Source organism: Pseudomonas allokribbensis (assembly GCF_014863605.1).
Taxonomy (GTDB): domain Bacteria; phylum Pseudomonadota; class Gammaproteobacteria; order Pseudomonadales; family Pseudomonadaceae; genus Aquipseudomonas; species Aquipseudomonas allokribbensis.
On sequence record NZ_CP062252.1, the window covers coordinates 1,270,570 to 1,496,200 of the forward strand.

Annotated in this window: 225 protein-coding genes and 2 tRNA genes (2 of these 227 running past the window's edge); 136 read left to right on the forward strand and 91 right to left on the reverse strand. The window is 60.5% G+C overall.

Features of this window, described 5'->3' with window-relative positions:
- Positions 1-78 carry the final stretch of an isocitrate lyase/PEP mutase family protein gene (locus IF199_RS05660; protein ID WP_192559895.1) on the forward strand. Its footprint begins 759 nt before the window's first position, so only the last 78 of its 837 coding nucleotides appear in the window; its start codon lies off the left edge, out of view; the stop codon is at positions 76-78.
- A gap of 12 nt (positions 79-90) precedes the next feature.
- On the opposite strand, the gene IF199_RS05665 is transcribed toward IF199_RS05660, so the two are convergent.
- The gene (locus tag IF199_RS05665; RefSeq protein WP_102621439.1) at positions 91-705 is read right to left on the reverse strand and encodes an energy transducer TonB; all 615 of its coding nucleotides are present in this window, start codon (positions 703-705) and stop codon (positions 91-93) included.
- A gap of 93 nt (positions 706-798) precedes the next feature.
- Here IF199_RS05665 and IF199_RS05670 point away from each other — a divergent pair, with 93 nt between their 5' ends.
- Positions 799-1,581: a class I SAM-dependent methyltransferase gene (locus tag IF199_RS05670; RefSeq protein ID WP_425220359.1), complete on the forward strand. Its 783-nt coding sequence runs from the start codon at positions 799-801 to the stop codon at positions 1,579-1,581.
- A gap of 45 nt (positions 1,582-1,626) precedes the next feature.
- Here the strand turns inward: IF199_RS05670 and IF199_RS05675 are convergent, their stop codons facing one another.
- Positions 1,627-2,262, reverse strand: coding sequence for a TetR/AcrR family transcriptional regulator (locus IF199_RS05675; RefSeq protein ID WP_102621438.1), 636 nt, complete (start codon positions 2,260-2,262; stop codon positions 1,627-1,629).
- Positions 2,263-2,356: 94 nt separating this feature from the next.
- Here IF199_RS05675 and IF199_RS05680 point away from each other — a divergent pair, with 94 nt between their 5' ends.
- The 3 genes from IF199_RS05680 to IF199_RS05690 all read left to right on the forward strand — a co-directional run bounded on the left by IF199_RS05680 (position 2,357) and on the right by IF199_RS05690 (position 8,402).
- Positions 2,357-3,457, forward strand: coding sequence for an efflux RND transporter periplasmic adaptor subunit (locus IF199_RS05680; protein WP_096819646.1), 1,101 nt, complete (start codon positions 2,357-2,359; stop codon positions 3,455-3,457).
- A 6-nt stretch (positions 3,458-3,463) separates the two neighbouring features.
- A complete protein-coding gene (locus IF199_RS05685; RefSeq protein ID WP_102621436.1) occupies positions 3,464-6,532 on the forward strand; it encodes an efflux RND transporter permease subunit in 3,069 nt (1,022 codons plus the stop codon).
- A gap of 478 nt (positions 6,533-7,010) precedes the next feature.
- Entirely contained in the window at positions 7,011-8,402 is a 1,392-nt protein-coding gene (locus IF199_RS05690; RefSeq protein ID WP_192559896.1) for a Fic family protein, read from the forward strand.
- Here the strand turns inward: IF199_RS05690 and IF199_RS05695 are convergent.
- The 3 genes from IF199_RS05695 to plsB are packed head-to-tail and all read right to left on the reverse strand — an operon-like array spanning position 8,399 to position 12,066.
- Positions 8,399-9,088, reverse strand: a complete 690-nt coding sequence (locus IF199_RS05695) for a DUF4197 domain-containing protein (RefSeq protein WP_096819643.1) — start codon at positions 9,086-9,088, stop codon at positions 8,399-8,401. The two genes, IF199_RS05690 and IF199_RS05695, sit on opposite strands and share 4 nt — an antisense overlap.
- A gap of 23 nt (positions 9,089-9,111) precedes the next feature.
- Positions 9,112-9,510, reverse strand: a complete 399-nt coding sequence (locus IF199_RS05700; protein WP_096819642.1) for a YbaY family lipoprotein — start codon at positions 9,508-9,510, stop codon at positions 9,112-9,114.
- 51 nt (positions 9,511-9,561) lie between these two features.
- Positions 9,562-12,066 carry a glycerol-3-phosphate 1-O-acyltransferase PlsB gene (gene plsB / locus IF199_RS05705; RefSeq protein WP_102621434.1) on the reverse strand — a complete coding sequence of 835 codons (2,505 nt, stop codon included), beginning with the start codon at positions 12,064-12,066 and terminating at the stop codon, positions 9,562-9,564.
- Between the two features lie 237 nt (positions 12,067-12,303).
- Here plsB and IF199_RS05710 point away from each other — a divergent pair, with 237 nt between their 5' ends.
- Positions 12,304-12,513, forward strand: coding sequence for a cold shock domain-containing protein (locus tag IF199_RS05710; RefSeq protein ID WP_007954750.1), 210 nt, complete (start codon positions 12,304-12,306; stop codon positions 12,511-12,513).
- A gap of 57 nt (positions 12,514-12,570) precedes the next feature.
- Here IF199_RS05710 and IF199_RS05715 read toward each other — a convergent pair whose 3' ends face one another.
- The 4 genes from IF199_RS05715 to IF199_RS05730 form a co-directional block, all read right to left on the reverse strand.
- On the reverse strand, positions 12,571-12,948 hold the full coding sequence (locus tag IF199_RS05715) for a hypothetical protein (protein ID WP_085605197.1): 378 nt from the start codon (positions 12,946-12,948) through the stop codon (positions 12,571-12,573).
- A 75-nt stretch (positions 12,949-13,023) separates the two neighbouring features.
- Complete coding sequence (locus tag IF199_RS05720) at positions 13,024-13,833, reverse strand: putative RNA methyltransferase (RefSeq protein WP_096819640.1); 810 nt, start codon at positions 13,831-13,833, stop codon at positions 13,024-13,026.
- A complete protein-coding gene (gene dapE / locus IF199_RS05725) occupies positions 13,833-14,984 on the reverse strand; it encodes a succinyl-diaminopimelate desuccinylase (protein ID WP_096819639.1) in 1,152 nt (383 codons plus the stop codon). Before dapE ends, IF199_RS05720 begins: the two co-directional genes overlap by 1 nt.
- Before the next feature lie 218 nt (positions 14,985-15,202).
- Positions 15,203-17,794: a glycosyltransferase gene (locus tag IF199_RS05730; RefSeq protein ID WP_192559897.1), complete on the reverse strand. Its 2,592-nt coding sequence runs from the start codon at positions 17,792-17,794 to the stop codon at positions 15,203-15,205.
- Between the two features lie 273 nt (positions 17,795-18,067).
- On the opposite strand from IF199_RS05730, the gene tcdA reads away from it, so the two are divergent.
- Positions 18,068-18,886, forward strand: coding sequence for a tRNA cyclic N6-threonylcarbamoyladenosine(37) synthase TcdA (gene tcdA / locus IF199_RS05735; RefSeq protein WP_096819637.1), 819 nt, complete (start codon positions 18,068-18,070; stop codon positions 18,884-18,886).
- A gap of 25 nt (positions 18,887-18,911) precedes the next feature.
- Here tcdA and IF199_RS05740 read toward each other — a convergent pair whose 3' ends face one another.
- From IF199_RS05740 to IF199_RS05755, 4 genes are all read right to left on the reverse strand, one after another.
- Positions 18,912-19,316, reverse strand: a complete 405-nt coding sequence (locus IF199_RS05740) for a SufE family protein (RefSeq protein ID WP_096819636.1) — start codon at positions 19,314-19,316, stop codon at positions 18,912-18,914.
- Complete coding sequence (locus tag IF199_RS05745; RefSeq protein ID WP_192559898.1) at positions 19,313-20,518, reverse strand: aminotransferase class V-fold PLP-dependent enzyme; 1,206 nt, start codon at positions 20,516-20,518, stop codon at positions 19,313-19,315. The genes IF199_RS05740 and IF199_RS05745 overlap by 4 nt, the downstream gene beginning before the upstream one ends.
- Before the next feature lie 88 nt (positions 20,519-20,606).
- Positions 20,607-21,641: a 2,3,4,5-tetrahydropyridine-2,6-dicarboxylate N-succinyltransferase gene (dapD, locus tag IF199_RS05750; protein WP_007954762.1), complete on the reverse strand. Its 1,035-nt coding sequence runs from the start codon at positions 21,639-21,641 to the stop codon at positions 20,607-20,609.
- Positions 21,642-21,672: 31 nt separating this feature from the next.
- On the reverse strand, positions 21,673-22,035 hold the full coding sequence (locus tag IF199_RS05755) for an ArsC family reductase (protein WP_003222107.1): 363 nt from the start codon (positions 22,033-22,035) through the stop codon (positions 21,673-21,675).
- A gap of 183 nt (positions 22,036-22,218) precedes the next feature.
- Between IF199_RS05755 and IF199_RS05760 the strand changes: the two genes are divergently transcribed.
- Complete coding sequence (locus IF199_RS05760) at positions 22,219-23,850, forward strand: Na+/H+ antiporter (protein WP_192559899.1); 1,632 nt, start codon at positions 22,219-22,221, stop codon at positions 23,848-23,850.
- 42 nt (positions 23,851-23,892) lie between these two features.
- On the opposite strand, the gene IF199_RS05765 is transcribed toward IF199_RS05760, so the two are convergent.
- From IF199_RS05765 to map, 6 genes are all read right to left on the reverse strand, one after another.
- Entirely contained in the window at positions 23,893-24,645 is a 753-nt protein-coding gene (locus IF199_RS05765; protein ID WP_192559900.1) for a M12 family metallopeptidase, read from the reverse strand.
- Positions 24,646-24,711: 66 nt separating this feature from the next.
- Entirely contained in the window at positions 24,712-25,470 is a 759-nt protein-coding gene (locus IF199_RS05770; RefSeq protein ID WP_192559901.1) for a zinc metalloprotease, read from the reverse strand.
- 183 nt (positions 25,471-25,653) lie between these two features.
- Positions 25,654-26,382, reverse strand: a complete 729-nt coding sequence (locus IF199_RS05775; protein ID WP_192559902.1) for a M12 family metallopeptidase — start codon at positions 26,380-26,382, stop codon at positions 25,654-25,656.
- Positions 26,383-26,550: 168 nt separating this feature from the next.
- Entirely contained in the window at positions 26,551-27,750 is a 1,200-nt protein-coding gene (gene dapC, locus IF199_RS05780) for a succinyldiaminopimelate transaminase (protein WP_102621427.1), read from the reverse strand.
- A gap of 43 nt (positions 27,751-27,793) precedes the next feature.
- Positions 27,794-30,496: a [protein-PII] uridylyltransferase gene (locus IF199_RS05785; RefSeq protein WP_096819630.1), complete on the reverse strand. Its 2,703-nt coding sequence runs from the start codon at positions 30,494-30,496 to the stop codon at positions 27,794-27,796.
- A gap of 40 nt (positions 30,497-30,536) precedes the next feature.
- Positions 30,537-31,319 carry a type I methionyl aminopeptidase gene (gene map, locus IF199_RS05790; RefSeq protein WP_096819629.1) on the reverse strand — a complete coding sequence of 261 codons (783 nt, stop codon included), beginning with the start codon at positions 31,317-31,319 and terminating at the stop codon, positions 30,537-30,539.
- A 373-nt stretch (positions 31,320-31,692) separates the two neighbouring features.
- On the opposite strand from map, the gene rpsB reads away from it, so the two are divergent.
- The 23 genes from rpsB to ispD all read left to right on the forward strand — a co-directional run bounded on the left by rpsB (position 31,693) and on the right by ispD (position 57,826).
- A complete protein-coding gene (gene rpsB / locus IF199_RS05795; protein ID WP_003222119.1) occupies positions 31,693-32,430 on the forward strand; it encodes a 30S ribosomal protein S2 in 738 nt (245 codons plus the stop codon).
- Between the two features lie 191 nt (positions 32,431-32,621).
- Entirely contained in the window at positions 32,622-33,485 is an 864-nt protein-coding gene (tsf, locus tag IF199_RS05800) for a translation elongation factor Ts (RefSeq protein WP_096819628.1), read from the forward strand.
- A 210-nt stretch (positions 33,486-33,695) separates the two neighbouring features.
- Complete coding sequence (gene pyrH, locus IF199_RS05805; RefSeq protein ID WP_003222124.1) at positions 33,696-34,439, forward strand: UMP kinase; 744 nt, start codon at positions 33,696-33,698, stop codon at positions 34,437-34,439.
- The gene (gene frr / locus IF199_RS05810) at positions 34,436-34,993 is read left to right on the forward strand and encodes a ribosome recycling factor (RefSeq protein ID WP_096819627.1); all 558 of its coding nucleotides are present in this window, start codon (positions 34,436-34,438) and stop codon (positions 34,991-34,993) included. Before pyrH ends, frr begins: the two co-directional genes overlap by 4 nt.
- A 14-nt stretch (positions 34,994-35,007) precedes the next feature.
- A complete protein-coding gene (uppS, locus tag IF199_RS05815) occupies positions 35,008-35,763 on the forward strand; it encodes a polyprenyl diphosphate synthase (RefSeq protein ID WP_192559903.1) in 756 nt (251 codons plus the stop codon).
- Positions 35,763-36,569, forward strand: coding sequence for a phosphatidate cytidylyltransferase (locus tag IF199_RS05820; RefSeq protein ID WP_096819625.1), 807 nt, complete (start codon positions 35,763-35,765; stop codon positions 36,567-36,569). The genes uppS and IF199_RS05820 overlap by 1 nt, the downstream gene beginning before the upstream one ends.
- A complete protein-coding gene (ispC, locus tag IF199_RS05825; protein WP_192559904.1) occupies positions 36,566-37,756 on the forward strand; it encodes a 1-deoxy-D-xylulose-5-phosphate reductoisomerase in 1,191 nt (396 codons plus the stop codon). The genes IF199_RS05820 and ispC overlap by 4 nt, the downstream gene beginning before the upstream one ends.
- 52 nt (positions 37,757-37,808) lie before the next feature.
- Positions 37,809-39,161: a sigma E protease regulator RseP gene (rseP, locus tag IF199_RS05830; protein WP_192559905.1), complete on the forward strand. Its 1,353-nt coding sequence runs from the start codon at positions 37,809-37,811 to the stop codon at positions 39,159-39,161.
- A gap of 74 nt (positions 39,162-39,235) precedes the next feature.
- On the forward strand, positions 39,236-41,623 hold the full coding sequence (gene bamA / locus IF199_RS05835; RefSeq protein WP_192559906.1) for an outer membrane protein assembly factor BamA: 2,388 nt from the start codon (positions 39,236-39,238) through the stop codon (positions 41,621-41,623).
- Between the two features lie 45 nt (positions 41,624-41,668).
- On the forward strand, positions 41,669-42,172 hold the full coding sequence (locus tag IF199_RS05840) for an OmpH/Skp family outer membrane protein (protein ID WP_003222140.1): 504 nt from the start codon (positions 41,669-41,671) through the stop codon (positions 42,170-42,172).
- A 3-nt stretch (positions 42,173-42,175) separates the two neighbouring features.
- On the forward strand, positions 42,176-43,231 hold the full coding sequence (gene lpxD, locus IF199_RS05845; RefSeq protein WP_096819621.1) for a UDP-3-O-(3-hydroxymyristoyl)glucosamine N-acyltransferase: 1,056 nt from the start codon (positions 42,176-42,178) through the stop codon (positions 43,229-43,231).
- Between the two features lie 106 nt (positions 43,232-43,337).
- Entirely contained in the window at positions 43,338-43,778 is a 441-nt protein-coding gene (gene fabZ, locus IF199_RS05850) for a 3-hydroxyacyl-ACP dehydratase FabZ (RefSeq protein WP_016771469.1), read from the forward strand.
- Complete coding sequence (gene lpxA, locus IF199_RS05855; RefSeq protein WP_085712845.1) at positions 43,775-44,551, forward strand: acyl-ACP--UDP-N-acetylglucosamine O-acyltransferase; 777 nt, start codon at positions 43,775-43,777, stop codon at positions 44,549-44,551. The genes fabZ and lpxA overlap by 4 nt, the downstream gene beginning before the upstream one ends.
- A 2-nt stretch (positions 44,552-44,553) precedes the next feature.
- Complete coding sequence (gene lpxB, locus IF199_RS05860) at positions 44,554-45,684, forward strand: lipid-A-disaccharide synthase (protein WP_096819620.1); 1,131 nt, start codon at positions 44,554-44,556, stop codon at positions 45,682-45,684.
- An 11-nt stretch (positions 45,685-45,695) separates the two neighbouring features.
- On the forward strand, positions 45,696-46,322 hold the full coding sequence (gene rnhB / locus IF199_RS05865; RefSeq protein WP_085712847.1) for a ribonuclease HII: 627 nt from the start codon (positions 45,696-45,698) through the stop codon (positions 46,320-46,322).
- A 76-nt stretch (positions 46,323-46,398) separates the two neighbouring features.
- On the forward strand, positions 46,399-49,920 hold the full coding sequence (dnaE, locus tag IF199_RS05870; RefSeq protein WP_096819619.1) for a DNA polymerase III subunit alpha: 3,522 nt from the start codon (positions 46,399-46,401) through the stop codon (positions 49,918-49,920).
- Positions 49,921-50,059: 139 nt separating this feature from the next.
- Positions 50,060-51,007 (forward strand): acetyl-CoA carboxylase carboxyltransferase subunit alpha, encoded by a 948-nt coding sequence (locus IF199_RS05875; RefSeq protein ID WP_085748116.1) that lies wholly within the window; start codon positions 50,060-50,062, stop codon positions 51,005-51,007.
- Positions 51,008-51,140: 133 nt separating this feature from the next.
- Positions 51,141-52,469 (forward strand): tRNA lysidine(34) synthetase TilS, encoded by a 1,329-nt coding sequence (gene tilS / locus IF199_RS05880; RefSeq protein WP_192559907.1) that lies wholly within the window; start codon positions 51,141-51,143, stop codon positions 52,467-52,469.
- A 274-nt stretch (positions 52,470-52,743) separates the two neighbouring features.
- The gene (locus IF199_RS05885; RefSeq protein ID WP_096819617.1) at positions 52,744-54,375 is read left to right on the forward strand and encodes a CTP synthase; all 1,632 of its coding nucleotides are present in this window, start codon (positions 52,744-52,746) and stop codon (positions 54,373-54,375) included.
- Positions 54,376-54,380: 5 nt separating this feature from the next.
- A complete protein-coding gene (kdsA, locus tag IF199_RS05890) occupies positions 54,381-55,226 on the forward strand; it encodes a 3-deoxy-8-phosphooctulonate synthase (protein ID WP_007954807.1) in 846 nt (281 codons plus the stop codon).
- Between the two features lie 156 nt (positions 55,227-55,382).
- A complete protein-coding gene (gene eno / locus IF199_RS05895) occupies positions 55,383-56,672 on the forward strand; it encodes a phosphopyruvate hydratase (protein WP_007954808.1) in 1,290 nt (429 codons plus the stop codon).
- A 171-nt stretch (positions 56,673-56,843) separates the two neighbouring features.
- Entirely contained in the window at positions 56,844-57,122 is a 279-nt protein-coding gene (gene ftsB / locus IF199_RS05900; protein WP_003222158.1) for a cell division protein FtsB, read from the forward strand.
- Positions 57,119-57,826 (forward strand): 2-C-methyl-D-erythritol 4-phosphate cytidylyltransferase, encoded by a 708-nt coding sequence (gene ispD, locus IF199_RS05905; protein WP_096819616.1) that lies wholly within the window; start codon positions 57,119-57,121, stop codon positions 57,824-57,826. The genes ftsB and ispD overlap by 4 nt, the downstream gene beginning before the upstream one ends.
- Here the strand turns inward: ispD and IF199_RS05910 are convergent.
- The gene (locus tag IF199_RS05910; protein ID WP_102621420.1) at positions 57,823-58,719 is read right to left on the reverse strand and encodes a LysR substrate-binding domain-containing protein; all 897 of its coding nucleotides are present in this window, start codon (positions 58,717-58,719) and stop codon (positions 57,823-57,825) included. The two genes, ispD and IF199_RS05910, sit on opposite strands and share 4 nt — an antisense overlap.
- Positions 58,720-58,834: 115 nt before the next feature.
- On the opposite strand from IF199_RS05910, the gene IF199_RS05915 reads away from it, so the two are divergent.
- The 8 genes from IF199_RS05915 to rpoS all read left to right on the forward strand — a co-directional run bounded on the left by IF199_RS05915 (position 58,835) and on the right by rpoS (position 66,041).
- The gene (locus tag IF199_RS05915) at positions 58,835-59,947 is read left to right on the forward strand and encodes an S-(hydroxymethyl)glutathione dehydrogenase/class III alcohol dehydrogenase (protein ID WP_065259207.1); all 1,113 of its coding nucleotides are present in this window, start codon (positions 58,835-58,837) and stop codon (positions 59,945-59,947) included.
- 55 nt (positions 59,948-60,002) lie between these two features.
- The gene (gene fghA, locus IF199_RS05920; protein WP_114881646.1) at positions 60,003-60,848 is read left to right on the forward strand and encodes an S-formylglutathione hydrolase; all 846 of its coding nucleotides are present in this window, start codon (positions 60,003-60,005) and stop codon (positions 60,846-60,848) included.
- A 43-nt stretch (positions 60,849-60,891) separates the two neighbouring features.
- Entirely contained in the window at positions 60,892-61,365 is a 474-nt protein-coding gene (gene ispF / locus IF199_RS05925) for a 2-C-methyl-D-erythritol 2,4-cyclodiphosphate synthase (protein WP_042606995.1), read from the forward strand.
- Positions 61,362-62,420 carry a tRNA pseudouridine(13) synthase TruD gene (truD, locus tag IF199_RS05930; protein WP_192559908.1) on the forward strand — a complete coding sequence of 353 codons (1,059 nt, stop codon included), beginning with the start codon at positions 61,362-61,364 and terminating at the stop codon, positions 62,418-62,420. Before ispF ends, truD begins: the two co-directional genes overlap by 4 nt.
- Complete coding sequence (surE, locus tag IF199_RS05935; protein ID WP_096819612.1) at positions 62,408-63,157, forward strand: 5'/3'-nucleotidase SurE; 750 nt, start codon at positions 62,408-62,410, stop codon at positions 63,155-63,157. The genes truD and surE overlap by 13 nt, the downstream gene beginning before the upstream one ends.
- Positions 63,158-63,198: 41 nt before the next feature.
- Positions 63,199-63,834 carry a protein-L-isoaspartate(D-aspartate) O-methyltransferase gene (locus tag IF199_RS05940; protein WP_173861377.1) on the forward strand — a complete coding sequence of 212 codons (636 nt, stop codon included), beginning with the start codon at positions 63,199-63,201 and terminating at the stop codon, positions 63,832-63,834.
- Between the two features lie 211 nt (positions 63,835-64,045).
- On the forward strand, positions 64,046-64,927 hold the full coding sequence (locus tag IF199_RS05945; protein WP_096819610.1) for a peptidoglycan DD-metalloendopeptidase family protein: 882 nt from the start codon (positions 64,046-64,048) through the stop codon (positions 64,925-64,927).
- Between the two features lie 106 nt (positions 64,928-65,033).
- A complete protein-coding gene (gene rpoS / locus IF199_RS05950) occupies positions 65,034-66,041 on the forward strand; it encodes an RNA polymerase sigma factor RpoS (RefSeq protein ID WP_007954831.1) in 1,008 nt (335 codons plus the stop codon).
- A 488-nt stretch (positions 66,042-66,529) separates the two neighbouring features.
- Here rpoS and fdxA read toward each other — a convergent pair whose 3' ends face one another.
- The 4 genes from fdxA to IF199_RS05970 form a co-directional block, all read right to left on the reverse strand.
- Entirely contained in the window at positions 66,530-66,853 is a 324-nt protein-coding gene (gene fdxA, locus IF199_RS05955; RefSeq protein ID WP_007908827.1) for a ferredoxin FdxA, read from the reverse strand.
- Between the two features lie 163 nt (positions 66,854-67,016).
- A complete protein-coding gene (gene mutS / locus IF199_RS05960) occupies positions 67,017-69,599 on the reverse strand; it encodes a DNA mismatch repair protein MutS (protein WP_096819609.1) in 2,583 nt (860 codons plus the stop codon).
- 201 nt (positions 69,600-69,800) lie between these two features.
- Positions 69,801-69,968, reverse strand: a complete 168-nt coding sequence (locus IF199_RS05965) for a hypothetical protein (protein ID WP_192559909.1) — start codon at positions 69,966-69,968, stop codon at positions 69,801-69,803.
- Positions 69,969-69,979: 11 nt separating this feature from the next.
- Positions 69,980-70,690 carry a zeta toxin family protein gene (locus IF199_RS05970; RefSeq protein ID WP_192560912.1) on the reverse strand — a complete coding sequence of 237 codons (711 nt, stop codon included), beginning with the start codon at positions 70,688-70,690 and terminating at the stop codon, positions 69,980-69,982.
- A gap of 205 nt (positions 70,691-70,895) precedes the next feature.
- On the opposite strand from IF199_RS05970, the gene IF199_RS05975 reads away from it, so the two are divergent.
- From IF199_RS05975 to recX, 49 genes are all read left to right on the forward strand, one after another.
- Positions 70,896-71,630, forward strand: a complete 735-nt coding sequence (locus IF199_RS05975; RefSeq protein WP_085729827.1) for a LexA family transcriptional regulator — start codon at positions 70,896-70,898, stop codon at positions 71,628-71,630.
- A gap of 148 nt (positions 71,631-71,778) precedes the next feature.
- Positions 71,779-71,967 (forward strand): hypothetical protein, encoded by a 189-nt coding sequence (locus tag IF199_RS05980; RefSeq protein ID WP_134825654.1) that lies wholly within the window; start codon positions 71,779-71,781, stop codon positions 71,965-71,967.
- Between the two features lie 194 nt (positions 71,968-72,161).
- Positions 72,162-72,593 carry a tail fiber assembly protein gene (locus tag IF199_RS05985; protein WP_096819608.1) on the forward strand — a complete coding sequence of 144 codons (432 nt, stop codon included), beginning with the start codon at positions 72,162-72,164 and terminating at the stop codon, positions 72,591-72,593.
- A gap of 153 nt (positions 72,594-72,746) precedes the next feature.
- Positions 72,747-73,148: a tail fiber assembly protein gene (locus IF199_RS05990; protein ID WP_192559910.1), complete on the forward strand. Its 402-nt coding sequence runs from the start codon at positions 72,747-72,749 to the stop codon at positions 73,146-73,148.
- Between the two features lie 141 nt (positions 73,149-73,289).
- Positions 73,290-73,709: a tail fiber assembly protein gene (locus IF199_RS05995; protein ID WP_192559911.1), complete on the forward strand. Its 420-nt coding sequence runs from the start codon at positions 73,290-73,292 to the stop codon at positions 73,707-73,709.
- A gap of 151 nt (positions 73,710-73,860) precedes the next feature.
- Entirely contained in the window at positions 73,861-74,295 is a 435-nt protein-coding gene (locus tag IF199_RS06000; protein ID WP_192559912.1) for a tail fiber assembly protein, read from the forward strand.
- Between the two features lie 124 nt (positions 74,296-74,419).
- Positions 74,420-74,758, forward strand: a complete 339-nt coding sequence (locus IF199_RS06005; protein WP_096819604.1) for a phage holin family protein — start codon at positions 74,420-74,422, stop codon at positions 74,756-74,758.
- Positions 74,759-74,831: 73 nt separating this feature from the next.
- Positions 74,832-75,353 carry a hypothetical protein gene (locus tag IF199_RS06010; protein WP_192559913.1) on the forward strand — a complete coding sequence of 174 codons (522 nt, stop codon included), beginning with the start codon at positions 74,832-74,834 and terminating at the stop codon, positions 75,351-75,353.
- Positions 75,354-75,356: 3 nt separating this feature from the next.
- Complete coding sequence (locus IF199_RS06015) at positions 75,357-75,965, forward strand: phage baseplate assembly protein V (RefSeq protein ID WP_096819602.1); 609 nt, start codon at positions 75,357-75,359, stop codon at positions 75,963-75,965.
- 14 nt (positions 75,966-75,979) lie between these two features.
- Complete coding sequence (locus tag IF199_RS06020) at positions 75,980-76,312, forward strand: phage baseplate protein (protein WP_102621413.1); 333 nt, start codon at positions 75,980-75,982, stop codon at positions 76,310-76,312.
- Positions 76,309-77,304, forward strand: a complete 996-nt coding sequence (locus IF199_RS06025) for a baseplate J/gp47 family protein (protein ID WP_102621412.1) — start codon at positions 76,309-76,311, stop codon at positions 77,302-77,304. Before IF199_RS06020 ends, IF199_RS06025 begins: the two co-directional genes overlap by 4 nt.
- Entirely contained in the window at positions 77,301-77,936 is a 636-nt protein-coding gene (locus IF199_RS06030; RefSeq protein ID WP_192559914.1) for a phage tail protein I, read from the forward strand. Before IF199_RS06025 ends, IF199_RS06030 begins: the two co-directional genes overlap by 4 nt.
- Positions 77,937-81,257: a phage tail protein gene (locus IF199_RS06035; RefSeq protein ID WP_244142444.1), complete on the forward strand. Its 3,321-nt coding sequence runs from the start codon at positions 77,937-77,939 to the stop codon at positions 81,255-81,257.
- A 9-nt stretch (positions 81,258-81,266) separates the two neighbouring features.
- Positions 81,267-81,782 (forward strand): DUF4376 domain-containing protein, encoded by a 516-nt coding sequence (locus IF199_RS06040; RefSeq protein ID WP_192559915.1) that lies wholly within the window; start codon positions 81,267-81,269, stop codon positions 81,780-81,782.
- Positions 81,783-81,883: 101 nt separating this feature from the next.
- Positions 81,884-82,069 carry a hypothetical protein gene (locus IF199_RS06045; RefSeq protein ID WP_039771239.1) on the forward strand — a complete coding sequence of 62 codons (186 nt, stop codon included), beginning with the start codon at positions 81,884-81,886 and terminating at the stop codon, positions 82,067-82,069.
- A 2-nt stretch (positions 82,070-82,071) separates the two neighbouring features.
- The gene (locus IF199_RS06050; RefSeq protein WP_192559916.1) at positions 82,072-83,238 is read left to right on the forward strand and encodes a phage tail sheath protein; all 1,167 of its coding nucleotides are present in this window, start codon (positions 82,072-82,074) and stop codon (positions 83,236-83,238) included.
- Positions 83,238-83,744 (forward strand): phage major tail tube protein, encoded by a 507-nt coding sequence (locus tag IF199_RS06055; protein ID WP_096819596.1) that lies wholly within the window; start codon positions 83,238-83,240, stop codon positions 83,742-83,744. The genes IF199_RS06050 and IF199_RS06055 overlap by 1 nt, the downstream gene beginning before the upstream one ends.
- Positions 83,745-83,825: 81 nt before the next feature.
- Complete coding sequence (locus IF199_RS06060; RefSeq protein WP_192559917.1) at positions 83,826-84,407, forward strand: phage tail assembly protein; 582 nt, start codon at positions 83,826-83,828, stop codon at positions 84,405-84,407.
- Between the two features lie 128 nt (positions 84,408-84,535).
- Positions 84,536-86,860, forward strand: coding sequence for a phage tail tape measure protein (locus IF199_RS06065; protein WP_192559918.1), 2,325 nt, complete (start codon positions 84,536-84,538; stop codon positions 86,858-86,860).
- A complete protein-coding gene (locus tag IF199_RS06070) occupies positions 86,860-87,243 on the forward strand; it encodes a phage tail protein (protein ID WP_192559919.1) in 384 nt (127 codons plus the stop codon). Before IF199_RS06065 ends, IF199_RS06070 begins: the two co-directional genes overlap by 1 nt.
- Positions 87,236-87,448 (forward strand): tail protein X, encoded by a 213-nt coding sequence (locus tag IF199_RS06075; RefSeq protein ID WP_192559920.1) that lies wholly within the window; start codon positions 87,236-87,238, stop codon positions 87,446-87,448. The genes IF199_RS06070 and IF199_RS06075 overlap by 8 nt, the downstream gene beginning before the upstream one ends.
- Before the next feature lie 9 nt (positions 87,449-87,457).
- Entirely contained in the window at positions 87,458-88,486 is a 1,029-nt protein-coding gene (locus IF199_RS06080) for a phage late control D family protein (protein ID WP_192559921.1), read from the forward strand.
- 61 nt (positions 88,487-88,547) lie between these two features.
- Positions 88,548-89,132, forward strand: a complete 585-nt coding sequence (locus IF199_RS06085; RefSeq protein ID WP_192559922.1) for a phage tail terminator protein — start codon at positions 88,548-88,550, stop codon at positions 89,130-89,132.
- Positions 89,129-89,308: a DUF2635 domain-containing protein gene (locus IF199_RS06090; protein ID WP_007954893.1), complete on the forward strand. Its 180-nt coding sequence runs from the start codon at positions 89,129-89,131 to the stop codon at positions 89,306-89,308. The genes IF199_RS06085 and IF199_RS06090 overlap by 4 nt, the downstream gene beginning before the upstream one ends.
- Positions 89,308-90,804: a phage tail sheath subtilisin-like domain-containing protein gene (locus IF199_RS06095; protein WP_096819589.1), complete on the forward strand. Its 1,497-nt coding sequence runs from the start codon at positions 89,308-89,310 to the stop codon at positions 90,802-90,804. The genes IF199_RS06090 and IF199_RS06095 overlap by 1 nt, the downstream gene beginning before the upstream one ends.
- A 67-nt stretch (positions 90,805-90,871) precedes the next feature.
- On the forward strand, positions 90,872-91,219 hold the full coding sequence (locus IF199_RS06100) for a phage tail tube protein (RefSeq protein ID WP_007908779.1): 348 nt from the start codon (positions 90,872-90,874) through the stop codon (positions 91,217-91,219).
- Positions 91,216-91,512, forward strand: coding sequence for a phage tail assembly protein (locus IF199_RS06105; RefSeq protein WP_003222226.1), 297 nt, complete (start codon positions 91,216-91,218; stop codon positions 91,510-91,512). The genes IF199_RS06100 and IF199_RS06105 overlap by 4 nt, the downstream gene beginning before the upstream one ends.
- Positions 91,513-91,642: 130 nt before the next feature.
- A complete protein-coding gene (locus IF199_RS06110; protein ID WP_192559923.1) occupies positions 91,643-93,541 on the forward strand; it encodes a phage tail protein in 1,899 nt (632 codons plus the stop codon).
- Entirely contained in the window at positions 93,528-94,763 is a 1,236-nt protein-coding gene (locus IF199_RS06115) for a DNA circularization protein (protein WP_192559924.1), read from the forward strand. Before IF199_RS06110 ends, IF199_RS06115 begins: the two co-directional genes overlap by 14 nt.
- A gap of 3 nt (positions 94,764-94,766) precedes the next feature.
- Positions 94,767-95,810, forward strand: a complete 1,044-nt coding sequence (locus IF199_RS06120; protein WP_096819586.1) for a phage baseplate assembly protein — start codon at positions 94,767-94,769, stop codon at positions 95,808-95,810.
- Positions 95,811-95,838: 28 nt separating this feature from the next.
- Positions 95,839-96,348, forward strand: coding sequence for a phage baseplate assembly protein V (locus IF199_RS06125; protein ID WP_192559925.1), 510 nt, complete (start codon positions 95,839-95,841; stop codon positions 96,346-96,348).
- The gene (locus tag IF199_RS06130) at positions 96,348-96,746 is read left to right on the forward strand and encodes a phage GP46 family protein (RefSeq protein ID WP_096819584.1); all 399 of its coding nucleotides are present in this window, start codon (positions 96,348-96,350) and stop codon (positions 96,744-96,746) included. The genes IF199_RS06125 and IF199_RS06130 overlap by 1 nt, the downstream gene beginning before the upstream one ends.
- Complete coding sequence (locus IF199_RS06135) at positions 96,736-97,779, forward strand: baseplate J/gp47 family protein (RefSeq protein WP_192559926.1); 1,044 nt, start codon at positions 96,736-96,738, stop codon at positions 97,777-97,779. The genes IF199_RS06130 and IF199_RS06135 overlap by 11 nt, the downstream gene beginning before the upstream one ends.
- Positions 97,767-98,366: a YmfQ family protein gene (locus IF199_RS06140; RefSeq protein ID WP_096819582.1), complete on the forward strand. Its 600-nt coding sequence runs from the start codon at positions 97,767-97,769 to the stop codon at positions 98,364-98,366. Before IF199_RS06135 ends, IF199_RS06140 begins: the two co-directional genes overlap by 13 nt.
- An 11-nt stretch (positions 98,367-98,377) precedes the next feature.
- Positions 98,378-99,529, forward strand: a complete 1,152-nt coding sequence (locus IF199_RS06145; RefSeq protein WP_096819581.1) for a phage tail protein — start codon at positions 98,378-98,380, stop codon at positions 99,527-99,529.
- Complete coding sequence (locus tag IF199_RS06150) at positions 99,526-100,041, forward strand: phage tail protein (RefSeq protein WP_192559927.1); 516 nt, start codon at positions 99,526-99,528, stop codon at positions 100,039-100,041. Before IF199_RS06145 ends, IF199_RS06150 begins: the two co-directional genes overlap by 4 nt.
- 139 nt (positions 100,042-100,180) lie before the next feature.
- Entirely contained in the window at positions 100,181-101,260 is a 1,080-nt protein-coding gene (locus IF199_RS06155; RefSeq protein WP_192559928.1) for a phage tail protein, read from the forward strand.
- A gap of 7 nt (positions 101,261-101,267) precedes the next feature.
- A complete protein-coding gene (locus tag IF199_RS06160; RefSeq protein ID WP_192559929.1) occupies positions 101,268-101,834 on the forward strand; it encodes a tail fiber assembly protein in 567 nt (188 codons plus the stop codon).
- 22 nt (positions 101,835-101,856) lie between these two features.
- On the forward strand, positions 101,857-102,780 hold the full coding sequence (locus IF199_RS06165; RefSeq protein WP_192559930.1) for a hypothetical protein: 924 nt from the start codon (positions 101,857-101,859) through the stop codon (positions 102,778-102,780).
- Positions 102,780-103,247: a phage tail assembly chaperone gene (locus tag IF199_RS06170; protein WP_192559931.1), complete on the forward strand. Its 468-nt coding sequence runs from the start codon at positions 102,780-102,782 to the stop codon at positions 103,245-103,247. Before IF199_RS06165 ends, IF199_RS06170 begins: the two co-directional genes overlap by 1 nt.
- Before the next feature lie 41 nt (positions 103,248-103,288).
- Complete coding sequence (locus IF199_RS06175; RefSeq protein ID WP_102621393.1) at positions 103,289-104,209, forward strand: gp53-like domain-containing protein; 921 nt, start codon at positions 103,289-103,291, stop codon at positions 104,207-104,209.
- Between the two features lie 2 nt (positions 104,210-104,211).
- On the forward strand, positions 104,212-104,652 hold the full coding sequence (locus tag IF199_RS06180) for a phage tail assembly chaperone (RefSeq protein ID WP_192559932.1): 441 nt from the start codon (positions 104,212-104,214) through the stop codon (positions 104,650-104,652).
- Between the two features lie 12 nt (positions 104,653-104,664).
- The gene (locus IF199_RS06185; RefSeq protein ID WP_192559933.1) at positions 104,665-105,834 is read left to right on the forward strand and encodes a glycine-rich domain-containing protein; all 1,170 of its coding nucleotides are present in this window, start codon (positions 104,665-104,667) and stop codon (positions 105,832-105,834) included.
- Positions 105,834-106,088 (forward strand): hypothetical protein, encoded by a 255-nt coding sequence (locus IF199_RS06190; protein ID WP_102621390.1) that lies wholly within the window; start codon positions 105,834-105,836, stop codon positions 106,086-106,088. The genes IF199_RS06185 and IF199_RS06190 overlap by 1 nt, the downstream gene beginning before the upstream one ends.
- A 33-nt stretch (positions 106,089-106,121) precedes the next feature.
- Complete coding sequence (locus tag IF199_RS06195) at positions 106,122-106,685, forward strand: glycoside hydrolase family 19 protein (protein WP_102621389.1); 564 nt, start codon at positions 106,122-106,124, stop codon at positions 106,683-106,685.
- On the forward strand, positions 106,667-107,197 hold the full coding sequence (locus IF199_RS06200; protein ID WP_192559934.1) for a lysis system i-spanin subunit Rz: 531 nt from the start codon (positions 106,667-106,669) through the stop codon (positions 107,195-107,197). The genes IF199_RS06195 and IF199_RS06200 overlap by 19 nt, the downstream gene beginning before the upstream one ends.
- Before the next feature lie 68 nt (positions 107,198-107,265).
- Positions 107,266-107,766 carry a CinA family protein gene (locus tag IF199_RS06205; RefSeq protein ID WP_192559935.1) on the forward strand — a complete coding sequence of 167 codons (501 nt, stop codon included), beginning with the start codon at positions 107,266-107,268 and terminating at the stop codon, positions 107,764-107,766.
- A gap of 83 nt (positions 107,767-107,849) precedes the next feature.
- Complete coding sequence (recA, locus tag IF199_RS06210; protein ID WP_003222269.1) at positions 107,850-108,908, forward strand: recombinase RecA; 1,059 nt, start codon at positions 107,850-107,852, stop codon at positions 108,906-108,908.
- 8 nt (positions 108,909-108,916) lie between these two features.
- Positions 108,917-109,387: a recombination regulator RecX gene (gene recX, locus IF199_RS06215; protein ID WP_096819568.1), complete on the forward strand. Its 471-nt coding sequence runs from the start codon at positions 108,917-108,919 to the stop codon at positions 109,385-109,387.
- Positions 109,388-109,460: 73 nt separating this feature from the next.
- Here recX and IF199_RS06220 read toward each other — a convergent pair whose 3' ends face one another.
- Complete coding sequence (locus IF199_RS06220) at positions 109,461-110,579, reverse strand: LOG family protein (protein WP_096819567.1); 1,119 nt, start codon at positions 110,577-110,579, stop codon at positions 109,461-109,463.
- 353 nt (positions 110,580-110,932) lie between these two features.
- On the opposite strand from IF199_RS06220, the gene IF199_RS06225 reads away from it, so the two are divergent.
- A complete protein-coding gene (locus IF199_RS06225) occupies positions 110,933-111,127 on the forward strand; it encodes a hypothetical protein (protein WP_096819566.1) in 195 nt (64 codons plus the stop codon).
- Between the two features lie 16 nt (positions 111,128-111,143).
- Here IF199_RS06225 and IF199_RS06230 read toward each other — a convergent pair whose 3' ends face one another.
- Positions 111,144-111,569 carry a PA3611 family quorum-sensing-regulated virulence factor gene (locus IF199_RS06230; protein ID WP_096819565.1) on the reverse strand — a complete coding sequence of 142 codons (426 nt, stop codon included), beginning with the start codon at positions 111,567-111,569 and terminating at the stop codon, positions 111,144-111,146.
- A gap of 189 nt (positions 111,570-111,758) precedes the next feature.
- Between IF199_RS06230 and IF199_RS06235 the strand changes: the two genes are divergently transcribed.
- From IF199_RS06235 to IF199_RS06245, 3 genes are all read left to right on the forward strand, one after another.
- On the forward strand, positions 111,759-112,502 hold the full coding sequence (locus tag IF199_RS06235) for a tRNA-uridine aminocarboxypropyltransferase (RefSeq protein WP_192559936.1): 744 nt from the start codon (positions 111,759-111,761) through the stop codon (positions 112,500-112,502).
- Between the two features lie 229 nt (positions 112,503-112,731).
- Positions 112,732-113,382, forward strand: a complete 651-nt coding sequence (gene erdR, locus IF199_RS06240) for a response regulator transcription factor ErdR (protein ID WP_095119237.1) — start codon at positions 112,732-112,734, stop codon at positions 113,380-113,382.
- A 75-nt stretch (positions 113,383-113,457) separates the two neighbouring features.
- A complete protein-coding gene (locus IF199_RS06245; protein WP_003222276.1) occupies positions 113,458-113,820 on the forward strand; it encodes a diacylglycerol kinase in 363 nt (120 codons plus the stop codon).
- Here the strand turns inward: IF199_RS06245 and IF199_RS06250 are convergent.
- Positions 113,817-114,743, reverse strand: a complete 927-nt coding sequence (locus IF199_RS06250) for a LysR family transcriptional regulator (RefSeq protein WP_085729869.1) — start codon at positions 114,741-114,743, stop codon at positions 113,817-113,819. The two genes, IF199_RS06245 and IF199_RS06250, sit on opposite strands and share 4 nt — an antisense overlap.
- Positions 114,744-114,887: 144 nt before the next feature.
- Between IF199_RS06250 and fpr the strand changes: the two genes are divergently transcribed.
- Positions 114,888-115,667 carry a ferredoxin-NADP reductase gene (gene fpr / locus IF199_RS06255; protein WP_007908723.1) on the forward strand — a complete coding sequence of 260 codons (780 nt, stop codon included), beginning with the start codon at positions 114,888-114,890 and terminating at the stop codon, positions 115,665-115,667.
- Positions 115,668-115,792: 125 nt separating this feature from the next.
- Here the strand turns inward: fpr and tsaA are convergent, their stop codons facing one another.
- From tsaA to rimO, 6 genes are all read right to left on the reverse strand, one after another.
- Complete coding sequence (gene tsaA / locus IF199_RS06260) at positions 115,793-116,491, reverse strand: tRNA (N6-threonylcarbamoyladenosine(37)-N6)-methyltransferase TrmO (RefSeq protein ID WP_192559937.1); 699 nt, start codon at positions 116,489-116,491, stop codon at positions 115,793-115,795.
- 59 nt (positions 116,492-116,550) lie between these two features.
- Entirely contained in the window at positions 116,551-117,321 is a 771-nt protein-coding gene (locus tag IF199_RS06265) for an SDR family oxidoreductase (RefSeq protein ID WP_102621518.1), read from the reverse strand.
- 127 nt (positions 117,322-117,448) lie between these two features.
- The gene (locus IF199_RS06270) at positions 117,449-117,916 is read right to left on the reverse strand and encodes a YehS family protein (RefSeq protein WP_096819561.1); all 468 of its coding nucleotides are present in this window, start codon (positions 117,914-117,916) and stop codon (positions 117,449-117,451) included.
- 73 nt (positions 117,917-117,989) lie between these two features.
- On the reverse strand, positions 117,990-118,700 hold the full coding sequence (locus IF199_RS06275; protein WP_192559938.1) for an rRNA pseudouridine synthase: 711 nt from the start codon (positions 118,698-118,700) through the stop codon (positions 117,990-117,992).
- 82 nt (positions 118,701-118,782) lie between these two features.
- Complete coding sequence (locus tag IF199_RS06280) at positions 118,783-119,256, reverse strand: GNAT family N-acetyltransferase (RefSeq protein ID WP_096819559.1); 474 nt, start codon at positions 119,254-119,256, stop codon at positions 118,783-118,785.
- A 112-nt stretch (positions 119,257-119,368) separates the two neighbouring features.
- The gene (gene rimO / locus IF199_RS06285) at positions 119,369-120,706 is read right to left on the reverse strand and encodes a 30S ribosomal protein S12 methylthiotransferase RimO (protein WP_096819558.1); all 1,338 of its coding nucleotides are present in this window, start codon (positions 120,704-120,706) and stop codon (positions 119,369-119,371) included.
- Between the two features lie 350 nt (positions 120,707-121,056).
- On the opposite strand from rimO, the gene IF199_RS06290 reads away from it, so the two are divergent.
- The gene (locus IF199_RS06290; protein WP_371858323.1) at positions 121,057-122,898 is read left to right on the forward strand and encodes a potassium transporter Kup; all 1,842 of its coding nucleotides are present in this window, start codon (positions 121,057-121,059) and stop codon (positions 122,896-122,898) included.
- Between the two features lie 151 nt (positions 122,899-123,049).
- On the forward strand, positions 123,050-123,208 hold the full coding sequence (locus IF199_RS06295; protein ID WP_192559939.1) for a hypothetical protein: 159 nt from the start codon (positions 123,050-123,052) through the stop codon (positions 123,206-123,208).
- Between the two features lie 88 nt (positions 123,209-123,296).
- Here IF199_RS06295 and IF199_RS06300 read toward each other — a convergent pair whose 3' ends face one another.
- From IF199_RS06300 to IF199_RS06315, 4 genes are all read right to left on the reverse strand, one after another.
- The gene (locus tag IF199_RS06300; RefSeq protein ID WP_102621516.1) at positions 123,297-124,589 is read right to left on the reverse strand and encodes a virulence factor family protein; all 1,293 of its coding nucleotides are present in this window, start codon (positions 124,587-124,589) and stop codon (positions 123,297-123,299) included.
- Positions 124,589-127,228: a bifunctional lysylphosphatidylglycerol flippase/synthetase MprF gene (mprF, locus tag IF199_RS06305; RefSeq protein WP_096819555.1), complete on the reverse strand. Its 2,640-nt coding sequence runs from the start codon at positions 127,226-127,228 to the stop codon at positions 124,589-124,591. Before mprF ends, IF199_RS06300 begins: the two co-directional genes overlap by 1 nt.
- Before the next feature lie 279 nt (positions 127,229-127,507).
- Positions 127,508-127,584, reverse strand: a tRNA-Met gene (locus IF199_RS06310).
- 210 nt (positions 127,585-127,794) lie between these two features.
- Positions 127,795-127,871: transfer RNA gene (locus IF199_RS06315), tRNA-Met, on the reverse strand.
- Between the two features lie 280 nt (positions 127,872-128,151).
- Between IF199_RS06315 and dinB the strand changes: the two genes are divergently transcribed.
- Complete coding sequence (gene dinB, locus IF199_RS06320; RefSeq protein ID WP_096819554.1) at positions 128,152-129,213, forward strand: DNA polymerase IV; 1,062 nt, start codon at positions 128,152-128,154, stop codon at positions 129,211-129,213.
- Positions 129,214-129,261: 48 nt separating this feature from the next.
- Here the strand turns inward: dinB and IF199_RS06325 are convergent, their stop codons facing one another.
- The 4 genes from IF199_RS06325 to IF199_RS06340 form a co-directional block, all read right to left on the reverse strand.
- Positions 129,262-130,215, reverse strand: coding sequence for a hypothetical protein (locus tag IF199_RS06325; protein WP_192559940.1), 954 nt, complete (start codon positions 130,213-130,215; stop codon positions 129,262-129,264).
- 17 nt (positions 130,216-130,232) lie between these two features.
- Entirely contained in the window at positions 130,233-131,948 is a 1,716-nt protein-coding gene (locus IF199_RS06330; protein ID WP_096819552.1) for a proline--tRNA ligase, read from the reverse strand.
- Positions 131,949-132,063: 115 nt separating this feature from the next.
- Positions 132,064-133,623: an AmpG family muropeptide MFS transporter gene (locus IF199_RS06335; protein WP_096819551.1), complete on the reverse strand. Its 1,560-nt coding sequence runs from the start codon at positions 133,621-133,623 to the stop codon at positions 132,064-132,066.
- A gap of 43 nt (positions 133,624-133,666) precedes the next feature.
- Positions 133,667-134,050, reverse strand: a complete 384-nt coding sequence (locus IF199_RS06340; RefSeq protein WP_170929612.1) for an MGMT family protein — start codon at positions 134,048-134,050, stop codon at positions 133,667-133,669.
- 135 nt (positions 134,051-134,185) lie between these two features.
- Here IF199_RS06340 and IF199_RS06345 point away from each other — a divergent pair, with 135 nt between their 5' ends.
- Positions 134,186-135,193, forward strand: coding sequence for a DUF481 domain-containing protein (locus IF199_RS06345; RefSeq protein WP_192559941.1), 1,008 nt, complete (start codon positions 134,186-134,188; stop codon positions 135,191-135,193).
- A 123-nt stretch (positions 135,194-135,316) separates the two neighbouring features.
- On the opposite strand, the gene IF199_RS06350 is transcribed toward IF199_RS06345, so the two are convergent.
- Complete coding sequence (locus IF199_RS06350) at positions 135,317-135,526, reverse strand: cold-shock protein (protein WP_002554837.1); 210 nt, start codon at positions 135,524-135,526, stop codon at positions 135,317-135,319.
- A 354-nt stretch (positions 135,527-135,880) separates the two neighbouring features.
- Here IF199_RS06350 and dcd point away from each other — a divergent pair, with 354 nt between their 5' ends.
- Entirely contained in the window at positions 135,881-136,447 is a 567-nt protein-coding gene (gene dcd, locus IF199_RS06355) for a dCTP deaminase (RefSeq protein WP_007954988.1), read from the forward strand.
- 106 nt (positions 136,448-136,553) lie between these two features.
- Positions 136,554-136,763: a hypothetical protein gene (locus IF199_RS06360; protein WP_096819548.1), complete on the forward strand. Its 210-nt coding sequence runs from the start codon at positions 136,554-136,556 to the stop codon at positions 136,761-136,763.
- 98 nt (positions 136,764-136,861) lie between these two features.
- Here the strand turns inward: IF199_RS06360 and IF199_RS06365 are convergent, their stop codons facing one another.
- From IF199_RS06365 to IF199_RS06405, 9 genes are all read right to left on the reverse strand, one after another.
- Complete coding sequence (locus tag IF199_RS06365; protein WP_096819547.1) at positions 136,862-137,626, reverse strand: ABC transporter ATP-binding protein; 765 nt, start codon at positions 137,624-137,626, stop codon at positions 136,862-136,864.
- A gap of 13 nt (positions 137,627-137,639) precedes the next feature.
- Positions 137,640-138,758, reverse strand: a complete 1,119-nt coding sequence (locus IF199_RS06370) for a succinylglutamate desuccinylase/aspartoacylase family protein (RefSeq protein ID WP_192559942.1) — start codon at positions 138,756-138,758, stop codon at positions 137,640-137,642.
- Positions 138,759-138,770: 12 nt separating this feature from the next.
- The gene (locus IF199_RS06375; RefSeq protein WP_096819545.1) at positions 138,771-139,481 is read right to left on the reverse strand and encodes an ABC transporter permease; all 711 of its coding nucleotides are present in this window, start codon (positions 139,479-139,481) and stop codon (positions 138,771-138,773) included.
- Positions 139,478-140,206 carry an ABC transporter permease gene (locus IF199_RS06380; RefSeq protein ID WP_096819544.1) on the reverse strand — a complete coding sequence of 243 codons (729 nt, stop codon included), beginning with the start codon at positions 140,204-140,206 and terminating at the stop codon, positions 139,478-139,480. The genes IF199_RS06375 and IF199_RS06380 overlap by 4 nt, the downstream gene beginning before the upstream one ends.
- A gap of 56 nt (positions 140,207-140,262) precedes the next feature.
- Positions 140,263-141,045, reverse strand: coding sequence for a transporter substrate-binding domain-containing protein (locus IF199_RS06385; protein WP_096819543.1), 783 nt, complete (start codon positions 141,043-141,045; stop codon positions 140,263-140,265).
- Between the two features lie 219 nt (positions 141,046-141,264).
- Positions 141,265-142,953 (reverse strand): ATP-dependent DNA ligase, encoded by a 1,689-nt coding sequence (locus IF199_RS06390; RefSeq protein WP_192559943.1) that lies wholly within the window; start codon positions 142,951-142,953, stop codon positions 141,265-141,267.
- On the reverse strand, positions 142,950-143,984 hold the full coding sequence (locus IF199_RS06395) for a ligase-associated DNA damage response exonuclease (protein ID WP_192559944.1): 1,035 nt from the start codon (positions 143,982-143,984) through the stop codon (positions 142,950-142,952). Before IF199_RS06395 ends, IF199_RS06390 begins: the two co-directional genes overlap by 4 nt.
- Before the next feature lie 128 nt (positions 143,985-144,112).
- The gene (locus IF199_RS06400; protein WP_192559945.1) at positions 144,113-146,563 is read right to left on the reverse strand and encodes a penicillin acylase family protein; all 2,451 of its coding nucleotides are present in this window, start codon (positions 146,561-146,563) and stop codon (positions 144,113-144,115) included.
- A 144-nt stretch (positions 146,564-146,707) separates the two neighbouring features.
- Positions 146,708-147,352 carry a glutathione binding-like protein gene (locus IF199_RS06405; RefSeq protein WP_192559946.1) on the reverse strand — a complete coding sequence of 215 codons (645 nt, stop codon included), beginning with the start codon at positions 147,350-147,352 and terminating at the stop codon, positions 146,708-146,710.
- Between the two features lie 147 nt (positions 147,353-147,499).
- On the opposite strand from IF199_RS06405, the gene IF199_RS06410 reads away from it, so the two are divergent.
- The gene (locus IF199_RS06410; RefSeq protein WP_192559947.1) at positions 147,500-148,057 is read left to right on the forward strand and encodes a cysteine hydrolase family protein; all 558 of its coding nucleotides are present in this window, start codon (positions 147,500-147,502) and stop codon (positions 148,055-148,057) included.
- 78 nt (positions 148,058-148,135) lie between these two features.
- On the opposite strand, the gene IF199_RS06415 is transcribed toward IF199_RS06410, so the two are convergent.
- From IF199_RS06415 to IF199_RS06430, 4 genes are read right to left on the reverse strand one after another with little or no spacing between them, the layout of a single operon-like run.
- Positions 148,136-148,339, reverse strand: a complete 204-nt coding sequence (locus IF199_RS06415; RefSeq protein ID WP_003198420.1) for an SEC-C metal-binding domain-containing protein — start codon at positions 148,337-148,339, stop codon at positions 148,136-148,138.
- Between the two features lie 5 nt (positions 148,340-148,344).
- Complete coding sequence (locus IF199_RS06420) at positions 148,345-148,845, reverse strand: LEA/WHy family protein (RefSeq protein WP_192559948.1); 501 nt, start codon at positions 148,843-148,845, stop codon at positions 148,345-148,347.
- Between the two features lie 31 nt (positions 148,846-148,876).
- On the reverse strand, positions 148,877-149,353 hold the full coding sequence (locus IF199_RS06425) for a YchJ family protein (protein ID WP_096819536.1): 477 nt from the start codon (positions 149,351-149,353) through the stop codon (positions 148,877-148,879).
- Positions 149,354-149,357: 4 nt separating this feature from the next.
- On the reverse strand, positions 149,358-149,855 hold the full coding sequence (locus tag IF199_RS06430) for a DUF6231 family protein (protein WP_096819535.1): 498 nt from the start codon (positions 149,853-149,855) through the stop codon (positions 149,358-149,360).
- 199 nt (positions 149,856-150,054) lie between these two features.
- Between IF199_RS06430 and IF199_RS06435 the strand changes: the two genes are divergently transcribed.
- The 4 genes from IF199_RS06435 (at position 150,055) to IF199_RS06450 (ending at position 152,756) form a co-directional block, all read left to right on the forward strand.
- Positions 150,055-150,750, forward strand: coding sequence for a PA1041 family peptidoglycan-binding anchor lipoprotein (locus tag IF199_RS06435; RefSeq protein ID WP_096819534.1), 696 nt, complete (start codon positions 150,055-150,057; stop codon positions 150,748-150,750).
- Between the two features lie 90 nt (positions 150,751-150,840).
- Positions 150,841-151,563 carry a PA1041 family peptidoglycan-binding anchor lipoprotein gene (locus IF199_RS06440; RefSeq protein ID WP_102621505.1) on the forward strand — a complete coding sequence of 241 codons (723 nt, stop codon included), beginning with the start codon at positions 150,841-150,843 and terminating at the stop codon, positions 151,561-151,563.
- 163 nt (positions 151,564-151,726) lie between these two features.
- The gene (locus IF199_RS06445; RefSeq protein WP_096819532.1) at positions 151,727-152,005 is read left to right on the forward strand and encodes a DUF1145 domain-containing protein; all 279 of its coding nucleotides are present in this window, start codon (positions 151,727-151,729) and stop codon (positions 152,003-152,005) included.
- Entirely contained in the window at positions 151,998-152,756 is a 759-nt protein-coding gene (locus IF199_RS06450) for a hypothetical protein (RefSeq protein ID WP_096819531.1), read from the forward strand. Before IF199_RS06445 ends, IF199_RS06450 begins: the two co-directional genes overlap by 8 nt.
- Positions 152,757-152,806: 50 nt before the next feature.
- On the opposite strand, the gene IF199_RS06455 is transcribed toward IF199_RS06450, so the two are convergent.
- A complete protein-coding gene (locus IF199_RS06455; protein ID WP_102621504.1) occupies positions 152,807-153,271 on the reverse strand; it encodes a CopD family protein in 465 nt (154 codons plus the stop codon).
- A gap of 98 nt (positions 153,272-153,369) precedes the next feature.
- Here IF199_RS06455 and dinG point away from each other — a divergent pair, with 98 nt between their 5' ends.
- The 5 genes from dinG to pdxH all read left to right on the forward strand — a co-directional run bounded on the left by dinG (position 153,370) and on the right by pdxH (position 161,098).
- Positions 153,370-155,514, forward strand: coding sequence for an ATP-dependent DNA helicase DinG (gene dinG / locus IF199_RS06460; protein ID WP_096819529.1), 2,145 nt, complete (start codon positions 153,370-153,372; stop codon positions 155,512-155,514).
- Positions 155,515-155,609: 95 nt separating this feature from the next.
- Positions 155,610-157,964 (forward strand): beta-galactosidase, encoded by a 2,355-nt coding sequence (locus IF199_RS06465; RefSeq protein WP_192559949.1) that lies wholly within the window; start codon positions 155,610-155,612, stop codon positions 157,962-157,964.
- 94 nt (positions 157,965-158,058) lie between these two features.
- On the forward strand, positions 158,059-159,204 hold the full coding sequence (locus IF199_RS06470; protein WP_192559950.1) for a serine hydrolase domain-containing protein: 1,146 nt from the start codon (positions 158,059-158,061) through the stop codon (positions 159,202-159,204).
- A gap of 112 nt (positions 159,205-159,316) precedes the next feature.
- Positions 159,317-160,426, forward strand: coding sequence for an OmpA family protein (locus IF199_RS06475; RefSeq protein WP_192559951.1), 1,110 nt, complete (start codon positions 159,317-159,319; stop codon positions 160,424-160,426).
- Between the two features lie 24 nt (positions 160,427-160,450).
- Positions 160,451-161,098 (forward strand): pyridoxamine 5'-phosphate oxidase, encoded by a 648-nt coding sequence (gene pdxH, locus IF199_RS06480; protein WP_096819525.1) that lies wholly within the window; start codon positions 160,451-160,453, stop codon positions 161,096-161,098.
- Positions 161,099-161,103: 5 nt separating this feature from the next.
- Here pdxH and IF199_RS06485 read toward each other — a convergent pair whose 3' ends face one another.
- Positions 161,104-161,340 (reverse strand): hypothetical protein, encoded by a 237-nt coding sequence (locus tag IF199_RS06485; protein ID WP_096819524.1) that lies wholly within the window; start codon positions 161,338-161,340, stop codon positions 161,104-161,106.
- A gap of 168 nt (positions 161,341-161,508) precedes the next feature.
- On the opposite strand from IF199_RS06485, the gene IF199_RS06490 reads away from it, so the two are divergent.
- Entirely contained in the window at positions 161,509-161,973 is a 465-nt protein-coding gene (locus IF199_RS06490; protein WP_007918566.1) for an outer membrane lipoprotein, read from the forward strand.
- A gap of 75 nt (positions 161,974-162,048) precedes the next feature.
- Here the strand turns inward: IF199_RS06490 and IF199_RS06495 are convergent, their stop codons facing one another.
- From IF199_RS06495 to nhaA, 4 genes are all read right to left on the reverse strand, one after another.
- Positions 162,049-162,300 carry a pyocin S6 family toxin immunity protein gene (locus IF199_RS06495; RefSeq protein WP_192559952.1) on the reverse strand — a complete coding sequence of 84 codons (252 nt, stop codon included), beginning with the start codon at positions 162,298-162,300 and terminating at the stop codon, positions 162,049-162,051.
- Between the two features lie 27 nt (positions 162,301-162,327).
- A complete protein-coding gene (locus tag IF199_RS06500; RefSeq protein ID WP_192559953.1) occupies positions 162,328-162,573 on the reverse strand; it encodes a colicin E3-like toxin immunity protein in 246 nt (81 codons plus the stop codon).
- Between the two features lie 7 nt (positions 162,574-162,580).
- The gene (locus tag IF199_RS06505) at positions 162,581-163,804 is read right to left on the reverse strand and encodes an S-type pyocin domain-containing protein (protein WP_192559954.1); all 1,224 of its coding nucleotides are present in this window, start codon (positions 163,802-163,804) and stop codon (positions 162,581-162,583) included.
- A 133-nt stretch (positions 163,805-163,937) separates the two neighbouring features.
- The gene (gene nhaA, locus IF199_RS06510) at positions 163,938-165,125 is read right to left on the reverse strand and encodes a Na+/H+ antiporter NhaA (RefSeq protein WP_096819519.1); all 1,188 of its coding nucleotides are present in this window, start codon (positions 165,123-165,125) and stop codon (positions 163,938-163,940) included.
- A 246-nt stretch (positions 165,126-165,371) separates the two neighbouring features.
- Here nhaA and IF199_RS06515 point away from each other — a divergent pair, with 246 nt between their 5' ends.
- Positions 165,372-166,466 carry a PLP-dependent cysteine synthase family protein gene (locus tag IF199_RS06515; protein ID WP_096819518.1) on the forward strand — a complete coding sequence of 365 codons (1,095 nt, stop codon included), beginning with the start codon at positions 165,372-165,374 and terminating at the stop codon, positions 166,464-166,466.
- Between the two features lie 66 nt (positions 166,467-166,532).
- On the opposite strand, the gene IF199_RS06520 is transcribed toward IF199_RS06515, so the two are convergent.
- Complete coding sequence (locus IF199_RS06520) at positions 166,533-168,146, reverse strand: NAD(P)/FAD-dependent oxidoreductase (protein WP_192559955.1); 1,614 nt, start codon at positions 168,144-168,146, stop codon at positions 166,533-166,535.
- 95 nt (positions 168,147-168,241) lie between these two features.
- Entirely contained in the window at positions 168,242-168,895 is a 654-nt protein-coding gene (locus IF199_RS06525; RefSeq protein WP_192559956.1) for a COG3650 family protein, read from the reverse strand.
- Positions 168,896-169,057: 162 nt separating this feature from the next.
- Between IF199_RS06525 and IF199_RS06530 the strand changes: the two genes are divergently transcribed.
- Positions 169,058-169,426 (forward strand): hypothetical protein, encoded by a 369-nt coding sequence (locus IF199_RS06530; protein WP_192559957.1) that lies wholly within the window; start codon positions 169,058-169,060, stop codon positions 169,424-169,426.
- A 35-nt stretch (positions 169,427-169,461) separates the two neighbouring features.
- Here IF199_RS06530 and IF199_RS06535 read toward each other — a convergent pair whose 3' ends face one another.
- Entirely contained in the window at positions 169,462-170,061 is a 600-nt protein-coding gene (locus IF199_RS06535; RefSeq protein ID WP_192559958.1) for a short chain dehydrogenase, read from the reverse strand.
- A gap of 103 nt (positions 170,062-170,164) precedes the next feature.
- Between IF199_RS06535 and IF199_RS06540 the strand changes: the two genes are divergently transcribed.
- Complete coding sequence (locus IF199_RS06540) at positions 170,165-171,079, forward strand: LysR family transcriptional regulator (RefSeq protein WP_102621490.1); 915 nt, start codon at positions 170,165-170,167, stop codon at positions 171,077-171,079.
- Here IF199_RS06540 and IF199_RS06545 read toward each other — a convergent pair.
- The 10 genes from IF199_RS06545 to IF199_RS06590 form a co-directional block, all read right to left on the reverse strand.
- The gene (locus IF199_RS06545) at positions 171,070-171,543 is read right to left on the reverse strand and encodes a DoxX family protein (protein ID WP_192559959.1); all 474 of its coding nucleotides are present in this window, start codon (positions 171,541-171,543) and stop codon (positions 171,070-171,072) included. The two genes, IF199_RS06540 and IF199_RS06545, sit on opposite strands and share 10 nt — an antisense overlap.
- Positions 171,540-172,298 (reverse strand): HvfC/BufC N-terminal domain-containing protein, encoded by a 759-nt coding sequence (locus IF199_RS06550; RefSeq protein WP_192559960.1) that lies wholly within the window; start codon positions 172,296-172,298, stop codon positions 171,540-171,542. Before IF199_RS06550 ends, IF199_RS06545 begins: the two co-directional genes overlap by 4 nt.
- Positions 172,295-173,182 (reverse strand): MNIO family bufferin maturase, encoded by an 888-nt coding sequence (gene bufB / locus IF199_RS06555; RefSeq protein WP_192559961.1) that lies wholly within the window; start codon positions 173,180-173,182, stop codon positions 172,295-172,297. Before bufB ends, IF199_RS06550 begins: the two co-directional genes overlap by 4 nt.
- Before the next feature lie 25 nt (positions 173,183-173,207).
- Positions 173,208-173,516 (reverse strand): BufA1 family periplasmic bufferin-type metallophore, encoded by a 309-nt coding sequence (locus IF199_RS06560; protein WP_096819509.1) that lies wholly within the window; start codon positions 173,514-173,516, stop codon positions 173,208-173,210.
- A gap of 244 nt (positions 173,517-173,760) precedes the next feature.
- Complete coding sequence (locus tag IF199_RS06565; RefSeq protein ID WP_192559962.1) at positions 173,761-174,159, reverse strand: hypothetical protein; 399 nt, start codon at positions 174,157-174,159, stop codon at positions 173,761-173,763.
- Positions 174,160-174,345: 186 nt separating this feature from the next.
- Positions 174,346-175,047, reverse strand: a complete 702-nt coding sequence (locus IF199_RS06570) for an ABC transporter ATP-binding protein (protein WP_096819507.1) — start codon at positions 175,045-175,047, stop codon at positions 174,346-174,348.
- Positions 175,048-175,815: a high-affinity branched-chain amino acid ABC transporter ATP-binding protein LivG gene (livG, locus tag IF199_RS06575; protein ID WP_096819506.1), complete on the reverse strand. Its 768-nt coding sequence runs from the start codon at positions 175,813-175,815 to the stop codon at positions 175,048-175,050.
- Positions 175,812-177,068 (reverse strand): high-affinity branched-chain amino acid ABC transporter permease LivM, encoded by a 1,257-nt coding sequence (locus IF199_RS06580; RefSeq protein ID WP_096819505.1) that lies wholly within the window; start codon positions 177,066-177,068, stop codon positions 175,812-175,814. The genes livG and IF199_RS06580 overlap by 4 nt, the downstream gene beginning before the upstream one ends.
- Positions 177,065-177,988 carry a high-affinity branched-chain amino acid ABC transporter permease LivH gene (livH, locus tag IF199_RS06585; protein ID WP_085729918.1) on the reverse strand — a complete coding sequence of 308 codons (924 nt, stop codon included), beginning with the start codon at positions 177,986-177,988 and terminating at the stop codon, positions 177,065-177,067. Before livH ends, IF199_RS06580 begins: the two co-directional genes overlap by 4 nt.
- 231 nt (positions 177,989-178,219) lie before the next feature.
- Complete coding sequence (locus IF199_RS06590) at positions 178,220-179,347, reverse strand: branched-chain amino acid ABC transporter substrate-binding protein (protein WP_096819504.1); 1,128 nt, start codon at positions 179,345-179,347, stop codon at positions 178,220-178,222.
- Between the two features lie 352 nt (positions 179,348-179,699).
- Between IF199_RS06590 and IF199_RS06595 the strand changes: the two genes are divergently transcribed.
- Positions 179,700-180,005 carry a DUF2288 domain-containing protein gene (locus IF199_RS06595; RefSeq protein WP_096819503.1) on the forward strand — a complete coding sequence of 102 codons (306 nt, stop codon included), beginning with the start codon at positions 179,700-179,702 and terminating at the stop codon, positions 180,003-180,005.
- Between the two features lie 250 nt (positions 180,006-180,255).
- Here IF199_RS06595 and IF199_RS06600 read toward each other — a convergent pair whose 3' ends face one another.
- Positions 180,256-182,457 (reverse strand): hypothetical protein, encoded by a 2,202-nt coding sequence (locus IF199_RS06600; RefSeq protein WP_096819502.1) that lies wholly within the window; start codon positions 182,455-182,457, stop codon positions 180,256-180,258.
- A gap of 197 nt (positions 182,458-182,654) precedes the next feature.
- Between IF199_RS06600 and IF199_RS06605 the strand changes: the two genes are divergently transcribed.
- Positions 182,655-183,551, forward strand: a complete 897-nt coding sequence (locus IF199_RS06605) for an NAD(P)-dependent oxidoreductase (protein WP_192559963.1) — start codon at positions 182,655-182,657, stop codon at positions 183,549-183,551.
- Here IF199_RS06605 and IF199_RS06610 read toward each other — a convergent pair.
- Together IF199_RS06610 and IF199_RS06615 are read right to left on the reverse strand one after the other, a co-directional pair.
- Complete coding sequence (locus IF199_RS06610; protein ID WP_192559964.1) at positions 183,442-185,724, reverse strand: putative bifunctional diguanylate cyclase/phosphodiesterase; 2,283 nt, start codon at positions 185,722-185,724, stop codon at positions 183,442-183,444. The two genes, IF199_RS06605 and IF199_RS06610, sit on opposite strands and share 110 nt — an antisense overlap.
- Before the next feature lie 164 nt (positions 185,725-185,888).
- Complete coding sequence (locus tag IF199_RS06615; protein ID WP_102621484.1) at positions 185,889-186,242, reverse strand: YkgJ family cysteine cluster protein; 354 nt, start codon at positions 186,240-186,242, stop codon at positions 185,889-185,891.
- A 302-nt stretch (positions 186,243-186,544) separates the two neighbouring features.
- Between IF199_RS06615 and IF199_RS06620 the strand changes: the two genes are divergently transcribed.
- Complete coding sequence (locus tag IF199_RS06620) at positions 186,545-187,894, forward strand: spinster family MFS transporter (RefSeq protein ID WP_192559965.1); 1,350 nt, start codon at positions 186,545-186,547, stop codon at positions 187,892-187,894.
- A 101-nt stretch (positions 187,895-187,995) separates the two neighbouring features.
- On the opposite strand, the gene rapA is transcribed toward IF199_RS06620, so the two are convergent.
- Complete coding sequence (gene rapA, locus IF199_RS06625) at positions 187,996-190,842, reverse strand: RNA polymerase-associated protein RapA (protein ID WP_096819498.1); 2,847 nt, start codon at positions 190,840-190,842, stop codon at positions 187,996-187,998.
- Between the two features lie 241 nt (positions 190,843-191,083).
- Here rapA and IF199_RS06630 point away from each other — a divergent pair, with 241 nt between their 5' ends.
- Complete coding sequence (locus tag IF199_RS06630) at positions 191,084-191,425, forward strand: aspartate-semialdehyde dehydrogenase (protein WP_096819497.1); 342 nt, start codon at positions 191,084-191,086, stop codon at positions 191,423-191,425.
- Here the strand turns inward: IF199_RS06630 and IF199_RS06635 are convergent.
- From IF199_RS06635 to IF199_RS06645, 3 genes are all read right to left on the reverse strand, one after another.
- Positions 191,395-192,606: an aminotransferase class V-fold PLP-dependent enzyme gene (locus IF199_RS06635; protein ID WP_192559966.1), complete on the reverse strand. Its 1,212-nt coding sequence runs from the start codon at positions 192,604-192,606 to the stop codon at positions 191,395-191,397. The genes IF199_RS06630 and IF199_RS06635 overlap by 31 nt on opposite strands.
- On the reverse strand, positions 192,603-193,073 hold the full coding sequence (locus IF199_RS06640; protein ID WP_192559967.1) for a RidA family protein: 471 nt from the start codon (positions 193,071-193,073) through the stop codon (positions 192,603-192,605). The genes IF199_RS06635 and IF199_RS06640 overlap by 4 nt, the downstream gene beginning before the upstream one ends.
- Positions 193,074-193,162: 89 nt before the next feature.
- Positions 193,163-194,029 (reverse strand): LysR substrate-binding domain-containing protein, encoded by an 867-nt coding sequence (locus IF199_RS06645; protein ID WP_192559968.1) that lies wholly within the window; start codon positions 194,027-194,029, stop codon positions 193,163-193,165.
- Between the two features lie 183 nt (positions 194,030-194,212).
- Between IF199_RS06645 and IF199_RS06650 the strand changes: the two genes are divergently transcribed.
- Together IF199_RS06650 and ccoM are read left to right on the forward strand one after the other, a co-directional pair.
- On the forward strand, positions 194,213-194,374 hold the full coding sequence (locus tag IF199_RS06650; protein WP_096819493.1) for a hypothetical protein: 162 nt from the start codon (positions 194,213-194,215) through the stop codon (positions 194,372-194,374).
- A gap of 145 nt (positions 194,375-194,519) precedes the next feature.
- Positions 194,520-194,633: a cytochrome c oxidase subunit CcoM gene (ccoM, locus tag IF199_RS30445; protein WP_003222396.1), complete on the forward strand. Its 114-nt coding sequence runs from the start codon at positions 194,520-194,522 to the stop codon at positions 194,631-194,633.
- A gap of 565 nt (positions 194,634-195,198) precedes the next feature.
- On the opposite strand, the gene IF199_RS06655 is transcribed toward ccoM, so the two are convergent.
- Positions 195,199-196,674, reverse strand: a complete 1,476-nt coding sequence (locus tag IF199_RS06655; protein ID WP_096819492.1) for an inorganic phosphate transporter — start codon at positions 196,672-196,674, stop codon at positions 195,199-195,201.
- A 375-nt stretch (positions 196,675-197,049) separates the two neighbouring features.
- Positions 197,050-197,250: a hypothetical protein gene (locus IF199_RS06660; RefSeq protein ID WP_007957826.1), complete on the reverse strand. Its 201-nt coding sequence runs from the start codon at positions 197,248-197,250 to the stop codon at positions 197,050-197,052.
- Between the two features lie 642 nt (positions 197,251-197,892).
- Here IF199_RS06660 and pcaR point away from each other — a divergent pair.
- The 11 genes from pcaR (at position 197,893) to pcaC (ending at position 208,742) form a co-directional block, all read left to right on the forward strand.
- Positions 197,893-198,735 (forward strand): pca regulon transcriptional regulator PcaR, encoded by an 843-nt coding sequence (gene pcaR / locus IF199_RS06665; RefSeq protein ID WP_096819491.1) that lies wholly within the window; start codon positions 197,893-197,895, stop codon positions 198,733-198,735.
- A 294-nt stretch (positions 198,736-199,029) separates the two neighbouring features.
- Positions 199,030-200,376 carry a 4-hydroxybenzoate transporter PcaK gene (gene pcaK, locus IF199_RS06670; RefSeq protein ID WP_096819490.1) on the forward strand — a complete coding sequence of 449 codons (1,347 nt, stop codon included), beginning with the start codon at positions 199,030-199,032 and terminating at the stop codon, positions 200,374-200,376.
- 194 nt (positions 200,377-200,570) lie between these two features.
- On the forward strand, positions 200,571-201,428 hold the full coding sequence (locus IF199_RS06675; protein ID WP_003222404.1) for a CoA transferase subunit A: 858 nt from the start codon (positions 200,571-200,573) through the stop codon (positions 201,426-201,428).
- Positions 201,428-202,207 (forward strand): CoA-transferase subunit beta, encoded by a 780-nt coding sequence (locus IF199_RS06680; protein ID WP_096819489.1) that lies wholly within the window; start codon positions 201,428-201,430, stop codon positions 202,205-202,207. The genes IF199_RS06675 and IF199_RS06680 overlap by 1 nt, the downstream gene beginning before the upstream one ends.
- Positions 202,204-203,409, forward strand: coding sequence for a 3-oxoadipyl-CoA thiolase (gene pcaF, locus IF199_RS06685; RefSeq protein ID WP_192559969.1), 1,206 nt, complete (start codon positions 202,204-202,206; stop codon positions 203,407-203,409). The genes IF199_RS06680 and pcaF overlap by 4 nt, the downstream gene beginning before the upstream one ends.
- Before the next feature lie 36 nt (positions 203,410-203,445).
- Positions 203,446-204,150, forward strand: coding sequence for a protocatechuate 3,4-dioxygenase subunit beta (gene pcaH / locus IF199_RS06690; RefSeq protein ID WP_007957831.1), 705 nt, complete (start codon positions 203,446-203,448; stop codon positions 204,148-204,150).
- A 1-nt stretch (position 204,151) separates the two neighbouring features.
- On the forward strand, positions 204,152-204,718 hold the full coding sequence (pcaG, locus tag IF199_RS06695; protein WP_007957832.1) for a protocatechuate 3,4-dioxygenase subunit alpha: 567 nt from the start codon (positions 204,152-204,154) through the stop codon (positions 204,716-204,718).
- A 111-nt stretch (positions 204,719-204,829) separates the two neighbouring features.
- Positions 204,830-206,125, forward strand: a complete 1,296-nt coding sequence (locus IF199_RS06700; RefSeq protein WP_096819486.1) for an MFS family transporter — start codon at positions 204,830-204,832, stop codon at positions 206,123-206,125.
- Between the two features lie 46 nt (positions 206,126-206,171).
- The gene (locus IF199_RS06705; RefSeq protein ID WP_192559970.1) at positions 206,172-207,536 is read left to right on the forward strand and encodes a 3-carboxy-cis,cis-muconate cycloisomerase; all 1,365 of its coding nucleotides are present in this window, start codon (positions 206,172-206,174) and stop codon (positions 207,534-207,536) included.
- Positions 207,537-207,547: 11 nt separating this feature from the next.
- Positions 207,548-208,339 (forward strand): 3-oxoadipate enol-lactonase, encoded by a 792-nt coding sequence (pcaD, locus tag IF199_RS06710; protein ID WP_192559971.1) that lies wholly within the window; start codon positions 207,548-207,550, stop codon positions 208,337-208,339.
- A 10-nt stretch (positions 208,340-208,349) separates the two neighbouring features.
- Positions 208,350-208,742, forward strand: coding sequence for a 4-carboxymuconolactone decarboxylase (pcaC, locus tag IF199_RS06715; protein ID WP_007917093.1), 393 nt, complete (start codon positions 208,350-208,352; stop codon positions 208,740-208,742).
- Between the two features lie 167 nt (positions 208,743-208,909).
- On the opposite strand, the gene IF199_RS06720 is transcribed toward pcaC, so the two are convergent.
- Positions 208,910-210,166: an OprD family porin gene (locus IF199_RS06720; protein WP_192559972.1), complete on the reverse strand. Its 1,257-nt coding sequence runs from the start codon at positions 210,164-210,166 to the stop codon at positions 208,910-208,912.
- Between the two features lie 586 nt (positions 210,167-210,752).
- Here IF199_RS06720 and IF199_RS06725 point away from each other — a divergent pair.
- From IF199_RS06725 to IF199_RS06740, 4 genes are all read left to right on the forward strand, one after another.
- Positions 210,753-211,013, forward strand: a complete 261-nt coding sequence (locus tag IF199_RS06725; protein ID WP_096819482.1) for an Os1348 family RiPP precursor — start codon at positions 210,753-210,755, stop codon at positions 211,011-211,013.
- A gap of 99 nt (positions 211,014-211,112) precedes the next feature.
- Positions 211,113-211,589, forward strand: a complete 477-nt coding sequence (locus IF199_RS06730) for a GNAT family N-acetyltransferase (protein WP_192559973.1) — start codon at positions 211,113-211,115, stop codon at positions 211,587-211,589.
- A 15-nt stretch (positions 211,590-211,604) separates the two neighbouring features.
- A complete protein-coding gene (locus IF199_RS06735) occupies positions 211,605-212,765 on the forward strand; it encodes an aKG-HExxH-type peptide beta-hydroxylase (protein ID WP_192559974.1) in 1,161 nt (386 codons plus the stop codon).
- 15 nt (positions 212,766-212,780) lie between these two features.
- Entirely contained in the window at positions 212,781-214,730 is a 1,950-nt protein-coding gene (locus tag IF199_RS06740) for a multinuclear nonheme iron-dependent oxidase (RefSeq protein ID WP_192559975.1), read from the forward strand.
- 62 nt (positions 214,731-214,792) lie between these two features.
- Here IF199_RS06740 and emhC read toward each other — a convergent pair whose 3' ends face one another.
- The 3 genes from emhC to emhA are packed head-to-tail and all read right to left on the reverse strand — an operon-like array spanning position 214,793 to position 220,557.
- Complete coding sequence (emhC, locus tag IF199_RS06745; RefSeq protein WP_102621469.1) at positions 214,793-216,253, reverse strand: efflux RND transporter outer membrane subunit EmhC; 1,461 nt, start codon at positions 216,251-216,253, stop codon at positions 214,793-214,795.
- The gene (emhB, locus tag IF199_RS06750) at positions 216,250-219,399 is read right to left on the reverse strand and encodes an efflux RND transporter permease subunit EmhB (protein WP_102621468.1); all 3,150 of its coding nucleotides are present in this window, start codon (positions 219,397-219,399) and stop codon (positions 216,250-216,252) included. Before emhB ends, emhC begins: the two co-directional genes overlap by 4 nt.
- Before the next feature lie 3 nt (positions 219,400-219,402).
- On the reverse strand, positions 219,403-220,557 hold the full coding sequence (emhA, locus tag IF199_RS06755; RefSeq protein WP_085712979.1) for an efflux RND transporter periplasmic adaptor subunit EmhA: 1,155 nt from the start codon (positions 220,555-220,557) through the stop codon (positions 219,403-219,405).
- A 267-nt stretch (positions 220,558-220,824) separates the two neighbouring features.
- On the opposite strand from emhA, the gene emhR reads away from it, so the two are divergent.
- Entirely contained in the window at positions 220,825-221,457 is a 633-nt protein-coding gene (gene emhR, locus IF199_RS06760; RefSeq protein WP_102621467.1) for an efflux system transcriptional repressor EmhR, read from the forward strand.
- 251 nt (positions 221,458-221,708) lie between these two features.
- On the opposite strand, the gene IF199_RS06765 is transcribed toward emhR, so the two are convergent.
- Genes IF199_RS06765 through IF199_RS06775 form a run of 3 tightly spaced genes read right to left on the reverse strand, consistent with a single transcriptional unit; the run spans position 221,709 to position 224,290 of the window.
- On the reverse strand, positions 221,709-222,758 hold the full coding sequence (locus IF199_RS06765; RefSeq protein WP_192559976.1) for an alkene reductase: 1,050 nt from the start codon (positions 222,756-222,758) through the stop codon (positions 221,709-221,711).
- 32 nt (positions 222,759-222,790) lie between these two features.
- On the reverse strand, positions 222,791-223,954 hold the full coding sequence (locus IF199_RS06770; protein WP_096819473.1) for an MFS transporter: 1,164 nt from the start codon (positions 223,952-223,954) through the stop codon (positions 222,791-222,793).
- Positions 223,955-223,987: 33 nt separating this feature from the next.
- Positions 223,988-224,290: an ArsR/SmtB family transcription factor gene (locus IF199_RS06775; protein ID WP_007957866.1), complete on the reverse strand. Its 303-nt coding sequence runs from the start codon at positions 224,288-224,290 to the stop codon at positions 223,988-223,990.
- 171 nt (positions 224,291-224,461) lie between these two features.
- Here IF199_RS06775 and IF199_RS06780 point away from each other — a divergent pair, with 171 nt between their 5' ends.
- A complete protein-coding gene (locus IF199_RS06780) occupies positions 224,462-225,034 on the forward strand; it encodes an acyl carrier protein phosphodiesterase (RefSeq protein ID WP_192559977.1) in 573 nt (190 codons plus the stop codon).
- Between the two features lie 14 nt (positions 225,035-225,048).
- On the opposite strand, the gene IF199_RS06785 is transcribed toward IF199_RS06780, so the two are convergent.
- Positions 225,049-225,631, reverse strand: partial view of a lysophospholipid acyltransferase family protein gene (locus IF199_RS06785; protein ID WP_096819471.1) — the 3' portion only. It continues 212 nt past the right edge of the window; only the last 583 of its 795 coding nucleotides appear in the window; its start codon lies off the right edge, out of view — the gene reads right to left on this strand; it ends in the stop codon at positions 225,049-225,051.

The window sequence follows — 225,631 nt, forward strand, 5'->3', positions numbered from 1 at the left end:
ATCCAGCAATCGGGCACGTTCGGCTTCACTTCGCGTTCGATGCCGTACGCCAAGGCCAATCAGTTTTTCAAAGGCTAAGGAGAGGCGGGATCAGGCGGCGATGCGCAGGTTCTGCTGAACGATCGGGCGCACCCAGCCGTTATCGAAGTCCAGCGCTTTCTGTTGTTCGACGATTTCTTCCGGCGGGAACGGCGGGTAAGGCTGCAGCAGATCCAGGTCGAACTCGGCAATCGGCAGGTACAACGGCTTTTTCTGCGGGGCAGGGCCCGGTTCCGGAATCGGCTGGCCGTTGTTGATCACGACCGGACGAACCCAGCTGCTGTCGAAATCCTGCTGCTTTTGCTGAGTCTTGATGGCTTCCGGCGGGAACGGAGGGTATGGCTCGGCCAGTGTCATGTCGATTTCGGCAATCGGCAGGAACAGCGGCTCAGGCGGTCGAACCGGAGTTTCCACCACGTTGCATTCGCGCTGGTCGATGATGTGGGCGTGCAGTTCACTGCCGACGGTTGGTTCTTCAGGGCTATCGAGATCAACCGGTGGGAATGTGCCGCAGGCCGGCACCACATCACTCGACTGCTCGGCCATCGCCTGGGCAAAGAAATCCTGCCACAGGTGACTGACGCCGCTCAGTGCTTGAGTGTTTTGACGGCTGAAATCGCCATGGGGCGAGATGTAGCCAATCGATGTGGGAAGAATGCCTGACATTTTTTTCGGTTGACGCTCAGCTCTGGCAAAATGCGCGTTGATTGGGTTATCGGCGGTTTTTGCCGATCCTTAACTTTTTTGAGCGTGTTTTCCATGATTGAGCAACCCGCGGCCTGCCGCATCCATGTCGAAGCCCTCGGCCCGACGTTCGAGGCGCAGGCCGAGCAGTGGGCCGAGCGCCTGAATCTGCCGTTGCAGGTGGCCGACGGCGAGTTCGCCTTGCAGGTCGGCGAGCAGGGTTTGCAACTGCAACAGCTGGGGCCGGATGCGCCGGGGCCGGTGCGGGTCGACTTCGTCGAGGGTGGCGCGGCCCATCGTCGGTTGTACGGCGGCGGTAGCGGTCAGATGATCGCCAAGGCGGTCGGCATCGCCCAGGGTGTGCGTCCGCGGGTGCTGGATGCCACGGCGGGGCTCGGGAAAGATGCGTTCGTGCTGGCGAGCCTGGGCTGCGAGATGAGCCTGATCGAGCGCCAGCCGCTGATCGGCGCCTTGCTGGAGGATGGCCTGGCCCGCGCGGCGGAAGATTTCGACGTGGCGCCGATCGTGGCGCGGATGACGCTGCTCAAGGGCAACTCCATCGACGTGATGCGTAACTGGGAGGGCGAGCCGCCGCAGGTGATCTACCTTGACCCGATGTTCCCGCACCGTGAGAAAACCGCGCTGGTGAAGAAGGAAATGCGCCTGTTCCGTCCGCTGGTGGGCGATGATCCGGATGCACCGGCCCTGCTGGAAGCGGCGTTGGCGCTGGCCACGCATCGGGTGGTGGTCAAGCGCCCGCGCAAGGCGCCGTGCATCGAAGGGCCGAAGCCGAGTCACGCGCTGGACGGCAAGTCCAGTCGCTATGACATTTACCCGAAGAAAGCGCTCAAGGCCTGAGTCGCCGCATAAGAAAATCCCACGCATGGCGTGGGATTTTTGTTTTCAGGGGCGATAGGCCCGCATGAACAGCTCGACCACTTCCTGCACGTGGCTTTCCGCCGCCTCGCCCGTCAGTGGTTCACCGCAGCCGTACAGCAGCCGGAAATTCCCCGCGCCCTTGATCAGGCAGAAGAAGTGCTCGGCGGCGTTGTGCGGGTTGTCGATGCTCAGCACGCCGGTTTCATGAATCCGCCGCAGTAAGCGCTCCATGCCTTGCACCATGCGCTGGGGACCGGCCTCGAAGAAGATCAGCGACAGCTTCGGATCCTGACTGCCCAGCGCCATGATCAGGCGATGCAGGTTCACCGACTCGTTGCTGTTGATCAGGTGATGAAAGCCTCTGGCAATGTTCAGCAACACATTTTCCACCGCGATGCCGTCCGGCAATTCGAAGAACAGCGGCGGCAATTGCTCCTCGCATTTGGCGACGACGGCGGCAGAAAACAGCGTTTCCTTGTCATTGAAATGGCTGTAGACCGTCAGCTTCGACACGCCAGCCTCGGCGGCCACCGCGTCCATGCTGGTGTTGGCATAGCCGTGACTCAGGAACAGGATTTTCGCCGCTTCGAGAATCGCCTGGCGCTTGGCCGGATCCTTCGGGCGGCCGGGGCCGTTTGGAGCTGAAAGATTGTTCGACATTCTTCGCTTTTAATACTGGACTGGTGAGTTTGCTATTAATAACATACCGGTCAGTATAATTATTCCAAGCCTCCTTAGCGAAAGGTCCTTCACCATGTTCCGCCATGCGTTGTCCTTTGCGGTGCCAGTCACTCTGGCGTTCTTATTGTCGGCATGTGGCAAGGAAGAGGTGACGCAAGTCAGCGTGCGACCGGCCATGGTGGTGCAGCCAGAGCCTTCGGCGCAGGCGATGGAAAGTTATCCGGGCGAGGTTCGTGCCCGGTATGAACCGGATCTGGCGTTCCGTATCGGTGGCAAAGTCAGCCGACGACTGGTCGAGGAAGGCCAGCGCGTGAAGGCCGATCAGCCCCTGGCCGAGCTCGATCCGCAGGACGTACGCCTGCAACTGGAGGCGACCCGCGCCCAGGTCACCGCCGCCGAAGCCAATCTGAATCTGGTGCGCGCCGAGCGTGACCGCTACAAGACTTTGATGGAACGGCAGATGGTCAGCCGCTCAGCGTACGACAACGCCGAAAACCTCTACCGCTCCGGCGAAGCCCGCCTCAAACAGATCAAAGCCGAATTCAACGTCTCGACCAATCAGGCCAGTTACGCCGTGCTGCGTGCGCCACAGGATGGCGTGGTCGCCAAACGCTCGGTAGAGGTCGGACAAGTGGTCGCCGCCGGGCAGACCGTTTTCACCCTCGCCACCGATGGTGAGCGTGAAGTACTGATCAGCCTGCCGGAACAGAGCTTCGGTCGCTTCAAGGTCGGCCAGCCAGTGTCGGTGGAGCTGTGGACTCAACAGAACCAGCGCTTCGCCGGGCAGATCCGCGAACTGTCGCCGGCCGCCGATCCGAAATCCCGCACCTTCGCCGCGCGCATTTCATTCACCGCCGGCAAAGTCCCGGCAGAACTCGGCCAGAGCGCCCGGGTATTCGTGCAGACCGCCGACGTAATCCCGCTGTCGGTGCCGCTCTCGGCCCTGACCGCCGAAAACGGCGCGACCTATGTCTGGGTCGTCAGCGCCAACAACACCTTGAAAAAGACGCCCGTGCGCATCGGTCCGTTCGGTGAGAAAACCGTGCCGGTGCTCGAAGGCCTCAACGCCAGCGACTGGGTAGTGGCCGCCGGCGTGCATGTGCTGCTGGAAGGGCAGCAGGTGCGTCCCGTGGATCGCTCCAACCGTGTGGTCAATCTGGCGGACAAGGAGTAAGGCCCGATGCGCTTCAACCTTTCCGAATGGGCGCTGCGTAATCGCCAGATCGTACTGTTCCTGATGCTTCTGCTGGCCATCGTCGGCGCCTTGTCCTACACCAAGCTGGGGCAGAGTGAAGACCCGCCGTTCACCTTCAAGGCCATGGTCATCCAGACCCGCTGGCCGGGCGCCACGGCGCAGGAAGTCTCGCGTCAGGTCACCGAGCGCATCGAAAAGAAACTGATGGAAACCGGCGAGTACGAACGCATTGTCTCGTTCTCCCGTCCCGGCGAATCCCAGGTCACGTTCATTGCCCGCGACTCGATGCATTCGGTGGAAATTCCAGACCTCTGGTATCAGGTGCGCAAGAAGGTCAGCGACATCCGCCAGACCCTCCCGCCGGGGATTCAGGGCCCCTTTTTCAACGATGAATTCGGTACCACGTTCGGCAATATCTATGCGCTGACCGGCGACGGTTTCGACTACGCCGTGCTCAAGGATTATGCCGACCGCATCCAGATCCAGCTGCAGCGGGTCAAGGATGTGGGCAAGGTCGATCTGCTCGGGCTGCAGGACGAGAAGATCTGGGTCGAGCTGTCCAACGTCAAACTCGCCACGCTCGGCCTGCCATTGGCGGCAGTGCAGCAGGCGCTGGAAGAACAGAACGCGGTATCCACCGCCGGGTTCTTCGAAACCGGCAGCGAGCGATTGCAGCTACGGGTCTCGGGGAATTTTCAGACAGTCGACGAGATCAGAAACTTCCCGATCCGCGTCGGTGATCGTACGTTCCGTATCTCCGATGTCGCCGATGTGCGGCGCGGTTTCAACGATCCGCCGGCGCCGCGCATGCGCTTCATGGGCGAAGACGCGATCGGGCTTGCGGTGGCGATGAAGGACGGCGGCGACATTCTGGTGCTGGGCAAGGCCCTGGAAGTCGAATTCTCCCGCATCCAGAAAAACCTGCCGGCCGGCATGCAGTTGCGCAAGGTGTCCGATCAGCCGGCGGCGGTGAAAAGTGGCGTCGGTGAGTTCGTCCAGGTGTTGGTTGAAGCGCTGGCCATCGTGTTGCTGGTGAGCTTCTTCTCCCTCGGCGTGCGCACCGGCATGGTGGTGGCGCTGACCATTCCGCTGGTGCTGGCGATGACGTTCGCCTGCATGTATTACCTCGGTATCGGCCTGCACAAGATTTCCCTCGGCGCGCTGGTGCTGGCGTTGGGCTTGCTGGTGGACGACGCGATCATTGCCGTGGAAATGATGGCAATCAAAATGGAGCAGGGTTTCGACCGGATCAAGGCGGCCAGTTACGCCTGGACCAGCACTGCATTCCCGATGCTCACCGGTACGCTGATCACCGCCGCAGGCTTCCTGCCGATTGCCACCGCGCAGTCCGGCACCGGCGAATACACCCGCTCGATCTTCCAGGTCGTCACCATTGCGTTGCTCGCTTCCTGGGTGGCGGCGGTGATGTTTGTGCCATACCTCGGGGAAAAACTCCTGCCGGATCTGGCGAAAATTCACGCCGCCAAACACGGTTCGGGGGACGGACATCCGGACCCTTATGCCACACCGTTTTACCAGCGGGTTCGACGGCTGGTGGAATGGTGCGTGCGTCGGCGCAAAACGGTGATCGTGCTGACGGTGGGGCTGTTCGTCGCCTCGGTGATGCTGTTCAAGTTCGTCCCGCAGCAGTTCTTCCCGGCCTCCAACCGGCTGGAGCTGATGGTCGATCTGAAACTGGCCGAAGGCGCTTCGCTGGCCAACACCACCGCCGAGGTCAAGCGACTGGAAGCGATGCTCAAGGATCACGCCGGCATCGACAATTACGTGGCCTACGTCGGCACCGGATCGCCGCGTTTCTACCTGCCGCTGGATCAACAACTGCCGGCGGCGAGCTTCGCCCAGTTCGTCGTGCTGGCGAAAACCATCGAGGAGCGTGAAGCGCTGCGTACGTGGCTGATCGATACCTTGAACGAGCAATTCCCGGCCCTGCGCTCGCGGGTCACGCGGCTGGAAAACGGCCCACCGGTCGGTTATCCGGTGCAGTTCCGCGTCACCGGCGAGCACATCGAGGAAGTCCGCGCATTGGCACGCAAGGTCGCGGCCAAGGTTCGCGAGAATCCGCATGTGGTGAACGTGCATCTGGACTGGGAAGAGCCGAGCAAGGTCGTGTACCTGAACATCGATCAGGATCGCGCCCGGGCACTGGGTGTGAGCACGGCGAATCTGGCGAAATTCCTCCAGAGTTCGTTGACCGGTTCCAGCGTCAGCCAGTACCGCGAAGACAACGAATTGATTGAAATCCTCCTGCGCGGCACCGTGCATGAACGCACCGAACTTTCGCTGCTGCCGAGTCTGGCAGTACCGACCGACAACGGCCGCAGCGTTGCGCTGTCGCAGATTGCCACGCTGGAATATGGCTTCGAGGAAGGCATCATCTGGCACCGCAACCGGCTGCCGACCGTGACCGTGCGTGCGGACATTTACGGCAAGGAGCAGCCGGCGTCGCTGGTCAAACAGATCATGCCGACCCTCGATCCGATTCGCGCTGAATTGCCTGACGGTTATCTGCTGGATGTCGGCGGTACGGTGGAGGATTCCGAGCGTGGGCAGAAGTCGGTGAATGCCGGTGTGCCGATGTTCATTGTCGTGGTGCTGACGTTGCTGATGGTGCAACTGCGCAGTTTCTCGCGCACGGCGATGGTGTTTCTGACGGCGCCGCTGGGGTTGATCGGGGTGACGCTGTTTCTGTTGGTATTCCGTCAGCCGTTCGGGTTTGTGGCGATGCTCGGGACGATTGCGTTGTCGGGGATGATCATGCGCAACTCGGTGATTCTGGTGGATCAGATCGAGCAGGATATTGCGGCGGGGCTCAGGCCTTGGCAGGCAATTATCGAGGCGACGGTGCGCCGGTTCCGGCCGATTGTGTTGACGGCGCTGGCGGCGGTGCTGGCGATGATTCCGTTGTCGCGCAGTGTGTTTTTCGGGCCGATGGCGGTGGCGATCATGGGGGGGTTGATTGTGGCGACGGCTCTGACGCTTTTGTTTTTGCCGGCGTTGTATGCGGCTTGGTTCCGGGTGCGTAAGGAGGTTTGATTTTGTTTGAGCGTGGCGGCCTTTGGGCCGGCCATGCTCTGGGTGTTCTTTGTGAATATCCGTTGCTTCGGGTGCTGCCGCTGGCGGTTCCGCTCTTACAGCGGCTCACTTTTTCAAACGCCAAAAAGTAAGCAAAAGGCTGGGCCCCGGCGTTCGGCACCTCGCTTTGGCTCGGTGTTCCTTCGTTCCGGGATTCATCCGGGGGCATCGCCTCCGGTTTGCTTCGCTGCACCTCCTCTCGATGTATTCGACTTCGTCGAACGGCGCTTCGCGCCTACCCCCGGATGAATCCCTCCACTCAGCCTGCCGAAGGGGCCGGCACGTCAAGAGCGGTACTCGAGCTAACGCTCATTGTGTTTGCGTGGTTGTGGGTTGTGGGGGCTCCTACAGCTTTTTCAGAATTCTCTGATATTGAGGACGTCCGGTCTTGGGTGTTGTACTCGATCCTCTGTTTTTATGAGTGATCGAGAGGTTTTTTGTGAAGAAGCCGCCGGTATTGAAAGGACGGTCTGATCCGGTGTTCGATTTGTTGGCGCGGGCGCCTCACAAGCAGCATCTGGTGGATTATCTGGCGCTGCTCAAGCCTCTTGATGATCGGGGGCGTTATTTGCCTTTTGAGGATTTGCGCTATCGCTGGGCGCCGGGGCTGGATGCTCGTTTGTGTTGGGCGTTGGTGAAGAAGGCGAGGGCTGCGCAGTACATCAATCTCCTGCCATTGAGCGAGCCACCGCAGTGGGGCAAGTATTTGCTGACACCCTCGGCACGGAAAACCCTTTCGGCCGTCGATCTGCAGACGACTTCCGCTTCGCTGGAATGCATGACCGGGCAGATCGGCGAACGGTCGCATTTCAGTTATTTGCTCAATGATCTGATCGAAGACGAAGTGGTCGCCAGCAGCCAGTTGGAAGGTGCGGCCACGACCACGCGAGTTGCCAAGGACATGCTCAAGTATCAACGGCAGCCGCGCACACCGGATGAGCGCATGGTCATGGGCAATTACAGGATGATGAATTTCGCCTGGGAAAACCGTTACCAGCCTTTGAGCGTCGACTTGATCGCGGCAATGCATCGGGTGGGCGTCGAGGGGATCGATGACGCGCAATACAGTCCCGGTTTTTTCAGGACGAACGATGAAGTGGTGGTACAGGATGGCGAGGGCAACACGGTGCATACACCGCCGCCGGCTGTCGGGCTGGTGATGCGTTTGCAGAGGCTTGTACGCTGGATCAATCAGCCACTCGGTTCACCTCAAGAAAGGGACTACCTGCACCCGTTGATCAAGGCGATCACGCTGCATTTTTCTCTGGGCTACGAACATCCGTTTCGCGATGGCAACGGACGGGGCGCGAGGGCGTTGTTCTACTGGTTCATGTTCAAGCACGAGTTTTCGGCAGTTCGCTACATTGCGATCAGTCCTTTGCTGCGCAATGCGCCGGTGAAGTACGGGCGGTCGTATTTGCACAGCGAGGCCGACGAGCTGGATCTGACGTATTTCATCGAGTTTCAGTGTTCGGTGATTCAGCGTGCAGTCAGTCGCTTCACGGATGTCTACCGCAAAAGCCTGGCGTACACGGAGGACTTTGAGCGCTGGCTGATGGCGTCGGGTTTTTTCGAGCGGCTGATGCAAAGGCAGCGGGCGCTGTATCAGGTGGCCAAGAGTGGAGTGGCGAAGGAGTTTACGGCGAGCAATGTGAAGGAGCACTTGGGCTGTTCTTGCAGCACGGCGATGTCAGCCCTGAATGGGCTGGTCGAGTTGCAGGTCTTCGAGAGAAGGAAAATGGGCAGCGAGTGGGTGTTCTTTTTACGCAGTCCAGCCAGTGAGTTGAAGGACGGGAGCGAGTTGTCTCGCTCCCGTGCAGCGTCGGCCTAGAGGCTGCCAAACACCTTCTTCGCCAGACTCGTCGCCGCAGCGGCCGGGTTCTTGCGAATGGTTTCTTCCTGTTTGCCGATCATTTCGAACAGACCGTTCAGTGCCTGTTCGGTGACGTAGTTTTCGACATTGGCGCTTTTTGCATCGACTACGCCCAACGTTGCAGCCTGGCCGGCGAAGGCGTTGTATTTCTGCGCCACGCCGACTTTGTCGGTCGCCTGTTTGACGATCGGCAGGAACTTGGCGCGGATCTGTTCGCGGCTGGATTTGTCCAGGTATTGGGTGGCGGAGTCGTTGCCACCGCTGAGGATGCCTTTGGCGTCGGCCACGCTCATTTTCTTCACGGCGTCGACCAGGATCGGCTGGGCCTGGGTCACGGCGGTTTCCGCGGCCTTGTTCATGGCGGTTTCCAGCTCGTCGACCTGGGCGCCCATGCCGAACGCTTTCATCTTGCCGGCGACTTTGCCGAGTTTGCCCGGCAGCTCGATTTTCACGTCCGGGTTATTGCTGAAGCCGCCCGGCGTGCCAAGTTGTTTGACGGCCAGTTGCGCACCTTGGGTCAGGGCATCCTTGAGGCCGCCGGTGGCGTCGCCTTGCGACAGGTCGCTCAGTGACAGGGCCATAGCGTTGGCGGAGATCATCAGGCCCGCGCACAGGCCGGCGAAGCGAAGGGTTGGACGGAGCATGAAAGCTTCCTTGTTCAAAAGAATTAGCGGGCGGCGTCGACGCGGATTTTCAGCGGCTGCGGATCCTTGCCATCAAGCTGCACGGCATGGTTTTCGGTGGTGATGAACATCAGCTCGCCGTTGACTTCGATGCGTGCGCTGACCGAATAGCGGTGGCCGGGTTTGACCTGGGCCGGATCGTAGCTCAAGTGGAATGGCAGTGGCACCTGGCCTTTGACCGGGCCTTTCTGTTCGTCGAGCACTACCGCCGGAGCATCGGCCAGCGAGACGTCCTGCAGGCTTACGCTCAAGGTTGCGCTCGGTGGCAGGGCGATGCGTTGCAGGTAGAACACTTCACCGTCGAGGCTGGCTTTGCCGGCTGGCGAGGTCGATTGGCAGGCGCTGAGCAATGTGGCTGCGGCCAGCAGGGATAGTTTTTTCATCGGATATCTCCATATCGACGGCGCCAGAAGAAGCCTGGCGCCTGTAGGAATTTAGTCGCTCTGCGCAGGGGCGGCGGGCTGATCGGCTGCATCTTCACTGCGATGCAACGCCACCTGACGAATCGACAAACGAATCTCCGCCGGCAATACCCGTTTGGCTGCGCCTTCGGCCAGTTCGCCGAGCAGTTCGTGATAGCTCAATTTGCCTGCTTCGTCGCGACGCAACACGTCGAGGTCGAGCATGGTCTGGATGAAGTGGCGGAACAGGCTCTTGTCGAAGAACTCCGGTGCGTTCAGGCCATGCAGGATCGACAGGCGTTGGGCCATGACCGTGCACAGGTCTTCCAGCTCTTCGGCGCTGATGGTGTTCTGGCCTGCGTTGAGCAGCAACGACACGGTCATGTAGAAGCGTTGCAGGGTCTGGGCGATGCTCTTCGACAGCAGGGTCAGCAGCACGAAATGCCGCGAACTCGGTGCCGGGCGCAGGTACACGTCTTTTTCGAAGCGCAGCAGGCCTTGTTCGACGAACGCTTCCAGCCACTGATCGATCACCGCGTCCAGTTCGTCCAGGGTCCAACGGATGAACAGCTCCGATTGCAGGTACGGATACAGCGCGCGGGTGTAGCGCAGGATCTGTTCGCGGCTCATGCGCGATGCACTCTGGAAGAAGCTCGCCAGCAGCGCCGGCAGGGCGAAGATGTGTAGCACGTTGTTGCGGTAGTAAGTCATCAGGACGGCGTTCTGCTCGTCCAGATACAGAATCTTGCCCAGCGCATCATTCTGCTCGGACAGCAGGTCCATGTCCTTCACGTGTTCGATCAGCGCCCGGCCATCGCCCTCCGGCAACGTGGTATGCGGCGAGTACGGGACTTTGCGCAGCAGCGCCAGGTACAGATCCAGCACCCGCGCCATGGCCCGATCGTCGAGCGCCAGCCGGGTGGTCGACAGCAGCGCCAGCGCCACCAGATTCACCGGGTTGATCGCCGCCGCTTCGTTCAGATGCTGCGCGACTTTCTCGCCGAGGCGATTGGTGGTTTCGTTGAGCCACGCCGGTTTGTACTGCGGGCCGAGTTCCTGCTGACGCCAGCCCGGTTGTTCGCTGTCGAGGAATTCCGCGAGCTTGATCGGTTCGCCGAAGTTCACCGCCACCTGGCCGAAGCGCTGCTTGAGCGCGCCGATGACTTTGAAGATGTCGAAAATCGACTCTTTCTTCTTGCTCGCACCGCGCAGTTCGCCGAGGTAGGTACGACCTTCAAGTACGCGCTCATAGCCGATGTACACCGGCACGAACACGATCGGCATCCGCGACGAACGCAGGAAGCTGCGCATGGTGATCGCCAGCATCCCGGTTTTCGGTTGCAGCATGCGCCCGGTACGCGAGCGACCGCCCTCGACGAAATATTCGACCGGGAAACCTTTGGTGAACAGGGTGTGTAGGTATTCGTTGAACACCGAGGTGTACAGCGGGTTGCCCTTGAACGTGCGGCGCATGAAGAACGCACCGCCACGGCGCAGCAGACTGCCGATCACCGGCATGTTGAGGTTGATCCCGGCGGCAATGTGCGGCGGGGTCAGGCCGTTGCGAAACAGCAAGTACGACAGCAGCAGATAGTCGATGTGGCTGCGATGGCACGGCACGTAGATCACTTCGTGACCCTGGGCGACCTTCTGCACGCCTTCGATGTGGTTGACCTTGATCCCGTCGTAGATCTTGTTCCAGAACCAGCTCAGCACCACTTCCAGAAAACGGATCGCGGTGTAGGTGTAGTCCGAGGCGATCTCGTTGCCGTAGCGCAGGGCCTGGGCCTTGGCTTTTTCCGGGGAGATGTTTTCGCGTTCGGCTTCGTCGAGGATCGCTTGCTTGACCAGTGGCTGGTTGAGCAGGCCCTTGACCAGGTTACGGCGGTGGGAAATGTCCGGGCCGATCACCGCAGCCTTGAGGTTGCGGAAGTGCACCCGCAGGATCCGCTGGGCCATCCGCACGGTGCGCTCGTGGCCCTTGTTGTGTTCTATCAGCTCGCGCAGGTGGATCGGTGCTGAGAATTGCACGCGGGTCTTGCGGCCCAGAATCATGATGCTCAGCAGGCGACGCAGGCGCCCGGTGACGGCCCAGCTGTCGGCGAACAGCAATTTCCACGGGCTGTTCTCGCTGTCCGGCGACTGGCCCCAGAACACGCTGACCGGAATGATCTGCGCGTCTTCGGCGGCATTCTGGCTGAGGGCGCTGACCAGTCGGGTCAGGGTCGGCGGCGCACCGCGCTTGTCCTGGCGGCCGAGCCAGTCCGGGTCCGGCGTCAGGTAGAAGAACGCCGCCGGCTCCAGCAGATTTCCGACTGACACCGGCAGCACCGGGCGCGGCAAACCGGCCTTGGTGCATTCGGTGTCGACCACCGCCAGATCAGTCAGCGATGGGTTTTGCAGGACGTAGAACACCGGACGACTGCGGTCGAGGTTGAGGGTGAACGACGACTGGTTGATCGTCTCGGAGCGAACCCAGAGATACAACAGTCGGCGCAAGGTGCCAAACACAAGACGGCGGAACGGGGAACGGGTCATACGGCTTCTGCATGAGTGGATAAACCGAGCGTTTGCTCGGGCGGTCGACAGTTTGCCGGATTACTCGAAAATCGGCAAAAAAGCGGCGAAGTAATCTCCTGTTGAGAGTTTTGTCGCCTGTCATATACTCGGCGCTCTGTCGCCGGGGCCCTTTTATGGACGTCGGACGCAGGCTGACGTTCCGCAAAGGCTTTCCTGCGAAAAGCCTGTTCAATAATAAAAAAGGAGTATGAACAGATGGCAACACGTGAAACCGGCAACGTGAAGTGGTTCAACGACGCCAAGGGCTACGGCTTCATTCAGCGCGAAGACGGGGTGGACGTGTTCGTGCACTACCGCGCGATCCGCGGTGAAGGCCACCGTTCGCTGACCGAGGGTCAGCAGGTTGAATACGCGGTGGTGGAAGGGCAGAAGGGCTTGCAGGCCGAGGATGTTGTAGGCCTGTAATGATCGTTCCCGCGCTCTGCGTCCGCCGTGGGTCGCAGAGCGTGGGAGTGTTCAGCGTCAGGCAGTTTTCCAGGTGATCTCTTCTTCACCGTCTTCGCTGATGCGAATCCAGCGATCCGCCGTTTCCTCACCTTCTTCCTCGACCCACGTCCCCGGCGCGCAGCGCACTTCGACGTTCAGCGCGGCAAAGGCTGCGCGGGCGCAGGCGATGTCGTCGTCCCATGGGGTCGCATCGCTTTCCAGGTACAGGCTGTTCCACTTGCCCACGGCTTTTGGCAGCCAGGTCACCGGGATGTTGCCGGCCTTGCACTTGTAGGTCTGACCTTTCTGTACCCAGTCGCTGCACGGGCCAAGGGCGGCGCCCAGCCAGGCGGAAATGGCCTTGTGGTCGACGTCGGCGTCTTTCAGGTAAATCTCGATGTCCGGTTGGCGCATGGATATCCTCACTGCGGGTCTGAAAAATCCATTCGCGGATTTAGCCGGCCCCGGGTCGTTGCCCGGGACCAAAAGTTATTGAAGAACGAAATAATCGTAGCGCATCGACACGGTGGTCACGAACGGCTCGGGCTGCTCAATCACCGCCGCGCGGCGTTCGGCACTGGCGCGCCAGCCGTGGGGCGTCATCGCCAGTAGGTTGGCGCGATCCTCTGGCTTGTCCAGCGTCAGCTTGAATTCGAGGGTTTCACTGTGCGCCAGCGCCATGCCTTCCGGCACCAGGGCCAGGTGCTTGTCGTCGGTGTACTCGCGCACTTCGTCGTACAGGCGCTCGCGCAGTTCCATCAGATGGCCGCTGGTCGGGCCGACTTTCATCAGGCCGCCGCCGACGCTGAGCAGACGCTTGGCTTCTTCCCAATCCAGTGGACTGAAGACGCTGGCCAGAAACTGGCAGCTGCCGGAGGCCAAAGGCACCCGGGCCATGCTGGCGATCAACCAGGTCAGCGCCGGATTGCGTTTGCAGGCGCGTTTGACCGCTTCCTTCGAAATATCCAGCGCATAGCCGTCAGCGTCCGGCAAGGCCTCGGCGATCTGCGCGGTGTAGTAACCCTCGCCACAACCGATATCGACCCAACGGGCCGGCGCATAACTCGCCGCCAGTTCCGCCAGACGCTTGGCTACCGGCGCATAGTGGCCGGCGTTCAGGAAGTCGCGGCGAGCCTCGACCATCGCCTGATTGTCGCCGGGATCACGGCTGTTCTTGTGCTGCACCGGCAACAGGTTCAGGTAACCCTGGCGCGCACGGTCGAAGCGGTGGCCGGCGGGGCAGACCACGCCATTGTCCACCGCGTTCAGTGGTTCACTGCAGATCGGGCACGCGAGCATCAGGCGAGCAACTTGATCAGGGTCTGGTAGTAGATCTCGGTCAGCACGTCGAGATCGGCCGCCAGTACGCGCTCGTTGACCTGGTGGATGGTCGCGTTGACCGGGCCCAGTTCAACCACTTGCGTGCCCATGGTCGCGATGAAACGGCCATCGGAGGTGCCGCCGCTGGTGGACGCCTTGGTCTCGCGACCGGTGATCTGCTTGATGCTCGACGACACCGCGTCGAGCAGCGCGCCCGGTTCGGTGAGGAACGGCAGACCGGACAGCGCCCAGTCGATGTGCCAGTCCAGGCCGTGCTTGTCGAGGATGTCGGCGACGCGCTTTTGCAGGCCTTCGACCGTCGATTCGGTGGAGAAACGGAAGTTGAACAACGCCACCAGATCGCCCGGAATCACGTTGGTCGCGCCGGTGCCGGAGTTGACGTTGGAAATCTGGAAACTGGTCGGCGGGAAGAAGTCGTTGCCGTGATCCCAATGCTCGGCGGCCAGTTCGGCCAGAGCCGGAGCCGCGAGGTGGATCGGGTTCTTCGCCAGGTGCGGATAGGCCACGTGGCCCTGCACGCCGCGCACGGTCAGTTTGGCGCCGAGGGAGCCGCGACGACCGTTCTTCACCACGTCGCCCACCAGGGTAGTGCTCGATGGCTCGCCGACGATGCACCAGTCCAGACGCTCGTTACGGGCGGCCAGACGCTCGACCACAGCCTTGGTGCCGTGATGCGCCGGGCCTTCTTCGTCGCTGGTGATCAGGAACGCAACCTTGCCCTTGTGATCCGGGTAGTCGGCGACGAAGCGCTCTGCCGCCACGGTCATCGAGGCCAGGCTGCCTTTCATGTCCGCCGCGCCACGGCCGCAGAGCATGCCGTGTTCGTCGATCACTGCGTTGAACGGGTCGATCTGCCACGCGGTCACCGGGCCGGTCGGCACCACGTCGGTGTGACCGGCGAAGCACAGCACCGGGCCGTCGTGTTTGCCGTGGATCGCCCAGAAGTTATCCACATCTTCGATGCGCATCGGCTCCAGGGTGAAACCGGCATCGCCCAGGCGCTGCATCATCTGCTTCTGGCAATCGGCGTCGACCGGCGTCACGGACGGACGGCGGATCAGGTCGATGGCGAGTTGGAGGGTCGGCGAAAGGTCGGCGTGGGCCGTCATGGAAAACTCCGGATGCTTGAAATTGGGCAAGGGCCAATGGGGAAGCCAGCCTGCTGGCGATGGCGGTGTGTCAGTCAACATAAAGGCTGATTGTTACATTGCCATCGCGAGTCAGCTCGCTCCCACAGGGTTGGATATCACGCCAAGCCCCGCAAAATGGCGGTTATCTTAAAGCAAAACGGCGACCATTGGCCGCCGTTTAGTGCATCGCAGAGGATTTAGACAGCCGGTGCCGGTTCAGGCGTCGGCGTCGGTTTTGGCAGCGACGACAGGAACGCCATGACCAGCGCCGCCACGTACGGCAGCGACTGCACCAGCAGCATGGTCACCCAGAAGCGCATGTCGTTGCTCGGCAGGCCCTGCACCAGGAAGATCCCCAGCGCCGCGCCCCACAACAGCAGCATGATGAACAGCTCTTCCCGGGCCTCGGAAATCGCCACCCAGAAGCCGTGGTTGTCAGCGTTTTTCGGCGTACGGAAGAACGGAATGCTGCTGGTGAAGAAGCCGTACAGCACCGCTTTGGCGATGGTGTGCGACAACGCCAGACCGGCCAGTGCCGCGCAGAACGCATCCTTCAGGTTCACGCCCACGGCGCGACGGTAGAGGAAGATGATCTTGCCGACCTTGAACACAAACAGCGCCAACGGCGGAATTGCGAAAATCAGCAGCGGCGGATCGACCCGTTGCGGCACGATGATCATCGCCGCCGACCACAACAGCGCGCCGACGGTGAAGAAAATATTCATGCCGTCCGCCACCCACGGCAGCCAGCCCGCGAGGAAGTGGTAGCGCTGGCCGCGAGTCAGTTCGGTGTCTTTGCCGCGCAGCAGGCTGCCGGTGTGACGCTTGATGATCTGGATCGCACCGTAGGCCCAGCGGAAACGCTGCTTCTTGAAGTCGATGAAGGTGTCCGGCATCAGACCCTTGCCGTAACTGTCGTGGTAATACGCCGCCGACAGGCCTTTCTCGAATACGCGCAGACCGAGTTCGGCGTCTTCACAGATACACCAGTCGGCCCAGCCCAGTTCTTCGAGCACCGAGCGACGGGTCATGGTCATGGTGCCGTGCTGGATGATCGCGTCGCGGTCGTTGCGGGTCACCATGCCGATGTGGAAGAAGCCTTTGTATTCGGCGTAGCAGAGCTTCTTGAAGGTGGTTTCGTTCTGGTCGCGGTAGTCCTGCGGCGACTGCACCACGGCGATTTTCGGGTCAGCGAAGTGCGGCACCATGTGCTTGAGCCAGTTCGGGTGCACGCAGTAGTCGGAGTCGATCACCGCGATCACTTCGGCGTCCTTGGCTGTGTGCGGGATCAGGTAGTTCAGCGCACCGCCCTTGAAGCCGGCCAGGGGCGAGACGTGGAAGAACTTGAAGCGCGGGCCGAGGGTTTCGCAGTAGTCGCGCACCGGTTCCCAGACCGCCGGATCCTTGGTGTTGTTGTCGATGATCAGGACTTCGAAGTCCGGATAGTCGAGGTTGGCCAAGGCATCGAGGGTCTGTTTGACCATCTCCGGCGGCTCGTTGTAGCAAGGCACGTGGATCGAGACTTTCGGGCGGTAGTCGGAATCGCCGACCACCGGCAGGAATTCACGGCGACGTTTGTGAATCCACACGGCCTCGGCCAGTTCGTGGGCCTCGGTCAGCAGCACGATGAACACCCCGAGCGCACCAAGCGCCAGCAGGAAACCCACCGTCAGGCTGAACCACGTGCTGTATTGCTGACTGTAGTCGTAACCGATCCACACCAGCACCGAACCGCACAGGAACGCGATAAAGGTCAGGAAGGTACGGCCGCGCTGGCGCAGGGCCGAGCCGTCGATCATCAGCAGGGTCAGCGACAGCAGCGCCAGCACCACCGAGCCGATGGCCAGCACGCGCCATTGCGGGATTGCCACGACCGGGCCTTCGAAGTTGAATTTCTGCTGGCGCGCGGCGTTGAACACGCCCCAGTAAGCGCCGACCGAACCTTCGTCGCTGGCCTTCCACGGCTGGTCAAACGCTTCGATCACGAAGTAGTTGAAGCCCTGGCGGTTGAGTTTGTTGACCAGCGTGCGCAGGTAGATCGCCTGATCTGCAGGCGACGCATCGGCGCCACCGCGCATGCGGCCGTTGCTCGGCCAGCCCACTTCGGACAGCAGCAGTGGTTTTTTCGGGAACATCTTTTTCAGGTCGCGGGCGCGGTCGAAAACGAACTGCCCGGCCTTGTCCACCGGAATGAATTCCCAGTAGGGCAGAACGTGCGCGGCGATCAGGTCGACGTGCTTGGCCAGCTCCGGGTGCTCTTCCCAGACGTGCCACTGTTCGGAAGTGGTCACCGGCACTTTCACCGCTGCGCGTACGCGGTCGAGCAGCACGCTGAGTTGTTCGGCGGTGATTTCCTTGCGGAAGATCGCTTCGTTACCGACCACCACGCGCACCACGCTGCGCGAGGTATTGGCCAGTTCGATGGCGCGGGTGATTTCGCGCTCGTTGCGTTCCTGGTCCGGGCTGATCCAGATCCCCAGTGTCACGCGCAGGCCGAACTCTTCAGCCAGTTTCGGGATGTCCTGCAGGGAACCGTCGACCGAGTAGATGCGGATGTTGTCCGTCAGCTTGCTCATGATCTCCAGGTCGCGGCGCATTTCATCGTCGGACGGATACTGATCCTTCTGCGGGAACTGTCCTTGCTGGAACGGTGAATAGGAGAAACCGGAGATCTGCTCCGGCCAGTTCGGCGCGGAGACGGGGCGGTTGATCAGCGCCCAGAAACCGGTGAACAGGGCGGCGATTGCCAGAACCACCACCAGGTTGAGTCCAAATTTACGCGATGACATAGCTGTGTCGGGTTCCAAGGTCTGTGGAACGAAGGGTCGGCTGGTTGACGCCCGAGGGCGCGCATCCTACACCGGCAGTTCGCCGAGTCCTACAACAGACAGGGAAATGCCGGACGTTGGGCAATCCAACCCGACTTAAGTTCTTTCGTTTCAGCATGTAAGGCAAATCTTTGTTACGTGCAGCTTTAATTAAAGCAGGCAGGCTCACCGTTCATAGCGCAAAGATGCTCTTGGCCGCCGACGGCCCTATAATGCGCGCCGGTTTTTGGGGTAATGGTCATGAGTACAGAAGATCCGCGGTTTGCAGGCATCGCCCGTTTGTATGGCGTTGAGGGGATGGCGCGTTTGCGCGCCGCCCACGTGGCGATTGTCGGCGTTGGCGGCGTCGGTTCCTGGGCGGCGGAAGCCATGGCCCGTTGCGGGGTGGGCGAGATTTCGCTGTTCGACCTCGACGATGTCTGCGTCAGCAACGCCAACCGGCAGCTGCATGCGCTGGACAGCACGGTCGGCAAACCCAAGGTCGAGGTGATGGCCGAGCGTCTGCGTGGGATCAACCCGGACTGCAAGGTGCACGCCGTGGCGGACTTCGTCACCCGCGACACCATGGCCGAATACATCACGCCGAACATTGACTGCGTGATCGACTGCATCGATGCGGTCAACGCCAAGGCGGCGCTGATCGCCTGGTGCAAGCGCCGCAAGATCCAGATCATCACCACCGGCGGTGCCGGCGGGCAGATCGATCCGACGTTGATTCAGGTCTGCGACCTCAACCGCACCTTCAACGATCCACTGGCCTCGAAAGTGCGTTCTACGTTGCGCCGCGACTACGGCTTCTCGCGCACCGTGACCCGTCACTACAGCGTGCCGTGCGTGTTCTCCACCGAACAGCTGCGCTATCCGAAACCGGACGGTAGCATTTGCCTGCAGAAGAGTTTTGTCGGCGACGGCGTGAAACTGGACTGCGCCGGCGGCTTTGGCGCGGTGATGATGGTGACGGCGACGTTCGGCATGGTCGCGGCGACCAAGGCCGTGGACAAGATTGTGGCGGGCGTCCGGCGCCCGGCGGATCGAGTCAAGCCTCAGGCCTGAAGCAGAGGGCTGCGTAGCAGCCCTTTTAGCGGGCCAGCTCGTTCATTCGCTGCAACACGGCATTCAGGCCATTGCTGCGCGACGGCGACAACTGTCGCGACAGCCCCAGTTGATTGAACCAGTCCGGCAGATCGACCTGCTGCAACTCGCCGGCGGTCAGACCGTTGACCCGCAGCAGCAACAACGCCACCAACCCGCGAATCATCCGCGCATCGCTGCTCGCCGCGAACTGCCAGTGACCGTCGCGCAACTCGCCGACCAGCCACACCTGGCTTTCGCAGCCATGCACCCGGTTGGCATCACACTTGTCCGCATCGCTCAACGGCGGCAGACGATCCCCGAACTGCATCAACAGCCGCGCCCGTTGTTCCCAACCGGCGGCGTTCTGAAACGTTTGCAGTGCTTCGGTGGCCTCGACCGGCAGGCTCATCGCAACAACTCCAGTGCCTGATCCAGCGCTTCAAAGAACCGCTCCAGATCCTCGGAATCGTTGTACAGCGCCAGCGACACACGAATCGCGCCGGCCAGCTCAAAGCGTTTGAGCAGCGGCATCGCGCAGTGGTGCCCGGCACGTACGGCAATGCCCTGTTCAGTCAGCAAATGCGCCAGATCGGCGTTATGCACGCCTTCGACGACAAAACTGGCCAGCGCCAGTTGTGGCTTGCCCAGCAGACGGATGCCATTGCGGGCAGCGAGGCCACGCAACAGGTAATCGTGCAGCGCGGCTTCGTGGGCGGATACGGCGTCCAGATCCAGACCGGCGAGGTAGTCGAGGGTCGCGCCAAGGCCGATCACGCTGGCAATCGGCGGTGTTCCCGCCTCGAAGCCCAGCGGGGCAGGGCGGAAACGCGCGTCGTGGTAATTGGCTTCCAGCACCATCTCGCCACCGAACTGCCACGGGCGCAGTTGCTCGAGCGCTTCGTTGCGCCCGAACAGCACACCGAGGCCATCGGGGCCGTACAGCTTGTGGCTGGAAAACACATAAAAGTCGCAACCCAGGGCCTGCACGTCATGCCGGCCGTGGACCACGCCTTGAGCGCCATCGACTACGGTCAGCGCGTTTTGCGCCTTGGCCATCGCCAGCAAGGCCGGCAAGGGTTGCCAGGCACCGAGCACGTTGGACAACTGGCTGACCGCCAGCAACCGGGTACGCGGGCCGATCAGGTGCACGGCGGCGGTGAGGTCGATCACCCCGTCATCGTCCAGCGGCAGGATCACCAGTTTGAGGTCGCGACGTTGTGCCAGTTGCTGCCAAGGCAGCAGGTTGGCGTGATGCTCCAGGGCGCTGATGACAATTTCATCGCCCGGATGGAAAAGATGGTCCAGGCCGTAAGCCAGGAGATTCAGCGCGCTGGTGGCGCCGTGGGTGAAGATGATCTGCCCGCTGTCACCGGCATTCAGCCACTGGGCAACCTTCAGGCGACTGTCCTCGAACGCCTGCGTGGCATGGGCGCCGGGCAGATGCTGGGCACGATGCACGTTGGCTGCGCCATTGGCGTAGTAATGCGCCAGCGCGTCAAGCAGGGCCTGGGGTTTTTGCGTGGTGGCGGCGTTGTCCAGATAGGTCTGGTCTTGCCGTTGCAGGGCGGCGATGGCCGGGAAATCGGCGCGCCAGGGGGAGGGAATCATCATGCTTTCGAGCCCTGGTGAACTTGGGCGGGTGTACGCCAAACCCTGTGGAAGCGAGCAAGCCCGCTCCCACAGAAGGATTACGCGGCGCTTAGTTGTGAGCGTGCAGCGCTTCGTTCAGTTCGATCGCCGATTTGTGGGTCTTGCATTCCACGGCACCGGTTTCCGAATTGCGACGGAACAGCAGGTCGGTCTGACCGGCCAGTTCACGGGCCTTGACCACTTTGACCAGGTTGTTGTGCTCGTCCAGCAGCGCCACCTTGGTACCGGCGGTCACGTACAGGCCCGACTCGACGGTGTTGCGGTCGCCCAACGGGATACCGATACCGGCGTTGGCGCCGATCAGGCAGCCTTCGCCGACCTTGATCACGATGTTGCCGCCGCCCGACAGGGTGCCCATGGTCGAGCAGCCGCCGCCCAGGTCCGAACCCTTGCCGACGAACACGCCAGCGGAGACGCGGCCTTCGATCATGCCCGGGCCTTCGGTACCGGCGTTGAAGTTGATGAAACCTTCGTGCATCACGGTAGTGCCTTCGCCCACATAGGCGCCCAGACGCAGACGTGCGGCGTCAGCGATACGCACGCCGGCCGGAACCACGTAGTCGGTCATTTTCGGGAACTTGTCCACCGAGAACACTTCCAGCAGCTCGCCGCGCAGACGGGCTTCGAGTTGCAGCTCGGCCAGTTCGCTCAGGTCGATCGCGCCCTGGCTGGTCCAGGCAACGTTTGGCAGCAGCGGGAAGATCCCGGCCAGGCTCACGCCGTGCGGCTTGACCAGACGATGGGACAGCAGGTGCAGCTTGAGGTAAGCCTCAGGCGTGGAAGTCAGTTGCGCGTCTTCGGCCAGCAGGGTGGCGACCAGCGGCTTGTGGCTTTCGGCCAGGCGGGTCAGCAGCTTGCCTTGTACCGCGTCGATGCCTTTCACGGCTTCAGCCAGTTGGGCGGCTTGTGCTGTGGTGAAGGTGATGGCCTGGTTGCCTTCGGTGTAACCGAGGATCGGTGCAACAGCGGCGACCAGCTCGGCCGAAGGATTGAGCAGTGGCTGAGCGTAGAACACTTCCAGCCATGCGCCTTGACGGTTCTGGGTGCCGACGCCGAAGGCAATGCTGAACAGGGAATTGGACATGTGAATACCTCTGCAAAAAGTGACGGGCTGCTTACTTGAGGGCGGCCGCGTAGATATCTGGCTTGAAGCCAATCAGGGTTCGGTCACCGAGATCGAGCACCGGGCGCTTGATCATCGAGGGTTGAGCGAGCATCAGTTCGATGGCTTTCGACTGGTCGAGATCGGCTTTGCGTTCGTCGTCGAGTTTGCGAAAGGTCGTGCCTGCGCGGTTCAACACCGTTTGCCAGCCGTGTTCGTCACACCATTGGGTCAGGTGTTCACGGTCGATGCCGGCGGTTTTGTAATCGTGGAAGTCGTAGCTGACAGCGTGTTCATCGAGCCAGGTGCGCGCCTTTTTCATGGTGTCGCAGGCTTTGATGCCGAAAAGGTGCAACGTTTTGCTTGAAACGGTCAAGGAATCGCCCCCTTTACAGGTGCTGGAGAAAAATGGTGTCGGATTATGCCATGACCAAACCGTTTCGCGGCGGCCGAGGTTGATTTCCCGGACGGGGGCTGCGACATAGGTGCAACGGTCAGCCACAGCCTAAGCGGCTAATATGGCAGTTCAACGCTGTCGATTGTCTGAGATTTCCGCTTTATGCAAACCGCTTATACGGTCCTGATCCTGCTGATGCTGGTCAGTGTTTCGCGTCTGGTCGGACGGGTCATCCCGTTGCCGCTGCCGCTGGTACAGATCGCCGCCGGGGCTTTGCTGGCCTGGCCGACTCTCGGCCTGCACGTGGCTCTGGATCCCGAGCTGTTCCTGTTTCTGTTCCTGCCGCCGCTGCTGTTTTCCGATGGCTGGCGCATGCCCAAGCGCGAACTGTGGCGTCTGCGCGGGCCGGTGCTGACGCTGGCGGTCGGGTTGGTGCTGTTTACCGTGGTAGGTGCCGGCTACTTCATTCACTGGCTGCTGCCGACGATTCCATTGCCGGTGGCGTTCGCGCTGGCGGCGGTGTTGTCGCCGACCGACGCCGTGGCGGTGTCGGCGATTTCGCAGAACCGCTTGCCGACGCCGCTGATGCACATGCTGCAAGGCGAAGCGCTGATGAACGATGCCTCGGGCCTGGTGACGTTCAAGTTCGCCCTGGTTGCGGCGGTCACTGGCGCGTTTTCCTTGGCCAACGCCAGTCTGACGTTCGTGCTGGTGGCGGTCGGCGGGCTCGCAGTCGGTGTGGCATTGAGTTGGTTGGTGGGGCGGCTGCGGGCATGGATGATCGCTCGGGGCTGGGACGATCCGGCGACCCACGTGGTGTTCATGTTGCTGCTGCCGTTTGCCGCTTACGTGTTGGCCGAACGGCTCGGCGCCTCGGGCATTCTCTCGGCAGTGGCAGCGGGGATGATGCAGAGCTGGCTCGACCTGCTGCCGCGCCAGACCAGCACCCGTTTGCTCAACCGCAGCGTCTGGTCGTTGCTGGAGTTCGCCTTCAACGGTTTGATCTTCCTGCTGCTCGGCCTGCAATTGCCGGACATCATCAAGGCTGTGGTCAGCCACGAGACTTCTTTGTGGCCGACGCTGTTCTATCGCTGCCTCGATGTGGTGGCGATTTTCCTGGCGCTGGTGCTGTTGCGCTTTATCTGGGTGCAGAGCATCTGGCGTCTGTCGGTGTTGCTGCGTCGCTTGCGCGGCAAGGGTGAATTGACACAAGTGCCGACTGCCCGGTCCTGCTGGCTGCTGACCGTCGGCGGTGTGCGCGGTGCGGTGACCCTGGCGGGCGTGATGTCGGTGCCGATGCTGATGGGCAGCGAGGCGTTTCCCGAGCGTGATTTGCTGATCTTCATCGCCGCCGGGGTGATTTTGATGTCGCTGGTCGCAGCCTGCATCGCCTTGCCGTTGCTGCTGCGCGGAATCCAGAAAAGCCCCGACGACAAACGCCGCCAGGAAGTGCGCGACGCCTGGCGCAAGACGGCGGAAGCAGCGATTCATGCGCTCGAGATCGAAGAGGTCAACCCACAGGACGCTGCGCAAGCCGCGCTGTCAGCGGAACTCAAGGCGCGGATCATGTCCGAGTATCGCCATCAACTGGAGGTGTTCAACGATTCGGCTGAAGCCCAGGCGCTGGCATTCCAGATGGATCTGCTTGAGCGCCGTTTGCGCCTCAAGGCGCTGCGCGCGCAACGCCTTGAGCTGTACAGCCTGAGTCGTCAACACCAGATTGGCGATGACGTGTTGCGGGAGGTGTTGGGCGAATTGGATTTGAGTGAGGCCAATCTGGGGCAGGTCAAGTAAGTTGCGGGTGCGCCTGTTCGATCAATGAACCGGTGAGCGAAATCATGGGCGGTACGACGGATCGTCAGGGGATTCGGAAGGCGTCTCCGGGTAGACCGCTCTGACCAGACGAATGTCTTCTTCGCTGAGCATCATGTTTATGCCGACCTCCAAGAGGTCGTCCGTGAATGCTTTATCAATCGGGTAATGCATGATCGACAGTCTGTCGTAGTCCGTAAGCACCGGGCGTAACTCGTGGATAGGATCGAAAAAATTTCGGTCGATCTCTTCGCGACTCCAGCCGAGTGCGGCGTAGTGGTCCCGGACTTTGGATTTGTTCCAGGGGATATTCGCCTCAGGGTGCAAGTGCTCGTGCTGGAGGCCGAGTACGTGACCAAATTCGTGAAGTACTGTTGCTTCGAAAAACTCGGAGCCGGGTTTTTCTGCGATCCAGGTCGTCGGTTCACCGGGGGTTGCCAATAAAGCATCTGTGCCGATCGCAGAAAGGTTCTCCTGGGTATTTGTCTTGATTCTGATCGTTGCAGCAAGGGAACTGACGAAAACGATATTCAGGTTCGTCAACCTTGCCCATTTCCAGATGGTTCTTTTAAAGGCCTGTTTGTCATCTTCGCTTAAGTCATCCAGAAAACAGACGGAAAGCGTTCGGAAGTTTTTCCAGAGTTTTGAGTAGAGCCCGACCGAGTGCATAGAGTTGCTGTCTGCTCGTGAGTTTCCAGGGCGTTCCGTGATGGCGGTCTTGTAAGAAAGAAAGGGGTCAGCGGCTTGAAAGGTTTTGCATAGGTTGCGGCAGTTCATTACTCAATTTCCCTATTAGAGTCTGGATGGTTTGGGGCGCTTTAAATAGGGCCCTGGTTGAATGGTTCAGTCATGCTGGACCGCAGAGTGTGGATAGGCCTTTTCCATGAACGCCTTGTCCTTTTCGCTGAGCACCAGATTCAGATCAATCTTGAAGTTGCCGTGGGTCCAGTTCTGGCGCACGGCGTAATGCATGATCGATTTCGGATCGTAAGGCGAATAGTCGAAATCGCTGGCGTCGAGCAGGTTGAAGTACCGTTCATCGACAGATCGGCGGGCGTAGTCGTCTTCGTCGGCGTTTTCGTCCACCCAGTGTGCAGCGTAGACCGCAGGCTTGTTCCAAGGGATGTTCGACTCGGGATGCAGGTGCTCATGTTCGGCGCCCAGAGCATGTCCGAACTCATGCATGACATTGGCGGCGAACAATGCCGGGGCGAGATGGTGCTCCGGGGACAGCCTCATGGTGGGTTCTTCTGCTTCGACCAGCAGCGCGTTGGTTCCGATCATCGACCAGTAAATGCCGTCTTCACTGCTGATACGGATATCTCCCGTCTCACCTTCGACAAAGTCGAACGTCAGGTTGATATGAGGCAGCCAGTTGTTCGCCGCGGATTTGACGGCGTCCTTGAACGCTTGATCACCACTCAGGAACGCGATGCGCAAGGTCCGGCCTGGCGCCCAGAAGTAACCGTGTTTCCCGACGGCTCGTTTTTTACGAGCGGATGCCGAGGTTTTTTCATTGGCTGGGTTCTCGTCTACAGCGACTTCATAAGCGCGTTGAAGCGAAACCGTTTTTTCTGTAAGGCAAAGTGTTGCGGAGTTCATGCTAAGTGTCCGTACTGATGTTGATCCAATAGGCTGTTGTTTATTTCGGGCAAGTTGGGCCGGATAACAGGCGGGTGAAAGCTAAAGGAAAGTGCGGATTGAACAAAGTCGGGTTGTGTTGCGTGATATTGAAAGTTCGCGAGGTGTTGCGCCAGGCGAACTTTTTGTGTCGGTGTCGGTTATTTATTTTGGATAAAGCAATCGCATCAGTCGTTTGTCTTTTCTACTGATCCGGCGGTTGATCGGCACTTCCCAGTTGCCCATTGTCAATGTGTTTGCCACCGGGTGATGCATGATCGATTTTCGGTCGTAGGAGGTGTAGATCGCGTCGAGTGTGTCGAAGGACGCGAACAGGTTCCTGTCGACCTGCTCCTCGGTCAGCGGGTTCATTTCACGGTTCTTGTAGAACTCGTACACCTTTGGCTTATCCCATGGAATATTGGCCTTGGGGTGTTGATGTTCGTGCATTGCACCCAGTGCGTGGCCGAATTCGTGGATCACGATCACCTCAAAGTCTTCATGTTCCGGTTTGACCCCCAGGTTCATGGTGGGATGGTCGGGGTGGATCAACAGCGCATCGGTGCCCAGCATCGAGTTGTTGTCATTGTTCTTTGTTGCAATCCGGATGTCGCCTTTCAAATCGTCGACAAATTCAAACTTCAGGTTGATGTACGGCAGCCATTGCCTGGCTGCAGCGATAATCCTGTTCTTGTGATCGGTATCGGGTGAATCCATGAAGGCAACTTTCAAGGTTCGGCCGTTGGCCCATAGCTTTGAATAGTTAATGACGGAGCGTTTGCGTCGGGTGCCAGTATTTGCGCCTGCATTGGCGGGGTTTTCATTGATGGCCGCCGCGTACGCAGCTTGATCATCGGGCCATTGAATAAGTTGGCAATCCAGCAGGTTGTTCATGTTCACTTCTTCCTTGAAGTTAAAGTCTTGAGTTTGTTTTAGGCGCAGAGATATGCGCGGCTCAAGACTAACGTCTGGCCGGACGGCAAGTGGGGTAAATAGTTGGAGGATCTGTAACTTGTTGTATGAGGCGCCCGTGCCGGATTGCCCGGCGCGGGCGTTCAGGCATTACTTGTGGCGCAGAACGAAATCGCGAATGCGCTCGGCCGCTTCCACGCATTCCGCCAGCGGCGCGACCAGCGCCATGCGTACACGACCGGCCCCGGGGTTGACCCCGTCGACATCGCGGGACAGGTACGAACCCGGCACCACGGTCACGTGCTCTTCGGCAAACAGATCACGGCAGAACGCCGCGTCGTCACCTTGCACGTTCGGCCACAGGTAGAAGCTGCCATCCGGGCGCTGTACATCCATCACCGGGCTGAGAATGGCCAGCACGGCATCGAACTTCTCGCGATACAACGCACGGTTGGCGCGTACATGCACTTCATCGTTCCACGCGGCAACGCTGGCCAGTTGGGTCTGAACCGGCATCGCGCAGCCGTGGTAGGTGCGATACAGCAGGAAGCCCTTGAGGATATCGGCGTCGCCGGCAACGAAACCGGAGCGCAGGCCCGGCAGATTCGAGCGCTTGGACAGGCTGTGGAACACCACGCAACGCTTGAAATCCTTGCGACCCAGTTCGGCGCAAGCGCTGAGCAGGCCCGGCGGTGGCGTTTGCTCGTCGAAGTACAGCTCGCTGTAGCACTCGTCGGCGGCGATCACGAAGTCGTACTCGTCGGCCAGGGCGATCAGCTTTTTCAGGACGTCGACCGGAATCAGCGCGCCGGTCGGGTTGCCTGGCGAGCACAGGAACAGGATCTGGCAGCGTTTCCAGATCTCCGGCGACACCGCGTCGAAGTCCGGGTTGAAGCCGTTTTCATCCAGGCATGGCAGGTAGTGCGGCTTGGCGCCGGCGAGGAACGCCGCACCTTCGTAGATCTGATAGAACGGGTTCGGGCTGACCACCAGCGCGTCGTCGCCACGGTTGACCACGGTCTGGGTGAAGGCGAACAGCGCTTCACGGGTGCCGTTGACCGGCAGCACATTGCGCGCCGGATCGATCCAGCCGCCCGGTACGTTGAAGCGACGTTCGCACCAGGCTGCAATGGCCTCGCGCAGGGCCGGGATGCCCAGGGTGGTCGGGTACACCGCCATCTGATCCAGATTGTTGGCCAGCGCCTCGGCGACAAAGCTTGGCGAACGGTGTTTCGGCTCGCCGATGGACAGCGCGATCGGGCGCTTGTCCGGGTTCGGCGTGACGCTGCCGAGCAGGGCGCGGAGCTTTTCGAACGGGTAGGGCTGCAACTGGGTCAGAGCGTTGTTCATCGGTGCTGGGTCTCGTGCAAAGCGGTTGAATCCGGGCGCTCAGTCAAATGCTGATACGCGACAGTTTGATATCGGGTTCCTGATTGACGCTGAGCTGCTCAACGATTGCATCCTGCAAACGGCTGCACAGCAGCGGGTCGGACAGCGGCTGATTGTGGGCGTCGGTGATGAAGAACACGTCTTCCACCCGCTCGCCCAGGGTGGCGATCTTGGCGTTCTGCAGCGACAGATCGAACTCCAGGAAAATCCCGCCGATCCGTGCCAGCAGGCCTGGACGGTCGGGTGCGGTGAGTTCCAGCACCGTCACCGGACGCTGGGCGTCGTTGTGGATCGTTACTTGTGGTGCGAACGCAAAGTGCTTGAGCTGGCGCGGCACCCGACGCTGGATGATGGTCGGGTAATCGTCCGGGTTGCGCAGGGCTTCGGTCAGGCCGTCGCGGATCTGTTTGACCCGGGTCGGATTGTCGCCGATGGATTCGCCTTCGGTGTCGAGCACGATGTAGGTGTCGAGGGTGAACTGGCTGCTGGAGGTGATGACCCGGGCGTCGTGAATGTTCAGGTTGAGCTGGTCCATCGCGGCCACGGTCACGGCGAAGAAATCGTGCTGGTCCGGCGCATAGATGAAGATCTGCGTACCGCCCTCGAATTCGCGCTGGGTGGTTTCCTTGATCAGCACCAGCGGCCCGCCGTCGGCCGGCTGCTGGAGAATCGCATCGCTGTGCCAGGCCACGTCGCCGGCAGTGTGGCGCAGGAAATAGTCATCGCCCAGTTGCGCCCACAACTGCTCGACATCGTCCGGATCGGTGCCGCCGCGCACCAGAATATCCAGCGCTGCGCTCTGGGTCTGGCGGATCTGTTCTTCGCGATCCACCGGGTTTTCCAGGCCGCGGCGCAGGGCGCGCTTGGTCTCGGTGTAGAGCTGGCGCAACAGGCTGGCGCGCCAGGAGTTCCACAGGGTCGGGTTGGTCGCGTTGATGTCGGCCACGGTCAGCACGTACAGGTAATCCAGACGGGTTTCATCACCGACCGCCAGGGCGAAGTCATGGATCACCTGCGGGTCGGACAAATCCTTGCGCTGGGCGGTGGTCGACATCACCAGGTGGTTTTGCACCAGCCAGACGATCAGGCGACTGTCCCACACCGGCAGTTGGTGGCGCTGACAGAACGCCTCGGCATCGACCGCGCCGATCTCCGAGTGGTCGCCATGCCGGCCCTTGCCGATGTCGTGATACAGGCCTGCCATGTAGATGAGTTCGGGCTTGGGCAACTTGGCCATGAGCTTGGCGGCCAGCGGGAATTTTTCCGACACCTGGGTGTACTGCAATTTACGCAGGTGCTTGATCAGATTCAGCGTGTGCGCGTCGACCGTATAAATGTGGAACAGGTCGTGCTGCATCTGCCCGACGATGAAGCCGAACTCCGGCAGGTAGCGCCCGAGAATGCCGTAGCGGTTCATTCGCCGCAGGTTGCGGTGGATGCCGATCTTGCACTTGAACAGTTCGATGAACAGGCTGGTATTGCGGATGTCGTTGCGGAAGTTGTCGTCGATCAGGTGACGGTTTTCCCGCAGCAGACGAATGGTGTCGGCGCGCACGCCTTTGATTTCCGGCTGCTGGGCCATCAGCACGAAAATCTCGAGCATGGCGAACGGTGTACGGCGGAACACGTTGTCGTTGCGTGCTTCGATGTAACCGTCGTGCAACTGGAAGCGCGAGTTGATCGGCTGCGGTGGCGCTTCGTCTTCCGGGGCGAGGATGACTTCCTCGAAGTGCTGGATGATCAGGTCGCTGAGCTGGGCGATGCTCATCACCACGCGGAAATACTGCTGCATGAAGTTTTCGACAGCCTGCTTGGCGTCGTCACCTTCAAACCCCAGCAGCCCCGCAATAGTGCGTTGATGATCGAACAGCAGGCGGTCTTCGGAGCGCCCGGCCAGCATGTGCAGGGCATAGCGCACTTTCCACAGGAATTCCTGGGACGACGCCAGCAGTGCGTTTTCGCTCTCGACCAGAAAGCCTTCGCCTGCCAGGGCGCGCAGGTTCAGGGTGCCGTACTGGCGACGGGCGACCCACAGAATCGTCTGAATATCCCGTAGTCCGCCGGGTGAGCCTTTGACGTTGGGTTCCAGGTTGTATTCGGTGTCGTTGTACTTGTGGTGGCGGGCCTTCTGCTCGGCGCGCTTGGCCAGGAAGAACTCCTTGGCCGGCCACATGTGGGCGGTGCTGGTGACATCGAGCATGCGCTGGCGCAGACGCTCGGGACCGCAGATGGTGCGGCTTTCCATCAGGTTGGTGACCACCGTCAGGTCGGCGCGGGCCTCTTCGGCGCACTCGTCCACCGAACGAACGCTCTGACCGACTTCCAGGCCGATGTCCCACAACAGCGTGAGAAAACGCTCGATGGAATCGCGGAAGATTTCGTGATCGGCGCTGTCCAGCAGGATCAGCAGGTCGATATCGGAATAGGGGTGCAACTCACCGCGACCGTAGCCGCCGACCGCGACCAGCGCGATGTCGGCGTCTTCGCTCCAGTTGAACTGGTCCCAGGCCTTTTGCAGGATGTTGTCGACGAACCAGGCGCGATCCTCGATCAGTCGCCGGATGTCGCGGCCGCTGCGAAAACGTGCGTCGAGCACTTCGCGGGCCTGGCGGATCGCCTTCTTGAAGGCGGCGATAGGGCTCGCTTTCAGGGCCAGTTCAGCCTGGAACTGGCCGCGGTCGAAGAGTTCGGGATCCACCTGCGGCATCGATTGGCTTTCCTTCTATAGGCTGGGAGCGGTGTCGGGATCAGGCCGATACGCGCGGGATCGTGTCATCGCTGCGCAGGGTGAAGATCTCGTAGCCGGTGTCGGTGACAAGCAAAGTGTGTTCCCACTGTGCCGACAGCTTGCGATCCTTGGTGATCGCGGTCCAGCCGTCGCCCAGTACCTTGGTGTCGGCCTTGCCCTGGTTGATCATCGGTTCGATGGTGAAGGTCATTCCGGCCTTCAGTTCCATGCCGGTGCCGGCGCGGCCGTAGTGCAGGATCTGCGGCTCTTCGTGGAACACCTTGCCGATGCCGTGACCGCAAAACTCGCGCACCACGGAGAAGCCGTTCTTTTCAGCGTGCTTCTGGATGATCTCGCCGATGTCGCCGAGACGGCAGCCGGGTTTGACGATCTCGATCGCCTTGTACATGCATTCCTGGGTGACCTGGGACAGGCGCTCGGCCCAGACCGGCACGGTGCCGACGTGGAACATGCGGCTGGTGTCGCCGTGGTAACCGTCCTTGATCACGGTGACATCGATGTTCAGGGTGTCGCCGTTCTTCAGCGGCTTGTCGTTCGGGATGCCGTGGCAGACCACGTGGTTGATCGAGGTGCAGATCGACTTCGGGTAGCCCTTGTAGTTGAGCGGGGCAGGGATGGCCTTCTGCACGTCGACAATGTAGTCGTGGCAGATCTGGTTCAGCTCATCGGTGGTCACGCCCGGCTTGACGTGTTCGGCAATCATTTCCAGCACATCGGCGGCCAGTTTGCCGGCGACACGCATGGCGGCGATGTCCTCGGGGGTTTTGAGGGTGACGGTCATACAGGCTCTCTCTGCGCTCGGCGGCGCTTGTTGATACGGGCAGGGCGGCGGTTTTCGCCTGGTGGCCCTGAAAAACGCGATTCTAACAGACCAAAGGCGCAAATCCGCGCCTGCGTGCATCGCTTCGACCTATACAATAGTGCGCGGCAGGGCGATTCCAAGGGGCTGGCGCCCATGTCCCTGACGCGATTACAGATTCCGGGTTCCGTTTGCGCCCTTCCTGTGATATAAAATGCGCCGCTTTCCGGGGATAGCTCCGGGAGCATTAACCCACACACGTGTCGACACGATGACCTGGGTGCCTTTGATCCTTGGATCAGGGGTTGGTCATTGGGATACGTGGAGGCCCAACCCGACTTATCAAGGAACTATCATGTCCCAAGTCAATATGCGCGATATGCTGAAGGCCGGTGTGCACTTCGGTCACCAAACCCGTTACTGGAACCCGAAAATGGGTAAATACATTTTCGGCGCGCGTAACAAGATTCACATCATCAACCTTGAAAAAACCCTGCCAATGTTCAACGAAGCTCTGACTTTCGTAGAGCGTCTGGCCCAGGGCAAAAACAAGATTCTGTTCGTCGGCACCAAGCGTTCCGCTGGCAAGATCGTTGCTGAAGAAGCAGCACGTTGCGGTTCGCCGTACGTCGATCACCGCTGGTTGGGCGGCATGCTGACCAACTTCAAAACCATTCGTGCTTCCATCAAGCGTCTGCGTGACCTTGAAGTACAAGCCGAAGACGGTACTTTCGCCAAGCTGACCAAGAAAGAAGCGCTGATGCGCTCCCGTGATCTTGAGAAGCTGGATCGCTCCCTGGGCGGCATCAAGGACATGGGCGGTCTGCCAGACGCACTGTTCGTGATCGACGTTGACCACGAGCGCATCGCGATCACCGAAGCCAACAAGCTGGGCATCCCGGTCATCGGCGTTGTCGATACCAACAGCAGCCCGGAAGGCGTTGACTACATCATCCCAGGCAACGATGACGCAATCCGCGCTATCCAGCTGTACATGGGTTCGATGGCTGACGCAGTAATCCGCGGTCGCAACAACGTTGCTGGCGGTACTGTTGAGTTCGCAGCTGAAGAAACTCAGGCTGCAGCTGAGTAATTGACGCCCTGGCGTTGACTCAGTAAGCAAAAAGGGGGCTTGGCCCCCTTTTTGCCACCTCGAAAACCAACTTGTCGGCAGCGCAGCTACAGCATCTGTAACGTGCAGCGGCTACAAGGTGGCTCGGGAAGAATTGAACGCCCGTTCGATCGGGTGGAATGGTTGAAAACCTATCCAAGAGGAATTTGAAAATGGCAGCAATTACTGCAGCGTTGGTTAAAGAACTGCGCGAGCGTACCGGCGAAGGCATGATGGATTGCAAGAAAGCCCTGGAAAAGGCTGACGGCGACATCGAAAAAGCCATTGATGACATGCGTGCTTCGGGCGCGATCAAGGCTGCCAAGAAAGCTGGCAACGTTGCCGCTGAAGGCGCAATCGCCATCAAGTCGAACGACAAGGCAGCCGTACTGCTGGAAGTCAACTCGCAGACCGACTTCCTGGCCCTGCAAGACGACTTCAAAAACTTCGTTGCTGCCAGCGTAGAAAAAGCCTTCGACGAAAAACTGACCGACGCAGCTCCGCTGATCGCCGCTCAAGAATCGGCTCGTGAAGCTCTGGTTGCCAAAGTTGGCGAGAACGTCAACATCCGTCGTCTGGTACGCGTAGAGGGTGACGTTGTCGGCACCTACCTGCACGGTAACAAGATCGGTGTTGCTGTTGTCCTGAAAGGCGGTGACGTCGAGCTGGCCAAAGACATCGCGATGCACGTTGCTGCAAGCAACCCTGAGTTCCTGCTGCCTTCGCAAGTCTCCGACGAAGCGATCGAGCGTGAGAAGGCTGTGTTCCTGCAGCTGAACGAAGAGAAGATCAAAGGCAAGCCAGAAAACATTGTTGAGAACATGGTCAAAGGCCGTATCAGCAAGTTCCTGGCAGAAGCGAGCCTGGTTGAGCAGGCGTTCGTCAAGAACCCTGAAGTCAAGGTTGGCGATCTGGCCAAGAAAGCCGGTGCTGAAATCGTTTCCTTCACCTACTTCAAAGTAGGCGAAGGCATCGAGAAGCCGGTCGACAACTTCGCTGAAGAAGTTGCTGCCCAGCTGGCTGCCGCCAAGCAATAAGACGGTTTTTCAACTGTCGCCCGAAAGAGGCTGCCCGCTCACGCGCGCAGCCTCTTTTCAGATAGGGTTACCAATTTTTAATTGGTTTCCCCTTGGAACTGACTTACAAAGCCATGTTCCGATGGCGCTGAAGCAGCGCCAAGCTAGAGTGAACGCCAGCTGTAAACAGCTCGCAAAGAATTTTTAAATACGCCGCAGGAGAGATTCGCAATGGCTCAGCAGGGCAGTGGTTATCAGGCTCGCTATAAACGCATTCTACTCAAGCTTAGCGGCGAGGCCCTGATGGGCTCGGAAGAGTTCGGGATCGATCCGAAAGTGCTGGATCGCATGGCGCTGGAAGTCGGCCAGCTGGTCGGTATCGGTGTTCAGGTCGGTCTGGTGATCGGTGGCGGCAACCTGTTCCGCGGTGAAGCGCTGAGCAAGGCCGGCATGGATCGGGTCACGGGCGACCACATGGGCATGCTGGCCACTGTGATGAACGCCCTGGCCATGCGCGATGCGCTGGAACGTGCCAATATCTCGGCCATCGTGATGTCGGCCATCTCCATGGTCGGTGTGACCGATCACTATGATCGTCGCAAGGCCATGCGTCACCTGAACTCCAAGGACGTGGTGATTTTCGCGGCCGGTACCGGCAATCCGTTTTTCACCACGGATTCGGCAGCCTGCCTGCGCGCAATCGAAATCGATGCGGACGTCGTGCTCAAGGCGACCAAGGTCGACGGCGTCTACACTGCCGACCCGTTCAAAGACCCGCATGCCGAGAAGTTCGATCATCTGACTTATGATGAAGTACTGGATCGCAAGCTGGGCGTAATGGACCTGACGGCCATCTGCCTGTGCCGCGACCACAAGATGCCGCTGCGCGTATTCAACATGAACAAGCCTGGTGCCCTGCTGAACATCGTCCATGGCGGCGCTGAAGGCACCCTGATCGAGGAAGGTCAACAATGATCAACGAAATCAAGAAAGACGCTAAAGAGCGCATGACGAAGTCCGTCGAGTCTCTGGCTCACAACTTCGGCCGCATTCGTACCGGTCAAGCGCACCCAAGCATCCTGGAGGGCGTAATGGTTCCGTACTACGGTTCCGATACCCCGATCAAGCAAGTGGCCAACATCACCGTCAAGGACGCCCGTACCCTGCAAGTGGTTGCGTTCGAGCGCAACATGCTCGGTGCTGTCGACAAGGCGATTGGTAGCGCGGGTCTGAACCTGAACCCGACCAACCTCGGTGAACTGCTGCTGATCAGCATGCCGGCCCTGACTGAAGAAACCCGTCGTGGTTTCACCAAGCAGGCGCGTGACGTGGCTGAAGACGCTCGTGTTGCCGTGCGCAACATTCGTCGCGATGCCAACAGCTCGCTGAAGGATCTGGTTAAAGAGAAAGAAATCAGTGAAGACGAAGAACGTCGTGCCACTGGCGAAATCGACGACCTGACCAAGAAGTTCGTGGCTGAAATCGACGCGAAGCTGGCAGAGAAAGAAAAAGACCTGATGGCCGTATAAGGGTCGAGCTTTAAATGGATAAGACCAAGCAGACTGCGCCGTCCGCGGTGCCGCGCCATGTCGCGATCATCATGGATGGCAACAATCGCTGGGCGAAAAAACGCTTTATGCCGGGTGTCGCCGGGCATAAAGCGGGCGTGGACGCTGTTCGGGCAGTGATCGAGGTGTGTGCCGAGGCCGGGGTCGAGGTGCTGACCCTGTTCGCCTTTTCCAGTGAGAACTGGCAGCGCCCGGCCGATGAGGTCAGTGCCTTGATGGACCTGTTCTTCAAGGCATTGCGTCGTGAGGCCAAGCGCCTCAACGACAACAACATCAGTCTGCGCATCATTGGCGACCGCTCGCGTTTTCATCCCGAGCTTCAAGCTGCCATGCGCGAAGCCGAGGCCATGACCGCGGGCGCCAATCGTTTTGTCCTGCAGATCGCTGCCAACTACGGCGGTCAGTGGGATATCGCGCAAGCGGCGCAGCGTCTGGCTCGTGAGGTTCAGGCCGGGCATCTGCGTCCGGAAGACATCACGCCGGATCTTTTGCAAGCCTGTCTGGCGACCGGTGACCTGCCGCTGCCGGATCTGTGCATCCGCACTGGCGGCGAGCACCGCATCAGCAACTTCCTGCTGTGGCAACTGGCTTATGCCGAGTTGTACTTCTCCGACCTGTTCTGGCCGGACTTCAAACACGATGCCATGCGTATTGCGCTGGCCGATTTCGCTTCGCGTCAGCGTCGTTTCGGTAAAACGAGCGAGCAGATCGAAGCTGGAGCCCGGGTTTAATGCTTAAACAACGAATCATCACTGCGCTGATCCTGCTGCCGATCGCCCTGGGCGGGTTTTTCCTGCTCGAGGGTTCCGGTTTTGCGCTGTTCATCGGGCTGGTCGTGAGTCTGGGTGCCTGGGAATGGGCGCGCCTGGCCGGCTTTACTGCGCAATCGTTCCGCGTCGGTTATGCGGCAGTGGTCGCGCTGATGTTGTTCGTCATGTACATTCTGCCGGGGCTGGCACCCTGGGTGCTCGGCGCCTCGGTGATCTGGTGGGCGGTGGCGACCTGGCTGGTGCTGACCTATCCGCGCTCCAGCGAGCGCTGGGCCAGCGCCGCGAGCAAACTGGTGATCGGTTTGTTGATTCTGCTGCCGGCCTGGCAAGGGCTGGTCCAGATCAAGCAATACCCGCTGGGCAACTGGCTGATCATGGCAGTGATGGTGCTGGTCTGGGGCGCCGATATCGGTGCCTATTTCTCCGGCCGTGCTTTCGGCAAGCGCAAGCTGGCCCCGCAAGTCAGCCCGGGTAAAAGCTGGGAAGGCGTGTATGGCGGTCTGGCGCTGAGCCTGGTGATCACCACGCTGGTCGCTCTGTTTCGTGACTGGACGGTGGCGCAGTTGTTCAAGGGCCTGATCGGCGCTGCGCTGATTGTGTTCATCTCGGTGGTGGGCGATCTGACGGAAAGCATGTTCAAGCGCCAGTCCGGCATCAAGGACAGCAGTAATCTGCTGCCTGGTCATGGCGGCGTACTGGATCGCATTGACAGTCTGACAGCGGCGATCCCGGTATTCGCGGTGTTGCTGTGGATGGCTGCGCCGTGAGTCGCCCGCAGCAGATTACCGTATTGGGGGCAACCGGCTCGATCGGTCGGAGCACCCTTGATGTCATTGCTCGTCACCCTGAGCGATATCAGGTTTTTGCACTGAGCGGCTTTGCTCGTCTCAGTGAGCTGTTTGCCTTGTGCGTGCGCCATGTCCCTCAGTTTGCAGTCGTGCCGGAAGTCGGCGCCGCTCGTGGCTTGCAGGACGACTTGCGTGCCGCGGGGCTGTCGACGCGGGTGCTGGTGGGGGAGGAGGGCCTGTGTCAGGTCGCGGCCGCCCCTGAGGTGGATGCCGTAATGGCGGCCATCGTCGGCGCCGCCGGTCTGCGCCCGACCCTTGCGGCGGTCGAGGCAGGCAAGAAGATCCTTCTGGCCAACAAGGAGGCGCTGGTGATGTCCGGCGCCTTGTTCATGGACGCTGTGCGCAAGAGCGGTTCGGTCCTGCTGCCAATCGACAGCGAGCACAATGCGATTTTCCAGTGCATGCCGCAGGATTTTGCCCGTGGCTTGAGTACTGTCGGCGTACGTCGGATTTTGCTGACAGCTTCCGGCGGTCCTTTCCGGCAGACGCCGATGGCCGAACTGGCGCATGTTTCACCCGACCAGGCCTGTGCTCATCCGAACTGGTCCATGGGGCGCAAGATTTCCGTGGATTCGGCCAGCATGATGAACAAGGGCCTCGAGTTGATCGAGGCCTGCTGGTTGTTCGATGCCAGGCCGTCGCAAGTCGAAGTGGTGATCCATCCGCAGAGCGTGATTCATTCTCTGGTTGATTATGTGGACGGCTCGGTGCTGGCGCAGTTGGGCAATCCCGACATGCGCACCCCGATCGCCAATGCGCTGGCCTGGCCTGAGCGCATCGATTCCGGCGTGGCGCCATTGGACCTGTTTGCCATCGCGCGCCTGGACTTCGAAGCGCCCGATGAAGAGCGCTTCCCGTGCCTGCGACTTGCGCGTCAGGCGGCCGAGGCCGGCAACAGTGCCCCGGCCATGCTCAATGCCGCGAATGAGGTGGCAGTGGCAGCGTTTCTCGACGGGCGGGTTCGCTACCTGGAAATCGCGAGTATCATCGAGGAAGTGTTGAATCTCGAGCCAGTGGTTGCTCTGAATGATCTCGATGCGGTGTTCACGGCGGACGCGGCAGCACGCGCTCTGGCCGGGCAATGGTTGATCCGTCACGGTCGATAGACCCTGCGGTACAGGCTCCACGCGGCATAGGACAGGAATGCGGAGAAAGTAGATGAGCGCGCTCTATATGATTGCCGGCACCCTGATCGCCTTGGGTGTGCTGGTCACCTTTCACGAATTCGGCCACTTCTGGGTCGCGCGTCGCTGTGGCGTCAAGGTTCTGCGCTTTTCCGTAGGCTTCGGCATGCCATTGCTGCGCTGGCACGACAAGCAGGGTACTGAGTTTGTTGTCGCAGCCATTCCGTTGGGCGGCTACGTCAAGATGCTCGACGAGCGTGAAGGCGAAGTGCCCGCTGATCAGCTTCATCAATCCTTCAATCGCAAGTCCGTTCGTCAGCGTATTGCCATCGTTGCAGCCGGCCCGGTCGCCAACTTCCTGCTGGCCATGGTGTTCTTCTGGGTGCTGGCCATGCTGGGCAGCGAACAGGTGCGTCCAGTCATTGGTGCGGTCGAGTCCGGCAGTCTCGCGGCAAAGGCCGGGCTGAGTGCGGGCCAGGAAATCATTGCCATCGATGGCGAGCCGACTACTGGCTGGGCTGCGGTCAATCTGCAATTGGTGCGTCGTCTGGGGGAAAGCGGTTCCTTGCAGGTGCTGGTGCGTGAGCAGGGCTCCACGGCTGATTCGCCACGTGAACTTGCACTCGATCACTGGCTGAAGGGTGCCGACGAGCCCGATCCGATTCGCTCCCTGGGTATTCGCCCGTGGCGTCCGGCGTTGCCGCCGATTCTCGCTGAGCTCGATCCGAAAGGCCCGGCTCAGGCAGCCGGGCTGAAAACCGGTGACCGTCTGCTGGCGCTGGATGGCAAGGCGCTGGATGACTGGCAGCAGGTGGTCGATACCGTTCGTACGCGTCCTGATACCAAAATCATGCTGCACATTGAGCGCGACGGTGCTCAAATCGACGTCCCTGTGACCCTGGCTGCGCGCGGCGAGAGCAAATCGCCAAGTGGTTATCTGGGGGCGGGAGTGAAAGCTGTCGACTGGCCGCCGGAGATGATCCGCGAGGTCAGTTATGGTCCTTTGGCCGCGATTGGCGAGGGTGCCCGTCGTACCTGGACCATGAGTGTCCTGACGCTGGATTCACTGAAGAAAATGCTGTTCGGCGAGCTCTCGGTAAAAAACTTGAGTGGACCGATAACCATTGCTAAAGTGGCGGGCGCTTCTGCCCAGTCGGGTGTCGCTGATTTCCTGAATTTCCTTGCTTATCTGAGTATTAGCCTGGGGGTTCTGAATTTGCTGCCCATTCCTGTACTGGATGGGGGGCATTTGTTGTTTTATCTGATCGAGTGGGCGCGTGGTCGTCCCTTGTCGGATCGGGTGCAAGGTTGGGGGATACAGATCGGTATCAGTTTGGTGGTCGGGGTGATGTTGCTTGCTCTGGTCAACGATCTGGGTCGACTGTAACGCTTCGCTGAATTGCGAATCTGCCGCATTTTGCGGCAGTTTGTTTATTGCCAGTTGGAATAAGAAAGGACTTCATGAAACGTCTGCTGCTAACTGCGGTTCTCACCGTATTGATGATCGCCGAAGTTCACGCCGAGTCCTTCACTATCTCTGATATTCGCGTCAATGGCCTCCAGCGGGTCTCCGCGGGTAGCGTCTTTGGTGCCTTGCCGTTGAACGTCGGCGAGCAGGCGGATGATCGTCGCCTGGTGGAATCCACTCGTGCGTTGTTCAAAACCGGTTTCTTTCAAGATATCCAGCTGGGCCGCGAAGGCAACGTTCTGGTGATCACTGTCGTCGAACGTCCATCGGTCGCGAGCATCGAGATCGAAGGCAACAAGGCGATCTCCACCGAAGACCTGATGAAGGGCCTCAAGCAATCCGGTCTGGCCGAAGGCGAGATCTTCCAGCGTGCGACCCTCGAAGGCGTGCGCAACGAGTTGCAACGTCAATACGTTGCACAAGGTCGTTACTCGGCCACGGTTGATACCGAAGTGGTATCGCAGCCGCGTAACCGTGTCGGCCTGAAAGTGAAGATCAACGAAGGCACCGTCGCCGCCATTCAGCACATCAACGTGGTGGGCAACACGGTTTTTCCCGAAGAAGACCTGACCGACCTGTTCGAGCTGAAAACCACCAACTGGCTGTCGTTCTTCAAGAACGACGACAAGTACGCCCGTGAAAAGCTTTCCGGTGACCTGGAGCGTCTGCGTTCCTACTACCTGGACCGCGGCTATATCAACATGGATATCGCTTCGACCCAGGTGTCCATCACTCCGGACAAAAAGCACGTCTACATCACCGTCAACGTGACCGAAGGCGAGAAGTACACCGTCCGTGACGTCAAGCTCAGCGGTGACCTGAAAGTTCCTGAGGATCAGGTCAAGTCGCTGTTGCTGGTGCAGAAAGGCCAGGTGTTCTCGCGCAAGCTGATGACCACCACCTCGGAACTGATCACTCGTCGTCTGGGTAACGAGGGCTACACCTTCGCCAACGTCAACGGTGTTCCGCAGCCGCACGATGATGACCACACCGTGGACATCCTGTTCGCTGTCGATCCGGGCAAGCGTGCCTACGTCAACCGTATCAACTTCCGTGGCAACACCAAGTCCGAAGACGAAGTGCTGCGCCGTGAAATGCGTCAGATGGAAGGTGGCTGGGCTTCGACCTACCTGATCGACCAGTCCAAGACCCGTCTGGAGCGTCTGGGCTTCTTCAAAGAAGTCAACGTTGAAACTCCGGCCGTTCCGGGTGTCGACGACCAGGTTGACGTGAACTACAGCGTTGAAGAGCAGGCTTCCGGCTCGATCACCGCCAGCGTCGGTTTCGCCCAGAGCGCCGGTCTGATCCTCGGTGGCTCGATCACCCAGAACAACTTCCTGGGTACCGGTAACCGCGTCAGCGTCGGCCTGACCCGAAGCGAATACCAGAGCCGTTACAACTTCGGCTACGTTGACCCCTACTGGACCGCCGATGGCGTGAGCCTGGGCTACAACGCGTTCTATCGCACCACCGACTACAAAGACCTCGACGTCGACGTAGCAAGCTACGCGGTGGACAGCCTGGGTGCCGGTGTGAACGTTGGCTACCCGATCAGCGAGACTTCGCGTCTGACCTTCGGTCTGTCCGCTCAGCAGGACAAGATCAAGACCGGTACTTACACCGTTGACGAGATTTTCGACTTCGTCAAGAAGGAAGGCGACCAATACCTGAACTTCAAGGCGTCGGCCGGCTGGTCCGAATCCACCCTGAACAAAGGCGTGTTGCCAACCCGTGGCCGTTCCCAGAGCCTGACCCTGGAATCGACCATTCCTGGCAGCGACCTGTCGTTCTACAAGCTTGATTACCGTGGCCAGCTGTTCCAGCCGATCACCGAGAACTACACACTGCGTCTGCATACCGAACTGGGTTACGGCGACGGTTATGGTTCGACTGATGGCTTGCCATTCTACGAAAACTACTATGCTGGTGGTTTCAACTCGGTTCGTGGCTTCAAAGACAGCACCCTTGGTCCGCGCAGTACGCCGAGCCGTGGTCAGGCAGTAACCGGTAATACCGGTACGCTCGCCGACCCGGATCAGGATCCGCTGCCGTTCGGCGGTAACGTGTTGATCCAGGGTGGTGTCGAGGTGTTGTTCCCACTGCCGTTCGTGAAAGATCAGCGCTCCCTGCGTACATCGGTATTCTGGGACGTCGGTAACGTGTTCGATTCGACTTGCAAGTCGACCACTAACGCCGATGGTTCGAAGGCCAATACCCAATGCAACGACATCAGCCTGAGCAACATGGCCAGTTCCGTCGGTGTCGGCGTGACCTGGGTTACCGCACTGGGTCCTTTGAGCTTCGCGTTGGCCACACCGATCAAGAAACCGGATAACGCTGAAACTCAAGTGTTCCAATTCTCCCTCGGCCAGACGTTCTAAGCGTCTGACCCAAGATAACGACAATGGATTTTGTAGGAGTGCATCGTGCGTAAGTTGACTCAATTGGTTCTCCTGGCCTCCGTACTGGTGGCAGGCCCGGCATTTGCCGACATGAAAATCGCTGTTCTGAACTATCAGATGGCACTGCTGGAATCCGACGCAGCCAAGAAATACGCTGTGGATGCCGAGAAGAAGTTCGGCCCTCAACTGACCAAGCTCAAGACGCTGGAAAGCAGCGCCAAGGGCATTCAGGATCGTTTGATGGCTGGTGGCGACAAGATGCAGCAGGGCGAGCGTGAGCGTCTGGAGCTGGAATTCAAGCAAAAGGCCCGTGACTTCCAGTTCCAGTCCAAGGAACTGAACGAAGCCAAAGCCGTTGCTGACCGTGAAATGCTCAAGCAGCTCAAGCCGAAACTGGATAGCGCAGTGGAAGAAGTCATCAAGAAAGGTGGTTTTGACCTGGTGTTCGAGCGTGGCGCAGTGATCGATGTCAAACCTCAATATGACATCACGCGCCAGGTTATCGAGCGCATGAATCAGCTGAAGTAACCCATGACCGTGACTATCAAACTCGGCCAGTTGGCCGAGTTCCTCGGTGCCACCCTGAGTGGCGACCCCGAGAAGCAAATTACTGGGCTAGCCACCTTGCAGGAGGCTGGCCCAGCTCAGTTGAGCTTTCTGGCAAACCCCCAATACCGCAAATACCTCGCTGGCTCGCAGGCGGCGGCACTGCTGCTCAAAGCGGCTGATGCCGAAGGTTATGCCGGTAATGCATTGGTGGTGCCGGATCCTTATCTGGCTTACGCACGCATTTCTCACCTGTTCGATCCGAAGCCGAAATCCGCAGCCGGTATCCATCCGACTGCAGTGATTGCTTCGGACGCCGTGGTCGATTCGACTGCCAGCATCGGTCCCTTTGTGGTGATCGAGGCCGGTGCCCGGATCGGTGCGGGCGTGACGCTCGGCGCACATTGCGTTGTCGGCGCCCGCAGCGAAATCGGCGAGGGTGGCTGGCTGGCCCCGCGGGTGACGCTGTATCACGATGTGCGCATCGGCAAGCGGGTGGTGATCCAGTCCGGTGCAGTGCTCGGCGGTGAAGGCTTCGGCTTTGCCAACGAGAAAGGCATCTGGCAGAAAATCGCCCAGATCGGCGGCGTGACCATTGGCGACGATGTGGAGATTGGCGTGAATACCGCCATCGACCGCGGTGCGTTGGCCGATACCGTGATCGGCAACGGTGTGAAGCTCGACAACCAGATTCAGATCGCCCACAACGTTCAGGTCGGTGATCACACTGCCATGGCGGCGTGCGTGGGGATTTCCGGCAGCACAAAGATCGGCAAGCACTGCATGCTCGCCGGCGGTGTTGGCCTGGTAGGGCACATCGATATTTGCGACAACGTTTTCCTGACCGGGATGACCATGGTGACTCACTCGATTACCGAGCCGGGTGCCTATTCTTCCGGTACAGCCATGCAGCCGGCTGCCGAATGGCGCAAAAGCGCGGCACGCATCCGTCAGCTCGATGACCTCGCGCGACGGTTGAAACAGCTGGAAAAGCGGGCAGGGGAAGTGACCCCTGGCGGTAATGCTTCATCTGAAGGCTGATACCATTTCCATATCAAGAGTGCACAGCCTCTGGACTGCCTCCTTGATTTGCTAGAGGAGTGCGCGTCAGTCGCGCTCCCAATCTTTACATAGGCTTCCCCCCGAAATGATGGACATCAACGAGATTCGCGAATACCTGCCTCACCGTTACCCGTTCCTGCTGGTGGACCGGGTGGTGGAACTGGATACTGAAGGCAAGCGAATTCGCGCCTACAAGAATGTCAGCATCAACGAACCGTTCTTCAATGGTCACTTCCCTGCGCATCCGATCATGCCGGGCGTCCTGATCATCGAAGCGATGGCTCAGGCAGCCGGGATTCTCGGTTTCAAGATGCTCGACGTGAAGCCCGCTGATGGCACGCTTTACTACTTTGTCGGCTCCGACAAACTGCGTTTCCGCCAGCCGGTCAAGCCTGGCGATCAGTTGATTCTTGAGGCCACGTTCATTAGCTGCAAGCGCAAGATCTGGAAGTTTGAATGCCAGGCGTCGGTTGATGGCAAGCCGGTCTGCTCCGCCGAGATCATCTGCGCGGAACAAAAAGTATGAGTTTGATTGACCCTCGCGCAATCATCGATCCTTCGGCCGTACTGGCTGAAGGTGTCGAGGTCGGCCCGTGGTCGATCATCGGCGCAGGTGTGGAAATCGGCGAGGGGACAGTGATCGGGCCGCACGTGATCCTCAAAGGCCCGACCCGAATCGGCAAGCACAATCGCATCTACCAGTTTTCCTCGGTAGGCGAAGACACGCCTGATCTCAAGTACAAGGGTGAAGAAACCCGCCTGGTGATCGGTGACCATAACGTTATCCGTGAAGGCGTGACGATTCACCGTGGCACCGTTCAGGATCGTTCGGAAACCACCCTGGGCGATCACAACCTGATCATGGCCTACGCCCACATCGGCCACGACAGCGTCATCGGCAACCACTGCATTCTGGTCAACAACACCGCGTTGGCCGGGCATGTGCACGTCGAGGACTGGGCGATCCTGTCCGGTTTCACCCTGGTGCATCAGTATTGTCACATTGGCGCCCACAGCTTTTCCGGCATGGGCACCGCTATCGGCAAGGACGTTCCGGCGTTCGTCACGGTGTTCGGCAACCCGGCCGAAGCGCGCAGCATGAACTTCGAAGGCATGCGCCGTCGTGGTTTCAGCGAGGATGCCATCCATGCCTTGCGACGCGCCTATAAAACCGTCTACCGCCAGGGACTGACTGTCGAGCAAGCCCTGGCCGAACTGGCCGAGCCTGCCGCCCAGTTCCCGGAAGTCGCGGTGTTCCGTGACTCCATCCAGTCGTCGTCTCGCGGCATCACCCGCTGATCATGGCCAATCTGCGTATTGCGCTGGTGGCGGGTGAGGCTTCCGGTGACATTCTGGGCGCCGGTCTGATGCGTGCCCTCAAGGCACAGCATCCCGCTGTCGAGTTCATCGGCGTCGGCGGCCCGTTGATGCAGGCCGAAGGCCTGAGCTCCTACTTCCCCATGGAACGGCTGTCGGTCATGGGGCTGGTGGAAGTCCTCGGGCGACTGCGTGAACTGCTCAAGCGCCGCAAGGACCTGATCGCCACGCTGATCGCTGAAAAGCCGGATGTGTTCATCGGCATCGATGCCCCGGATTTCAACCTCAATATCGAACTCAAGCTGCGTCAGGCCGGGATCAAGACCGTGCACTACGTCAGCCCTTCGGTATGGGCGTGGCGGCAGAAGCGAGTGCTGAAGATCCGCGAAGGCTGCGACCTGATGCTCACGCTGCTGCCGTTCGAAGCCAGATTCTACGAAGAGAAAGGCGTACCGGTGCGGTTCGTCGGCCATACGCTGGCCGATACCATTCCACTGGAAGCCGATCGCACTGCTGCGCGCGCCGAACTGGGACTGCCGGACGGCCCGCTGGTGGCTTTGATGCCGGGCAGTCGCGGCGGCGAAGTCAGTCGTCTGGGTGCGCTGTTCCTCGATACCGCCGAACGCCTGCGCGCCATGCGCCCGGGTTTGCGCTTCGTCATACCGTGCGCCAATCCCGAGCGTCGGGCCCAGCTTGAAGAGCTGCTGGCCGGTCGCGACTTGCCGGTGACCTTGCTCGATGGCAAATCCCACTTGGCCCTGGCGGCGTGCAACGCGGTCCTGATCGCGTCGGGCACGGCGACCCTTGAGGCGCTGCTGTACAAACGCCCGATGGTCGTGGCCTATCGTCTGGCACCGCTGACGTTCTGGATTCTCAAACGCATGGTCAAGAGCCCTTACGTCTCCCTGCCGAACCTGCTGGCCCAGCGACTGCTGGTGCCGGAATTGTTGCAGGATGATGCGACGGTCGAAGCGCTCGCCCAGACCCTGTCGCCGTTGATCGACGGTGGCGAAGAGCAGACGCGCGGCTTCGACGAAATCCACCGCACCCTGCGTCTGGACGCCTCCAATCAGGCGGCTGACGCCGTTCTGAACCTGATCGGTCAAACACGATGAGCAAGACAAGCATGCAGATGGGCCTGGATTTCACCCTGGTCGCCGAAGTCGAAGAGTTGGTGGCCGGCGTTGATGAAGTCGGTCGTGGCCCGTTGTGCGGTGCGGTCGTCACGGCGGCGGTGATCCTCGATCCGAACCGTCCGATTCTCGGTCTCAACGACTCGAAGAAACTCACTGAAGCCAAGCGTGAAAAGCTCTACGACGAAATCTGCGAGAAGGCACTGAGCTGGTGCATCGCCCGTGCCGAAGTCGAAGAGATCGACGAGTTGAACATCCTCCACGCCACCATGTTGGCGATGCAGCGCGCGGTGGCGGGGCTGCACATCCAGCCGAAACTGGCGATGATCGACGGCAACCGCTGCCCGAAACTGCCGATGCGTTCCGAAGCAGTGGTCAAGGGCGACAGCAAGGTGCCGGCCATCGCCGCCGCGTCGATTCTGGCCAAGGTCAGCCGCGACCGCGAGATGGCGGCGTTCGAATTGATCTATCCGGGTTACGGCATCGGTGGCCATAAAGGCTACCCGACGCCCGTTCATCTGGAAGCGTTGGTGCGCCTCGGGCCGACGCCGATTCACCGGCGTTCGTTTGCCCCGGTGCGGCAGGCTTATGAAGCGCTGGAAGGTCTCACGCAGGTTTAGCGGCGAGGCTGATGTTTTGTTCAGGGCCCGGTACAATCCGGGCCTTGTTGTCTCTATGTAACTGGACAGGATCACTATGCCGGCTTCATTCGTTCATCTACGCCTGCACACTGAATACTCCCTGGTCGACGGGCTGGTGCGGATCAAGCCGCTGGTCAAGGCCCTGACCGGCATGGGCATGCCGGCCGTTGCGGTTACCGACCAGAACAACATGTGTTCGCTGGTCAAATTCTATAAAAACACCATGGGCGCCGGGATCAAGCCGATCTGCGGCGCCGACCTGTGGCTGTCGAACAAGGACCCGGAGGGTCCGCTGAGCCGGATCAGCCTGCTGGTCATGAACGCCCTGGGTTATCGCAACCTGACCGAGCTGATTTCCCGTGGCTTCATCGAAGGTCAGCGCAACGGCATGATCATCATCGAGCGCGAATGGGTCGCCGAGGCCAACGAAGGCCTGATCATGCTGTCCGCCGCGAAAGAAGGCGAAATCGGCATGGCCATGATCGGCGGCAACCCCGCTGAGGCCGAGGTCCTGACGCGCGAATGGATGGCGGTGTTCCCGGATCGTTTCTACCTGGAGATCCAGCGTACCAATCGTCCGAATGACGAAGAACAATTGCACGGCGCAGTGGCCCTGGCCGACAAGCTCGGTGCGCCGCTGGTCGCGACCAACGATGTGCGTTTCATCAAGCAGGAAGACTTCGCCGCCCACGAAACCCGCGTCTGCATCGGTGAGGGCCGGGCCCTTGACGATCCGCGTCGTTCGAAGAACTACAGCGATCAGCAATACCTGAAAAGCGCCGAGGAAATGGCCGAGCTGTTCAGCGACCTGCCGGATGCGGTGGAAAACTCCGTCGAGATCGCCAAGCGCTGCAACATTGAAGTGAAGCTGGGCACGCACTTCTTGCCCAACTTCCCGATCCCCGATGGCATGACCATCGATGAGTATTTCCGCAAGGTGTCCTTCGAAGGTCTGGAAGAGCGGTTAACCGTTCTGCTGCCAAGGGACACGACTGAAGACTACGAAGCCAAGCGGCAGGTCTATGTCGACCGACTGAATTTCGAGCTGGATATCATTATCCAGATGGGGTTCCCCGGTTACTTCCTGATCGTGATGGACTTCATCCAGTGGGCCAAGAACAACGGCGTGCCGGTGGGCCCGGGCCGGGGGTCGGGTGCCGGATCGCTGGTGGCCTATGTGCAGAAGATCACCGACCTCGACCCGCTGGAATACGACCTGCTGTTCGAACGTTTCCTTAACCCGGAACGGGTATCGATGCCCGACTTCGACGTCGACTTCTGCATGGACGGTCGCGACCGCGTGATCGACTACGTGGCCGAAAAATACGGCCGTAACGCCGTGAGCCAGATCATCACCTTCGGTTCCATGGCGGCGAAAGCTGTGGTGCGGGATGTGGCGCGGGCGCAGGGCAAGTCGTTCGGTCTGGCGGATCGCCTGTCGAAGATGATTCCGTTCGAAGTCGGCATGACCCTGGAAAAAGCCTACGAGCAGGAAGAAATCCTGCGCGATTTCATCAAGGTCGATGAAGAAGCGGCGGAAATCTGGGAGATGGCGCGCAAGCTCGAAGGCGTTGTGCGTAACGTCGGCAAGCACGCCGGTGGTGTGGTGATCGCACCGACCAAGCTGACCGACTTCTCGCCGATCTATTGCGACGAGGCTGGCGACGGCCTGGTAACCCAGTTTGACAAGGATGACGTCGAGGCGGCCGGTCTGGTGAAGTTCGACTTCCTCGGCCTGCGAACGCTGACGATCATCGACTGGGCGCTGAAAACCATCAACCGCGACCGCGCCAAGGTCAACGAACCGCCGCTGGATATCGCGTTCATCCCGCTGGATGACAAGCCGACTTATCAGCTGCTGCAAAAAGCTGAAACCACCGCGGTGTTCCAGCTTGAATCCCGCGGCATGAAAGAGCTGATCAAAAAGCTCAAGCCCGACTGCCTGGAAGACTTGATCGCACTGGTGGCCCTGTTCCGTCCGGGCCCGCTGCAATCGGGCATGGTGGATGACTTCATCAACCGTAAGCACGGTCGCGCCGAACTGGCCTATCCGCACTCGGATTACCAGTACGAGGGCCTCAAGCCCGTCCTGGCACCGACTTACGGCATCATCTTGTATCAGGAACAGGTGATGCAGATTGCCCAGGTCATGGCCGGTTACACCCTCGGTGGTGCGGACATGCTGCGGCGGGCCATGGGTAAGAAAAAGCCCGAGGAAATGGCCAAGCAGCGCGGCGGCTTCATTGAAGGTTGCGCCACCAACAATATCGACGCGGACCTTGCCGGTAACATTTTCGACCTGGTAGAGAAATTCGCCGGTTACGGATTCAACAAATCCCACTCCGCCGCCTACGGCCTGGTGTCGTACCAGACCGCCTGGCTGAAGGCTCACTACCCGGCGCCGTTCATGGCCGCGGTACTGTCGGCGGATATGCACAACACCGACAAGGTCGTGACCTTGATCGAAGAAGTGCGCACGATGAAGCTGCGCCTCGACGCGCCGGACGTGAATACCTCGGAGTTCAAGTTCACGGTGAACGACGAAGGGCGCATCGTGTATGGCCTGGGCGCGATCAAAGGCGTCGGCGAAGGCCCGGTGGAAGCGATCACCGAGGCCCGCCAGGCCGGCCCGTTCAAGGACCTGTTCGACTTCTGTGCCCGGGTCGACCTCAAACGCATCAACAAGCGTACGCTGGACGGCTTGATCCGTAGCGGCGCGCTGGATCGCCTCGGCCCGTACTTCCATGACGAGCAAAAGGCTTATCAGGCCAACATCGACCGCAACCGTGCCGTACTGCTGGCGGCGATGGAGGAGGCGATCAAGTCGGCCGAGCAGACTGCGCGCACCCGCGACAGTGGCCATGCCGACCTGTTCGGCGGGCTGTTCGTCGAGGAAGATGCGGACGTTTACGCACTGCATCGCAAGGCCAAGGAACTGACCCTCAAGGAACGTCTCAAGGGTGAAAAAGACACCCTTGGCCTGTACCTGACCGGCCACCCGATCGACGAATACGAAGGTGAAATTCGCCGTTTCGCCCGCCAGCGCATCATCGACCTGAAACCGGCCCGGGATACCCAGACCGTGGCGGGGATGATCATTGCCCTGCGTGTGATGAAGAACAAAAAAGGCGACAAGATGGGCTTCATCACCCTCGACGACCGCTCCGGGCGGATCGAGGCGTCACTGTTCGCCGAGGCGTTCCACTCCGCGCAATCGCTGCTGCAGACCGATGCGATGGTGGTGGTCGAAGGCGAAGTCAGCAACGATGACTTCTCCGGCGGCCTGCGCCTGCGGGTCAAGCGGGTGATGAGCATGGAAGATGCGCGCACCAACCTGGCCGAGAGCCTGCGCCTGAAGTTGCAGACCCAGGACCTGAAAGGCGATCAACTACGCTGGTTGGGTGATTTGCTCAAGCGTCACCGCGGGGCGTGCCCGATCACCATGGAATACACCAGCCCTGATGCGAAGACCTTGCTGCAGTTTGGCGAGACCTGGCGGATCGACCCGGCGGATGCCTTGATTCAAGCCCTGCGTGACCAGTTCGGGCGAGACAACGTCTTCCTCCAATACCGTTGACCGGCAGGTGATATCAAACCGCCTGCCCGCAACCTGAATTTTTAATCTCGACCTTAGCGCGCCTCTCCCTTAAGGTAGGGCGCGAATAGACAACCGGCCGGCCCAAGCTCACTTGGGACACGACCCTAGACGGACGCCTATGAACCCGAATTTTCTAGATTTCGAACAGCCGATCGCCGACCTGCAAGCCAAGATCGAAGAGTTGCGCTTGGTCGGTAATGACAATTCGCTGAATATCGGCGATGAGATCTCCCGCCTGCAGGACAAGAGCAAAACGCTCACCGAAGACATTTTCGGCAAGCTGACCAGCTGGCAGATCGCACGTCTGGCGCGTCACCCGAAACGTCCATACACCCTGGACTACATCGAGCACATCTTCACCGAGTTCGACGAACTGCACGGTGATCGTCACTTCTCCGACGACGCGGCCATTGTGGGCGGCGTGGCACGTCTGGAAGACCAGCCAGTGATGGTGATCGGTCATCAGAAGGGCCGTGAAGTGCGCGAAAAGGTACGCCGCAACTTCGGCATGCCGCGCCCGGAAGGCTACCGCAAGGCTTGCCGCCTGATGGAGATGGCCGAGCGCTTCAAGATGCCGATCCTGACCTTCATCGACACCCCGGGTGCCTACCCTGGCATCGACGCTGAAGAGCGCAACCAGAGCGAAGCGATCGCCTGGAACCTGCGCGTCATGGCTCGTCTGAAAACCCCAATCATCGCCACCGTGATCGGTGAAGGTGGTTCCGGCGGCGCGCTGGCGATCGGTGTCTGCGACCAGCTGAACATGCTGCAGTACTCGACCTACGCGGTGATCTCGCCGGAAGGTTGCGCTTCGATTCTGTGGAAAACCGCAGAAAAGGCGCCGGATGCCGCTGAAGCGATGGGCATCACCGCCGAGCGTCTGAAAGGTCTGGGCATCGTCGACAAAGTGATTGGCGAGCCTCTGGGCGGCGCCCACCGTGATCCGGCGGCTGCCGCGGCATCGATCCGCGCCGAGCTGAGCTCGCAACTGGCGATGCTGAAGAAGTTCGACAACGAAGCGCTGCTCAAGCGTCGTTACGATCGTCTGATGAGCTACGGCCTCTAAGTCGACCGCGCAATACCCGATGTGGGAGCGAGCCTGCTCGCGATGAGGGGTAACATTCAACCAATGCGTTGGCTGTTACACCGCTATCGCGAGCAGGCTCGCTCCCACATTTGATTTGTGCCAAGGGAAAGAAATGGATCAGTCGACGATTGATTTGCCTTCCAGGCTTTTGCGCCATCTCAAGCCCTGGCTCGGTGCTTCCCATTGGCGCATCGCCTACTCGGGTGGACTCGATTCCACCGTCCTGCTGCACCTTCTGGCCAGTCTCGCCAAAACCGAATCCCTTCCGGCGCTAGGCGCCATCCATGTCCATCACGGCCTTCAGGCTGCGGCCGACGCGTGGCCGGCGCATTGTCAGGCGGTCTGCGATGAGCTGGCGGTGTCGTTGCAGGTGGTGCGTGTGCAGGTGCAGCCGGGGGCGAGCCTGGAGCGGGCGGCGCGGGATGCGCGTTATGCGGCGTTCAGTGCGGCGATTCAGGCCAACGATGTGTTATTGACCGGACAACACCGCGATGATCAGGCTGAAACGCTGCTGTTTCGTCTGTTGCGCGGCGCCGGGGTCCGAGGCCTCTCCGGCATGCCGGCGCAACGAGCGTTGGGGCAGGGCAGTCTGGTTCGGCCCTTGCTCGACGTCACGCGGGCCGAGCTGGAAGTCTATGCGCGGGACCATGGCCTGCGCTGGGTAGAGGATCCGTCGAATCAGGATCGACAGTTCTCGCGCAATTACCTGCGCCATCAGGTCATGCCGCTGCTGACCGGTCGCTGGCCGCAGGCTCACGCCAGCATGGCCCGCAGTGCGGCACATTTGCGTGAGGCGCAAGGTTTGCTCGATGAGCTGGCGCAGATTGATCTGGCTCAAGCGACCTTGTCCGATGATTTCGAGTGGCTGGGTTTGCCATCGCTGGCGTTTGCGGCCATCGCCGGGTTGTCCGATGCCCGCCAGAGAAATGCACTCAGTCATTGGCTGGAACCGCTCACCCGACTGCCGGATACCGACCATTGGTCGGGTTGGCTCGATTTGCGTGATGCCGGCAACGATGCCTCGCCGGTCTGGCGTCTGGCGGATGGCGAGCTGCACCGCAGCGCCGGTCGTCTGTGGTGGCTCAGCGGGCAATGGTTGCGCGCGCCAGTGGTCAGCAGCGACTGGCATGACCCTTCGCTGGCGCTACGCTTGCCCGATAACGGGCGTGTCATGTTCAGCGGTCAGACTCCCGCAGGGCCGCTGCGCATCCACTATCGGCTGGGCGGCGAGGTGATGCATCTGGCGGATCGCGGTCATCGCGATCTCAAGCGCCTGCTCAATGAACGTGCGGTGCCGGGCTTCGTGCGTGGCAGATTGCCGCTGCTGTTTCGCGGTGAGGAATTGCTTGCCGTGGCGAACCTGCCGGGGCTTGATGGCAACGTGCAGGAAGGCTGGCAATTGCATTGGGTGCCTTTTGATGAAGATCAAGGTTTGAGCTGAAGGGGGCATTCCGGTAGACTACGCTCCCTTCTTGATACAACTTCTGTGGATTCGCCTGAATTGCAGGAGTTGCCGATTACCAAGCAGTCTTTGCTGGGCGATTCCAAAAAATGTGTAGCGAGCAACGTACCGGTGTTTTCACTTCCGGTCTGTCCCAACGCGGCGGTTTTTTTGAAAGGTGCACTGTGATTAATGCAGGTGATCGGGGGCTTCGGCCTTCCTTCGCTTTCCCCGGCGGCTCGGACCGCTTTAACGCAGACTTCTAGGGTTTTTCATGACGCGCTACATATTCGTCACGGGCGGTGTTGTTTCTTCTTTGGGGAAAGGCATTGCATCGGCTTCATTGGCGGCCATCCTGGAGGCGCGGGGGCTTAAGGTCACCATGCTGAAGCTGGATCCGTACATCAACGTCGACCCGGGCACCATGAGCCCGTTCCAGCACGGTGAAGTGTTCGTCACCCACGACGGCGCCGAGACCGACCTGGACCTGGGCCACTACGAGCGGTTCATCCGCACGACCATGACCCAGAACAACAACTTCACCACTGGCCGTGTCTACGAGCACGTGCTGCGCAAAGAGCGCCGTGGTGACTACCTGGGTGCAACCATCCAGGTGATTCCGCACATCACCGACGAAATCAAGCGTCGCATCATCAAGGGCGCCGGCGATGCCGACGTGGCCCTGGTGGAAATCGGCGGTACCGTTGGCGATATCGAATCGCAACCGTTCCTCGAAGCCATCCGCCAGCTGCGTGTGGAAGTCGGTTCCAAGCGCGCGATGCTGATGCACCTGACTCTGGTTCCGTACATCGCCACCGCTGGCGAGACCAAGACCAAGCCGACCCAGCACTCCGTAAAAGAGCTGCGTTCGATCGGCCTGCAGCCAGACGTGCTGATCTGCCGCTCCGACCATCCGGTGGATGTGTCGTCGCGTCGCAAGATCGCGCTGTTCACCAACGTTGAAGAGCGTGCGGTGATCTCCCTGGAAGACGTCGACACCATCTACAAGATCCCGGCCGTGCTGCACGCTCAGGGTCTGGACGATTTCGTCGTCGAGCGTTTCGGCCTGCAATGCAATGGCGCCGACCTTTCCGAGTGGGAAAAGGTCGTCGATGCCAAGCTCAATCCAGAGCACGAAGTCACCATCGCGATGGTCGGCAAGTACATGGAGCTGCTGGACGCCTACAAGTCGCTGATCGAAGCGATGAGTCACGCCGGCATCACCAACCGCACCAAGGTCAACCTGCGCTACATCGATTCCGAAGACATCGAGAACCAGGGCACCGCGCTGCTGGAAGGCGTCGACGCGATCCTCGTACCGGGCGGCTTCGGTCTGCGTGGCGTGGAAGGCAAGATCACTGCCGTTCAATACGCTCGCGAAAACAAGGTTCCATACCTGGGTATCTGCCTGGGCATGCAAGTGGCGGTCATCGAGTTCGCCCGTAACGTGATGGGCTGGAAAGACGCCAACTCCACCGAGTTCGATCGTGCCAGCGGCCATCCGGTTGTCGGTCTGATCACCGAGTGGGAAGACGCCACCGGTGCAGTCGAAACCCGTACCGAATCGTCCGATCTGGGCGGCACCATGCGCCTCGGCGCTCAGGAATGCCTGCTCGAAGCCGGCTCCAAGGTGCACGACTGCTACGGCAAGGATGTGATTGTCGAGCGTCACCGTCACCGTTACGAAGTGAACAACAACCTGCTGCCGCAAATCATCGAGGCCGGCCTGAAGATTTCCGGTCGCTCCGCTGATGCTGCGCTGGTTGAAGTGGTCGAAGCACCGGATCATCCATGGTTCGTCGCTTGCCAGTTCCACCCAGAGTTCACCTCGACGCCTCGCGATGGCCATCCGCTGTTCAGCGGCTTCGTCAAAGCGGCATTGGCTCAACACCAGAAGAAGGCGTAACCCCGATGGCACAGAAGATTATCCGCGTCGGCGACATCGAGATTGCCAACGACAAACCCATGGTGCTGTTCGGCGGCATGAACGTGCTGGAAAGCCGTGACATGGCCATGCAGGTTTGCGAAGAGTACGTGAAGGTCACCGAAAAACTCGGTATCCCTTACGTGTTCAAGGCCAGTTTCGACAAGGCCAACCGTTCTTCTGTGACCTCCTATCGCGGTCCTGGCCTGGAAGAGGGCATGCGCATCTTCCAGGACATCAAACAAGCCTTCGGCGTACCGATCATCACCGACGTCCACGAGCCTGACCAGGCCGCGGTCGTCGCTGAGGTCTGCGACATCATCCAGCTGCCGGCCTTCCTGTCGCGCCAGACCGACCTCGTGGTCGCCATGGCCAAGACCAATGCCGTCATCAACATCAAGAAAGCCCAGTTCCTCGCGCCTCAGGAAATGAAACACATCCTGAACAAGTGTGTGGAAGCGGGTAACGATCAACTGATCCTCTGCGAGCGCGGTTCGAGCTTCGGCTACAACAACCTCGTGGTCGACATGCTCGGCTTCGGCATCATGAAGCAGTTCGAGTACCCGGTGTTCTTCGACGTGACCCATTCGCTGCAAATGCCGGGCGGTCGTTCCGACTCCGCCGGTGGTCGCCGCGCCCAGGTCACCGACCTGGCCAAGGCTGGCATGAGCCAGTCGCTGGCGGGCCTGTTCCTCGAAGCGCATCCGGATCCGGACAACGCCAAATGCGACGGCCCTTGCGCCTTGCGTCTGGACAAACTGGAGCCATTCCTGGCCCAGCTCAAAGCCCTGGACGAACTGGTGAAGAGTTTTCCGACGGTAGAAACCGCGTAAACCTCAATTCTCCGGTAAAGTACCGCACGATTTGTCGCTCATGCCCTCGGGTATGAGCGTTGTCGTCTGCAAGCTGCCCGCTGCACACCACTTGCCGACGGTAAAAAGATTTCCTCTAGCTGCGTCGTTTTCGTCAACTTTGGAGTGTTTACAACAATGGCAAAAATCGTCGACATCAAAGGTCGTGAAGTTCTCGACTCCCGTGGCAATCCCACCGTGGAAGCGGACGTGCTTCTCGACAACGGCATCATCGGCAGCGCTTGCGCGCCGTCCGGTGCATCCACTGGCTCGCGTGAAGCGCTCGAGCTGCGTGATGGCGACAAGAGCCGTTACCTGGGCAAGGGCGTGCTCAAGGCGGTAGCCAACATCAACGGTCCGATCCGCGATCTGCTGCTGGGCACCGACCCAAGCGACCAGAAAGCCCTGGACCACGCGATGATCAAGCTTGACGGTACCGAAAACAAAGCGACCCTGGGCGCCAACGCCATCCTCGCCGTCTCCCTGGCTGCGGCCAAGGCTGCTGCGCAGGATCAGGACCTGCCGCTGTACGCACACATCGCCAACCTGAACGGCACTCCGGGTGTGTACTCGATGCCGGTTCCGATGATGAACATCATCAACGGTGGCGAACACGCCGACAACAACGTCGACATCCAGGAATTCATGGTTCAGCCGGTTGGCGCCAAGTCTTTCTCGGAAGGTCTGCGCATGGGCACCGAGATTTTCCATCACCTGAAAGCTGTTCTGAAGGCCCGTGGCCTGAGCACTGCTGTCGGTGACGAAGGCGGTTTCGCGCCGAACCTGGCGTCCAACGAAGACGCACTGAAAGTGATCTCCGAAGCTGTTGCCAACGCCGGTTACAAGCTGGGCACCGACGTGACCCTGGCTCTGGACTGCGCAGCCAGCGAATTCTTCGAAGACGGCAAGTACAACCTGTCCGGCGAAGGCCAGGTATTCACCGCTGAAGGTTTCGCCGACTACCTGAAAGGTCTGACCGAGCGTTACCCGATCATTTCGATCGAAGACGGTCTGGACGAGTCCGACTGGGCTGGCTGGAAGATCCTCACCGACAAGATCGGCGAGAAGACCCAACTGGTCGGCGACGACCTGTTCGTGACCAACACCAAGATCCTGAAAGAAGGCATCGATAAAAAGATCGCCAACTCGATCCTGATCAAGTTCAACCAGATCGGCACCCTGACCGAAACCCTGGAAGCCATCCAGATGGCCAAGGCTGCCGGTTACACCGCCGTGATCTCGCACCGTTCGGGCGAAACCGAAGATTCGACCATTGCCGACCTGGCGGTGGGTACTTCGGCTGGCCAGATCAAGACCGGTTCGCTGTGCCGTTCCGATCGCGTTTCCAAGTACAACCAACTGCTGCGTATCGAAGAGCAGTTGAATGGCAAAGCCAAGTACAACGGTCGCTCCGAGTTTCGCGGTTAAGTTGTAGATGGTAAAAAGACACCGGATTGTGTCGGAAAAGTCGTGACAGCGATGGATTTGCCACTAATCTGATGCCTTATATGCACAAGCCTGGATATTCCAGGCTTCGTGCTATCAGATGCTTCAAAGTTTTGGCGTGGCTGTCTTTTTTCACTGGATACCTGATATTCGATGCGCAGTCCTTACTGGTTGTTTCTCGTCTTGCTCTTGCTGCTGGCCGGTCTGCAGTACCGCCTGTGGGTGGGCAATGGCAGTCTGGCGCAAGTTGCCGAACTGAATCAGCAGATTGCTGATCAGCACGCCGAGAACGAAGCCTTGCTGGAGCGCAACCGGGTGATGGACGCTGAAGTCAGTGAGTTGAAGAAAGGCATGGAGACCGTTGAAGAGCGGGCTCGTCACGAACTGGGCATGGTCAAGGACGGCGAAACCCTTTACCAGTTGGCCCAATGATCGATTCCCTGCCGGCCTTCTGGGCCGTGATTCCTGCCGCGGGCGTCGGTGCCCGTATGGCCGCGGACCGTCCCAAGCAATACCTGCAACTGGGCGGGCGCACAATTCTCGAACACAGCCTCGGCTGTTTCCTCGATCACCCGAGCCTCAAGGGCCTGGTGGTCAGTCTTGCTGTCGATGATCCTTATTGGCCGAACCTGGCTTGCGTCAGCGATCCGCGGATTCAGCGGGTCGAGGGTGGCGCCGAGCGTTCAGGTTCGGTGCTCAACGCTTTGCTGCACCTGCACGCGCAAGGTGCTGACGACGAGGACTGGGTGCTGGTGCACGATGCGGCACGGCCCAATCTGAGCCGTGACGATCTCGATAAACTGCTGGCTGAGCTGGCGAACGATCCGGTCGGTGGCTTGCTGGCCGTGCCGGCGCGCGACACCCTGAAACGGGTCGACAAGCACGGTCGAGTGGTCGAAACCGTGGATCGCAGCGTGATCTGGCAGGCCTACACGCCGCAGATGTTCCGCCTCGGAGCACTGCACCGCGCACTGGCGGACAGTCTGGTGGCCGATGCGCTGATCACCGATGAAGCCTCGGCGATGGAGTGGGCCGGGTTGGCGCCGCGCCTGATCGAGGGTCGCGCGGATAACCTGAAAGTCACCCGCCCGGAAGACCTCGAATGGTTGCGCCAGCGCTGGGCCAACCGTCGTTAAATCCGATACTCCGGCCGTTCGGCCAAGCCTTCCTTGAGAAAATCCACCAGTTTGCGCACCTTCGGCGACAAGTGCCGTTGTTGCGGATACAACGCCCACACCGCCGTATTCGGCGGTTGATGCGCCTCCAGCAGCGAAATCAACGCACCGCTGTGCAGGTGCTCCAGCACGTAATAGTCCGGCAACTGACACAGACCGACGCCTTGTAGCGCCGCATCCAGCACCGCTTGCCCACTGTTGCAGCGCCAGTTTCCCTGTACCCGCTGGGAAAATTCCCGCCCGTTCTGTTCCAGTTGCCAGATATCCGAGCTGCCGATCAGGCAGTTGTGCCGGCTCAGTTCCGACAAACTGTGTGGCCGACCATATCGTTCGAGGTAGGACGGCGACGCGCAGAGGTACATGCGCCGCGGTGCCAGCCGGGTCGCCACCAACCGAGAATCCTGAAGACGCCCGAGGCGGATCGCCAGATCCAGGCCTTCGTGCACCAGATCGAGCTGCCGGTTGGTCAGCTCTATATCGATGCGCAGCTGCGGATAGTGCCCCATGAATCGCGTCACCAGCGGCACGATGAAGCGCTCGCCGTAGGCCACGGCGCAGGTCATGCGCAGCATGCCTTTGGGTTCGCTGGTCAGGTCGCCGACTGCACGCAGTGCTTCTTCGCGACCATCCTGCAGACGCTGGCAATGTTGCAGGAAGGTCTGGCCGGCTTCGGTCAAGGTGACACGCCGGGTGCTGCGATACAGCAGTCGTGTCTGCAGTCGCTCTTCGAGTCGTACGATTTGTCGACTGACATGCGAGGAAGAAACACCCAGGCGTTCGGCGGCGGCGGTGAACTGGCTGCACTCGGCAACGGCGACGAACTCGTCGATGCCTTCCCAGCGATTTTCGGACATGGGGATTATCCCTGTATGGCAATAATGTTTTGCTTTTGTCCGGATTATTCATCAGTCAGCGCTGGACTACACTCCCTGTCTGGTTTTTATTCAATGGATTCACTGGAGAGTCAGCATGATCAAGTCGCGCGCCGCCGTTGCCTTCGAGGCCAAGAAGCCGCTGGAAATCGTAGAAGTCGATGTCGCCATGCCCAAGGCCGGTGAAGTGTTGCTGCGTGTGGTGGCTTCCGGGGTTTGCCACACCGACGCCTACACCCTGTCCGGTGCTGACCCGGAAGGTATCTTCCCGTCGATCCTCGGCCACGAAGGTGGTGCCATCGTTGAAGCGATCGGCGAGGGCGTGACCTCGGTGGCCGTCGGCGACCACGTGATTCCGCTGTACACCCCGGAATGCGGCCAGTGCAAGTTCTGCAAATCGGGCAAGACCAACCTGTGTCAGGCGATTCGCGCCACTCAGGGCAAGGGCCTGATGCCGGATGGCACTTCGCGCTTTTCCTACAAGGGCCAAACGATTTTCCACTACATGGGTACCTCGACGTTCTCCGAGTACACCGTGCTGCCGGAAATCTCCGTGGCCAAGATCTCCAAGGATGCACCGCTGGAAAAGGTCTGCCTGCTCGGTTGCGGCGTGACCACCGGTATCGGTGCAGTGATCAACACCGCCAAGGTCAAACCGGGTGACACCGTGGCCATCTTCGGTCTCGGCGGCATCGGTCTGTCGGCCGTGATTGGTGCAGTGAAGGCCAAGGCCTCGCGCATCATTGCCATCGACATCAACCCGGCCAAGTTCGAAATCGCCAGGCAACTGGGCGCTACCGACTGCGTGAACCCGAAAGATTTCGATCGTCCGATCCAGGAAGTGATCGTCGACATGACCGATGGCGGCGTCGACTTCTCCTTCGAATGCATCGGCAACGTGCAATTGATGCGTGCGGCCCTCGAGTGCTGCCATAAAGGCTGGGGCGAGTCGGTGATCATCGGTGTTGCCGGTGCGGGCCAGGAAATCGCCACCCGTCCGTTCCAGTTGGTGACCGGTCGCGTCTGGCGCGGTTCGGCGTTCGGCGGCGTGCGTGGCCGTACCGAGTTGCCAAGCTACGTCGACATGGCCCAAAGCGGCGAAATCCCGCTGGATACGTTCATCACCCATACCATGGGCCTGGAAGACATCAACAAGGCGTTCGATCTGATGCACGAAGGCAAGAGCATCCGCACCGTCATTCATTTCTGATCAATCGCGATGCCACGGCAGCCAATGTGCAGCCGTGGCTGCGTAGGAGTCCTACATGAGTCTGGAAAACATCTCCTGTCAGAAGAGTTTCGGCGGTTGGCACAAGCGCTATCGCCATCGTTCCGATGTGTTGGGCTGCGACATGGTGTTCGCCGTGTACCTGCCGCCGCAGGCAGAGCAGGGCGGCAAGCTGCCGGTGCTGTACTGGTTATCGGGCCTGACGTGCACGGACGAGAACTTCATGCAGAAGGCCGGCGCCATGCGCATGGCGGCTGAACTGGGATTGATCATCGTGGCGCCGGACACCAGTCCCCGTGGCGCCGATGTACCGGGTGATCCGGATGGCGCGTGGGATTTCGGCCTCGGTGCCGGGTTCTATCTGAATGCCACGCAGGAACCGTGGTCGCGGCACTATCGGATGCATGACTATGTCGTGCAGGAATTGCCTTCACTGGTTGAAGCGCATTTCCCGGCTTCGGACAAGCGCAGCATCAGTGGCCATTCCATGGGCGGTCACGGTGCATTGGTCTGTGCATTGCGCAACCCTGGGCGTTACCAATCGGTGTCGGCGTTTTCGCCGATCAACAATCCGATGGATTGCCCGTGGGGCCAGAAGGCATTTTCCCGTTATCTGGGCGAAGACCGTTCGAAATGGCGCGAGTGGGATGCCTGTGCGCTGATCGCCGAGGCGGACGAAAAACTGCCATTGCTGGTCGATCAGGGTGACCGCGACGATTTCCTTGCCACCCAGCTCAAGCCGGAAGCGCTGCAACAAGCGGCAAAACAGGCGGGTCATCCACTGACGTTGCGCCTGCAACCGGGCTACGACCACAGCTATTTCTTCATTGCGAGCTTCATTGACGACCACTTGCAGCATCACGCACGCGCCCTCAAGGGCTAATGCAGGTAGAATCACGCCCTGACAAAATTCGGGGCGTTTTTTTATGCGTATTGGCCACGGCTATGATGTGCACCGTTTCGCTGAAGGCGATTTCATTACTCTGGGCGGCGTGCGAATCGCACACGGCTTCGGGCTGCTCGCTCACTCCGACGGTGACGTCCTGCTGCATGCCTTGAGCGACGCCTTGCTCGGCGCGGCTGCGCTGGGTGATATCGGCAAGCACTTCCCGGACACCGACCCGCAATTCAAGGGCGCCGACAGCCGAGTGCTGTTGCGTCATGTGGTCAGCCTGATCCACGCCAAAGGCTGGAAAATCGGCAACGTCGACAACACCATCGTTGCCCAGGCACCGAAAATGGCCCCCCATATCGAATCGATGCGCGCGCTGATTGCCGCGGATCTGCAAGTAGAACTGGATCAAGTGAACGTGAAAGCCACCACCACCGAGAAGCTCGGCTTCGTCGGTCGCGAAGAAGGCATCGCCGTGCATTCCGTTGCCTTGTTGCTGCGCGCATGAACGAACTGCAATTGCTCGGCCCACGGGCCTATGGCGACGCGCTCGGCACCGCGGTACTGAAAGCCATCGCCGAAGATTTCCAGGTCGATGAAGTCCTCGACATTCCGTTCAGCGGTGACGGCGAGCACCTGTGGATCTGGGTGGAAAAGCGCGGTCTGAACACCGAAGAAGCGGCACGCCGCATTGCCAAGGCGGCCGGTGTGCCGTTGCGCACGGTCAGCTATGCCGGCCTTAAAGACCGTCAGGCGCTGACACGTCAGTGGTTCAGCGTGCAACTGCCGGGCAAGGCCGATCCGGATCTGTCGGCGGCGGAAAACGACACGCTGAAGATCCTCAAGACCACTCGCCACAAGCGCAAGCTGCAACGCGGCGCGCATTCGGCCAATGGTTTCACCTTGCGCCTGACCCAGCTCAATGGCGACAAGGCTGCCATCGACGAGCGCCTGCAACTGATTGCCAAGCAAGGTATCCCGAACTACTTCGGCGCCCAGCGTTTTGGCCATGACGGTGGTAACGTCGTCGACGCTCGGTCATGGGCGGCGCGCAAGGCCCTGCCGGAGCAGCGCAATGTACGTTCGCGCCTGCTGTCGACTGCACGCAGCTTTCTGTTCAACCAGGTGCTGGCGGCACGAGTGGCTGATGGCACCTGGCAGCGCGCCCAGGTCGGCGATCTGCTGGCGTTCACCGACAGCCGCAGCTTTTTCCCGGCAGGTGAAGCCGAGTGCAGCGACCCGCGCCTGGCGATTCTCGATCTGCATCCGACCGGTCCGCAGTGGGGCGAAGGTGACTCACCGGCCGCCGGCGCTGTCCATGATCTGGAGCAGGCAATCGCCGCAGGCGAGGCGGATCTGCGCGATTGGTTGATTAATGCCGGTATGAGCCACGAACGTCGCATCCTTCGACTGCCCATTGGCGGGTTGACGTGGCATTATCCCGAGCCTGACATTCTGCAACTGGAATTCGTCCTCCCGGCCGGATGCTTCGCCACCGTATTGGTGCGCGAACTCGTTGATCTGGTGCCGGTGGGGCAGACGGACAGCCCATGCGTATTCTGATTTCTAACGACGATGGGGTAACCGCACCCGGTCTTGCCGCGCTTTATGCTGCGCTGGCGGATTACACCGAATGCGTGGTTATCGCCCCGGAACAGGACAAGAGCGGTGCCAGCAGTTCGCTGACGCTGGATCGTCCGCTGCACCCGCAATACCTGGCCAACGGTTTCATCAGTCTCAACGGCACGCCGACCGACTGTGTGCACTTGGGGCTCAATGGTTTGCTGGAGCGCGAGCCGGACATGGTGGTTTCGGGCATCAACCTCGGCGCCAACCTGGGCGACGACGTGTTGTATTCCGGGACAGTGGCGGCGGCCCTTGAAGGCCGCTTTCTCGAACGCCCATCGTTTGCCTTCTCGCTGGCCTCCCGGCAGGTGGACAATCTGCCCACCGCTGCCTACTTTGCGCGCAAACTGGTTGAGGCCCACGCCGGGCTCGATCTGCCACCGCGCACGGTACTGAACGTGAACATTCCCAATCTGCCCATCGATCATATTCGCGGCATTCAGCTGACTCGCCTGGGGCATCGCGCCCGTGCGGCAGCGCCGATGAAAGTGGTCGATCCCCGTGGCAAGGCCGGTTACTGGATTGCCGCCGCCGGCGATGCGGAAGACGGCGGGCCGGGCACTGATTTCCATGCGGTGATGCAGGGCTACGTTTCCATCACTCCGTTGCAGCTCGATCGCACCTTCAATGATGCCTTCAGAAATCTCGACGGCTGGCTGGAGGGGCTCAACTGATGGCTCGTGAACAAGACGACCGGTTGCGCAGCGGCATCGGGATGACCTCCCAGCGCACCCGTGAACGCCTGATTCAGCGGTTATATGAAGAAGGCTTGTCCAACGCCAATGTGCTGGAAGTGATCCGTCGTACGCCGCGTCATCTGTTTGTCGATGAAGCGCTGGCGCACCGGGCCTATGAAGACACGGCGCTGCCGATCGGCCACAACCAGACCATCTCCCAGCCTTATATGGTCGCGCGCATGAGCGAGTTGCTGCTCGAGGCGGGGCCGCTGGACAAGGTGCTGGAGATCGGCACCGGTTCCGGTTACCAGACGGCGGTGTTGTCGCAACTGGTCGAGCGGGTGTTCTCTGTCGAGCGGATCAAGGTGCTGCAGGATCGGGCCAAGGAGCGTCTGGTCGAACTCAACCTGCGCAACGTGGTGTTCCGCTGGGGCGATGGCTGGGAAGGGTGGCCGGCGCTGGCGCCTTATAACGGCATCATCGTCACGGCCGTGGCGACCGATGTGCCACAGGCCTTGCTCGATCAACTGGCGCCCGGCGGTCGGCTGGTGATTCCGGTCGGTTCCGGAGAAGTGCAGCAATTGATGCTGATCGTGCGCGAAGAAAACGGCTTCTCCCGACACGTTCTCGGGGCGGTTCGCTTCGTGCCATTGCTCAACGGGCCGCTGGCCTGAGCATTTGTTTGCCGGCGCTGAATTCCTTGCGAGAGCGCCTGTCTTACAGCGGCATCGATTGTTTAAACAGGATTTATCGTCCATGAGCAAACGTGTGCGTCGAGCGATATCGCTTCATTAAAGGTAAAGCCTGTTTCGCCCGTTATACTTGCGAAGTTACATGCCGGAATCGGCATTCCACATTTTTCAGCCACCACAAAGGGAGCGGCGGGTGAGTCTCACAGTCATTGCGCAGCGTATGGGTAACACGAGCTTTCAGCGCCTGGTGACTGGCCTTGTCTTGAGCACCTTGCTGGTCGGTTGCTCCAGCACCAAATCGAGCAACGTGCGGGTCGTCGATCGCAACAATGCGGTGGCCCAGCGTCCTACAGTGACGACCGGGCAGTACGTAGTCCGTCCGGGTGACACCATGTTTTCGATCGCGTTTCGCTACGGCTGGGACTACAAAGCCCTCGCTGCCCGGAACAATATTCCTACGCCGTACACGATCCATCCGGGTCAGACGATTCGCTTCGATGGCCGCCCTGGTTCAACGTCGACCGCGGTGGTGAGCAACAGCGGTTCTGCGCCGTCTTCGTCGAGCAAAACCACGATAATCCGGCGCCAGGCGAATGGCACGACGACCACCACAACCACCGGTTCCGGGGCGACTTCTGCGGCCGTTGTACCGTCCGTCGCCAACAAGCCGGCACCGGCTCCATTGCCTCCACCGGGCCCGGCCCCGACCGGCTGGGGATGGCCATCTAATGGCATTCTGATTGGTAAATTCTCTTCAAACGGTAGTTTGAATAAAGGAATTGATATCGCCGGGGATTTGGGACAGCCTGTTTTAGCTGCGTCTGATGGGACGGTGGTTTACGCCGGGAGTGGCTTAAGGGGCTACGGCGAATTAGTCATCATCAAACACAGCGAAACCTACGTCAGTGCTTACGGACACAACCGTCGGCTGTTGGTACGGGAGGGGCAGCAGGTCAAAGTCGGACAGACAATTGCCGAAATGGGGTCAACGGGTACAGACCGGGTGAAACTGCATTTTGAGATTCGCCGACAAGGTAAACCTGTAGATCCGCTGCAGTTCCTGCCAAGACGTTGATTTGCAGACCAGCCTGTTCCGTCGCGTAGAGGGGACAGGCTCCAGCGTTGCCAAGGATAAAGGCGTCGCTTGAGCTTGGGGTCGAACTCACCAAAGGACTATAACAATGGCTCTCAGTAAAGAAGTGCCGGAGTTTGACATCGACGATGAGGTTCTCCTGATGGAGACCGGCATCGATTCGGATTCGATGTCGAATGATGAAGGGGCTGCTCCACCTTCCGTTCGTGCCAAATCCAAACACTCCGCTTCACTTAAGCAACACAAGTACATCGACTACACCCGGGCACTCGATGCCACGCAGCTGTACCTCAACGAAATCGGCTTTTCCCCATTGCTCTCCCCGGAAGAGGAAGTTCATTTTGCGCGCTTGTCGCAAAGTGGCGATCCCGCCGGGCGCAAGCGCATGATTGAAAGTAACCTGCGGCTGGTGGTCAAAATCGCCCGGCGTTACGTCAATCGGGGGCTGTCGCTGCTGGATCTGATCGAAGAGGGCAACCTCGGGCTGATCCGCGCGGTGGAAAAGTTCGATCCCGAGCGCGGCTTCCGCTTCTCGACCTACGCGACCTGGTGGATCCGTCAGACCATCGAGCGCGCGATCATGAATCAGACCCGGACCATCCGGCTGCCGATCCATGTGGTCAAGGAGCTCAACGTGTACCTGCGGGCTGCACGGGAGCTGACGCAAAAACTCGATCACGAACCTTCACCTGAAGAAATCGCCAACCTGCTGGAAAAACCGGTGGGCGAGGTCAAGCGCATGCTGGGCCTGAACGAGCGGGTTTCTTCGGTCGACGTCTCGCTGGGTCCGGATTCGGATAAAACCCTGCTGGACACCCTCACGGATGACCGTCCGACCGATCCATGCGAACTGCTGCAGGACGACGATCTGTCGCAGAGCATCGATCAATGGCTCTCGGAGCTGACCGACAAGCAACGCGAAGTGGTGGTACGCCGCTTCGGCCTGCGCGGTCACGAGAGCAGCACGCTGGAAGATGTAGGCCTGGAGATCGGCCTGACCCGGGAACGGGTGAGACAGATCCAGGTGGAAGGCCTCAAGCGCCTACGTGAAATCCTCGAGAAAAACGGCCTGTCGAGCGAGTCGCTGTTTCAATAAGCGCCTTGCGTGATCGCCACAAAAAGCCCCGACTGGTTCGGGGCTTTTTGTTTTCTGCGGCAAAGCGGTTTGCTTCCCCGGGTTTGTAGTCTCGCGTTGTAAGCCCTGGCTTACTCTTTCGTAAGTGTTCGCTATTTTTACACTGCGGCAGACGCCCATTGTGCTTGCTGAATACGTTCAACTGATTGATTTGTATGGTTATTTTTAAATATTAAGTGCTTATGACAGCGTGTTTTAGCTGAGCAGGCCGGTTGCGGCTGTCAGGGAAATCTCTAGTATCTGGGTTGTGTCGACGGACAGACACGCCCTTCAAGGAAGAGGGGAATGGACATCGCAGGACGCGATTCATCAGGACGATGAAAAGGAACACAGGGAATAGGGAAAAAATGTGGGCGGGTCAAACCGCCCCTTTTTTTTGCCTGAAGAAAAGCAAAACCCGGAAAAGCAAAAAGGCCCGCAAGGGGCCTTTTCTTCAAACGCGGGACAGATCAGCGTTCGAGGTCTTTGATCTTGCCTTTGACGCCATCCCACTCTTCGGCATCCGGCAGTGATTCTTTCTTCTCGGTGATGTTCGGCCAGATCTCCGCCAGCTCGACGTTCAGTTGAATGAACTCTTGCATCTCTTCCGGGACTTCATCCTCGGAGAAAATGGCTACGGCCGGGCATTCTGGTTCGCACAGGGCGCAGTCGATGCACTCATCCGGGTGAATCACCAGGAAGTTCGGGCCTTCGTAAAAGCAGTCCACCGGACAGACTTCTACGCAGTCGGTGTACTTGCACTTGATGCAGTTGTCGGTGACGACGAAGGTCATTTCTAATTTTCTCCTCAGGCGGCGGCAGCGTTGCCCCTTCACGGTTGGGGTCGCCAGGTTCGGGAGCGATGTCTGCCAGCCAGGCTATTAGCCAGCAGCATCCCAAACCGCGCGAGATTCTAACAGCTTGAAGCCTTTTGCGTTATATCCGGTTCGTCGGTGCTTAGATCCGGTTCTTTAGTGCATAGAGCATTTCGAGCGCACGGCGCGGTGTCATGTCGTCTATGTCCAGTTTAGCCAACTCATCCAGCACCGGATGCGGCAGGCTGGCGAACATGTCGCTTTGTTGCGGCGTCGCCGGTTTGCCCTTGGCGGCCGGCTTAGGCGCTTCATGCGGCAAAGCAGTGTCTTCCAGGCGGCTCAGGTGCTCACGGGCGCGCACGATCACTTCGCTCGGCACACCCGCCAGTTGCGCCACGGCCAGACCATAACTCTGGCTGGCCGGCCCCGGCAGCACGTGGTGCAGGAACACGATGCGTTCGTTGTGCTCGGTTGCATTGAGGTGCACGTTGGCCACCAAGGGCTCGGCTTCCGGCAGCACGGTCAGTTCGAAATAGTGCGTGGCAAACAGCGTGTAGGCGCGCAGGTGCGCCAGTCGCTCGGCTGCCGCCCAGGCCAGGGACAGACCGTCGAACGTGCTGGTGCCGCGACCCACTTCGTCCATCAGCACCAGGCTGCGCTCGGTGGCGTTGTGCAGAATGTTGGCGGTTTCGCTCATTTCCACCATGAAGGTCGAGCGCCCGCCGGCCAGGTCGTCGCTGGAACCGATCCGGGTGAAGATCCGGTCCACCAGCGACAGTTCGCAGCTGGCCGCCGGCACGAAGCTGCCGATATGGGCCAGCAGCACGATCAGTGCAGTCTGGCGCATATAGGTGGATTTACCACCCATGTTCGGGCCGGTGATCACCAGCATGCGGGTGTTGTCATCCAGGCTCAGGTCGTTGGCCACGAACGGCGTGGTCAGTACCTGCTCGACCACCGGGTGACGACCCTGAGTAATGCGCATGCACGGTTCGCTGACGAAGGTCGGGCAATTCAGGTCGAGGTTCAGTGCTCGTTCGGCAAGGTTGCTCAGCACATCCAGTTCAGCCAGCGCGCCAGCGGTGTCCTGCAACGGCGGCAACTGACTGATCAGATCTTCCAGCAGCGCTTCGTAGAGCATTTTTTCGCGAGCCAGGGCGCGGCTCTTGGCCGACAACGCCTTGTCTTCGAACTCTTTCAGCTCAGGTGTGATGAAGCGCTCGGCACCCTTGAGGGTCTGCCGACGGATGTAGTCCGCCGGTGCCGATTCAGCCTGCTTGCTCGGCAATTCAATGAAGTAGCCGTGGATGCGGTTGTAGCCGACTTTCAGGTTGGCCAGGCCGGTACGAGCCTTTTCCCGGGCTTCCAGATCGATCAGGAACTGACCGGCGTTTTCGCTCAGCGATTGCAGCTCGTCGAGTTCGCTGTCGTAGCCGGTTTTCAGCACACCGCCGTCACGGATCACCGCCGGCGGGTTGTCGATGATGGCTTTTTCCAGCAGCGCCGCCAGTTCCGGGTAAGTGCTGGTGGTGGTTGCCAGACGTTGCAGATGCGGCGCTTCCAGGTCGGTCATCGCCACTTGCAGTTCAGGCAGGGCGCCGAGTGCATCACGCAGGCGAGCGAGGTCGCGAGGACGGGCATTGCGCAGGCCGATCCGCGCCAGAATCCGCTCGATGTCGCCGATTTCCTTGAGCTGCGGTTGCAGGCTTTCAAAGCGATAGCGGTCAAGCAGGCAAGTGATCGAGGTCTGGCGTGCGAGCAGCACGGTCAGGTCGCGTAGCGGACGGTTCAGCCAACGGGTCAGCAAGCGGCTGCCCATGGCGGTCTGGCAACGGTCGACAACCGATTGCAGGGTGTTGTCGCGGCCACCGGCCAGGTTGGTGTCGAGTTCCAGGTTGCGGCGGCTGGCGCCGTCCAGCACCACGGTGTCGTCCAGCCGTTCATGACGCAGGCTGCGCAGGTGGGGCAGGGCGGTACGCTGGGTTTCCTTGGCGTACGCCAACAGGCAACCGGCGGCGCCGATGGCCAGGGTCAACGTTTCGCAGCCGAAGCCTTTCAGATCCTGAGTGGAGAATTGCTGGCAAAGGCTTTTCAGCGCCGAATCACGCTCGAAATCCCACGGTGCGCGGCGACGCACGCCACGGCGTTTTTCCGCCGGCAGATCCTTTGGCCAGTCATCCGGGATCAACAGTTCGACCGGGTTGACCCGCTCAAGCTCCGCCAGCAGGTTTTCCCAGCCCTTGATCTCAAGCACCGTGAAGTTGCCGCTGGTGATGTCCAGTACCGCCAGACCGAACAGGCGCTCGTCCCCCAGCACCGCCGCGATCAGGTTGTCGCGACGCTCATCGAGCAGCGCCTCGTCGCTGACCGTGCCCGGGGTGATGATCCGCACCACCTGACGTTCCACCGGGCCCTTGCTGGTGGCTGGGTCGCCGACCTGCTCGCAGATCACGACCGACTCGCCGAGCTTGACCAGTTTCGCCAGATAGCCTTCCGCGGCGTGATACGGAATCCCGCACATCGGAATAGCCTGCCCCGCCGATTGCCCACGGGCAGTCAGGGTGATGTCCAGCAACTTGGCCGCCTTCTTCGCGTCTTCGTAGAAGATCTCGTAGAAGTCGCCCATGCGGTAGAACATCAGCTGGTCCGGGTGCTGATTCTTCAGGCGCCAGTACTGCTGCATCATCGGAGTGTGGGAGGACAGGTCGGAGACGGCTTTATTCATCGGATTGTCAGGTAACTCGTTGGAAGGTGTGGGGTAAAAGCGGGGCAGTCGCCGGGCTTTTCCGCGATGGGCGCAAGGTTACCATGGGCGGTCTTGCAGGCGCTGCCCTGAGCAGGGTTGGATAGTGCGGTGTATCCGATTGCGGTCAGGAAATGACAAAACCCGGCACTTGGCCGGGCTTTCAGGGAAAAATGTAAGCTATCAGGCTCGTTTCACTTCGGCCTGCATCATGACGAGATTCTGTTGCTTGGTCGCCTCAGTCAAAACCTCACCATAGACACGCTTCTTTTGTTCGGCCTTCGCGTTACGAATAAAGTCGGCAAAGGGGTTTTTGGCACCTTTTCTAGCGCCAAGCTTAATAGAAATCATGAATGCGCTCCTTAGGGTGTCCCGAGCCTGGCTTGAAGATCGGCTCGTGTGTATTTCTCAGGTATATGGTAGTCAATTTTGTCGACACCAGCTTTGTAAAGCCGCCCCGAGTTATCGATGTGCTTGAGCAACAGATCGACATGGATATCACCACTGAACTCTAACTTAAGCGAGTTCACTACGTCACGTGCTGCAAAATACTGATCGATGAAATGCTCTTTTCGGATCCTCCTGCCCTCAGCTTCCTCTCGGGCTTTTACAAAATCCCAAGCCAGAAATGGATTTTGATAGACATACAAAATTTGCACAAACCGGCCTTTCTTCAAGGATCGTTCAACATTTTTTCTGGCCACATCGATGTTTGAAAGGGTTCCATCCAACAGAAATGACTGTCTTTGATCGATGGCGAAGTCGAGGATTTTTTCAACCAAAATCGAAACGCCTCCTTGGAAAAGCCACGAGTTCCCTCCTGAGTATTCAGAGAATTCGCTTCTCAGCTCGTCGGGGTCGATTCTCAGGATTTTCGTATCCGCGAAAAGGTTGATCAGGGCGATTGACGCTTCTGTTTTTCCTGCACCCGGTGAACCTGCCATGAATACGGATACCGGCGCTTCCTCCGGGAGAAAGACGGTTTTGTCTGTGAGGCGCTTCGCGATGGCCTTTTTGTTTGAGCGAGCAAAAACAATCGCTTGGGAGGAAATAATCTGTTCCGCTGGTGACATGGATCGCCTTGCGGGGTCGGTATCATTCACTTTGAAGATCCTTTCCAGGTTGATTTCGTGCTGATCAGGCTAGTCCGATTGATTGCGCTTCTACAGAAATCGATTGATTTGAAATGAAACAAGGTTTGAATTCGAACACGTCAAATGCACGATTTATGCAAATCAGCATTTGTCTTCCCGAAAAACTTCAAGCACTATGCGCGTTATGCAAAAACGCAACGTATCCTCCGTCTTAAGAGCACTGCTCGATCAGCACGGGATCTCCCCCACGGAGCTCCACCGTCGCACCGGCGTGCCTCAATCCACTCTCTCGCGGATTCTCAGCGGGAAGATCGTCGATCCTTCGGATAAACACATCTCGAAGATTGCCGAGTACTTCGCCGTGAGCACCGATCAGTTGCGCGGGCGCGCGGATGTTGCGCCGGTCGCCGGCGGCGGGCGCGAGGAGTTGCATTCCGAACTCAAGGACATAAGCCTGTGGGACGATGACACGCCCGTCGATGACGACGAGGTGTCGGTGCCCTTTCTTCGCGAGGTTGAATTGGCTGCTGGATCAGGAAGATTCGTCATCGAAGAGAGCGAACGCTCTAGCCTGCGCTTTGGCAAGCGTAGCCTGCGCCATAATGGTGTGCAGTTCGACCAGGCCAAATGCGTGACCGTACGGGGCAACAGCATGTTGCCGGTGCTGCGTGACGGCGCCACTGTCGGTGTCAACGCGGGCAAGTGCGGGATCGGCGACATTGTCGATGGCGACCTTTATGCGATCAATCACAACGGTCAATTGCGGGTGAAGCAGCTCTATCGCCTGCCTACCGGTATCCGCCTGCGCAGCTTCAATCGCGATGAGCATCCGGATGAGGACTACAGCTTCCAGGAGATCCAAGAGGAGCAGATTGTCATCCTCGGTCACGTCTTCTGGTGGGGCATGTACGCCCGATAACGACCCCTCTCCCAGATAAAACCCGCCCACGGCGGGTTTTTTTTCGCCTGTAGAAAAGCGGCCAACCCTTGATCGGCGGGGCTTTGATGCATCCGCGCATTTCTTATGCATAAATAAATGCATTTACGCATTGACTGGATATGCACACATGCATATTCTTGCCACCAAGCCGCTCGACAAAGCGGCTGGCAACAACAGCTCTTTAGTTCCACAAGAACAGGCAGCGATGAACCGGCCTCAACGGTTCAGAGGGTTGGCAACTGACCCGGGTGTGCAGCGTAAAGCACCAGAAGCAGTTATCCGGCGGGCAGGGACCGCGGTCGGAAAAACAATTTGAACGGACTCGTACCGCGCCAGTAGCGCCGAAAAGTCAGCTTCCTTCACGTACACAGGATTGAAGGAAGGCAAAGGAGTGCATTACTGAAAAGCCCGGCGCATTGCCGGGCTTTTTGGAATGCTCCTCTGAGCAGATCACCTGCAATGAATATTGTGCAGAGCAGGGCCTGGTTAAATAGACAAAGGGAAATTGGAATGAATCGTTATGCACTGATGGAGTTGATCTCCGGGTACAGCTTTTATCTGGTCAACCAAATCGTGGAGGCTGAAAGTCAGCCGCCACTTCCTGAACAGACAGGACCGATGGACTACTGGATGGATATCACCACAAATCCGGAGGCTCAAGTTGGCTTGATATACAGGTACCTCGGCCCGGAACCTGGCTTCTTTCAAGCCGTTTATAGTGACTACGTTGCCATTGCTGCCGCCCGCAAGAAGCTGCGCCTTGACATTGCGGACAGATGGCTGCCGTTTAACCCGCTGCAATACCGGGTAGAGCTGGGTGCGGCAACCCCGGCAGAGGTGACGCAGTGGCAAGCCTACAAACAGTACATCGTCGACCTGACCGAGATTAACAATCAGCCCGGTTATCCAACGGCACTCAACTGGCCGGTTGCTCCTTTCTGAGTCACTCGCCTCACAAGACTTCCACAGCATGTGCACGACTGAAGAGCCCGGCGTAATGCCGGGCTTTTTGAAGTGCCTGGCGGATGCAATCGCTGTGGCAGTACCTCTGAAGATGAACGCATCTTCGTGAAATATCAAACCAAGGAGCAGGGAATGAAGTTGTTTGCGCTCGTAGAAGGATCGAAGGTTACCCGTCTGGTGGAAAGTGAAGAGATGCCGATTACAACTTCACCCTTTGGTAATTGGGTCGATGTAACCGGAAACACTGAAATCGCAGTGAATGACCGCGCGTCCTTCAATGGCGGCTGGACGTTCACAAAACCAAGCGACGCAGAGCTGATCAACGAGATCGAATATGACGCACTGTTGCGACTGAGGGACATTGAAGGCCGCCTGCTGAAGAAGTCTTTGCAGTTCAAGGTTGATCTTGGCGTAGCCGAACCTGCCGAAGCGGCGTTGTTGCTGGTTTGCAAGCAGTACGCCATTGCCATCAGCGATCTCAACAAGCAACCAGGTTATCCACGGACTGTTGTTTGGCCCGTTGTGCCTCAGTAAGCCGGTTTAACCCCTCAATGGATCACTCAGGATCGCACGGCTGATAAGCCCGGCCTCAGCGCCGGGCTTTTTGGAATGCCTTGACTGATTCAGACAGATTTTCAAACAAGTCCGGGGTGCCGGCAGATCAAGGTAATAGTGATGAAAAAGTACGCACGTATTGTCGGTGGTAAGGTCGACAACCTTTTTGAAACCAATAACCCGATTCAAGAAGAGTTCCCTGCCGATCAACTTTGGGTAGACGTCACAAGTCTTTCCATTTACCAGATCGACTATGACTCGACGGCAGTCAATAACGGCGGCGTCTGGACGTTCAGCGCTCCGGACCCAACGATGCCGAGCATGTTGTCTCTTCGATTGAACAACGAAAGAAATACCCGTCTTGCCAAGTTGAACGATCGCCTGACCGCGACCGCGCTGCCATTCAAGGTCGAGTTGGGTATCGCGACAGAAGCCGACAAGGCTTATCTGCTGGCTCACAAGCGGTTCTGCATCGACCTGAGTAATGTGAACAAACAGCCTGGTTACCCACTGACCGTTGTCTGGCCGCCATTGCCATAAATGCAATTGCGGTACTTGCTCCAGCAGTATCGTAAACCGGAGTGCATGACTGAAAGGCCTCTCTAGAGGTTTCTTTGTGATCTGCAAATAAACCCCGGTGGCTGGGGTGCAGATGAATAAATCAGTCTTCTGAAAATTTAGAGAAAAAACAATGAATCGATATGCATTTGTCCCGACTTTTAGCCAAACATCTTTTTTATTAGTGACTCACGTGCTGGATACAGAAGGAGGCGCTCCAACGACCAGTCCGGATGGGGTTCAGGGGAATTGGCACGATGTAACCGCTTACTCCGGTGTTCAAGTCGGCTGGAAAGTTGAGTATTTCTTCGATAAGGGGCTTGTTTTTACCGAGCTGACTTATGAAGACCATCTGACGCTTGCCTCGATTTACATGCAGCAGCGCTTCGATGAGACCACGCGTCGCCTGATGTTCAATCCATTGCAATGCAAAGTAGATCTTGGCATCGCTACTCCGGCAGATGAGGCAGCATTGATCACTTATAAGCGATACATCATCGCTGTCAGTGAAGTCGTAAACCAGCCTGGCTACCCGTCCACGATCAACTGGCCTGCGACACCTTACTAACAACAAATGAGCGCGCATTACTGAAAAGCCCGGCCTCGGCGCCGGGCTTTTTGGAATGCCTGCCTCGAGAGAAAACGTTTGAACCCAACACACACCACTCATCCATCACACCAGGAGGCGTGACATGACAAACGAGCAACAAGCGTTGGCGGACATGCCGATCTGGCTGGTCATCCTGCTTGCCGTGGCGGGCGGGGTCTCCGGCGAAATGTGGCGCGCCGACAAGGACGGCGCCCGCGGCTGGCCACTGCTGCGACGGCTGGCCCTGCGCTCCGGCGCCTGCATGATCTGCGGCGTCTCGGCGATCATGCTGCTGTACGCCGCCGGCATGTCGATCTGGGCCGCCGGCGCCTTCGGCTGCCTGACCGCAATGGCCGGTGCCGACGTCGCCATCGGTCTCTACGAACGCTGGGCCGCCAAGCGCATCGGCGTCTGCGAAGTACCTCCGCGCGACCCACAGTAACCCCTTCACTTTCTTGTCTCGCTGCACGCCGTGCGGCGGGACTGCGCGTGGACATTTGAAAAGGAGGTCATGCATGCCCGCACCGATCCGGCAGCCATCGCAGCTGTTCACGGCGATGGCGACAGCCTTGCGCAATAACGTTGACCTGAACGTGCAAGTCGGCAATCACGATGACTTTACGGCACCCGGCGACAAGGCCTGGGTGTTGATCGATATCGAACGAAATGCACCGGGAGAGCGGGCAGCCAACGGGCGGATTGCCCATGTGCTGACGCTGTCGCTGCAGGTCATTCCGGCAGTTTCCGCCACGGCGTTTGCTGCCTGCGATCTGATCGCCGCACTGAAAAACCTGATCACCGACAACCGCTGGGGCCTGCCCGGCGATCAATGTGATCTGCCGATGAACATCGATGGATTGCCGTCCTTGCTCACCCGTGCCGATCAACAGAGCAAAGCCTGGACGCTGTCGTTCAACCAGACCCTCTACCTCGGTCCGACCTTGCTCGACGACCCGCTCGGCACACCGAAATTCGCCCGCACCTGGGAAGTCAGCGACATCGACGACCCCGACCAATACACCTCGCTGGAGGCCTGACCGATGTTCGACGCATTACTGCGTATGCAACTGGGGCCGATCATCGAACGCCTGGCCGAGATGGAAGCGGAGATCGAAGACCTGCACCGACGCGCCGAAAGCTATTGCCGCATCGGTATCTGTCAGGAAGTCGATGCGGCGAGCAATACCTGCAAGGTCAGCCACGGAGGATTGCTCACCCCGGCCATCAAGTTCTTCAACCCGAGCGCCGGCGCACAGAGCGAGTCGCGGATTCCGAGCGTTGGCGAACAGTGTCTGCTGTTCAACTACGGCAGCGGCGAAAGCGGTGCGCAAAGCGTGGCGTTGTTCGGCTTGAACAGTGACCGTTTTCCTCCCGCTGCCACCGTCCCCACGCTGACGCGACGGGTGCATGTCGATGGCAGCGAAAGTGGCTACGACGATGCCTCTCACACCCTGCACTGGCAAAACGGTCCTGTGGCTTTCAGCGGTTCTCGCGAGTCGCTTGAACTGAGCATCGGCCCCGCACGGCTGGCGATGACGCCGCAAGCGATCAACCTGCAACTGGGCGCTGTCGGCCTGACGATCGACGCCTCGGGCGTGCACTTCAGCGGCCCGCTGGTGGATCACCAGGGTCGCGTCATCAGCCCCTGAATCAAGAGCCTCCCATGATCGGAATCGATAGAAACACCGGGGCCACGGTCGACGACTGGCTGCAATTCGTGCAGCGCGCGACCCGGGCCCTGACCACGCCTTTGGGCACACGGCAGAAGCGGCCCTTGTACGGGTCGCTGATCCCCACGTTGCTGGGGCAGAACCTCGGCGATGACGTTCTGCTTCTGGCGCAAAGCCACGCCGCGCAGGCGTTCTACAACGCACAGAACGGCATCGGCGATTTTCAGCCGCAAGTGATCGTCGCCAGCCGTCAGGGCGCCGGTTTGCTGCTGCGTTTTGCCGGCACCTGGAAAAACCGCCAACAGACTTTCGAGGTCGTGACATGAGCATGTTGATCCCTGGTCAGAACCAACTGGCCGAACCCTCACTGATCAAGGTCGAGGCCTTCGAGGATCTGCTCGCCGAGTTCAAGGCCTTCGTCCTCGAGTACGTCGGCACCCGCTCGCCGGACAGCGCGGCAAAACTCAAGACCAGCCTGGAAAACGAAAGCGAACTGCTGACCCTGGCCCTGGAGGCTTTCTGCGTTCGCCTGCAAACCCACGAACGCAAATACAACGCCCGGATCAAGCAGATGCTGGCGTGGTGGGCGACCGGCAGCAACCTCGATGCACGGCTGGCGGACATGGGCCTGGAGCGACAGTTGCTCGACCCGGGCGACCCGGCGGCGTTCCCGCCGGTGCCGGCGATTTACGAAAGCGACGATGACGCCCGGTTGCGCTATTACCTGGCGCCCCATGCGCCAGCGGCGGGTTCGCGGATGCAGTACCGCCGCGAAGTCTTCACCCTCGGCGAACGGCCGGCGGTGAAAGTCGAATCCACCGATGCCGGCGTCGTCGACGTCACCTACACCTTCGCCCCGGACGGCCTCGCCGCACAGGTCAAGGATGGCAACGGTCGTCGCACGGCTCCCGGTGAAGTGCAGGTGACCGTGCTTTCCCGCGACGCCGACGGTACACCGTCCGCCGCGCTGCTCGACGGCGTGCGCCAACACTTTGCCCGACCCGATGTCTGCCCGGAAACCGACAAGGTCACCGTCAAAGCTGCGGACATTCAGCGTTACAAGATCCGCGTCGTGGCGAAGATCAATTCCGGCCCGGATTCGGGCCTGACCAAAGTCGCCGCGCAACAGCATTTGCAGGCCTACGCCGACAGTTGCCATCGCCTGGAAGGCCGGGTCGATCCGAGCTGGATCGACTACACGCTGCACAGCGCCGGCGCCGTGCAATTGCAGATTCTTGAACCGCTGACACCCATCGTGTGCACCGCGTTTCAAGCGCCGTACTGCACGGCGGTCGAGGTTGAGGTGCAGACACTATGACGGATCAGACACCGCGTCCGACCCTGCTGCCGGCCAACAGCTCGGCGCTGGAGCGGGCACTCGACATCGGCTTCAGCACATTGCTTGACCGCATCGCGCCACCGTTTCCCGAGCTGATGAACCCGAGTTCGACGCCCGTCGCGTTCCTGCCGTATCTCGCGGCGGATCGCGGCGTGGCCGAATGGAGCACCGACGCACCGGAAGCGGAAAAGCGCCTGACCGTCGAACTGGCCTGGCCCACCGCGCGCCGGGCCGGCACCCGCAAGGCGCTGGAGAACGCCGCCAAGGGGTTGCAACTGAGACCCGAGATTCGCGCCTGGTACGAACAGACTCCGCCGGGTGCGCCTTACAGCTTCTCCGTGCGGGCCTTCAGCGAACAACCCTACAGCGAAGAAATCGACGCCCGTCTCGACCGACGCCTGGCTGATGCCAAGAGCGAACGGGACGTGCTGTCGGTGTCGGTCGGCCTCAGCGCCTTTGGCTCTCATGTGATCGGCGCCGCGACGTTCTGCGGCGAGCTGACCACGGTCTATCCGGTGTTCCTCGAAGGACTCGAAACCTCCGGCAAGGCCTTTATGGCGGCCGGTCTGTACACCGTCGAAACATCCACTATTTATCCTCAGGGGGCCTGAATGGCTGACTATTACACCCTGCTAACCAACGCAGGGATTGCCTACGAAACCGCCTGCAAGGCAGCGGGCGTGCCGATCAAGCTGACGCAGATTTCCGTCGGTGATGGCGGTGGCGCGGTCTACAACCCGGCCGCGACGGCCACCGCGCTGAAACGCGAAGTCTGGCGCGGACCGCTCAACGCGCTGTTCCAGGACGAGAAGAACCCGAGCTGGCTGCTCGCCGAAGTCACCATTCCGCCGGATGTCGGCGGCTGGTACGTGCGTGAAGCCGGGCTGTGGACCGACACCGGCATTCTCTACGCCATCGTCAAATACCCGGAGTCGTTCAAACCGGTACTGGCCACGTCGGGCTCGGGCAAAGAGTTCTACATCCGCTCGATCTTCGAGACCAGCAATGCCTCGCTGGTGACGCTGCTGATCGACGACACCGTGGTCAAGGCCACACGTGCCTGGGTCATGAGCTACCTCGCCGAAGAACTCGGCAAACTCGATGGCAAACAGTCGGTACGTGTCGCCGCCACCGCCAACGTAGTGTTGAACGGTGCGCAGCAGATCGACGGTGTGGCGGTGATTGCCGGCGACCGCGTGCTGCTGCCGAATCAGACCCTGGCGAAAGACAACGGTCTGTGGATCGTCGCCAACGGTGACTGGACTCGGGCCAACGATGCCAACGTCAGCGCCAAGGTCACACCGGGCCTGACGGTGATGGTGGAAGAGGGCACGCTCAACGGCGATTCGCTGTGGCACCTGACTACCAACGCGCCGATCACCCTCGGTACTACCGCGCTGACATTCAAGATGCTGGCCGGGCGCACCGGGATTGCCGCTGGTACTTACAAGAGTTTGAGCGTCGACGAATATGGCCGTGCGACGGCCGGCTCGAATCCTGACACGCTGGCCGGTTTCGGCATCAAGGACTCCTACACCAAGGCTGAAGTCGAAGCGCTGATTGCCAAGGCCTCGGCGCTGCCGGTAGGTTCGATCGTGGCGTTCCCGGTTGATACACCGCCACCGGGTTTTCTGGAGCTGGACAACAGCGTCAAGAGCAGCGCGACCTATCCGGACTTGAGCGCCTATCTGGGCGGCAAGTTCAACAAGGGCGATGAGGGTGTCGGGAATTTCCGTTTGCCTGAAGCGCGCGGGGAGTTCTTGCGCGGTTGGGATCATGGGCGTGGGGTGGATGTCGGCCGAGCGATCGGAAGTTCCCAGCTCGATTCCTTGCAGAACATAAGCGGCTATATCGACGGCAATCTGGATATCAGAACGGCCAGTGGCGTATTTGGACTATCGAACCCTAACCCGGTACCGGTCTCTACAAACGGATCAAACGGGTTTCATTCCGCGAGTTTCGATGCTTCCAAAGTGGCGCGTACTTCGACGGAAACTCGTGGCCGCAACGTCGCCGTCATGTGGTGCATCAAGGCCTGGAACGCCCCGGTCAATCAGGGAAACATCGACGTAGCGGCACTGGTCAAGGAAGTCTCACGCCTCGGTTCGGCCGTTCCGGTGGGCGCTGTCATGGCATTTCCAACGGGGATTGTGCCGCCCGGCTTTCTTGAGCTGGATGGCAGTGTGCAGACCATTGCGACTTATCCGGATCTGGCGACTTACCTCGGTACGACCTACAACAAAGGTGATGAAGGTACGGGCAATTTCCGTTTGCCGGATTCGCGCGGTGAATTCCTTCGGGGCTGGGATCATGGTCGTGGCGTGGATGCAGGCCGCAACGTCGGTACCGCACAGGCCGACATGCTCAAGGCGCACAACCACTCGATCTCGTCCACCGGCAACGAAATGGTTCAGGGCAATGCCTCCGGGCTGGCTGTTACCAATTGGCGCGCCTCTCAGGGGGTGACCGGAAGTGCCGGTGGAACTGAAACCCGTCCGCGCAACGTCGCCGTCATGTGGTGCATCAAGGCCTGGAACGCGCCGATCAATCAGGGCAGCATCGACGTAGCCGCACTGGCCAAGGAAGTCTCGCAGCTAAAGTCTTCTGTTCCTGTAGGTGCTGTTTTGTCGTTCCCAATGGGCGTCGTTCCTGCCGGTTATCTGGAACTGGATGGCAGTGTGCAAAGCATTGCGACTTATCCGGATCTGGCGGCTTATCTGGGTACTACTTACAACAAAGGCAATGAGGGCGCGGGCAACTTCCGATTGCCGGAATCCCGTGGTGAGTTCCTCCGTGGCTGGGATCATGGACGGGGTGTTGACTCTGGGCGGGCAATTGGCAGCTGGCAAGTCGGTACTGCCACTTATGGTGATGGTGATGGCGTCAACCTGCCGATTCCAAATTTGAACAATCCCGACCATGTAAGGGTGCTGGGGCTCGATTACGACACCGCCCCGGCCGTCGTTGAACCGGTAACGGCGTATGTCACGGCCACTGCGACGACAACCCAACTGCCTATGGATGGTGTTCAAACACCCGGAACCGCATACATTGGTGTTGACTTCATGCGTTCAAGGCCTCGAAACCTTGCCGTCATGTGGTGCATCAAGGCCTGGAACGCGCCGGTCAATCAGGGAGCGATCGATATCGCCGCACTCGCAGCGGCCGTTGAAACCGCCTCCAGCAATGGCCCGCTTGCAGGGAGCATGCGCGGTGACAAAATGCAGATCACGGTTGCGTCCTCATCGGGAACAATCAAGGTGGCCGGGGTTGTTGTCGGCAATGCCAACGGCAAGACGCGCACCCTGCGAAACTTCAGCCAGTTGATTGATCTGGCGTCGGCAAACAAGGGCCTTGGCGCCATGGATGTCGGGTCAGCACCAGTCAATGGTTATGTAGCGCTTTATGCCTTCTACAACCCGGAAACCGAGGCCCAGGGTGTGATGGCGTGGAACTGCACGTCGGCTGTGGCCCCTGTCGTGTACGGTGGATCGGCTCCACCAGCGGGTTACACCTACTCGGCGCTTATCGGAGTGTGGCCAACGAACGCCAGCGGCCAGTTCCCGAACGGCTATCAGGAAGATCGAACGTTCTCCTGGAATGGCAAGGAAGTGATGTCGACACAAGGGGGACGGTCAGATTACTCGCCGTTTACGGTGGCGACCGCTGTTCCGATGAACGCCAAGGCATGCCAAGGCTACATCGTGCTTCAGAACACTATGAGTGGGGTCAACACGTATGCAGCACTTGGCGGGGAAGGTGGTGTTAGCGGCATGGGGTTCGCGTGTAACCCGTCAGCCGGGGCCAATGGCGGTATTCAAGTTGCGTTTCCGTTCTTGCCACTGACCAAACCTCAGACGCTGTACCACATCCTGTCGGCGTCCGCTGGCATCGCAACCTTTAACGTCAGCATCACTGCATACAAATTTTAAGGGTGACCCATGAGCATCTATGTCCAATTTACGGACGAGCACCTGCTTGCCGTGAAGGCGGTTTTTGCAGAGCCGCAAGATGAGACGCATTGGCCGAATCAGGGCGTCGTTGCAGATGACGATGTCCGCTATCTGGCCTATATCGCTTCAAAAACCGGAAATGCCCCTGTCTCAACAGAGGAAGTCATTGCTGCCGAGCGATTCCGCCGGGAAGCTGCTGGTGTGTCGGTCGGCGAGCTGCTGATCGAGACAACTCGCGACAGCCAGGCGCTGATCGCAAGCACCGGGCTCTCAGCCATTCTCGATCCTGAATACCGCTGCAATTTCAAAACAGCGAGGGGATTCGTCGAGATTGGCGCTGCGCAGATTATCGAAATTGCGAAAGCAGTGCGGGCACATGTACAGGCCTGCTTTGACCGCGAGCTGACCTTGTTGCGCGCAATCGAGACAGGCGACTACCACGACGAAATGCTGACCGAGGGTTGGCCAGACTCATCGTCGACCGACTCCGCAGATCTCAAATAAACGCCCCGCACCCCGGGGCGTTTTCTTTCACCCCCCAAAACTTTCAACACCCGCCAAGCCCCTCCCTTCGAGGGGCTTTCCCGTTTATGGAGAAACGAAAAATGGCAACCCGCCAAACCTACACCGTGCTCGTTCCATTCCCCACCGGCGGTGGGCACTGGTCGAGCGTCGGCCAGGAACTCGATCTGCTCGACGTCGAGGCCAGTGCCCTGCACAGCGCCGGTCGACTGGAGCTGAAAACACCTACCACCAAGGCCGTGAAGGCCGCTGCCAAGAAGGCTGACTGACTATGGCTGAGGTTCTGAACTTCGAGCACAACGGCATTACCGTCAATGCCACCGAATCCCCCGAGGCCATGGGTGGCCTGGGCGACAACGTCATCGGTCTGGTCGGCACCGCGCCGAAAGCCGATCCGCTGATTCCGCGCAACGCACCGTTTCGCATCAATAGCTTCACCACCCATGCGCTGCTCGATCCGACCGGCTCGGAAGAGGGCACCCTGTACCACGCGGTCTACCAGATCCTCAAAGTGGTCAAGGTGCCGGTGTACGTGGTGATCGTCGAAGCGGGCGCAACTCCGGCCGATACCGTCAACGCGGTGATCGGCGGCGTTGAGCCAGCCACCGGCCGCAAACTCGGTCTGGCGGCTCTGGGCAGCGTCCCGGAAGACCTGACCATCATCGGCGCGCCGGGCTTCACCGGCACTAAAGCGGTGGCCAGCGAGTTCGCCTCGTTCGGCAAGCGCATCAAGGCCCGTGTGGTGCTGGACGGCAAGGATGCTTCGGTCGCCGACCAAGTGTTGTACAGCAAGGATCTGGGCGGCGCCGACCTCGGTTTCGACCGTTGCCTGGTGGTGCACAACATGCCCGCCGTGTACTCGAAAGCGGCGAAGAAAAACGTCTTCCTCGCGCCGTCGAGCCTGGCGATTGCCGCGCTGGCCAAGGTCAAGCAATGGGAAAGCCCGGGCAACCAGGTGACCTACGCCGAAGACGTGTCCCGCGTCGTTGAGTACAACATCCTCGACACCTCCACCGAAGGCGATCTGCTCAACCGCTACGGCGTCAGCTATTACGCCCGCACCGTGCTGGGCGGCTTCTCGCTGCTGGGCAACCGTTCGATCACCGGCAAGTTCATCAGCTACGTCGGTCTGGAAGACGCCATCAGCCGCAAGCTGGTGAAGGCCGGCCAGAAAGCCATGGCCAAGAACCTGACCAAGTCGTTCATGGATCAGGAAGTCAAACGCATCAACGACTGGCTGCAAACCCTGGTCGCCGACGAAACCATTCCTGGCGGCAGCGTCTACCTGCACCCGGAACTCAACAGCGTCGAGAAGTACAAGAACGGCACCTGGTACGTGGTCATCGACTACGGCCGCTACGCGCCGAACGAACACATGGTTTATCAACTCAACGCCCGCGATGAAATCATCGAGCAGTTCCTGGAGGACGTTCTCTAATGTTTACCAACCGCGTAAGACAGGCCATCGCGGCCACCCTGCAAGGCCTGCCGTTGTCGGCGACCGTGGAAGAGTTCACCCCGCCGAAGATCGATTTCGAGATGGAAGGCATGACGGGCGGGCGCTTCATCGTTGAGGAAATGGCCAAGAGCGCCAAGCCGCTGAATGCCACGCTCAAGCTGCAAGGCACCGGCGCTGAAGTGCTGCTGGCGATGGGCGTGAAGCTGGGCGACGACATTCTGCTGAACGTGCGTGAAGCCGGTCAGGATCAGGACGGCAACACCTGGTTCACCTATCACACCGTCGGCGGCAAGCTGAAGTCTCTGGCTGAAGATGCCTTGAAAATGGGCAGTAAAGCCATCACCACGCTGGAACTCTCCTGCCGCACCTACAACCGTCTGGAAAACGGCATTCCGGTGATCGACATCGACGTGCGCACCCAGAAGTTCGTGCTCAACGGCGTCGACATCCTCGGTGATGCCCGTCGTGCGGTGCTGATGCCGTAAGCCTTTTCGGCGCATCAAGCACACACCCTGTGGGCGCTCACGCCCACAGGGATCTTCAAGAACACCCAAGGAATTCCTTTCATGTCGTGGATGCCACCCAAGCATGACCTGTTGTCGCCGATCACCGGTGACGACGGCTCGCAGATCGAATCGATCCAGCTCAAGCCCCTGTTCTACGCCGCCCAGAAAGACGCGCTGGAACGCGCCGGCGACGACGAAGACGATCAGTTCTTCGAACTGGCGCTGCTGGCCACCGGGTTGTCGGTCAAGGAACTCGATCAGCTCAAGCGTCCGGACTACGTGACCATTGCGCAGTACGTGCACGAGATGTCGACCCGTCCGGCGTCGTACTTTCTCGACCAGGTCGAAGACGCGGAAAAAACCGACGATCCCGACCAGGTGCAACTGCTGCAACCGCTCGCCGTCACCGGCCGCACCGTGACCTCGCTGAGCCTGGAAATGCCGGTGCTGCGCGCGACCAAAGTGATGAAGAAACTGAAAACGGCCAAGGAACGCGCCGAGTTCATCACCGCCCATTGCACCGGTCTGATGATCCCCGATCTGGCCCTGATGACCGTCCCGGACTGGACGCAATTGCAGGTGCGCATCGACGATTTTTTAAACCAGCCGGCGGCCTTCTTTCAGAGCGCGACATCGAAGTAATCCTCGATATCGTGCCGCTCATTTACCCGGTAAGTGAGGCGGAAATTCTGGAGTGGGACGCCGAAAAGGCGTTGCGCCGCTACGACATAGCGATCACTCGCCTTGGCGTGAAACAGGAGTAGAGCGGCATGGCAGACGGTAGCTATTCGCTGACATTCACCGAGGTCGACCAACAAGCCCAGGCGTTGAACACGGCCAGTAAAATGGCCAGCCTGATGTCCCCCGCATCGAGCATGCAGGGCGCCGATGCAGCATCGGCCAATATTGTGTCGGACTTGAGTCTTTCGGGCGCCTTCGCAGGCCTGGGGCTGGCACTGGCGGATTCCACCGCCGAGCTTCGCCGATTGACGAGCGAACAGGTTCAGCTCAGAGATGTGTTGAGCACGATCCACGGTGTGCTGGTATCGCAGCGCTCATTGCAACAAGCCATGAATGATCGACAGGCCCAGCCCGGCCCTGTTGCCGGTATGGGGTCTGGAGTGCCTTCAGCGAATCCTGACAAGGATGCGCTGAAGGATCTTCGGCCCGCCATCAGCTTTGATACCGCGATGGCAAAGCTGGAAACGGTCGTCGGGTTCAAAGGCGATGAACGCCGAACATTTGGCATTGCGCTGGAGCAAATGGCCACCGAGTCCAAGGTGGCTGCCGGTGGCAGCACCATGCTTGATCTTGCAGGTGTCGGTTACGCCGCTGTCAAAGCCGGGGTCGGCAATGATCATGTAAATGACAAAGGCGAACTGGATAGCGGCGCCAGACAAAAAGATGTGCTGGAGTTCACACGGGACACGGGCGTCACGGCGACAGCGTTTGGAATGAAGGCTGCGGATACGGCCGATCTATTGATCGGCTGGCGCACGTCGATGAGTCTCAATCGCGCGCAAACCCTCGATCTCGCTGATGCAACCAGTCTGCTCGGAAGCCGGTTGAGTGCCTCGGAGGCTGACATCGGCTCGATTCTCAGCAACTACGGTGCTTCTGCAAAAGGTGCCGGGATGACTCCCGAGCAGGCAGCAGCGTTTTCTGCGGCGTTGCTCAATGCGGGGGTCAACCGGGCGGATGCCGGTGTGGCCTTCGAGAAAATCACCACGACGGTGGCGCTGGGAGACAAAGCTTCGCCCGCTCAGCGAGCTGCACTCACTGAACTGAAGCTCGACCCCAAAGCGCTGGCCGAGCAGATGAAAGGCGATGCCCCGGGCGCCATTCTCAAAGTGCTGGAGGCGTTGAAGACACAATCGCCTGATCGGCAGTCCGAGTTGGCCATGACGCTGTTTTCGGTCGACCAGCCCGTGATCAAAATGCTGCAGAACACCGGGGATGTGAAACGCTCCTTCGATCTGGTGGCTGATAAAAAACAGTACGCCAGTTCCGAGCTTGGCGAAAAGGCCAGTGCGGTCAATGAGACTGCCCGTATTCAATCGCAGACATCGCAAGCGCACATCAACGGCTTCAATGCGCAAAAGGATCGCCTTTATACCTCCGCCGGCGATACGGTGTTGCCATCCTTCAACGCTGTTGCCGACACCGCAGCCAAGGCCGCCGGTGGTTTGAGCGGGTTGGCGGAACAGTATCCAACACTCACGGCGGCGCTGGTCCTGAGTATTGCCGGGATCAGGTCCATTGCACCGCTGGGCAAGATGTACGCCGGTGCTGCGGGCTGGGTGAAGGATACCGTTGGCACGCTACAGGGGGCTTACGGCAAAGCGGTCAGCGTAGCCGGCAGTATCCGAACGGGAGCCGGCACCCTGGCCGGCAGTATCCGAACGGGAGCCGGCACCCTGGCCGGCAGTATCCGAACGAGAGCCGGCACTCTGGCCACCAGGACCGAGCCGCTGAGAGCAGCGGCTGTCAGTCGAATCGGTTACATGAGATCCGCTGCCGGCCGCAGCATGATCAGTCGAGGTGCCCGATTCGGTCGGATCGCCGGTCCACTGAGCATGCCGCTGACAATGGTCGAAGCCGGTCTCAAAGTCGTCGAAGGCGTGGCCGAGAACGATACAAAAAAAGTCGCCGGAGGCGTAGGTATGGCGGCGGGAGGCCTGGCTGGCGGATATGCCGGCGCGAGCATCGGCGCCACGATCGGTACGTTCATCCTTCCCGGCGTCGGTACGTTGATTGGTGGTGCCCTGGGCGGTGCCATCGGGAGTTTTTACGGCAGTCAGGAAGGGGAGGCGCTGGGTGAAAGGCTTGCGACACCGGCCCCTGACAAGTTGGCACCACCTGCAGAAGTCAGCGCAGGCCTGAGCAGTGTGCAAGCACAAAATCAATCCAGCGCGAATGTCACCTACGCCCCGGCGTTTCACTTCAGCGGCGGCGATCTGGCCAGCGTTGAAAAGGTGAGCGCCATGGTCGCGCAGGTCATGCAGACGCATTTCACCTCTGACTTCACGCCGTTGATGAGTACTAACCCCCTCGGCACACGCCGTGACGCAGCCCTGACCGATGGAGTCGCCTGATGAAACAACAAATGGCACTGGGCAGTTTCATCTTTGGCCTGTCCCGCGGTTTTGCCTACAGCAGTTTTCTGCGCAAGTCCGACGGCGGCTGGACGGAGCTGCAGATTCTCACCAGCAAACCCAAGTCCCATCAAATCGGACAGAAACCCGAAACCCTGACCATCACCGGCAAATCAATGTACGCGGTGGCCATGGATCGGCTGGATGAGCTGCGGGCGCTGCAAGCCCTTCGTGTGCCGCTGCCGCTGATTGATGGCATCGGCCGAAACTGGGGCCTGTGGCGAATCACCACGGTTCAGGAAACCCAGACCTGCATCATCGATGATGGTACGGCGATGGTGGTCGACTGGACCCTCGAATTGGCGGAGTTCAACAATGCGTAAGGTACGAAGCGTGGCCGGCGATTCGGTGAATCTGTTGCTTTACCGCGAAACCGGTCGCTGTGATGACACAGCCGAAGAGGCCCTGTGGAAACTCAACTCGACCCTGGCCGAACAGGGCCCGGTCCTGCCGGCAGGTGTCTGGGTGACACTGCCGGAACTCGACAGCCGACCCGCCGCGATCAAACCGGTTCTGGCCTGGGATTAAGGAGGCTGCATGGCACAGGGATTCACGCCGACGATTGAAATCTACGGGGCCCACGAGGCCCTGCTGAATCAGCGCCTGATCAGTTGGGAACACATTGATGCCGCCGGAATGGAGTCCGATCAACTGACGCTGGTGATCGATCTGGAAGGCCTTGAAGGCTTGCCGACCCTGGGCGGAAAAATTGGTTTGCGGGTCGGCTATCTGGAGTCCAGTCTGGTCGACAAGGGCCAGTTCAGGATCACTCGACTGACACCGACGCTGTTCCCGCTGCGTCTGACGCTGGTCGCTACGGCCGCGCCTTTCAGTGGCAAGGACGAGACGGGATTCAGGGAGCGACGCACGGCCAGCCACGGGCCCACAACCCTTGGTGAACTGTTTGGCAAACTGGTCTCGCCGCACGGCTTTTCGCCGCGCGTCGATCCCGAACTGGCGTTGATCAGGATTGCTCATGTCGACCAGTCGAACGAAACCGACATGGGCTTCATCACGCGAATGGCGCGCAAATATGACGCGATTGCCAAACCCGTCAACGAACTCTACGTATTGGCGAAACCGGCGCAGCTCAAAAACTTTTCAGGCCAGGTGATCCCGGACGTCAGGCTGTCGGTGACCAGCAACAATCGGCCGGGCGATCACGCCTTCATCAGCGCCACGCTGGAAGAGACTGCCCAAACCCAGAATCAGGGTTGTAAAACCTGCTGCTGGGACCTTAATACCGGCAAGCAGGTGGAGGTCAAAACCGGCAAGGCACCCTACAAGGTCGTTCGCCAGAAGCAGGCCAGTGTGGAAGAAGCCAAAGCCATCGGCGAAGCCGAAGTGCGCAAGATGCTGCGCGAGAAATACAAGCTGAAGGTCACTTGCCCGGGTGATCCGCTGCTGGTGGCCGAAGGTCTGTTGGTGCTCGATGACACCTGGCCGGACTTCATGCGCGGCCGCTGGTCGATTGAAAAAGTCACCGCCAGTGGCAAGCGCGAAGAAAGCTATCGCTGCCTGATCGAAGCGAAGGGCCTGGATCCCCACGCGAAAGCCAAGGACTGATCCTCCGATCTCACCGCCACACGCATCACTGTGGCCACTCACACATCCTGGAACGCTCCCCATGAAGATCTCCCCGATCCTCACGCAGCTGCGTGCGCAATGCCCAAGCCTTGCCGGCCACATCGCCGTCGGAGTCGACCTGGCGCTTCTGCAAGGCAACCCGAATCTGCCGATGCCCTCGGCCCACGTTTTACCGCTGGCCGATCTGGCCAGCGCCAGCACCGCACAGAACTCTGCCAGCCAGCCGATCCGCGACCGCTTCGAAATCATCCTGGTGCTTGATGCCACGGACGCCACAAAAGCGCTGGATCTGTTGCACGACCTGCGCGCCGAAGTGTGGCGGGCGCTGGTGGGTTTCAAGCCCGGTTCCGACTACAGCGCCATCGTTTATGACGGCGGCGAAACGGTCTCGATCAACAGCAGCCGCGCGTTCTACCGGCTGCGCTTTTTTGCCGAGTTCCAGCTGGGCCGCAATCTGCCAAGTCAGCCTGCGGAGAGTTGGCACGAACGTGAACTGGACGGTTTGTCGTCCTTTACCGGGGTCACCGTGCGGGTCGATGCGATCGACCCGGCCGACCCCAACCTGAAACACCCGGGCCCTGACGGGCGCGTGGAAATGACTTTCTCTGGAGACGTAACCCCATGAGCAACCGCATCACCGTAGTGCCGGCCGCTGGCCGTGCCGTGCCGGACCCGGAAGCAGGCGACCTGCTGCCACTGGAAGGCCGTGAAGTGCTGGACAGCGCCTGGTGGCGCCGGCGTCTGGCCGACGGCGATATCACCCTCAAAACCGCAACAGCTAAACAAAAGGGAGCCAAATAATGGCGATCGGATTCAGCAACATTCCTGCGGACATTCGTGTACCGCTGTTCTATGCCGAAATGGACAACTCGGCCGCCAATAGCGCGTCCTCGTCCATGCGCCGCCTGATCGTGGCGCAGGTCAACGACAACATCGCTCCGAGCGAAGTTGGCAAACTGGTGCTGGTTTCCAGCGTGGCACTGGCCAAGAGCATTGGCGGCCAGGGTTCGATGCTGGCGTCCATGTACGAGACCTTCCGTAAGGCCGACCCGATCGGTGAGATCTGGTGCCTGCCGCTGCACAACGCCACCGGTGCCATCGCCAAAGGCGTGCTGACCCTGACCGGCACCGCGACTCAGGCTGGCGTGCTCAACCTGTATGTCGGCGGCGTCCGTGTACAGGCCACCGTGGTCAACGGTGCCACTGCTGCCCAGGCGGCCACCGCCCTGGCACAGAAAATCAACGCCACCGCCGATCTGCCGGTGAGCGCTGCCGCTGCTGAAGGTGTGGTCACCCTGAACGCCAAATGGACCGGCGAGAGCGGCAACGACATCAGCCTGCAATTCAATCGCCTGGGCAAGAGCAACGGCGAAGAAACCCCGGCCGGTCTGACCACCGCCATCACCGCCATGACCGGCGGCGTCGGTGTACCGGATCAAGTGGCTGCCGTTGCGGCATTGGGCGATGAGCCGTTCGAATTCATCACGCTGCCATGGTCCGACCTGGCGACCCTCAACACTTGGCAAGCGGTGATGGATGACAGCACCGGTCGCTGGTCGTGGGCCAAGCAACTGTTCGGTCACGTCTACAGCGCCAAACGCGGCACCGTCGGCACTCTGGTGGCAGCCGGTCAGGCGCGCAATGACCAGCACATGACCATTCAGGCGCTGGAGCCGGGCGTTCCGCAACCAGTATGGGTACAAGCTGCAGCACTGGCTGCGCGCACGTCGGTGTTCATCTCGGCTGACGCCAGCCGTCCGACCCAGAGCGGCAGCCTGCCGGGTGTCGATCCGGCACCGGCCAGCGAGCGTTTCACCCTGACCGAGCGTCAGTCGCTGCTCAACTACGGCATCGCCACCGCGTACTACGAAGGCGGTTACGTGCGTATCCAGCGCTCGATCACCACCTACCAGAAGAACGCTTACGGCCAGGCCGACAACTCGTACCTGGACAGCGAAACCATGCACCAGTCGGCGTTCATCGTGCGTCGTCTGCAAAGCGTGATCACCAGCAAGTACGGTCGCCACAAACTGGCCTCCGACGGCACCCGTTTCGGCGCCGGCCAGCCGATCGTCACCCCGGCGACCATTCGCGGTGAGCTGATTGCCCAGTACGCCAAGCTCGAACTGGAAGGCCACGTGGAAAACGCCGAGCTGTTCGCCGAGCACCTGATCGTCGAGCGCGACGTGCAGGACCCGAGCCGCGTGAACGTGCTGTTCCCGCCTGATTACATCAATGGTCTGCGCGTGTTCGCACTGCTCAACCAGTTCCGTCTGCAGTACGACGACGTCGCCTGATCGGCCCGTTTGACACTGTGATTTCAGCCCACCTTGCGTGGGCTTTTTATTTGAAGGGAGTAACACCATGGGTCAACTGATTGCAGGCACCTGCTACGTCAAGGTCGACGGTGCACAACTGACTATCAATGGCGGCTGCGAAGCCCCGCTGATGGCCGTCAAACGCGAAACCGTCGTACCGGGTTTCTACAAGGAAACCGACATCGCGCCGTCGTTCAAAGTGACTGCGCTGCACACCGCCGACTTCCCGCTGAAGAAGCTGATCGAAGGCACCGACATCACCGTCACCTGCGAATTCAGCAACGGCAAAGTCTACGTACTGGCCGGTGCCTACCTGGTCGAAGAGCCAGTCTCCAAAGGCGATGACGCCACCATCGAACTGAAATTCGAAGGCATCAAGGGGACCTGGCAATGAGCGGCGCCGTGAAGCTTCAGGTTGCGATCGAAGCTCACGGCGAGCCCCTGACCGAACTCGTCCTGCGCCGTCCGACGGTGCAGGAGGTACGAGCGATCAAGGCGCTGCCGTACAAGATCGACAAGAGCGAAGAGGTCAGCCTCGACATGGACGTGGCGGCCAAATACATCGCCGTGTGCGCCGGCATTCCGCCGTCGTCGGTCAACCAGTTGGATCTGGCTGACCTCAACGCGCTGAGCTGGGCCGTTGCGAGTTTTTTCATGAGTGCGGCGTCGGAGCCATCACCGACCTGATTTCGGTCGCCTATGACCTGGCCTGGTTCTGGAAGGTTGACCCCGAACAGATGATGGCCAGGCCACTGGATGTGCTCCGCGAATCGCTGGAGCACGCGCAACGGATCAATGCGATGCAGCAGGTGCAGTGATGGCAGACGAAGAAAAGAAAGAGAAAACCTCGGTGCTGCTGACGGGCATCGATGAACTGTCGCCCAAGCTCGGTGCCCTGCGAGTAAAGGTCGAGAGTTTCAAGAAAAACCTCGAACAGACCGGCCTCGGCAAACTGGACATCAGCGGTCTGTTCAAGGGCGGTAGCGTGATTACGCCGTTCGTGGACGGCATCAAATCGGCTGCTGCGTTTCAGGGCAAGTTGACCGAAGTCAGCGAAACGGCGAAAACCGTCGATCTGCCGGAAACACCGAAAGCCGCCGCGCAGAACATGAACGTGTTCAGTGCGTCGATGGAAAAGGTCTCCGCCGCGGTGGACGCCGCACTGGTGCCGGCCGTGGGGGCGTTGGTGGTCGGGCTGGAACCGGTGCTGACCCAGGTCGGCAGCCTGCTGGCCGACAACCCGAAACTGGTCGAAGGGCTGGCGGCGGGGGCGATTGCGTTTTCCGCCATGCAAACCGCCGTCACCGGTATGACCCAGGTGATGGACGTCATGAGCATGGTGCTCAAGACCAATCCGATCATGTTGATCGCCATGGGCATTGCCGTGGCGGCCGGTTTGATCGTGGCCAACTGGACACCGATTTCCGCGTTCTTCACCGGATTGTGGGAGGGCGTGAAAAACGCCGGGGCGAGTGCAATGGCGACGTTGCGTTCGGTGCTCGACTGGCGGCCGCTGGAGGCACTGGCGGCGCTGTGGGAACCGGTCACGGGTTTCTTCTCGGGGATCTGGGACAAGGTCAAGGCTGTGACCGCGCCTGTGATCGACTTCTTCAAGTCGGTTTTCTCGTGGTCGCCCGCAGGCCTGATCCTGGAAAACTGGGGGCCGTTGACCGGTCTGTTTTCGGCGATCTGGGAATTGCTCAAGGCCTTGAGTGTGCCGGTGATGTCGTTCCTCAAAGGTCTGTTCGACTGGACGCCGCTGGGCATGATCATCAACAACTGGGGCGCGATCACCGGCTTTTTCGCCTCGATCTGGGCCACGTTGCTACCGGCGGCGAAAGCCATCAAGGATTTCTTCGGCACCCTGTTCGATCATTCCCCGCTGGGGATGATCATCAACAACTGGGGGGCGATCACCGGCTTCTTCGCCTCGATCTGGGCCTCGCTGCAACCGGCGGCGCAAGCCATCAAGGACTTCTTCGGCACCTTGTTCGACTACTCCCCGCTGGGGATGATCGTCAACAACTGGGGCGCCATCGTGACGTTCTTCGAACCGATCTGGGCCACGCTGCAAGCCTCGGCACAGCAGGTCAAAAGCTTCTTCCAGAGCCTGTTCGAATGGTCGCCGCTGGAGCAGATCGCGCAGTACTGGCAGCCGATCAGCGAAGTGTTTTCGGCGCTGTGGGGCGTGGTGCAGGCGCTGGCCGCACCGGTACTGGAGTTCCTGCACAACATGTTCGAATGGACACCGTTGGGGCAGATCATCAAGAACTGGGGACCGATCACCGAGTGGTTCGGCGAGTTGTGGCAAAAGCTGCAAACCGTCATCGCTCCGATCAAGGAACTGTTCGACGGTGGCTTCGCCGGGCTGATCGCCAAGGTCACCGGCAAGGTCGAAACCCTGACCCAGGCGCAACGCCAGACCAATGCCGAAGGCAAGGGTGAACTGGCGCCGGCATTCTTTGGTTCCAGCCCGAAACCCGAGGGCGGCAGTGCGTTGCAGGGCGGTTCTTTGCCGCAATCTTCTGGCGCACTGATCCAGCAAAGCGCTGCCAACAACCGTACGCAACTCGAAGGCGGCCTGACGGTGCGCTTCGAAAATGCACCGGCGGGGTTGCGCACCGATCAACCGCAAACCAATCAACCGGGGCTGGCGCTCAGTTCGCGCATCGGCTATCGCTCGCTATCGGCAGGAGGTTCCAATGAACTGGCGTGACCGCTTGTTGCCGGCATCCTTTCGGGGTGTCGGCTTCTGGATCGACCAGGCGAAAACCCCGGTCGGTCGCAAGGGGCAGTTGCACGAATACCCGCAACGCGACCTGCCGTTTTTCGAGGATCTCGGCCAGCAGGCCAAGACCCACGACCTGACGGCGTTCATCATCGGTGCCGATTGCCTGGAGCAGCGCGACAAGCTGCTCCAGGCGCTGGAGCAGGGCAGCGGCGAACTGGTGCACCCGTGGCTGGGACGTTTGCAGGTCAAGGTCGGCGAGTGCGACATGACCCATACCCGCCAGGACGGCGGGATGGTGACGTTCAGCCTGAAGTTCTACCCGGATCGGCCGCTGCCGTTTCCCACGGCGACGGTCAGCACGCAAAAAGTCCTGCTGATCAAGGCCGACGGTTTGCTCGGCTCGGCGGTGGCGCGTTTCGAACAGGCGATGACCCTGATCAAGGCGGCGCGGATCGGCATCGCCAATCTGCGCAACAGCCTGACCGGCGTGTACGACGTGATCAAGGAGCAGCTCAAACCGCTGATCGCGCAGTACAAGCAGATCACCGAGCTGGTCAGGGCCGTCAAGGAACTGCCCAAGGAAGTGGCAGCGGAATTCAAAGGTCTGCTAGGCGATATCAAGGAGCTGAAGGAATTCGCGAAGGAGGGCTACCGTGGCGTGATTGCCGACGTGTCCCAACAACTCGAAGCCATCCGCAAGGCCGATGCACCGAAAATCACCACCGGCAAGGACACCAACGCCGCCGCGCAAGCGATGGCCAACCTGGTGCAGGACACCCTGATCGTCAAAGTGGCGCAATGGGTTGCCTCGATGCCAGTGGCGTCGACGCCGGTGAAACTGTCGTCGACACCGTCGCTGGACCAGCAATCGAAGCAGCCGGTCAGCCGTCAGGAAGTGCCGGTCACCGATGATCTGCAAGCGCTGCAAAAAGAGCTGATCGAAGCGTTGCAAAAGGCCCAGGACAAGGCCGATCCCGCGCACTACCAGGCCATCGCCGATGTAAAGGAAGCGCTGATCGCGCACCTCAAGGCTGTGGCTTCGTCCGGTGTGCGACTGGTCAGCAAAACCTTCCAGGAAACCTTTCCGGCAGTGGTCGTGGCCTACAAACAGTTTGGCGACGCCACGCGGGTGACCGAGGTCATTCAGCGCAACGGTCTGTCTCATCCGAGCTTCTCACCCAACGAAGTCAAAGTTTCCAGGGAGTGAGCCATGAACGAGACTGACAATCGCGTGACGCTGACCGTCGGCGACATGGAATACGGCGGCTGGAAAAGCGTGCAGATCACCGCGGACCTGGAGCGCCAGTTCCGCACCTTCAAACTCGACATCACCTGGCAATGGCCGGGGCAGACCGTGGATCAGCGGATCAAGGCCGGCGACCCGTGCGAAGTGCGGATCGGCAAGGATCTGGTGCTCACCGGTTATGTGTTCAAGGCCCCGATCAGCTATGACGGTCGGCAGATCAGCCTGAGCATCGAAGGCAGTTCCAAGACCCAGGATCTGGTGGATTGTGCGGCGCGAAACAACCCCGGCCAATGGCAGGATCAGTCGTTGTTGAACATCGTCCAGGCCCTGGCCATGGAGTACGCGTTGATGGTGGTCAACGAAATTCCCGAGACCGCACGCCTGAGCAAACACACGATCGTGCCGGGTGAAACGGCGTTTCAGTCGATCGACCGCTTGCTCTCGCTGTACCGGGTGTTTTCCACCGATGACGCCGAAGGCCGGCTGGTGCTCGCCAAACCGGGCAGCGGCGGCCGCGCCAGCGATGCACTGGAGCTGGGGAAGAACATTCTCTCGGCCAATGCACCGATGGATTTCAGCCAGGTGTTCTCCGAATACCGGGTGATCGGCCAGCACAAGGGTAACGACAAGAAGAGCGGGGCAGCGGTCAGCGAAGTGGAATCGGTGGCGGCCGACCTGAGCTTCAAGCGCCGGCGTACCACGATCATCAACGAAGGCTCGCAACTGACCTTCGAACTGGCCCAGCAACGGGCCCAATGGGAAAGCGCAACCCGTATGGGCCGCGCGCTGACCACCACTTATCAAGTGCAGGGCTGGCGTCAGTCCAACGGTGACCTGTGGCGTCACAACACCCTGGTGCGGGTCAAGGATCCGGTGCTCGGGTTCGATGAAGACATGCTGATTTCCAAGGTGACGTACTCGTTGTCGGCGCAAGGCTCGGTGACCACCCTGCAAGTGGCGCCGCCGCATACCTTCGATGCCAATCCTTCGCCGCCGAAAAAAACCTGAGCCCGACCCCGCCCTCCAAGGAAACCCTATGAGCCTACTGACACGCCTGCTGGCGCGCGGCACTGTCGTGCTCGCCAGTTCGGCCTCCAAGCTGCAATCGCTGCAAATGCGCCTCACCGCCGGTGAAGTGAACGACGACATGGAGCACTTCGAACCCTACGGTTTCACCAGCCATCCGCTGGCCGGTGCCGAAGGCGTCGTCACGTTTCTGGGCGGTGATCGTTCCCACGCCATTGCCCTGGTGGTCGCCGATCGCCGTTATCGCCTGCAATCGCTGGCGGCCGGCGAAGTGGCGATCTACACCGACGAAGGCGACAAAATTCACTTCAAGCGCGGGCGGATCATCGACATCGAAACCTCCACCCTCAACATCCGCGCCAGCACCGCCGTGAACTTCGAGACGCCGGTGATCAACCAGACCGGCAAGATCGTTTCCAAAGGCGATCAGATGGCTGGCGGCATCAGCCAGATCAAGCACGTGCACGTTGGCGTGCAGGCGGGCAGCGGCCAGACCGGCGCGCCGGCGGGAGGTCAGTGATGCTTTTCAGTCAGAACCTCCACGCCGCGCTGACCCGTTCAGTGCTGATCAGCCTGTTCTCCTGGCGCCGTGCGGCCGACGACGATGCCCTCGACGACGAGGAGCGTTACGGCTGGTGGGGCGACACCTTTCCGACCGTAGCCGACGACCGCATCGGTTCGCGGTTGTGGCTGCTGCGTCGGGTCAAGCTGACCCGACAGACCCAGATGGACGCCGAGTTCTATGCCCGCGAAGCCTTGCAATGGCTGATCGACGACGGCCATTGCAGCGCCATCGACATCATCAGCGAACGCCTCGACGCCCAGCGCCTGAACCTGCGTACGGTCCTGACCCTGGCCGACGGCGAACGTCTGGACATCAACCCCGATAACAGTTGGCAGGTGATCTATGCCGTTTGAAACCCCTTCGCTGCCGGTGCTGATCAAGCGCACCCAAAGCGACCTGGCCGGCGATTCGCTGCGCCAGTCCGATGCGCAAGTCCTGGCCCGCACACTCGGCGGCGCCGCGTATGGCCTGTACGGCTACCTCGACTGGATTGCCGAGCAGATCCTGCCCGACACCGCCGATGAATCCACCCTGGAACGCATCGCCGCGCTGCGCCTGAATCAGCCGCGCAAACCGGCGCAAGTGGCCACCGGCAACGTCAGCTTCAACGCGACGGCGGGCGCGGTGCTGGACGTCGATACGTTGCTGCAGTCGAGCGACGGTCGCACCTTCAAAGTCACCGCCGCGCGTACCACCGTCAATGGCGTCAACAGCACCTCCATCGCCGCGCTTGATGCCGGCAGCCTGGGCAATGCCGAGGCCGGTCTGGCGCTGACGCCGGTGCAGCCGATCACCGGTGTGGTCGGCAACAGCTTTGTGGTGCTGGCGCCGGGGCTCAACGGCGGGGTAGCGCGGGAAAGTCTGGAGTCGCTGCGCTCGCGGGTGATCCGCTCCTATCGCGTCATCCCCCACGGCGGTTCGGCCAGCGACTACGAGACCTGGGCGCTGGAAGTGCCGGGCGTGACTCGCGCCTGGTGCCGTGGCGGCTTTCTCGGCCCGGGCACCGTGGGCGTCTACATCATGCGTGACGACGACCCGCAACCGGTGCCGAATGCCGATCAACTGGCCGAAGTACAGGCTTACATCGAGCCGCTGCGCCCGGTGACCGCCGAAGTGCATGTGCTCCCGCCGGTGCAGAAACCGGTGACCTATCAACTGAAGCTGACGCCCGATACCACCGCCGTGCGCGCCGCTGTCGAAACCCAACTGCGCGATCTGCACAACCGCGAGGCCGACCTTGGCGAGGATCTGTTGATCAGCCATATCCGCGAAGCGATCAGCAGCGCGGCGGGTGAAACCGATCACGTGCTTTCGGCCCCGGTGGCGAACGTGGCCGCAGGCGACAGCGAACTGCTCACCTTCGGAGGTTGCGTATGGGGGGCATAAGAACCGCCGCGCAATACCAGGCGCAATTGCGTGCCTTGCTGCCTTCGGGGCCTGCGTGGGATCCGGAGCGAGTGCCGGAACTCGATGAAGTGCTGCAAGGCGTCGCCGTCGAACTGGCACGCCTCGACGCCCGCGCCGCCGACCTGCTCAACGAGATGGACCCGGCCGGCGTCAGCGAACTGGTGCCGGACTGGGAACAGGTGATGAACCTGCCCGACCCGTGCCTGGGCGCCACACCGCTGTTCGATGACCGGCGCCTCGCTGTACGCCGCCGCTTGTTGGCGGTCGGCAGCCAGGCCGTCGGCTACTACCTGGAAATCGCCAAAAGCCAGGGTTACCCCAACGCCACCATCACCGAGCTCGAAGCCCCGCGCATGGGGCGTTCGCGCTTTGGTGCGGCGCACTGGGGCACCTGGGAAGCGCAGTTCATGTGGACGCTCAACACCGGCGGCCGCCTGCTGCTCGGTCGGCGTTTCGGTGCGAGTTACTGGGGCGAGCGCTTCGGCGTGAACCCGGGCTCGGCGCTCGAATGCATGATCCATCGGGCAGCCCCGGCGCACACCAAGGTGCACATCAATTATGACTAGGGAATAACGCAATGGATTATCCGAAGAGTGTGCCCAGCGCCGGTCTGGTGAATGGGAAATTTGTCGATGAGAACCCTCTGACCGGGACGCCGGGATCGCTGATTCCGGCGGACTGGGGTAACAGCGTCACGCAGGAAATTCTCAGCGTGATCAAGGCCGGGGAGCTGACCCCGGACGAGAAGAAATACGATCAGTTGCTGCAGGCTATTCAGACGGTGACGGCCAAGGGTTGGAATCTGGATTCGGCGTTGCCGATCGGGTCTTTGCCTGCGGCAACCGTGGCCACAGCGGACGGGCGTCTGGCGGTGACGCCAGCCGCGGTGTCGACCAGTGGCGGCCGAGTATCGATCCCGGCAGGCGTATTGGTCAGCCTCGGACAGGAAGTCGTGGCAGGGCAGTTGGGGCGTTCGCGTACGTTCACCACTCAGGCCTGGAGCAGTGCCGACCTGCTGCCGAGTTCGGGTTACTTTCTGCGCGCTCAGGTGATTGGCGGTGCGCTGACCTTTTACATGCAGCGCGGCACAGTCTATGACGCGACACCGGAAGGTTTGAAGGGCACGGTAAATGGCGCAGCGGGTGGTGGCTTCCAGTCGACGCCGCTGGATATCTGTCTGGCCTGGGTTGTCACCGCCGGACCCGGTTCGGTGCCGACTGTCAGGCTGATCTACAACCGAAGCCGGTTGTCGTGGACGCAGACGGTCAATGGCAATGGAGTGGTGTATCTGCCGCTGGATCCACATGCGCGAGCGGCGCGTCTGGTGGTGGGCAATCCCACGCCGCACCCGACCGGCATCACCAGTGTGAACTTCGCGCCGGGCGGATGGCTGGGTGGCAACTATTGCTTCCTCAACCCGACCGTGGGCACCTCCAGCAACTGGGATGGCTGGGCAACGGCCGGCGGCGCCGCGCTTATTTTCTCCAGCAACGTGGTCAGCGATACGACGGTTTCGACATTGACCGCCAGCTTCGACCATAACGAATTGCGCTCACTGTGGCAGGCGTATCAGGCCGAACATACCTGGGGCGCGGGCAATGCCGCCAGTGACGAATTGCTGTTCAGCATGGGGCTCAAGAGCGTCGGTCCGGCCGATTACGCCAGCGGCATCGCGGTCAACTTTGCCGCCGCCGTCAATGTGAATTTTTCCTGGGAGTTGATCCGATGATCATCATTCATGAACTGCATCAGTTCGAGGAAGGCTTGCGTCCTGCACAACCCTCCACCGCACATGTCTGGGATGGCGAGAAGTGGGAGCTGAGTGACGACAGAGTCGCCGCAATGCAGCAGGAAGAAACCGAACGTCTGTGCGTCAATCTCGATGCAGTCGCCGACAGCACCCGCACCGCACTGGCCGGTGACCCGCTCAAAGCCCTCGAGTACGCCCAGGCGGCGATCGACGCTCAGGCCTATCAAGACGCCGGTTACCCGAAAAAGGAAGTGCCGTTGTCCGTTGCTGCCTGGGTTGCCAAGGGCCGGTCGGCCAAACAGTCCGCCGAGCAGATCCTCGACAAGGCTGCCCAGCTCAGCGAGAACCTGCTGACCTTGCGCACCTTGCGCCTGAAAGCCAAGACCCAGATCCGCGCGTACGCGAGCAAGGGCCAGATGGATCAGGCTCGCGCTACCGCCGATGAGGCGCTGCAGGCCATTCGTCAGCTGACGGCCAACCCGGCTCTGTAATCGCCATCCGCTTCACCCAAGCCCACTTCGTTGTGGGCTTTTTTTTTCAGGAACAGAAGCGTTTGCGCCCGCCGTTGAACAAGCCAAAAGCCCGCGTGCAGCCACGTTTCATTTGTCATTCAAGAGGAACGAACATCCAATGGATTATCCAAAGAGCGTCCCCAGCGTTGGCCTGGTCGACGGCCGCTTCGTCGATGAAAACCCGGTGGCGGGAACGCCCGGGTCGTTGATACCGGCGGTGTGGGGCAACAGCGTTACACAAGAGATCGTCAACGTGATCGCTGGCGCCGGGATGACCGCCGCCGAGGCTGATACAGGGCAGTTGTTCAAGGCAATTCAGTCGATTGTCGGCAACGCCAGCCCGATGCGTTCGGTGGTGACGCGGCTGGCAGCCTCCAAAGCTCTGACCGAACAGGAGCTTGGCCTTGTGCTCATCGACGGCAGCCCGGCAGCCACCACAGTGACCCTGCCGGCAGCCAGCATCGGTCTGGGCGTGCGTGACGTTATCGTTCGCCGCGTCGACAACAGTGGCAATCGACTGGTTGTTCAGACGTCCGGTACTGACCGTATCCGCTTTCATACACACCTTTCGTCCAATGGTTACCCCTTTCTGGTGTTGATGGGCAATGGCGACTGGTGGCATCTGCGCAGTGATGCAGCGGGTAACTGGTGGCCGGTGGGACGCCTGGACGGCTCGTCAGTGGGGCACATTGCCTTCGAGACCACGCTTTCCGTTTTGCCCGGTGGCTATGCCGCTTTGAATGGCTCGTTACTCAGCCGAACGGAGTGGCCGTGGCTCTGGGATCACGCGCAACAGTCCGGCATGTTGCGTTCCGAAGCCGATCGCGCCGGTGCATGGTCCTCTGGGGATGGAGCCACAAATTTCCGCTTGCCAGAAGCCCGTGGCGAGTTCCTGCGGGTACTGTCTGAAGGCGGTTTGATCGATCCGGGACGTGTACCGGGGTCTTGGCAAAAAGGCTCGCTGGTCCAGGGCGACAATGGCGTGGGCGACAATATTCTGTTCGCAACAAACATCATTTCCCAGAAAGCCCTGCTGGGGTTCGACATGGGCAATTACACCGATTACGCGGGCTCCACGGTCAAATACATCACCCCTTCTGAAACCGTTTCGCCGATTTCGGACGCAGATCTTTTGAATCATGGCGGTATCACCCGTCCCCGAAACATTGCCTATCCGGGCCGGATCAAACTTATCTGAGGTGCTCATGTTTAATTATCTGTTCGATCATGTGGGCTGCCTGTCCGGTCCCGTTGAATTTGCCGAGACGCCTGGACTTGGCGTTCAGTTGCCCAGCAATTCAGTGCAATTGCCTTTCGAATTGCCATCGCCTGGAAATGGCCGTGTCTGGGTTCTGGTGAACGGAGTTCCTCGTGAGGTGAGCGATCACCGGGGAGTGGTTCACAGGAAGGACAGCGGTGCGATACAGATCTGGGTTGAACCAGGTGAGTTACCGGATGACCTTACTGCCGATGTCTGGCCAGGAGAGGGATATATCTGGAATGGTCAAGCGTGGATGCTCGATGAAACGGCCCACCTGTCCGCGATCAAGTCTGGCCTTATCGACAAGCGCGACACGCTGCTGCGCGACGCGGTCCTGCGCATCGCCCCCCTGCAATACGCCGAAGACATCGGCGATGCCAGCCACGAAGAAGAGCTGCAACTGCTCGAGTGGAAGCTCTACAGCGTCGAGCTGAACCGAATCGAAAAGCAGACCGGTTTCCCGGAAGAAATCACTTGGCCGGCTGTGCCCGGCACAACCGTCACCAGCTGATTGCAGCACAGGAAGCAGCGCAATGGACTATCCGAAAAGCATCCCCGGCGTCGGCCTGGTCAACGGCGGTTTTATCGATGAAAACCCCGTTGCCGGCACGCCCGGGTCGTTGATCCCCGCCGCCTGGGGCAACAGTGTCACGCAAGAAATTCTCAACGCCATCAAGGCGGCCGGACTGACGCCGGACGAGACCAAGACCAACCAATTGGCAACGGCCATTGGCGCCCTGGTCGACTTCACCAAACTGAAGAACACCCCGACCACGCTGGCGGGCTACGGCATCACCGATGCGGTGGGACGGTTGCTGGCGGTCCGGCAGATCGACGCGGTCGGGATCACGGTTTACAAGCCAAACCCCAGAGCCAAGCGGATTCGTGTGCGGTTGATCGGGGCGGGTGGTTCGGGGGGCGGCTGCGAACCTGTTCCGGCGGGTACCCAAATCCTCGGCGGTGGTGGCGGGTCCGGCGCGTATGCGGAAAGCCTGTATGACGTCACCGCACAAATGCTCGCCGGCGTACCGGTTTCGCTGGGCGCCGGGGGCGCCGTCAGCAACACCACAGGCCTTGCGGGCGGCGGAGCCTCCTTTGGTAGCTACATGAGTGTTTCGGGAGGCGGTGGCGGGCAGAAACTGGGGATCGTGGTCACAGGCACTTCGTCAGGATTCATTCAGGGCGGGGTCGGTGGGTTGCTGACTGGCGGCAATCTCTGCAGCGCTCGCGGTATCACCGGAGGTTTCGGAATGAGCAACGCCAATTGGGGGTTGCTGTCGGGTTGCGGAGCTCCGAGTCCGTTCGACGGCGGTGGCCCTTTCAGCGGGTCAAACACCGTTGGCAATGCCGGTGTTCGAGGTTCGGGCGGCAGTGGTTCCTGCTCGGTTCACGCTTCTGCGTCAATCGTGAGCGGCGCCGGTGGCAACGCCTTCTGTGAAATCTGGGAGTACGAGTAATGGCCCGTTATGCACGTATTGAAAACGGTGTCGCAGTCGAAGTGATCGACACCGGTGACTTCGCGATCGAACAACTGTTCGCGCCTGCGTTCGTCGCGGCGATGGTACCGGTGCCCGAAGGCGTCAACGTCGAAATCGGCGCGTCGATGGACGAGACAGCTCCCGCTATCGAGCCTGCGTACGAACCGCCAAACCCTGTTGTCGCCAAGGCCCCCGAAGTTGAGGAAAACCAGCCTCTGGCGGCGGAGCGTACCTGGCGTCAGTCGGCTCTCGCAGCCACCGAATGGCGGGTCACCCGCCACCGCGATGAGCAGGAATTGGGACGCGGGACAACGCTCAAGGCCCAGCAATACCTGGAACTGCTCGAGTACCGCCAGGCATTGCGCGACTGGCCTGGTTCCGACGCATATCCGTCATCCGTTTCGCGGCCCTCAGCACCGCAGTGGCTGGCCGGAGCGATTGGCTGAAGCCATCACGCAACCCATGTTTTCAGATAAGGAGATAAGCCTTGGACTATCCCAAGAGTGTACCCAGCGTCGGGCTGGTCAATGGACAGTTTGCCGATGAGGATCCGGTTGCCGGAAAACCCGGTTCGCTGATTCCGGCGGCGTGGGGCAATGGCGTCACGCAGGAAATTCTCGGCGTTGTTCAAGCCGCTGGCATGACGCCCAGCGAGGCGTCGAACAATCAGTTGCTGGGTGCGTTGCGCAGTTCCCGATTGTTTGCGACTCCGCCGCAGTTCGATACCGGAAAAGCGGTGGCCACGCCTGAGTTCGTGCAACGTGCGTTGGGTAACCATGCCAGTGCCCGGAGCCTGGTCGACACGACGCAGCTCACGGCTGCAGATGTGGGGTGCGCATTCGGACTGGGTGGAAGCGCGGCTTACACCGTGACACTGCCTGAGGTTTCCAGTGTCCCCGATGGTGCCACTCTCAGTTTTCATTGCCTCAGCAACTCAGTCATCACGATCGCCAGTAAAACCGGAACACAAATCTGCCCGCAGGGTGCTTACTTGAGTTCGATCACGATCAACGGCGGTGAAAGCGCGCAGTTCGTGAAGGGCTATGGCATCTGGACGGTCCATGGCACTGCGAGCCTGAAATATTCAAACGCCTTTACCTTGCAGCTAGCCAGTGCCGGTTATCAAAAACTGCCCAGCGGTTTGATTCTGCAATGGGTTGTGGGTGGTTCTGACGCCAACGGCATCATGAGCCTGTCTTTGCCGGTCAGGTTCCAGACGGCGATCGTCGGCGGAGTGGCCGATGAGGGGAACCCGTCCGGCTGGAGCGCGGGCAACACGACTGTCTGGGCGTTTGATTCGACCCTTTCAACAACATCGGTAGCTGCGGCGCGGGTCAGGAATGTCGACGGCACGAGTGTGAGACCGGCACCCGGCATCATGGGCCGCATTCTGGTTTGGGGGCGATAACGATGAAGATCTATTTCTTTGCTCAGACACTCGGATTTGATCGGGTCGAAAGCCCTTCTCCGGAGTTGCCTGAAGGCGCCGTAGAAATCACCCACGCCCAATACGCCGAGCTGTTTGCCGGGCAGGCAACGGGCAAGGTCATCAGCGCCAGTGCCAGTGGGCAACCCGTACTGACCGATCCGGTCATCTCCCCTGAGGCTGCGATCACTCATGAACGCGCATGGCGCAATGCTGTTCTTCGCGACACCCAATGGCTGGTATGGCGTGACGCTGAAGAGCTGGAAGTCGGCGAGGGTACGACCCTGCGCGCCGAAGAGTTCAAACAGCTTCTCGCCTATCGGCAGGCATTGCGCGACTGGCCCAACGATCCGGATTTTCCTGATGCGCACGCTCGTCCGGTAGAGCCCGACTGGCTTGAAGACTTGCTGCACAACGGAAACTGAGGAGATACAAACGTGGATTACCCGAAAAGCGTTCCCGGCATAGGGCTGGTGAACGGCAAGTTCGTCAATGAAGACGTCGTTGGCGGGTTGCCGGGGTCGTTGATCCCCGCGACCTGGGGCAATGGCATCACCGACGAGTTGCTGAATGTCGTCAAGTCTGCGGGCCTTGAGCCGAGCGAAAGCGAAGCGACGCAGTTGCTGCAGGCGATCAGGAAAATCAGCCAGGCCGGTGCAGATAAACACGCAGCGGATATCGGCGCTGCCAATCTCTACATGGCCAATTATGTGCCGGCCATCACGACGTTGAAGGACGGTCTGGCGCTGCGTTTCACCGCAGGCAATGCCAACACCGGAGCGAGCACATTTGCACCGAATGGTCTTCTGCCCAAACCGCTTTTGAGTCTGGCACAGAGTGCATTACGGCCAGCCGAGATTGTTGGCGGCAGTGTGTGTTCGGTGGTGTATAGCGCCGCGCTGGACAGTTGGTTGCTGGTGTATGCCAGCGGTGGCAATGCCTTGAGTGGTCGTTTGTTGAATGTGAAGACATTTGCTGTCAGCGGTGTTTATACGCCGACCGTGGGGATGCGATCCGTATTGGTCAAAGTCGTGGGCGGCGGTGGCGGGAGTGCGGGTATTGCAGCGACCGCTGCGAATCAATATGCCGTCTCCGGTGGTGGTGCTTCCGGCAGTTACGCCGAGACCCGGTTGCCGAGCGACAGGATCGGTGCGAGCCAGATTGTCACGATCGGTGCCGGTGGGGCTGCCGGAGCTGCACAGGCGAACGGCGGCGTCGGAGGAACCAGCTCGCTGGGCTCGCTGGTATCGGCACCGGGAGGTCAGGGTTCCCTCTGGGTCGGTGTTGTTTCCGGATCGTCGGCAGGACTTTGTGTGGGCGGGTATCCCGGTGAAATTGCGTCCGGCGGGAACATCGTCAACTCAGCCGGGGCCCCGGGATCACCGGGCATCTCGGTCAATGGTTCGACGCTGGCGGGGCATGGTGGCAGCTCTCCGTTGGGCAGTGGTGGCCTCGGGTTCGGCACCACCGTCATTACCAGCTTCCCCGGCTACCCCGGCTCGGGATATGGATCCGGCGGCGGCGGGGTCGCTATCGGCCCCAATCTGGCTGGCAAATCAGGAACATCAGGTGCCCCTGGTGTCGTGATCATTTACGAGTACGCCTGATGAAAACCTACGCACGCATCGTCAACGACACGGTGGTCGAACTGTTCTCGACCGACGGAAACATGGTCGAGATGTTTCACCCGGATCTGCTCTGGGTCGACATCACCGACATCACGCCTGCGCCACAAATCGACTGGATGGCGAATTTCGGCACCCTCGGCTGGGTGTTTTCGTCGCAAGAAGACAGTGCCCCTGATGGCACCCTGAAAACCCTGGCAAAGAAATGGCTGACCGGTCTCGGCCGTCAGTCGTGATTCAATCGGAGCATCCAGGGAGGATTACGCATTATGCAAATTACAGAAGACAACCTTAAAACCATCATGCCCAACGCCCGCTCCCAAGCGGGCGTTTTTGTTTCACCGCTCAACGACGCCATGGCTCGCCATCGCATCGACGCGCCCAAGCGCATTGCCGCGTTTCTCGCCCAGGTCGGGCATGAGTCCGGCCAATTGCAGTACGTGCGTGAACTGGGCAACAACCAATACCTGAGCAAATACGACACCGGTACGCTGGCCTTGCGTCTGGGCAATACACCGGAAGCCGATGGCGACGGGCAGAAGTATCGCGGCCGCGGGCTGATCCAGATCACCGGCCGCACCAACTATCGCCAGTGCAGCCTCGGGTTGTTCGGCGATGAGCGACTGCTGGCCTTGCCGGAGCTGCTGGAACAACCGCAATGGGCGGCCGAGTCCGCGGCGTGGTTCTGGGAGCAGAACGGCCTGAACGCACTGGCCGACCGTGATGAGTTCAACAGCATCACCCGGCGAATCAACGGCGGGCTGAACGGTTTGCAGGATCGGCTGGAGCTTTGGGGGCGGGCGAGGGCGGTGTTATGCCTGCCTTCAGTCTGAGTCTCGGGCGGCTGCTCGGCCTGGTGCTGCTGGCAGCGGGAGCGGCGGCGCTGGCCTGGCAATTCCAGGACTGGCGTTACGGCCGCCAACTGGCTGAACAGGCGCGGCTGCACGCCGAAACCCTCAACCAAATGACCCTGGCGGCCGCCACTGTCCAACAGGCCGAGCAGGACAAGCGTCTGGCCCTGGAGCAACAGCTCGCGGCCAGTGAGCAAACCCACTATCGAGCACTCAGTGATGCCCAACGTGATCAGGATCGCCTGCGCGATCGCCTTGCCACTGCTGATCTGCGCCTGTCAGTCCTCGTCGACGCAGGCGACGCTGCCCAAGGCGGCGGTGTACCAGCCGCCTCCGGCACCGGCGGCGTGGATCATGCAACCGTACGCGCCCGACTTGACCCGGCGCATGCTCAACGAATTGTCGCCATCACCGGTGAAGGCGACCGCGGACTGATTGCCCTGCAAGCCTGTCAGGCCTATATCAGGGCGCTGGCGCCTGCACATTTTGAATGAGTCTGTGTATTGAAAGCGCAACCGGCTCGTGTACGGTGGTAGACATTCCACCTGATCCGGAGAGTGCCGTGAAAGACCTCACCCAACTGGCGGCCGAACTTGGCCGACGCCTGCAGTTGCTCAATGCCCACGTCACCACGGCCGAGTCCTGCACCGGCGGCGGCATCGCTGAAGCGATTACCCGGATTCCGGGGAGTTCGGCATGGTTCGAGGCCGGTTATGTGACCTACTCCAACCGACAGAAAACCCAGCAACTGAACGTACCCGCCGAACTCTTCGGGACGGTGGGCGCCGTTAGTCGCGAGGTGGTCGAGGCGATGGTGCGCGGCGCGCAGAAACACAGCCGAGCGCGATTTGCCGTGGCGGTCAGCGGTATTGCAGGGCCGGACGGCGGTTCGCCGGGCAAACCGGTGGGCACGGTGTGGCTGGCCTGGGGTGTGGGGGATGCGGTTTCCAGCGAGGTGCAGCACTTCCCCGGCAATCGCGATGAAGTCCGCCGACAAACGGTGAAGGCCGCGCTAGAGGGGCTCCTGCGACTAGCGGCACGAGAAATCGAAAATCAGGGGTAGGCGATCCGCGAACGCTGTGGAATAATACTGGCTACTTATACAGGTGTTGGCCGTCAGGCCTTATTGATTACGTGAGGACTTTAATGGACGACAACAAGAAGAAAGCCTTGGCTGCGGCCCTGGGTCAGATCGAACGTCAATTCGGCAAGGGTGCCGTAATGCGTATGGGCGATCAGGATCGTCAGGCGATCCCGGCCATTTCCACCGGCTCTCTGGGTCTGGACATCGCGCTCGGCATCGGCGGCCTGCCAAAAGGTCGTATTGTTGAAATCTACGGTCCTGAATCTTCCGGTAAAACCACACTGACGCTGTCCGTGATCGCCCAGGCCCAAAAAGCCGGCGCGACCTGCGCATTCGTCGACGCCGAACACGCCCTCGACCCTGAGTACGCCGGCAAACTGGGCGTCAACGTCGACGACCTGCTGGTTTCCCAGCCGGACACCGGCGAGCAGGCCCTGGAAATCACCGACATGCTGGTGCGCTCCAACGCCGTTGACGTGATCATCGTCGACTCCGTGGCTGCACTGGTACCGAAGGCTGAAATCGAAGGCGAAATGGGTGACATGCACGTGGGCCTGCAAGCCCGTCTGATGTCCCAGGCGCTGCGTAAGATCACCGGTAACATCAAGAACGCCAACTGCCTGGTGATCTTCATCAACCAGATCCGCATGAAGATCGGTGTGATGTTCGGTAGCCCGGAAACCACCACCGGTGGTAACGCGCTGAAGTTCTACGCTTCGGTTCGTCTCGACATCCGCCGTACCGGCGCGGTGAAGGAAGGCGACGAAGTGGTCGGCAGCGAGACCCGTGTCAAGGTTGTGAAGAACAAGGTGGCTTCGCCGTTCCGTCAGGCCGAGTTCCAGATTCTTTACGGCAAGGGCATCTACCTGAACGGCGAGATGATCGACCTGGGCGTGCTGCACGGTTTCGTCGAGAAGTCCGGCGCCTGGTATGCCTACGAAGGCACCAAGATCGGTCAGGGCAAGGCCAACTCGGCCAAGTTCCTGGCAGACAACCCGGAAGTCGCGGCCAAGCTCGAGAAGCAACTGCGTGACAAGCTGCTGTCGCCAGCCGTGATCGCTGACTCCAAGGCATCTGCGGTCAAAGAGACCGAAGATGACCTGGCTGACGCTGACATCTGATTGCACCGATGACAACCGCCGTACTCGATACCCTCGTCGCGGTGCGGCGAACCGCAATGGACCTCCTCGCACGTCGCGAGCACGGTCGAGTCGAGCTGACGCGTAAACTGCGTCAGCGCGGCGCCCCACCCGAGATGATCGAAACAGCCCTCGACCGATTGACGGAAGAAGGTCTGCTTTCCGAAGCCCGTTATCTGGAAAGCTTTGTTTCCTACCGCGCCCGTTCAGGTTATGGCCCGTTACGGATTCGTGAGGAACTCAGCCAGCGCGGCTTGCAGCGTGCCGATATCGAACTTGCCTTGCGTGAGAGCGGTATCAGCTGGCAGGAGCAGCTAACGGACACGTGGCAACGGAAGTTCTCCGGACAGCTTCCCGTCGACGCCAAGGAGCGAGCCAGACAAGGCCGGTTTCTGGCGTATCGAGGGTTCTCGATGGAGATGATCAACCGCTTGTTCAGCGGCAGAGGGATGGACGATTAAATCGGCTCCAGCTTCAATCAAAAAATAAAAAAGCGGCCCGCTATTTCAATAGCGGGCCGCTTTTTTTTTGCCTTCAGATTACCTTCGAGGGTTCGCGGTTGTGTTGCGCCGTTTGTGGTCTGGACTGGGCCCAGTTTTCCGGCAGGTTGATGAAGTCCACCAGCTCGCGCAGGCGCCCGTGATCCCTGGCGTTGAAGGCGAAGGCCAGTCGCGCCAGATGGCTGAATTGCGCCTCGTCGTGTTCCTCGCCGCTGTAGGCGTGTTGATGGAACCGGTCGCTCAGGCACAGATCGGCGAAGGCTTCCTGCATGTGATCGAGTGCCTGATCGCTGAGCCTGTGGTTCATCCGAATCACGAACTGACGCTTGAGCCAGCGGCTGGAGTGGAAGTTGCTGTAGAACTGGTTGATCTGCTCCACCGCCTCTTCAACGCTGTAGACCAGGCGCATCAGTTTCAGGTCGGTTGGCAGGATGTAGCGGTTTTCCTCCAGTTGATGACGGATGAAATCCAGCGCCCCTTGCCAGAACGTGCCGCCCGGCGCGTCGAGCAGTACCACCGGCACCAGCGGGCTCTTGCCGGTCTGGATCAGAGTCAGTACTTCCAGTGCTTCGTCCAGTGTGCCGAAGCCGCCGGGGCACAGCACGAGTGCGTCGGCTTCCTTGACGAAGAACAGTTTGCGCGTGAAGAAAAAGTGGAAGGGCAGCAGATTTCCGGTGCCGTCCACGGTAGGGTTGGCGTGCTGTTCGAAGGGCAGGGTGATGTTGAAGCCCAGGCTGTGATCACGACCGGCCCCTTCATGCGCGGCGGCCATGATTCCACCTCCGGCACCGGTGATGACCATCATGTCTGATCTGGCCAGAGCCGCGCCCAGTTCACGTGCCATGGCGTACAGCGGATGCTCGACCGGCGTGCGCGCCGAACCGAACACCGTGACCTTGCGCCGGCCCTTGAACTGTTCAAGCGTTCGAAACGCCTGCTCCAGTTCACGCAGGGCTTGCAGGGTGATCTTGGCGTTCCAGCGGTTGTGATCTTCCTGGGCCATGCGCAGCACGGTCAGGATCATGTCGCGGTAAATGGGGATATTCGGACTGTTGGGGGAAACCAGGTTGAGTTGTTCTTCGACCTTGCCGGTGAGGTCGTGGCCGCTTTCCTGAAAATGACGGCTGAGCAGGTCATTCGGTTGGTAAGGCATGCAACTTCTCCTTCTGCACAGAGCCTTCGGCCCTGACGTGCGGCGTCAGTGCCGCGCTGCAAGAAAACAAACAGCCGGCAGCTCCTTTCCTGCCGTTAATAAAATGATCGGGAATACTTTGAATCTAGACCCTCAAAGCATTTCTCGCTCATTGAGCATTGCGCCGCAAAGTCTTTCCTGGCAACTGCTTATTGTCGCTTTGCGAAGTGTTTTCACCGCTCGTCCGATGCCACGTCGAGGGCTGAATGCTCTGATTTACTAAGTTAAAGGCGCCGTACGACAACTTTGCGTCAACGACCGTACGCAAGGTGCACGCTCTTCAAGGATTTGCGGGTGGCAAGGAGGCGGGACACATGACCAGAGTCATTCTGGAGATCGATACGCAGCTGTATCGAATGCTGAAAGCATCGGCCGAGACCAATCATGTGAGTCTCGAAGAGGAGTGCTGCCGGCGCTTGTCGGGAGGGGATCGCCGTTCGCGTTATCTGCAGGCCTTGTTGGCCGAACTGCGCGCCGAGGATGAACAACGGCGCGCCAATTCCAGATAGTTACTTTTGCGGAAAGTTACTTTTTCTTCGCCGGTGCGGCTTTCGGGCAATCCGATTCCTGATAGCTGGCGGAACCGATTGCCTTGTTGGTCTTCACTTCGCTGAAGTCGTAACGCATCACGGCACCCTTGGCCATCAGCTTGCGGTACGACGGGTTGTTGCAGACCGAGGCGCCCAGCTGGAAATACACGGCCTTGGGATCGGCACGCATCTTGTCGGCGTGGCTTGCCTGCACGCTCAGGTGGTTGATCAGCGTGGTGCCTTCGACGGTGTAGCCCTGATCGAGAATGTCTTCGTTGATCGCTCGTGGCGTGCCGGCACTGCTTTGAGCAGCGACGTTTTGCAGTTCCTTGTTCAGGTTCTGTTCTTTCAGGGACGCAGCCTGTGCGCTGAAGGACAACGCCAGCGCAATGGCCGCGGTAGGAACGATAAGGCGCAGCATGAAACTCTCCTGATTCAGTGACTGGTGGTTCGACCAGCCCCGTGGCTGTGCGTTCAGTGGCGGCGAATTATAGGGGAGCCGGTCGGGAGGGTACAGGCTTGTGCCCGTCGCTCTGATAAACTGCCGGCCTTTATTGCCTTGCCGAGAGTTGTTCGTGTCGAGTTTTCCTGTCAGCCGGCGTCGCCCGCAATGAACCATGCCCCCAACGCCGTGGCCCGCCTGCGCGATCAGCGTGAGGATGAGGGCATCAAGCCGATTCAGGCCCGAGGCTTTCGCTCCGAACGTTGCCGTGACTGTCGGGTGATCATCAGCCATTGCCTGTGCGCCTGGCGCCCGACTGTCGACACCCGTTCCGGTGTCTGCCTGATCATGACCGGCAAGGAAGTGTTCAAGCCGAGCAATACCGGCTGGCTGATTGCCGACATCGTGCAGGACAATCACGCCTTCATCTGGTCCCGGACCGAACCGGACGAGCAACTGCTGGCGCTGCTGAACGACCGGCAATGGCAGCCGTATCTGGTGTTCCCCGGCGAGTACGTCGAACCTTCGCGGGTGACCAACACCGTGGATCTCGATAGCAGCAAGCGTCCGCTGTTCATTCTGCTGGACGCGACCTGGACCGAGGCCCGCAAGATTTTCCGCAAGAGCCCGTACTTCGACCGCTTGCCGATCCTCAGTCTGTTGCCCGACAAACTGTCGCGCTATCGCCTGCGTCGTTCGACCCGCAGCGAGCACCTGTGCACCGCCGAAGTGGCGGCGCTGTGCCTGGAACTGGCGGGCGACACGGACGCCGCGTCGGCGCTGGACGCCTATTTCGATGTGTTCAGCCAGCATTACCTGGGGGCCAAACAGCAGCTTGATGTGAACGTGTCGACGCCGGCCCATGCCGAGTTGCTGCCGTTCATTCGAAATGCGCAGCCGGTGCCCGTCTGATACTGGCCCATACTGCTAAAGCAGTGGCCGTGTTGCTTGACCACCCCGGCTTCGCTGGGCATGCTTGGCGCCGATTGGGGTGCGGCCAAGGTTTGAAACGCCGTTTTTGTCCGTGATTGGCGTTGAACGTGCCCCTGTGGATGCCGCTGCAAAAGCGTCGGCATCTTGAGTTGCCTTGGTGAGACTCGAATGCATCGGGTCTGCCATCAAAAACAGGATCATTTGAAAAATGGCCACATACGACATCCTGATTGCCGATGATCACCCTCTTTTTCGTAGCGCACTGCATCAAGCGGTGACGCTGGGCCTCGGCCCGGATGTACGGCTGGTGGAAGTGGCGAGCATCGCCGAGCTGGAAGCGCGTCTGACCGAGAAGGCTGACTGGGATCTGGTGCTGCTGGACCTGAACATGCCGGGCGCTTTCGGATTTTCCGGGCTGGTGATGTTGCGCGGGCAGTACCCGCAGATTCCGGTGGTGATGGTTTCGGCGCAGGAAGAAGCTTCGGTGATGGTCAAGTCGCGGGAGTTCGGCGCCAGCGGTTTCATTCCCAAGTCGAGCGACTTGAGCGTGATTCAGGAAGCCGTGCGCAAAGTACTGGACGGTGACGTGTTCTGGCCGCCACAGGCGTTCGAAGCGGTCAGCGTTTCGGATGAAGCCAAAGCTGCCAGCGATGGCCTGGCGAGCCTGACGCCGCAGCAGTTCCGGGTGCTGACCATGGTCTGCGAAGGCCTGCTCAACAAGCAGATCGCCTATGAGTTGAGCGTGTCGGAAGCGACCATCAAGGCCCACGTCACGGCGATCTTTCGCAAGCTGAACGTGCGGACCCGGACTCAGGCAGCTTTACTCTTGCAACAACTTGAGTCAATTCCGAGCCAGTAATAGCTGGCGTCTTCACGCTTTTTTGACTTTCGTTGATCTAGCTTCCCCACTTCTTTTTGGTCGGTTATCTACTTTATGTCACCTTTCAAGGGCCAGACGGGCCTGAAACGCATCCTCAACGCTTCCGGTTACTCGCTGGACGGTTTGCGCGCAGCCTTCACCGGTGAAGCGGCGTTCCGTCAGCTGGTGCTGCTTAACGTGGTGCTGATTCCACTGACGTTCTTCCTGAATGTCAGCCGTGTCGAGCAGGCGTTGCTGATCGCTGTGTGCCTGCTGGCGCTGATCGTCGAGCTGCTGAACTCCGCGGTGGAGGCGGCCATCGACCGCATTTCCCTGGAGCTGCACCCACTGTCCAAGAACGCCAAGGACATGGGCAGCGCCGCGCAATTCGTGGCACTGAGCATGATTGCCCTGGTGTGGGCGGTGATTCTGCTTTAAGCGATCGTCGGCAAGACGATCTCGTCGCTGCGCTGGACCCCGGCGGTGAAGGCGCGGCACAGATCGAGAAACTCGCGCATGGCGGAGGTCTGGTACTTCTGTTTGTGCCAGATGAAGTAGAACTGTCGCGCCAGATCCAGATCCGGCGTCTCCACCGGCACCAGGCTGCCGCGCCGGAAGGCGTCACGCAGCGCCAGGCGCGAAATACAGCCAATCCCCAGACCTGATTCCACGGCGCGCTTGATCGCTTCCGTGTGTTCCAGCTCCAGACGAATGTTCAGCGCGCTGCGATGGTGACGCATGGCCTGATCGAAGGTCAGGCGGGTGCCGGAGCCTTGTTCGCGCAGAATCCACGCTTCGTGCGTCAACTCTTCCATGGTCGCGCTGCCGCGTTTGGCCAGTGGATGCTGCGGGGCGCAGAACACCACCAGCTCATCCTCGACCCAGCTCTGCACTTCGATGTCCGGGTGGCTGCAATCGCCTTCGATTAGACCCAGATCAATTTCGTAATGCGCCACTTGCTGCACGATATTGGCAGTGTTCTGCACGTGCAGCTTCACTTGGCTTTCCGGGTGACGCTGCATGAAACCGCCGATCAGCAGGGTCGCCAGGTAATTGCCGATGGTCAGGGTCGCGCCCACCGACAGCGAGCCGAAACCGGATTTGCCGTTGAGCAGGTCCTCGATTTCCTTGGCCTGATCGAGCAGGGCCACCGCTTGCGGCAATAACTGTTTGCCGAGGGCGTTGAGGCTCAGGCGTTTGCCGGCGCGGTCGAACAGCTGGCAGCTGGACTGGCGCTCCAGTTCGGTGATGGAAGTGCTGGCGGCCGATTGCGACAGGTTGAGCAGACCCGCAGCACGGGACACACTTTCCTGCTGGGCGACGGCGACGAAGACTTGCAGTTGACGAAGAGTAAATCGCATATCGATATAACCGATAACCCTTATCTTAATAATCCAGTTAACAGATATTGTCGGCGCTATTAGAATGCGATGCAATTGCGCACCGTCGGCATTCTTCAAGACCAGCCGGGCAAGCGCAGATCAATCTCCAGGAGTCCCACGTACATGAGCAACATGAACCACGAGCGTGTCCTCAGTGTTCATCACTGGAACGACACTCTGTTCAGCTTCAAGTGCACCCGCGATCCGGGCCTGCGCTTCGAGAACGGTCAGTTCGTGATGATCGGCCTGCAACAGCCCAACGGCCGCCCGCTTATGCGCGCTTACTCGATCGCCAGCCCGAACTGGGAAGAGCATCTCGAGTTCTTCAGCATCAAGGTGCAGGACGGTCCGCTGACCTCCCAGCTGCAGCACCTGAAGGAAGGCGACGAGATCATCATCTCGAAGAAGCCTACCGGCACCCTGGTGCTGGACGACCTGAACCCGGGCAAGCATTTGTACCTGCTGAGCACCGGCACCGGTCTGGCGCCGTTCATGAGCGTGATCCAGGACCCGGAAACCTACGAGCGCTTCGAGAAAGTGATCCTGGTTCACGGTGTTCGTTACGTCAACGAAGTCGCCTACCGCGAGTTCATCACCGAGCACCTGCCGCAGAACGAATTCTTCGGCGAGGCGCTGCGTGACAAGCTGATCTACTACCCGACCGTGACCCGCGAACCGTTCGAGAATCAGGGTCGTCTGACCGACCTGATGCGCAGCGGCAAGCTGTTCAGCGACATCGGCCTGCCACCGATCAACCCGCAGGACGACCGCGCGATGATCTGCGGCAGCCCGAGCATGCTCGACGAGACCAGCGAAGTGCTCGACAGCTTCGGCCTGAAGATCTCGGCGCGGATGCGCGAGCCGGGTGATTACCTGATCGAGCGTGCGTTCGTCGAGAAGTAAGCTGTTTATAGGTGACGCAGAGCGTCACTGGATGCATTCCCACGCAGACGGTTCGACGCCTCGACGTGGGAACGATCAGCCCGCGTTGCCTGAGAAGGCAACGCGGGCTTTTTCGTTTCCGGGATTTAGTCGTTGGCGGGGATGACTTCCAGGACGCGGATCTGCTCCGGCGTCGGATAGTGCCAACGCACATCCAGATCCCAGAACTGCGCACCGTATTCGCGCTCTGGCGCGGGCGTCTGATACGCCGGACGCGGATCCTGGGCCAGACATTGCTCGATCAGCTCGACCAAAGGTTCGGTAAGGCGCTGAGCGTGCGTATGCGCCTGTTGCAGCGCCGCGTCTGTCCACTGCACGTCGATCAGTTGCGGCGCGGCACTGGCGATGCTGTTGGAGGCGTCAGCGATGATATCGGCGTAGGGCACGTAGGGTTTGATGTCGAGAATCGGCGTGCCGTCCAGCAGGTCGATGCCGGAGATGAACAAGCGATCGGCCTCGACCTTGTCCAGCTTCACCACCGACTGACCGATGCCGTTCGGCCGGTGAGTGGCGCGGGTGGCAAACACGCCCATGGACTTGTTGCCGCCCAGGCGGGGAGGGCGGACTTTGAGTCGCGGCTTTTCCTCCAGCGCCTGATGGAACAGGAACAGCAGCCAGACATGGCTGACCTGCTCCAATCCTTGCACCGCATCGCCCTGATCGAACGGCGCCACCAGTTCCAGCACGCCACGGGCGGCGGGGGCCAGTTGCGGCTGGCGCGGGATGGCGAACTTCTCCTTGAAGCAGGAGCGGACGAAGCCGATGGGGGAGACGCTGTAAGTCATGGTTTGCATTCGAAACGGAGCAGGGCGGGCATGATAACCCGTCCGGGCGCGTCGCCGGTCTACAGACTGAACCCGCCATCCAGCGGAATGATATTCCCGGTCATGTAGGCCCCGGCAGTGCTCGCCAGGCTGATCGCCAGCGCCGCCATTTCTTCTTCGCGGCCCCAGCGTTTCATCGGAATCAGCGCAGTGTCCTCGGCCAGTGCCTGCTGGTCACTGCCGATGTGCTGGGTCATCTTGCTCGGGAAGCGCCCCGGCGCGATGACGTTGACGTTGATGTGCTGGCTCACCAGTTCACGAGCGAGAATCCGCGACAGTTGATGCAGGGCCGCTTTGCTCGGCCCGTAGGCGTAGGCCTGTTCGCCGAAGGAAGAGATTCCCGCCACTGAGCCGATGTTGATGATCCGCGCGGGATTCGCTGCCGAGCCAGCCTTGCGCAGCAAAGGCAGGAATTGCTGGATGCAACTGAACACCGAGGTCACGTTGAGCTGCATGACCTTTTCCCAGCCCTTGACCGGGTAGCTCTCCAGCGGCGCGCCCCAGGTGGTGCCGGCGTTGTTCACCAGAATGTCCAGATGGGTAATCTGTTCGCCCAATCGAGCTGCCAGTTCTTTTACGCCTTCTTCGGTCGCCAGATTCGCTGCCACCCCCTGGCAGGAGCCCAATGCACCGAGTTCTTCAGCGGTTTGATGACAGGCTTCAGCGTCCCGGGAGCAGACATACACACGGGCGCCAGCCTCGACAAACGCCTTGGCGATCATTTTGCCGATACCACGGGTGCCGCCGGTCACCAGGGCGGTGCGGCCTTGCAGGGAAAAATACGGGTGCATGGCGAATCCTGAGGGCTAGGGTTCAGTACACCCTAGTCGCCGGCCGCGAAAAGCGGAGCCACTATTTTTGCAGGGAATGGAGGGGCATGCATGAAAACGGCGACCGAAGTCGCCGTTCTGAAAGGGATCAGCCGCGAACGCGCAGCGTCAGACCCTTGAGGAAATTGCGCAGCAACTGGTCGCCGCACGGACGGTAGTTGGTGTGGCCGACCTTGCGGAACAGCGCGCTCAACTCAGGCTTGGACACCGGAAACTCGGCGGCCTTGAGAATCGCGTGCATGTCGTCTTCTTTCAGTTCGAAGGCCACGCGCAGCTTTTTCAGGATGATGTTGTTGGTCACTGGCACTTCGATTGGCTGCGGCGGACGGCTTTCGTCCTTGCCGCGCTTGAACACCACCAGGCCGTCGAGGAAGTGAGCGATGACTTCGTCCGGGCAGCGCACGAAACCTTCTTCGTCTTCTTCTTTCTTGTCGAGCCAGGTCACCACGTCGGCGAGGGTCACGTCCAGGCCGCCGAGTTTGATGATCTCGACGACTTTCTTGTCGCTGATGTCGAGCATGTAGCGCACGCTGCGCAATACGTCGTTATGAACCATGTTTGCAGTCCTGATCTTTCGCTGTGGGCACCGCGCAGGCGCGATGCCGGAATGTGTGGCGGCAACAGAGGCCTTAGAACTTCTCTTTGCCGGACAGGTAGCGCCATTGGCCGGCCGGCACCTTGCCGATCGATACGCCGCCGATGCGGATGCGGCGGATGCCGACGACCTTCAGCCCGACCGCTTCGCAGAACTGGGCGATGATCCCCGGCTGCGGGTTCTTCATGGCGAAGCGCAGACGGTTTTCGTTCTGCCAGCTGGCCTTGACCGGCGGCAGCTCCTTGCCCTTGTGGGTGAGGCCGTGCTGCAGGCGATTGAGGCCGTGAGCGACCATCTCGCCCTCGACTTCGACCACGTATTCCTGCTCGATCTTGGCCGCGTCGGCGGTGAGCTTGCGCAGCACTTTCCAGTCCTGGGTGAACACCAGCAGGCCGCTGGCCTTGGGTTGCAGGTCGGCACTGGCGGTCAGGCGCAGGAAATGCCCGCGCAGCGGACGCTTGCCGTAGCGGTGCTCTTCGCTGAGGGTCTCGGCGTTCAGCGACTGCATGGCGGTGTCGGTGTCCATGCCCGCCGGTACGTTGAGCAGGATGGTCACCGGCTCCGGCGCGGTGGCCTTGGCGTCCTTGTCGAGCTCGACTTTCTGGTCGCCGACCTTGAACTGCGGCTCGTCGATGACTTCGCCGTCCACGGTGACCCAGCCGCCCTCGATGAACAGCTCGGCCTCCCGGCGGGAGCAACCGACCAGTTCGATGAGGCGTTTGGAGAGGCGAATCGGGTCAGTCATGACAGGGCCGTAACAAAAAAGGGGTGGGCATTGTACCTGCCTGGCGCCGGTTAATCGCGATTGCATTTGTACGCTGTGGCTTTTAGCCGCGTACGGCGCGCTGTTCCGGCTGTTTCAGACGCATGTGCAGCAACGGATAAGGCTGGCCCATGCCGTCGACTTCCGACCGGCCGATCACCTCGAACCCCTGTTTGAAGTAAAAACCCAGGGCCTGCGGGTTCTGTTCGTTGACGTCCAGTTCATCGGCGTTCAGGTGCTGCATCGCATAATTGAGCAGCTTTTTGCCCAGGCCTTGGCCGCGATGTTCGGGGTCGATGAACAGCATTTCGATCTTGCCCGCCGCCACGCCGGCAAAACCGGTGATGCGCTGGTGACTGTCCTTGGTGCAGATCAGCATCACCGCATCGAGGTAGCGGGTCAGCACCAGATTGCGCAGCAGCTCGATATAGCTGTCCGGCAGAAAATCATGGGTCGCGCGGACCGAGGCCTCCCAGACCCGGGTCAGTTCCTGATAGTCGCTGAGTTTCGGCGTGTGGATGACCGAATGGTGACGCATGCCCGTTAGCCTCTTTGTCATGAATGAGGGGAGTCCTTCCCCCCACAAACGATAGCCGTAAAAAAGCCCCGCATCTCGTAAAAGAGAGCGGGGCTTTTCGTATTTTTCGCGTTTAGATCTGTTCGGCCCAGAGGTCGTATTCGTCGGCGTCGGTCACTTTGCACCAGACCTTGTCGCCCGGCTTGAGGTTGCTGCCGTTGTCGATGAACACGTTGCCGTCGATTTCCGGGGCGTCGAAGAAGCAGCGGCCGACCGCGCCTTGCTCGTCGACTTCGTCCACCAGCACTTCGATTTCACGGCCGATGCGCATTTGCAGACGGGCCGAGCTGATTTCCTGCTGGTGCGCCATGAAGCGTTCCCAGCGATCCTGCTTGACGTCGTCCGGAACGATATCGAGGTTCAGGTCATTGGCCGGCGCGCCTTCGACCGGCGAGTACTGGAAGCAGCCGACGCGGTCGAGCTGGGCTTCGGTCAGCCAATCCAGCAGGTACTGGAAGTCTTCTTCGGTTTCGCCGGGGAAGCCGACGATGAAAGTCGAACGGATGATCAGGTCCGGGCAGATTTCGCGCCAGTTCTTGATCCGTGCCAGGGTCTTGTCTTCGAACGCCGGGCGTTTCATCGATTTCAGGACTTTCGGGCTGGCGTGCTGGAACGGGATGTCCAGGTACGGCAGGATCTTGCCGGCGGCCATCAGCGGGATCAGCTCGTCGACGTGCGGGTACGGGTAAACGTAGTGCAGACGGACCCAGACGCCGAGGGTGCTCAGCGCTTCGCACAGTTCGGTCATGCGGGTTTTCACCGGCGCGCCGTTCCAGAAACCGGTGCGGTACTTGACGTCAACGCCGTAGGCGCTGGTGTCCTGGGAAATCACCAGCAGCTCTTTGACGCCGGATTTGACCAGACGCTGGGCTTCGTCGAGCACGTCGCCAACCGGGCGGCTGACCAGTTTGCCGCGCATCGACGGGATGATGCAGAAGCTGCAGCTATGGTTGCAGCCTTCGGAAATCTTCAGGTACGCGTAGTGGCGCGGGGTCAGCTTGATGCCTTGCGGCGGCACCAGGTCGATCAGCGGGTTGTGATCCTGACGTGGCGGCACGACTTCGTGCACGGCGTTGACCACTTGCTCGTACTGCTGCGGACCGGTGACGGCCAGCACGCTCGGGTGCACGTCACGGATGTTGCCTTCTTCCACGCCCATGCAGCCGGTCACGATGACCTTGCCGTTTTCCTTGATCGCTTCGCCGATGACTTCCAGCGATTCGGCCTTGGCCGAGTCGATGAAGCCACAGGTGTTGACCACGACCACGTCGGCGTCCTGATAGGTGGACACCACGTCATAGCCTTCCATGCGCAGCTGGGTCAGGATGCGCTCGGAGTCGACCAGTGCTTTCGGGCAACCCAGAGATACGAAGCCAACCTTTGGATTGGCCGGCGCAGGAGTGGTGGACATGTCTAACCTCGGTGTTTTGTGACGCCGCTTTCCTGATGCGAAAAGCCGACGGACGGGCGCTTAGGCTGCGCCTCTGATCAAAAAGTGCGCAATTCTAGCGGCGAGCAGCGCACTTGACCAGCTTTATGCAGGGAAATGCGACGAGTGCTGCGCTATGCTTCGCGCCAAGACGCTTTACCAATTTTTTACAGTCAACAAAACGACTGTAACAACAGGTAAAACAGCGCATGCTGCATCAAAAAGCATAGTGCTTCGTTCAAAGAAGCCGGTCTGGAAATCAGGAGTGTTGGATGGGTCAGGCAAGTAGTCACGCGGCAGGCGCCGAGGGTTCGGCCACCAAGCCGCTGAGTATGCTGGTCGCGGCGGTCGGGGTAGTTTACGGCGACATCGGCACGAGCCCGTTGTACACCCTCAAAGAAGTGTTTTCCGGCGGTTACGGCGTACCGGTCAATCACGACGGAGTGCTGGGCATTCTGTCGCTGATCTTCTGGTCGCTGATCTGGGTCGTGTCGATCAAGTACATGATGTTCGTCCTGCGTGCCGACAACCAGGGCGAAGGCGGGATCATGGCACTGACCGCGCTGGCGCGACGAGCAGCGGGGGAGCGCAGGAAGTTGCGTTCGCTGCTGGTGGTCTGCGGCTTGATCGGTGCGGCGCTGTTCTACGGCGACAGCATGATCACCCCGGCGATCTCCGTACTCTCGGCCATCGAAGGCCTGGGCCTGGCGTTTGACGGGATCGACCATTGGGTCGTGCCATTGTCGCTGGTGGTGCTGGTGGGTCTGTTCCTGATCCAGCGTCACGGTACAGCGCGGATCGGCATCCTCTTCGGGCCGATCATGGTCACCTGGTTTCTGGTGCTCGGCGCCCTCGGCGTGTACGGCATCAGCCACTCCCCGGAAGTGCTGAAGGCGCTGAACCCGATCTGGGCCGTGCGTTTCTTCATGGTGCATGCCGGCATGGGCGTGGCGATCCTCGGCGCCGTGGTGCTGGCGCTGACCGGTGCCGAAGCGCTGTACGCCGACATGGGCCACTTCGGTCGCAAGCCGATTGCCCGCGCGTGGTTCCTGCTGGTGCTGCCGGCGCTGGTGCTCAACTACTTCGGTCAGGGCGCCTTGCTGCTGGACAACCCGGAAGCGGCGCGCAACCCGTTCTACCTGCTGGCGCCAAGCTGGGCGCTGATTCCGCTGGTCGGTCTGTCGACCCTGGCCACGGTGATCGCCTCGCAAGCGGTGATCTCCGGCGCGTTCTCCCTGACCCGTCAGGCGATCCAGCTCGGTTACATCCCGCGCATGTACATCCAGCACACCTCCAGCGATGAGCAGGGCCAGATCTACATCGGTGCCGTGAACTGGTCGCTGATGGTCGGCGTGGTCTTGCTGGTGATCGGTTTCGAGTCCTCCGGCGCTCTGGCCTCGGCCTACGGTGTGGCGGTGACCGGGACCATGCTGATGACCACGATTCTGGTGTCGGCGGTCATGCTGCTGCTGTGGAAATGGCCGCCGGTGCTGGCCGTGCCGGTGCTGATCGGCTTCCTGCTGGTGGACGGTCTGTACTTCGCTGCCAACGTGCCGAAGATCGTGCAGGGCGGTGCGTTCCCGGTGATCGCCGGTATCGCGCTGTTCGTGCTGATGACCACCTGGAAGCGCGGCAAGCAATTGCTGGTCGAGCGCCTGGACGAAGGCGCGCTGCCGCTGCCGATCTTCATCAGCAGCATCCGCGTCCAGCCGCCACACCGCGTGCAGGGCACCGCCGTGTTCCTGACTGCACGCTCCGACGCTGTCCCGCATGCGCTGTTGCACAACCTGCTGCACAACCAGGTCTTGCACGAGCAAGTAGTGCTGCTGACCGTGGTCTACGAAGACATCCCGCGCGTCCCGCCATCCCGACGCTTCGAAGTCGAAGCCCACGGCGAAGGCTTCTTCCGGGTGATCCTGCACTTCGGCTTCACCGACGAGCCGGACGTGCCGCAGGCGCTGAAACTCTGCCATCTGGATGACCTGGACTTCAGCCCGATGCGCACCACCTACTTCCTCAGCCGCGAAACGGTGATTGCCTCGAAACTCGAAGGCATGGCCCGTTGGCGTGAAGCGCTGTTTGCGTTCATGTTGAAGAACGCCAACGGGAACCTGCGGTTCTTCAATCTGCCGCTGAACCGGGTGATTGAGTTGGGGACGCAGGTGGAGATGTAGCGACCGTCTCAACTGAAAAGCCCCCCTCAGTCTTGTGGCTGGCGGGGGCTTTTTTGTGTCGCTGTACGAAACCTGTTCCAGGCGCCAATCCACTATGGGAGCTGGTAGGCTAGTTCTCACGGAGTCATTACGGTGCGCGAGGTCGGTTTGTATGACGGAATTACCGGAACAAGAGATGCTGGATGAACTTGAGAATCTTCGGATTGAAGCGGTAGTAAAAGCACGACTGATCAATTTCGATCCGGCTCAAGCGATCAGTCATGACGACATGCGGGCAAGGTACTGGCAGGATGAGCTGACAGTTAATTGAATCCCGCGTAGTTCTCTTTGTGACTACGGGAATGAAAAAGCCCCCGCAACCCTGAGGTTGCGGGGGCTTTTCGTTGGAGCGCTTCAGATCACTCTGCCGGCTGATCCTTGGTCTGACGCTTCTCGATCAGATCCACCAGGCGCTTGGCCAGCGCCGGGTAGTTCTCGTCGAAGTGGTGGCCGCCAGGCAGCTTCACCGCTTCGCCCACCGCGGTCTTGTCGGTGCAGCCGCTTTCATCCGTCTCTTCTTCGCCGTAGATGCACACGACCTTGGCCGGTGGCAGTTTGGCCATTTCCGGGCCGGTGGCGGCTTCTTTGCCGGCGTTGCCGAGCCAGCCTTCGACTTCGATTTCGAAGCTGCCGGTGCGGGCGAAGGCCAGCAGGATGATTGCGTCGATGCGCTGCTGCTCGGTGTCCGGCAGGCGGTTGTAGATGGCCGGCAGGACGTCGGCACCGAACGAGTAACCGGTCAGGATGAAGCGTTTGGTGCCCCATTTCTGGCGGTAGTGCTGCATCAGTTCGGTCAGGTCGAGCGCGCTCTGTTCCGGGCTCTTGTGCTGCCAGTAGTAACGCAGGGTGTCGATGCCGACGACCGGATAGCCGATCTTGGCCATTTCACCGGCCACGTCGCGGTCGAGGTCACGCCAGCCGCCGTCACCGGACAGGAACAGGGTCACGGTGTCCTTGGCCTGGCCGGCCGGGACTTCCACGACCGGGATTTGCAGACCGCCAGCGGCTTTGTCGCCACCGACGAGGATCTTGCGCAGTTCGTTGTTCAGCACTTGCGGCAGGTTGATGTCGTAGTCGCTGATGCTGGTTTCGGCGTTCGGTTGATCGCGCACGAAACCGGCGCTGGTGTCGTCCGGGTTGTCGTTCCAGGCCACCAGCCAGTGGCCGTGGGCGGCGGATTTCGGCAGCAGGTGGGTGCAGCCGCCTTTTTCCAGCGCCAGGTCGACCGACACGGCCTGGGCCTTGTCGTCCTTCTGTTCGGACAGCCAGCGCCAGGCCAGTACCGCGCCAGGGCCGATGCCGCTGACCAGGGTCGCCGGGCCGTTCAGTTCGCGCAGACCGCTTTGCAGTGCGCGGCTTTGCAGCAGGCAGTCCTTGGGCAGAATCACCTGAACGATCTGCGCCGAGGCGCTGCGGCTCAGAGTGGTCAACTGATTGTCGGAGAGTTTCTTGTCGTCCTCGACCGCCACCAACACCTGGGCCTTGGGCTTGGTGCCGGGGATGACCCGGGTCATGACGGTGCCGTCAGCCGGCGTGAGCTGTTCGAGGGTCGGTTCCGGTGCCGGGCGTTTGAGGTACCAGTAACCGCCGCCGGCAATCACGGCCAGCACGATCAGTGCGGCCAGGATGTACTTCAGGGAGCGTTGAATCATCAGCGTTTCACCAATCCAGTCAAGCCGCCCGCGATCAGGGCAGCAGTATCGGCCAGTGCCACCAGCGGATCGAGTCCGGCGGGCACCGCCATATAACGGGGTTCCCAGTCAGGCTGGAACTTGTCTTTGAAGCGGCGCAAGCCTTGGAAGTTGTACAACTGCTCACCACGGCGGAAAACCATCGAGCCCAGACGCTGGGTCAGCGGTGCACCACGCCGGGGTTGCAACCCCGACAACGGCACCATGCCCAGGCTGAAGCGCGCGTATCCGTGACTCTTATAGTGTTGAATCAGGCCGACCATCAGAAACTCCATGGTCAACTTGGGGGCGTCCGGGTGCGAGCGCATCAGATCGAGACTGGCCAGGTCATGGCTGTAAGTCTCGAGCAGGTTGGCGAACGCCACCGGACGGCCTTCGAAGCGAATCACCGCGATGCGGAAATGCTTCAGGTAATCGTCGCTGAAACGGCCGAGGGAGAAGCCTTTCTCGCGCACGTTCTTGCCGGTCAGCCAGGCATCGGAAATCACCTTGAGCTCATCCATCGGCGCCTGGCCCGGCTCAAAGATCTCCAACGACAGACCGTCGCGGGTGCCGCGGTTCCAGGTGTAACGCAGGTCCTTCATCTCTTTGCCCTTGGCTTCCAGGTCAAAGCGATGCAGGTCGACCCGGGCTTCTTCGCCGAGCTTGATCGCGGTCAGGCCGATGTCCATGTAGTACGGCAGGTTCTCGGCGCGCACTTGATAGAACACGGGACGGGCGTGGTGGATGTCGCACAGGTCGCGGAACTGCCAGATCATTTCCGCCCGCTGCTGGCCAGGACCGATCGGGTCGTACAGCGCCACCAGGCTGCGGCCGCGACGCGCGTACATCAGGAAGGCTTCGTCGTTGGGGTGGAACAGCATCGCCTTGTCACCGGTCAGGGCGAGGCCGCCATCCGGTTGCGAGGAGGCCATCAGGATCTTCGTGGCGCGCTCCAGTTCATCGGGCGTCGGCAGATGAATCACCGGACGTGCGGTGCGCAGCAGCCAGGTCAGGGCGATCACCAGCAACAGCACCGCGGCGCCGAGCAACGAACGCAGACCGCGCGGGGCGTCGGCGTCGAGGGTGAACTGCCACCACAATTGATGGCTGTACGGTACGTCCTGATAAGCGAACAGCAACAGCCAGGTCGAGGCACCGAGTACACACAGGCTCGCCACCAGATACAGCGGCGAAAACGGCACTTCGGTCAGGCGACTAGGGCGATAGAACGAGCGACGGAACACCCCCAGCAGTGCGGCGGTGAGGGTCATCAGCGTGGCTTCTTCCCAGTCGAAACCCTTGAGCAGCGAGAGCAGGGCGCCCACCAGCAGCAGAATGGTGGTCAGCATCCATGCCGCCGACAGTCGGCGACGCAGGCCCTGGGCGAGCATCAGGCACAGCACGCCGATCAGGCTGGCGCCGAAGTGCGAGGCATCGACCAGGCGATGAGGGATCAGGTAAGCGATGTGTTCCAGGCGCGTATCGATTTCAGGTGTCGCGCCGGAAAACAGCAGCACTACGCCGGAAAGAAACACCAGTACCGCAAGGATCGGTGCGGCGAGACCGGAGGCGGCGCGCATGGTCTGGGTCTGGAACAGGCGCTGACCTTCGTTGATCAGCAGCAGCACGCAGGCCACCAGCAATGGCAGCACCACGTAGATCATGCGATACAACAGCAGGGCGGCGGCCAGTGGCGCTGCGCCGAGCTTGTCGGCGAACGCCGCCAGCAGGATGGCTTCGAAGACACCGACCCCGCCCGGTACATGGCTGAGGACGCCGGCAGCCAGGGCCAGCAGGTACACCAGCAGGAATGCGCCGAATGGCGGAGCTTCCGGCAGCAGCAGGTAAAGCACGGTGGCGGCAGCGGCCACATCGAGAGCGGTGATGACCAGTTGCAGGAACGTCAGGCGTCGACCCGGCAGGCGCAGGGTGCGGCGCCCGACCTTGACCAGCAGGTTGTCACGGTAAGGCTGCTCCGGCAGGCGCCGACGGTAGATGCCGATGGCCAGAATCGCGCCGAGCAACAACACGGCAGAGGCAATCGTGGCCAGCAGACCCTCGGACAGGCCCAGGGCCTGGGAGGCGGCCGGCAGGTCACTCAGGGTCGCCAGCGCTGCCAGCGGCGGCAGGGCACAGCCCAGCGACAGGCTGGCGAACAGGGTCATGTGCGCCACTTCCGAAGCGCCCAGGCCAAGTCGTGCATATAAACGGTAGCGCACCGAACCGCCGGACAGCATCGACAAGCCGATGGCGTTGCCGATCGCGAAAGCAGTGAAGCCTCCGAGCGCGAGCGTGCGTGGCGGGATGGTTACGCCGGCATAGCGGCTGGCCGACCATTCGTAGCCCAGCAGAATGATGAAGCCGACAACAGTCGCGCCAAAAGCGCCAAGCAGGGCGGGCTTCGGTACATCGAGAATCGAGTCGTGCAAGGCATAGAGGTCGAGTTCGCTGAGCAGATGGCGACAGGCAATCAGCGCGATAGCGAACAACAGCAAAGTGACCGCCAGACCAATCGGTTGCCGGTATTTGCTGATTCGATCCAGCAAGCGCATGCGCTCAGGCTTGATCGGTGGATTCACGGTGAGGGTGTCTTGTGGATCAGACGAGTTGGCGCGCATCAATCACCTCTTGGATTGTGCGCGACAGGATGGGGGTATCCAGCCAAGTTACCAATCCCTGTAGAAAAAAATAATCACAAAATACTACGCCTCTCGTCGGGTATCGGCGAGGGCAGGTCTCGGATTGCAGACGTCTTGCCCGCGACTCAAGCATAGTCGCAACTCGGCGGGTCTGAAGATCCTGAGCGGTTCACTGCACAGTGACAGATCATTGTTGCGAAAGGACTTTTTCCACAGATACAAAAAAGGCCACTCTTTCGAGCAGCCTTTTTTGATGTTTGGTTGCGGGAGCCGGATTTGAACCGACGACCTTCGGGTTATGAGCCCGACGAGCTACCAGACTGCTCCATCCCGCGTCTGTGTGGCGGCATTCTACAGGCGAACGGCGGGGTGTCAACCGTTAATCCCGCGAAGGGTCAAATATGCGTGAAATCGCGTCAATCCGTCGCAGGAGGGCGGTAAGTTTCGGAATTGCAAAGGATTCCTGTTTGGCCCGGAAGGTTACCCGAATGAAAAACAGACGCGCACAAAAAAGGCCACTCTTTCGAGTAGCCTTTTTTGATGTTTGGTTGCGGGAGCCGGATTTGAACCGACGACCTTCGGGTTATGAGCCCGACGAGCTACCAGACTGCTCCATCCCGCGTCTGTGTGTCGGCATTCTACAGAGGAACGCCGGGGTGTCAACCTTCAATCCGGATAAAATCTGTTCTGGTTCAATTGGTTAGCGACTTTTTGGTAGGGCTGATGGGGCCGCGAGTCAGGCAGGGCAAGGGTTTCAGCTCTATTGGTGGGTTGATTTCGATTGAGAAAATAAATTCAAGGGAAGTTTCCTACCGCTGGAAAAGAAGCTTCATACCACTGGTGCTATATACAGGTGTCAGTGAGATACTGCCGATCCGGCTTGCCACGTTTCCTTTTCTGCCATGACTCAGCGAAAAATCATCCACGTCGACTGTGACTGTTTCTACGCCGCCATCGAGATGCGGGACGATCCGCGTCTGGCCGGCAAGCCGTTGGCGGTCGGTGGTTCGGCGGACCGACGCGGGGTGATCGCCACCTGCAACTATGAGGCGAGGGCTTACGGCGTTCGTTCGGCGATGTCTTCCGGGCATGCCTTGAAACTGTGCCCGGACCTGACCATCGTCAAGCCGCGGATGGATGCCTATCGCGAGGCGTCGAAGGAAATTCATACGATCTTTCGCGATTACACCGACCTGATCGAGCCGCTGTCGCTGGACGAGGCCTACCTGGATGTCTCGGACAGCGCGCATTTCGGTGGCAGCGCCACGCGAATCGCCCAGGACATTCGGCGCCGGGTTTCCAATCAATTGCACATCACGGTCTCGGCCGGCGTCGCGCCGAACAAGTTTCTGGCCAAGATCGCCAGCGACTGGAAAAAACCCAACGGCCTGTTTGTCATCACCCCGGACCAGGTCGAAGACTTCGTCAGCGGTCTGCCGGTGAGCAAGTTGCACGGTGTCGGCAAAGTCACCGCCGACAAGCTGGGCAAGCTCGGTATCAACGACTGTCTGCAATTGCGCGAGTGGGACAAGCTGGCACTGGTACGTGAATTCGGCAGTTTTGGCGAACGGATGTGGAGCCTGGCGCGTGGGATAGATGACCGTCAGGTGCATAACGACAGTCGTCGTCAGTCAATCAGCGTGGAAAACACCTACGACGTGGATCTGCCGGATCTGCGCAGTTGCCTGGACAAGCTCCCTGAACTGCTGGAAACCCTGAAAACCCGTATGGCGCGGATCGACAGCAGTTACCGGCCGGGTAAGCCGTTCGTCAAAGTGAAGTTTCACGATTTCACCCAGACCACACTGGAACAGGCCGGGGCAGGGCGGGATCTGGGCAGTTACCAATTGATGCTGACGCAGGCGTTCAATCGCGGTGGCAAACCGGTGCGGCTGCTTGGGGTGGGCGTGCGGCTGGAGGATTTGCGCGGCGGCTTTGAACAAATGGAGTTGTTTGAGCGGTAGCGCGCATAAAAAAGCCCGAAACAGGTTCGGGCTCCTTTAAAGCGGCTTTCAGTTCGGACCTGGATCCGCCACCAGTCGCCCGGCATCCTTGGTCAGAGACTTGAGAAACTCAGCCTGCAACTCGGGATCGTTACGCGTCAACTCGATCAGGCTTTGCTCCAGCTCACTGGCTTCTTCTTCAAGACCCAGTTCCGACAGACGCTTGACCCGGTGGACCCACTGGCTCACTTCGTCGTCTTCCAGATCGTCGTAAATCAGCCCGTGTGCTTCCAGCAATTTGCCGCGCAGGTGACTGCAGATTGTCAGGGACGAGTCGGAATGCACGTCATCCTTGGCGTCTTCGACGCTGATCTGCAGTTTGCCCACATGATTCAGATCGTTCTCGGCGAACGGACTGTCCAGCAGGTTCAGGCGCAACACACCGTTACGGTCGGTGGTCATGTCGAAGGTCTGCTTGCCGGCCTTGACCTGCACCGGGCGCTCGCTCCACGGCAGGCTCGAATACTCCATGCGCTTGTCGCGCTGGACTTCATCGATACCGGCCAGGTTCTGCTGTGCACGACCATGGGACTGCACGTTCATGAACGGATTGAGCCCGGCGAATCCGTAGCTCAGCCAGTCCTTGGTCACGCTGTCCGGCAGGGTGCCGAGGGCGAACACGTTGACCACATTCGCGCCGACACCGGCCACCACCGCCACTGCACCCAGCGGAATCTCGTAGATTTCGCGCCAGGGTTGGTAAGGCGTGTAGCGGTCATAACGACGGGTGACTTCGAACTCGGTGACTTCGAAGGTTTTCTGCTCGTTGATCTTCACGCGTCGTTGCGGCAGCTCGAGCACCTTAGGCTCACCGACATCGATCTGCAGGCTGTGATCGAGCAGCTTTCGCTCGACCCGCTCTTCGTGCTCGCTGCGCTGTGACATGTGATTGGCACAGCCGCTGACCAGCAGGGCGCCACACAAGGTGGCGCCTCCGAGGCCTAAGGTGTTTCGCTTGAACATGAGGTCTCTATCTGGTTTCAGCGGCGGATACGGGCCTGAAGGAAGGACAGCACGTCGGCAACCGGCAGCGCTTGCGCCTGGCCTTCGGTACGGCTCTTGTATTCCAGGTTGCCTTCGGCGAGACCGCGGTCGCTGACCACGATCCGGTGTGGAATGCCGATCAGCTCCATGTCCGCGAACTTGATGCCCGGGCTGGTTTTCTTGTCGCGATCGTCCAACAGCACTTCGAAGCCGGCCGCGGTCAGTTCCGCGTATAGCTTGTCAGTGGCTTCGCGCACCTGCTCGGTTTCATAGCGCAGAGGTACCAGGGCGATCTGGAACGGCGCCAGGGTGTCGCTCCAGATGATGCCGTTTTCGTCGTTGTTCTGCTCGATGGCCGCCGCCACCACGCGGGACACGCCAATGCCGTAGCAACCCATTTCCAGGGTCACAGGCTTGCCGTTCTCGCCCAGCACTTCGCACTTCATCGCCTTGCTGTACTTGTTGCCCAGCTGGAAGATGTGCCCGACTTCGATGCCACGTGCGATGTCCAGAGTGCCCTTGCCGTCCGGGCTTGGGTCGCCGGCCACGACGTTACGCAGGTCGGCCACGGTCGGAACCGGCAGGTCACGCTCCCAGTTCACGCCGAAGTAGTGCTTGTCGTCGATGTTGGCACCGATGCCGAAGTCGCTCATCAGCTCGACCGAACGGTCGATGATGATCGGCAGCGGCAGGTTCAGCGGGCCGAGAGAACCGGCGCCGGCGCCGATGGCGTCACGCAGTTCAGCATCGGACGCCATGACCAGCGGGCTGGCGACGCCAGGTTGCTGGGCAGCCTTGATTTCGTTGAGTTCGTGGTCGCCACGGATGACCAGGGCGATCAGCTTGCCTTCTTCTTCGGCGTGCACGATCAAGGTCTTGATGGTCTTTTCAATCGGCAGACTGAATTTCTCCACCAGGGCCGCGATGGTCTTGGTGTCCGGGGTATCAACCAGACGCAGTTCTTCGGCCGGCGCAGCGCGGGAAGTTTCACGCGGTACGGCTTCGGCTTTCTCGATGTTCGCGGCGTAGTCGGAGCCGTTGCTGAAGGCGATATCGTCTTCACCGGACTCGGCCAGCACGTGGAACTCGTGGGAACCGGCGCCACCGATGGAGCCGTTGTCGGCTTCAACCGGGCGGAATTTCAGGCCAAGGCGTGTGAACACGTTGCAGTACGCTTCGTGCATGCGGTCATAAGTGACCTGCAGCGACGCCTGGTCGGCGTGGAACGAGTAGGCGTCCTTCATGATGAATTCACGGCCGCGCATCAAACCGAAGCGTGGGCGGATTTCGTCACGGAACTTGGTCTGGATCTGGTACAGGTTGATTGGCAACTGCTTGTAGCTGCTCAACTCGTTGCGCATCAGATCGGTGATCACTTCTTCGTGGGTCGGGCCCGCGCAGAAATCGCGACCGTGACGGTCTTTGAAACGCAGCAACTCAGGACCGTATTCTTCCCAGCGACCCGATTCCTGCCACAGCTCGGCCGGTTGGGTGCTCGGCATCAACACTTCCAGAGAGCCGGCGGCGTTCATCTCTTCGCGAACGATGGCTTCTACCTTGCGCATAACCCGCAAGCCCATCGGCAGCCAGGTGTACAGGCCCGAGGCGAGTTTGCGGATCATGCCGGCGCGCAGCATCAGCTGATGGCTGATCACGACCGCGTCGGAAGGCGTTTCTTTCTGTGTGGCGAGCAAAAATTGACTGGTGCGCATGGTTGGCCGTTGTCGGTTGCTATGACTGGAAATGACGGAGCAGTGTACCGGCGAGAGCTGCCGACGTACAGAAGTGCAGGCCCGGCGGGAACCCTCCCGCCGGGTGCGAGATGTCTTACGATTCTTCGGCGACCGGCGTCGGCACGGGTTCCGGTGTCGGCGTCGGGCCTTCGCGGCGGCTCTCCTGGAACCAGTGCAAGGCGATCAACACGAGCGTCGGGACACCCAGTAGTGCGGTGATCATGAAGAAGTTGTGATAGCCGAACTTCTCCACCATCACCCCGGAGTAGCCGCCGATGAGGCGAGGCAGCAACAGCATGATCGAGCTGAGCAGGGCGTACTGGGTGGCGGAGAATTTCAGGTTGGTCAGGCTGGACAGGTAAGCGACGAACGCCGACGTGGCCATGCCCGAACTGAAGTTGTCGAGGGAGATGGTCACGATCAGCATCTTCAGGTTCGGGCCCATGTCGGCCAGCATCACGAACAACAGGTTGGTGCCTGCCGATGCCGCGCCGCCAATGAACAAAATCGGCAGGATGCCGAAGCGCACGATCAAAAGGCCGCCCATGCCTGCACCGACCAGCGTCATGATCAGGCCGAAGATCTTGCTGACGCTGGCGATCTGGTCCTTGGTGAAACCCTGATCGATATAGAACACGTTGGCCATGACGCCCATGACCGTATCCGACATCCGATAGGTGGCGATCAAGCCCAGCAACAGCAGGGCCTGCCAGCGGTAGCGCAGGATGAAGTCGTTGACCGGGGTCAGCACCGGCGCGAGGCCACGGCGACCCATGGTCGAAAGGCACAGGCCGGTCAGCAGGGTATAGAGGATGGCGCGCAGGAAAGCCCGGTCTTCCAGCAGCAGGTCCAGCGGGCTCATGGTGCCGAACAGCACGCTGGCGAAATCGGTGTTGTAGAGCTGGGTGAACATGGCCGGTACGGAGACCAGCAGGACGATCAGCACGAACACCGACATCAGTTGATGCATGAAGGTATAGCGCCCGGCCTGCAACTGGGTGCGCAACGGCACGGGTGGCTCGCGCATCAGCAGTGTGGTGAGCAGGGCAGGGACCATCAATGCGCCGAACAGCACGTAGGTGCCGGTCCAGGCGGAATGCTGATAGTTGAACCCGGTGGAGCCGAAGCCCTCAGCGAAGAACAGGGCGCCGGCGGTCGCGAGCAGGGCAGCGACCCGATAGCCGGACATATAACTGGCGGCCAGCGCGGCCTGGCGGTTGTCTTCGGCGATTTCCAGGCGATAGGCGTCGACGGCGATGTCCTGGGTGGCGGAGGCGAAGGCGACGATCACGGCGATGGCGATCAGCCAGGACAGGTGTTTCTGCGGGTCGCAGAAGCCCATGCCGATCAAGCCGAGGATCACCAGCGATTGCGAAAGCACCAGCCACGAACGGCGTCGACCCAGCTTGCCGAGCAACGGCAGGCGCCATTGATCGAGCAGCGGTGACCAGACCCATTTGAAGGCATAAGCCAGACCGATCAGACTGGCATAGCCGATCGTCTCACGGGCTACACCGGCTTCACGCAGCCAGACCGAAAGTGTCGAGAACACCAGCATGTACGGCAGGCCGGCGGCGAAACCCAGCAACAACAGCACGAGCGTCGAAGGACTGGCATAGGCGGCGAGCGCGGCGCGCCAGGTTTTACGGGGCATGGGCTGAAGTCTGCCTCAAGATTGCGAAAACAAAGCGCGCACTCTAACCGCTGTGCTCTACCGGACGCCAGCCATGACGCCGAATATCCACACGATTGTTCAGGATGGTAACGCCTTCCATACGCAATCGTGCCCGTTGCTCATCTCCGGAAGGGCTGCCCACCGGCAGGCTGATCCGACCGCCGGCACCGAGTACCCGGTGCCAGGGCAGCTTCGTGTCGCCGGGTAATTGGCTCAGGGTGCGGCCGACCCAGCGGGCGGCGCGCCCCAACCCGGCGAGTTCAGCCAACTGACCATAGCTGACGACCTTGCCCTCAGGTACTTGGGCAAGGGTCGAGTAGAGTGCCGTGCGTCGGATTTGCGGATCGTTTTCGCAGGCTTGTATCGGGTCTGTCACGTGCGCCGTTCCTGAACAGGGTCGATTCATGGGTTAAAGGTTAATCCGTGATCGGGCAATTGAGAAATGAACTCAACAGAAATAGCCGAGTCATTCCTTGTCAGGGGATTATTCCTACGGATAATGCCGACCCTTTTTTCGCAAACTTGAGCTCCCGATTCGCTTATGTTGTCCAGAACCCTGCTGTGCCTTGCTGTCTTCAGTGCGTCCACGCCCTTGCTTGCCGATACCGTCTGGTTGAAGAACGGTGACAAGCTGAGCGGCAAAATCACCCTGTTCGACGGCGGCAAGTTGCTGGTCCAGACCCAGTACGCCGGTGCGGTCACCATCGACTGGAAGCAGGTGAAGACGCTGGAAAGTGATCAGGAACTGCTGGTCAAGCAGGACGCGTACAGCGGCGAAAAAGCCAAGTCGCTGACCGCCGCCGAAGACGGCAAGGTCACCCTGGCCAACGGTGAAGCGCCGAAAACCGTCGAGCTGGCGAGCATCCAGCAGATTCTCAAGCCCAAGCCTGTGGTCGAGGATCTCGTCTGGAAGGGCAATGTCGACCTGGCCCTGGATTATCAGCGTGCTGAAAAAGACACCAATGACTACGACATCGGCTTCAAGACCTCGGCGCGCCATGGCCGTTGGCGTCATACCGCTGAGGGCGAGTACAACCGCGAAGTCCAGGATGAGGTGGTGACCACCAATAACTGGCGTGCCGAATACGCCCTGGACCGCTTCCTGACTGATAAGTGGTTCTGGCAGGGGCGTCTGAACTACAAGCGTGATTACGTCGAAGAGCTGTCACGCCAGCGGGTGGTCGGTACCGGTCCGGGCTACCAGTTCTGGGATGACGAGCTGGGGGCGTTCTCGCTCGGCTCGCTGCTCAACCGCACCGACTACGAGTACAGCGATGGCGGCAAGGACAACTTCTATTCCGTCGCGATGAAGTGGGACTACAACCGCTACCTGATCGGCAAGAAGGTGCAGTTCTTCACCACCGGCGAGATTGGCAAGCCACTGTCAGACGTCGCCAACTATGCCCTGGATTCGGAAGTGGGCCTGCGCTACAAGGTGACGGACTGGGCCTCGCTCAATCTCAAGGCCGAGCGTGACATCATCAGTGGTACCAAGGATGCCGATCTGAACAAGACCCGCTACACCGCCGGGTTTGGCGTGGCCTGGTAAGGTCATCCAGAAAAAAGAATCGCAACCCTCATCCGGTTGCGATTTTTTTTGTCGGTACAAAACAGGCGCCCACAAAAAAGCCCCGCTTTTAAGGGCGGGGCTTTTTACTAAAGAAGCTACAAGTTAGATAACTTGTACTTCTTCAGCTTGCATGCCTTTCTGACCGCGGGTAGCGATGAAAGAAACCTGTTGGCCTTCTTTCAGGCTTTTGAAGCCGTCGGATTGGATAGCTTTGAAGTGAACGAACAGGTCGTCACCGGATTGTGGAGTGATGAAGCCGAAGCCTTTTTCATCGTTGAACCACTTAACGGTACCGGTTTGGCGATTAGACATGGTGTAACTCCTTGAACAAAGATAACTGCGACTCAGGAAGAACCCTGGCCGAGACTGAGTGCAAAGAGCAGGAAAAATTCTTGTAGATGGTTGGATCGAAATTCAACATATCGTGTAGAGATTCTCAGTGACACAAGCAGCACAGTGGCGCCACCTTAACCCTTTTTCCGGAACGTGCCAATGCTTCTTGCGAAGGTTTCTCCGTTTTAAGGATCGGCGGTGTGACGGTTCGTCGCCAGGCCGTGTAATTCCTGCATGTTCGGCGAGAATTGCAGCCCGGACTTTGAACCCGGCGGCGCGCCCGGTAAGATGCCGGACAGATTTTTTCCACCTCGCTATTCAGGACACCCCGCCATGAGCATCAAATCGGACAAGTGGATTCGCCGCATGGCGCAGGAACACGGCATGATCGAGCCGTTCGTCGAGCGCCAGGTGCGCGGCAGCGACGACAGCCGTGTGATCTCCTACGGTGTGTCGAGCTACGGCTACGATGTGCGTTGCACCAATCATTTCAAGGTGTTCACCAACATCAATTCGGCCATCGTCGATCCGAAGAACTTCGACGCCGGCAGCTTCGTCGACGTTCACAGTGACGTCTGCATCATCCCGCCGAACTCCTTCGCCCTGGCCACGACCGTTGAATACTTCCGTATTCCGCGCAATGTCCTGACCATCTGCCTGGGCAAAAGCACCTACGCCCGTTGCGGCATCATCGTCAACGTCACCCCGCTCGAGCCTGAGTGGGAAGGCCAGGTGACCCTGGAGTTCTCGAACACCACCAACCTGCCGGCGAAGATCTACGCCAATGAAGGTGTGGCGCAGATGTTGTTCCTCGAATCCGACGAGGAATGCGAAGTCTCCTACAAGGACCGTGCCGGCAAGTACCAGGGCCAACGTGGCGTGACCCTGCCGCGCACCTGAGCCGTCCATCCGGCAGTTACCGGGAATTCTTCGGCGGGTAGACACTCTATGGGGTGTACTGCCCGTTTCGCGAACAGCGCAACGGGCCTTCGCCGAGGAGTGCTCCATGAAGATCGATCCGCAAATCACTGCCGAACTGGCAAGGCTCGAGCCCAATCAGGTTGGCGTATTGGCCTGGTCGTTGTTGGCACACCCGCCCATCACCACGGCCGGCGGAATCCCTCACCAGCCTGATCCCGACACCCCCAACGAAGAGCCGACCGAACCCGGCGAGCCTACGTTGCCGGATAAACCGCCACCGGCGCCCGTTGCCTGATCCGTGAGTGAATGCATGGCCCGTCGGCTGATGTCCTGAAAGACTTCAGCCGACGGGCCATATTTCGTTATGGGGGCCCTGCCGGCAGGGCTGCGGGCTTACTTGAGGTTGCCGCTGAGAAACTGCTTCAGGCGTTCGCTCTTCGGATTACCCAGCACTTCCTCCGGCGCGCCTTCTTCTTCCACCAGCCCTTGGTGCAGGAACAGCACCTGGCTCGACACCTTGCGCGCAAAACTCATCTCGTGGGTCACCATGATCATGGTCCGGCCTTCCTCGGCCAGGCCCTGAATCACCTTCAGCACTTCGCCGACCAGTTCCGGGTCGAGTGCCGAGGTCGGCTCGTCGAACAGCATGACTTCCGGCTCCATCGCCAACGCGCGGGCAATGGCCACCCGTTGCTGCTGGCCGCCGGACAGGAAGGCCGGGTACTGATCGGCCACCCGTGCCGGCAAGCCAACCTTGTCCAGATAACGACGGGCGCGGTCGTCGGCCTCCTGTTTGCTGCAGCCCAGCACCCGGCGCGGGGCCATGGTGATGTTCTCCAGCACGGTCATGTGGCTCCACAGGTTGAAGTGCTGGAACACCATCGCCAGCCGCGTGCGCAGGCGTTGCAGTTCATTGGCGTCGGCGACGTGCATGCCGTGGCGGTCGGTGACCATGCGGATCGCCTGGCCGTCGAGGCTCATCGCGCCGTCGTTGGGTTGTTCGAGAAAGTTGATGCAGCGCAAAAAGGTGCTTTTGCCCGAGCCGCTGGCGCCGATCAGACTGATCACGTCACCGGTCTTGGCCTTGAGCGAAACGCCTTTGAGCACCTGATGGTCGCCATAGCTTTTGTGCAGGCCTTCTACGGTCAGTTTGTACATGGGACAGGCATCCTCAAGGCGAAAGTAAGTAGCCGCTGCGATAGGCTTCGGCGCCCGCGACGTGGGCGATCACCATGCCGGCCGTCGCCATGCGCCGCAGCGAGCGGGCATAGAGAAGACCGGAAGCGGTGCAATGGACTGGCGTGACCCGGTCGGTGATCGGGTCAATGATTTCGGCGATTTTCTGCCCGGCTTCCAGGTACTGGCCGGGCGTGGCTGTGTACACCAATAGCCCGCCGAACGGTGTCACGACCGGCTCTACACCCGCCAGCGGCGTGGCGGGGAGCGGCAGATCCGGCAGGGGTTTCGGCTCGCCGGCGATGGCGCCGAAGTGAATCAGGTAATCGAGCAAGGCTTCACAGTCACGGCTGGCCAGCGGATGGGTGACGTCCCCCTGGCCGCGAAGTTCGACGGTGACCGAGAAACTGCCAAGCGGAATCTCGAAGTGTTCGCCGAAGCGCTCCTTCAATTGCCACCACAGCAGGGTGAAGCACTCATCGAACGACTGGCCGCCGGAATCGGTCGCCAGCAGGCTCGCCCGGGATTCGATGTAGCGCGCCAGCGGCTCGACCTGCGGCCAGGCCTCGGGCGTGGTGTAAAGGTGGACGACGGATTCGAAATCGCAGTGCAGGTCCAGCACCATGTCTGCGTCACAGGCCAGCCGTTGCAGGGTCAGGCGCTGGGATTGCAGCTGAGTCGTGGCGGTGTGGCGGGCGAGGGCGTTGCGCAGGCTGGTGCGGATCAGTTCCAGGTTGCGCTGCGGGTCGTCGCAGAGCTGCGATTCGATCTCGTTGCCGATCTCTTCGCTGAGGTCGACGAACCAGCGGTTGAAGTTCTGCCCGCTCTCCAGCTCGTAACGGCCCAGTGGCACGTCCATCAGCACTTGCTCGAGGCCGACCGGGTTGGCCACCGGCACCAGCACGATTTCGCTGCGCAGGCGGCCGGCGGCTTCCAGCTCCGCCAGGCGCTGCTTGAGGTGCCAGGCCACGAGCATGCCGGGCAGTTCGTCGGCGTGCAGCGAGGACTGGATGTAGATCTTGCCTTGGGCCCTGTCCGGGCCGAAGTGGAAGCTGTGGATCTGTCGTGCGGTCCCCGGCAGCGGGGCCAGCAGGTCATGTATCTGGTGGCGCATTGCAGAGAGGTCCTAGTGAGTCGGCCCGAGGAAGGCCAGCCATCGGCGTTCGGCGAGGCGGAACAGGCCGACCAGCGCAAAGGTGATGGTCAGGTAGATCAGCGCGGCGATGCCGAACGACTGGAACGTCAGGAAGGTCGCCGAGTTGGCGTCCCGCGCGACTTTCAGGATGTCCGGGATGGTCGCGGTGAAGGCCACGGTGGTCGAGTGCAGCATCAGGATCACTTCGTTGCTGTAGTACGGCAGCGAGCGACGCAGTGCCGACGGCATGATCACGTAGGCATACAGCTTCCAGCCGGTCAGGCCGTAGGCCTTGGCCGCTTCGACTTCGCCGTGGTTCATGCTGCGGATGGCCCCGGCGAAGATCTCCGTGGTGTAGGCGCAGGTGTTGAGGGCAAAGGCGAGGATCGTGCAGTTCATCGCATCGCGAAAGAAACTGTCGAGCAGCGGCTGGGCGCGCACGGCGGCCAGGCTGTAGATGCCGGTGTAGCAGATCAGCAGCTGGATATAGAGCGGCGTGCCACGGAACAGGTAGGTGTAGAACTGCACCGGCCAGCGGATGTAGAAGTGCGACGAGACACGGGCGATCGACAGCGGAATCGACACGATGAAACCGAAGAAGATCGAAGCGCTGAGCAGCCACATCGTCATCGCCAGCCCGGTGATGTTCTGGCCGTCGGTATAAAGGAAGGCTTTCCAGTAGTCCTGCAGGAGTTCGATCATCGTACGGCCTCCCGGGCACCGGCGGCGTAGCGGCGTTCGAGCCAGCGCAGGATGACGTTGGAAACACTGGTGATCAGCAGGTAGATCAAGGCGGCGAGTACCAGAAAGAAGAACAGTTGATAGCTGCTTTTACCGGCGTCCTGGGCAGCCTTGACCAGATCGGCCAGGCCGATGATCGAGACCAGCGCGGTGGCCTTGAGCATCACCATCCAGTTGTTGCCGATGCCGGGCAGGGCGAAACGCATCATTTGCGGGAACACCACGTAGCGAAAACGCTGTCCGCGCTTGAGCCCGTACGCAGTGGCGGCTTCAACCTGGCCACGCGGTACGGCGAGGATCGCGCCACGGAAGGTTTCGGTGAAATACGCACCGTAGATAAAGCCCAGGGTCAGGACCCCAGCGCTGAACGGATTGATTTCGATGTATTCCCATTCCATGTAGTCGGTGAGCGTCGTCAGCCAGGTTTGCAGGCTGTAGAAGATCAACAACATCAGCACCAGGTCCGGCACCCCGCGAATCAGCGTGGTGTAGAGCTGGGCAGGCAGGCGCAGCAGTTTGACTTTTGACAGCTTGGCACTGGCACCGAGCAGGCCGAGCAACACGGCCACCAGCAGCGACAACGCCGATAATTTGATGGTCATCCAGGTGCCTTCCAACAGCAAAGGACCGAAGCCCTTGAGGCTGAAGGCGGAGAGCCCCAGATTTTGTAAGAGGTTTTCGAACATAAATCAGCAACCTGACTGAATGAAAAAGGCGCCCATCGAGGATGGGCGCCGGGGCATTATTTGCCGCTGTACAGATTCAGATCGCCAAAGTGTTTCTTTTGAATCTCGGCGTATTTGCCGTCGTCGTGTAACGCTTTGATACCTTTATCCAAAAGCGCTTTCAGCTCGGTGTTACCTTTCTTAATACCGACAGCGGTTTTGGCTGGCAGCAACGGTGCGTCAACCGGCTCGCTGACTGCGTATTCGGCGCCCTGTGGCGACTTCAGAAAGCCCAGTTCGGCCTGCAGCATGTCCTGAATGCCCGCATCGAGACGGCCGGAAGTCAGGTCGGAATACACCTGATCCTGGTTGGCGTAGGCCTGGGTTTTCACGCCGGCCTTGTCCAGCACGGCTTTGGCATAGGCTTCCTGAATGGTGCCTTGCTCGTAGCCGACGGTTTTGCCTTTCAGGGAGGCCACGTCGTTGGTGATGCCCGAACCTTTCTTCGACACATACGCAGTCGGGCCGGAGAACAGCTCGCTGGAGAAGTCGATGACTTTTTCGCGGGCTTCGGTGACGGTCATCGACGAGATCACACCGTCGAATTTATTGGCCTTGAGGCCTGGAATCATGCCGTCGAAGTCGCTTTCGACCCATTTGCACTTGACCTTCAGCTCGGCGCAGATCGCGTTGCCCAGGTCGATGTCAAAGCCCACCAGACTGCCATCGGCCGCTTTCGACTCGAACGGTGCGTAGGAAGGGTCAACGCCAAAACGCAGCTCTTTGTATTCCTTGGCCAGTGCGGAACCGGCGGCCATGCACAACGCCAGTGCAGAAAGGGTCAGCAATGCTTTTTTCATTATTCAATCCCTAAGAACCAATATGAGCGCTTGTGGCGCAGAATTATTGTTACTGGAACGCTTACGACTTATAGAAAGTAGCAATTTCCGAACCAGAGTCCCGAACAAGTGTTTTAAAAGGTGTAGGAAGTGAGGGCGCAGCCGCAACAGTGCCCGAAAACGGGCACCGAAAAAGCGTTGCACCTTTTAAGCGCAGGAAGGGCTTTTACGGGACAGGAATCAGACCAGCAGATCCTGCAAGGTCGCCAGACTGTCCGCTTCGTCGACGGTCTTGTCCTGGCGCCAGCGCAGCATGCGCGGAAAGCGCACGGCGATGCCGCTCTTGTGCCGGCGCGACAGGGCGATGCCTTCGAAACCCAGCTCGAAGACCAGGCTGGGCGTCACGCTGCTGACCGGGCCGAATTTTTCCACGGTGGTCTTGCGCACGATGCTGTCGACTTCGCGCATTTCCGCGTCCGAGAGCCCGGAATAGGCCTTGGCGAAGGGCACCAGTGCGCGCGGGCTGGCGCCGGGCGGGCCGTCCCATACCGCGAAGGTGTAATCGCTGTACAGGCTGGCGCGCCGGCCATGCCCGCGCTGGGCGTAGATCAGCACCGCGTCGACACTGAACGGGTCGACTTTCCATTTCCACCAAACGCCCATGTCCTTGGTGCGACCGACGCCGTACATCGCGTCCCGGGCCTTGAGCATCATGCCCTCGACGCCCAGTCGCCGGGAGGCTTCGCGTTGACGGGCGAGGTCGAACCAGTCGCTGCCGGTCAGCACCGGGGAGGGCAGCAGCACCGGGTTGTTGCACTGCGCGATGACGTGCTCCAGTTGTTCGCGGCGTCGGGATTGCGGTTGGTTGCGCCAGTCTTCGCCCTGCCATTCCAGCAAGTCGTAGGCGAGGACGACCACAGGCACGTCTTCGAGGATTTTCCTGTCCAGGGTCTTGCGGCCGATCCGTTGCTGGAGCAGGGCAAAGGGTTGCACCGCCGGTGGCGCTGTCGATTGCGGGTCGAAGGCGTCTTCGGTGGTGGGATGCGGGTTTTTCCAGACCACGATTTCACCGTCGATCACCGTGCCGTCGGGCAAACCGTGGACAAGGGTGTCGAGTTCGGGGAAGCGCTCGGTCACCAGTTCTTCGCCTCGGGACCAGATCCACAGGCGTCCATCACGCTTGACCACTTGCGCGCGGATGCCGTCCCACTTCCATTCAACTTGCCAGTTGCTGGCCGGGCCGAGCAGGGCTTCGAACTGTTCGACCGGTTGTGACAGACCGTGGGCGAGAAAGAACGGATAAGGCTGACCGCCGCGTTGGGCGTGCTCGGTGGTGGATTCGGGGGCGATCAGTTTCAGATAACTGGCGGCGTTCGGCCGGTTGGACAGATCGGTGTAACCCACCAATCGTTGCGCCACGCGTTTGCTGTCCAGCCCGGCCATCGACGCGAGGGCGCGGGTCACCAACAGTTTAGACACGCCGACCCGAAAACTGCCGGTGATCAGTTTGATGCACAGCATCAGGCTCGGCCGGTCGAGTTGCGCCCACAGTGCCGGCAACTGCCGAGCCAGGTACTCCGGGGTTTCACCGCGCAGGGGCAGCAGTTTCTGTTCGATCCATTCGGCGAGACCGGCCTCGGAGGTGTGCGGATTTTCCGGCAGTACCAGCGAGATGGTTTCCGCCAGATCGCCGACGGCTTGATAGCTCTCTTCGAACAGCCACGGCTCGAGCCCGGACACCTCGACCGCCAGATCACGCAGGATTCGCACCGGGATCAGTTGCCGTGGTCGTCCGCCCGACAGAAAGTACACCGCCCAGGCCGCATCCTGCGGCGCAGCCGTGGCGAAGTAGCGTTGCATGGCCGCCAGTTTCGCCTTGCTGGAGGTGGTGGCATCGAGTTCGGCGTACAACCCGGCGAAGTCTTTCATGGTTGCACCTCGGCAACGGCGGGTTCGACGGCGATGTTGTCTTGTTCGTCGTCACCGTATTCGGTGTTGAAGCCTTGGGCGTCCAGCCCTTGTTCGCGCAGGTGGCGGACCAGCACGGCGATCGATCCGTGGGTGACCATCACCCGTTCGGCGCCGGTCTGTTCGATGGCCCACAACAGGCCGGGCCAGTCGGCGTGATCCGAGAGCACGAAACCGCGATCCACGCCGCGCCGCCGACGGGTGCCGCGAAGGCGCATCCAGCCACTGGCGAAACTGTCGCTGTAGTCGCCGAAACGTCGCATCCAGCTGCTGCCACCGGCCGAGGGCGGGGCGATGACCAGCGCCTGACGCAGCAACGGATCGTTTTTCTTCACGTCGCCGGCGTAGATCGTCGGCGGCAGATACACACCCGCCTCGCGATAGACCCGGTTCAGCGGTTCCACCGCGCCATGGCTGAGGATCGGGCCGAGGGTTTCGTCGATGCCGTGCAGGATTCTTTGGGCCTTGCCGAAGGAATAGCAGAACAGCACGCTGGTCTTGCCGGCCTCGATATTCGCCTGCCACCACTGGTTTATCTCGCCGAACACTTGCGCTTGCGGCTGCCAGCGGTAGATCGGCAGGCCGAAGGTCGATTCGGTGATGAAGGTGTGGCAGCGCACTGGCTCGAAGGGCGCGCAGGTGCCGTCGGGTTCGATCTTGTAGTCGCCGGACGCAACCCAGACTTCACCGCCGTATTCCAGACGTACCTGACCCGAACCCAGAACGTGCCCGGCGGGGTGAAAACTCAAGGTGACACCGTGGTGAGTCAGGCGCTGGCCGTACTCGAGCGTTTGCAGGTTGATGTCCTGACCCAGTCGCGCGCGCAGAACCCCTTCGCCGGCGCTGGCGGCCAGATAGTGATTGTTGCCGGTGCGGGCATGATCGCCGTGGGCATGAGTGATCACCGCGCGTTCGACCGGGCGCCACGGATCAATGTAGAAATCCCCGGCGGGGCAGTACAGGCCTTCGGGGCGGGCGATAACAAGGTCCATGGCGTTACCGGAATGGAGGGACTTGTTAGCTATGAGGTTTGCGCGAAGTCAGAAGTTCGATTGTTTTTTCGGGTCATCACAAAACCCTTGTGGGAGCCAGAAGACTGGTTCCCACAAGGGGATCGCGCTTACTTGCCGGGAGTGAGGGTCAACCGCGTCTTGCCATACACCCGATCAAAGTTCTGCGGCTGCATCGGCAGGCCGATGTACTGGCCCTTGAGCCACGGATCGATGCCGTTCAGGTAGTTCGGGCTCACCGGGTTACCCGATTGCCCCGTACCGTTCTGGCCCATCAGCGGTTCGCTCTGACCGAAGTCGACGATAAAGCGCATCGATGGCGCACGAGTGGTGTTGAAGTCCTGACCCCAGGCAAACGCCGCCGTATTCAACGTCGTGTGATCGCCACCGGCCGCGAGCGGGCCACGAACGGTCTGGCCGCTGGCATTCTTCCACTCGTAGCGGTGCAGTTTGCCCCACTGCCAGGCTTTGTGATCGCCACCCAACTGACTGTCGCCGGCGCTGATCGCTGCCGCCAGACTGCGGGCGAGGATGGCCGGTTTGTCTTCTTTTTGCGGCGTGCGGGCGTCGTCCCAGAACGGACTGTCTTCGCGGCCCAGCAGGTGGTCGGCCTGGGCGGCGTAGGACAGATCGCCATTGGCGATAAACGCCTTCCACGCCGGGCTGCTTTGCGGGCCAAGCTCGTCGAGGAAGATCTGCTTCATGCTTTCCTGCAGGAACAGCTCGTAGATCGCCGCGTCAGCGGAAGTCGGGCTGAGCTTGCCGTCGAACGCCATCAGACGGGTGAAGGCCTCGCGGGCCTTGCTGCGGTCGGCTTCCGGCAGGGCGTCGATCGCCTGTTTCAGCGGCTGCGCCATGCCCGGGGCTTCGAACATCTTCTTCAGCTTGGCGGCGAAGGTGGTGGTCTGGTCGTACTGCATGGCGATCATGCTGCGGCCGTCATGCTTGGCGCCGCCGGCCAGTTCGGCCAGGCGCTCGCCACGTTCCGGCGCTGCCCAGGAGTTGGACAGTTGCATGCCGTAGCCGTGAGGAATGACGCGCTGGTTGGCGGTGCCGAGCCAGCCTTGGCTCGGGTCCTGATCGTAGGGGTGCAGCATCGGGTCGGCGTAACCGTCCCAGTCGTAGCGACCTTCCCAGCCCGGCGATGGCAACAAACCTTCGCCTTCACGGCGATTCGGGAAACGTCCAGTGACTTGCCAACCGATGTTGCTGGCATCGGCAAATACCAGGTTCAGCGCGATGGCGCGGATTTCCCGGCTGGCGTCGGACGCGCGTTCAACGGTTTGCGCGCGGCTCAGATCGAAAAACGCATCGAGGGATTTGTCATCGGTGAAGCTCGGGGTCTGCAATGCCAGGCCGAAACCTGCGCCTTGAGCAGCGGCCTGGGCACTGTTGAGCAGCGCGCCGTGGCGGGTTTCGTACACCGCTTCGCGAATCGGCCGCTGGCCTTTGACGAAATAGGTTTCGTTGCGCACGCCCAGTGGCTGCCATTTGCCGTTGACCTCGTAGGTCAGGCTGCTGCCCTGGCGACGGATTTTTTCCAGGAACAGGTCCTGGTTGTCGCCGAACACGCTGGTCAGGCTCCACGCCACTTTGCCGTTGAATCCGCCCAGCACCATCGGCAGACCGGCGACGGTCACGCCGGCGGCCTGATATTTCGGTGCGTGAATCTGCACGAAACTCCACAGCGACGGCGCGGCCAGCGGCCCATGACTGTCGCTGGCCAGCAGGCTTTTGCCGCTGCGGCTGCGTTGCGGGGCAATCGCCCAGTTGTTCGAAGTGCTGGCGCCGAGCAGGTTCATCGCCGCCAGTTGTTCGCTGGCGTTGCTCAGTTCGCTCAGGCCGGGAATCTGCCCGTTGAGCTTGATGCCTTGCAACTTGTCAGCTTCGGCCACCGGCAGGTTTTCGTCAGGGGCGGACGGGGTCAGCCACGCGAGTTTGTCGGTGGTGACGGTCTGCGCCAGCACCAGTGAAGCGATTTCTTCCGGCAGGTTGGCCGACTGGCTGAAGTTCAGCAGGCAGAAAATCAGCGCCGAATCTTCCGGTTTCCAGTACTCCGGCTTGTAGCCACTGGAGGCCAGATCACCCGGCAACTTGTCGGCGTAGCGGAACAGGTAGGCGTTGACGCCCCGCGCATAGACCTCGAAGAAGCGCTTGAGCCGTGGCGACGAGGCCTTGTACAGCTCGCCAGCGCTTTTCTTCAGGTTGACGGCGCGCATGTAGCGGTCGGCGTCGAGCATCGACGAACCGGACATTTCCGCCAGACGACCCTGGGCCAGCAGGCGCAGGGTGACCATTTGATTGATGCGGTCGCTGGCGTGCACGTAGCCGAGGGCGAACAACGCGTCATGGAAGCTGTTGCTTTCGATCAGCGGCATGCCCATGGCATTGCGGCGTACCGAAACGTTCTGCGCCAGGCCCTTGAGCGGCTGTACGCCGGAGGTGGGCGGGAGGGTGTCCTGAGCGTTCCAGGTCTGGCAACCGGAGAGGCTCAAGACACCGGTCACTGCTGCGGCAACGCCGAACCGGGGAAGAAAATGTGAAAGGGCTGGCGAGGCCATGGCAAAGCTCCTGCGGGGGTGTAGAGGCTGGGGGCGCAATAAAGCCGCTACGTTAGTGAGCAGGAGGGGGCCGCGCAAGCGGGGCGAGCGGTTATTTCTTCCCGTTGATCGTTCCCGCGTACGGGAACGATCAGGCCGGGTGATTCAGGCCTTCGGCGGATTGATCTTCTGCACCAGCGCGTAGGCCTTCACGGTCGCCGGGCGATCCTTGATGTGGTTGAACCAGCGCTGCACATTCGGGAAGTCTTCCAGGTTCTGGCTCTGCCATTTGTGGGAGACGATCCACGGGTAGATCGCCATGTCGGCGATGCTGTATTCGCTGCCGGCGACGAACTCATTGTGGGCCAGTTGCTTGTCCAGCACCCCGTACAAACGGGCGGTTTCATCGATGTAGCGCTTGATCGCGTAGGGGATTTTTTCCGGGGCGAACTGGCTGAAGTGATGATTCTGCCCGGCCATCGGCCCCAGCCCGCCCATCTGCCAGAACAGCCATTGCAGCGCCACCTGGCGACCACGCAGATCCTTGGGCAGGAACTTTCCGGTCTTTTCCGCGAGGTACAACAGAATCGCCCCGGACTCGAACAGTGACAACGGCTCGCCGCCATCGGCCGGTTCATGATCGACGATGGCCGGGATGCGATTGTTCGGGGCGATCTTCAGGAAGTGCGGCTGGAACTGCTCGCCCTGGCTGATGTTGATCGGGTGCACGTTGTAGCGCAGGCCGGCCTCTTCGAGGAACAGGGAAATCTTGTGGCCGTTGGGCGTGGTCCAGTAATACAGGTCGATCATGGAAAGCTCCAAATCAGGAAAATGGCTTACGTGCGGACAGCAAACGCCGGCTTCAGGTTGTCCTGTGTGCGTTCGATAGCTTGCTTAGTGACAGGAAGTGATGCTCAAGTGCGGGAAATTCAATGACCCCGCGTGAGAAAAATCGCCATGGAGCTTAAGGCCAACGCTGCACTGATCATCATCGACCAGCAAAAAGGCATTCTGGAGCCGCGTCTGGGGCGGCGGAATAATCCGTTGGCCGAAGAGCGAATCCTCGACTTGCTGAACTTTTGGCGGCGCAGCGGGCGGCCGGTGATCCACGTGCAGCACTTGTCGCGCTCGCCGGATTCGGTGTTCTGGCCCGAGCAGTCAGGTGTGGAATTTCAGGAAAGGTTTTTGCCGCAGGACGGCGAATGGCTGATCCGGAAACAGGTGCCGGACGCGTTTTGTGCGACGGGACTTGAAGCGAAGTTGCGTGAGGCGGGAATCGAGCAACTGGTGATCGTCGGCGTGGCCACCAACAATTCAGTGGAGTCCACGGCGCGCACAGCGGGCAATCTGGGGTTTGATGCGTGGGTGGCGGAGGATGCGTGCTTTACCTTCGACAAGGCCGATTATTTCGGCACGCCGCGTTCGGCTGAAGAGGTGCACGGGATGTCGCTGGGGAATTTGCATGGGGAATATGCGACGGTGGTTGGCACTGAGCAGATTCTGGCAGCAGGCTGAAAACCGCAGGTGACAGTGCTATCGCGAGCAGGCCCGCGATAGCGATCTAACGGGCGAAACGAATGTTCGCCCGAAACATCAAGCGCCGTGGCACTTCTTGAATTTCTTGCCGTTGCCGCATGGGCAAGGGTCGTTGCGGCCGACGTCTTTCAAGGCGTTGCGCACCGGTTCCTGGTGGGCGTGGCCGCAGTTCGGGCCGTGCACATGGCCATGGTCGTGATCATGGTGATGGTCATGATCGTGGTTGCAGTCAGGGCCATGGACATGAGGTTGCTGGGTCATCGGGGTCACTCCGTAATCAAATCGGCGGGGATTATCACGCCATTGCGCTCCAGGTGCACGTAGTGGGCGATGAATAAACCGGTTTCCATCTCGCCCTGCAGGCGATAGGGAACCTGCTGGTGTGGATTCTTCAGCATTTTCACCACCTCTTTGACCTTCGGCCACAGGTTGGTGCGGATCGGCACTTTATAGAAAGCACTGCTTTTGGGGCCGACGGTGATCCAGTGCTCATGCTCGCCCTCGGCCAACAACATGTCGGACAGATGCACGCGGTATTCCAGGCCGCGCACGGTCAGGTCACTGTCGTTGGGGTTGTCGATGCGAAAGTGCAGGATGAATTTCTGCTCCAGCAACTTGGCGCGCACCACTTCGACTTTCACCAGATGCACGGCAGGGTCGAGGGTGTCGTCGGCGAACCATGAAGTGCAGCCGCCGAGCCCCGAGAAGCTGATCCCCAGGAACATGAGCAGTGTGAAAGCCTTGAACGTGCGCCATTGACCGAGCATGGTTTAACTCCCTTTGATGCCCAGTCTAGCCTCAGCTGCCGAAATACCCCGCACAGCACTTCTTGAACTTCTGGCCGCTGGTGCACGGGCAGGCATCGTTGCGCCCCAGTTTGAGCTGCACGGTCGGGTCGATGAAGTACCAGTGACCGGCGTTCTGCACGAACGAGGAGCGCTCGCGGTGGCTGTGCTCACCCTGGCTGTCGTGCCAGCGCGCAGTGAAGGTGACGAAGGCGTGTTCCGGCTGACCGCCGAAGACTTCCGAGCTTTCGACGTCCAGCCCGAGCCACGTGCTCGAAGCGCTCCAGGCGCTGATCGACTGACGATCGAGCCCTGTCTGCTGGGCGGGCAGGGTGGTCGCCACCAGGTAATCGATCAGGCCCAGCACGTAGGCGCTGTAGCGCGAGCGCATCAGGGCTTCGGCGCACGGTGCCGGATGGCCCGCATGATAATGGCCGCAGCAGGCATCCAGCAGGTTGCCGCTGCCGCAAGGGCAAATGGCTGTACTCATTGCATTACCACCAGTATTTCCCGAAGTTTTCCGGATTGGCCCAGAATCGCGAGTTGAGCCAGTCGGGGACTTGTTTGTAGTCAAGCAGATCATAGGTGAACAGGGTCAGAACCTGCTCGTCGCGGGCAAAACGCTCGCTGGCTTGCAGGGCCAGTGAATAGAAGTCCGTTTCCTGCCAGCCGCTGGCCGACAGGTCCGCCAGCACCGCGATGCGGCTGGCGTTGAGGTTGCGGATTCCGCCGAGCAGATTCAGGCCGTCGCGCTTGGGCAAATGTTCGAGGCAGTCGACCACCAGCGCCAGGTCGAAACGCTGTGCGGCCAGTTCTGCCGGCAAGGCACCGGGCGCGGCATGGGCGACGCGGGTGTCCGGGTGCGCGTCCTTGAACGCCGCCAGTGCGGGGAATTCGCTGGCGCCGATCAGCAGCAGACGGGCCGGGGCGTAGCGGTCCAGCAGGGCGGCCAGTGCCTGCTGTGGCGTGCGGGAAGACAGGGCGACGTTCATCGAAGTTCCTCAATCAGATCGCCAAGACTAGCCTGCCCGGGCGTCGAGGCCTAGATCTCTGTCCTGCGGGTTTGCGCCAAATGCGCCGAAGTCCTGTGAACACGCTCGCAAACAGCAGTGGCCTATTGCTGGCGGAGATTAAAACTCCGGTCTTTACTCCCTGAATCGGTTCTAAGCCGATCCCTCAGGAGAAAACTAGATGAGCATAGTTCGGACAGCATTACCCTTGGTTCTGCTAACCAGTGTGTTGACTGGTTGCGCAGGTTTGCAGAAAACCGACTGGCCGACCTGTGCGGCAGTCGGCGGTGTCGTCGGAGCGGGTCTCGGTGCGACGGAAAGCTCTGCATGGGCAGGCTATGGCGCATTACTCGTCGGCGGTACGGCAGCAGCCTATTGCTGGGTGCACGGTGATGGCGATGAAGACGGCGATGGTGTGCCGGACAGTCGCGACAAGTGCCCGCATACGCCTAAAGGCGTGCAGGTCGATGCTGACGGCTGCCCTCCACCAGCCCCTGCACCAGTGGTTGAAGAAGCTGTAGTGGTCAAGGAAGAAACCATCGTCATCCGCGATGTTCACTTCCAGTTCGACAAGGCCACCCTGACGCCTTCCGATAAACAGGTACTCGACAAGGTCGCCACGCGCCTGAAACAGGAATCGAGCACCGCGCGACTGACCGTGACCGGTCATACCGACAGCGTGGGCAGCGATGCCTACAACAAGAAACTGTCGGATCGTCGGGCGCACTCGGTGGTGGAATACCTGATCCATGATGGTGTGCCACGTTCCAGCTTCGTCTCGGTGACCGGTGCCGGTGAAAGCCAGCCAGTGGCGGATAACAAAACCGCCGATGGCCGTGCGCTGAACCGTCGCACGGAAATCAAAATCGAACGCTAGCCCCCCTCGCATCCGCGGCTTGTGCAGTCGCGGATGCGGGTCTTTACTCCTGTGTAACCGGTATGGGCCGGTGACACAGGAGCTTTCACAATGAGTGTATTCTCAAGGTCCGTCTTGCCGGTGCTGCTGCTTGGCAGCCTCTTGACCGGTTGCGCTACTCACAGCGATGGCACTGCCCCCCTCAATCAACGTACCTGGCCGATCTGCAGCCTCATTGGCGGACTGGTCGGCGGCGGTCTGGGCGCGATTGAAAGCGGTGGCTGGGCCGGTGGCGGCGCAGCGCTGGGGATCCTCACCGGCGGATTGATCTGTTACGCCCAGGATGGCGATGAGGACGGCGATGGCGTGTTCGACCGTCGCGACCGTTGCCCTGACACTCCGGCCAACACCCCGGTCGATCACCGTGGTTGTCCGCTGCCGCAATACCCGGTCGCCGAGAAACCGGCCGAACCGGCCCCGCAATCCGAAGTCATCACCCTGAGCGATGCCGGCAACGTGCTGTTCGACTTCGACAAATCCGACCTCAAACCTGCGGCGAAAAGTCAGCTGGATTCGCTGATGGACAAGTTGCGCAACGCCGATGTGGTGAGCATCAAGGTCATCGGCCACACCGACGGCAAAGGTTCGGACGCTTATAACCAGGCGTTGTCGGAACGTCGCGCGAGCAGCGTGGCGGCCTATCTGCTGAGCCAGGGGCTGGCGCCGGACAAACTCACCAGCGAAGGGCATGGCAAACGGGAACCGGTCGCCGACAACGAGACTGAAGAGGGACGTGCGCAGAATCGTCGTGTGGAACTGCACATCAATCGTTAGGACGTGTCTGTAGTCCGCAGGCTAGAGCTGTCGGGCGATGTTCATCGTCGCCCCGGCAGACATCCGACGAGTGCCCGGAACTTTTTTATTTCCCCCTCTGGCTTATCCCGTACGGAAGCCGTTACTGTGCGCCCAAAGAATAATTCGCAACACGGGGGAGCGTATGAAGGTGTTCTGTGGGCTGGGGCGGTTGTTGACCCTGGTGTTCTGCTGCGTGGTACTGGCCAATCAACTGGTGCCGTTTGTTCATCCGTTGCATCTGCTGGTCAATCTGGCCGCTGTTCTGCTGCTGGCGATCCATCTGCTGGAAGTGCTGCTGTGCAATCGCAGCCTCAAAGGTCGCCCGCACCCGTGGCGTGATCGTGGCCGTGTCCTGCTGTTCGGTGTTTTCCACCTGCAAACCATCCCGGCCCCGGCCGCTCCGGAGGCTTCCCATGCGTAAACTTTGCCTGCTCGCTGCATTCATCAGTCCTTTGGCTTGTGCCCAGGTGGTGAGTGTCGAACCCAATTCCCTGATGCGTTTGCCCAACACCGCCAGCACCTTGCAACTGGAAAAACTGGTGGTCGCCGATTACGGTACCTTGCTGGTGCCCTCCAACGTGACCGAGTTGAGCGTCGGCGAGTTGCAGTTGGGCCGCGAAGCGCGCATCGCCATCGTGCCGGGTGAACAGGCGCTGGATCTGAAAGTCACCCGCGCCGCGCTTGCCGAAGGCAGCCGGATCACCGCTCGTGGTGCGCCGGGGACCTATGAAAAAGCGGCCCGTGCCGGACGTAACCTGAATCTGCAATTCAAGGCGCTGAATGCACCGCAGCTGATCGTCGATGCACGCGGCGGTACCGGTGCGCCTGGCTTTGTCGGGCTCGACGGCGCCAACGGTCAGGAACCGGGTTGCACCTGGGGCCAGGCCGGACACGGTTTCGATGGCAGTGACGGCAGCAATGGCCAGCCGGGCGCGCCGGGCGCGCTGGTGCGCCTGGAAGTACCCCGTGAGTTTCCGGCCGAGCTGATCAAGGTTGAAGTCGCCGGTGGTGCCGGTGGCCCGGCGGGGCCTGGCGGCAAACCGGGGGCGGGCGGCAAGTCGAAGGGTTGCCTGGTGTATCGCGCCGATGGTGGCAAGAGCGGCAAACCTGGGGCTGATGGTCAGCCGGGACCTGCGGGAGCGGCGGGGTCTGTCACCGTACAGCGCCTGTAAGCCATCCCCTGTCTGATCGTTCCCACTGAGTGGGAACGATCAGCCTCACTTCAGAACGACGGCCGCGCCGCGGCAATCGCCACCAGCGCCAAACCGACCAATAGATTGAACCCCACCACCTTGCGAATCCGCCCCAGCACCGCTGCACCGGCCGGCCAATCCTTCGCCTGCACCGCCGTGCGCAATTCGGGCAGCATCAATGCTTGAATCCGGATGAACAGCGCTGTCATCACGATGTACAAGCCCATCATCACCTGCACGTACTTCGGCGCCGTCTCGAAGCCGATGTGCTGCAGATGCAACATGCCCACGCCGGTCACCGGCAGCAGAATCACCGCGCCCCACACCCAGCGGAAAAAACCTTGAAACACTTCCACCCACAGGGTCAGTCGTCCGGGGCCGTCCAGAGCCTTCACAGCCGCCGGGCGCAGCACCATCCAGGCGAAAAACATGCCGCCGACCCACACCAGGGCGGCGAGGACATGCAGGGGGTAAACGAGGCTAAAAGGTGTCATTGGGGTACTCCGTTCTGCGCGGGACTGATTAGCGGGGTATGATAGCCGCCGAACCGAACCACTGAAAATTTATCCAGCGTTTTTGCGCCCGACAACACATGATCAGCACTGAACTCAAAACCACGATCCAGGGCGCCTATTCGCGTTTTCTAGAGGCCAAGAGCCTCAAGCCGCGTTACGGCCAGCGCCTGATGATCGCTGAAATTGCCAAGGTCCTCGGGGATATCGACACCGACGACGAAGGCCGGCGCAGTGGCGACCCCGCGATTGTCGCGGTGGAAGCCGGCACCGGTACCGGCAAGACTGTGGCCTACAGCCTCGCCGCGATCCCGACCGCCAAACTGGCCGGCAAGCGCCTGGTGATCGCCACCGCGACCGTGGCCCTGCAAGAGCAGATCGTCTACAAGGATTTGCCCGACCTGATGCGCAACAGCGGGTTGAACTTCAGCTTCGCCCTGGCCAAGGGCCGTGGCCGCTACATGTGCCTGTCCAAGCTCGATATGCTGTTGCAGGAAGGCCACGCACAGACCGCCACGGCGCAGCTGTTCGAAGAAGAAGGCTTCAAGATCGAGGTCGATGAGGCCAGCCAGAAGCTGTTCACCAGCATGATCGAGAAGCTCGCCGGCAATAAATGGGACGGCGACCGCGACAGCTGGCCCAATGCGCTGGAAGACGCCGACTGGGCGCGCCTGACCACCGATCACAGCCAGTGCACCAACCGTCATTGCCCGAACTTCGGCCAGTGCGCCTTCTACAAGGCCCGCGAAGGCATGGGCAAGGTCGACGTGATCGTCACCAACCACGACATGGTGCTGGCCGACCTGGCACTGGGCGGCGGGGCGGTGCTGCCCGATCCGCGCGACACCATTTATGTGTTCGACGAAGGTCATCACCTGCCGGACAAGGCCATCGGCCACTTCGCCCATTACACGCGTCTGCGTTCCACTGCCGACTGGCTGGAAACCACCGCCAAGAACCTCACCAAACTGCTGGCCCAGCATCCGCTGCCGGGCGACCTCGGCAAGCTGATCGAGCAGGTGCCGGAGCTGGCGCGGGAGATCAAGACCCAGCAGCAATTCATGTTCACTGCGTGTGAACAGATCGCCGATTTCAAGCCCGGCGAAGACGTCGAGGGCCGCGAGCGCCCGCGTCATCGCTTCATCGGCGGGGTGATTCCCGAGCACATGCGCGAGATGGGTATCGAGCTGAAAAAAGGCTACGCCCGTCTCAACGACTTGTTCACCCGTCTGACCGACCTGCTCAAGGAAGGCATGGATGGCGAGGTCAACATCGGCATCGCCAGCAATCAGGCCGAGGAATGGTACCCACTGTTCGGCAGCCTGTTGTCCCGTGCGTCCGGCAACTGGGAGCTGTGGACCGCGTTCACCGCCGAAGACCCGGAAGACAACCCGCCGATGGCCCGCTGGCTGACGCTGGCGGAAAGCGGTTCGCTGTTCGATATCGAGGTCAACGCCAGCCCGATCCTCGCCGCCGAAACTCTGCGCCGCAGCCTGTGGAACGTGGCTTACGGCTGTCTGGTGACCTCGGCAACGTTGACCGCGCTCGGCACGTTCGACCGTTTCCGCATGCGCGCCGGTCTGCCGAAAAAAGCCGTCACTGCCGTGGTGCCGAGCCCGTTCCATCACGCCGATGCCGGTGTGTTGCGGGTGCCGGACCTGAAGGCCGATCCGCGTGATGCTGCCGCTCATACCGCCGCGATCATCCGCGAGTTGCCGGATCTGGTCGAAGGTTCGCGTGGCACGCTGGTGTTGTTCTCGTCGCGCAAACAGATGCAGGACGTGTTCGACGGCCTCGACCGCGACTGGCGCAAGCAAGTGTTCATTCAAGGCAACCTGTCGAAACAGGAAACCCTGAACAAGCACAAGGCGCGGGTCGATGGCGGTGATTCCAGCGTGCTGTTCGGCCTCGCCAGTTTCGCCGAAGGGGTGGACTTGCCGGGGGCCTATTGCGAGCACGTGGTCATCGCCAAGATTCCGTTCTCGGTGCCGGACGATCCGGTCGAAGCCGCGCTGTCGGAGTGGATCGAAGCCCGGGGCGGCAATCCGTTCATGGAAATCTCGGTGCCCGACGCCTCGCTGAAGCTGGTTCAGGCCTGCGGCCGTCTGCTGCGTACCGAAGAAGACCGCGGCACCATCACCTTGCTGGATCGGCGGCTGGTCACCCAGCGCTACGGCAAGGCGATCCTCAATGCGTTGCCTCCTTTCCGTCGTGAAATATCCTGAGACATCGGTGGGCAGTTTTGCCCGCCGCGTTGTCTATCTCTGCGCCATCGCTTTTCCATTGGCCATTGTTGGTCGTTAGGGAGAAATCCGTTCTCATGATTCGTCGTTCGTTGCCTGCCGTTTTTGCCCTGGTTTTCGCTGCGCCTTTGCTGGCGGCACCTGCCGGGCAGCAGACCTTGTTCAACTTTGTCCGCCCCGCCGACGTGGTGAAAGTCGCGACCGAAAACGCCGACCTGCCGCAAGCCAACGCCGAGCAGACCCCCGAAGGCGAAGTGCTGCGCCGGGTGACCTTCAATCCGGTGGCGCGCCCGACCTTGCGCCTGAGCCCGCAGACCGGTGCCTGGGACTGGTCGCAGTCCGGCATGATGAGCCTGCGCATCCAGAGTGCGATGAACTGGGCCGTGACCGTTTACGTACAAATCCAGAGCAACGATGGCAAGACCCTGGTCAGCCGCGTTGATCTGCCGGCCGGCCCGGCGCAGACCTTGCTCGTGCCGTTGACCGCGACCTCGCCGCTGAGCCAGGGCATGAAGGCCGGGCCGCTGATGCCGATGACCATCGACGGGCAGCGCGTGTTGCTGGCCAGCAGCAACGGTGAACTGGATCGCAGCCAGGTGGTGTCCGTCAGCCTGTCGATGGACCAGCCGAAAGCCGCGCAAAGCCTGTTGCTGGAGCGCTTTGGCGTGCAGGACGAGGGCGAGGTGATCAAAGCCGCCTACGGCAATCTGGTGGACGCCTACGGTCAGTCGACTCGCAGCAAATGGCCAGAGAAAGTCGCCAATGACGAACAACTGAAATCCGCCGCCGCCAAGGAACAGCAACAGCTGAAAACCTGGCTGGCCGAGCGCGAAAAATCGTCGCTGGACAAGTTCGGTGGCTGGAGCAAAGGCCCGGCATTCAAGGCCAGCGGCTTTTTCCGCACCGAAAAACGTGATGGCCGCTGGTATCTGGTGACGCCGGAAGGCCATCCGTTCTATTCCCTGGGCGTGAACACCGTCAGCCCGGAGGTCAACCAGACCTATGTGGCCGGTCGCGAGTACATGTTCGAATCCCTGCCAAAACCTGACGAGCCACTGGCCAGTCACTTCGGCGAGGGCGACAACCGTGGTGGTAATGGTTCCGATCAGGGCCGTGGCTACGGCAACGGACGCTGGTACGACTTCTATGGCGCCAACCTGCAACGCCTTTACGGCGAACCTTGCGCGACTCCGGCGGCGACTGAGCAAGCGCCTGCTGCGCCGTGCAAAGCCGCCATCGACGAGCAGAAGTGGGCCAGCCACACCCTCGACCGTCTGCAGGCGTGGGGCTTCAACACCGTCGGCAACTGGAGCGCACCGCAACTGAGCGACGCCGAGCGTGTGCCGTACACCTTGCCGCTGTCGATCGTCGGCGACTACACCAGTATCAGCACCGGCAACGACTGGTGGGGCGGCATGCCTGACCCGTTCGACCCACGTTTCGCCATGGCCACCGAGCGCGCTGTGGCGATTGCCGCCCGCGATCACCGTGACGATCCATGGCTGATCGGCTACTTCGCCGACAACGAACTGGCCTGGGCCGGCCCTGGTGATGATCCGAAGTCGCGTTACGCGCTGGCCTACGGCACGTTGAAAATGACCACTGACGTTCCGGCCAAGCGTGCGTTCCTCAAGCAGTTGCGCGACAAGTACCGCAATCAGGCGGGGCTGTCGAAGGCCTGGGGCATCGATCTGCCGGCCTGGGAATTGATGGAAGACCCGGGTTTCGAAGCGCCGCTGCCGAATCCGGAGCATCCGGAAATCGAGGCCGACTTCAAATACTTCCAGAAGGTTTTCGCCGACACCTACTTCAAGACCATTTCCGATTCGCTGAAATGGCACGCGCCGAACCAGTTGCTGCTGGGCGGCCGGTTCGCCATCAGCACGCCGGAAGCCGTGGCCTCCTGCGCGCAGTATTGCGACGTGCTGAGCTTCAACATGTACACCCTGCAACCGCAGGACGGCTATGACTTCGCCGCGCTGCGCAGCCTCGACAAACCGGTGCTGATCACCGAGTTCAACTTCGGTTCGACCGATCGCGGCCCGTTCTGGGGCGGTGTGACGCCGTTGAACAAGGAAGAAGACCGTGGCCCGGCCTATGCCAACTTCCTCAAGCAGGCGCTGAGCGAACCGTCGATCGTCGGCGTGCACTGGTTCCAGTACCTCGACCAACCGGTGACTGGACGTCTGCTCGATGGTGAGAACGGCCACTTCGGTCTGGTCGGTGTGACCGACTTGCCGTATCAGGGATTTGTCGAAACCGTGCGCAAGAGCAATCTGGCGACGATCGATCAGCTTGGCAAAGAAGCCGCGAAGGCCGCGGCGGCGGACAAGGCCGGTCACGAAACCGAAGGCGGACGCAAAGGCGAGGCCGGAAAAGGCCCGGGGCAGGGCGCCGGCCATACCGGCGGGCATTCCGGCAACGGCCACTAAGACAGAACCGCCCGGCCCGCCGCTGTTCCCAAAACCCTCAAGGGCTGGAACAATGCGGGCCACTTTGTAGAGCGTTTTCGCGGGGGAGTTGCGGGTGCAGATTCAGGGACATTACGAGCTTCAATTCGAAGCGGTGCGCGAAGCTTTCGCGGCACTGTTCGACGATCCCCAGGAACGTGGCGCCGCGTTGTGCATCCGGGTCGGCGGCGAAACCGTCCTCGACCTCTGGTCCGGCACCGCCGACAAGGACGGCGCCGAAGCCTGGCACAGCGACACCATCGCCAACCTGTTTTCCTGCACCAAGACTTTTACTGCCGTCACCGCGCTGCAACTGGTGGCCGAAGGCAAGTTGCAACTCGATGTTCCGGTCGCCCGCTACTGGCCGGAATTCGCCGCCGCCGGCAAGGAATCCGTGACCCTGCGTCAACTGCTCTGCCATCAGGCTGGCCTGCCGGCCCTGCGCAAACTGTTGACCCCCGAAGCCCTGTATGACTGGCAAACCATGGTCGACGCCCTCGCGGCCGAAGCGCCGTGGTGGACGCCGGGCACCGGTCATGGTTATGCCGCGATCACTTACGGCTGGCTGATCGGCGAGTTGCTGCGGCGTGCCGACGGTCGCGGGCCGGGGGAGTCCATCGTGGCGCGGGTCGCCAAACCGCTGGGGCTGGATTTCCATGTCGGCCTGGCCGACGAAGAATTCCATCGCGTGGCGCACATCGCACGGGGCAAGGGTAACGTCGGCGATGCCGCCGCCCAGCGCCTGTTGCAAGTCACCATGCGCGAGCCAACAGCCATGACCACTCGCGCCTTCACCAATCCGCCGTCGGTGCTTACCAGCACCAACAAACCGGAATGGCGGCGCATGCAGCAACCGGCGGCCAACGGCCACGGCAATGCACGCAGCCTGGCCGGGTTCTATGCCGGTCTGCTCGACGGCAGCCTGCTGGAAAGCGAAATGCTCGACGAGCTGACCCGCGAACACAGCCTCGGCGAGGACAAGACCTTGCTGACCCGCACCCGTTTCGGTCTCGGTTGCATGCTCGATCAACCTGACGTGCCAAACGCCACCTACGGCCTCGGCCCGCGGGCGTTCGGGCATCCGGGGGCGGGCGGTTCCATCGGTTTTGCTGATCCGGAGCACGATGTGGCCTTCGGATTTGTGACAAATACCCTGGGGCCGTACGTCTTGATGGATCCGCGCGCGCAGAAGCTGGCGCGGGTACTTGCCACTTGTCTGTAAAGCGTTACCAGAGGTTCCAGGGCCGGAACCTCGACCGGTTTTTCGATTCAAAGCGTCTGTTTATCCGGGCGAAAGTCCTCTGATTGTCCATTACTTATTTTGTGGGTTTCCAATGTCGTCCAAACAAACTCTCGCCCTGGCCCTGTGTTTCGCGATTACCGGTTGTGCACAGACTCCGAAGAATGACGCCGATGGCGGCAGCTGGTGGCCGTTCGGTTCTTCCGACAAAGTCGCGGCCAAGGAGCCGGCTCCGGCCCCTGCACCGTTGAAACCGGCCACCACCGCGCCGGTCGCCAAGACCGAGAGCAGCAGCCATTGGTACTGGCCGTTCGGTTCCGATGACTCGGCGGACAAGGCCAAGGCCGACGTGAAGCCCGAAGTAAAACCTGAAGCCAAACCGGCTGTTGTCGCCAAGGCTGACGCCGACACGGGCAGCAAGTGGTGGTGGCCGTTCGGCGGCAAGTCCCAGGACACCGCCAAAGTCGTGCCGATGCCGGATCCAAAGGTCACTCAGGCCTGGCTGGATGACTACGAGCCGCGCCTGCGCACCGCGATCAAGGACAGCAATCTGCAACTTGAACGCCGTGAAAACGTGCTGGTCGTGATCGCGCCGGTTGAAGGCTCGTTCAACCCGGATCGCCCGGCCATGCTGCTGCCGGTCACCCTTGGCCCGTTCACCCGCGTGGCAAAAATTCTCGAAGCCGACCCGAAAACCGCCGTGCTGGTGCTCGGTCACAGCGACACCACTGGCGCAGCCCCGGCAAACACCAAACTGAGCCAGGAACGCGCTCAGGCCGTGGCAGCGATCTTCCGTCTCAGCGGCTTGCAGCGTGATCGCCTGATGCTGCGCGGCATGGGCTCCGAAGCACCGCGTGCGGCCAACGACAGCGTTGAAGGCCGTGCCCTGAACCGTCGTGTCGAACTGCTGGTGACCCCGCAAAACACCATGGTTGCACTGCTGAGCAAGTACAACATGCCGGCTCCGGCACCAGTGACCATGGTCGCTGCCCAGGACGTCAAGCCTGTCGCCAAACCGGTCACCCCGGCGCCGGCGGCGAAGAAAGCCGCAGTACCGGCGACCAAAAAGGCTCCGGCCAAGAAAGCGGCTGCCAAGGCGCCAGCGAAGAAGGCACCAGCGAAGACTCCGGCCAAGAAAACCGCTCCAGCCAAAGCCGCCGCAAGCGACAAGAAAGTCGTTGCGACCGACGCGGCAAAACAGTAATCCGCTAACGAAAAGGAATGCGCCATGACCCAGGCTCTGGCAGATATGCGTCGTGATTACACCCGGGATGGCCTGACCGAGGCGCAAGCCCCGGCCGAGCCTTTCGCGCTGTTCCACCAGTGGTTTGCCGATGCGGTGAAAACCGAGCAGGCCCCGGTGGAAGCCAACGCCATGACCCTGGCCACGGTCGATGCGGACGGTCGTCCGCACTGCCGCATTCTGCTGCTCAAGGGCCTGGACGAGCAGGGCTTCACCTTCTTCACCAACTACGAAAGCGCCAAGGGCCAGCACCTGGCCGCGAATCCGTTCGCGGCCATGACGTTCTTCTGGCCGACCCTGGAGCGCCAGGTGCGTATCGAAGGGCGGGTGGTGAAGGTCACGCCCGAGGAGTCCGACGCGTACTATCAAGTGCGCCCGCTGGGCAGCCGACTGGGTGCCTGGGCGTCACCGCAGAGCCGGGTGATCAACGGCCGGGGTGAACTGGAAGATTTGCTCAAGGCTACCGAGCAACGCTTCACCGACACCCAGCCCGACTGCCCGGAACACTGGGGCGGCTATCGCTTGCTCCCCGAGCGCATCGAATTCTGGCAGGGCCGCGCGAGCCGTCTGCACGATCGCCTCAACTACCGTTTGCAGGGCGCCGACTGGATTCTTGAACGTCTGGCACCTTAAGCAGTCTACCGAGCGGGATAGCCTGCCGCAGCGGCCTCAAGCCACTTCGGCAGGTCTCGACGCCTGATCTTCTGCGATCGGGCTTGCGCCAGCCGTTCGAGCATGAAGGCGCGTTTGCCTTCATCCTTGCCGGCCAGTGACAATGCCAGATCGCGGTCCATCCAGCGTTTGATCCGCACGTACAACCACCAGTGGAAGTACAAACCGGCGACGGTTGTGACGACAATGATGAAGTAATCCATGAAAATCCTTGGGGTCGGCGGCGCAAGCTATGTATTTTGGCGCTACTGTTGGGTGAGTTCGTGGAGGCCCTGTACCGGGCCTGAATGAAACCAAATTTATCCGGGCGGCGCCGTGACAGGCGTCAAGCTGCGGAGTTTAATGAATACCTGTCCTTTGGAGTTGATCCTATGCGTAAGTCTGTTCTGCTGGTTGCTTCCTTTTCCACGATGGCGATGTTGCTTACCGGCTGCCAATCGAGCCTGACCGGTGACTCCTACTCCCGTGACGAAGCGCGTCGCGTGCAGACGATTCGCATGGGCACCATCGAATCTCTGCGTCCGGTGAAAATCGAAGGCACCAAGACCCCGATCGGCGGCCTCGCCGGTGCAGCAGTGGGTGGTGTCGGCGGCAGCGCCATCGGCGGCGGTAAAGGCAGCATCGTTGCAGCCGTTATCGGTGCCGTGGCCGGTGGCCTGATCGGTTCCGCCACCGAAGAAGGCCTGACCCGTACCCAAGGCGTTGAAATCACCGTGCGCGAAGACGACGGCAGCATGCGCGCCTACGTGCAGCAAGTGCAGGAGAATGAAGTGTTCCGCGTCGGTGAGCGCGTACGGATTTCGACTGTTGGCGGGACCAGCCGCGTTTCGCACTAAGCGCGAACGAGCGGTAAAAGAAAACCCCGATCAGGTGACTGGTCGGGGTTTTTTGTTTGCCTTCGAATTGACGAATCAATATTCGGCACGGGTGCCCACAAAGTATTCCAAATCCTTTGGGAACCTGACGTTTAAAAGGTTCTCTAGCGCGGTTATCTGATCTTGATTCAACAACAACTCGCCCGGCTCAACCTCGCTAAGAGGTTTGGATTCTGAAAGCTGGGCAATTTTTTCGTTCATCTCACTACCCGTGATATCCAGCTCGAATTGCAAAGAGTCGTCTTGAACTTCATCAGGGAAGAAGCCAGTGATCGAAAGGTAGCGCATTAAGGTCAATCAGCCTGTCTGTCGGTATTAACTGTAGTCAAACGAAATTTGATAGTCGTTGATACTCAGAGCGATTTGATGTTGAAAGTACGGCTGAATGGTCGCAACCCACTTTTCGACGACGTTGAAGCTGCCATTATTGATGTTGCCCTCCACAGGAATGCCTAAAGCATTCAGTACTGATTCATCATCCCCCAGATCTTGCGACGACTCCTCGCCTTGGAATTGCTGGGTTGCTGTGTTGTACCACTCCAGTCTTAGTTCCAGTCCCATCTCTTCCTCACAGATATTTTTTTCTGATGCTTCTTTCTTTTATAGGCCCTTCGCGTTGCTCACCTGTGTAGGGATCGAAGGCTCCCAGGTGAGTTCCATCGCTTCGGTACATTTCTAACTCTCCATGTCTTGAGTCCCATTCGTAAATTTTCTTTCCTTTAGCATCAGTCCAGCGCTTACGAAGTCCTCCTCCGCCTTGAACTGGATTCCTGTCTTTATCTTTTTTCAGGTTTGGAAATACGGTGATTTGGTCTGTCTTCGGCGGTTTATGGTAGCTATGGCCTGCAGGTGCCAAGCCTTTGCGTGATGTGTTCAGTACAACGTATAACGGTTTTACCCCCGAACTTACCGGAAAAACCAAAATGAAATCCCGATACTCCGGCGGATAAACCGGATTCACCAGAATCCCGTCCGCCGCTTTCGTCGGCGGATACACCCAGATATGCGGTGCTTGCGGAGCGGCTTCCAGCGCGGGGATGCCGAGAATGTCGGAACCGTCCACGGCGGGCGTCCAGATCAGTTCGATGCCTTCGCCGAGGTCTGCGACAAAGCGGTTACCGCGTGCGGTGAACTGCGCGACATCAACCATTTCCCAGTCGCGATTCTTGCCGGTGTAGAAACCGTAACCCTTGAGGCTGCCATCCGCCTGCTGTTCGACACGCAAGCGCACGCGGGTTCGAGCCTGTTTGAGGGCTAGCAACTGGTCTTCGGTGTAGAGGGCGCTGTCGCCCAGGTTCGATGGCATGAGCAACGCCACCAGCCCGACCAAAGGGGTCACAACGGCGGTAGAAGCCATGGCGGGCAATGCCTTGAACGCCTCACCCGCAAGGGCGAAGGTGCCCAGGCCTGCCGGGATGGCAGTGCCGCTGATTTTCTTGAGCGCAACACCACCGCTGTCATCGGCTTCACGGCCACCGAGCAGGATCAGGTCGCCGTAATCTTTCAGGCTGTCAGTCGGCACCATCCCCGAAGGATTCGAGTAATCGATGATCGCGTCCGGCAACTTGCAGGACTTGGCGAACACGCAGCCGGCACGCACCGGCTCAGGCCTGTTCGACGCGACCTCACGGCTGCGTTCGAAAGCATCCTGCCGCGCCAGCATGGCGTCGTACTTGTTTTGTCGCTCGTCTTGATCGGCCAGTTCGGTGGCCGTCATGTAGCGGTAGGTGACGCGATGCCCGTCGCCTGCCGGTGGGTTGGGAACCCGGGGAATGTCCTTTTGACCAGCCACTGATTGTCCTTTCGTTCATGCATCGGCAGCCCCTCGTAAGGGGCTGCACGACGTTAACGAAGCAGGAAAGTCGTGGCTGTAGGACGCGTCTCTAAAGACGTGGGGATTGTTCGCTACGGCGATCCATGGCCTATCAGGAAGGCAGTGCGGTGTTCTTTCTGCTTGCCGCCAATGTCACCGCATAACCGATCAATGCAGCGAACACTGAGCCGGTGAGAATGCCCATCCGATCCATTCCGGCGTATTCACTGGCACCCGGCACGAACGCCAGCGAGCCGACAAACAGACTCATGGTAAAGCCGATCCCGCAGAGGATCGCCACGCCCAGCACCTGGCCCCAGTTGGCGCCTTGAGGCAGTGCGGCGATGCCGGTCTTGACCGAAAGCCAGGTCAGGCCGAACACGCCAACGGTCTTGCCCAGCAGCAGGCCGACGGCGATGCCCATCGGTACGTGGTGGGTGAAGCTTTCGGCGGTCACACCGGTCAGCGACAGACCGGCGTTGGCGAAGGCGAACAGTGGCAGGATGCCGTAGGCCACCCACGGGTGCAGCGCGTGTTCCAGGGTCAGCAGCGGCGAAGGCTCGGCGTTTTTGGTGCGCAGCGGGATGCAGAACGCGAGGGTCACGCCGGCCAGCGTCGCATGGACACCGCTCTTGAGGACGCAGACCCACAGGATCAGACCAATGATCATGTACGGCCCGAGCTTGACCACCCCGAGCCGGTTCATCGCCACCAGCGCCGCGATGCACGCCGCCGCCAGGCCCAGCGACAGGGTCGAGAGTTCGCCGGAATAGAAGATCGCAATGATCACGATGGCGCCGAGGTCATCGATGATCGCCAGGGTCATCAGGAACAGCTTCAGCGACACCGGCACTCGCTTGCCGAGCAAGGCCAGCACGCCGAGGGCGAAGGCGATGTCGGTGGCGGTCGGAATCGCCCAGCCATCGAGGGCGGCCGGGTTGTCGCGGTTGAGGAACCAGTAGATCAGCGCCGGCACCAGCATGCCGCCAATCGCGGCCGCGCCGGGCAGGACGATCTGCGACGGTTTCGACAGCTGACCGTCGAGGACTTCGCGCTTCACTTCCAGGCCGATCAGCAGGAAGAACAGCGCCATCAGGCCGTCGTTGATCCACAGCAGCAAGGGCTTGGCGATTTTCAACGCGCCGATCTGCGCCACCACGGGTGTATCGAGCAGGCCGCTGTACAACCACGACAGCGGCGAGTTGTTGATGATTAAAGCCAGGATGGCCGCGGCGATCAGTAACAGACCGCTGGCAGCTTCCAACTGAAAGAAACGCGTGAAAGTGCTACGCAGAGGCAAGGTCGCTCTCCATCGATAAAGTCAAAAGGTGGGACACCCTAACCCGTACCGTTAGTTGTTAAAACAAAAGTTATATTCTTTTTTGTTATATGTGGTTACATAGCGCCCAGTCGACGTGCAGCAGAGCCTAGCAGTTGCCCAAGGGATTGAAGCTCAGCTGTATCTGTCGGTGCCGTAGGATTTTTCCTAAGCTTGGGGATTGAGCCTGTGAAGGCACTTCTGCCCGATTCAACGAGATCAACAGCCATGAGCGACAACCGACAGTGGGCCCGCGAAGCCATCCGGATCATCGAAGCTGACTTCCAGCGCAGCGCCGACACGCACCTGATCCCCTTGCCGCTGCCGGGGTTTCCGGGCATCGAGTTGTACTTCAAGGACGAGTCCAGCCACCCCACCGGCAGCCTCAAGCACCGTCTGGCCCGTTCGCTGTTTCTCTACGCCTTGTGTAACGGCTGGCTCAAGCCAGGCGCGCCGGTGATCGAGGCGTCCAGTGGTTCGACGGCGATTTCCGAAGCGTACTTCGCGCGGATGCTGGGGCTGCCGTTCATTGCGGTGATGCCGGCGACCACGTCCAAGGAGAAGATCGCCCAGATCGCGTTCTATGGCGGCAAGAGTCATCTGGTGGACGATCCGACCCAGATCTACGCCGAATCCGAACGTCTGGCCCGCGAACACGATGGGCACTTCATCGACCAGTTCACCTACGCCGAACGCGCCACCGACTGGCGGGCGAACAACAACATCGCCGAGTCGATCTTCCAGCAGATGCGCTACGAGCAGCACCCGTGCCCGGCCTGGCTGATTTCCAGCCCCGGCACCGGCGGCACCACCGCAACCCTCGGCCGCTACGTGCGCTATCGCCAACATTGCACCCGCGTGCTGTGTGCCGATGCCGAGCGTTCGGTGTTCTTCGACTTTTACCAGACCGGTGATGCCAGCTTGCGTCTGGACCATGGTTCGCGGATCGAAGGCATCGGCCGGCCACGGGTGGAGGCGTCGTTCCTGCCGAAGGTGATCGATGCGATGGTCAAGGTGCCGGATGCCTTGTCGCTGGCGGCCATGCATTACCTGGCGCAGCGTCTGGGGCGGCATGTGGGTGGGTCGAGCGGGACGAACCTGATCGGCGCGCTGATGGCGGCGCAGCAGATGAAAGCGGCGGGGGAGTCGGGGTCGATCGTGGCGATTCTGTGCGACGGCGGCGAGCGCTACGCGGACACGTATTACGATCAGGCGTGGCTCAAGGCGCAGGGCTATGAGCTGGATGGATTGATGGCCGCTGTTGCGGCGAGTGCCGAGAAGGGTGAAGCGCTGCCGGCCTCGGTTCTGCGCGCCAATATCTGACGTCGAATACGACTGTGGGAGCGAATTCGCTCCCACAGGTTTTTGCATTGTTTCAGGTATTGCAGATCAGTCTTTCAGACCGAGGATGTCGCGTGCGACAGCTTCCGCGATGCGAATCCCGTCAACACCCGCCGACAGAATCCCGCCCGCATAACCCGCGCCTTCACCGGCCGGGAACAGACCTTTGACGTTCATGCTCTGCAGCGTCTCATCACGAGTGATGCGCAGCGGCGACGAGGTGCGCGTCTCGATCCCGGTCAGCACCGCATCGTGCAACGAATAACCGCGAATCTGCTTCTCGAACGCCGGCAACGCTTCGCGAATCGCTTCGATGGCGAAATCCGGCAACGCCAGGGCCAGATCGCCCAGCGCTACCCCCGGTTTGTACGACGGTTCGACTTCGCCCAGTTCGGTCGAAGGAATGTCGTTGATGAAGTCGCCGACCAGTTGCGCTGGCGCCTTGTAGTCGCTGCCGCCGAGGATGAAGGCGTGGGACTCCAGACGCTCCTGCAACTCGATCCCGGCCAGCGGTCCGCCCGGATAATCGACTTCCGGGGTGATGCCGACGACGATGCCGGAGTTGGCGTTGCGTTCGTTACGCGAGTACTGGCTCATGCCGTTGGTGACCACGCGATTCGGCTCGGAGGTCGCGGCGACCACGGTGCCGCCCGGGCACATGCAGAAGCTGTAGACCGAACGGCCGTTCTTGGCGTGGTGCACCAGTTTGTAGTCGGCGGCTCCCAACTTGGGGTGACCGGCGTACTTGCCCAGTCGCGCACGGTCGATCAGCGATTGCGGGTGCTCGATCCGGAAACCCACCGAGAACGGCTTGGCTTCCATGAACACGCCACGGTTGTGGAGCATGCGGAAGGTGTCGCGGGCACTGTGGCCGAGGGCCAGGACCACGTGTTTCGAATGCAGTGTTTCGCCGCTGGCCAGTTCGACGCCGACCAGTTGGCCGTCTTCGATCAGCACGTCGGTGACGCGTTCCTGGAAGCGCACTTCACCGCCCAGAGCGCGGATCTCTTCACGCATGGTCTCGACCATGCCGGTCAGACGGAACGTACCGATGTGCGGCTTGCTGACGTAAAGAATCTCTTCCGGGGCGCCGGCCTTGACGAACTCGTGCAAGACTTTGCGGCCGAGGAATTTCGGATCCTTGATCTGGCTGTACAGCTTGCCGTCGGAGAACGTGCCCGCGCCGCCTTCGCCGAACTGCACGTTGGACTCGGGGTTGAGCACACTTTTGCGCCACAGGCCCCAGGTGTCCTTGGTGCGCTGGCGCACTTCGGTGCCGCGTTCGAGGATGATCGGCTTGAAACCCATCTGGGCCAGCAGCAGGCCGGCGAAGATCCCGCACGGGCCGAAACCGACCACGATCGGGCGCTGGCTCAGGTCGTCTGGCGCCTGGCCGACGAATTTGTAGCTGACATCCGGCGCCACGTTGACGTTGCGGTCATCGGCAAACTTGCCCAGCACTTTCGCCTCGTCGCGCACTTCGAGGTCGATGGTGTAGATGAAGCACAGTTCGGAGGACTTTTTGCGCGCATCGTAGCTGCGCTTGAACAAGGTGAAATCGAGCAGGTCATCGCTGGCGATGCCCAGGCGTTGCACGATGGCAGCGCGCAGGTCTTCGTCGGGATGGTCGATCGGCAGCTTGAGTTCAGTGATTCGTAACATGACAGGATCCGGTTCGCGGGGCGCACAACTGCGCCAGGGCGTTTGAAGGTGGCGATTATAAGCCGCAACGGCCGGATCCCGTGAGGGTAAAACGATCAGTCGTTGCGCGAACCGCCGAAATACCCGCAACCACGCTGCACCTTGCCGTCGATCCGCAGCTCGGCACTCATGTGCTGCACGCTGCCGGTGTTGCTGTCGACGCAACGCTGCGGCGCCACCCACAGCTCGAGGCGCTGGTTGTTGGCTTCGCTGCTGAGGTTGAAACGGCCTTCGCCCAGTTGTTCTTCGACGTAAGGCACGGCGAGCGGTGGCTGGCCTTCGCGGTCGATGACCATGCCTTTGCCGCTGACCTTGACGTTCCATTCCGGGCCATGGCCGGCAGCGCGCAGGATCAGTTGCTTGAAGTTCGGATCATCGCAAGCGGTGCCGGAGCGTTCGACGCGATACAACTGGGTCAGGTCGAGACGGTCACCGGCAATCTTTCCGCGCACGTCGGCGAACAGCTTGCCCTGTTGATCGGCCAGCGTGGCGGCCTCTTGCAGGACGCTGGTACCGCCGATGTCGTTGACCACGTATTGGCGCTGCTCGCCGCAAGCCTGGAACACCAGTTTGCCGTCGGCAGCGGTCAGTTGCCCCTGCATCCGCGTCTGGCCGACGTGGGAGGCGCTTTCCCGCGCGCCATCGAACAACTGGCACGCGGCAAACAGAGGGAGCAGGGCAACAACGATCAAGGAACGGGCAACACGCATCTTTGGCTCTCCAGACAAGTGCCGCCACGTTACGCAGGCTGACCGCTTATCACAACCATGAGTTGGACTTGCCACGTACTGGAAACATTTGGCTTAACTTTGGGAGTCGGGACGAAGGGCATTTGGCCGTACCTTGTCCGCCTTTTAGAGAGGAGAGGCGTTATGAAAGGATCAGGCAGATTGCTGTTGGCGGCACTGGGAATGATGGCGTCGCTGCAGTCGATAGCGGCAGACATTGCTTTTTCATCCGGTGCGGATTTTTCCGAAATGAACCTTGAGCTCAGACGAAAAGATGATCCGAATCCGCAGGCCGTCATGCTCAATGTCACGTTGAGCCCGGAGGCGCAGCGTCGCCTGGAGCGGGTGACGACTGAGGGAATGCATCAGCGCCTGCAGTTGTCCATCAACGGCGTTCAAGTGTCGAACGCGACGATTCAATCGGTGATCAAAGGCCCGAGCCTGATGATAAGCGTGCCGCGCGAGGTCGCAAGGGACCTGTTGCCCACGCTGCTGGAGCCTTTGACACCTTGATGCGACGCTGGCCCAGCGCCGCATGCCGAGGTTTTTCAACCCACGTGAAATGTCTGACCTGTCTGCAAGCCTTCGACACTTTTGGCGTAGGCCAATGCCACATCCGCCGCAGGAACCGGTTTGTAGCCGCGGAAATACGGAGCGTAGCTGCCCATGGCTTCCACCAGCACGGTCGGGCTGATCGAGTTTACGCGCAGGCCGCGTGGCAGCTCGATGGCGGCGGCGCGGACGAAACTGTCGAGCGCGCCGTTGACCAGTGCAGCCGAAGCACCGCTGCGGATCGGGTCGTGGCTCAGTACGCCGGTGGTAAAGGTGAACGACGCGCCATCGTTGGCGAACTCGCGGCCGATCAGCAGCAGGTTGACCTGGCCCATCAGTTTGTCTTTCAGGCCGAGGGCGAAGCTGTCTTCGTTCATTTCACCCAGTGGGGCGAAAGTCACGTTGCCGGCGGCGCACACCAGGGCGTCGAACTTGCCGGTCTGTTCGAACAGCTTGCGGATCGATGCGCTGTCGCTGATATCCACCTGGAAATCGCCGCTGCTGCGGCCGATGCGAATGACTTCGTGACGCTGCGACAGTTCTTTGTCCACGGCCGAACCGATGGTGCCGCCTGCGCCGATCAACAGAATTTTCATCGTGCTTGCCTCAAGTGATTGAACGAGGTTTCAGTCTAGAGTGGTTTTTTCCGCTGATAAGCGCGCTAATGGGCAACCTTTGGTTTTCAAATGGAAACAATCCATGAGCGAGATGGATGATCTGGCGGCGTTCGCGGTGTTGATCGAGGCGGGCAGTTTTACCTTGGCGGCGCAGCAACTGGGGTGCAGCAAGGGGCAGTTGTCCAAGCGCATCAGTCAGCTGGAAACGCGGTTTTCCGTGGTGTTGCTGCAGCGCACGACGCGTCGGTTGAGCCTGACAGCGGCGGGGGCGGCGCTGTTACCGCAGGCCCAGGCGCTTGTAGTCCAGGTCGAAAGGGCGCGTCAGGCATTGGCGCGATTGAAGGACGACATGGCCGGTCCCGTGCGTATGACGGTGCCGGTGTCGCTCGGGGAAACGTTCTTCGATGGACTGCTGTTGGAGTTCTCCCAGAAATACCCGGAAGTGCAGATCGAGCTGGAGTTGAACAACAGCTACCGCGATCTCTCCCGCGATGGCTTCGATCTGGCTATTCGCACAGAAGTCGCCAACGACGAGCGACTGGTAGCCAGGCCCTTGCTTGCCTGGCAGGAAATGACCTGTGCCAGTCCGGCGTATCTTGAGCGTTTCGGCGAGCCGCTGACGCCGCAGGCACTGGTCGAACACCGTTGCCTGCTCAACAGTCATTACAGCGGTCGCGAAGAGTGGCTGTATCACCAGCAGCACGAATTGTTGCGGGTGCGGGTATCGGGGCCGTTCGCCAGCAATCACTACAACCTGTTGAAGAAAGCCGCACTGGCCGGCGCCGGCATCGCACGCTTGCCGTCCTATCTGTTGCAGGCGGAATTGGCTGACGGCCGATTGCGCTGGCTCCTTCGTGATTTTCAGACCCGGCGCATGCCGATGTACCTGGTGCATCCGTATCAGGGCGGGCTGCCGAAACGTACCCAAGTGCTGGCGGACTACCTGATCGGCTGGTTCAAGCGCAGCGGCGAGGCGTTGGACCGGCTTCAGCGGTAACGTCGGGCGATCAGATGATCGATCGACAGTTTGCCCGGCCCGGTGGTCATCAGGTACAGCAGAACGGCGGCCCAGGTTCCGTGAGTCGGGTAGGCGTCGGGGTACACGAACAACTCGATGACCAACGTCATGCCCAGCAATGCCAGCGCCGAAAACCGAGTGGCGAAGCCGACGAGGATCAGGATCGGGAAAAAGTGTTCGGCGAACGCTGCCAGGTGAGCGGCAATTTCCGGTGACACCAGCGGCACGTGGTATTCGCTCTGGAACAACGGAATCGTCGAGTCGGCCAGGTGCGGCCAGCCGATCTGGAAGGTGCCGTCGATCAGGTCGATGGCCAGACCCTCGACCTTGGTCTGCCCGGATTTCCAGAACACCGCCGCGATGGAAAAACGTGCGATGAAGGCGATCAGGCTGTGTGGGATTTTTTCCAGCAGTGCAATGGCACGGGCAACGAGGTTGTTCATGGCGAAACCTTTGGGTGGAAATGAGTGAGGGCATGGCGGCTGATCAACAGGGCCAGGGTCTGGCTGAGATCGAAGGCTTCTGCAGATTCCAGCGCCTGAGTGAGTGACAGGCCGGCCTTGAGCTGACGAATGAACTGGCTGGCGCCGTGATCCACGGCGAATACCTCGACCTCCAGGCCGTTGCGCAGGATCAGCGCCTGTTGGGCCTGATTCAGATCGATCCCGGCCAGCGTGTTGTCGTGCTGGTGCGCGGCCCAGATATCCACCACGGCAAAGGCTGAATCGAGCACATGCAGCGAAGGATGCAGACCGATTTGCAGATTGCTCAGAGCCTCTTGATCAGCGAATGCAGCAGCAATCTGTTCCTGGCTCAACGGCGATGCATCGGCGGCGTGATAGGCCAGCGTGCGCAAGCGCTCCAGCCGCGCGACATCGGCGAGGTAAGGCACGCTCGACGCCGGTTCGAATCCGCTGATGAAGTCCGCCAGATCACTGCCGTAGTCGCTCATCAACGGACTGTGTGGTGGATGGTTTTGAATGAAAACTCCGGCCATGGCGCGGAAGAATTCCTCTCCTACCAACTGCATTACCACGGGATAACTGTCGGCCAGTGCATTGCTCAACGAACCCTGCACGTTGTTGCGGTACACCGCGAATCGATTGGCCGGATCGGCCCCGTTGGCGCTGCACAAGCCGTCGGGGCAAGGCTGGCTAATGTCGAGGAGTGCTGCGCTGAAAGTGGCTTGGATACTCATGGCCGACCTCCTGCGACAAGCAGAAGCTCATCGGCCTGTTGCGCTTCGGCCAACAGCACGTTGAAGGCCGGCACCTGGTTGTCCCGCTCGATCAACGTCGCCACCGGGCCGACGCGTTCCAGCGCTTGCCGGTACAACGACCAGACGGCCTGATCGATCGGTGCGCCGTGATCGTCGATCAGCAAGCGATCACCGAGGCTGTCGGAATCTTCGGCAAAACCCGCGAGATGAATCTCGCCGACGGCGTGCAATGGCAGTGCGTCGAGGTAGGCCAGGGGATCGCGCTGATGGTTGATGCACGAGACATAGACGTTGTTCACGTCCAGCAACAAACCACAGCCGCTGCGCCGGATGACTTCACGGATGAAGTCCGCTTCGTCGATCGTCGAGCGCTGGAATGCCAGATACGTCGCCGGGTTTTCCAGCAGCATCGGGCGCTTGAGAGTGTTCTGCACCTGGTCGATGTGATCGCAGACGCGATTCAGCGTCGGCGTGTCGTAAGCCAGGGGCAATAGATCATTGAGAAACACCGGGCCGTGGCTCGACCAGGCCAGGTGTTCGGAAAAGGATTGGGGTTGATAACGCTCGATCAGCGCGCTCAGGCGTTTGAGGTGTTGAACATCCAGCGGGCCTTCGGCACCGATGGACAATCCGACGCCATGCAGCGACAGCGGATACGCCTCGCGGATCAAACCCAGAAAGTGATGGAACGGGCCGCCGGCCACCATGTAGTTTTCGGCGTGGACTTCGAAGAAACCGATGTCCGGTAAAGAACCGAGCACTTCACGAAAGTGCCCGGTCTTGAGCCCCAGCCCGGCACGGGGCGGGAGCCCGGGGAGGGCTGCCCGAGTGCGGGTGGAGGCATGGTCGCAGGAAGTGATCATGATCGACACTCGGGCAGCCGCCAGATCAGGACTTGGCCTTGAAGGCTTCCATCTGACCGAAACCGGTCGGCGAGGTTTTGCTTTCGGTGGTGGCGCAGGTGCCTTTCGGAACGAACTTCCAGGAGTTGGCCTGGTAATCCATTTTCGCCGTGCCTGCGCAGGTGGTGCCGGCGCCGGCGGCGCAATCGTTATGACCTTTCATGGCCACGCCGAAACATTTTTCCATGTTGGTGTTGTCGGCAGCCTGGACGGTCGAAACGGCGGCCATGCTCAGGGCGGAACCGAGGGCCAGAACCAGGGCGGTGGCGGACAGGGTGCGGGTGGTAGCAGTCATGATGTTTCTCCGGTTTCAACTTGGGTTGGAACAAGCGATGTGCGCTTGCTTACCCCACTAGAGAAACGACCTGGCGATGCGTTACAGCGATCGACAAAATTTTTTTGCCGGGCAAAAAAAAACGGCCCGAAGGCCGTTTGTTATTGGGCGTAATCTCTCTGCTATCAAACCGCGGCTTTTGCACAGTTGGGAAATGAACAGGAGAACGCTTATCTGATTTTTATACACAGAAGATTATCTAGGTTCACCATTCGGAGTTGAATCTGAATTCCGCGCCTTTAAACGGTGGCTGGTCAACGCCTGATAAATTGCTGACGGTCCCTCTAAGTGATAACTTTCCTGAATCATATACATCAAGTTGTACATCGCCCGCAGTTATTTCCCCACCTTTATCCACCTTGCCAGTTTTGTTGTCGAGCACGTTGAAATAAGCTGACACATCATCCACACCAATTTTATACGCACCAGAACCACTGATTTTAGGGCCTAGGGCCATTGCAAACAGGAATGCATGCGTCTGGTTTCGGACAAGGATGGCATGTACATAATCAGTCTTGTCCGAACCGCCACTTATTCCATGAACGGTTGATTCGACTACCTCATTTGCGTAGTGGAGTTTGCAGTAGTCTTCTACGTTGGCCATGTTTTTATCTCCAAGCGAATATTAAGTTTGTTTCGCCATGGAATGCTACGAGCGTATTGGTCTCTGGGGGTACTGTCATGTTTGACAGGTTTTTATAATTATTAGCGATGATGTCAATAACAAACAGCAAAAAAATGCCCACAACTTTCGATGCGGGCATTTCATTTTTTGCAGCAGATTCCGTGATCAACCGCCGAGATACGCCTCGCGCACTTTCGGGTCGGTCAGCAGCGCTTCACCGGTGCCTTGCATCACCACCCGGCCGTTCTCCAGAACGTACGCACGGTCAGCGATTTTCAGCGCCTGGTTGGCGTTCTGCTCAACCAGGAACACCGTCACACCGTCCTTGCGCAGCTGTTCGATGATGTCGAAGATCTGCTGGATGATGATCGGTGCCAGGCCCAGCGACGGTTCGTCGAGCAGCAGCAGTTTCGGCTTGCTCATCAGCGCCCGGCCGATGGCGAGCATTTGCTGTTCGCCGCCGGACATGGTGCCGCCGCGCTGGTTGAAGCGTTCTTTCAGGCGTGGGAAAAGTCCGAGAACCTTGTCCATCTGTTCCTGATAGTCGCCCTTGTCGGTGAAGAATCCGCCCATGGACAGGTTCTCTTCGACGGTCAGTCGGGCAAACACCCGACGGCCTTCCGGCACCACGGCAATGCTCTTGCGCATGATCTGCGACGATTCCTGGCCGACCAGTTCCTCACCCATGTAGCGGATGCTGCCGCTGTGCGCCTGCGGCGAACCGCACAGCGTCATCAGCAGGGTGGACTTGCCGGCACCGTTGGCGCCGATCAGGGTCACGATCTCGCCCTGACGGACTTCGACGTTGACGCTGTGCAGGGCCTGGATCTTGCCGTAGAAGGTGGAAACGTTTTCGAACTGCAGCATTTACGCTTCCCCCAGGTAGGCTTTGATCACTTCAGGATTGTCGCGGATCTGTTCCGGCGTGCCGTTGGCCAGAGGCGTGCCCTGGTTGATCACGACGATGTGGTCGGAAATGCTCATGACCAGTTTCATGTCGTGTTCGATCAGCAGCACGGTCACGTTGTGCTCTTCACGCAGCACGCTGATCAGCGCCTTGAGGTCTTCGGTTTCCTTCGGGTTCAGGCCGGCGGCCGGTTCGTCGAGCATGAGGATCCGCGGACGGGTCATCATGCAGCGGGCGATTTCCAGACGACGTTGCTGACCGTAGGCCAAGGTGCCGGCCGGACGGTTGGCGAATTCCTTGAGGTTGACCTTGTCCAGCCAGTATTCGGCGTATTCCATGGCCTCGCGCTCGCTTTTGCGAAACGCCGGGGTCTTGAACAGACCAGCCAGGAAGTTGGTGTTCAAGTGACGGTGCTGGGCGATCAACAGGTTCTCGACCGCTGTCATGTCCTTGAACAACCGCACGTTCTGGAAGGTACGCACCACGCCTTTGAGGGCGATCTTGTGGCCCGGCAGGCCTTCGATCGACTCGCCGTCGAGCACGATGCTGCCGCCGCTCGGCTTGTAGAAACCGGTCAGGCAGTTGAACACGGTGGTCTTGCCCGCGCCGTTCGGCCCGATCAGTGCAACCACCTCTTTTTCCTTCACGGTCAGGGCCACGCCGTTGACCGCCAGCAGGCCGCCGAAGCGCATGCTCAGATTTTCGACTTTCAGGATCTCGCGGCTCATTTGCGCAGCTCCATGTGAGGACGTTGCATGGGCAGCAGACCTTGAGGTCGCCAGATCATCATCAGCACCATCAGGGCGCCGAACATCAGCATGCGGTACTCACTGAACTCACGCATCATTTCCGGCAACAGGATCATCACGACCGCGGCCAGTACGACGCCCAGCTGCGAGCCCATGCCGCCCAGCACCACGATGGCGAGAATGGTCGCCGACTCGATGAAGGTGAACGACTCCGGCGTCACCAGACCCTGACGGGCGGCGAAGAAGCTGCCGGCGAAACCGGCGAAGCAGGCACCCAGGGTAAACGCCGAGAGCTTGATGATCGTCGGATTCAGACCCAGCGCACGGCAAGCGATCTCGTCTTCGCGCAACGCTTCCCAGGCACGGCCCAGGGGCATGCGCAGCAAGCGGTTGATGACGAACAGCGCGAACAGCGACAGCAACACCGCGATCAGGTAAAGGAAGATCACCTTGTTCACCGGGTTGTAGGTCAGGCCGAAATACTCGTGGAAGGTCTGCATCCCCTCTGCGGCCGTCTTGTCGAAGGTCAACCCGAAGAGGGATGGCTTCGGAATGTTGCTGATGCCGTTCGGGCCGCCGGTGATGTCGGTGAGGTTACGCAGGAACAGACGGATGATTTCACCGAAGCCCAGCGTCACGATCGCCAGATAGTCACCGCGCAGACGCAGTACCGGGAAACCGAGCAGGAAGCCGAAGGTGGCCGCCATCAGTCCGGCGATCGGCAGGCAGATCCAGAAGCTCAGGCCGTAGTAGTGCGACAGCAGCGCATAACTGTAGGCGCCGACGGCATAGAAGCCGACGTAACCGAGGTCGAGCAGGCCTGCCAGGCCGACCACGATGTTCAGACCGAGGCCGAGCATCACGTAGATCAGCACCAGCGTGGCGATATCCACCGCGCCGCGAGAGCCGAAGAATGGCCAGACCAGTGCACCGATGATCAACGCAATGATGATCCAGCGCTGGGTGGTCGGCAGGGTCAGGAAGCTGCTGGCCTTGGCCGGCATCTTGGGCAGGTTCGGCGAGGATTTCCACGCCGCACCGATCTGCTGGTCGAACAACACTCGCAGGAACATCAGTACCGAGCAGACGGCAATGGTGATCAAGGTCGAGGTACTGGTGCCATGCACTTCGAGGTTGATGCCGACGATGGTCAGCTTCAGACCGAGTACCGGGTAGGCCACCGCCCACACCAGCAGGGCGCTGAACAGCGCCTGTTTAAGATTCCTAGTCATACTTTCTCAACCTCCGGACGACCCAACAGGCCGGTTGGCCGGAACAACAGCACCAGAACCAGCAGGCCGAACGCCACGACGTCCTTGTACTGGTCGCCGAAGATATCGGCACCAAAGGCTTCCGCCACACCGAGCACCAGCCCGCCGAGCATGGCGCCGGGGATGCTGCCGATGCCGCCCAGTACCGCGGCGGTGAAGGCCTTGAGGCCGACGAGGAAACCGGCGTTCGGGTTGATCACGCCGTATTGCATGCTCAGCAGCACGGCCGCGATGGCCGCCAGCGCAGCACCGATGACGAAGGTCAGGGCGATGATGTTGTTGGTGTTGATGCCCAGCAGGTTGGCCATCTTGATGTCTTCGGCACAGGCACGGCAGGCGCGACCCAGGCGAGAGCGGGAGATGAACAGCGTCAGGCCGAGCATGGCGACCAGGGTCACCACGAACACCACGATTTGCATGTAGGAAATCAGCACTTCATGTGCGCCACCTGGCCCGATGGAGAAGTTGCCGGGGATCAGGTTGGGGATGGATTTGTCCTTGGAGTCTTGCGCCAGCAGAACCGTGTTCTGCAGGAAGATCGACATGCCGATGGCGGAAATCAGCGGGATCAGACGGTTGCTGCCGCGCAAGGGGCGGTAGGCGACGCGTTCGATGCTGTAACCGTAGGCACTGGTCACGACGATGGTTGCGAGAAAAGCGGCGGTCATCAACAGTGGAACACTGTCGAGTCCCATCATGGACAGCCCGGCGATGGCGATAAAGGCCACGTAGGAGCCGATCATGTACACCTCGCCGTGGGCGAAGTTGATCATTCCAATGATGCCGTAGACCATCGTATAGCCGATGGCGATCAGGGCATACGTGCTGCCAATGGTCATGCCATTAACCAGCTGTTGGAAGAAGTGATAGATGTCAGGCATTACAGCGCTCCTAAAAACCTGATACGCATTTCACTGGTGGAGTCATTTTCCCGCCCGGCCCCGTGGATCTTTATCCACTTCGAATCCGGGTTTTGCCAGCGAACCGCTGATGACGGTTTTGAGATTTTCAGGTGGGGAGACTGGCGGATCACGCCAGCGCGGCCCAATACATTCGTAAAACAAAGCCCACGGCACGCCGTGGGCTTTATTGGCAGTCAGTCAGGCAGCGCCTTACTGAGGCGAAACTTCGGTTTTAGGTTTGCCGAAGTGCCACTCGTAGACCACGAATTTGAAGTCCTTCAGGTCGCCCTTGGCATCGAAGCTCAGGTCGCCGGTAGGGGTCTTGAAGGTGCCGGCGTGAATGGCGGCCGCCACTTTCGCAGGGTCTTCGGATTTGGCAGCGGCGATACCGCCGGCAATCACTTCAACCGCCGAGTAGGAAGGGAACACGAACGGGCCGCTCGGGTCTTCTTTCTTCGCCTTGAATGCATCAGCCAGAGCAACGTTGGCCGGATCCTGGTCGAAGGACTTCGGCAGGGTCACCAGCAGGCCTTCGGACGCGTCCTTGGCGATCTGCGAGATGGAGTCGTTACCCACGCCTTCCGGACCCATGAACTTGGCTTTCAGGCCTTTTTCCTGGGACTGACGCAGGATCAGGCCCAGCTCTGGGTGGTAGCCGCCGTAGTAGACGAAGTCGACGTTGGCTTGCTTGAGCTTGGAGATCATCGAGGAGAAGTCTTTGTCGCCGGCGTTGACGCCTTCGAACACGGCAACCTTGACGCCTTTGCCTTCCAGGGTTTTCTTCACGGCGGTGGCGATGCCTTCACCGTATTGCTGTTTGTCGTGCAGAACAGCAACGATTTTCGGTTTCACGTGATCGGCAATGTAGTTACCGGCGGCAGGGCCCTGGGCGCTGTCCAGACCGATGGTGCGGAACACCATTTTGTAACCACGGCTGGTGATGTCCGGGCTGGTGGCAGCCGGGGTGATCATGATCACGCCTTCGTCTTCGTAAACGTCCGAAGCAGGCTGAGTGGAGCTGGAGCACAGGTGACCGACCACGAACTTGACGCCGTCGTTGACGACCTTGTTCGCAACGGCTACCGCTTGTTTCGGGTCGCAAGCGTCATCGTATTCAACGGCTTCGAGCTTCTTGCCGTCGACGCCGCCCTTGGCGTTGATCTGTTCGATGGCCATTTTGGCGCCACTGAACTGCATGTCGCCGTACTGGGCTACCGGGCCGGTTTTAGGGCCGGCGATACCGATCTTGATGGTGTCAGCTGCGAACGAATGGCTGGCAACCCCGGCCAGTACCATAGCGGCAAACAGTTTGGAAATCTGCTTAGTAGCCTTAGTCATAGTGCTCCACTCTTACTGTTGTATTTTTTTAGAGTCCTGACGCCGTAGCAGCAGAACCGGGCCAGATATCATCGCGATATCGTCCGGAAATGCCCCCGGCAACTGTACCGGTACAGTGTAGAGCGCCGGTTGTTGGCCTGGGAAGCTGGCGCCCAGGGGCAAATTCTGGAGATGTCGCTTTAATGAAAGAAAAAGACAGAATTGCGGCGGGACGTTCAGAGGGCTTATACCCCAATCATCAGCATTCCCTGGCCTTCCTGCTCTTTTCGTTCGGTACAGCCTTTTGCTACCGGGTTTTTCTGCCGGACCACCGACGTTATCATTCGCGTCGATTTCTTTTCCGGACAGTCCCATGAATCAAGAACCTAGCACCCTCTATGCCAAGCTGCTTGGTGAAACCGCATCTATTACCTGGAAGGAGCTGGAGCGCTTCTACGCCCAGGGTGCCCTATTGTGGGTCGACGCTGACCTGGATTTGATCGCCGTGGCCGAGGCCGTGGCATCGGATCAAGGCGAGAAAGTCGCTGCCTGGCTGGCCGAAGACAAAGTCGCCAAGCTGTCTGAAACGCGGGCGCTGGATATTTTTGAACGTGATCCGCAGATGTGGGCGGTCGTGGTTCGGCCATGGATTCTGGTCCAGGAAAGGGCGTCCGCCTGAGGTGGTGCGCCTTGTTGGTGCGCGCGATCGCCGAGGAAAAGTGTGTAGCCGAGTAGCGTGATGGCACGTTGCCGTAGAGAAATGCCACAAGCGGGGGTGGCATAACGGTGACGTAAACGTAACGGGCACAGTTTAGTAAGCAGCCTAACGGCTGCTTAATTGTTTCTGGATGTTGGAAAGGCTGAATACATCGGGGAATTCGAGGACTCCATCGCGAGCCAGCTCGCGATGGAGTCGCCTCGGTCTTCGATCAGACCGAGTAAGTCTTGCCAGTATGGTTATTCAGCGAGATGACCTTGGTCTTGCCGATCCGGTGACGGTAGATCTCGCGCAGGTACTTGATCGACTTCTTCACGCAATCGCGCGACAGGCGGATGTCGTTGATCGAGACAAACTTCTCTTTGTCGTTGATCAGCTCGCGGTACTTCTTCTCGTACATCGGTTTGATCGCGTACCAGTTGGTATCGAGGATCTTCGCCGGGTTCTCGAACTCGTTGAGCAGGTCATCGATACGCGCTTCGTCGAATTCTTCATTGATGATGAAGTCGAGGATCGAGTTGTCCAGCGTCTCGTCAAAACGGTACGGGTTCTTCGCGAAGCAACGCTTGATGAACGCCACGATCAGGGTCAGGAAGTCGTCCGACAGGCACGGGCTCTTGGCGATCAGGGTGGTCAGCGACAGGTTCGCCGAGGCGCCGATCACCAGTGCGTAACGCTTGAGCGTGGTGTTGGGGAACAGGCTGTTGAGGTGGGTCTTCAACCGGTTCAGGTCCATGTACGACAGTTTGTAGTCTTTCGGCAGCGAAACGATCGAGACCACCGACGAGCAGTTCTTGAAGAAGTGCAGGTCGTGCAGCGCAGCGGCGTCGTAGCCGGAGTTCTTGTACTGCTCAAGCGAGGCGCGATAACGCTTGGATTCGATCGGCAGCAGGCTGATGCCTTCGATGGCCTGGGTGACCTTGTTGAAGTGCGGCAGGTCGATCGAGCGGAAGAACAGGTCGTCGATGTTCAGGCGCTGTGGCTCTTTGTCGAACACCTTGAACTTGTCGCTGCTCGGCGGCGGGGTTTCCGGCACTACCGATTCTGCGTAGGCAATCGCCACCGGGCCGGCCAGACTCATGAACAGGTCGTTGGCGTCCAGGCGAATGGTCTCGCCGATGTCGATGCCGGCACGACGGAAATAGTTCTGGTCGTAGTCGGTCGTGACTGCCTGGGCCGTCAGAATGTTGAAGATCTGCTGCGAGATGTACTGGTTGGCGTGCTTCTCCATCGCATTGACATCAATGTTCTGGATGTTGCCGTCATCGCTTTCTTCGGCGTAACGCATGATGTCGTTGGAGATCAGCATCATCGCGTTCCATGGGCGGATACGGCCCATGACGCTGGCTTCGCTGCTGTCTTCGTTGGCGAAGTTGTACGAGAAATCCCATTCTTCCGAGAGGTATTTGCACAGCAGGCGACCGGCGTTGATGTGCAGCGCCTCGGACATTTCGCTGCGGTGGTCGGAAATGTTCGGCAGCACGCAGATACCGCTGGTGAAGATCGGCTCGAACACGAACGAATGACCGCTCTTGCCGTCATGTTCGTCCATCGGCTTGGTGTCGAACGTCTTGTTCATGTACGAGTGCTGCTGGGCCAGGCCGAATTCCGAGGCCATGCCCGAACCGGTACCGCCGCCGGCACTGAAGATCGAGAAATACAGGCGCGACTGGTTGGCCTTGATACCGCAGCTGTCGATCAGGTACGAGTGGATCATTTTCCAGTCAGGGCTGGAGAAACGCTGGGTATCCTTGTTCAGGATGATCTTCGCCAGGTACTGGCCGAGGATCGGCGCGTTACCGGCGCCGCCGGCGTGGACTTCGGACAAGTCCATGATCTTCATTTTGCTGTAGTCGCGCAGGAAGCCGCTCTTTTCGCCCTTGCGCGAGAAACGGATGCGTCCGGCGATGTCTTTGTCCAGGTCGCCGAGCATCACCAATGGTTCCACCAGAAACACCGGTTTGGTCGACTTGTTCGGGCCGATCCGCAGGTTCTGCTTGATCCACTGGGCCGGGCTGTAGCCTTTGTCGGTCGCCAGACGCCGGTCAGCCGCGCGATCTTCGTTGTTGAATTCGTTGAGGTAGAACTTGCGCGCGTTGTACACCAGCTCCGCCACGTCGAGGGCAATGTTGGAGCCGCAGCGACCGAGGCCGATCAGGCACACCGACGGGAATTCCTGATCGTTGTGCTGCTCGTTGTCGCCTTCCAGGTGCGGCGGACGCGGGAACACCAGGTCACGCAGGCCATCGAGGTTGTCGAGGATGCGGTCGGTGTTGGTTTCGGTGAAATACAGGTATTGCTGGGTGCCCAACGGGCGCGAAGGAGGCAATGGCTTCATCGGGGCAGGGCTGTTCGCTGCTGGGCTCAGGGTCAGATCGGATACCGCAGTGGCCGGATTGTTTTTAGAAGTCATTGTGCGCCATATACCTGGACTGGTTGGTTCGGCGACCGGTGTCGTCGAGCCTCACGGAATGGGAATCTCGCGTCTTTTTACTGCGCGTATTTGGCCCGTGCGTCAGGGTTCTGGCCTGAGTGCCGCGCGGGGGAATCCTTTCCTGATTGATGATGGATCGGCCATTATTCGGCGATCTTTAATCAAAAGGAGGCTAAATGATGTCAACGCTACCTTCGTTGGGGTTTGCCGGAATCGGTCTGATGGGCCTGCCGATGTGCCGGCGTCTGCTGGCAGCGGGTTATCCGCTGACCGTGTGGAACCGCAATCCGGACAAATGCGCGCCGCTGGTCGAGGCCGGTGCCCGGCAGGTGGCGACACCCGCCGAGCTGTGTCGGCACGCCGATGTGGTGATGCTGTGCCTGGCTGACACGGCCGTGGTGCGTGAGGTGGTGTTTGGCACGGCCGGAGTCGCCGAGGGTGCGAAGCGCGGTCAGTTGCTGGTGGATTTTTCCAGCCTGGAACCGACGGCGACTCGCGAGATGGCGGCTGAGTTGGCCGACAGGACTGGCATGACGTGGCTCGATTCACCGGTGTCCGGCGGCGTGGTCGGGGCCGAGGCTGGCAGTCTGGCGATCATGGTGGGCGGTGATGCAGCGGATCTTGATCGCGTACGCCCGGTGTTGCTCGCCCTCGGTCAGCGCGTCACGCACATGGGCGGCGTCGGCGCCGGCCAGGTGACGAAGGCCTGCAACCAGATGATCGTCGCGTGCAATGCGCTGGTGATTGCCGAAGTGGTCGCGCTGGCCGAGCAGTCCGGGGTCGACGCCAGTCTGATCGCCGAGGCACTGGCCGGTGGTTTCGCCGATTCGAAGCCGTTGCAGATCCTCGCCCCGCAAATGGCCGAAAGCCGTTTCGAACCGGTGAAATGGCACGTGCGCACGCTGCTCAAGGATCTCGATACAGCGGTGAAGTTTTCTCGCGAAGTGGGCTCGGCCACGCCGATCAGCGGATTGGCCGCACAACTGATGCGCCTGCATGGGGCGCAGGGCTTTTTGGCGAAAGATCCATCAACACTGGTGAAAATGTACCGCGAGCCAGCGTCAGCGGATTGACCGCGTGGGAGTGTTTGCGCTGATTGATCTCTTCCAGGACCGGGCGCAGTTCGTCCAGCGGCACCGGACGGCTGAGCAGGTAGCCCTGAATGAAGTCGCAGCCCGAACGCTCGAGGAATTCGTATTGCTCCAGGCTTTCCACGCCTTCGGTGACCACCTGCAGGTGCAGGGTGTGGGCCATGACGATGATCGCCTGGACGATTTCCATGTCGGCGGTGGCTTTGGGAATATCGAGGATAAATGAGCGGTCGACTTTCAGTGTGTTGAGCGGCAGTCGCTTGAGGTAGGCCAGCGACGAATAACCGGTGCCGAAATCATCGATCGACAACGACACGCCCAGGGCGCGGATCTGCCGCAACAGCACCAGCGTGTTGGCGATGTTGCCCATCAGGGCGTTCTCGGTCACCTCCAGCTCCAGCCGTTCGGGGGAAACGCCGGCACTGCGCAAGGCGTGTTCGATTTCATTGGCCAGTTCTTCCCGGGCCAGATTCAGCGGTGAGCAGTTCCAGGCGATCTTCAGGTCATCACAGCCATGGCGCGACAATTCGCCAAGGTCTTCACAGGCCTTGCGCAACACCCAGTTGTCCAGTTCGGCGATCAGGCCGTTGTTTTCGGCGATGGCGATAAAGCGATCCGGGGTCAGCAGGCCGTGCACCGGGTGCTGCCAGCGAATCAGCGCTTCAAGCTTGGTGACCTTGCCGGTCTTCAGTTCGAAGATCGGCTGGTAATACAGCATCAGCCCGTTCTCTTCGCGCAGGGCAAGACGCAGTTCTTCTTCCAGTTGCAGCTCCAGGCTTGCGCGGTTTTTCAGGTTGGAATCGAAAAAGTGCACGCCGTTGCGTCCAGCGCCCTTGGATTGATACAGCGCCAGGTCCGCGTGCTTGAGCAGTTCATCACAGGTGGTGCCGTCTTCGGGAAACAGGCTGATGCCGATGCTGGTGGTCATCACCATGCGCCGTCCGGCCAGTTCGATCGGCTCCTTCATCTTGAGCATGATGCGCTGAGCGAGGTTGCGTGCTTCTTCGCGGTCGCGCAGGCCGATCAGGATGCAGAATTCGTCGCCACCGAAACGGGCGACCACGTCTTCATGGCCGCGCACCGAACCTTTGATGTGCTGGGCGATGACTTTGAGGAGCTCGTCGCCGGCATCATGGCCGAGGCTGTCGTTGATGCGTTTGAAGTGGTCGATGTCGAGAAACATCACCGCGAGCATGCCGCCCTCGGTGGATTTCTGGCTGAGCTTTTCAGCGAAGAGCTGGTTGAAACCGCGACGGTTGATCAGGTTGGTCAGAGCGTCGTAATTGGCCGCCTGCTGCAGCGACATCCGCGCCTGATCGAGCTGGCTGAGCAACATGTTGACCCGGCGCAGGTCCTGTTCCTTGTTCTGCAGTTTCTTGTCGGCCAGTGCGGCGCTGATGGCGCTGCCGAGGATCAGCAGGGTGATAAAGGCGACGGTGAGCCCCAGTTGCAAGTGGCTGGAGCCGGGCTTCAGTGTGGGAATGCTCCCCTCCGGGAGGACCAGATGCAACGCCGCCATGCCGGTGAAGTGCATGCTGATGATGCCGGCCCCGAGAATCAGTGTGGCCACGTATTTGAGCATCTGGTTGTGCAGGCCGCTGCCTTCACGCAAATTCCCGGCCACCCACAGGGCGGCGAAACTGGCACCGATTGCAATCAGGATCGACAGTCCGAACAGGGTCGGATCGTAGTAGGCCGTGGCCGCCGATTGCATGGCGGCCATGCCGACGTAGTGCATGCCGGCGATGCCCAGGCCGATGACGATGGCGGTCTTGAGGTATTGCAGCAGACTGGGCTGCGGCTCGCTCAGCGTGTGCATGGCCAGCCAGGAGGCCAGCACGGCGATCAGCAGGGAAAACAGGGTGATGGACAGGTCGTACTGGATATCGATCGGCGTCTGGAACGCCAGCATGCTGATGAAATGCATGGCCCAGATGCCACCGGCCAGGCAGGTGGCCCCGATCCAGCGCCAGATCCTGCGTGATCCGGGATCTTCGGCATGGCCGACGCGTTCCGCCATGTCGAGGGTAGCGAAGCTCGCGGCGCAGGCCACCAGATAGGCGATCAGCACCAGCAAGGGGTTGTGTGTGCAATTGAGAATGACCTGCCCGCTCTCCGGCAGCTCGGCAACAAACTGCAAACCAAGCCACTCCATAGCATGCCCCGTCTCTGAGTGCTTCCTTACTGCGTCATCAACGCAGGCGAATGAATGCAGTATAGAGGCCGATTTCGGGGCGCAAGCGGTGGTGGCACATTGGCTCTAATGATTTTGGCATGAGCGTCATAGCGATTGGCGCTAAGCCTCGTACGCTCGGTAGCTCAGGCGACTTCGTTCCAGTGCGGTTGCAATGGCGGCAGGCCAAAACGGGCACGCGCCTTGTCGCAGTCGGTGTTCTGCTCGCCGTTTTCCCATGACGCCTCGAACTCGCGGCAAGGGCTGGAACGCTTGTCGTAGATCGTGCAGGCCACCGATTTTCCGACGTCGCCTTCCAGCGCGGTGCAGCGCGGCGCCTTGCGGTCGGTACCGATCATCGCGACCCGGCTGGGCGTGATCTGGGTGACCAGTTCATCGGGTACGGTCCCGCCGGAGGATGCGCATTCCCCCCAGAAAAATGAAACACGAAAATGGGAACAGCAGGCACCGCAACTCAGACACGGACTGACTTCGGACATTAGGGGGGCATCAAAGGGATTGATCGGCAGGATCCGGACGGATCCGGCGGCCATTCTAGGCTTTGCCACGGCGTTGGGAAGGGGGGCGTGAAAGTATTTTTTCATTGCCGGATTTTTCCGCAAAACCCCCGGTTTTCGGGGGATTCGAAGCATTTCAAGGGCTTACGTTTCGTTACACGGCCATGGCCCGTCATCAGGCTGACGAATGATCACAGACAGTCCCGACGAGCGTGACTAGATTGCAGGTTCCGGGCTCGGATGCGTCGGCAGTGAAGCCCTATAACAATAAAAGAGACGGACCCATGCAGAACTCGACCCAAGCGGCGAATGCCTGGCGCATTCTGTTCCTGCTGTTCCTCGCCAACCTGTTCAATTTCTTCGATCGCACCATCCCCGCGATCATCATCGAGCCGATCCGCATGGAATGGCACCTCAGCGACTTTCAGCTGGGGATCGTCGGCACCGCATTCACCATCGTCTATGCCATCGCCGGCCTGCCGCTGGGGCGCATGGCCGACACCGGCTCGCGCAGCAAGCTGATGGGCTGGGGGCTGGCGACCTGGAGCGCGTTGACGGCGGTCAACGGCCTGGTCGGCAGTTTCTGGAGTTTCCTGCTGGTGCGCATGGGCATCGGCATCGGTGAGGCCAGTTACGCGCCCGCCGCCAACTCGCTGATCGGCGACCTGTTCCCGGCGCACCGTCGTGCGCGGGCCATGGGCATCTTCATGCTGGGCTTGCCGTTGGGCCTGCTGCTGGCGTTTTTCACTATCGGCGCGATGGTCAAGGCGTTCGACAGCTGGCGTGCGCCGTTCTTTATTGCTGCCGTGCCGGGGTTGCTGCTGGCGGTGTTCATGTTTTTCATCAAGGAACCCAAGCGCGGCGCGGCGGAGACTGTGCAAGTGTCGCAGGAGAAAGTCGACAAGCCGATCCGCCGGATTCTCGCGGTGCCGACTTTTCTGTGGCTGGTGATGGCCGGGTTGTGCTTCAACTTCGCCACGTATGCTTGTAACTCGTTTTTGGTGCCGATGCTCCAGCGCTATTTTCTGATGCCGTTGCAGGAAGCGGCAGTGGCCACGGGGCTGATCGTCGGCGTGACCGGACTGATCGGCCTGACGCTCGGCGGCTGGATCGCCGACAAGATCCATCAGCGTGTGGCTAACGGGCGGCTGCTGTTTGCGGCGTTCAGCCTGATCATTTCCACCGTGTGCACCGCTTGGGCACTGCACGCCGGGCGGATCGAGATCGGTGTGTTTGTCGCGCTGTTCAGTGTCGGCTGGCTGTTTGCCTATAACTTCTACACCTGCGTGTACACGGCGATTCAGGACGTGGTCGAACCGCGCCTGCGGGCCACGGCGATGGCGCTGTTCTTTGCCGGGTTGTATTTGCTGGGCGGTGGTCTGGGGCCGGTGGTGGTCGGTGGTTTGTCCGATCACTTCGCCAAGTCGGCCATGATTTCGGCGGGTGCCGAACAGATGACCGAGGCGTTCAAGGCGGTCGGCCTGCATGACGCGATGTACCTGATCCCGGTGGCACTGTTCCTGACCATGGTGTTTCTGTTTCTGGCGGCGCGGTGTTTTGTGCGGGATGCGAAGCGGATGAAGGAAGGGCTGGTCGCGGTGGTTGAGCCTGAGGTGGCAGCGGTCACGGCCTGAGGATGATCGTTCCCACGCTCTGCGTGGGAACGATCTACGGTGTACAAAAAAGGCCCGCATCGCTGCGGGCCTTTTCATGTGTGGCGGAGGAGCAGGGCGGTTTAACCCGCTACCAGCACCCGGATCGCTTCCAGTCGCAGCGCCGCCTTGTCGAGCATGGCCAGGCCTTGCTCGCGCTGTTTGCGCAGGGCAACCAGTTCGCTGTCGCGCACGGTCGGGTTGACCGCTTGCAACGCAGTCAGGCGTGCCAGTTCTTCGTCGGTGTCGGCCGCCAGACGACGGCGGGCCTCGGCCACGCGCTCGGCGTGACGCGGGGTGATCTTTTCTTCACCGGCGTTGATCCGTGGCGTCAGTTGATCGCGCTGGGCCTGGATGAACTTGTTGGCACTGGCGCGTGGCACGCTTTCCAGTTGATCGTTCAGGGTTTCGAACGCCACACGGGCCGACAGGTCGTTGCCATTGGCATCGAGCAGGCAGCGCAGGGCGGCCGGTGGCAGGTAGCGGCCCAGTTGCAGGGCACGCGGAGCCACCACTTCGCTGACGTACAGCAGTTCCAGCAGGACAGTGCCTGGCTTGAGTGCCTTGTTCTTGATCAGCGCGACGGCGGTGTTGCCCATCGAACCGGACAGCACCAGATCCATGCCGCCCTGCACCATCGGGTGTTCCCAGGTGATGAACTGCATGTCTTCGCGCGACAGCGCCTGGTTGCGGTCGTAGGTGATGGTCACGCCTTCGTCGTCGCCCAGCGGGAAGCTGGCATCGAGCATCTTCTCGCTCGGCTTGAGGATCAGGGCGTTTTCCGAATGGTCTTCGCTGTCGATGCCGAACGCGTCGAACAGGGTTTCCATGTAGATCGGCAGCGCGAACTGATCGTCTTGCTCGAGGATGTCCTCGACCAGCGCTTCACCTTCGCCGGCACCGCCGGAGTTGAGTTCCAGCAAGCGGTCACGACCGGTGTGCAGCTCGGCTTCCAGACGCTCACGCTCGGTGCGTGCTTCGTCGATCAGCGTCTGCCACTCGCCATCGTCTGCCTCTTCCAGCAGCGGCAGCAGGCGCGGGCCGAACTGATGCTGCAAGGCGTTGCCGGTCGGGCAGGTGTTGAGGAACGCGTTCAGTGCTTCGTGATACCACTGGAACAGACGCTCTTGCGGGCTGGTTTCCAGGTACGGCACGTGCAGTTCGATGATGTGTTTCTGGCCGATCCGGTCCAGACGACCGATGCGCTGCTCCAGCAGGTCCGGGTGCGACGGCAGATCGAACAGCACCAGGTGATGCGCGAACTGGAAGTTGCGACCTTCACTGCCGATTTCCGAGCAGATCAGCACCTGCGCGCCAAACTCTTCGTCGGCGAAGTAGGCGGCGGCGCGGTCACGCTCAAGGATGTTCATGCCTTCATGGAACACCGTGGCCGGGATGCCGGAACGTACGCGCAGGGCGTCTTCCAGGTCCATCGCGGTTTCGGCGTGGGCGCAGATCACCAGTACCTTGGTGCGCTTGAGCATTTTCAGCTGATCGATCAGCCACTCGACGCGCGGGTCGAATTTCCACCAGCGTTCTTCTTCGCTGGCATCCGGCTGGGCCTGGAAGCTGACTTCCGGGTACAGCTCGGCGTGATCGCCCAGTGGCAGTTCGAGGTATTCGTCCGGGCACGGCAGCGGGTACGGGTGCAGCTTGCGCTCCGGGAAACCCTGTACGGCGGCGCGGGTGTTACGGAACAGCACGCGGCCGGTGCCGTGACGGTCGAGCAGTTCACGCACGAGGCGGGCGCTGGCTTCGGTGTCGCCATCGTTGACGGCGGTCAGCAGGGCTTCACCTTCGTTGCCGAGGAAACCGTGGATGGTCTTGTGTGCGGCAGGCGACAGGCGCCCCTTGTCCAGAAGCTCCTGAACGGCTTCGGCCACCGGGCGATAGTTCTCGCTTTCGGCACGGAAGGCCGCCAGGTCATGGAAACGGTTCGGGTCGAGCAGGCGCAGACGGGCGAAGTGGCTGTCCTGGCCGAGTTGTTCCGGGGTGGCGGTGAGCAGCAGCACGCCGGGAATGACTTCAGCCAGTTGTTCGACCAGCGAGTATTCCGGGCTGACTTTCTCTTCGTGCCAGACCAGGTGGTGTGCTTCGTCGACCACCAGCAGATCCCAGCCGGCAGCGAACAGGGCGTCCTGGGCCTTTTCGTCGTCGACCAGCCACTCCAGCGCCACGAGGGCAAGCTGGGTGTCTTCGAACGGGTTGACGGCATCGCTTTCGATGAAGCGTTCTTCGTCGAACAGCGCGACCTCAAGGTTGAAGCGGCGGCGCATTTCCACCAGCCACTGGTGCTGGAGGTTTTCCGGCACCAGGATCAGCACGCGACTGGCGCGACCCGACAGCAGTTGGCGATGGATCACCAGACCGGCTTCGATGGTCTTGCCCAGACCCACTTCGTCCGCCAGCAGAACCCGTGGCGCGATGCGATCGGCGACTTCACGGGCGATGTGCAACTGGTGAGCGATTGGCTGTGCACGCACGCCACCCAGGCCCCAGAGCGCAGACTGCAACTGGCGGCTGGTGTGTTCCAGGGTGTGGTAGCGCAGGGAGAACCACGACAGCGGGTCGATCTGGCCGGCGAACAGACGGTCGCTGGCCAGACGGAACTGAATGAAGTTCGACAGCTGGGTTTCCGGCAGGGTGACGGCTTCGTTCTCGGCGTTCAGACCGTGATAGACGAGCAGGCCATCGGCATCCTCGACTTCGCGCACGGTCATCTTCCAGCCTTCGAAGTGGGTAATGGAGTCGCCCGGCGAGAATCGCACGCGGGTCAGGGGCGCATTCCTTAGCGCGTACTGGCGGGTTTCGCCAGTGGCCGGGTAAAGCACGGTCAACAAGCGGCCGTCCTGTGCCAGAACGGTGCCTAAACCAAGCTCTGCTTCGCTGTCACTGATCCAGCGTTGCCCCGGTTGATACTGCTGCGCCATGCTGCCTGACTCCCACCTTGAAAAAGCGGGCTATCTTAACGGAATGAGGCCCTGAGGCCAAAGGATTAGGCGTCGCGTGCGGCTATTAAATGCCGACGGCCAACTGAAGGAAGATTAGGTCATGCGTCGGTTTTACGAGCGCTTGCGGCACAACCGAGTGCCAATCCGGTCACAAGTTTGCGACCGATGGCTCAAGGCACCGATGCCGCAGCCGATAGCCTGCTGACAGGAGACCCTTCATATGCTGCCACCGATGCTCCCCTTGAGCGCCGTGCCGATCACTTCCCAGCAGGACCCGATCCGCCAGCGGCCGGACATTCCTCCGGTGGTGCCGGTGCAGGAAAGCTCCAACGAAAGCACGATCGACCTGCAAAAGCGCGATCCGGAAGAAGACGGTTATCTGCTGCGCGAAGAGCAGCGCCGCCAGCAGGAGCGTGATCGTCGTCGCCGTGAAGCCGACGACGACCCCGAAGCGCACCTCGCCGTACCGGGCACCGAACTCAATGCCGACAACACCGTGCCGGTGGTGCCGCTCATGGAAGACCAGCCGCGTCAGGGCTTGTGGGTCGACATCGAGATCTGAGGCTGCGCGGCCAGTTCAGCCAGATTCGTCAGCAATATGTCGATTTCTTCTGCGGTATTCAGATAACTCACCGACACCCTCGCAATCGAGTTCAGCCCGCGCGCCTGCATGTCCAGCGGTGTGTAGGCCACGCCATTGGCGCCGATATTGATTCGCCGCTCGGCCAGCGCCTGCTTCAGTGCCACGCAATCCCAGCCTTCCAGCGTGAAGGCGATCAGTCCGGATTGTTCGTTGGCGGACCCCAGATCTAGCAGTGTCAGCCCTGGAATCTCCTTCATACGCCGGCGCAGTGGTTGGCTCAGCTCAACGATCCGCTTTCGGATTGCCGTTGCTCCGATGCGCTCATGTTCCTCCAGCGCATTGGCCAATCCGGCGAGTAGCGCCAATGACACTTCACTGGTTTCAAAGCGGCGGGCGTCGTCGCGCAAGGTAAAGCGCTGGCCATCCCACGGTGCCGAGAGTACGTCGCGCTGCACGGGCAACAGTCGTTGCAGGAATTCTGGCCGGATATACATCAACGCCGTACCGCGCGGCCCGCGCAGGAACTTGCGCCCCGCCCCCTTGAGCATGTCGCACTGCAAGGCCTGGACGTCACAGGGCAACTGCCCCAGCGCCTGTCCGGCGTCGACGAAATAAGGAATGTCGTGGCGACGGGCTATCGCTCCGATCTGCGTCGCCGGGTTGATCAGGCCACCATTGGCCGGTAGCCAGGTCAGGGCGATCAGGCGCACATGGCGGTCAATCATTTGCGCCAGAGCTTGTGGATCGACGGCGCCACGGGCATCGCAAGGGATCACTTCCAGTCGCGCACCGGCCTTCACCGCTTCGGCCATGCAGGCCAGGTTGCCGGCCCATTCATGGCGTCCGACCAGAATCCGTTCGCCGGGATGCCACGGTCCCAATGCGTTGAACGCCTGGCTCCAGGCGGCTGAACCGCTGCTGGCAAAGGCGATGTCTTCGGGTTGGGCGTTGAGCAGGGCGGCTGCGGCAGTGCGCGCGCGATGCTGCACTTGTATGTCCGCCGTCTCCATCGGCCCGCCGAGCGCTTCGCGTTGCAGTTGCCCGATCACCGCGTCGAGGGTGGCCTGACTTGGGAGTGAGGCCCCGGCGTGATTGAAATGGATCACCTGCGCACAGCCGGGCGTCGCGTCGCGCAGGCGCAGGACTTCGTCGACGTTCACGACTTGAGCTCGAAGATCGCATCGACTTCCACCGCCACGCCGGCCGGCAGACTCGATACGCCGACGGCGGTGCGCACATGGCGGCCCTTGTCGCCGAGGACGTTGACCAGCAGGTTCGAGGCGCCGTTGGCGATCACGCCCTGGCGCGGGAAGTCCGGGGTGCTGGCGATAAACGCGCCGAGCCGGATGATCCGCACCAGTTTTGACAGGTCATCGCCCAAGGCATCGCTCAGTTGGGCCAGCAGGCCTAATGCGGCAAGTTCGGCGGCGTTGACACCTTCTTCGTCGGAGATCGCTTCGCCGAGGCGCCCGAGGAATGCAGGTTTGCCATCGAGCATGGGAATCTGCCCGGCGATGTACAACTGATTCTGACTGATCACGTGGCTGACGTAGTTGGCCACTGGCTGGCTTGGCGCAGGCAGTTGCAGGCCGAGTTGCTGGACGCGTTGTTTGATTGAGTCGCTCATGTGGAGTCCTCCTGAATGAGGACTCCAGCATGTTGGCGCAGGAGGGTGGGCGACAAACGGATAGATTTGATTCGACGTATCCAAAAAACTCATGCGTCGACGATTTGCTCCAGCCATTGGCTGAACGCCTGTGCCGCCGGGCTTGGCGGGCGCTCCGGAGTGACCAGCCAGTAACCGATTTCGCCGGACATTGGCGGGGTGTCGAAGGCTGGCACCAGTGCGCCTTCCTTGAGTCGACGATCAATCAGGCATTGGCGGCCCATGGCGATGCCCTGTCCGGCCACCGCCGCTTCGACCACGATGTTGTAGTCGTGGAGCATGACGCTGGGCACTTGCGCGAGGTCGATGCCGCTGTGTTGCTGCCAGTCGATCCATTCGAACGGCTGGTGCGACTTGGCCATCAGCAGCGGGCCGTTTTGCACGCCGCGGGCCTTGAAGGCCGGGCTGCACACCGGCGTCAGGGTTTCCGTCATGAACCGGCGTGCCTGGACTTTCGGCCAGCCGCCCTTGCCGTAGCGGATTGCCAGATCCACCTCGCCGCCGTCGACATCGGCCAGTTGCACGGCGGGTAGCAACTCGACGTGGATGTTCGGGTATTTGGTGTTGAAGTCCGCCAGGCACGGCGCCAGCCACAAGGTGGCGAAGGAGGCCAGCAGGCCGATGCGCAGGGTGGCGGGGCGCTCGCCGCGCAAGTCGTGGGTGGCGGAGGCAATCGCGGCGAGGGCGGGCTCGATCTGTCGATAGTATTGTTCGCCGGCCGGCGTCAGGTCGATCGCGCGGGTGCGGCGCACGAACAGCGGCTGATCGAGGAACTCCTCGAGTTTGTGCACCTGATGGCTGATCGCACTTTGCGTCACCGACAGTTCGTCGGCAGCCTTGATGAAGCTCAAGTGACGGGCCACGGCCTCGAAGGCGCGCAGGGCCATCAGTGGCGGCAGATCCTGATGCAAGGGCACGGCAGACATCCTCGGAACAGTGCAAAGCGCAGAGTGTGCGGGCAAAAGCGCTGGCCGGTACACGATTTGTTGTATAGCGCCTGCGTCGATGGCTGGTCAGCGCCGGCGCGAGGCCGCATTATTGGCGCAGTCCTGTCGGTGATCCGGCAGTTGTGATTCAGTCCAAGCGATGCACCGAACGCCATGAGCCAAGACGACAAACTGATCGACCTCAGCACCGAACGCGCCAAGCGGGTTCATGACCTCAACGAGAAGCGCCTGAATGAAGTGCGACAGGCGTTCGAGCAGGCCATGCCGTTGGGCAAACCGAAGAAAAAGTCGAAAAACAAACCGAAAAAGCGTTGATCTCCCCTGCATCCGTTGATGCAGGTCAGTTATTTCCCCTCCTTTCTCCCGCGTGTTGACCGGCATTGATCCCGGTCAATTCCTGCGCCTGCCTGATTGGTTAACTTAGTTCCATCGCAGCAGAGCAGGGGCCAGGAGGCCAGTCATGTTTTTCGATAACGTGGTGTTTGCCGGGGTCCTGACCGTGGGCCTGATGGTTCTGTTTTTTGCAGGGTTTGGATTTTTTATCTGGAAAGATGCGAATAAGCGCAAGAAGTAAAGTTGGGTCTTTCTGGATTTGATGAGCACGCAAGGCATTTTGGGGCGACTTCGGTTGCCCCTTTTTTTGTCTTCTTGGCGGCCTCTGGGCCGACCATGTTGTGGGTGTTTTTTGTGAATATCCGTTGCTTCGGGTGTTGCTACTGGCGGTTTCGCCCTTACGGCGAGTCACTTTGGCAAACGCCCCAAAGTAACCAAAACGCTGGGCCCCGGCGTTCGGCGCCTCGCTGAGGCTCGACGTTCCTTCGTTCCGGGATTCATCCGGGGGCATCGCCTCCGGTTTGCTTCGCTGCACCTCCTCTCGATGTGTTCGACTTCGTCGAACGGCGCTACGCGCCCACCCCCGGATGAATCCCTCCACTCAGCCTGCCGAAGGGGCCGGCACGTCAAAAGCGGTACTCGAGCTAACGCTCATCGTGTTGAGTGGTGGGAAGCGGAAGCTAACAGCTTGATCGTTCCCACGCTCTGCGTGGGAATGCAGCCCGGGACGCTCCGCGTCCCATTTCTGAAGCCAACAAAAAAGGCGTGATCCTCTCGAATCACGCCTTTTTCATTATCACGATCTATCAGCTACCCAGCGCCTTCGACGCCAGCCAGAACAAACCAGCCGACAGGGCCACGGTGGCTGGCAGGGTCAGGACCCAGGCCAGCAGGATGGTTTTCACCGTGCCGCCTTGCAGGCCGCTTTTGTTGGCGACCATGGTGCCGGCCACGCCCGAGGAGAGGACGTGGGTGGTGGACACCGGCAGGCTGAAGATGTTGGCCAGGCCGATCAGGCTGGCGGTGGTGATCTGGGCCGACATGCCTTGCGAGTAGGTCATGCCTTGCTTGCCGATCTTCTCGCCGATGGTCAGTACCACGCGTTTCCAGCCAACCATGGTGCCCAGGCCCAGGGCCAGGGCGACCGCCAGAATCACCCAGAACGGGGCGTATTCGGTGGTGGTGGTCAGGTCTTTGCGCAGTTTGTCCAGGTCGGCTTTTTCACGAGCGGCGAGGCCAGGCAGTTTGCTGACTTTCTTCGCGGTGTCGTCCAGGCAGAGCAGGTAGCGACGCACTTCGATGCGGCTTTCCGACGACAGCGAGTGGTAGTCCGCCACACCTTTGAGGGTGTCGAGCAGGGCATTGATGGTCGGTTCGGTCTGTTGCGGGTTGCAACGGAATTTCTCCGGCAGGTCGCCTTCCACGCTTTTGCCCAGCGCCAGGAATTCGCCCAGGGTATCGGCGTTGCGCTTGTAGAACTGGCTCAGGTGCAGGGTCGCATCGCGAGTACGTTCGATCTGGTAAGTGGTGCTGTTCAGGTCGAGTACGAACTGCGCAGGCACGATACCGATCAGTACCAGCATGATCAGGCCGATGCCTTTCTGGCCGTCGTTGGAGCCGTGCACGAAGCTCACGGCCATGGCCGAGATCACCAGGACCAGACGGTTCCAGAACGGTGGGTGCTTCTTGTCGTCGATCTTGCGGCGCTGTTCAGGCGTCTTGTGCATTTTCGACAGCGGGCGCCACCATTTCAGGCCGATCAGGATCAGCGCGGCGATCAGGAAACCGGCCATCGGCGAGAACACCAGCGAAGCGCCGATGTCGATCGCTTTCTGCCAGTTGACGCCGTCGGCCAGTGGAATCTCGTTGATCAGGGCGTTGGCCAGGCCGACACCGAGGATCGAACCGATCAGGGTGTGGGAACTGGAGGCCGGGATACCGAAGTACCAGGTGCCCAGGTTCCAGGCGATGGCGGCGGCGAGCAGCGAGAACACCATTGCCAGACCATGGCCGGTGTTCACATTGATCAGCAGTTCTACCGGCAGCAAGTGGACGATGGCATACGCCACGCCGACACCGCCCAGCAATACGCCGAGGAAGTTGAACACGCCCGAGAAGAACACCGCCAGGTGAGGCGGCATCGCTTTGGTGTAGATAACAGTGGCTACCGCGTTAGCGGTGTCATGAAATCCATTGATGAACTCGAAGGCGAGGACAAATGTCAGGGCGAGCAGGAGGCTCACAAGCACCCAGGCATCCAGTCCGCTGAATAAATCGATCATGAAGGTTTTCTGACCCGGTCATAAGGGGGCGCGATTATGCCAGAAAAGACTGGAAATCGATCCCCTACCTGCTCATCGGTAACCTTCTTCGCCAAATTAATTTGTATCAAGGTGCATTACCCAAGCTTTTTACAGGGTTTTGCAAGGTGTTGATTCAATTGGAAAAAATGCGAAGCGTCGGCGGATTGGCCGGTGTGCGAGAGGGGGCAGAAGCGTGTATGAAATATCTGAGAAACGTGTCTGACATGCTCCAAACCTGTGCAATACAGGGGAGTTGGCCGCTGCCCGCGGGTAGCGGGCGCGCAAGGCATCGTCAGTCCACCGTGCTTGTAACCCGGTGAGTACGCTTACCCTCGAAAGTCTCAAAGGAAGGCATCAAGGCTCTTCGGCTTTGAGTTCCTCTTCCATTTTTTTCAGTTCTTGCTGGAAGACCTGATCCTGAACGGTGGGGCGTTTACGCCAGGCTTTGCGTTCCGGTTCGGGCTGGGCGGCGTAGGTGGTGACTTCCCCGCCGTAAACTTCCTTGTAACGTTGTTCCTGGCGCTCAAGTTCCGCGCGCAGTTCGTCTTTCGTCACAGTGCTACCTGTATGAGTTGAGATAAATGTCTGGTGAAACGCACTGCAACGAATCGATTGAACCGGTTCGCCAACAAGCCACGGCCTGAACAGGCAGCGGTGTTATCGGCAGGGCGGTCAAGACTTCCATGTTACAGGCGGCTACGGCACCAGATTAAAACTGACGCAGCATCAGTTTCCTGTTTCAGCGAGCGCGCTGGCGGTGCATGGGTGATGATCATCAGGCGCTGGCCGGGGCTGAAGGCAATGGACATTACCTCAGCGAATGGCGTCGACGGCAAATAAAAGTGCGGCGCCACTGAGGTGCATTATAGCGGCCGATTCGGGATTGACTATCTTTGCCAAGTTAAAAACGGTTCCGGATGTGTGATTGTTTTGTGACTCGCAACTTTTACCCATAGTTGCATCGTTGTTGTCGGGTGTTGTGTTTCTGGCGCCATTTAGCCGAACAACTAAGGCGCCGGGTGCATGAGGTGATACCGAGTTTAAAACGGTCGTGAGCGATTCCCGCCGGGACGCAGGGATCGTTGCGATTATCGGTCGACGGTTCGATAATCGCCCGGTGTTGGCGATCTGGCGCTTGTGCATCTGTCTGCGAGCCGCTTGTATAGCCGTCGATCCGTACAGGAAAAAGGACCTGACATGAACGATCAAATGCGCAATTCCTTTACGTCGGTGGCGCCGCCGATCGTTGCTTCACCGGCCAAACGCATCCAGGCCCTGACCGGTGATCCGGACTTCATGACCTCTCTGGCCCGTGGCCTGGCGGTGGTCCAGGCGTTTCAGGAACGCAAGCGTCACTTGACCATCGCCCAGATCAGCCACCGTACGGAAATTCCCCGTGCCGCCGTGCGCCGTTGCCTGCATACGCTGATCAAGCTCGGCTACGCCACCACCGACGGCCGTACTTATTCGTTGCTGCCCAAAGTGCTGACCCTCGGTCACGCCTATCTGTCTTCGACGCCGCTGGCGGTTTCCGCCCAGCCTTACCTCGACCGCATGAGCGAGCAACTTCACGAGGCCTGCAACATGGCCACGCTGGAAGGTGACGACATTCTCTACATTGCCCGTTCGGCCACGACTCAACGCCTGATCTCGGTGGACCTGTCGGTGGGCGGGCGTCTGCCGGCGTATTGCACGTCCATGGGGCGGATTCTGCTGGCGGCGCTGGACGACACGTCGTTGCGCGAATACCTCGACCACGCCGAACTGGTGGCCAAGACCAGCCGCACGCTCCACACCCCCGACACCTTGCTCGAGTGTTTGCAGGAAGTGCGGCAGCAGGGTTGGTGTATCGTCGATCAGGAACTGGAGCAAGGCCTGCGTTCGATTGCGGTGCCGGTGTACGACGCCTCCGGCCAGGTGGTGGCCGCGCTCAACGTCAGCACCCACGCCGGTCGCGTCAGCCGTACCGAACTGGAACAGCGCTTTCTGCCGGGTCTGTTGAGTGCCAGCCGCGACCTTAGCGCGCAGTTGTTCGCCTGATGAAGCTGTTCGATAAACGCACAGAGTTGCGTTTATCGAATTGACGCTAAAACCCCCGGATCATTAATGTCGCGGCAGCGTCATCCGGCGCTGTTGTGAATGAGCCCGCCGGATCGTCGACTCCCATAATAATGACAAGAGGCAACTTCCCATGCGCACGTTCCCCGACTGTCGCCGCTCCCGTTCCTGTTGCCGGTTTTAGCGCAACGCCTGATTCCCTCCTTATATGCTTGTGTCCGTGCCAGTCTTTGGCCGGTCGCCGTTCGACTGCGTTTTTTGCGTGGAATAAAAATAATGAACCAGCCTCAGTCCGCTGTGGGTAACTGCCTCGACGTGCAGTCCTTCATCAACGCTCAACCGATCTCGCGCTATCAGTGGCGCGTGGTGATTCTGTGTTTCCTGATTGTGTTCCTCGATGGCCTCGACACTGCGGCCATGGGGTTTATCGCACCGGCCCTGTCCCAGGACTGGGGCATCGACCGCGCCAGCCTCGGCCCGGTAATGAGCGCCGCGTTGATCGGCATGGTTTTCGGCGCACTGGGCTCCGGGCCGCTGGCTGACCGCTTCGGGCGAAAGGTCGTACTGGTCGGCGCGGTCTTTCTGTTCGGGGCTTTCAGCCTGGCGTCGGCCTACGCCACCAACGTCGAGCAATTGCTGGTGCTGCGTTTCCTCACCGGTCTGGGATTGGGCGCGGGCATGCCGAACGCCACCACGCTGCTGTCGGAATACACCCCGGAGCGCAAAAAGTCGCTGCTGGTGACCAGCATGTTCTGCGGTTTCAACCTCGGAATGGCCGGAGGCGGGTTCATCTCGGCCAAGCTGATTCCGGCGTTCGGCTGGCACAGTTTGTTGCTGATCGGCGGGATTCTGCCGCTGATCCTCGCCGTGGTGTTGCTGGTCTGGCTGCCGGAGTCGGCGCGTTACCTGGTGGTGCGTAATCGCGGCACCGACAAAGTCCGCAAGACCCTCGCACCGATCGACCCGGCCACCGTCGCCCAGGCAGCGAGTTTCAGCGTGCCGGAACAGAAAACCGTCAAGGCACGCAACGTATTCGCGGTGATTTTCTCCGGCACCTACAGCACCGGCACGCTGTTGCTGTGGCTGACCTACTTCATGGGTCTGGTGATCGTGTACCTGCTGACCAGTTGGCTGCCGACCCTGATGCGCGACAGCGGCGCGAGCATGGAGCAGGCCGCCTTCATCGGCGCGTTGTTCCAGTTCGGCGGGGTGTTGAGCGCGGTCGGCGTAGGCTGGGCGATGGACCGCTTCAATCCGCACAAGGTCATCGGCATTTTCTACCTGCTGGCCGGGGTGTTTGCCTACGCGGTCGGGCAGAGCCTGGGCAACATCACGCTGCTGGCGACGCTGGTGCTGGTGGCGGGCATGTGCGTCAACGGCGCGCAATCGGCGATGCCGTCGCTGGCGGCGCGGTTTTACCCGACTCAAGGCCGGGCGACCGGTGTCTCGTGGATGCTCGGGATCGGCCGGTTCGGTGCGATTCTCGGGGCGTGGATGGGCGCGACCCTGCTGGGCCTGGGCTGGAATTTCGAACAGGTGCTGACAGCGCTGGTGATCCCGGCCGGGCTGGCGACGGCAGCGGTGGTGATCAAGGGCCTGGTCAGTCACGCGGACGCGACCTGATATCCACTCCGCTCACTCCCGTACCGGGTGCGGGAGTGATCATTAGGTTGATAACAATCTGTTCGATAAACGAACACTCAGTCGATTATCGGATTGTTTGGCGAAAATCAGCGGCTTAATCTTCAGTGACTCCGGCGCACAACCTCGCGCCTTTTTATCACTGGCGATCCACTACAAAAACGGGAGCCCGCTCCATGGCTGAGATCCTTTCGCTGCACGACGCGGTGAAGCAATTCGTCAACGACGGCGACACCGTCGCGCTCGAAGGCTTCACTCACCTGATCCCTACGGCGGCAGGTCATGAAATCATTCGTCAGGGCAAGAAAGATCTGACCCTGGTGCGGATGACGCCTGACCTGATCTACGACCAACTGATCGGCGCCGGTTGTGCACGCAAGCTGATCTTCTCCTGGGGCGGCAACCCTGGCGTGGGTTCGCTGCACCGTCTGCGCGACGCGGTCGAGAAACAATGGCCGCACGCCCTGGAAATCGAAGAACACAGCCACGCCGACCTGGCCAATGCCTACGTCGCCGGCGCCTCCGGCCTGCCGTTTGCGGTGCTGCGGGCCTACGCCGGTTCTGACCTGCCGAAGGTCAACCCGCTGATCAAGTCCGTGACGTGCCCGTTCACCGGTGAAGTGCTGGCGGCGGTGCCGTCGGTGCGCCCGGACGTGACCGTGATCCACGCCCAGAAAGCCGACCGTCAGGGCAACGTGTTGCTGTGGGGCATTCTCGGTGTGCAGAAAGAAGCCGCGCTGGCCGCCAAGCGTTGCATCGTCACCGTCGAAGAAATCGTCGACAACCTCAACGCGCCGATGAACGCCTGTGTGCTGCCGACCTGGGCCTTGAGCGCGGTCTGCCATGTGCCCGGTGGCGCGCATCCGTCCTACGCCCACGGTTACACCGAGCGTGACAACCGCTTCTATCAGGCGTGGGATCCGATCGCCCGCGACCGTGAGACGTTTACCGCGTGGATCAACGAATACATCCATGGCTGCGCTGACTTCAGCGAGTTCCAGGCCAAATTGGCCGCTGCTTCGGAGGCCAAGTAATGACTTACACCACCAATGAAATGATGACCGTCGCCGCGGCCCGTCGCCTGAAGAACGGCTCGGTGTGCTTCGTCGGCATCGGCCTGCCATCGAAAGCCGCCAACCTGGCGCGGCTGACCTCTTCGCCGGACGTGGTGCTGATCTACGAGTCCGGCCCGATCGGTGCAAAACCCAGCGTACTGCCGCTGTCGATCGGTGACGGCGAACTGGCGGAAACCGCCGACACCGTCGTGCCGACCGGTGAGATTTTTCGCTACTGGCTGCAGGGCGGACGCATCGACGTCGGTTTTCTCGGCGCAGCGCAGGTCGACCGTTTCGGCAACATCAACACCACCGTGGTTGGCGATTATCACCAGCCGAAAGTGCGTCTGCCGGGTGCCGGTGGTGCGCCGGAGATCGCCGGTTCCGCCAAAAGCGTGCTGATCATCCTTAAACAGTCGGCGCGTTCGTTTGTCGACAAGCTCGATTTCATTACCTCGGTCGGCCATGGCGAGGGCGGCGATTCGCGCAAACGTCTGGGCCTGCCGGGCGCCGGCCCGGTCGGGATCATTACCGACCTGTGCATCATGGAGCCGGAAGAGGGCACCCACGAATTCGTGGTCACCGCACTGCACCCGGGCGTGACCCGCGAGCAAGTGGTCGCCGCCACCGGTTGGGCGATCCGTTTTGCCGACAGCGTCGCCACCAGCGCCGAACCGACCGAGGTCGAGCTGACCGCCCTGCGCGATCTCGAAGCCCGCACAGCAGCGGCCCACGGCCAGGCACCGGGAGAAGCATGATGCGCGACGTTTATATCTGCGATGCGATTCGTACCCCCATCGGTCGTTTCGGTGGCGGTCTGGCGGCTGTTCGCGCCGACGACCTGGCCGCCGTGCCGATCAAGGCCCTGATGGAGCGCAATCCGTCGGTGGACTGGAGCGCCATCGACGAAGTATTCCTTGGCTGCGCCAACCAGGCCGGCGAAGACAACCGCAACGTGGCGCGCATGGCGTTGCTGCTGGCCGGTCTGCCGGACAGCGTTCCGGGTGTCACCCTCAATCGTCTCTGCGCGTCGGGCATGGACGCCATCGGCACGGCGTTCCGCGCCATCGCCAGTGGCGAAATGGAGCTGGCGATTGCCGGCGGTGTCGAGTCGATGTCCCGCGCGCCGTTCGTGATGGGCAAGGCTGACGCGGCGTTTTCGCGCAACATGAAACTGGAAGACACCACCATCGGCTGGCGCTTCATCAACCCGTTGATGAAGGCGCAGTACGGCGTCGACGCAATGCCGCAGACCGCCGACAACGTCGCTGACGATTACGAAATTTCCCGCGAGGACCAGGACGCTTTCGCCCTGCGCAGCCAGCAACGTACTGCTGCTGCCCAGGCTGCCGGCTACTTCGCCGAAGAAATCGTCGAAGTGCGGATCGCCCACAAGAAGGGTGAAACCGTGGTCAGCCAGGACGAACACCCTCGCGCCGACACCACGATTGAAGCCCTGACCAGACTGAAACCGGTCAACGGCCCGGACAAGACTGTCACCGCCGGCAACGCTTCGGGCGTGAATGACGGTGCCGCCGCGCTGATTCTGGCTTCGGCTGAAGCTGTGAAAAAACACGGTTTGACCGCTCGCGCCAAAGTGCTGGGCATGGCCAGTGCCGGCGTCGCACCACGGGTGATGGGCATCGGCCCGGTGCCGGCAGTGCGCAAACTCACCGAACGCCTTGGCGTGGCAGTTAGCGATTTCGATGTGATCGAACTCAACGAAGCGTTTGCCAGCCAAGGTCTGGCGGTATTACGCGAACTGGGACTGGCGGACGACGCGGCCCAAGTCAACCCGAACGGCGGCGCGATTGCCCTCGGTCATCCGTTGGGCATGAGCGGCGCACGTCTGGTGCTGACTGCCCTGCATCAGTTGGAAAAGACCGGTGGCAAGAAAGGTCTGGCGACCATGTGCGTCGGTGTCGGCCAGGGTCTGGCCCTGGCCATCGAACGCGTCTGACGCAAGCCGTGACGAACAAGAACAGAGGAAAGCGAAATGACTGACAAGCCTGGTTACCGCCGCCCGCAGGAAGGCACCCAGCCGCCATACCTGCACCCGAATTATCAATCCACCAATCTGCGCTCGCCGTCCAAGCCGTTGGTGTTCCTGCCGCATTCGCTGTCGGAAATCACCGGCCCGACCATCGGCGCCGAACGAGTGGCCGACACCGACAACGATCTGACTGCCCAGCATCAGGGCGAGCCCCTTGGTGAGCGGATCATCATTCACGGCCGTGTGCTTGATGAAGACGGTCTGCCGGTGCCGGGGATTCTGGTGGAGATCTGGCAGGCCAACGCCGCCGGTCGCTACAACCACGCCCGTGATCTGCATGACGCACCGCTGGACCCGAATTTCACCGGCACCGGCCGCACCGTGACCGACGCCGACGGCTGGTATCAGTTCCAGACCATCAAGCCCGGCGCCTATCCGTGGGGCAACCACCACAACGCCTGGCGCCCGGCGCACGTGCACTTCTCGCTGTTCGGGCCGAGCATCCTGACGCGTCTGGTCACGCAAATGTATTTCCCCGGCGACCCATTGCTGCCGTATGACCCGATCTACAACTGCGTGCCGGACACCTCGGCCAAGGAACGCCTGATCGCCGCTTTCGATCTGGAAAAAACCATTCCGTCCTACGCCCTCGCTTATCGCTGGGACATCGTGCTGCGCGGCCGCGAAGCCACGCCGATGGAGAAATGAGATGACCCTGACTGCGACCACGTCCCACACCGTTGGGCCGTATTACCACATCGGCCTGACCTGGCTGAACCGCGAAAACCTCGCCAATGAACTGACCCTCGGCCAGCGCGTGGCGATCAGCGGGCAAGTGGTGGATGGCAACGGCGATGTCGTCAACGACGCCATGCTCGAAGTCTGGCAGGCCAACGCCGCCGGCAAATACGATCACCCGGAAGACGAACAGGCCAAACCGCTGGACCCGAATTTCGAAGGTTTCGGCCGGGTGCCGGTGGATGCCGAAGGGCGCTTCCGTTTCACCACGATCAAACCGGGCACGGTCGAAGGCCTGAAAGGCTCGACCCAGGCGCCGCATCTGGTGGTGCTGGTGTTTGCGCGCGGGTTGGTGAAGCACTTGCTGACGCGGATTTATTTCGAGGGCGATCCGGCGAACGTCAATGATCCGCTGCTCGAATGCGTACCGGCCGAGCGCCGCACCACGTTGCTGGCCAAGCCGGATGCGGCGGGCGTTTATCAGTGGAATGTGATCCTGCAGGGCACTGACGCGGAAACCGTGTTCTTCGATTATTGAAAGAACACTGCACCTTCCCTGCCACAGGGAAGGTGTGTCGCTGATCCAATGTGGAACGGGACTGTTGCGAAGTGTGTCTAGACTCTCACTGTCCCTATCGAGTGAAAAACAATGACAACCACCACAGCTCATTACACCGGCGAGGAGCGCAGCAAGCGTATCTTCGCCATTGTCGGCGCCTCGTCCGGCAACCTGGTCGAATGGTTCGACTTCTATGTCTACGCCTTCTGCGCGATCTACTTCGCCCCGGCGTTTTTCCCCTCGGACAACCCCACGGTGCAGCTGGTCAACACCGCAGGCGTGTTCGCCGCCGGGTTCCTGATGCGACCGATCGGCGGCTGGATCTTCGGCCGGGTGGCGGACAAGCACGGGCGCAAGAACTCGATGCTGATCTCGATTCTGATGATGTGTTTCGGCTCGTTGCTCATTGCCTGTCTGCCGACCTACAACAGCATCGGGGTCTGGGCGCCGGTGCTGTTGCTGTTCGCGCGCCTGTTGCAGGGCTTGTCGGTGGGCGGTGAGTACGGCACCACTGCGACCTACATGAGCGAAGTGGCACTCAAGGGCCAGCGCGGTTTCTTCGCTTCCTTCCAGTACGTGACCCTGATCGGCGGTCAACTGCTGGCGGTGCTGGTGGTGGTGATCCTGCAGCAATTCCTCTCTGAAGATGAACTGCGGGCCTACGGCTGGCGGATTCCGTTCGTGGTCGGGGCGGTGGCGGCGCTGATTTCGTTGTTCCTGCGTCGCGCCTTGAAAGAAACCACCAACAAGGAAATACGCGAACACAAAGACGCCGGCAGCATCCGTGCGCTGTTCCGCGATCACAAGGCTGCGTTCATCACCGTCCTCGGCTATACCGCCGGTGGCTCGCTGATTTTCTACACCTTCACCACGTACATGCAGAAGTACCTGGTGAACACCGCCGGCATGCACGCCAAGACCGCGAGCTTCATCATGACCGGCGCGCTCTTCTTATATATGTGCATGCAGCCACTGTTCGGCATGCTCGCCGACAAGATCGGCCGGCGTAACTCGATGCTCTGGTTCGGTGCCCTCGGCACGCTGTTCACCGTGCCGATCCTGTTGAGCCTGAAAAGCGTCAGCAGCCCGTTCCTGGCCTTCGTGCTGATCACCGTGGCGCTGGCGATCGTCAGTTTCTACACCTCGATCAGCGGCCTGGTAAAAGCCGAAATGTTTCCGCCGGAAGTCCGCGCCCTCGGCGTCGGCCTGGCCTACGCGGTGGCTAACGCGATCTTCGGCGGTTCGGCCGAATACGTGGCCCTGAGCCTGAAAGCCGGGGGCATGGAAAACGCCTTCTACTGGTACGTCACGGTGATGATGGCGGTGGCGTTCCTGTTCAGCCTGCGTCTGCCGAAGCAGGCCGCCTACTTGCACCACGATCTCTAAACCGAAGTGCGCGGGTCACAACGGCCCGCGCCTGCAAGGACTGTTTATGACTCAGCGACCGGGCAATCAATTGTTCGATGCCTATTTCACTGCCCGCGAAATGCGCGACGTGTTCTGCGATCAGGGCCGGGTGCAGGCGATGCTCGACTTCGAAGCGGCGCTGGCCCGGGCCGAAGCGCGGGTCGGGGTGATTCCGGCGAGTGCTGTGGCATCCATCGAAAACGCCTGTCGCGCCGAGCTGTTTGATTTCGCAGCATTGGGCGAAGCCATCGCCACGGCGGGCAATTCGGCGATTCCGCTGGTCAAGGCGTTGGGCAAACGGATTGCCGCAACCGATGTCGAGGCCGAGCGCTATGTGCATCTGGGCGCCACCAGCCAGGACGTGATGGACTCCGGGCTGGTGCTGCAATTGCGTCAGGCGCTGGAACTGATCGAAGGGGAGCTGGCGCAACTGGCCGACGCCCTTGCGGCCCAGGCTCAACGCTACTCGGCGACGCCACTGGCCGGGCGGACATGGCTGCAACACGCGACGCCGGTGACCCTCGGCATGAAGATCGCCGGCTGGCTCGGCGCGGTCACCCGCAGCCGTCAGCGTCTGCGCGAACTCAAGCCGCGCCTGCTGGTGCTGCAATTCGGCGGCGCCTCGGGCACCCTCGCAGCGCTGGGCGAACAGGCATTGCCGATTGCCCATGCGCTGGCCGAAGAACTGCAACTGACCCTGCCGGAACAACCGTGGCACACCCAGCGTGATCGCATCGTCGAGTTCGGCGCGGTGCTCGGTCTGATCGCCGGCAGCCTCGGCAAATTCGGCCGCGACATCAGCCTGTTGATGCAGACCGAAGCGGCGGAAGTGTTCGAGCCTTCAGCGCCGGGCAAGGGCGGTTCCTCGACCATGCCGCACAAGCGCAACCCGGTGGGCGCGGCGGTGTTGATCGGTGCGGCGACCCGTGTTCCGGGCCTGGTCTCGACTTTGTTCAGCGCCATGCCTCAGGAGCACGAGCGCAGCCTCGGCTTGTGGCACGCCGAATGGGAAACCTTGCCGGACATCTGCTGCCTGGTGTCGGGCGCGCTGCAACAGGCGCGGCTGCTGGCCGACGGTCTGGAAGTCGATGCCGCGCGCATGGCCCGCAACCTGGAATTGACCCAAGGTCTGGTGCTGGCCGAAGCGGTGAGCATCGTCCTTGCGCAACGGGTCGGCCGCGACACCGCGCATCATCTGCTCGAACAATGCTGCAAACGGGCGGTGGCTGAACAACGCCATCTGCGTGCGGTACTCGGCGACGAACCGCAAGTGACCGCCCAACTCAGCGCTACCGAACTGGATCATCTGCTCGATCCTGCCCGTTACCTCGGTCAGGCGCAGGTCTGGGTCGAGCGTGCGGTGGCCGAACATCACGCGTTATCTGTCTGAAGGAGAGGGCTGTGGCTTTCGTTCAACTCGCCGATGGCGAACTGCATTACTCATTGGAAGGCCCGGTCGATGCGCCGGTGCTGGTGCTGTCCAACTCGCTGGGCACCGATCTGCACATGTGGGACGCCCAGATGCCGGCGTTCACCGAGCACTTTCGCGTGCTGCGTTTCGACACCCGTGGTCACGGCCAGTCGCTGGTGACGCCGGGCCCTTACAGCATCGAGCAACTGGGCCGCGACGTGCTGGCACTGCTGGATGCGCTGCACATCGAACGTGCGCATTTCTGCGGTCTGTCGATGGGCGGCTTGATCGGTCAGTGGCTGGGGATCAATGCCGGCCAGCGTCTGAACAAACTGATCGTCTGCAACACGGCGGCGAAAATCGGCGATCCGTCGGTGTGGAATCCGCGCATCGAAACTGTGCTACGCGACGGCCCGGCGGCGATGGTCGCCTTGCGTGATGCATCGATTGCCCGTTGGTTTACCCCGGACTTTTCCGCCGCCCATCCGGCAGCGGCCAAGCAGATTACCGACATGCTGGCCGCGACCAATCCTGAAGGTTACGCCGCCAACTGCGCGGCGGTGCGCGATGCGGATTTCCGTGAGCAGTTATCGTCGATCAAGGCGCCGCTACTGGTGATCGCCGGTACTGAAGACGCAGTGACGCCGCCGTCCGGCGGACATTTCATTCAGGAGCATGTGCGCGGCGCCGAGTACGCCGAGTTTTATGCCGCACACCTTTCCAACGTTCAGGCCGGCGACGCGTTCAGCGACCGCGTGCTGACATTTCTGCTGACCGCTTGAGGGGATTTCCGTGGACGAGAAACAACGTTACGACGAGGGCATGCAAGTGCGCCGTGCGGTCCTCGGCGACGCCCATGTCGATCGCAGCCTGACTACGCTGACCGAGTTCAACTCGGAATTCCAGGAGATGATCACCCGTCACGCCTGGGGCGATATCTGGACCCGTCCGGGCCTGCCGCGCCACACCCGTAGCCTGATCACCATCGCCATGCTGATCGGCATGAACCGCGAAGGCGAACTCAAGTTGCACCTGCGCGCAGCGGCCAACAATGGCGTGAGCCGTGGCGAGATCAAGGAAGTGATCATGCAGAGCGCGATCTACTGCGGAATTCCGGCGGCGAATGCGACCTTTCATCTGGCCGAGTCGGTGTGGGATGAGTTGGGTGTCGAATCCCGAGAGTGAAAGCGTTCCAGCGGACGCCATCGCGAGCCGGTTCGCGATGGCGGTCGCGGCTCTGATCAATCAAACCCAGGGAAGCGAAGAGGGTGGGTCACCTGAGTCCTTCAGGTGCTCCCTCTCTACTCGGCGGCTGGCGGCGTGCCATTAATCCTGACGGATGGCACAGCGACCTAGAGCAGGCTGATCGGGTAACTGATGATCAACCGGTTCTCGTCGAACTCGTTGTTGCTGAAGTCGCGACGCATGGTCGAGTTGCGCCATCTGACGTTCAGATTCTTCAGCGTGCCGCTCTGCACGGTGTAGCCCAGTTCCGATTCGCGGCCCCATTCCTTGCCATCGGTGATGGTGCCGGTGTGCACGTTGTCGCCGCTGATGTAGCGGTTCATCAGGGTCAGGCCGGGAACGCCGAGGGCGGCGAAGTTGTAGTCGTGGCGTAGTTGCCAGGAACGTTCCCGGGCGTTGTCGTAGCTTGAGTTGTAGCTGTCGTTGGCGAGGGTGCCGCCGCTGGTGCCGTTGACGCGCATCCAGGCGCTGTCGCCCGTGAGTTTTTGCAGGCCGACGTAGAAGGTGTTGCCGCCGTATCGCGCGGAGAACATCCCCGACCAGGTTTTGTTGTCGAGCTCGCCGGCCCGGGCGCTGCCGTCGTCCTTGCCATAGAAGAAACCGAGGTTGGCGCCCAGGGTCCAGTCGCCCAGCGGCTGGCTGTGGATCAGATTGACGTACTGCTGGCTGTAGATGTCCTTGAGTTCGGCGTTCCACAGGCCGATCTGCGTGCGCTTGTCGTTGAATACATATTCGCCGCCCTGGAAGTTGAAGCGATCCGAGGTGAACGCCGCTTTGCCGAACATCGACATGTCGCTCATGCTGCTGTCGTCACGGGGGCTGTTGGCGCGGAACTGGCCGCCATACAGGGTCAGGCCGGCGATTTCCTTCGAGGTGATCTGCCCGCCGCGAAAGGTCTGCGGCAGCGAGCGGCCGTCGTCCGAACGCAGGATCGGCAGCACCGGCATCCATTCTCCGACCTTGATTTCGGTCTGCGACAGCTTGGCCTTGAACGCCACGTTGGTACGGCCGAAATTGTCCGCCGGGCGACCGTCATGATCCAGCGGCAACAGTTGCGTGCCGCCGGTGCCTTTGCCGCCATCGAGCTTCACCGAGTACAGCCCCAACACGTCCATGCCGAAACCGACGGTGCCCTGGGTGAAACCGGACTTGGCATCGAGGATAAAGCTTTGCGTCCACTCTTCGGCCTTACCCTGAGCCTTGGTCGGGTTGGTGAAATTGCGATTGATGTAGAAGTTGCGCAGGTTCAGATCGGCTTTGGCCCCTTCGACGAAACCGGCTTCTTCGGCCACGACGGGCAAAGCGGCGCCGGCCAGTGCCAGGGCGATCAGGCTGAGTGCATAAGGTGTTGTGGAACGTGTCATGGGCTCGGGTCTCTCTAATTGTTTGGGATGAAGCAGTTCGCAGCCGCAACCGGAGGTTGCAGACAAGAAACGGACTCGATGAAACGAAGGGCGGGATCAGCCCGAGCGGGGAGGACGCGTGGTCATGGGGATGAACCTGTTTTTATTGGTTTTGTTGGTGTGGGCAATGGTGAGGGGGATCGGCACGGGGATTCAATCGGGGTAAACAGGGTTTTGTGCGATTATCGAACGCTAATCGGCGAGGGTTTTATTTTCCGTTCTCAGCGCATTCTTAATGAAATCCCGTGTTTATGTTTCGTATTAACGAGTTGTTCCAGCGGCGTTCTATTAATGGCGATTGTGGATGTGCTTATTTCTTTGGTTGTAGGAAATTACCTACAGTAATTGTTGTAATAAAGGCTCTCTCAATCATCGCGGGTTCAACTTAATAATTGGCGTTATCGCTTATCGTGAAAAGGTTTAACGGGAAGCTGCGTTGTAACTGGCAAAGGAAACAGGCATTGCTATATTCAAAATTCTCGAAAGGGGCAGGGAGGTTTGTTGTCGCTCTCGAGAGAATTAATTATTGATAACAAGGAGAGATAACATGCCTGCAAAAGTGAATCAGGAACGTCTCGCGACGGTGGTCGGTCGTGCCCTTATTGATAAGGACTTTGCGGAACAGTTGCACAAGGATGCTGAAGGCGCGGCCAAGGGCATTGGTGTGCACTTGAGCGCAACCGAACTGAGCGCCGTCAAGAATATTGATGTGGCAAAACTGGGCACCGCGGGGGCGGGTATTCGCGACAAACTGGGAACGGCTGCGATCTTTGACCAGCAACAACAGATTCAGGCACGGATGGACTGATGCCCGGGGGGCTGTTTGGCGCGTAGTGGAGCGGCGATCCGGCTCTGTGCGCGCCAAATGGCCCGATTGCAAAGTGCATGCAGAGGGAGTGAGCGACGTATGTCAGTCACCTTGATTCCCATGGACGACGCGGACTTTGTGACGTTCACCGAAAGGGCGGTCGACGAGTATGCCCAAGGCATGGTCGCCTCGGGAGAATGGAGCCAGGCAGAAGCCTCGCACCGATCCGCCACGGCTTTCGCGCAGTTGCTGGACAAGGGACGGCTGACCGAAAACCATCAGCTCTGGGTGATCCAGGACAGCCAGCGACGTATCGGCGAGTTGTGGATCGCCCGTCGACATGTCGGCACGAAGCCGATTGCTTTCATCCTGGATATCTACATCGAGCCTGGCGAGCGCCGTCAGGGGCATGCCCGACAATCGATGCTGGCCGCCGAAACCTGGGCGCGTCAGAACGGCTGCGAGGAAATGCGTCTGCATGTGTTTGGCCGCAACCTGCCGGCACGTGGTCTTTATGAACAATTGGGCTATGACATCGCCAGTCTGACCATGGCGAAACCATTGCCGCCTGCCTGAAAGGATGGTTGAAAAATGGATATTGGAAACCACGGCGAATTTGATTCGACGGTTGATGACTTGTTTAAAGGGAACACCTTTCTTGCTGATGCCAGATATTCAAGATTTGAAATATTACTTGAACATGTCAGTCGCAATCGTTTCACCATCTTCATGGTTTTATATGCCGAATTATTCAAGTTGTTTTCCGGGGAGTCGCGGTGCTCGGTGTTTTTCGATCAGGCGGTGGAACTTGTATTGCTGCCACCCCGTGAGCAGGCTTCGATTATCAATGACCCGGTCTTTCAGATATGGACCGGGCAGGCGTTTCGTTTAACCAATCACTTTCTGGTCGGAAAGTCAGAGAGTACTGCCGAACTGGAAAAGACATTATTCGAGTTTCCCGAGATGCTCGACAGGGTCAAGGCCCGGAGCCAGTCGGTCGTGGTTCAGAACGACCCGCCGGTCTACCGGTTCGACGCCGATCCGCTGATCATGCAGGCCACGCCGCCCAGTTATGAATTCCCGGAAGACGAAGCGACCCGCAAGCGTCTGGAGCGCGGCGGTGTTTCCAGTCGGTTCTTCGCTGACGTGGTGAAGATTGCCTTGTTGCGGATTGAGCACACCTGGCCGGCCTGCCGTGAACAGATGAAGTCTCTGATCAAATCCATTTGTTACCTGCCGGACGGTACCTTTCGCAGTTGTTCGGCTTCGCGCTACACCGGCGTCATCCTTCTGGCGAGCCGGGACGACTCGATCCTCGATCTTGAGGAATCCCTGGTGCATGAGGCGACTCATCAGTTGCTTTATCACGTCGTCGAGGTGTCGGCGGTCGTCGACCCCGATGCTTCGCAGGAGGCGTCATTCAGCTTGCCGTGGTCGGGCCAGAAGCGTGACCTGTATGGCTACTTTCATGCGTTTTACGTGTACATCGCGCTGGTCAAGTACATGGAACGGGTACGGTCGCGTTCCGACGAGGAATTGCAGCGGGCGCAGAACCGTCTGCTGTTCATTCTGCGGGGGTTGATCCGGGCCTTGCCGGACCTTCAAGGCAGTGAAGATTTCACGCCCCACGGGCGCCAGTTGCTGGAAAACCTTGCCGCCGAGGTGCGGGCCATGGAGAGCAAATACTCCGGACGGCTCGCCGCTGCGGCGCCATTGACCACGACGCCACCGGTATTGGGTGCAACGGCCTGAGCCCGGGAGGCAATCATGACGATGTTCGATGCTTCGCGGTTTCCCGAGGCCGGGGTAGGGCTGGAGTATCACTTGCCCCGGCACCGGGTTGCGGATCATGCAGTCGATCCGGCCCTCGAACGGATCCTCGCCGAAGGCCTGCCGTATTTCGATTACCTGGAGTTTCAGCCGACCCACAGCATCCTCGAACCGCGACTGCTTGAAGTCGGGGAGCAGACGCCCAGTCTGTTGCATTCCTCCAGCCTGTCTCTCGGCAGTGTAGGGATCGCGATGGATCGCGAGTTTCTGCAGATGACCCGACGGCTGTGCGACAGAACCCGATCACCCTGGCTGGCCGAGCACATTTCCTGGTCGCGGTTTCACGGTGGCGACACCCAGCACTTCATCTTGCCGACCCTGGCAGCGGAAGTGGCCGACACGGTGGTCGCCAACGCCCTTGAGCTGCAAGCGCTGACCGCGACACCGCTGGTGCTGGAAAATGCTCCGCGTCTGTTTTCATTGGCCGACGCCCCCGAGCAGTCGGAAGGCGAATTCATTTCAAGCGTGGTGCAGCGCAGCGGTGCGGGGTTTCTGCTGGATCTGGACAGCGCCATCACCACCGCCAAAGCGCTGGGTTACGACTTCAAGGATTATTTGCGTTCGTTGCCGCTGGATCGGCTGATTGAAATCCACACCGGGCATCCGCGTCGGGACTGGGACCTGTTGGCGCAGCTGTTTGCGGTGTCCCCGGTCAGGGCGGTGACGCTGGAATGGGACATCGCCGACAGAGCCGACGATGCACAGCTGGAAGTCCTGATTCGCGACATCAAGCGTCTCAAGCCCAGGGATATGTTCTGGCAGGGCCGCGAGCCGCCGCCAGCGCCGGACACTCAGGCCCTCGAGCCCGGCTCGTTGCTCAAACTCAGGGAAAGCGTGTGGTTCAGTGTCGGGTCTTCATCATTCGTGCTGCGGGATCGGCAGTCGGGCCTGAGTCTGGATTTCTGCCTGACGTTGCTGCCGTTGTTGAACCACTTCATGACCCCGCATTCGCTTGAGAGTGCGCTGATGCTGCCGGGCGTCTTGAATAGCCCGGAGCAGGGTAGTCATCTGGCTTTTTTGCAGGCGCTGGTGAGTCACGGGATTGTGCAATCTGTCGCAGGTTCGCGGGACAGGGTGCACAGGCAACCGCTCAAGCTCTGGTCCCGCTGGGAGGCTGCGCTGGAGTTTTACCTCAGCACCCGCACCGGTTTGCAGACGCCCTACGTCAGCGTCGTCGAGCTTGAGGCCGAGCTTGAACAGAAGGCCTCGCAGCAGCGTCAGCCGTCATCCTTCAAGGACTATCACTCTCATCCTTTCATTGCCCTGGAAAACCCGCTGCTGGTGCCCGGCGAGACCCTCGCCGAAACGACACTGCTTGATTCGCTGTGCGCCCGACGTACGTCTCGGGCGTTCAGCGGCAAGCCGTTGACCCCGACGCAATTGTCCCTGCTGCTCTATTACACCTGGGGCGTGACGGCGATGGAACCGAACGGTATGGGCGACTATTTTCTGAAGAAAACCTCGCCCTCCGGCGGCTCGCTGCAAGCCACCGAGGTGTACGCGGTGCTGATGAATGTGCAGGGTTTCGAGCGGGGGCTTTATCACTACTCCGTACGTCGTCACGGACTGGAATTGCTGTCGCGGGAGGATCCTAGAACCTGGATCAGCGAGGCCAGCGGCGGGCAACCCTGGGTGAAGGATGCGGCCGCGGTGTTCGTGTCCACCGCGCGGGTCGAGCGGTTGTCCTGGAAGTACGAGTTCAGCCGGGCGCTGCGGGTGGCGCTGATGGATGCCGGGCACCTGAGCCAGACGTTTTCACTGGTGGCCACCGCGCTGAGCCTCGGGTGTTTCACCACGGCGGCGCTGCGCGATGAAATGTTCGAAAACCGCCTGGGGCTCGATTATCTGGAAGAACCGGTGTTTCTGCTCAACGGTGTCGGCGGCTGAAGGCGTTGCGCAGACAACAAAAAGCCCACCGAATGGTGGGCTTTTTGTTTATCGCGAGACGATCAGAACAACTTCATCTTCGGCGCTTCTTCTTTCAGCGGCTCGTTCTGCGCGGTTTGCGCATTCCAGCCACCACCCAGTGCCTTGTACAGGTTGACCGCACTGGTCAGCTGCGCGAGGCGGTCGGTGATCAGGGCCTGTTGGGCGCTGAACAGCTGACGCTGGGCATCGAGGAAGGTCAGGTTGCTGTCGACGCCAATGCGGTAGCGACGCTCGGCCAGACGGTAGTAATCCTGGTTGGCCTGAACGAAGTCACGCTGCGCCTGCAACTGCTCGGTGTAGGTCTGGCGCGCGGCCAGGCCGTCGGCGACTTCCTGGAAGGCCGTTTGAATGGACTTCTCGTAGTTCGCCACGCCAATGTCCTTCTGGATCTTGGCGTAGTCGAGGCTGGCGCGCAGGCTGCCGGCGTTGAAGATCGGCAGGTTGATCTGCGGCTGGAACAGCCACGTGCCCGAACCGCCCTTGAACAGGCCGGACAGGTCCGGGCTCAGGCTGCCCGCGTTGGCGGTCAGGCTGATGCTCGGGAAGAACGCTGCACGGGCTGCGCCGATGTTGGCGTTGGCGGCCTTCAGGTTGTACTCGGCCTGAAGGATGTCCGGACGACGTTGCAGCAGATCCGACGGCAGACCGGCCGGCACATCGCTGAGCAGGTCATCCGACAGCGGTTTGGCCGCTTGCAGGTTGGCCGGCACGCCGGTGCCGAGCAGCAGGGTCAGGCTGTTTTCGTCCTGAGCGACCTGGCGGGTGTAGCGCGCCAGTTGTGCACGGGCGTTTTCAACCGAGGTGCGCGACTGCGCCAGGTCCAGCGCCGAAGCCACACCGACTTCGTTGCTGCGGCTGGTCAGCTTGTAGCTTTCCTCGAAGGCACCGAGGGTGTCCTGAGTCAGCTTCAGCAGTTCCTTGTCGGCCTGCCAGGTCAGGTAGGCGTTGGCCACGCTGGCCACCAGGCTGATCTGGGTGCTGCGGCGCGCTTCTTCGGTGGCGAAGTATTGTTGCAGCGCTTGTTCGCTCAGGCTGCGAACCCGACCGAACAGGTCCAGTTCATAGGCGCTGATGCCGACGGTGGCGGTGTAGGAACTGGTGATGTTCGCTTCACCGGTCTGCGACGCACGGGCCGGAACCCGCTGACGGCTGCCGCTGGCATTGGCCGAAACGGCCGGGAACAGGTCGGCACGCTGGATGCGGTATTGAGCCGCGTAGGCGTCGATGTTCAGCGCCGCGACACGCAGGTCGCGGTTGTTTTCCAGGGCGACCTGGATCAGCTGTTGCAGGGCAGGGTCATGGAAAAACTGCTTCCAGCCTTGCTCGGCAGCGGCCTGCGCCGGTGCCTGGGCCGGCGAGTACGCCGGGCCCTGCGGGAATTGCGCGGCCACCGGTGCTTGCGGCTGCTGATAATCCGGTATCAGCGAGCAACCGCTCAGCACGAAGGCGGCGACTGCGATGGAGAGTAGCGACTTGCTCATTGGCCAGCCTCTTTAGGAGTTTCTATGGCGTCATCCTTGCCGGCGTTTTTGCGCTGGCCCATGGACGACACAGTGACGAAGAACAGTGGGACCCAGAAGATCGCCAGGATCGTGGCCGTGAGCATACCGCCAATCACGCCGGTACCGATCGCGTGTTGACTGCCCGAGCCTGCGCCGGTGGAGATCGCCAACGGTACAACACCGAGGACGAAGGCCAGCGACGTCATGATGATCGGTCGCAGACGCATGCGGCAGGCTTCGATCGCTGCATCGCGCAGACTGCGCCCTTGCTCGTGCAGCTCCTTGGCGAATTCGACGATCAGAATGGCGTTTTTAGCCGCCAGACCGATGGTCGTCAACAGACCTACCTGGAAGTACACGTCGTTCGACAGGCCGCGCAGGCTGGTAGCCATCAGCGCACCGATGATCCCCAGCGGCACCACGAGCATGACCGCGATCGGAATCGACCAGCTTTCATACAACGCCGCCAGACACAGGAACACCATCAGCAGCGACAGAGCGTACAGCGCTGGCGCTTGCGAGCCGGACAGACGTTCCTCGTAGGACAGACCGGTCCAGGAGATACCGACACCTGGTGGCAGCTTGGCGGCAATCGCTTCGACTTCGGCCATCGCTTCACCGGTCGAGTAGCCCGGCGCCGGAGAACCGAGGATCTCCATCGCTTCTACACCGTTGTAGCGCGCCAGTTTCGGCGAGCCGTAGATCCACTCGCCCTTGGCGAACGCGGAGAACGGAACCATGGTGCCGGCGCTGTTGCGCACGTACCACTTCTTCAGGTCTTCAGGGCTCATGCGAGCACCGGCCTGACCTTGTACGTAAACCTTCTTCACACGACCGCGGTCGATGAAGTCGTTGACGTAGCTACTACCGAAAGAGATCGACAGGGTGCTGTTGATGTCGGAAAGGCTCAAGCCCAGGGCACGGGCCTTCTCGTCGTCGATTTCCAGATGGTATTGCGGCTCGTCGTTCAGGCCATTCGGACGGACCTGGTAGAGCACCTTGCTCTGCGCAGCCATGCCGAGGAACTGGTTACGGGCTTCCATCAACTTGTCGTGACCGATACCGGCGCGGTCCTGCAGGAACACGTCGAAACCGGTGGCGTTACCCAACTCCAGTACGGCCGGCGGGGCGAAGGCAAACACCATCGCATCGCGGAAACTGAAGAAGTGCTGCTGGGCACGCTGGGCCAGGGCAAACACGCTGTTGTTCGCGTCACGCTCGTGCCATGGCTTGAGCATGATGAACGCAAGACCCGAGCTCTGGCCGCGACCGGCGAAGTTGAAGCCGTTCACGGTGAACACCGAGGCTACCGAACTGGACTCTTTATCCAGCAGGTAGGTACGCATTTCATCGATCACCACCTGCGTGCGCTCGGCACTGGAACCGGCTGGTGTCTGTACCTGGGCGAACAGTACGCCCTGGTCTTCTTCCGGCAGGAACGCGGTTGGAATGCGGGTGAACAGCCAGATCATGCCGACCACGATCAGGATGTAGGCCAGCAGGTACGGCGCCTTGCGCTGCAGGATGTTGCCGACACCGCGCTCGTAGCTGCGAACGCTACGGTCGAAGTTGCGGTTGAACCAGCCGAAGAAGCCGCGTTTCGGCGTGCCGTGCTCGCCTTTCGGAATCGCCTTGAGCATGGTGGCGCAGAGTGCCGGGGTGAAGATCAGCGCGACCATTACCGACAGGGCCATGGCCGAGACGATGGTGATCGAGAACTGACGGTAGATCACACCGGTGGAACCGCTGAAGAACGCCATCGGCAGCAGTACCGCCGAGAGCACGAGGGCGATACCGACCAGTGCGCCCTGGATCTGGCCCATGGACTTCTTGGTCGCCTCCTTCGGTGACAGGCCTTCTTCGGCCATCACCCGCTCGACGTTTTCCACCACGACGATGGCGTCGTCCACCAGCAAGCCGATGGCCAGCACCATACCGAACATGGTCAGGGTGTTGATGCTGAAACCGGCGGCCGCGAGGATGCCGAACGTACCGAGCAATACCACCGGTACGGTCATCGTGGTGATGACGGTCGCGCGGAAGTTCTGCAGGAACAGGAACATCACCAGGAACACCAGCGCGATCGCTTCGACCAGGGTTTCAACCACACCCTTGATCGACTCGGTCACCACCGGGGTGGTGTCGTACGGGAACACCACTTCCATGCCTTGCGGGAAGAACGGCTTGAGGTCGTCAATCGTCTTGCGCAGGGCTTTTGCGGTGTCGAGGGCGTTGGCGCCGTTGGCCAGTTTCACCGCCAGACCGGAAGCCGGTTTGCCGTTGAACTGCGCCGCGATACTGGAGTTTTCACCACCCAAGCCGACGTCGGCAACATCGCCGACACGCACTTGCGAGCCATCCTGGTTGACCTTCAGCAGAATCGCCTTGAACTGCTCGGCCGTCTGCAGGCGGGTCTTGCCGATGATCGTGGCGTTCAGTTGCTGGCCTGGCAGCGCCGGCAGACCGCCGAGCTGACCGGAGGAAATCTGCACGTTCTGCGCCGAGATCGCGGCGCTGACATCGGCCGGGGTCAGGTTGTACTTGTTCAGCTTGGCCGGGTCGAGCCAGATGCGCATCGCGTACTGGGCACCGAAGACCTGGAAGTCACCGACACCGGCAGTCCGGGAGATCGGGTCCTGCATGTTCGACACGATGTAGTTGGACAGGTCGTCCTTGGACATGCTGCCGTCACGCGACACCACGCCGATCACCAGCAGGAAGTTCTTCACTGCCTTGGTCACGCGGATACCCTGTTGCTGCACTTCCTGCGGCAACAGCGGGGTGGCCAGGTTCAACTTGTTCTGGACCTGGACCTGCGCGGTGTCGGAGTTGGTGCCTTGCTCGAAGGTCGCGGTGATGGTCATGCTGCCGTCGGAGTTACTTTCCGACGACACATAACGCAGGTTGTCGATACCGTTGAGCTGTTGCTCGATCACCTGCACCACGGTGTCCTGAACCGTTTGTGCCGAAGCACCCGGGTAGGTCACGGAAATCGCAATGGCCGGTGGCGCAATGCTCGGGTACTGGTTGATCGGCAACTTGAGGATCGATAGAGCCCCGACCAGCATGATCACCAGGGCAATTACCCAGGCGAAAATCGGACGGTCGATAAAAAATTTCGACATGAGTTACTCCCCTTTGCCGCCGTAGGCTTTGTCAGCTGCCTTGGCGGGTGCCGGGTTCTTGGCTACGTTGGTCGCTTCGGTCGGATTGACCTGAACACCAGGGCGGACGAATTGCAGCCCTTCGGTGATCAGGCGATCGCCGGCTTTCAGGCCGTCTTCGATCAGCCACTGGCTGCCGACGGTACGGCTGGCCTTGAGCTGACGCAGTTCGACCTTGTTGTCCGCACCGACGACCAGCGCGGTCGGCGTGCCCTTGAGGTCACGGGTCACGCCTTGTTGCGGCGCCAGGATGGCGGCGGCGTTGACACCGGCCTGCAGCTGGGCGCGGACGAACATGCCTGGCAACAGGGTGTGATCCGGGTTCGGGAACACGGCGCGCAGGGTCACGGAGCCGGTGGTCGGGTCGACCGACACTTCGGAGAATTCCAGCTTACCGTCGAGCTTGTACTGGCTGCCGTCTTCCAGGGTCAGCTTGACCGCTGCGGCATTGTCGCCGGCCTTCTGCAGGCGGCCGCTTTCCAGCTCGCGGCGCAGTTCCAGCAATTCGACCGAAGACTGAGTGACGTCGACGTAGATCGGGTCCAGTTGCTGGATGGTTGCCATCGCATCGGCCTGGCCACTGCTGACCAGTGCGCCTTCGGTGACCGAAGAACGACCGATACGCCCGGAGATCGGCGCGTAGACCTTGGTGTAACGCACGTTGATCTGCGCGCTCTGCAGCGAAGCTTCCGATTGCAGGCGGTTGGACACGGCCGTGTCGTATTCCTGACGGCTCACGGCCTGCTCGTCGACCAGTTGCTTGTAGCGGTCGGAGATCGACTTGGTCGAACGCAGGTTGGCTTCGGCGCTTTTCAGGGTCGCTTCATAGACCGACGGATCGATCTGATACAGCTGCTGGCCGGCTTTGACATCGCCGCCTTCCTTGAACAGACGCTTGAGAATGATGCCGTTGACCTGCGGACGGACTTCAGCAATGCGGAACGCACTGGTGCGCCCCGGCAGTTCCGACGTGAGGGTAAAGGCCTGTGGTTGCAGGGTGACGACGCCGACCTGAGGAGGTGGTGCGGCGGGAGCCGCCTCTTCCTTTTTACATCCGCTGAGCAGCGATGCCAGGGCGACGGCAGTGACCAGAGCGGTAACAGCTGGCTTGAATTGCATGAAGATCCTCGGGTCAGGCGCGCGAAAAGCGCACAAGAAGTGTGGAAGGGTAAAAATAGGGTACCGGGTGGATAAGTAGCTTGCTAAGGAATATACTTACGTTCATGGTTGTTTGTAAATACCTTTGCCGCGTACCCACCTGGTTACAAAAGTCGTCGCAAGGTCTGAAATTGTAGGCCGGGGGAGTCGATCCGCGAGAGATCCACCCCTTTTTATTCAGCGGATATTCAGCCATCCCTGAAACATCCTGTTTGAGGTTTTACTGCCATGGTCCGTCGTACCAAAGAGGAAGCTCAAGAGACACGAAGCCAGATACTCGAAGCGGCCGAGAAAGCTTTTTATGAGCGGGGCGTTGCGCGCACGACGCTGGCGGACATCGCGACGATGGCCGGCGTGACGCGCGGCGCCATCTACTGGCACTTCAGCAACAAGGCCGACCTGTTGCAGGCGATGCTCGATACGCTGCATGAACCGCTGGACGAGCTGGCCAAGGCCAGCGAAAGCGAGGACGAGCCAGACCCGCTGGGCTGCATGCGCAAATTGCTGATTCATTTGTTTCATCAAGTTGCGCTGGACCCGAAAACCCGGCGTATCAACGAAATTCTGTTTCATAAGTGCGAGTTCACCGATGAAATGTGCGACCTGCGCCAACAGCGTCGGACGGCCAGCCTCGATTGCAATGTGCGGATCGCGCTGACGTTGAGTAATGCAGTCAATCGGGGGCAGTTGCCGCAAGACCTCGACACCGCCCGCGCGGCCATCAGCATTCACGCCTTTATCGATGGCATCCTGTATCAATGGCTGCTGGCCCCGGACAGTTTCGAGCTGTATGCCGAAGCCGAGCGCTGGGTCGATACAGGGCTGGATATGCTGCGCTGGAGCCCCAGCCTGCGCAAATGAAACAAAATGCGTATTTGGATCAGGTTATGTCAACGAAGGAGGCGGATGAAGATCCCTGTTCGTTCGCCTCGCCGCAGTGGATTGCTTTTATATACCTCAACCCATCGAGTTGATACGTAGCGAACTACGTATTTTGTAGGGATTTTGTGTCGAGCCTGTGAACGAATGTGAGCGGCCCACCTGTCCCGCGACCCATGAAAAAGCCCCCGATTCTCACGAGTCGGGGGCTTTTTGCGTTTCTGCAGTGTGGCTTACAGCGTCGGGTAGTCGAGGTAGCCGACCGCGCCTTTGCCGTAGAAGGTTTCCGGGTGCGGTTGGTTCAGCGGCGCATCGGCCTTCAAACGTGCCGGCAGGTCCGGGTTGGCGATGAACGGCACACCGAATGCCACAGCGTCAGCCTTGCCCTCGGCCAGCCACGCGTTGGCGCTGTCCTTGGTGAAGCGTTCGTTGGCGATGTAAGCGCCACCGAAGGCTTCTTTCAGTTGCGGGCCGAGGCTGTCGGCGCCTTCTTTCTCACGGGAGCAGATGAAGGCGATGCCACGCTTGCCCAGTTCACGAGCGACGTAGGTGAAGGTCTCGGCGAGGTTGTCGTCACCCATGTCATGGGAGTCGGCGCGTGGTGCCAGGTGCACGCCGACACGGCCGGCGCCCCAGACTTCGATGGCTGCGTCGGTCACTTCCAGCAGCAGGCGGGCACGGTTTTCCAGGGAGCCGCCGTAGTTGTCGGTGCGCTGGTTGGTGCTGCTTTGCAGGAACTGGTCGAGCAGGTAACCGTTGGCGCCGTGGATTTCCACGCCGTCGAAACCGGCAGCCTTGGCGTTTTCTGCGCCGACGCGGTAGGCGTCGACGATGTCGGCGATCTCAGCGGTTTCCAGCGCACGTGGCGTCGGGAAGTCGGCCAGTGGACGCACCAGACTGACGTGGCCTTTAGGCTGGATGGCGCTCGGTGCAACCGGCGCTTCGCCGTTCAAGTACGACGGGTGGGAAATTCGCCCGACGTGCCACAGTTGCAGGACGATCTTGCCGCCGGCGGCGTGAACAGCCTTGGTCACGTTGGTCCAGCCGCGCACTTGATCATTGGACCAGATGCCCGGGGTGTCCGGGTAGCCGACGCCCATCGGGGTCACCGAAGTGGCTTCGCTGAGGATCAGGCCGGCCGAGGCGCGTTGTACGTAGTACTCGGCCATCAGCGCGTTCGGTACGCGGCCTTCGTCGGCGCGGCAGCGGGTCAGCGGCGCCATGATGATGCGGTTGGACAGTTCGAGATCGCCCAGTTTGATCGGATCGAAAATTGTTGCCATGAGATACAACCCTCGTGAAGTAAGTGAGTGAATCAGTTAGCGGTGGCCAGCTCGGGATTGCCGTTCCGGCGGAATGTGATCAGGGTGACCAGCAGTGCCAGGATCGCGAGCGCCGCAGCAGCAAGAGGTACGCTGGTCAGGCCGTAGCCGTGGGCGATGACGCTGCCGCCGACCCAGGCGCCGAGGGCGTTGCCGACGTTGAAGGCGCCGATGTTCAGGGTCGACACCAGGTTCGGTGCGGCCTGGCCGTAGGTCACGACGTTCACTTGCAGGGCTGGCACGGCGGCGAAACACGCGGTGGCCCAGAGGAACAGGGTGATTTCGGTCGGGATCAGCGCGATGCTGGTCCAGGTCAGTACGGTGGAGGTCACGGCCATGGCGATGAACACGCCGATCAGTGTCGCGGCCAGGCCTTTGTCGGCCATCTTGCCGCCGATGATGTTGCCGACGGTCAGGCCCAGGCCGATCAACATCAAAGTCCAGGTCACGCCACGGGGCGAGACGCCGGTGACATCGCCCAGCAGCGGTGCGACATAAGTGAACAGGGTGAACACCGAGGCGGCGAACAGTGCGGTCATGCTCAAGGACAGCCAGATCCCGGCGCCTTTGAGCGCGGCCAGTTCGGCGCGCATGTCGAGTTTTTCTTCGTCACGCTTGGCCGGCAGGAAGCGGATCAGGCCGATCAGCGCGATCACACCGATCACGGTCACTGCCCAGAAGGTCGAGCGCCAGCCGGCTTCCTGACCGAGTGCGGTGCCCAGCGGTACGCCGAGTACGTTGGCCAGGGTCAGGCCGGTGAACATCAGGGCTACCGCCGAGGCGCGTTTGTTCGGTGCCACCAGGTTGGCCGCAACCACCGAACCGATGCCGAAGAACGCACCGTGGCAGAGGGCGGTGACGACTCGGGCGAACATCAGCACCTCGTAGTCAGTGGCGATGGCGCAGAGCAGGTTGCCGATAATGAAGATGCCCATCAACGCGACCAGTGCAGCCTTGCGCGGCAGTCTTGCGGTGGCCATCGCCATGAACGGTGCACCAATCGCCACGCCCAGGGCGTAGCCGGTCACCAGCCAGCCGGCGCCGGGGATCGACACACCGAGGTCGGCCGCCACATCGGGCAGCAGGCCCATGATGACGAACTCGGTGGTGCCGATGGCGAAGGCGCTCAAGGCGAGTATGAGAAGCGAGAGGGGCATCGTTGGGTCCTTTTGGCTGGCTGACGTTAAGGGTCAGAGCTCTTTGCTGAGGGTGCTGAGGAACGCCTGGATCACGTCCTCGTTGCGTTTGAAAAAGTGCCACTGGCCGGCCTTCTGGCTGCTGATCAGCCCGGCGCGTTGCAGGGTGGCCAGGTGGGCGGAGACGGTCGATTGCGACAGGCCGCAGCGTTGATCGATCTGCCCGGCGCAGATGCCGTACTCGTGGTTGTGGATCTGTTCCGGAAACTGGGCTTTCGGGTCTTTCAGCCAGTTGAGGATGTCTCGCCGTACTGGGTGTGCCAGGGCTTTTATTATTTCGTCGAGGTCAATGTTCATGGCTGGTTGCTCGTGATGTGTGTAGCGCTATATCGCGATGAGGCGAACTTTAAATCGGTATTTCGCGATATACCAATATGAATTCGATCTGACGACCGCATAAATCGGTATATCGAGTTATAACGATATGTGAGGTGTAAACAAACGCGGGCGCGGTGCTAAGCTGCGCCCATGAACTATCTCGCACATTTGCACCTCGGTGGCCAGCGTCCCGGTCAATGGCTCGGCAGTCTGTATGGCGATTTCGTCAAAGGACGGCTGCAAGGGCAGTTCGATCCTGAGATCGAAGCGGCGATTGCCCTGCACCGACAAATCGATGTCTTCACCGATCGCCACCCGTTGGTGGACGCTTCATTGGCGCGTTTTTCCACGACTCGTCGCCGTTACGCCGGCATCGTCCTCGACGTGTTCTTCGACCATTGCCTGGCCCGCGATTGGGCGCTCTACGCCGACCGACCGCTGGGGCAATTCACCACTGACGTATACCGAGTGCTGTCCAGTGAGCGGCAATTGCCCGAGCGCCTGGCGAAGATCGCCCCGCATATGGTGGCCAATGATTGGTTGGGTTCGTATCAGGAATTTGAAGTGCTGGAGCAGGTGCTGCGCGGGATTTCCCGGCGCCTGAGCAAGCCTGAAGAACTGGCGGGGGCGATGCAGGAATTGCGGCGTTTGTACGAACCGCTCAGTGACGACTTTCGCTTGTTCTACCCACAGCTGCAGGACTTCGCAGGCCGGCAGCTGTAGGCAGATATTGACGATCAGGCAGCGATCAGCTCGCCTGCACGACGCGGTTCGGCTGGTTTGGCCACCTCGCCGAACAACGCTTTCTGCACCGCTTGCTGGGCTTCGTACGCCAGCGCCGCGCGTTCCCGACCCTGGCAGGCAATCGGCTTGAGCAGATGAACTTCCACATCGCCGCAGTCGTTGCTGAACAGACGCATCAGGTGTGACAGCAGATCGTCGTCGCCAATGAACGGTGCCAGCGAATCAATCTCGCCATTGCGCAGATAACGGATCGCCACAGGTTGCAGCTTCACTTCCGAATCAATCGCCGCCGACAGCAGACGACCATGGAAGGTACGCAGCGAACGACCGTCGGTGGTGGTTCCTTCCGGGAACATCAGCAGCGGATGTTCGGTTTGCAGGTGACGGGTCATCTGCTTGCGGATCAACTGGCTGTCGCCCGAACCGCGACGGATGAACAGGCTGCCGGCCTTCGCCGCCAGCCAGCCGGCCACCGGCCAGGTGCGCACTTCGGCCTTGGACAGAAACGACAGCGGCGTGAGCATTCCGAGCAGCGGAATGTCAGTCCACGACACATGGTTGCTGACCCATAGCATC

Bases quoted from the DNA above. Each gene is read 5' to 3' on its own strand.
- IF199_RS06190 (WP_102621390.1), top strand. From the start codon at position 105,834: ATGAAAACCTACGCACGCATCGTCAACGACACGGTGGTCGAACTGTTC.
- IF199_RS06280 (WP_096819559.1), bottom strand. From the start codon at position 119,256: ATGCGTCACCATTCGGTCATCCACACGCCGAAACTCAGCGACTATCAG.
- IF199_RS05885 (WP_096819617.1), top strand. From the start codon at position 52,744: ATGACGCGCTACATATTCGTCACGGGCGGTGTTGTTTCTTCTTTGGGG.
- IF199_RS05675 (WP_102621438.1), bottom strand. From the start codon at position 2,262: ATGTCGAACAATCTTTCAGCTCCAAACGGCCCCGGCCGCCCGAAGGAT.
- IF199_RS06225 (WP_096819566.1), top strand. From the start codon at position 110,933: ATGACCAGAGTCATTCTGGAGATCGATACGCAGCTGTATCGAATGCTG.
- IF199_RS05965 (WP_192559909.1), bottom strand. From the start codon at position 69,968: ATGATTTCTATTAAGCTTGGCGCTAGAAAAGGTGCCAAAAACCCCTTT.
- IF199_RS06360 (WP_096819548.1), top strand. From the start codon at position 136,554: ATGAAGATCGATCCGCAAATCACTGCCGAACTGGCAAGGCTCGAGCCC.
- IF199_RS06500 (WP_192559953.1), bottom strand. From the start codon at position 162,573: ATGGGACTGGAACTAAGACTGGAGTGGTACAACACAGCAACCCAGCAA.
- rapA (WP_096819498.1), bottom strand. From the start codon at position 190,842: ATGGCGCAGCAGTATCAACCGGGGCAACGCTGGATCAGTGACAGCGAA.
- IF199_RS06655 (WP_096819492.1), bottom strand. From the start codon at position 196,674: ATGATCGATTTATTCAGCGGACTGGATGCCTGGGTGCTTGTGAGCCTC.
- IF199_RS06735 (WP_192559974.1), top strand. From the start codon at position 211,605: ATGGATATTGGAAACCACGGCGAATTTGATTCGACGGTTGATGACTTG.
- IF199_RS06465 (WP_192559949.1), top strand. From the start codon at position 155,610: ATGATTCGTCGTTCGTTGCCTGCCGTTTTTGCCCTGGTTTTCGCTGCG.
- IF199_RS05680 (WP_096819646.1), top strand. From the start codon at position 2,357: ATGTTCCGCCATGCGTTGTCCTTTGCGGTGCCAGTCACTCTGGCGTTC.
- emhR (WP_102621467.1), top strand. From the start codon at position 220,825: ATGGTCCGTCGTACCAAAGAGGAAGCTCAAGAGACACGAAGCCAGATA.
- IF199_RS06440 (WP_102621505.1), top strand. From the start codon at position 150,841: ATGAGTGTATTCTCAAGGTCCGTCTTGCCGGTGCTGCTGCTTGGCAGC.
- rseP (WP_192559905.1), top strand. From the start codon at position 37,809: ATGAGCGCGCTCTATATGATTGCCGGCACCCTGATCGCCTTGGGTGTG.
- surE (WP_096819612.1), top strand. From the start codon at position 62,408: ATGCGTATTCTGATTTCTAACGACGATGGGGTAACCGCACCCGGTCTT.
- pcaF (WP_192559969.1), top strand. From the start codon at position 202,204: ATGATGCGCGACGTTTATATCTGCGATGCGATTCGTACCCCCATCGGT.
- uppS (WP_192559903.1), top strand. From the start codon at position 35,008: ATGGATAAGACCAAGCAGACTGCGCCGTCCGCGGTGCCGCGCCATGTC.
- recA (WP_003222269.1), top strand. From the start codon at position 107,850: ATGGACGACAACAAGAAGAAAGCCTTGGCTGCGGCCCTGGGTCAGATC.
- IF199_RS06120 (WP_096819586.1), top strand. From the start codon at position 94,767: ATGAACGAGACTGACAATCGCGTGACGCTGACCGTCGGCGACATGGAA.
- IF199_RS06600 (WP_096819502.1), bottom strand. From the start codon at position 182,457: ATGACTTCTAAAAACAATCCGGCCACTGCGGTATCCGATCTGACCCTG.
- dinG (WP_096819529.1), top strand. From the start codon at position 153,370: ATGATCAGCACTGAACTCAAAACCACGATCCAGGGCGCCTATTCGCGT.
- IF199_RS06610 (WP_192559964.1), bottom strand. From the start codon at position 185,724: ATGGAGTGGCTTGGTTTGCAGTTTGTTGCCGAGCTGCCGGAGAGCGGG.
- rpoS (WP_007954831.1), top strand. From the start codon at position 65,034: ATGGCTCTCAGTAAAGAAGTGCCGGAGTTTGACATCGACGATGAGGTT.
- IF199_RS06295 (WP_192559939.1), top strand. From the start codon at position 123,050: ATGACGGAATTACCGGAACAAGAGATGCTGGATGAACTTGAGAATCTT.
- IF199_RS05665 (WP_102621439.1), bottom strand. From the start codon at position 705: ATGTCAGGCATTCTTCCCACATCGATTGGCTACATCTCGCCCCATGGC.
- IF199_RS05775 (WP_192559902.1), bottom strand. From the start codon at position 26,382: ATGAACAACCTGCTGGATTGCCAACTTATTCAATGGCCCGATGATCAA.
- truD (WP_192559908.1), top strand. From the start codon at position 61,362: ATGAACGAACTGCAATTGCTCGGCCCACGGGCCTATGGCGACGCGCTC.
- IF199_RS06630 (WP_096819497.1), top strand. From the start codon at position 191,084: ATGCTGCCACCGATGCTCCCCTTGAGCGCCGTGCCGATCACTTCCCAG.
- fabZ (WP_016771469.1), top strand. From the start codon at position 43,338: ATGATGGACATCAACGAGATTCGCGAATACCTGCCTCACCGTTACCCG.
- IF199_RS06445 (WP_096819532.1), top strand. From the start codon at position 151,727: ATGAAGGTGTTCTGTGGGCTGGGGCGGTTGTTGACCCTGGTGTTCTGC.
- IF199_RS05915 (WP_065259207.1), top strand. From the start codon at position 58,835: ATGATCAAGTCGCGCGCCGCCGTTGCCTTCGAGGCCAAGAAGCCGCTG.
- IF199_RS06080 (WP_192559921.1), top strand. From the start codon at position 87,458: ATGGCACAGGGATTCACGCCGACGATTGAAATCTACGGGGCCCACGAG.
- dapE (WP_096819639.1), bottom strand. From the start codon at position 14,984: ATGACGGCCCACGCCGACCTTTCGCCGACCCTCCAACTCGCCATCGAC.
- IF199_RS06455 (WP_102621504.1), bottom strand. From the start codon at position 153,271: ATGACACCTTTTAGCCTCGTTTACCCCCTGCATGTCCTCGCCGCCCTG.
- IF199_RS05745 (WP_192559898.1), bottom strand. From the start codon at position 20,518: ATGATGATTCCCTCCCCCTGGCGCGCCGATTTCCCGGCCATCGCCGCC.
- IF199_RS06410 (WP_192559947.1), top strand. From the start codon at position 147,500: ATGGAGCTTAAGGCCAACGCTGCACTGATCATCATCGACCAGCAAAAA.
- IF199_RS06375 (WP_096819545.1), bottom strand. From the start codon at position 139,481: ATGATCGAACTCCTGCAGGACTACTGGAAAGCCTTCCTTTATACCGAC.
- dcd (WP_007954988.1), top strand. From the start codon at position 135,881: ATGAGCATCAAATCGGACAAGTGGATTCGCCGCATGGCGCAGGAACAC.
- mutS (WP_096819609.1), bottom strand. From the start codon at position 69,599: ATGAATAAAGCCGTCTCCGACCTGTCCTCCCACACTCCGATGATGCAG.
- IF199_RS06730 (WP_192559973.1), top strand. From the start codon at position 211,113: ATGTCAGTCACCTTGATTCCCATGGACGACGCGGACTTTGTGACGTTC.
- IF199_RS05710 (WP_007954750.1), top strand. From the start codon at position 12,304: ATGGCAACACGTGAAACCGGCAACGTGAAGTGGTTCAACGACGCCAAG.
- IF199_RS06035 (WP_244142444.1), top strand. From the start codon at position 77,937: ATGGCTGACTATTACACCCTGCTAACCAACGCAGGGATTGCCTACGAA.
- IF199_RS05995 (WP_192559911.1), top strand. From the start codon at position 73,290: ATGAAAAAGTACGCACGTATTGTCGGTGGTAAGGTCGACAACCTTTTT.
- IF199_RS06390 (WP_192559943.1), bottom strand. From the start codon at position 142,953: ATGAAAGACTTCGCCGGGTTGTACGCCGAACTCGATGCCACCACCTCC.
- IF199_RS06535 (WP_192559958.1), bottom strand. From the start codon at position 170,061: ATGAAAATTCTGTTGATCGGCGCAGGCGGCACCATCGGTTCGGCCGTG.
- IF199_RS06615 (WP_102621484.1), bottom strand. From the start codon at position 186,242: ATGTCCGAAGTCAGTCCGTGTCTGAGTTGCGGTGCCTGCTGTTCCCAT.
- IF199_RS06025 (WP_102621412.1), top strand. From the start codon at position 76,309: ATGAGCATGTTGATCCCTGGTCAGAACCAACTGGCCGAACCCTCACTG.
- eno (WP_007954808.1), top strand. From the start codon at position 55,383: ATGGCAAAAATCGTCGACATCAAAGGTCGTGAAGTTCTCGACTCCCGT.
- IF199_RS06290 (WP_371858323.1), top strand. From the start codon at position 121,057: ATGCTGGTCGCGGCGGTCGGGGTAGTTTACGGCGACATCGGCACGAGC.
- IF199_RS06560 (WP_096819509.1), bottom strand. From the start codon at position 173,516: ATGACTGCTACCACCCGCACCCTGTCCGCCACCGCCCTGGTTCTGGCC.
- IF199_RS06540 (WP_102621490.1), top strand. From the start codon at position 170,165: ATGAGCGAGATGGATGATCTGGCGGCGTTCGCGGTGTTGATCGAGGCG.
- ftsB (WP_003222158.1), top strand. From the start codon at position 56,844: ATGCGCAGTCCTTACTGGTTGTTTCTCGTCTTGCTCTTGCTGCTGGCC.
- IF199_RS06620 (WP_192559965.1), top strand. From the start codon at position 186,545: ATGCAGAACTCGACCCAAGCGGCGAATGCCTGGCGCATTCTGTTCCTG.
- IF199_RS05875 (WP_085748116.1), top strand. From the start codon at position 50,060: ATGAACCCGAATTTTCTAGATTTCGAACAGCCGATCGCCGACCTGCAA.
- pcaK (WP_096819490.1), top strand. From the start codon at position 199,030: ATGAACCAGCCTCAGTCCGCTGTGGGTAACTGCCTCGACGTGCAGTCC.
- IF199_RS06485 (WP_096819524.1), bottom strand. From the start codon at position 161,340: ATGGATTACTTCATCATTGTCGTCACAACCGTCGCCGGTTTGTACTTC.
- kdsA (WP_007954807.1), top strand. From the start codon at position 54,381: ATGGCACAGAAGATTATCCGCGTCGGCGACATCGAGATTGCCAACGAC.
- lpxD (WP_096819621.1), top strand. From the start codon at position 42,176: ATGACCGTGACTATCAAACTCGGCCAGTTGGCCGAGTTCCTCGGTGCC.
- IF199_RS06405 (WP_192559946.1), bottom strand. From the start codon at position 147,352: ATGATCGACCTGTATTACTGGACCACGCCCAACGGCCACAAGATTTCC.
- IF199_RS05770 (WP_192559901.1), bottom strand. From the start codon at position 25,470: ATGAACTCCGCAACACTTTGCCTTACAGAAAAAACGGTTTCGCTTCAA.
- IF199_RS06150 (WP_192559927.1), top strand. From the start codon at position 99,526: ATGATCATCATTCATGAACTGCATCAGTTCGAGGAAGGCTTGCGTCCT.
- fdxA (WP_007908827.1), bottom strand. From the start codon at position 66,853: ATGACCTTCGTCGTCACCGACAACTGCATCAAGTGCAAGTACACCGAC.
- IF199_RS06070 (WP_192559919.1), top strand. From the start codon at position 86,860: ATGAAACAACAAATGGCACTGGGCAGTTTCATCTTTGGCCTGTCCCGC.
- IF199_RS06095 (WP_096819589.1), top strand. From the start codon at position 89,308: ATGGCGATCGGATTCAGCAACATTCCTGCGGACATTCGTGTACCGCTG.
- dapD (WP_007954762.1), bottom strand. From the start codon at position 21,641: ATGTCCAATTCCCTGTTCAGCATTGCCTTCGGCGTCGGCACCCAGAAC.
- IF199_RS06450 (WP_096819531.1), top strand. From the start codon at position 151,998: ATGCGTAAACTTTGCCTGCTCGCTGCATTCATCAGTCCTTTGGCTTGT.
- IF199_RS06010 (WP_192559913.1), top strand. From the start codon at position 74,832: ATGCCCGCACCGATCCGGCAGCCATCGCAGCTGTTCACGGCGATGGCG.
- IF199_RS06590 (WP_096819504.1), bottom strand. From the start codon at position 179,347: ATGACTAAGGCTACTAAGCAGATTTCCAAACTGTTTGCCGCTATGGTA.
- IF199_RS06230 (WP_096819565.1), bottom strand. From the start codon at position 111,569: ATGCTGCGCCTTATCGTTCCTACCGCGGCCATTGCGCTGGCGTTGTCC.
- IF199_RS06195 (WP_102621389.1), top strand. From the start codon at position 106,122: ATGCAAATTACAGAAGACAACCTTAAAACCATCATGCCCAACGCCCGC.
- ispF (WP_042606995.1), top strand. From the start codon at position 60,892: ATGCGTATTGGCCACGGCTATGATGTGCACCGTTTCGCTGAAGGCGAT.
- IF199_RS06055 (WP_096819596.1), top strand. From the start codon at position 83,238: ATGTTTACCAACCGCGTAAGACAGGCCATCGCGGCCACCCTGCAAGGC.
- IF199_RS06160 (WP_192559929.1), top strand. From the start codon at position 101,268: ATGTTTAATTATCTGTTCGATCATGTGGGCTGCCTGTCCGGTCCCGTT.
- pyrH (WP_003222124.1), top strand. From the start codon at position 33,696: ATGGCTCAGCAGGGCAGTGGTTATCAGGCTCGCTATAAACGCATTCTA.
- IF199_RS05940 (WP_173861377.1), top strand. From the start codon at position 63,199: ATGACCTCCCAGCGCACCCGTGAACGCCTGATTCAGCGGTTATATGAA.
- IF199_RS06090 (WP_007954893.1), top strand. From the start codon at position 89,129: ATGAGCAACCGCATCACCGTAGTGCCGGCCGCTGGCCGTGCCGTGCCG.
- IF199_RS06180 (WP_192559932.1), top strand. From the start codon at position 104,212: ATGAAGATCTATTTCTTTGCTCAGACACTCGGATTTGATCGGGTCGAA.
- IF199_RS06235 (WP_192559936.1), top strand. From the start codon at position 111,759: ATGAACCATGCCCCCAACGCCGTGGCCCGCCTGCGCGATCAGCGTGAG.
- tsf (WP_096819628.1), top strand. From the start codon at position 32,622: ATGGCAGCAATTACTGCAGCGTTGGTTAAAGAACTGCGCGAGCGTACC.
- livG (WP_096819506.1), bottom strand. From the start codon at position 175,815: ATGAGCCGCGAGATCCTGAAAGTCGAAAATCTGAGCATGCGCTTCGGC.
- IF199_RS05715 (WP_085605197.1), bottom strand. From the start codon at position 12,948: ATGCGCCAACCGGACATCGAGATTTACCTGAAAGACGCCGACGTCGAC.
- IF199_RS06415 (WP_003198420.1), bottom strand. From the start codon at position 148,339: ATGACCCAGCAACCTCATGTCCATGGCCCTGACTGCAACCACGATCAT.
- IF199_RS06365 (WP_096819547.1), bottom strand. From the start codon at position 137,626: ATGTACAAACTGACCGTAGAAGGCCTGCACAAAAGCTATGGCGACCAT.
- IF199_RS06300 (WP_102621516.1), bottom strand. From the start codon at position 124,589: ATGATTCAACGCTCCCTGAAGTACATCCTGGCCGCACTGATCGTGCTG.
- emhA (WP_085712979.1), bottom strand. From the start codon at position 220,557: ATGCAATTCAAGCCAGCTGTTACCGCTCTGGTCACTGCCGTCGCCCTG.
- IF199_RS05910 (WP_102621420.1), bottom strand. From the start codon at position 58,719: ATGTCCGAAAATCGCTGGGAAGGCATCGACGAGTTCGTCGCCGTTGCC.
- IF199_RS06765 (WP_192559976.1), bottom strand. From the start codon at position 222,758: ATGGCAACAATTTTCGATCCGATCAAACTGGGCGATCTCGAACTGTCC.
- IF199_RS06370 (WP_192559942.1), bottom strand. From the start codon at position 138,758: ATGCGCCACCAGATACATGACCTGCTGGCCCCGCTGCCGGGGACCGCA.
- pcaH (WP_007957831.1), top strand. From the start codon at position 203,446: ATGACTGACAAGCCTGGTTACCGCCGCCCGCAGGAAGGCACCCAGCCG.
- IF199_RS06350 (WP_002554837.1), bottom strand. From the start codon at position 135,526: ATGTCTAATCGCCAAACCGGTACCGTTAAGTGGTTCAACGATGAAAAA.
- IF199_RS05670 (WP_425220359.1), top strand. From the start codon at position 799: ATGATTGAGCAACCCGCGGCCTGCCGCATCCATGTCGAAGCCCTCGGC.
- IF199_RS06145 (WP_096819581.1), top strand. From the start codon at position 98,378: ATGGATTATCCGAAGAGTGTGCCCAGCGCCGGTCTGGTGAATGGGAAA.
- IF199_RS06085 (WP_192559922.1), top strand. From the start codon at position 88,548: ATGAAGATCTCCCCGATCCTCACGCAGCTGCGTGCGCAATGCCCAAGC.
- IF199_RS06335 (WP_096819551.1), bottom strand. From the start codon at position 133,623: ATGCCCCGTAAAACCTGGCGCGCCGCGCTCGCCGCCTATGCCAGTCCT.
- IF199_RS05980 (WP_134825654.1), top strand. From the start codon at position 71,779: ATGCATATTCTTGCCACCAAGCCGCTCGACAAAGCGGCTGGCAACAAC.
- IF199_RS06110 (WP_192559923.1), top strand. From the start codon at position 91,643: ATGGCAGACGAAGAAAAGAAAGAGAAAACCTCGGTGCTGCTGACGGGC.
- IF199_RS06565 (WP_192559962.1), bottom strand. From the start codon at position 174,159: ATGGCCAACGTAGAAGACTACTGCAAACTCCACTACGCAAATGAGGTA.
- bufB (WP_192559961.1), bottom strand. From the start codon at position 173,182: ATGATCACTTCCTGCGACCATGCCTCCACCCGCACTCGGGCAGCCCTC.
- IF199_RS06050 (WP_192559916.1), top strand. From the start codon at position 82,072: ATGGCTGAGGTTCTGAACTTCGAGCACAACGGCATTACCGTCAATGCC.
- emhB (WP_102621468.1), bottom strand. From the start codon at position 219,399: ATGTCGAAATTTTTTATCGACCGTCCGATTTTCGCCTGGGTAATTGCC.
- IF199_RS06170 (WP_192559931.1), top strand. From the start codon at position 102,780: ATGGCCCGTTATGCACGTATTGAAAACGGTGTCGCAGTCGAAGTGATC.
- dnaE (WP_096819619.1), top strand. From the start codon at position 46,399: ATGCCGGCTTCATTCGTTCATCTACGCCTGCACACTGAATACTCCCTG.
- IF199_RS06115 (WP_192559924.1), top strand. From the start codon at position 93,528: ATGAACTGGCGTGACCGCTTGTTGCCGGCATCCTTTCGGGGTGTCGGC.
- IF199_RS06520 (WP_192559955.1), bottom strand. From the start codon at position 168,146: ATGTTACGAATCACTGAACTCAAGCTGCCGATCGACCATCCCGACGAA.
- pcaR (WP_096819491.1), top strand. From the start codon at position 197,893: ATGAACGATCAAATGCGCAATTCCTTTACGTCGGTGGCGCCGCCGATC.
- IF199_RS05730 (WP_192559897.1), bottom strand. From the start codon at position 17,794: ATGTCATCGCGTAAATTTGGACTCAACCTGGTGGTGGTTCTGGCAATC.
- IF199_RS06060 (WP_192559917.1), top strand. From the start codon at position 83,826: ATGTCGTGGATGCCACCCAAGCATGACCTGTTGTCGCCGATCACCGGT.
- lpxA (WP_085712845.1), top strand. From the start codon at position 43,775: ATGAGTTTGATTGACCCTCGCGCAATCATCGATCCTTCGGCCGTACTG.
- IF199_RS06105 (WP_003222226.1), top strand. From the start codon at position 91,216: ATGAGCGGCGCCGTGAAGCTTCAGGTTGCGATCGAAGCTCACGGCGAG.
- IF199_RS06525 (WP_192559956.1), bottom strand. From the start codon at position 168,895: ATGCGTGTTGCCCGTTCCTTGATCGTTGTTGCCCTGCTCCCTCTGTTT.
- mprF (WP_096819555.1), bottom strand. From the start codon at position 127,228: ATGCGCGCCAACTCGTCTGATCCACAAGACACCCTCACCGTGAATCCA.
- IF199_RS06515 (WP_096819518.1), top strand. From the start codon at position 165,372: ATGAGCGACAACCGACAGTGGGCCCGCGAAGCCATCCGGATCATCGAA.
- IF199_RS06340 (WP_170929612.1), bottom strand. From the start codon at position 134,050: ATGAATCGACCCTGTTCAGGAACGGCGCACGTGACAGACCCGATACAA.
- IF199_RS06045 (WP_039771239.1), top strand. From the start codon at position 81,884: ATGGCAACCCGCCAAACCTACACCGTGCTCGTTCCATTCCCCACCGGC.
- rimO (WP_096819558.1), bottom strand. From the start codon at position 120,706: ATGTCCACCACTCCTGCGCCGGCCAATCCAAAGGTTGGCTTCGTATCT.
- IF199_RS06675 (WP_003222404.1), top strand. From the start codon at position 200,571: ATGGCTGAGATCCTTTCGCTGCACGACGCGGTGAAGCAATTCGTCAAC.
- IF199_RS06020 (WP_102621413.1), top strand. From the start codon at position 75,980: ATGATCGGAATCGATAGAAACACCGGGGCCACGGTCGACGACTGGCTG.
- IF199_RS06700 (WP_096819486.1), top strand. From the start codon at position 204,830: ATGACAACCACCACAGCTCATTACACCGGCGAGGAGCGCAGCAAGCGT.
- IF199_RS06775 (WP_007957866.1), bottom strand. From the start codon at position 224,290: ATGAACATTGACCTCGACGAAATAATAAAAGCCCTGGCACACCCAGTA.
- IF199_RS06275 (WP_192559938.1), bottom strand. From the start codon at position 118,700: ATGACTGACCCGATTCGCCTCTCCAAACGCCTCATCGAACTGGTCGGT.
- dinB (WP_096819554.1), top strand. From the start codon at position 128,152: ATGACTCAGCGAAAAATCATCCACGTCGACTGTGACTGTTTCTACGCC.
- fpr (WP_007908723.1), top strand. From the start codon at position 114,888: ATGAGCAACATGAACCACGAGCGTGTCCTCAGTGTTCATCACTGGAAC.
- IF199_RS06270 (WP_096819561.1), bottom strand. From the start codon at position 117,916: ATGGTTCATAACGACGTATTGCGCAGCGTGCGCTACATGCTCGACATC.
- IF199_RS05695 (WP_096819643.1), bottom strand. From the start codon at position 9,088: ATGCTCCGTCCAACCCTTCGCTTCGCCGGCCTGTGCGCGGGCCTGATG.
- IF199_RS06220 (WP_096819567.1), bottom strand. From the start codon at position 110,579: ATGCCTTACCAACCGAATGACCTGCTCAGCCGTCATTTTCAGGAAAGC.
- IF199_RS05820 (WP_096819625.1), top strand. From the start codon at position 35,763: ATGCTTAAACAACGAATCATCACTGCGCTGATCCTGCTGCCGATCGCC.
- recX (WP_096819568.1), top strand. From the start codon at position 108,917: ATGACAACCGCCGTACTCGATACCCTCGTCGCGGTGCGGCGAACCGCA.
- IF199_RS06005 (WP_096819604.1), top strand. From the start codon at position 74,420: ATGACAAACGAGCAACAAGCGTTGGCGGACATGCCGATCTGGCTGGTC.
- ispD (WP_096819616.1), top strand. From the start codon at position 57,119: ATGATCGATTCCCTGCCGGCCTTCTGGGCCGTGATTCCTGCCGCGGGC.
- erdR (WP_095119237.1), top strand. From the start codon at position 112,732: ATGGCCACATACGACATCCTGATTGCCGATGATCACCCTCTTTTTCGT.
- IF199_RS06650 (WP_096819493.1), top strand. From the start codon at position 194,213: ATGAGCCAAGACGACAAACTGATCGACCTCAGCACCGAACGCGCCAAG.
- emhC (WP_102621469.1), bottom strand. From the start codon at position 216,253: ATGAGCAAGTCGCTACTCTCCATCGCAGTCGCCGCCTTCGTGCTGAGC.
- IF199_RS05785 (WP_096819630.1), bottom strand. From the start codon at position 30,496: ATGCCGCAGGTGGATCCCGAACTCTTCGACCGCGGCCAGTTCCAGGCT.
- IF199_RS05990 (WP_192559910.1), top strand. From the start codon at position 72,747: ATGAAGTTGTTTGCGCTCGTAGAAGGATCGAAGGTTACCCGTCTGGTG.
- map (WP_096819629.1), bottom strand. From the start codon at position 31,319: ATGACCGTCACCCTCAAAACCCCCGAGGACATCGCCGCCATGCGTGTC.
- IF199_RS06425 (WP_096819536.1), bottom strand. From the start codon at position 149,353: ATGAGTACAGCCATTTGCCCTTGCGGCAGCGGCAACCTGCTGGATGCC.
- IF199_RS06740 (WP_192559975.1), top strand. From the start codon at position 212,781: ATGACGATGTTCGATGCTTCGCGGTTTCCCGAGGCCGGGGTAGGGCTG.
- IF199_RS06135 (WP_192559926.1), top strand. From the start codon at position 96,736: ATGCCGTTTGAAACCCCTTCGCTGCCGGTGCTGATCAAGCGCACCCAA.
- IF199_RS05985 (WP_096819608.1), top strand. From the start codon at position 72,162: ATGAATCGTTATGCACTGATGGAGTTGATCTCCGGGTACAGCTTTTAT.
- IF199_RS06720 (WP_192559972.1), bottom strand. From the start codon at position 210,166: ATGACACGTTCCACAACACCTTATGCACTCAGCCTGATCGCCCTGGCA.
- IF199_RS05970 (WP_192560912.1), bottom strand. From the start codon at position 70,690: ATGTCACCAGCGGAACAGATTATTTCCTCCCAAGCGATTGTTTTTGCT.
- tsaA (WP_192559937.1), bottom strand. From the start codon at position 116,491: ATGACTTACAGCGTCTCCCCCATCGGCTTCGTCCGCTCCTGCTTCAAG.
- IF199_RS05760 (WP_192559899.1), top strand. From the start codon at position 22,219: ATGCAAACCGCTTATACGGTCCTGATCCTGCTGATGCTGGTCAGTGTT.
- IF199_RS06165 (WP_192559930.1), top strand. From the start codon at position 101,857: ATGGACTATCCGAAAAGCATCCCCGGCGTCGGCCTGGTCAACGGCGGT.
- rpsB (WP_003222119.1), top strand. From the start codon at position 31,693: ATGTCCCAAGTCAATATGCGCGATATGCTGAAGGCCGGTGTGCACTTC.
- IF199_RS06430 (WP_096819535.1), bottom strand. From the start codon at position 149,855: ATGAACGTCGCCCTGTCTTCCCGCACGCCACAGCAGGCACTGGCCGCC.
- bamA (WP_192559906.1), top strand. From the start codon at position 39,236: ATGAAACGTCTGCTGCTAACTGCGGTTCTCACCGTATTGATGATCGCC.
- IF199_RS06385 (WP_096819543.1), bottom strand. From the start codon at position 141,045: ATGAAAAAAGCATTGCTGACCCTTTCTGCACTGGCGTTGTGCATGGCC.
- dapC (WP_102621427.1), bottom strand. From the start codon at position 27,750: ATGAACAACGCTCTGACCCAGTTGCAGCCCTACCCGTTCGAAAAGCTC.
- IF199_RS05720 (WP_096819640.1), bottom strand. From the start codon at position 13,833: ATGCTCGCGTGCCCGATCTGCAGTGAACCACTGAACGCGGTGGACAAT.
- IF199_RS06640 (WP_192559967.1), bottom strand. From the start codon at position 193,073: ATGAGCGACTCAATCAAACAACGCGTCCAGCAACTCGGCCTGCAACTG.
- IF199_RS05685 (WP_102621436.1), top strand. From the start codon at position 3,464: ATGCGCTTCAACCTTTCCGAATGGGCGCTGCGTAATCGCCAGATCGTA.
- IF199_RS06265 (WP_102621518.1), bottom strand. From the start codon at position 117,321: ATGCACCCGTATTTTTCCCTGCAAGGCCGCACCGCCCTGGTGACCGGC.
- IF199_RS06580 (WP_096819505.1), bottom strand. From the start codon at position 177,068: ATGACTAGGAATCTTAAACAGGCGCTGTTCAGCGCCCTGCTGGTGTGG.
- IF199_RS06200 (WP_192559934.1), top strand. From the start codon at position 106,667: ATGCCTGCCTTCAGTCTGAGTCTCGGGCGGCTGCTCGGCCTGGTGCTG.
- IF199_RS06250 (WP_085729869.1), bottom strand. From the start codon at position 114,743: ATGCGATTTACTCTTCGTCAACTGCAAGTCTTCGTCGCCGTCGCCCAG.
- IF199_RS06245 (WP_003222276.1), top strand. From the start codon at position 113,458: ATGTCACCTTTCAAGGGCCAGACGGGCCTGAAACGCATCCTCAACGCT.
- tcdA (WP_096819637.1), top strand. From the start codon at position 18,068: ATGGTCATGAGTACAGAAGATCCGCGGTTTGCAGGCATCGCCCGTTTG.
- IF199_RS05975 (WP_085729827.1), top strand. From the start codon at position 70,896: ATGCAAAAACGCAACGTATCCTCCGTCTTAAGAGCACTGCTCGATCAG.
- pcaG (WP_007957832.1), top strand. From the start codon at position 204,152: ATGACCCTGACTGCGACCACGTCCCACACCGTTGGGCCGTATTACCAC.
- IF199_RS06130 (WP_096819584.1), top strand. From the start codon at position 96,348: ATGCTTTTCAGTCAGAACCTCCACGCCGCGCTGACCCGTTCAGTGCTG.
- IF199_RS06595 (WP_096819503.1), top strand. From the start codon at position 179,700: ATGAATCAAGAACCTAGCACCCTCTATGCCAAGCTGCTTGGTGAAACC.
- pdxH (WP_096819525.1), top strand. From the start codon at position 160,451: ATGACCCAGGCTCTGGCAGATATGCGTCGTGATTACACCCGGGATGGC.
- IF199_RS05740 (WP_096819636.1), bottom strand. From the start codon at position 19,316: ATGAGCCTGCCGGTCGAGGCCACCGAAGCACTGCAAACGTTTCAGAAC.
- IF199_RS06705 (WP_192559970.1), top strand. From the start codon at position 206,172: ATGACTCAGCGACCGGGCAATCAATTGTTCGATGCCTATTTCACTGCC.
- IF199_RS06495 (WP_192559952.1), bottom strand. From the start codon at position 162,300: ATGCGCTACCTTTCGATCACTGGCTTCTTCCCTGATGAAGTTCAAGAC.
- IF199_RS06475 (WP_192559951.1), top strand. From the start codon at position 159,317: ATGTCGTCCAAACAAACTCTCGCCCTGGCCCTGTGTTTCGCGATTACC.
- fghA (WP_114881646.1), top strand. From the start codon at position 60,003: ATGAGTCTGGAAAACATCTCCTGTCAGAAGAGTTTCGGCGGTTGGCAC.
- rnhB (WP_085712847.1), top strand. From the start codon at position 45,696: ATGCAGATGGGCCTGGATTTCACCCTGGTCGCCGAAGTCGAAGAGTTG.
- IF199_RS06570 (WP_096819507.1), bottom strand. From the start codon at position 175,047: ATGCTGCAGTTCGAAAACGTTTCCACCTTCTACGGCAAGATCCAGGCC.
- IF199_RS06435 (WP_096819534.1), top strand. From the start codon at position 150,055: ATGAGCATAGTTCGGACAGCATTACCCTTGGTTCTGCTAACCAGTGTG.
- IF199_RS06605 (WP_192559963.1), top strand. From the start codon at position 182,655: ATGATGTCAACGCTACCTTCGTTGGGGTTTGCCGGAATCGGTCTGATG.
- IF199_RS06550 (WP_192559960.1), bottom strand. From the start codon at position 172,298: ATGAGTATCCAAGCCACTTTCAGCGCAGCACTCCTCGACATTAGCCAG.
- frr (WP_096819627.1), top strand. From the start codon at position 34,436: ATGATCAACGAAATCAAGAAAGACGCTAAAGAGCGCATGACGAAGTCC.
- IF199_RS06490 (WP_007918566.1), top strand. From the start codon at position 161,509: ATGCGTAAGTCTGTTCTGCTGGTTGCTTCCTTTTCCACGATGGCGATG.
- IF199_RS06015 (WP_096819602.1), top strand. From the start codon at position 75,357: ATGTTCGACGCATTACTGCGTATGCAACTGGGGCCGATCATCGAACGC.
- IF199_RS06780 (WP_192559977.1), top strand. From the start codon at position 224,462: ATGAACTATCTCGCACATTTGCACCTCGGTGGCCAGCGTCCCGGTCAA.
- IF199_RS05700 (WP_096819642.1), bottom strand. From the start codon at position 9,510: ATGAAAAAACTATCCCTGCTGGCCGCAGCCACATTGCTCAGCGCCTGC.
- IF199_RS06420 (WP_192559948.1), bottom strand. From the start codon at position 148,845: ATGCTCGGTCAATGGCGCACGTTCAAGGCTTTCACACTGCTCATGTTC.
- IF199_RS06680 (WP_096819489.1), top strand. From the start codon at position 201,428: ATGACTTACACCACCAATGAAATGATGACCGTCGCCGCGGCCCGTCGC.
- IF199_RS06325 (WP_192559940.1), bottom strand. From the start codon at position 130,215: ATGTTCAAGCGAAACACCTTAGGCCTCGGAGGCGCCACCTTGTGTGGC.
- livH (WP_085729918.1), bottom strand. From the start codon at position 177,988: ATGCCTGACATCTATCACTTCTTCCAACAGCTGGTTAATGGCATGACC.
- IF199_RS06125 (WP_192559925.1), top strand. From the start codon at position 95,839: ATGAGCCTACTGACACGCCTGCTGGCGCGCGGCACTGTCGTGCTCGCC.
- IF199_RS06155 (WP_192559928.1), top strand. From the start codon at position 100,181: ATGGATTATCCAAAGAGCGTCCCCAGCGTTGGCCTGGTCGACGGCCGC.
- IF199_RS06380 (WP_096819544.1), bottom strand. From the start codon at position 140,206: ATGTTCGAAAACCTCTTACAAAATCTGGGGCTCTCCGCCTTCAGCCTC.
- IF199_RS06065 (WP_192559918.1), top strand. From the start codon at position 84,536: ATGGCAGACGGTAGCTATTCGCTGACATTCACCGAGGTCGACCAACAA.
- IF199_RS06140 (WP_096819582.1), top strand. From the start codon at position 97,767: ATGGGGGGCATAAGAACCGCCGCGCAATACCAGGCGCAATTGCGTGCC.
- IF199_RS06725 (WP_096819482.1), top strand. From the start codon at position 210,753: ATGCCTGCAAAAGTGAATCAGGAACGTCTCGCGACGGTGGTCGGTCGT.
- IF199_RS06345 (WP_192559941.1), top strand. From the start codon at position 134,186: ATGTTGTCCAGAACCCTGCTGTGCCTTGCTGTCTTCAGTGCGTCCACG.
- IF199_RS06400 (WP_192559945.1), bottom strand. From the start codon at position 146,563: ATGGCCTCGCCAGCCCTTTCACATTTTCTTCCCCGGTTCGGCGTTGCC.
- IF199_RS06000 (WP_192559912.1), top strand. From the start codon at position 73,861: ATGAATCGATATGCATTTGTCCCGACTTTTAGCCAAACATCTTTTTTA.
- tilS (WP_192559907.1), top strand. From the start codon at position 51,141: ATGGATCAGTCGACGATTGATTTGCCTTCCAGGCTTTTGCGCCATCTC.
- IF199_RS06075 (WP_192559920.1), top strand. From the start codon at position 87,236: ATGCGTAAGGTACGAAGCGTGGCCGGCGATTCGGTGAATCTGTTGCTT.
- IF199_RS06530 (WP_192559957.1), top strand. From the start codon at position 169,058: ATGAAAGGATCAGGCAGATTGCTGTTGGCGGCACTGGGAATGATGGCG.
- plsB (WP_102621434.1), bottom strand. From the start codon at position 12,066: ATGACCCGTTCCCCGTTCCGCCGTCTTGTGTTTGGCACCTTGCGCCGA.
- IF199_RS06330 (WP_096819552.1), bottom strand. From the start codon at position 131,948: ATGCGCACCAGTCAATTTTTGCTCGCCACACAGAAAGAAACGCCTTCC.
- IF199_RS06040 (WP_192559915.1), top strand. From the start codon at position 81,267: ATGAGCATCTATGTCCAATTTACGGACGAGCACCTGCTTGCCGTGAAG.
- IF199_RS06770 (WP_096819473.1), bottom strand. From the start codon at position 223,954: ATGCCCCTCTCGCTTCTCATACTCGCCTTGAGCGCCTTCGCCATCGGC.
- lpxB (WP_096819620.1), top strand. From the start codon at position 44,554: ATGGCCAATCTGCGTATTGCGCTGGTGGCGGGTGAGGCTTCCGGTGAC.
- ccoM (WP_003222396.1), top strand. From the start codon at position 194,520: ATGTTTTTCGATAACGTGGTGTTTGCCGGGGTCCTGACCGTGGGCCTG.
- IF199_RS05765 (WP_192559900.1), bottom strand. From the start codon at position 24,645: ATGAACTGCCGCAACCTATGCAAAACCTTTCAAGCCGCTGACCCCTTT.
- IF199_RS06545 (WP_192559959.1), bottom strand. From the start codon at position 171,543: ATGAACAACCTCGTTGCCCGTGCCATTGCACTGCTGGAAAAAATCCCA.
- IF199_RS06030 (WP_192559914.1), top strand. From the start codon at position 77,301: ATGACGGATCAGACACCGCGTCCGACCCTGCTGCCGGCCAACAGCTCG.
- IF199_RS06100 (WP_007908779.1), top strand. From the start codon at position 90,872: ATGGGTCAACTGATTGCAGGCACCTGCTACGTCAAGGTCGACGGTGCA.
- IF199_RS06395 (WP_192559944.1), bottom strand. From the start codon at position 143,984: ATGGACCTTGTTATCGCCCGCCCCGAAGGCCTGTACTGCCCCGCCGGG.